The organism is Acidovorax sp. Root267 (assembly GCF_001429215.1).
Taxonomy (GTDB): domain Bacteria; phylum Pseudomonadota; class Gammaproteobacteria; order Burkholderiales; family Burkholderiaceae_C; genus Acidovorax; species Acidovorax radicis.
On record NZ_LMJC01000031.1, the window covers coordinates 1 to 224,238 of the forward strand.

The following is a 224,238-nucleotide window of genomic DNA, read 5'->3' on the forward strand; positions in this document are numbered from 1 at the left end:
TTCCGCCGCGAGTTCGACCAGTACATCAACCTGCGCCCCGTGCGCCTGTTCGAGGGCGTGCCCTGCCCCCTGGCCGGCCGCAAGCCCGGTGACATCGACTACTACGTGGTGCGCGAGAACACCGAGGGCGAGTACACGTCCATGGGCGGCATCATGTACGAGGGCACCGACCGCGAGATCGTGATCCAGGAATCGGTCTACTCCCGCCACGGGGCCAACCGCCTCTTGAAGTTCGCCTTCGACCTGGCCCAGAGCCGCCCCAAGAAACACGTCACCCTGGCCACCAAGAGCAACGGCATCGCCATCAGCATGCCCTGGTGGGATCAGAGGGCGGACGATGTGGCCCAGGACTACCCCGAGGTCACGCTGGACAAGCAGCACATCGACATCCTTACCGCTCGCTTTGTGCTCCAGCCAGGCCGCTTCGACGTGGTGGCCGCCACCAACCTGTTTGGCGACATCCTCTCCGACCTGGGCCCGGCCACCACCGGCACCATTGGCCTGGCGCCATCGGCCAACCTGAACCCCGAGCGCCACTTCCCCAGCCTGTTCGAGCCCGTGCACGGCTCGGCGCCCGACATCTACGGCAAGAACATTGCCAACCCGATTGCCATGATCTGGTCGGGGGCGCTGATGCTGGACTTCTTGACCCAGGGCCAGGGGGCGGGCAGGCAGGCGCACGATGCCATCGTGGCGGCGATTGAAGACACCCTCAAGAGCGGGCCGCGCACGCCGGACTTGGGAGGCACGGCCAGTACCACCCAGGTGGGACAGGCCATTGCACAGCGGGTGGCCAACGGCTAGGCCAGTGGTGCGCCATTGCTCCTAAAGATATAGCTACTCGCGCATGATGGATAAGCGCTAGCAGCCATTTTTGTTCAAATTTTTACCTTCCCGCCATGTCCCTGACCCTCACCCGTTCCGACTTGATCCGCAGCGCCAACTTCATCGCTGGCGAATGGACCGTGGCCACCGGCGCCCGGCTTGAAGTGACCGACCCCGCCACCGGCGACACCATCGCTTCCGTGCCCGACTCCGGCGCTGCCGAGGCGCTGGCGGCCCTGGACGCCGCGCACGCCGCATTCCCCGCGTGGCGCAAGGTGCCTGCCAAGCAGCGTGCCGCCATCATCAAGCGCTGGAACGACCTGGTGCTGACCCACCAGGACGACCTGGGCAAGCTCATCTCGCGCGAGCAGGGCAAGCCCCTGGCCGAGGGCAAGGGCGAAGTGGCCTATGCGGCCAGCTACATCGAATGGTTTGGCGAAGAGGCCACGCGCATGAACGGCGAGGTCATTCCCGCCCCGGTGCCGGGCCGCCGCATGTTTGCGCTCAAGGAGCCCGTGGGCGTGGTGGCGGCCATCACGCCCTGGAACTTTCCGGCGGCGATGATCGCGCGCAAGATCGCCCCGGCCTTGGCGGCCGGCTGCACCGTGGTGTGCAAGCCCGCTGAAGACACCCCGCTGACTTCGCTGGCCCTGGTGCTGCTGGCGCACGAGGCCGGGGTGCCGCCGGGGGTGCTCAACATCGTCACTGCCTCACGCCAGAACACGCCCGCCGTGGTGGATGTGTGGCTCGACGACAGCCGCGTGCGCAAGATCACGTTCACCGGTTCCACCCCCGTGGGCAAGCACCTGGCGCGCCGCAGTGCGGACACGCTCAAGAAGCTGTCGCTCGAACTGGGTGGCAATGCGCCCTTCATTGTGTTTGACGACGCGGATGTGGATGCGGCCGTGGACGGTTTCATGGCCGCCAAGTTCAGGAACGGCGGCCAGACCTGCGTGTGCCCCAACCGGGTGTTTGTGCAGCGCAATGTGTTCGATGCGTTTGCCACCCGGCTCACGGCCCGCGTGGCGGCGCTGAAGGTGGGCCCGGCGAGCGACCCGGCCTCCCAGATCGGCCCCATGATCAACGACCGCGCGGTGGAGAAGATCGAGCGCCATGTGAATGACGCCGTGGCCAAGGGGGCGAAGGTTCTCACGGGTGGCAAGCGCCTGGCCGAACTCGGTGCTACCTACTACGCACCCACCGTGCTCACCGGCGCGGACGCCACCATGGCCTGTGCCTGCGAAGAGACTTTTGGCCCCGTGGCACCGCTGACCGTGTTTGACGACGAGGCCGAAGTCATCGCCGCCGCCAACGACACGCCGTTTGGCCTGGCGGCCTACTTCTACAGCCAGAACGTGCGCCGCATCTGGCGCGTGGCAGACGCGCTGGAGTCCGGCATCGTGGGCATCAACGAAGGGGCGCTGGCCGCAGAGGCCGCGCCGTTTGGCGGGGTGAAGGAGTCGGGCTATGGGCGCGAAGGCTCAACGCATGGGCTGGACGACTACCTGCACACCAAATATGTCTGCCAGGGACAGCTCGATTGACGTTCATCGGGCGTTGCAGAACCGGTTTTCAAGCGGGCTGTGCAATGGGTTTTGCAACGGGCTTGGCGGCCGCTTCAGCCGCCAAGCCGCGGCACAGGGCGAGCATGTCCAGGTCGGGGTTGTAGGCGCCCGTTTTTACATCCATGAGGCCCAGCACCGAGTGAAAGTAGTGGTCATGCGTGACGCGCCGTTCGGCCAGGTCCCGCTGCAGGCAGGCCGTGGGTGCGCCTGTGCGCGCCTGCATGGCAGACGACAGCCAGGTGATCCAGGGCACGTGTTTTTGCACGTCGGGCGCAATGCTGTAGGGCAGGCCGTGCAGGTAGAGGTTGTTCTCGCCCAGTGATTCGCCGTGGTCTGCTACATAAATCATAGCTGTCTGCGCTTTATCTTCCTGCGCTGAGAGCCATTTGAGCACCGAGTCGAGGAAAAAGTCCGTCTCGAGGATGCTGTTGTCATAGGCGTTCACCACCTGCTGGCGCTCGCATTCCTGCAATGCGGTCGAGGTGCACTCGGGCAGGAATTTCTTGAGGTCCTGCGCAGAGCGTTTGGAATACGCCGGTCCGTGGCTGCCGATCTGGTGCAGCACCACCACGGTGCCGCGCTGGCGTTGTTCGGCGGGCAGTGCGGCTATGCGCGCATCCAGGTCTTTCAGCATCACGCGGTCCAGGCATTCGCCGCTGGTGGGGCACAGGGCGGGGTCTTTCAGCGTGGATGTGTTGACGTCGCCAAGGCGGTCGCACACGCCCTTGCAGCCGGACTGGTTGTCCACCCACAGCACGGCCAGGCCCGCGTGGTGCAGCACGTCGATCAGGCTCTCGAAGTTGGCGGCGCGCGCCTCGTAGCCCGTGCGGCCCAGGTGCGAGAACATGCAGGGCACGGATGCTGCGGTGCTGGTGCCGCACGACCAGGCGTTGCGGGCGCTGATGAGGTCGGCGCGGGCCGCGAGCAGCGGTGTGGTGTTGCGTTCGTAGCCGTTGATGCCGAAGTTGCCGCTGCGACCGGTTTCGCCCAGCACCAGCACCAGCAGCGGGGGCTTGGCCTGGCCTGCATAGCTGGCGCCCAGCTGCGCATCGCGCCCCAGGGGCAGCAGCTTGCTGGTGTCCATGCGCAGGGGCTTGGTGGCGATGTTGCCCAGCGCGTACACGCTGTTGAGCGGGTTGATGAGGTAGCGCAGCTTGGTGTGGTTGCGCATGGTGGAGGCGAAGTCCTGGAACACCAGCAGCAGGCACACCACGATGATGGCGATGGAGCCCGCCAGCAGCAGCCCGTTGTGCGCCGCGTGGCGCAACGGGCTCAGCCGCTGCACGCGGCGGCGCAGCAGCCACAAGAGCGGAGGCACCGCCAGCGCCAGCACGGTGGCCAGCATGCGTGCGTTGAGCAGGTCGCCTACCTCGTGCACATCGGTTTGCAGCACGTTGGTGAGCATGCTGGCGTCGATGGCCACCCCGTAGGCCAGCATGAAATACGCGCCGAACGCAGCCATCACCACCAGCACGGCGGCGGCAGGCTTGAGCGTCCAGCGCCAGGCCAGCAGGGTGAGCAGTGCGGCATTGCCCGCGGCCACGATGAGCGCAAACGCGATCGCAAAGCCCCAGCCGCGCAGGCTGCCCTGGCCGGGCAACTGCGCCACTTCGCGCCACAGCGGCACATTGCAGGCCGTGGCCAGCCAGGTGCTGATGAGCACCACCACCCAGGCGGGGTGCAGGGCGCGTGTTGCGGTGGAAGCAGGCTGGGGCGGGGCGCCCGTGGCCAGGTGGGGAAGCAGCAGGCGCTGCAGGATCAAAGGCATGGGGCGCACTGTGGCGCCCGAGGCTTAAGGCCGCATTAACATTTGCTCAGAAGTGGGGGAACTGAGGCCCCGCAGAGCCCTGCCGCCCTTGAAGGGGGCCCGATCTGCCGCTGTTGGTGGGCCAGCCTGCCTATGCCAAGGCAGCAGCGTGGTGCTGCAGGTGGTCGGCCACGAAGCTCTGCACAAAGTAGTAGCCGTGGTCGTAGCCCGCGTGGCGGCGCAGGCTGAGTGGCTGGCCGATGGCCTGGCAGGCGGCTTCGAACAGGTGCGGATGCAGTTGCTCGGCCAGAAACTTGTCGGAGAGGCCCTGGTCGATGAGGATGCCCGCAGGGTAGGGCGCGACCGGCTGGTGCTGCATGAGCACCGTGGCGTCGTGCTCGATCCATCCCGTGCGGTCTGCGCCCAGGTAGCTTGTGAAGGCTTTCTCGCCCCACGGACACTGGGTGGGCGCGCAGATGGGGGCAAAGGCCGACAGGCTCTGGAATCGGCCCGGGTGGCGCAGCGCCAGCGTGAGCGCGCCATGCCCGCCCATCGAGTGGCCGGTGATACCCAGGCGGGTGCCGTCGATGGGCAACTGGGCCGAGACCAGCGGCAGCAGCTCTTTCAGAAGGTAGCTCTCCATGCGCCAGTGGGTGCGCCACGGCGTTTGCGTGGCGTCCAGATAGAAGCCCGCGCCCACGCCGAAGTCCCAGCTGTCGGCCTCGCCCGGCGCGTTGGCCCCGCGCGGGCTGGTGTCGGGTGCGACGAGTGTGAGGCCCAGCTCGGCGGCCAGGCGCTGGGCGCCGGCCTTGACCATGAAGGTTTCTTCGGTGCAGGTCAGCCCCGCCAGGAAGAGCAGGGCGGGCACGGGACCTTGCTGCGCCTGGGGGGGCAGGAACACCGAGAACCTCATCGGCAGCCCGATCTCGGTGGAGGCGTGCTGGTAGAAGCGCTGCTCGCCGCCGAAGCAGGCGTGGCTGCTGAGGAGTTCCAGGGAGGTGGTCATGGTGGGTGCTCTGAAATGAATAGCTGTTGGCGCTTTTTGTACAAGCGCTGGAGGCTGTTTTTGCCTCAAACGTCCGTCCGCTGTGCAGGTTCAGGCAGCGTACTTGACCACGGAGCGGATGGACTTGCCTTCGTGCATCAAATCAAACGCTTCGTTGATGTCCTTGAGGCCCATGGTGTGGGTCACGAAGGGCTCCAACTGGATCTTGCCCGCCATCGCGTCTTCGACCATTCCGGGCAGCTCGCTGCGGCCCTTGACGCCGCCAAACGCCGTGCCCAGCCACTTGCGGCCGGTGACGAGCTGGAAGGGGCGGGTGCTGATCTCTTGCCCCGCCCCGGCCACGCCGATGATGACCGACTGGCCCCAGCCGCGGTGCGCGCATTCCAGCGCCGCGCGCATCACGTTGACGTTGCCGATGCACTCAAAGCTGTGGTCCACGCCCCAGGTGGTCATCTCGACGATGACCTGCTGGATCGGCTTGTCGAAGTCCTTCGGGTTCACGCAGTCGGTGGCGCCAAAGGTGCGGGCCAGGTCGAACTTGGAGGGGTTGGTGTCCACGGCGATGATGCGGCCCGCCTTGGCCAGCTTGGCACCCTGGATCACGGCCAGACCAATGCCGCCGAGGCCAAACACGGCCACCGTGTCGCCCTCTTGCACCTTGGCGGTGTTCTTCACCGCGCCCAGGCCCGTGGTCACGCCGCAGCCCAGCAGGCAGACCTGCTCGGGGTTGGCCTGGGGGTTGATCTTGGCGAGCGACACCTCGGCCACCACGGTGTATTCGCTGAACGTGCTGCAGCCCATGTAGTGGTAGATCGGCTGGCCGTTGTAGCTGAAGCGGGTGGTGCCGTCGGGCATCACGCCCTTGCCCTGCGTGGCGCGCACGGCCACGCACAGGTTGGTCTTGCCGCTCGTGCAGAACAGGCACTCGCCGCATTCGGCGGTGTACAGCGGGATCACGTGGTCGCCCGGCTTCACGCTGGTCACGCCTTCGCCCACTTCCACCACGATGCCTGCGCCTTCATGGCCCAGCACCACGGGGAACAGGCCTTCGGGGTCGTCACCGCTGAGCGTGAAGGCGTCGGTGTGGCACACACCGGTGTCGGTGATCTTGATGAGCACTTCGCCTTTCTTGGGGGGGGCCACGTCGATTTCGACGATCTGCAGGGGTTCTCCGGCTTTGAAGGCGACGGCGGCGCGGGATTTCATGGGGTGGTCCTTTCAGTCAATCGGTAGGGGGGTGGGCTGTCTATTTGAGGTACGAGCGCAGTAGCGACAGTGTTTCGTCCACGGCCTGCTGCGATGGCGCAGGCTTTTCCGCCAGGATCTCGCGCACGTGGCTGTCCAGCAGGTCGGCCATCAGCCCGTGCACGGCGCCGCGCATGGCAGCGAGCTGCTGCAGGATGGGGGCGCATTCGCTGCCGGCTTCCACGGCACGCTCCAGTGCCTCGGCCTGGCCTTTGATGCGGCGCAGGCGGGTGACGGCGCGTTGCTTGTCTTCAGCGGTGTGGGGCATGGGGAACAGGGGCGTCAGGCTGGCGCGCGGCGCTTGCTGTCTGCGGGTGTTGAATGTACTGGGGTGTAGTATAGGTCTATGGCGCTTATAGATAAAGCGCTAGTGGCCATAAATTCCTATTTACTAGGGGGTAGTATGGGTTGGTCTGTTCCTTGAGACTGACTCCCAGGGGCATGCAAAATTGCCCACTGCGAGCCGATTCGCCATGAAAAAAGCCCGCAGGCACTGCCTGCGGGCTTTGTGGGTGCGGCGGACGGCGCGGGGCGCCGTGCCGATCAGCGCTTGGCCAGTGGCGGCACGTCGCGGCGCTCGGAGCCGGTGAACAGCTGGCGTGGGCGGCCGATCTTGTACTCGGGGTCGCCGATCATTTCGTTGAGCTGGGCGATCCAGCCCACGGTGCGGGCCAGGCTGAAGATGCCGGTGAACAGGTTCACAGGGATGCCGATAGCGCGCTGCACGATGCCGGAGTAGAAGTCCACGTTCGGGTAGAGCTTGCGCTGCACGAAGTAGTCGTCTTCCAGGGCGATCTTTTCCAGTTCCTTGGCCAGCTTGAACAGGGGGTCGTTTTCCAGGCCCAGTTCGGCCAGCACTTCATTGCAAGTCTCTTGCATGAGCTTGGCGCGCGGGTCGTAGTTCTTGTACACGCGGTGGCCAAAGCCCATGAGCTTGACGCCGGAGTTCTTGTCCTTGACCTGCTTGATGAAGTCGCCGATCTTTTCCACGCCGCCTTGGGCCTGGATGTCGTACAGCATGTTCAGGGCAGCTTCGTTGGCGCCACCGTGGGCGGGGCCCCACAGGCAGGCCACGCCAGCTGCGATGGCGGCAAACGGGTTGGTGCCCGACGAGCCGCACAGGCGCACGGTGGAAGTCGAGGCGTTCTGCTCGTGGTCTGCGTGCAGGATGAAGATGCGGTCCAGCGCGCGTTCCAGCACGGGGTTGACCTTGTACTCTTCGCAGGGCGTGCCGAACATCATGCGCAGGAAGTTGCCGGCGTAGGACAGGTTGTTCTGCGGGTACATGTAGGGCTGGCCCACACCGTACTTGTACGCCATGGCCACCAGGGTGGGCATCTTGGCGATCAGGCGGATGGCTGCGATCTCGCGGTGCTGCGGATTGTTGATGTCCGTGCTGTCGTGGTAGAAGGCCGACAGGGCGCCGACCAGGCCGGTCAGCACCGCCATCGGGTGCGCGTCACGGCGGAAGCCACGCAAGAAGAACTGCATCTGCTCGTTGACCATGGTGTGGTTGGTCACGCGGCTGGTGAAGTCGGTCTTCTGCGCTTCGTTGGGCAGGTCACCGTACAGCAGCAGGTGGCAGGTTTCCAGGAAGTCGCAGTTCTGGGCCAACTGCTCAATGGGGTAGCCGCGGTACAGCAGTTCGCCCTTGTCGCCATCGATGTAGGTGATGGCCGATTGGGTCGCTGCCGTCGACAGGAAGCCCGGGTCGTAGGTGAACATGCCCGTCTGCGCATACAGCTTGCGGATGTCGATGACGTCCGGGCCGATGGTGCCCTGGTAGACCGGCAGGTCCACGCTGGGGCCGCCGTTACTGAACGACAGGGTGGCTTTGTTGTCAGCTAGCTTCATTGTTACTTTCCTTGGGTGGGTTGCCGATGATGATCCGGTCTTGGGGCATGCAGACGGGGGGGGTATCAGGCGTGAACCGCCAGAGCACCGCCACTTTGTCGGAGCATGCCAAGCACTTCGCGCGCTTCTTCCGTGTCTTGCTCGCCTGCGGGCTCACACCGCCGCAGCAGCAGGTCCAGCAGGTCGTTGTCCGCCAGGTCCATGAGCTCGCGCATGCCCTGCGCATGGCGCTGGGTCAGCATGGGCTCGTAGCGGGCGAAGAACTGTTCGATGAACAGATCGTTCTCCAGCAGGCCGCGCCGGCAGCGCCAGTGCAGCTTGCTCAATTCACGCTCGTCCAGCAGCGGCGAGGCTGCTGCTGGGGCAAGGGATATGGTGGAAAGGTTTTCCATGGCTGGCCTGGCGTTGCGGTGCAGATCGGGGTCAGACGGCGCGGCGCACCATCAGTTCCTTGATCTTGCCGATGGCCTTGGTGGGGTTCAGGCCCTTGGGGCACACGTCCACACAGTTCATGATGGTGTGGCAGCGGAACAGGCGGTACGGGTCTTCCAGATTGTCCAGGCGCTGGGCCGTGGCGTCATCGCGGCTGTCGGCGATGAAGCGGTAGGCCTGCAGCAGGCCGGCAGGGCCCACGAACTTGTCAGGGTTCCACCAGAAGCTGGGGCAGCTCGTGGAGCAGCTGGCGCACAGAATGCACTCGTACAGGCCGTTGAGCTCGTCGCGCTCTTCGGGGGACTGCAGGCGTTCGCGGTCCGGGGCCAGTTCTTCGTTGATCAGGTAGGGCTTGATCGAGTTGTACTGCTTGAAGAACTGCGTCATGTCCACGATCAGGTCGCGGATGACTGGCAGGCCGGGCAGGGGCTTCAGAACAATGGTGCCCTTCAGGGTGTTCATGTTCGTCAGGCAGGCCAGACCGTTCTTGCCGTTGATGTTCATGGCGTCCGAGCCGCAGACGCCTTCGCGGCACGAGCGGCGGAACGACAGCGTGGGGTCTTGTTCCTTGAGCTTGACCAGTGCGTCCAGCAGCATGCGCTCATGGCCGTCGAGTTCGATCTCGATGGTCTGCATGTAGGGCTTTGCGTCCTTGTCCGGGTCGTAGCGGTAGATTTGGAATGTGCGTTTTTGCATGGTTCTTCTCTCGTGGGGCTACTGTTTAGAACGTACGGACCTTGGGGGGCACGCTGTCCACCGTCAGGGGCTTGAGGTTGACCGGCTTGTAATCGAGGCGGCTGCCTTCGCTGTACCACAGGGTGTGCTTCATCCACTCCTTGTCATTGCGGCCCAGCGGGAACTCTGCATGGTCTGCAGGGTGCTCGTAGTCATACACGGTGTGGGCGCCACGGCATTCCTTGCGGGCAGCGGCCGAGACCATGGTGGCCTGCGCCACTTCGATCAGGTTGTCCACTTCCAGTGCTTCGATGCGGGCGGTGTTGAACACCTTGGACTTGTCCTTCAGGGTCACGCTGCCCACGCGGCTGCGGATCTCGGCGATCTTCTGCACGCCTTCGTCCATGCTGACCTGGGTGCGGAACACGCCAGCGTGCTGCTGCATGGTGGCGCGGATGTCGCCCGCCAGGTTCTGCGCGTAGATGCCTTCGTTCGACTTGTCGAGCTGGTTCAGGCGCTCCAGGGTGCGGTCGGCCGCATCCTTGGGCAGGGGCTTGTGTTCCTTGTTCTTGTTGTTGAACTCGACGATGTGGCGGCCAGCGGCCTTGCCAAACACCAGCAGGTCCAGCAGCGAGTTGGTGCCCAGGCGGTTGGCACCGTGCACCGACACGCAGGCGCATTCGCCCACCGCGTACAGGCCGTTCACCACGGAGTTGTTGATGCCATTGGCCTGCGTCACCACCTGGCCATTGATGTTGGTCGGCACGCCGCCCATCTGGTAGTGGATGGTGGGCACGACGGGGATCGGTTCCTTGGTGATGTCCACATTGGCGAAGTTGACGCCAATCTCGTACACCGACGGCAGGCGCTTGTGGATGGTGTCCGCGCCCAGGTGGTCGAGCTTGAGCAGCACGTAGTCCTTGTTGGGACCGCAGCCACGGCCTTCCTTGATTTCCTGGTCCATCGAGCGGGACACGAAGTCGCGCGGGGCCAGGTCCTTCAGGGTGGGCGCGTAGCGCTCCATGAAGCGCTCGCCATTGCTGTTGAGCAGGATGGCGCCTTCGCCACGGCAGCCTTCGGTCAACAGCACGCCAGCGCCGGCCACGCCGGTGGGGTGGAACTGCCAGAATTCCATGTCCTGCAGCGCGATGCCAGCACGTGCCGCCATGCCCAGGCCGTCACCGGTGTTGATGAAGGCGTTGGTCGATGCCGCAAAGATGCGGCCCGCACCGCCGGTGGCCAGCAGCACGGTCTTGGCTTCCAGGATGTACAGGTCGCCAGTTTCCATTTCCAGGGCGGTCACGCCCACCACGTCGCCGTCGGCGTCGCGGATCAGGTCCAGGGCCATCCATTCGACGAAGAAATTCGTCTTGGCCTTCACGTTCTGCTGGTACAGGGTGTGCAGCATGGCGTGGCCGGTGCGGTCAGCGGCGGCGCAAGCGCGTTGCACGGGCTTTTCGCCGTAATTGGCCGTGTGGCCGCCAAAGGGGCGCTGGTAGATGGTGCCGTCGGGGTTGCGGTCGAACGGCATGCCGAAGTGTTCCAGCTCATACACGACCTTGGGGGCTTCGCGGCACATGAACTCGATGGCGTCCTGGTCGCCCAGCCAGTCGGAGCCCTTGATGGTGTCGTAGAAGTGGTAGTGCCAGTTGTCCTCGGACATGTTGCCCAGGGATGCGCTCACGCCGCCCTGTGCCGCCACGGTGTGCGAACGGGTGGGGAACACCTTGGACAGCGAGGCCACGTTCAGGCCTGCGCGGGAGAGTTCAAGCGCGGCACGCATGCCGGAGCCGCCTGCGCCGACGATGACGACGTCGAACTTGCGCTTGGTGATGTTAGCGTTGGTGTAGCTCATTATTTTTTGCCTTCAGTCGTGGGATTCAGAGACGCCACAGAACCTGGATACCCCAGCCAGCACAGCCGACCAGCCAGACGATGCTGAACACCTGCAGCGCCAGGCGCAGGCCCACGGGCTTGATGTAGTCCATCAAGACTTCACGCAGGCCGATCCAGGCGTGCCAGGCCAGCGCAATGATCACGGAGAAGGTCAGCACCTTCATCCACTGGGCCGAGAAGATGCCGGCCCATTTGTCGTAGCCGATGGGGCCCTTGGAAAAAATGACCTGGGCCAGCAGGGCCAGGGTAAACAGGGCCATCAGGATGGCCGTGACGCGCTGGCTGAGCCAGTCGCGCAGGCCATAGTGGGCGCCGACGACGACGCGCTTGGAACCGTAATTGACGGACATGGGAATTTCCTCTCGTTCTTCGGTGGGCACTGCTTGGCAGCAGCCACCGTTTTTATGGGTTGATCAGTACAGGCCGAAGAGCTTGGCGCCGAGCACCAGGGCCAGCGTGATGCTGATCGCGAGCACCGCCAGGGCCGAGGTCTTGCCGAATTCCTTGTTCACTGCGCTGTGGCTCACATCCATCCACAAGTGGCGCAGGCCGGCGGTGAAGTGGTGCAGGTAGGACCAGATCAATGCCAGTGCCACCAGCTTGATGAACCAGCCGGGCACGAAGCCGATGCCGATATTGAAGGCCGCCGTGAACCTGGCGAACGAGATTTCGGACGACACCGACGTGTCGAACATCCAGATGATGAAAGGCAGCAGCAGGAACATGATCAGCCCGCTGCCGCGGTGCAGGATCGAAACCCACGCTGCAGGCGTCATGCGGTAGGTGGTCAGGTCCTTGAAGGCATTGATGTTGCGGAATTCAGGCCGTTTTTTGGCGAGTTCTGTCATGTTGTGTGCTTTCGTGGATGTAACTGCTTTGTAATTTGAAGATGCAAAGAACGCAAAATTCTATTGCAACGCAACAAGAAGAGTTTGCTCTAGCCCCAATGTTCTACGTTTCCGCTCGGTTGCCAGCGTGGTGTCAGCTCAATTCGTTACGGTAGTGGTGGGTGTCGGTCAGGTACAGGCCGCGCCGTAACTCCATCGGAACGTCGTTGTAGGTGTAGGCAATGCGCTCCACGCTCAGCAGCGGCGTGGCCTGTGGGATCTGCAGCATGGCCGCCTGTTCGGCGTCAGGCAGCACGGCGCGTATTTTCTCCTCGGCGCGTACCATGCGCACGCCGAAATCGAGCTCGAACATGGCGTACGTGGGGCCCTGGTAGTTCGCCAGTTGGTCTGCCGTCAGCCCTTTGAAAGCCTGGCCGGGCAGCCAGATGTCTTCCAGGATGGTGGGTACGCCCGCAAACGATAGAACCCGCCGTGCCTGGACCACCGGGTCGGCACTGCGCAGCGCCAGCGCACGCGCCACGTCGGCGCTGGCACGCATGCGCCGGCAGTCGATCACCTGGCGCTGTGCGGGGCCCTCCACGCGGACGTCGCCGGTGTCGGGCATGAGCTTGAGGAAGCGGTACTGCACATGCTGCTCGGCATGGGTGGCCACGAAGGTCCCCTTGCCCTGGCGCCGCATCACGAGGTTTTCGGCCGCCAGCTCGTCGATGGCCTTGCGCACCGTGCCCTGGCTCACCCGAAAGCGGGCGGCCAGCTCCATCTCGCTGGGGATCGATTCACCGGGTTTCCATTCACCCTGCTGCAGGCTCTGCAGGATGAGCCCCTTGATTTGCTGGTACAGCGGGCTGAACGCGGGCGTGGCAGAGCCTGCGCCCGCCGAAGGCTGCGCAGGGTTGTCGGCGTTGAGCGGAAGCGAGGACATGGCGATCGGGAGAAGGGCGGGCCGCGCACAAGGTGATGTGCGGGCTGTGTCAGGGTGTCAATCATATCTTATATAAGACATAAGACAAATTGACCGAGGTGCTCAATCAGCGGTACACTCCAAGGCTGTTTTGCGGGGCACGGGCTGCTGGTAACAGGCGCTGGTGCTTGCGTTGCACTCACACCTGTTTTCCTCACTTCCCTGGAGTTTTCACCATGAGCAAGAAGCCTGTTCGCGTCGCCGTCACCGGTGCCGCTGGTCAAATCGGTTACGCCCTGCTGTTCCGCATCGCCTCCGGCGAAATGCTCGGCAAGGACCAGCCCGTCATCCTGCAATTGCTCGAAGTGCCGGTTGAAGGCCCCCAGAAAGCGCTCAAGGGCGTGATGATGGAGCTGGACGACTGTGCATTCCCCCTGCTCGTTGGCATGGAAGCCCACAGCGACCCCATGACCGCGTTCAAGGATGCCGACTATGCCCTGCTGGTGGGTTCGCGCCCCCGTGGCCCCGGCATGGAACGCGCCGAGCTGCTGGCCGTCAACGGCGCCATCTTCACGGCACAAGGCAAGGCACTGAACGCCGTTGCCTCGCGCAACGTGAAGGTGCTGGTGGTGGGCAACCCTGCCAACACCAATGCCTACATCGCCATGAAGTCGGCACCTGACCTGCCACGCAAGAACTTCACCGCCATGCTGCGCCTGGACCACAACCGCGCTGCCAGCCAAGTCGCTGCCAAGACCGGCAAGGCCGTGGCCGACATCGAAAAGTTGACCGTCTGGGGCAACCACTCGCCCACGATGTACGCCGACTACCGCTTCGCCACCATCAACGGCGAAAGCGTCGCCAAGATGATCAACGACCAGGAATGGAACGCCAACACCTTCCTGCCCACCGTGGGCAAGCGCGGTGCCGCCATCATCGAAGCCCGTGGCCTGTCTTCGGCTGCCTCGGCTGCTAACGCCGCCATCGACCACATGCGCGACTGGGCCCTGGGCACCAACGGCAAGTGGGTCACCATGGGCATACCATCGGACGGCCAGTACGGCATTCCGAAGGACACCATGTTCGGTTTCCCCGTCACCTGCGAAAACGGCGAATACAAGATCGTTGAAGGTCTGGAAATCGACGCTTTCTCGCAAGAGCGCATCAACATCACGCTGGCTGAGCTGCAAGGCGAGCAAGACGGCGTCAAGCACCTGCTGTAAGCCAGGTGAGCGCAATGCAGCCGACGCTACAGGCATCGGGCCTTCGGGCCGCCCGGGTCCCCGCGCAGGGGCAGGGCGCTGCGCCACCCCATCCCCGCGATGTGCTGCTGGGCGCCCAGGCGCAGACAGGCTTTCTGCCGGTCTGTGACCACTACAGCGGCGTGGAAGCGCGCATGCGCAAGAGCCTGCAACTGCAGGCCGAAATGATGCAGGAGTTCGGTACCTGCGTCTTTGATGTCACCCTCGATTGTGAAGACGGCGCTCCCGTCGGGCTGGAGTCCGACCACGCGCGGCTGGTTGCCAATCTGGCGCTGGGGGCTGCACCGGGCGCCCGAGTGGCCGCACGGGTCCACGCGGTGGACCACCCGGCTTTTGCCAATGATGTCGCCACGATAGCGGGCGAAGCGGGTCACAGGCTCAGCCACCTCATGGTGCCCAAGGTGGAGTCGGTGGACGATGTGCTGCAGGTGGAACGCGCGCTGGAGCAAGCATCAGCGGGCCAGGTGCCGATCCACGTCCTCATCGAATCTCCTGCGGCGGTGCACCGTGCTTTCGAGATTGCCGCCCACCCCCGTGTACAGAGCCTGAGTTTTGGCCTCATGGACTTTGTGTCGGCCCATGGTGGCGCCATCCCTGCGCAGGGCATGACTTCGGCGGGACAGTTTTCGCACCCGCTGGTGGTGCGTGCCAAGCTGGAGATTGCTGCCGCCTGCCATGCCCACGGCAAGGTGCCATCGCACTGTGTGGTGACGGAATTTGCCGATACGGCGGCCATGCAAGGCGCTGCCAGCCGGGCCGCGCGCGAGCTGGGCTACACCCGGATGTGGAGCATCCACCCCGCACAGATCCGACCCATCCTGCAGGCGTTTGCGCCCCAGCAGGATGACATTGAAATTGCTTCAAAAATAATAGCTTTTGCCGCTGATTCTGATTGGGCTCCCATCAGTTTTGAGGGCACTTTGCATGACCGTGCCAGTTATCGCTTTTACTGGCAGGTGCTGGAGCGCGCCCACCGTACCGGGCGCGCACTTCCTCTCGCCGTCCGCCATTGGTTTGGCGCGTCGGCCTCCGTTCCGTTGTGAACATTCCTGAACTCTTCCACGCTGGACCTTCCATGAAATCTTTTATCGCCTCTGCCCTGATGCTGCTGGCTCCGGCCCTTGCCATGGCGCAAACCCCCGCCAAGACCGAGCCCAAGGCAGAGACCAAGGCCGCTGCAAAACCTGCGGCGAAGTCCGCCCCAAAGGCTGAAGCGAAGTCTGCCAAGACGGCGGACAAGGCCTCTGCCACCAAAAAATCCACCGAGGCCAAAACGGAAGGCACCAGCAGCCGCACCCAGCTCAAGAGCGCAACCAACCAGGTGGCAGCCGGCATCATCGCCGCAGAGGCTGCTCTTTCGCCTGCTGAGCTGGCCATCGCCGAACGCGTGCATGTGGGCCGCATCCCCTGTGAGCTGGGGGCCTTCGTCACTGTCACGGCCGAGCCCGCAAGCCCCGGTCACTTCCATGTGGAAGGCAAGGGCTTCAAGTATTTCATGGCCCCGGTGACCACCACCACGGGCACGGTGCGCCTGGAGGACCAGAAGGGCGGCGCGGTCTGGCTGCAGATCGCCAACAAGTCCATGTTGATGAACCAAAAGCTGGGCCAGCGCCTGGCCGACGAATGCATGAGCCCGCAGCAACTGGTGGTGGCTGAGGCCATCAAGAAGAACCCGCCTGTGAGCGTGCTGGAACCCCTGAAGTAAGCCGTCGCCTGGCGCCGCACCACCGAAGAAAAAACCGCACAACCTTTGCGCACGCAGGCGACCCGGCCGTTGAAATCGCCACCGCACTGCGCGCCGCCCCACTTTAGAACGCAACCGGAGAAAAATGATGTTGAAAGCCTACCGTGACCATGTGGCCGAGCGCGCTGCCCTCGGCATTCCACCCCTGCCGTTGAGCGCCAAGCAGACCGCGGAACTGATCGAGCTGCTCAAGAACCCGCCTGCCGGTGAAGAAGCCACGCTGGTGGACCTGATCACGCACCGCGTTCCCGCCGGTGTGGACGATGCCGCCAAGGTCAAGGCCAGCTACCTGGCTTCCGTGGCCCACGGTACCGAGGTGTGCACGCTGATTGGCCGCGAGCGCGCCACGCAGCTGCTGGGCACCATGCTGGGTGGCTACAACCTCACCCCCCTGATCGACTTGCTGGACGATGCGGCCGTGGCCTCTGTCGCCGCCGAAGCGCTCAAGAAGACGCTCCTGATGTTCGATCAGTTCCATGATGTCAAGGAAAAGGCCGACAAGGGCAACACCTTCGCCAAGTCCGTGCTGCAAAGCTGGGCCGATGCCGAGTGGTTCACCAGCCGCCCCGAAGTGCCCCAGAGCATCAAGCTCACCGTGCTCAAGGTCACCGGCGAAACCAACACCGACGACCTGTCGCCCGCCCCCGACGCCTGGAGCCGCCCCGACATCCCGCTGCATGCCTTGGCCATGCTCAAGAACAAGCGCGACGGCATCACCCCCGAAGAAGATGGCAAGCGCGGTCCCGTGAAGTTCATCGAAGACCTGCGTGCCAAGGGCAATCTCGTGGCCTATGTGGGTGACGTGGTTGGTACGGGTTCGAGCCGCAAGTCCGCCACCAACAGTGTGCTGTGGTTCACGGGCGAAGACATCCCGTTCGTGCCTAACAAGCGCTTCGGCGGCGTGTGCCTGGGCAGCAAGATCGCCCCCATCTTTTACAACACCATGGAAGACGCCGGCGCACTGCCCATCGAGCTCGACGTGAGCCAGATGAACATGGGCGACGAGATCGAACTGCTGCCCTACGCTGGCAAGGCGCTCAAGGATGGCAACGTCATCGCCGAATTCGAAGTCAAGAGCGAAGTGCTGTTTGACGAAGTGCGCGCTGGCGGCCGCATTCCGCTGATCATTGGCCGTGGCTTGACCACCAAGGCCCGCGAGGCCCTGGGCCTGCCTCCTTCGACGCTGTTCCGCCTGCCGCAAGTGCCTGCCGCCACTGGCAAGGGCTTCACCCTGGCGCAGAAGATGGTCGGCCGCGCCTGCGGCCTGCCCGAAGGCCTGGGCGTGGTGCCCGGCACGTACTGCGAACCACGCATGACCTCGGTCGGCTCGCAGGACACCACCGGCCCCATGACCCGCGACGAACTGAAGGACCTGGCCTGCCTGGGCTTCAGCTCCGACCTAGTGATGCAGTCCTTCTGCCACACGGCCGCCTACCCCAAGCCCGTGGACGTGAAGATGCACCACGAGCTGCCCGACTTCATCAGCACGCGCGGCGGCATCTCGCTCAAGCCCGGCGACGGCATCATCCACAGCTGGCTCAACCGCATGCTGTTGCCCGACACCGTGGGCACCGGCGGCGACTCGCACACCCGCTTCCCCATTGGCATCAGCTTCCCCGCCGGCTCCGGCCTGGTGGCGTTCGCTGCCGCCACGGGCGTGATGCCCCTCGATATGCCTGAATCGGTGCTGGTGCGCTTCAAGGGCAAGATGCAGCCGGGCGTCACGCTGCGCGACCTGGTGCACGCGATCCCGCTGTACGCCATCAAGGCCGGCCACCTCACCGTGGCCAAGCAGGGCAAGAAGAACATCTTCTCGGGCCGCATCCTGGAAATCGAAGGCCTGCCGGACATGAAGGTCGAGCAGGCGTTCGAGCTGTCCGACGCATCGGCCGAGCGCTCTGCTGCCGGCTGCACCGTGCGCCTGAACAAGGAACCCGTGATCGAGTACATCAACTCGAACATCGTGCTGCTCAAGAACATGATCGCCCAGGGCTACGCCGATCCACGCACCATCGGCCGCCGCATCAAGGCCATGGAAGCCTGGCTGGCCAATCCCCAGCTGCTTGAACCCGATGACAACGCCGACTACGCTGCCATCATCGAGATCGACCTGGCCGAGATCACCGAACCCATCGTCTGCTGCCCCAACGACCCCGATGACGCCAAGACGCTGTCGGACGTGGCCGGTGCCGCGATCGACGAAGTGTTCATCGGTTCGTGCATGACCAACATCGGCCACTTCCGCGCAGCCTCCAAGCTGCTCGAAGGCAAGAAGGACATCCCCGTCAAGCTGTGGATGGCCCCGCCCACGAAGATGGACGCGCACCAGCTCACCGAAGAAGGCCACTACGGCGTGTTCGGCGCGGCCGGTGCCCGCATGGAAATGCCCGGCTGCTCGCTGTGCATGGGCAACCAGGCGCAGGTGAAGGAAGGCGCCACCGTGATGTCCACCAGCACGCGCAACTTCCCCAACCGCCTGGGCAAGAACACCAACGTCTATCTGGGCTCGGCTGAACTCTCGGCCATCTGCTCCAAGCTGGGCCGCATTCCTTCCAAGGAAGAGTACCTGGCCGACATCGGTGTCATCAACCAGAACGGCGACAAGATCTACCAATACCTGAACTTCGACAAGATCGCCGAGTTCAAGGATGTGGCGGATGGCGTGACCGCCTGATCTTTTCCGTGCGGGATTGATCAATCCAGAAAAGCGGCTCCTCGGGGCCGCTTTTTTCATGGTGTTGCACACGCGCCTCGCCGTCTGTCTTGTCACGTCTTTGCTGCGGAAATGACATTTATTTGTCATGCAAATGACATGATTGGCTCCCATGCTTTGCCCATAACAACAAAAGAAATGGAGGGACATCCATGGCAAGAGAGAACAACCCCGAAAAGGCAGACACGTTGGGCAACCGCTTGGGGATGCTGTTGTTCAGCGCGCTCTTCGCGCTGGCCTTTGGCCTGGGGGGATACTTCGCGGGGCTTCAGCCCCTGGTGCAAACACTCCGTGCGGCGCTGGAGGTGCACAGCTGGCAACCGGTGGTGGCACAGGTGCTGGGCTCCGAGCTCAAGCGCCATACGTCCAGCGATGGCACCACCTACCAGGTGCACGCCCGTTACCGCTACGAATTCGGGGGGCGGCAGTACGAAGGCACCCGGGTGGGGCTCGACCCCGAAGTCGGTGCCGACAACATCGGCGACTGGCACCAGCGCTGGCACGGGCTGCTGCAAAGCGCCCAGTCCCGTGGGCAGCCCATCACCATCATGGTCAACCCGCAGGTGCCCTCGCAGGCCCTCATCGACCCGTCCATCCGCTGGGCGCTGCAGATGTTCCGCGTGCCCTTTGCCCTGGTCTTCACCGGCGTGGGGCTGGCGGCGGCCTGGATGTTCCTGCACACCCTGCTGCGCCTGGTAAAGGGGGCGGAAGACGTGGAGGAGGGCACCTCGCCCACGCCCCAGCCAAAGGCCTCTGCCGGCACCTCGGCGGGCGCCGCCTGGTTTTTCACGCTCTTCTGGTGTGGCATCGCCTTCCCCATGGCTGGCATGCTCTGGACCAGTGGCAACGCCCCCTGGTACGCCAAGGCCTTCATTTCGATCTTCGTCATGGTTGGCCTGGGGCTGGTGGCCTTGTCGGTGCGCCAGACCCACCTGGCCTGGCGCTATGCCGGTGCGGCCCTCAGCGTGCAGCCCGCGCGGCCGCGCGCGGGGCACCCGGTCGAGGTCGCGCTGCTGCTGCCCCTGCGGGCCGCCACCCACCAACAGGAGCAAAGTCCGCAGCTGCGCCTGGCGCAGTACCGCGTGGACGAGTCAAGCTCGGGCTCGCCCGAGCGCTGCGTGGAATCCTTCACAGAGTCGGCGCGCTTGCAGCCCACGGCCGATGGGGGGCTGCGGCTGGTGGCACGTTTCGATGTTCCTGCCGATGCTCCCCCGCACGGCGCGCAACGCTCGGGCGAGCGCGTGGACTGGCGCCTGGAGCTGCTGCACAGCCCCGGCGGCACGGCGGAGCTGACCTATGACTTGCCTGTCCAGGCCGCACCACAGACTTTTGCCAGCGAACTGCCCGATCGCTTTGACCGGCGCGCTGCCTGGAAGCTGGTGACGCCGATTGCACCCCTCAGCGAGCACGGGGAGGAAAGCGAAGACTCGTTGCCTCTGCCTCCTTCTGTCACGCTGCAGGAAACGCCCCACGCCTGGCACTACGCATTCAGCCAGACCGGCTGGCGCTGGGCCGCTGGCCTGGTGCTCGCTGGGCTGGCGCTGGAGGCCGCCATCAACGGCCGCCTGGGTATCCATGGGCTGGTACTGCCGCGCTCCTTCATGGCGGCTACGGCGTGGTGGGTCTTGGTGGCCTTTGCCCTGCATGCCGCCACACGCCGCTGGGCGCTGTCCGTGCAGGACAACGGCATCACTGTGCACCGGCACTCCTGGCTGTGGACCCGCACCCAGACGTTGCCGGGCCAGGCCAGCCAAAGTTTGGTGCACAAGCTGCTGTACGCGACCGGCAGTGGTGCCAGCGAGCACCCTTATTCCGCGGTGTATGCACGCGGAGCCGACGGCACTCTTGTGCGGATCACGCCCGGCCTCAGTGGTGGCGGTGCCGCCACCGCCGTGGGCCAATCCATCGCCCAAGCCTGGGCGCACCGCCGGGTCCATTTCAGCCCCGGGGCACAACGGCGCGTGCGGACTGGGCGGTCGCGCCCGGCTTGGGGTGCACTGCTGCTGGCCGCTGTGCTCGCCGGGTGGATTGGGGGGCCACCGCTTGCAGGCCTGGCACGCCCAGCACCGGCCGGGAAAGTGGCTGCGCCCGCTGCCCCAACGCCACCCACCTCTTATTCCGCTTTAGACGGCCCGCTGCTCGACGCACAGAACGCGGATGATGCCCGGGCCCTGAGCGCAGCTCTGGCCGCAGGCGCCAACCCCAACCTGCTCGCACCCAGCGGCTCGTCCCTGCTCATGCTGGCGGCTCATCGGGGGCAACTGGAGCACATCGAACTGCTGCTGCGTGCAGGCGCCCTGCCTGACCTGCGCCAGACGCAGAAAGACAGCGAGCGTGGCGACACCGCACTGTTGCGAGCCTTCTACGGCGGCCACCTCGCTGCCGCCCAGCGCCTGGTGCAGGCCGGGGCCAGCCTGGCAGCCCGCAACCGGTGGGATTGGGGGCCGGTGCACATGGCGGCGCAGAGTGGTTGTGTGCCCTGTTTGCAGTGGTTGTCCGAGCAAGGGCAGTCTCTGGACGAGCCCGCGCCCGCAAGCCGGGGCGAGACGCCGGCGATGCTGGCCGCCGCCAAAGGGCGCATCCAGGCCCTGGAGTGGCTGGAGGTGCGGGGCGTAGACCTTTGGCGCCAGGACCCTTACGGCAAGAACGCGCTGGATTGGGCGCGGTTTGGCAAGCAGCAGGACGCGGAGCGCTGGCTGGTGCAGCGCCAGCGCTGACGTGAGCGCTGGCCTCAATCAAAAGGTGGTCGGGGGAGGGCCCCAGGCGGTTGAGTGCCGCTTCTGTGGTGCTTGCTATAAATTAAATAGCAAACAATGGGGTCCTTCAAGCGCTGGCGGCCAATTTTGCTTGAAATCCTAGGACTGGCCCGGTTTCGGCAGCCGCCTAGCGGACCTGTTTTTTCTCCAGCTTGCGGGTGAGGGTGCGGCGGTGCATGCCCAGGCGCCTTGCTGCTTCCGAGAGGTTGAAACCGGTTTCGGCCAGCACTTCGTTGATGCGCTCCCATTCCAGCGTCTTGATCGAGCTGGAGCGGTTGGTCAGCTCCACCTCGGTGTTGCCCGCCTTGAGGCCAAACGCGGTCTCGATGTCGTCGGTATTGGACGGCTTGGCGAGGTAGTGGCAGGCGCCCAGTTTCACGGCCTCCACGGCGGTGGCGATGCTGGCAAATCCGGTCAGCACCACGATGAGCATGCCCTCGCTGGCGGCATGCAGCTTCTGCACGCAGGCCAGGCCCGACGCTTCCCCCTTGAGCTTGAGGTCCACCACCGCAAAGCCGGGCGTGTGCTGTGCGAGCAGGGTTTCGACCTCGGGCAGGCTGGCGGCCTGCAGCACGCGGTAGCCACGCCGTTCGAACGAACGGGCGAGCGTGCGGGCAAAGGCCTCGTCGTCTTCCACGATCAGGAGCAGGCGTTGCGCGGGTTCTTCTTCGTCGGTAGGGCTCATGGCGTCAGGCTTTGGCTTCAGGCAGTGTGATCGCCGCCAGCGGCAGCTCGATGGTCACTTCGGCGCCCCCCTCAGGACGGTTGCGCGCCGCCACGCTGCCACCCAGCGTGCGTGCCACGTTGAGCACAAGGTACAGGCCCAGCCCACCCCCGGGGCGGTTTTTGGAAGACTGGTAGGGCGTGCCCAGCTTGGCCAGCATGTCGGGGGCAAAGCCGGGCCCTGCGTCGGTCACCGTGATGCGCAGTGCATCGGCGTTGCGGGTGATGGCCAAGCGCACCCAGCCGGGCGAGGCATCGCGTGCATTGTCCAGCACATTGAAAACCATCTGCTGCAGCGTGGTGTCCGACACCATGGGCGTATCCGCGCCGAAGTCGTTGTCGTAGATGAACTGTGGCATCGACCGGGTGCTGTGCCATTCTTCGGCCAGTGCATCGACGAAGGTGCGCACGGTGGTCTGCATGGAGGCTTCGCCACGTGTCTCCCCGGCCGAAAGCAGGATGCCGCTCACGATGCTCTTGCAGCGTTGCACCTGGGCCTGCATTTCGTCGATGTCTTCCTTTAGCGCGGGGTGGGCCGCAAGCTGCTTGTCGTGCTGCCAGTCTCCCAGGATCACGGCCAGCGTGGACAGCGGCGTGCCCAGCTCGTGGGCCGCGCCCGATGCCAGCAGGCCCATGCGCACGATGTGCTCTTCTTCCACGCGGCGCCTGCGTGCTGCGGCCAGGCGCGCATCGCGTTCGCGCAGGTTCAGGTTGATGCGGGTGATGAAGACCACCACCAGCGTGGCGTTGAGCACAAAGCAGACCAGCAACCCGATGACATACAGACTCGACAGCCCCTGGTGCAGGTCTTGCGGCAGCGCGAGGGGCATGTGGTGTGTGGCCAGCACCCCAAAACACAGCAGCGTGATGATCACGATGGACCAGATGTAGGCGCCGCGCAGCAGCACAGCTCCCAGCGTGATCTGCAGCAGGTACAGAAAGACGAACGGATTGCTGGTGCCACCGCTCAGGTACAGCTGCACCGTGAGCACCGCCACATCGATCAGCAAGGCCAGAAACAGCTCAACATTGCGCACCACCACACCGGTGCGCAGCCGCAGCAGGCTCACCACGTTGAACACCGCCAGGCAGCCCACCACCAGCAGCATCTCGCGCACGGGCAGCGTGAGGTTCAGGCTGTAGTGCGCCATCTCGATGGTGAACACCTGCCCGACGACGGCAATCCAGCGCAGTTCAATCAGCTGCTGCAGGTTCTTGATGCCTGCGGCGGCGTCGGCCGAGCGCGTGTTGCGCTGCGGTAGGGCTGCAGCGGTATCAGGGCGAAGGGTGGTCATCGGAGGTGGTGGTGTGGCCGGCAAGGCCGCGCAGGCGGCGCTCGTAGCGTGCCACATACCAGCCAGCGCCGGCAACCATGAGGGCGAGGCCATACCAGGTCAGCGCATACACGAGGTGGCTGTTGTGAAAACGGACCACGGTCATGCCGGCACGGGGCCACTTTGAGTCCGGTGCCGCGCTGTCCGTCGCCGTGCCTGTGGGGCCCGGAAGGCCCGCATCCACGAAGAAGGGCGCAGCCTGGGGCAGCTTCAGTGCCTGGCCAATGGCCGCTACATCGCGCGAATACCAGCGCTGTTGCAGGGGGTCGTTGCTCCGCAGAAATCCGCCTCCTGGCTCCGTCATGCGCAGCAAGCCCTGCACCGTGGTGGATCCGGGCACCGAAGTGGGCGGGGGCGCTGCAAGCCACTGTGCGCGCTGGTCCTGGGGCACGAAACCACGGTTCACCAGCACCTGGCTTCCGTCGTCCTGCTGCAGGGGGGTCATGACCCAGAAGCCCGCTCCCAGCTCGGTCACAGCCTGGGTGAGCACGGTCTTGTCGCCCAGCCATTGGCCGTGCAGGGTGACGGGCAGGTATTCATGATCGGCGGCATTCACCCCGGGCCAGTCTTGGGAGGTGGGTGAGGGAGTCGGGGCTGCATGCACGCGCTGCTCGACGCGCTCCATCAGGGTGAGCTTCCACGTGCGGCGCTGAACCTGCCAGGTGCCCAGCGCCAGGAATCCCAGAAACAAAGCGATGCCCACCAGCGCGAGCACCGCCTGGCGCAGCCGCCGGGCCGTGGCGCCCGGGGCAGGGAGCATGCCAGGTGTCAAGGCCTGGAGTGCCCCGGCGCTTCATGCGTTGGGGGCGTGGGTGTGGGATGCTCGGGCATCATGTTCGCGTTCATGTGGAACATGACCCACAGCGTGCCGCTGATGGCGATGGCCACAAACACCACGGTGAAGATGGTGGACAGCAGGGTCCAGCCGCCTTCGGCTTTGCCGTTCATGTGCAGGAAACACACCATGTGCACCAGGATCTGGATCACGGCGAAACCGCCCAGCACCAGCACGGCGGTGTTGCGGTCGGCGATCACCTTGGCCATGACCAGCCAGAACGGGATGGCCGTAAGGATGATCGAGAGCACGAAGCCAACCATGTAGCCCGAGAAGGTGCTGTGTGGGCCGTCATCACCGTGGTGATCGTCGTCATGCCCATGGGCATCGTGTGCGTGTGTTGTGTGTTGTGCGCTCATTTACAGCACCCCCGTCAGGTACACAAAAGTGAAGACACCGATCCAGACCACGTCCAGAAAATGCCAGAACATCGACAGGCACATCAGCCGGCGCGTGTTTGCAGGGATCAGGCCGTGTTTGCCGATCTGCACCATCAGCACCACCAGCCAGATCAGGCCGAAAGTGACGTGCAGCCCGTGGGTGCCCACCAGCGTGAAAAAGGCCGACAGGAAGGCGCTGCGCTGGGGCGTGGCGCCCTGGTGGATGAGGTGGGCGAACTCATAGAGTTCGAGGCCCAGGAAGCACAGGCCGAAGAAGCCTGTGACGGCCAGCCACAGCAGCGTGCCTTTCACATCCTTTTGCTGCTTGCGCAGCATGGCAAAGCCGAAGGTGATGGACGACAGCAGCAGGAAGGCCGTGTTGACGGCCACCAGCGTCAGATCGAACAGCTGCGCGCCGGTGGGGCCGGCCGCATAGCTGCGGCCCAGCACGCCGTAGGTGGCAAACAGGGCAGCAAAGATGAGGCAGTCGCTCATCAGGTAGAGCCAGAAGCCCAGGGCGGTGCCGTTTTCGGGATGGGGCTCGTGCGCGAGGTGGTAGTCGCGCGGGGCCAGGGCGCCTGCGGCGGCGCCAGCGTTGAGGCGGAGTTCAGACATGGCGGGCCAATTGAAGTGTGCGGGCTTTTTCTGTGGCAATCACGTCGGATGCCGGGATGTAGAAGTCACGCTTGTAGTTGAACGTGTGGATGATCGAGGCCAGCAGCAGCATCGCAAACGACACGCCCGCGAGCAGCCACATGTGCCAGATCAGTGCAAAGCCAAAGGCCAGCGACAGGGCCGAGATCACGGCGCCCGAGCCAGTGTTGGCGGGCATGTGGATGGGCGCAAAGCCGGTGAGTGGGCGCTCGTAGCCGTGCTTCTTCATGTCCCACCAGGCATCGATCTCGTGCACCACGGGGGTGAAGGCGAAGTTGTAGTCGGGCGGTGGCGACGAGGTGGCCCATTCCAGCGTGCGTGCATCCCACGGGTCGCCCGTGTGGTCGCGCAGCTGGTCGCGCTTGAGGTAGCTCACCACAATCTGGATCAGGAAGCAGGCAATGCCCGCAGCAATCATCGCGGCACCGATGGCGGCGATCACGAACCAGATCTGGAGGGACTGGTCTTCAAAGTGGTTGGCACGGCGCGTGACGCCCATCAGGCCCAGCACATACAACGGGCCGAACGCCACCCAGAAACCCACCACCCACAGCCAGAAGGAGCGCACGCCCCAGGTGCGGTCGAGCTTGTAGCCAAAAGCCTTGGGGTACCAGTAGTTGATGCCGGCAAACAGGCCGAACAAAACGCCGCCGATGATCACGTTGTGGAAGTGGGCGATCAGGAACAGGCTGTTGTGCAGCACGAAGTCGGCCGGGGGCACGGCCAGCAGCACGCCGGTCATGCCACCGATGGCAAAGGTCACCATGAAGGCCACGGTCCACATCATGGGCAGCTCGAAACGGATGCGGCCCTTGTACATGGTGAACAGCCAGTTGAAGATCTTCGCGCCCGTGGGGATCGAGATGATCATCGTCGTGATGCCGAAGAAGGTGTTCACGCTCGCGCCCGAGCCCATCGTGAAGAAGTGGTGCAGCCACACCAGGTACGACAGGATGGTGATCACCACCGTGGCGTAGACCATCGAGGTGTAGCCGAACAGGCGCTTCTTGCAGAACGTGGCCACCACTTCGGAGAAGATGCCGAAGCAGGGCAGGATCAGGATGTACACCTCGGGGTGGCCCCAGATCCAGATCAGGTTCACGTACAGCATGGCGTTGCCGCCCAGGTCGTTCGTGAAGAAGTTGGTGCCAACATAGCGGTCCAGCGACATCAGCACCAGCGCGGCCGTGAGCACGGGGAACGAGGCCACGATCAGCGCGTTGGTGCACAGGGCGGTCCAGGTGAAGACGGGCATCCTCATCAGGTTCATGCCGGGTGCGCGCATCTTGATGATGGTGACGATCAGGTTGATGCCCGAGAGCGTGGTGCCCACCCCCGCAATCTGCAGGGCCCAGATGTAGTAATCGAGCCCCACGCCGGGGTCTTGCGCCCCCAGGTTGGACAAGGCCAGCCAGCCGGAGGTGGAGAACTCGCCCAGGAAGAGCGACACCATCACCAGGATGGCACCGGCTGTGGTCATCCAGAAGCTGAAGTTGTTGAGGAACGGGAAGGACACGTCGCGCGCGCCGATCTGCAGCGGCACGAGGTAGTTCATGAGGCCCGTGACCAGCGGCATGGCCACGAAGAAGATCATGATCACGCCGTGGGCGGTGAAGATCTGGTCATAGTGGTGGGGCGGCAGATAGCCCATGTTGTCGCCAAAGGCCATGGCCTGCTGCAGGCGCATCATCACGGCGTCGGCAAAGCCGCGCAGCAGCATCACGAGGCCCAGGATCATGTACATGATCCCGATCTTCTTGTGGTCGATGCTGCAGATCCAGTCGCGCCACAGGGTGCCCCACAGGCGGAACTTGGTGATGGCGGCCATCACGGCCAGGCCACCCAGCACGGTGGCGATAAAGGTCCACAACACGATGGGCTCGTGTGCCATCGGTATGGAATCCCAGGTGATTCGGCCCAGGGCCCAATGGGGTGCGGTAACAGGTGCGGAGGACATAGGGAGTCTCTTTGATATGCCGGTGCCCGCGTGCGCGGCTGCCGGCATGGCAGGTCAAGGGCGGATCATTGGGCGGAGTTGGCGCGCGGCGCGTTGCGTGCTTCCAGGCTCGCCACCACCTGGGCGGCGTTCTGCGAGGTGCACACGTCCTGCGGCAGGTTCAGGCCCACAGCGCGCACATAGGCGTCGCCACCGTTCTCGTCGATGGCCATCATGTGGTGCATGCACATCTTGCCGTCCTCGACGCAGCGGTTCAGCACCTTGTCGTACAGGCCGTCTTCCACGCTGGCAAAGCGCTGCACGGGGTCCCGCTCGCTGGGCTTGGCCAGATCCATGTAGGTTTTGCGCGTGAGTGGCTTGCCTTCGGACTTGTTTCTGGCCACCCACTGCTCGAAGTCGCCCTGGCTCAGGCCGTGGAACTTGAAGGTCATGCCCGAGAAGCCCGCGCCGCTGTAGTGCGAGGACATTCCCTTGTACACGCCTGGTTGGTTGATCACGGCGTTCAGCTCGGTCTGCATGCCGGGCATCGCGTAGATCATGCCCGCCAGGTCCGGCACGTAGAACGCGTTCATCGTGGACGTGGCCGTGAGCTTGAACAGGATGGGGCGGTCGATCGGCGCGGCCAATTCATTCACCGTGGCAATGCCCAGTTCGGGGTAGAAGAACAGCCACTTCCAGTCCATGGCCACCACCTGCACCTCCAGAGGAGTGGATTGGGCGTCCAGCGGTTTGGTGGCCGAGATGCGGTCCAGGGGGCGGTAGGGGTCGAGCTTGTGGGTGCCGATCCAGGTCAGTGCGCCCAGGGCAATGATGATCAAGAGCGGCACGGTCCAGATCACCAGCTCCAGCGTGGTGGAATGGTGCCAGTCGGGGTCGTAGTCGGCCTCGGTGTTGGCGGTGTTGTTCTGGCGGTATTTCCAGGCAAACCACAGGGTGAGAGCGATCACCGGCACGATGATGATCAGCATCAGCAGCGTGGCCTGGATGACCATATGCCCTTGCTGGGCAGCGATGTCGCCGGCAGGATTGAGGACGACCGCCTTGCTGCAGCCGGCCAGGCTGCCCAGGGCAGCCATGGCGGCGAGCCAGGCAGGCACGCGGGGTAAAGGTAGTTTGGACATGGGGCAGGCGCAACCGAGGCGTTTAAGGGTAAACGCGGATAACGAAGTGCCGTCGAATGTAATAGCTCTAGCTTTTTTGTACATTGGACATTTTGTCCAAGGTCAACAATAGGTGCCCCATTTCGGTGCGCCTTCTCTTTTTGGTTCGGCGCCGTCCTGCAGGCGCCATAGTGAAACTGCACTTGTCCCGAATCAAACTTGCGTGTAGAACCAGAATGTCTTATCCAAACAACGACAAGGAGCCCTGTTCATGAGCAGCCCCGCCTCTGCCACTTACCCTGCGGCCGGCTTTGAAGAAAGCCCCGCCTCTCTCTCGCGGGCTGATACCCATGAAGACGTGACCCCCAGCGAAATTGCGGTGGGTGTGATCATCGGACGGTCGTCCGAGTACTTCGATTTCTTCGTATTCGGGATTGCCTGCGTTCTCGTCTTCCCGCCTTTCCTGTTTCCGTTCCTGTCGCGCCTGGATGGCACGCTGATGTCGTTTGCGCTGTTGGCCGTTGCTTTTGTGGTCCGGCCCGTCGGCACGGCCATTTCCATGGCCATCCAGCGGCGCTGGGGCCGGGGCACCAAGCTGACCATTGCACTGTTCCTGTTGGGCGTGTGCACGGTCGGGATGGCGTTTTTGCCGGGCTACAAGGATGCTGGCCTGACCGCCGTGGTGGCGCTGCTGATTCTGCGCATTGGCCAGGGTCTGGCACTCGGCGGCTCGTGGGACGGCCTGCCGTCGCTGCTGGCCATGTCGGCACCCAAGGAGCGCCGGGGCTGGTTTGCCATGATCGGGCAGCTGGGTGCGCCGGTCGGGTTTGTGCTGGCGGCGGGTCTGTTTGCCTATCTGTACAGCAGCCTCAGCGTGCAGGAATTTCTGGCCTGGGGCTGGCGCTATCCCTTCTTCGTGGCTTTTGCCGTGAACGTGGTGGCCCTGTTTGCCCGCCTGCGCCTGGTGGTGGGGCAGTCGTACGCCGAACTGCTGCAAGACCGTGAGCTGCAGCCTGTGCCCGTCAGCCGCGTGATGCGCGACGAAGGCAGCAATGTGCTTTTGGGTGCTTTTGCCGCGCTGGCCAGCTTTGCGCTGTTCCACCTGGTCACGGTGTTCCCCCTGTCGTGGATCACCCTGTACTCGGACCAGCCGGTGACCCAGATTCTGGGCGTGCAGATCGTGGGTGCCTTCCTGGCGGCCGGAGCCATCATGGTCTCGGGCTGGCTGTCAGACCACCTGGGCCGCCGCAAGCTGCTGGGCGGCATGGCGGTGCTGATCGGTGTGTTCAGTTTCATGGCCCCCGTGCTGCTCAACTCCGGCGAGGTGGGCAGCACCATGTTCCTGCTGCTGGGCTTTGTGCTGCTGGGGCTGTCGTACGGCCAGGCGTCTGGCACGGTCACGGCCAACTTTTCTCCCCAATACCGCTACACGGGCGCCGCCCTGTCGGCCGACCTGGCCTGGATCATTGGCGCTGCTTTTGCACCCCTTGTCGCCCTGTACCTGTCGGCCCAGTTTGGATTGCTGGCCGTGACGGTGTACCTGCTGTCGGGTGTGGCCTGCACTCTTGGAGCGCTGAATTTGAACCGGCGCATGGAGCGCCGCGACCGGTAGGGGTGGCAGATGTTTTGCTATTAAATGCATAGCTATCTGCGCTTGACTATCAAGCGCTAGAGGTCAAAAAAAGCCAAAAAAAGCGCCCGGTACTTCCGGGCGCTTTTTTCGGGGCTTTGAACAGGCTCTAGTCCTGTGGTCTGAAACCAATGGTCAGAGAAGACGGCACGCGTCCATCCACATCGCGCGGCAGGGTCTCGGTCTTGTCCAGCGCGCGCAGCACGGCCTCGTCCCAGGCCTTGTTGCCGCTCGACTGCACAAGCCGTTTGCCCACGATGGTGCCGTCGGGCGAGAGGCGCACTTCCACCTCGGCACGCGGGTTGCCCGAGATCGCGTCGGGGTACACGATGTTGGGCTTGACCTTGGCCGCCACCTTGCCGCCGTAGCCGCCTGACGGGCCTGCACTGCGCTGGGCTGTGCCCGTGGCGGTTTCTCCCCCCGTCGCCCCTGCCATGCCCTGGATGCGGCGCAGGTTGGCTTCGCGCTGTTCTGCCAGCTGTTTGGCGTCGGCTTCGGATTTGCGCTTGGCGGCGTCGTCCGCCTTGCGCTTGTCTTCGGCCAGCTTCTTTTGCTTGTCCTGCTCGGCTTTCTTCTGCTCGGCCAGCTGTTTTTCGCGCTGTTCCTTTTCCTTGTCTTTTTCCTTTTGCAGGCGCTCTTTCTTCTCCTGCTCCAGGCGGTCGCGGCGCTCGTCTTCCTTGCGTTCGCGTTCACGCTTGTCGCGCTCTTGCTGCTGTTCGCGCGCCTTCTTTTCCTGTTCCAGGCGCTTTTTCTCGCGTTCGATGGCGATGTCGGCCTCGCGGGTGTCGGGCGGCTCCACAGCGCGCGGGGGCGGTGGTGGGGGCGGAGCAGGCGGACGCACTTCCGGTGGGGCGGGCGGTGGCGGCGGGGGCTCAACGGCACGCGCCGCCGCCTGCTGGGGCACCGCTGCCCACAGTTCGGCTTCCACCGCAGGCTGGTCGGCGCTGTTCTTCCAGTTCACGCCCCAGGTGAGTGCGCCGATGAGCACGACATGCACGAGCACCGCCAGCGTGATGGCACGCAAGCGTGCCGGGGGCCGGGGCGGGGAAAACTGGTCGCGGTCGTTGTGGGCGTGCATGGGCTTGAGAGCGGCTGGCGAGAGTTCGGTTCAACCGCCCTGTTTGACGGAAAGCCCTACGCGTTGCACACCCGCCTTTTGCAAGGCATCCATGGCCTTCACCACGTTTTCGTACTGCACGCCCTTGTCGGCGCTGATGACCACCGCACTGGCGCTGTCGGCCCCCTGGGCCTTCTGCCAACGGCTGGCGGCATCGCCGATCTCGCGCTGGTTCAGGCTGCGTGTGGCTTCGGGCGTCTTGAACTGCAGCGATCCGTCCTTGTTGACGATGACCTGGGCCACCACCTTGGGCATGTTCTTGCCTTTGCCCACGCTGGGCACATCGACAACGCCCGGCGTCAGCATGGGCGCCGTCACCATGAAGATGATGAGCAGCACCAGCATGACGTCGATGAACGGGACCATGTTGATCTCGTTGATGGTGCGGCGGCCTCGACCGCGGGATGCCATGGCGGGCATGGTGTCAGTGCCCCGAGGCCGTGTGGCCGGTGGTGGGCGCTGGCTGGGCGCCCAGGTTGCGCTGAAGAATGTTGGAGAACTCTTCGATGAAGGTCTCCTGGTGCGTGGCCACCCTGTCAATGTCGCGGGCAAAGCGGTTGTAGGCGATCACGGCCGGGATGGCCGCGAACAGGCCAATGGCGGTGGCCACCAGGGCTTCCGCGATGCCGGGGGCCACCGTGGCCAGCGTGACCTGCTCCATGCCCGCAAAGCCGGTGAACGCATGCATGATGCCCCACACGGTGCCAAACAGGCCCACATATGGCGAGACCGAGCCCACCGAAGCCAGGAACGACAGGCTCGACTCCACCACATCCATCTCGCGCTGGAAGCTCGCGCGCATGGCGCGGCGTGCGCCGTCGAGCAGGGTGCCGGGGTCCACGATGCGGCGCTCACGCAGTTTTTGGTATTCACGCATGCCGCTGGCGAAGATGCGCTCCATGGGGCCTGCCTGCCTGGAGTTTTGTGCGGCACTGGCGTACAGGTCATTGAGGCTGGTGCCGGACCAGAACTCGCGCTCGAAGTCTTCGTTCAAGGTCTTGACGCGCTTGAGCGAAAACAGCTTGCGGAAGATGGCGGCCCAGCTGGCGACCGATACGCCGAGCAACAGCAGCATGACGAGTTGCACCACCCAGCTGGCGTGCAGCACCAGGGAGATGATGGACATGTTTTGGGAGTTCATGGTGTGAGTTGTTCCAGGAGGGGGCTCGGAATTCTTGCGGGGCGCATGGTGGCGGCATCGACCCATCCGATGCGGATGGTGCCTTCGGTCAGCAGCAACGGGGCTTGTTCGGTCATCTGCTCTGGTTTCAGGAGCGCACGCTGCACTATTGTCAACGATGCGCGGCCGGTGGCCTGCAGGGCGGCGGTAACAATCAGTTCATCGTCCAGCCGTGCGGGGCGGTGGTAGCGCAGCTGCGCATCGGTTACGACAAACATGCCGCCGGTTTGTTCCTTGAGCCGCTGTTGCCCCACGCCCAGCGAGCGCAGCCATTCACTGCGCGCACGCTCAAAGAACTTGAGGTAGTTGGCATAGAACACGATGCCACCGGCATCGGTGTCCTCCCAGTAGACGCGAATCGGGAACTCGAACGCCATCGCGCGTTACCCCAGCACGCTGCGCAGCCGCGCCACCGACTCCTGCAGCTGCGCCATGGAATTGGCGGTGGAAAAACGGACAAAGCGTTCCGGCTCGGCGGTGCCAAAGTCGCGCCCTGGCGTTACCGCGATGTGCGCGCGGCGCATCAGCTCAAACGCAAAGTCCCAGCTGCAGTTCTTGCCAGAGGCGACGCCCAGGCGCTCGGCGGCTTGCGTGCAGTCCGCCCAGGCGTAGAAGGCCCCGTCGGGCATCACTGGCACTGAAAGGCCCAGCGATTGCAGGGCCGGGATGAAGTAGTCGCGCCGCGCCTTGAATTCGGCGCGGCGGCGTTCGTATTCGGCAATGCTCTCGGCCTCGAAGCAGGCCAGCGCCGCGTGTTGCGACACGGTGCTGGCGCAAATGAACAGGTTTTGTGCCAGGCGTTCGACCACCGGCACCATGGCCTCTGGCACCACCATCCAGCCCAGGCGCCAGCCGGTCATGTTGAAGTACTTGCTGAAGCTGTTGATGCTGATGATGTTGTCGTCGATGGCCAGTGCGGTGTGGCCAAACTCTTCCTCGTACGACAGGCCCAGGTAGATCTCATCGATCATCGTGATGCCGTCGTGTGCGCGCACCACCTCATGGATGCGGCGCAGCTCATCGGGCGCAATCGAGGTGCCCGTGGGGTTTGATGGAGATGCCAGCAACACCCCCCGCGTCTTCTTGCCCCAGGCCGCGCGCACCTTGTCGGCGCTCAGCTGGTAGCGCTCGGCCGCCGTGGTGGGCAGCAGCACGGCCTTGCCTTCTGCGGCGCTCACGAAATGGCGGTTGCAGGGGTAGCTCGGGTCGGGCATCAGGATTTCGTCGCCCGACTCGATGAGCGCCAGGCACGCGAGCTGCAGCGCGGCCGATGCGCCCGCCGTCACCACGATGCGGCGTGCGGGCACGTTCACGCCAAAGCGGCTCTGGTACCAGCCGCTGATGCGCTCGCGCAAGGCGTCCAGGCCCAATGCATTGGTGTATTGCGTGGCGCCGCTGTGCACGGCGCGGGCTGCGGCCTCCTGCACCAGCGGCGGGGCGGTGAAGTCCGGCTCGCCGATGTTCAGAAAAATCATCGGTTCGCGCGTGCCTGCCACCTCGCGGGCCAGGGCCTGCGCGGCCTTGGCCACTTCCATCACGTAGAACGGTTCGATGCGCTCGGCGCGCGTGGAAAACTTCATGGGAAGGTGTCCTGCCCGAGCGGGTCGGGTGTTGCTCGGAAACTCAAGGGGGAGGGCACCGGGCGTGGCGGCAGATGGCACGCTCCGGAGCGGGCGGCGGTGCGCTCAGGCTTCGTCAACGGGCGCGGAGGGCGCGGTGCCCGAGGCCTTGTCGGCTGCGACTTCCAGCGTGCGCAGCTTGGGGGCCAGGCCGTTGAGCACGGCATTCACGTACTTGTGGCCATCGGTGCCGCCAAACTCTTTGGCAAGCTCAATGCATTCGTTGAGCACCACGCGCCAGGGCACGTCCAGGCAGTGCTGAAACTCGTACACGCCGATCCACATCACCGCATGTTCGATGGGCGAAATCTCGGCCATCTTGCGGTCCAGCAGCGGGGTGATCAGCGCATCCAGGTCAGCGGCGGTGTTGATGCAGCCGTGCAGCAGCGCGTCGTAATGCACCGAGTCGGCCTTGTGAAAGCCCGCCAGGTCGCGCGTGAATGCGTCGATGGCTTCGGGCGTGTTGCCGCCCACCAGGTGCTGGTACAGGGCCTGCAGCGCGAATTCGCGTGCGCGGCTGCGGTTGGACTTGGAGGCCGCCTTGCGCACGCCCGTGCTCTTGAGCCCGGTGCGCACTTGCTTCGGGGGCCGTGCCGACGACGGCGTGGGGGTGTTTTCGCTCATGACAGTTCGTCCAGCAGGTTGGCCATTTCCACCGCAACGCGGGCGGCATCGGTGCCTTTTTCGGTCTGGCGGGCGATGGCCTGCTCGAGGTTTTCGGTGGTGATGATGGCGTTGGCAATCGGGATCTGGTAGTCCAGCGACAGGCGGGTCACGCCCGCGCCGGATTCATTGGCCACCAGTTCGAAGTGGTAGGTCTCGCCACGGATGATGCAGCCCAGCGCAATCAGTGCGTCGTACTCATCGCTTTCGGCCATGGTCTGCAAGGCCACGGGCACTTCCAGTGCGCCAGGCACCAGCACGTGCTTGATGTGCTTTTCCTGCACGCCCAGGGCCAGCAGCTCGGCACGGCATGCCGCGGCCAACGTGTTGGTGATGCTCTCGTTGAAGCGGGCCTGCACGATGCCGATGTGCAGTTTCTTGCCGTCCAGGCGGTCTGCGGTGCCTTTTTCTGCGCCAAACATAGTGGTATTGCTCTTTATTCTTTGGGGATGAAACCGGTGATTTCGAGGCCGTAGCCGGTCATGCTGGGCATGCGGCGCGGCTGGCCCATGAGGGCCATCTTGTGCACGCCACATTCGCGCAGGATCTGTGCGCCCACGCCATAGGTGCGCAGGTCCATGCGGCCGCGTTCGGGCGCCTGGGCGGAGCGGGCCGTGCCTTCAAACTGCGCCAGCAGCTGGCCCGCGCTTTCGCCACAGTTGAGCAGCACGGCCACGCCCTTGCCTTGTGCGTTGAGGTATTGCAGGCTGGTGTCCAGGCCCCACGAGTGCATGGAGCGGTTGATTTCGAGTGCATCGAACACCGACAGGGGCTCGTGCACCCGCACGGGCACCACGTCGTCGGCGCTCCACTGGCCCTTGACCAGCGCCAGGTGCACGGCCTGGCTGGGCTTGTCGCGGAAGGCATGGGCGGTGAACTCGCCGTAGGCGGTTTGCAGCGTGCGCTGGCCCACTTTTTCGACCAGCGTTTCATTGCGGCTGCGGTGCTCGATCAGGTCGGCGATGGTGCCGATCTTGAGGCCGTGCTCGGCGGCAAACAGCTGCAGATCGGGCAGGCGGGCCATGGTGCCATCGTCCTTCATGATCTCGCAGATCACCGACGCAGGGCTGCAGCCGGCCATGGCAGCCAGGTCGCAACCGGCTTCGGTATGGCCTGCACGCATCAGCACGCCACCGTCCACCGCCTGCAGCGGGAAGATGTGGCCGGGCTGCACCAGGTCGGAGGGCTGGCTGCCACGGGCCACCGCCACCTGCACGGTGCGGGCACGGTCGGCGGCTGAGATGCCGGTGGTCACTCCCTCGGCGGCCTCGATGGAGACGGTGAAGGCCGTGCTGTATACGGTGCCGTTGCGTGCGGCCATGGGGGGGAGCTTCAGGAACTCGCAGCGCTCGCGGCTCAATGTCAGGCAGATCAGGCCCCGGCCGAAGCGGGCCATGAAGTTGATGGCCTCGGGCGTCACATGGTCGGCGGCCAGGACCAGGTCGCCTTCGTTTTCGCGGTCTTCTTCATCCACCAGGATGACGATGCGCCCGGCGCGCATCTCGGCCACGATGTCCTCGACGGGGGAGATCGGCACGGGGGTGAGGGGGGAGGTCATGGAAGGCTTGAGCTTTCAGAGGGGGCCGCTGGCGATTTGCCTGCTGGCGGTGTGCTGCAGCACAGGTTCCCGTGGCCGAAGGCGGTGGTGCCCCCAAGAAACCAACCCAAAGAACATGCGATGCGGCGCTGCCGCACGTCAAAGGGGCATCTTGCCCCCGAAGGCGTGGATTTTAGTGCACCGGGGCCCGGTTCGTATCCGAACGGGGTTGTGTGCCTGACGCAGATCAGATGGCACTGCCTTGCAGAACGACGTCCGACGCAGGATAGGCCACGCAGGGCAGCACGCAGCCTTCTTCCTTTTCTTCGGCCGTCAGGCCCGGCCATTCGATGGCATAGCGCACGCTGCCTTCCACCAGCTGGCCGATGCAGGTGCGGCAGGTGCCGTTGCGGCAGGAGCTGGGCCAGTCGATGCCGCCTTGCTCCAGCGACAGCAGCAGGGGCTGCTCGGGCCAGGCGTCGCATTGTTGGCCGTCGGGTTCGACCTTGGCGATGAAGAAGGGGGCGGCGGTCGGGGTGCTCATGGGGCAGTTCCGTCAGAAGAAAAGAAGTTGGTCAGGCCGCAGTGGCGGGTGGGGCGCTGGTCCACACCAGCAGCAGGTTGTTGGCCGGCATCGCATGCCGTGCGGCCAGCTGCAGGCCGGCCTGGGCGGCCACAGCGGCCACGTCGTCGATGTGGCGGATGCCCCAGCTGGCGTCCTGCGCGCGCAGGCTGGTGTCAAAGGCCAGGTTGCCCGGGGCCGTGGGCACGCCGTCTTCCAGGTAGGGGCCGTAGGTGACCAGGCAGCCACCCGGCGCCAGGTGCCGGGCGGCGCCTTGCATCAGCCCCGCGCAGCAGGCCCAGGGGGCGATGTGCAGCATGTTGGCGCAGTAGATCAGGTTAAACGAGGCGGCGCCAAACGCCGGGCCCTCGCTGGGCCACGGGCTTTGCAGCACATCCAGCCGCAGCGGCGCCCGCACGTTGGCGGCGCCGGCCTGGGTGGCCCAGCCGGTGATCGAGCCAAAGTGGGTGGCCTGCTGGTCGGTGGGCTGCCAGGTCCAGCCGGGCAGGGCGGCGGCAAAGTGTGCGGCATGCTGGCCGGTGCCGCTGGCAATCTCCAGCGCGGCGCCGGCGGGCGGCAGCAGGGCCAGCAGCTGCGCCAGGATGGGGCCCTGGTTGCGTTCGGCGGCAGGGCTGTGCTGGAGTGGAGGGATGGGCACGGGGAATTTCTGAGTGTTTTTTGCCGCTGGCGCTTGTCTATAAAGCGCTGGTAGCTATGAAATAAAGAGCATTCCGAAGAGCGCCGACGTGGACTGTACCGCAGGCGCCTTGCCCGTACGGTGTTGCCTATTTTTTAAGCGGTACAAGGAGTTTCCTTGTAAATCAATGACTTAAGACTGTCATACAAAGCTTGTGCAAGGTTATCCACACCATTGTCCAGTGTCGGCAGGGATAACCGGGGGTTTTGGGGAGGCTCTGCAAGGTGTCGGAGGGCGGATCAGAACAGATATCCGTATTGCCTGTTTTTTAAGCGTTACAAAGATAGTCCTTGTAAATCAATCACTTAAAGCTGTCATACAAGGCTTATCCAAGGTTATCCACACCATTGTCCAGTGCAGGCTGGGATAACCATCGCCATGATTTTGTGTGCTGCCTAAAAATGAGGCATCGCAGGGTGTGCCCTTACAAATCAAGCACTTGGCACTGTCATACAAGGCTTGTCAAAACTTATCCACATGATTGTCCAGTGCTGGCAGGGATAACCCGCGGGCCCTGGGCTGCGGGTGGCTCAGGCGGAAACCTTCACGCCCTTCCAGAACGCCACACGGCCTTTGATTTCTTCGGCTTCGGGCTTGGGGTCGGCATAGAACCAGGCGGCGTCGGCGTTCATTTCGCCGTTGACCAGCAGCGACAGGTAGCTGGCCTGGCCCTTCCAATGGCAGGTGGTCTTGTGGTTGCTGAAGGTGAAGTAGTCGCGGTGGAGCGCACTTTCGGGGAAGTAGTGGTTGCCTTCCACCACCACGGTGTCGTCGCTCTCGGCAACTACCACGTCGTTCCAGACTGCTTTCATGGGAAATCCTTGGTAAAAATGGTCGCTGGCGCTTGATGGATAAGCGCTGATAGCTATGAAATTGTGAGCAATCGGGTGCCGCAGCAGGTGCTGCGCCCGAGGAGGGTGTGCGAGGCCAATTATTCCCAATGCGCCGTGCCCGTGCACGCGGTACCTGACGACGCAGGGTTTTGGGCGCAGTGCGCGCCCTTGCATTCATTCAGTCGCGTGTGCAACCGGTGACCTGTGCCGCGTGGCTTACAGTGCAGCGCGCGGCGCCAGCACATTGGGGCAGGCTGCCGGATGCTTTTCTATTCCACCGATGGGTGGACCCACCAAGACAACAGGAGCACCTTCACCATGGGTATTGATTTCAAAGGCCGCGTGGCCATCGTGACGGGCGCCGGCGGCGGCCTGGGCCGCCAGCATGCGCTGGCGCTGGCGGCGCGAGGTGCCAAGGTGCTGGTCAACGACCTGGGCGGTGCGGTGGACGGCAGCGGTGCCACCGTGGGAGCCGCGCAGGCCGTGGTCGATGAGATCCGCGCGGCGGGCGGTGAGGCGCTGGCCAATGGCGCGTCCGTCACCGACTTCGCCGCGGTGGAGGCCATGGTGCAGCAGGCCATCGATGCCTGGGGCCGGGTGGACATCCTGATCAACAACGCGGGCATCCTGCGCGACAAGTCGTTCTCGAAGATGGGCATGGACGACTTCCGCCTGGTGGTGGACGTGCACCTGATGGGGGCCGCCCACTGCTGCAAGGCCGTGTGGCCGCACATGGTGGCGCAGCAGTACGGCCGCATCGTCATGACCACGTCGTCCACCGGCCTGTACGGCAACTTTGGCCAGAGCAACTATGGCGCCGCCAAGCTGGCCCAGGTGGGGCTGATGCAGACCCTGGCCATCGAAGGCGCCAAGTACAACATCCACGTGAACGCCCTGGCGCCCACGGCCGCCACGCGCATGACCGAAGGCCTGATGCCCCAGGAGGTGCTGGACGCCCTCAAGCCCGAGGCCGTGGTGCCCGCCATGCTGGTGCTGGCCCATGAAAGCGCCCCCACGCGCACCATCCTGTGTGCGGGCGCGGGCACCTTCGAGGCGGCCCACATCACCCTGACGCAGGGCATTCATCTGGGCATCGGTGCCGACGTGCCCGAGCAGCTGGCGGCCCGCCTGGCCGAGGTGACCGAGCGCGCGGGTGACCAGGTACCACAAAGTGGCGCCGCCCAGGGCACCAACGAGGTTGGACGCGCTTTGGCCGCAAGGGCTTGACGCCCCTCTGGGCGGGCCAGCGCCCAACGTGCTAAGTTCCGGGCCGACAGAAGTTGGATCGGTATAAACATATGAGCAAATTGCACGAGAGACTGGCCGCCTACCCGGCGGACGCCCTGGGGGGGATTCGCCGCGGCATTGAAAAGGAAGGGCTGCGGGTGTTGCCCACCGGCGGCCTGGCCCTCACGCCGCACCCGCTGGCGCTGGGCTCGGCCCTCACACACCCGCTGATCACCACCGATTACAGCGAGTCGCAGCTCGAACTCATCACCGGCGCTCGCAAGGGCGTGCACGAATGCCTCGATGAGCTGACCGAGGTGCACCAGTTTGTGCACCACACCCTCAAAGACAGCGGCGGCGAGCTGCTGTGGGCCTCCAGCATGCCCTGCGGCCTGCCCACCGACGAGACGATTCCGATTGGCCGCTATGGCAGCTCCAATGTGGGCCGCGCCAAGAGCGTGTACCGCATGGGCCTGGGCCACCGCTATGGCCGCCGCATGCAGACCATCTCGGGCATTCACTACAACTGGTCGCTGCCGGGTGTGGACAGCGAGCAGTATTTTTCGCTGATCCGCAACTTCCGCCGGCACGCGTTTGTGCTGCTGTACCTGTTTGGCGCTTCCCCCGCGCTGTGCCCCTGTTTTGTGGAAGGGCGCGAGCACCGCCTGCAGCGCATGGAGGGCGGCAGCGCGCTGTACCTGCCCCACGCCACCTCACTGCGCATGGGGCGCTTGGGCTACCAGAGCGACGCGCAGGCCACGCTGGCCGTGAGCTACAACGGCCTCGCGGGCTACGCCAACTCGCTGCACGAAGCACTGACCAAGCCGTACCCCGCCTACGAAACCGTGGGCGTGCGCAACCCGGGCGGCGACTACAACCAGCTGGGCACCAGCCTGCTGCAGATCGAGAACGAGTTCTACGGCACTATCCGCCCCAAGCGCACCGTGCGCACCGGCGAGCGCCCGCTGCATGCGCTGCGCGAACGCGGCGTCGAATACGTCGAAGTGCGCCTGATGGACCTGGACCCGTTTGTGCCCGTGGGCATCACGGCGCCCACCATGCGCCTGCTGGATGTGTTCTTGCTGCACTGCCTGCTGTCCGACAGCCCGCCCGACACACCGGCCGAAATTGCCGAGCTCAAGCAGAACCAGCACCTCACGGCCGAGCGGGGCCGCGAGCCCGGCTTGCAGCTTTCGCGCAACGGCCAGAGTGTGTTGCTGACCGAATGGGGCGCCGAAGTGCTGGCCGCGTGTGCGCCTTTGGCTGCCGCGCTGGACGCCACCCATGGCACGGATGACTACAGCGCCGCGCTGCGCGACGCCCGCGCGCTGATGTCTGCGCCCGAGCGCACACCGTCAGCCCGCGTGCTCGACAGCATCGTGGGCGAGCATCACCACAGCTTTGAGTCTTTTGCCCGCCAGCAATCCATCGCGGCGCGTGACGCACTGCTGGGCCTGCCGTGGACGGCCGAGCAGCAGGCACGTTACCTGGCGATGGCGGATGAATCGATTGCCGCGCAGAAGGCCATCGAGGCGGCGGACACACTGCCGTTTGAGGAATGGCGCGAGCAGTACATGTCGGTGAAGGAACTCGGGTGATGCGGCACGCAGGCTGCGTTCACTCCTGATTTGATAGCTTCTTGCGCTTATTCATAAAGCGCTAGAGGCCAATTAGGCTTGAAATTCAGCCCTCCAGCCGCAGCAGCGCCTCTTGTCGCCAGTATTCTGCGGCGTGCAGAAACCCCTCCCAGACGCAGCCATTGCAGCCACGTCCGCAGCAGGTGGTGGGCTCGGGCGGTGGGTTGCGCAGCGTGATGCCGGCCTGCGCGGCGCGTTGTTGCAACGACTGAAACATTTGCTGCGCGGAGGCCCCGTCAACAGCCTGGGCTAGGGCGGGTGTGCTGGCGCTGGGCAACATCACGGCTGGCGGCGCGCGGCCTTGGCGCGGCGCATGCCGTACTGCACCCCGAACGCAATGCCCAGCACGAGCGCAAACCAGCCCACCAGGGCCGCCTGGCCCATGAGATCGCGCACGCTGGCGGAGCGCGCCACATAGGGCGCCAGCAGGATGACCAGGCCAATCAGTGCGCAGGTCACGCCCTTGAACAGCACTTCCTTGTCGGCCTTGCTGGCGGTGGCTTTGCGCGGGGTGTCGAGAGGTGCTGGCATGGAGGTCAAATAACGCGGTGGCGTGGGCAAGTGAGGACCGCGATTATCCTTGCCACCCTCAGACAGTATCGAAAACACAAGAAAGTACCCCCGCATGGCCATCCAGTGGTTCCCCGGTCACATGCACCTGACCCGTAAAGCCATCACCGAACGCATCAAGGACATTGACGTGGTGATCGAGGTGCTGGACGCGCGCCTGCCCGGCTCCAGCGCCAACCCGCTGCTGGCCGAGATCACGGGCCACAAGCCCACGCTCAAGGTGCTCAACAAGCAGGACGTGGCCGACGCAGACCGCACGGCGCTGTGGGTGGACTGGTACAACGCCCAGAGCGACACGCGTGCCTTGCCGCTCGATGCGTCGGACCCGGCCCCCACGCGCAAGCTGATTGACGCCTGCCACCTGCTGTCGCCCAACCGGGGCGGCATGGCCAAGCCCATGCGCGTGCTGATCTGCGGGCATCACGCTGGCCGACGACTTCTACCTGTGGGACACGCCCGGCATGCTGTGGCCGCGCATCATCGTGCCCGAAAGTGGCTACAACCTGGCCGCCAGCGGCGCCGTGGGCCGCAATGCCTACGACGAGGAACTGGTGGCGCTGGAGCTGCTGCGCCGCCTGCAGCAGAACTACGCCCCGTTGTTGGAGGCGCGCTACAAGCTGGGCCTGCCGCAGGGGGCTGTGGCATCCATGCACGACGAAGAGCTGCTCGAAGCCATTGGCCGCAAACGCGGCGCCATGCTGGGCGGTGGCAGGGTCAACCTGCAAAAGACGGCAGAGATCGTGATGACGGACTTCCGCACCGCCATCCTGGGGCGCGTGACCTTGGAGACGCCAACCGAGTTTGAAGCGTGGAGAGCTGCGGGCCTGGCCGAAGACGCCAAGCGCCAGGCCAAGAAAGACGCGCGCACCCACTCCAAGGGCAAGGGCTCCGGCGTGCGTGAACCGTCGTCCGGCGATGCGCCATAAAGCCGGTTCATCGCCCGGCAGCACTGTGAGCGCGCTGAACTGATAGTACAACCCCCGGAGGGTGCGCATGGCATCCACAGTCGTTGCCATTGGCCCGCATGGGTCAGTCGGGACAGCTGTGGTCAGGTGTCGTCCAAGGCGCCCGGTCACAGTGAGGGCCAGGGGCTGTGCACATCGGTGTTTGCCATGGCAGCTGCCACGCGGGCCGCACCGCGTCCGCACCCACTCCCACACCAGTGGATATAGGGAAAACCTGCTGGCCGCCTGCTAGGAGATATGACATCGTATCTCTGCTCGCCCGCGTGACGCCCTGATACCTCCGTCGTGAAGCAGGGCGCCACGCACCGGCGCCGCAGTGCTGTGCACCGCCGACTCGCAGGCCCTGCGATCGCGGTGACGATAACAACGACCGGGATTTTGTTCATGCAAACTTTGAGTGCAGTAGCGTGCGTGGTAGCCGCTTTGTCCGTGTGTTTCTCCGCGCCTGCCATGGCGCAGGAGACCTGGCCCACCAAGCCTTTGCGCCTGATCATCCCCTTCCCGGCAGGTGGGAGCAGCGACCAGCTGGGTCGGTTGATGGCCAAGGAGTTGGGGCTCAAGCTGGGGCAGCCGGTGCAGGTGGAAAACACCGACAGCAAAGGCACCAAAGCCGCCGCTGGTGCCGCGCCGGATGGCTACACGCTGGTGCTGTCTGGCGTGGGGACCAATGCCATCAGCCATGCCCTCAATCCCCGGCTCGACTACGACTCCCTCAAGGACTTCGTGCACATCTCCCAGCTGTCCGAAGGCCCTAACGTTTTGGTCGTGGGCGCGGATTCGCCGCTCAAATCCCTGCAGGAGCTGATTACGGTGGGCAAGGCCCAGCCTGGCAAACTCACCTATGCGCAAGTGCATGCGTCGTCAGGGCACCTGGCGATGGAGTTGCTCAAGCAAACCATCAGCACCTGCGTGAACGGAGCATCCGGCACGCGCAACTGCACGACGCTGGGGCTGACCGGGGTGCCGTTCACCGGCGCCAAGCCCGCGTTGGATGCGGTGATGGACAACAAGGCAGGCATGATGTTCACCAATCTGGACGCCGTGGCCCCCCATGTGCGCAGCGGCAAACTCCGCGCGCTGGCGGTCACCAGCCTGTTCAGAAATCCGCAACTCCCTGACGTGCCCAGCATCTCGGAAGTGGGTTATCCGGGCTTCAAGGCCGTGTCGTGGGTGGGCATCTCTGCCCCCGCAGGCACACCCGCCGCCGTGGTGGGGCGGCTGGAAAAAGAGATGGATAGCGCTTTCAAGGCGTCCGAGACCCGCAAGCAGCTGGAGGCGCAGGGCCTGGTGGTTGTCGTATCACGGTCTGCGGAATACACCGATTTCATTCGCAGGGAAATGGAGCGTTGGCGCAGGGTGGTGAAGGTGGCCGGCATTCAGACGCCCTCATAGCACTTGTCGGCATTGCCTCGGTGGTGCGAATCGAGAACCACCGGTAGCTGTGGGTGGATTGGTACAACGCCCAGAGCGACACGCGCGCCTTGCCGCCCGATGCCTCGGACCCGGCCCCCACGCGCAAGCTGATTGACGCCTGCCACCTGCTGTCGCCCAACCGGGGCGGCATGGCCAAGCCCATGCGCGTGCTGATCTGCGGCGACGAAGCGGGCATCACCAAGCTGGAGGCGCGCCACAAGCTGGGCCTGCCCGAGGGGGCCGTGGCCGCCCACGACGAAGAGCTGCTCGAAGCCATTGGCCGCAAACGCGCGGCGCCATGCTGGGCGGTGGCAGGGTCAACCTGCAAAAGACGGCCGAGATCGTGGTGACCGACTTCCGCACCGCCATCCTCGGGCGCATCACGCTGGAAACCCCGGTGGAGTTTGAAGCCTGGCGTGACGCAGGGCTTGCCGAAGACGCCAAGCGCCAGGCCAAGAAGGACGCGCGCACCAAAGCCCAGGGCAAGGGCTCGGGCGTGCGCGAGCCTGCAGCGGGCGACAGCGAGTAAGCCGGAAAAAGCGCATTGCAGGGCGGGCATCGGCCTGTGCCTGCCCGGCGGTGGACATCGAAGACTCGATAGTCGCGATGTATCGGGTTACTATGCCAGCCTGGCTGTCACCGCCTTCACCATGCGCCCTGTTGACCCTTCCTGGCCTCCCGAGCGAGACGATGCCACCACTGAGCAGTTGGTGCGCGCCGGCTCATGGACGGTCATGCTCACGGGCACCCTCATTGCGGCCCTGCTGCTGCTGGACCGGCCCCTTTCCTGGACCCACGTGCTGCTCAATCTGGGCGCGGGCGCGATGGGCGGCATAGCGGTGCTGCTGGGCCGCTTGCACCGCTGGCACCAGGCTGCGCTGGTACTGATCTGGGGGGTGTGGGGCGTGGTCTCGGTGGTGGCCGCGACCAATGGGGGGTTGCGTGGCCCCAACCTGCTCAATTTCCCGGTGCTGATCGTGTTTGCCGGGTGGATCCTGGGGGCGCGGCCCACACTGATACTGACCGGTACCACGGGGGTGTTGTTCCTGTTGTTTGTCTGGGCGGACCTGCACGGCTGGCTGCCCCCGGCGCGTTATGGCAACCGGCTGGCGTATGTGGCCTACCTGAGCGGAATACTGGCGGTGACGGCCGCTGCGACCTTGCTGTCGCGGCGCAGCTACCTGCGCCGCGTGCAGGAGGCGCGGCACACGGCATCGAGCCTGGCCACCACCGATGCCGAGCTGCGCAAGCTGCAGCGGGCCGTGGAGCAGAGCCCCGAGAGCATCGTCATCACCGACCTGGAAGGGCGCATCGAATATGTCAATGCCGCCTTCCTCGTCCGCACGGGGTATGCCCGCGACGAGGCACTGGGCCAGCTGTCGGCCCAGATCTCCAGCAACGGCCTGACGCCAGCGCAGCTACAGGGGCTGCGCGATACGCTGGCGCGCGGCGAGAACTGGGCGGGTGAGCAGGTCAACCGCCGCAAGGACGGCGCCGAGATTGCCGAGGCCGTGGTGGTGGCCCCCATCCGCCAGCCCGATGGCCACGTCACCCACTATGTGGAGCTCAAGCAGGACGTCACCGAACGCAAGCGCGCTGCGCGCGAGATCCACCGCCTGGCGCATTTCGACAGCCTCACCAGCCTGCCCAACCGCTTCACGCTGATGGAGCGGCTGTCCGCGCTGCAGGGGCGCCGGGGCCGGGCGCCCACCACGCAGCACGCGCTGCTGCTCTTGGACCTGGACCGCTTCACCACCTTCAACGATGCGCGCGGCAGCGATGCGGGCGACCGCCTGCTGTGTGCCGTGGCGCTGCGCCTGTCCGAGATCCTTCCTGCCCAGGGCCTGCTCGTGCGCGTGGCGGGCGACGAATTTGCGGTGGTGCTCCACAGCCTGGGCGCAGATGCCTCGCTGGCCGGCCGGCATGCCCTGGCCTTTGCCGAAAAGTTGCAGTCCGCGCTGCTGAGGCCGTTGCGCCTGCAGGACAACGATGCCGAAGAGGCCCAGCTGGGCGCGAGCGTGGGCATCACGCTCTATCCGCAGAGTGCCAACGATGTCGCGCACGATGCCCTGCGCCGCGCGGGCACCGCACTGCACCGTGCCAAGCAGGCAGGTGGCGGGCGTGCGGCCTTCTTCGAGCAAGGCATGGGGGAGGCGGCCGAGCAGCGCTTTCGCGTGGAGCGCGAACTGCGCCAGGCCATCGGAGCGAACGAGTTGCGCCTGTACCTGCAGTCGCAGGTGGACGTGCAGGGCCAGCTCACCGGCGCCGAGGTGCTGGTGCGCTGGCAGCATCCGCGCGACGGCCTGGTGGCGCCCGGGGTGTTCATCCCCGTGGCCGAAGAGTCTGACCTCATCGTGAGCCTGGGCGGCTGGGTGCTCACCCATGCCTGCGCACTGCTGGCGCAGCCCGTGTTTCAGGAGCGCCGGTTGCGGCTGTCGGTCAACCTGAGTGCCCGGCAGTTCCGGCAGGCGGGGTTTGTGCCGCAGCTGCGCGCCATCCTGGCCGCCACCGGTGCCGACCCGCGCCTGCTGACGCTGGAGGTGACCGAAGGCCTGGTGATCGACGATTTTGACGACGCGGTGGCCAAGATGCACGAACTGGCGGCGCTGGGGGTGGACATGTCGCTGGACGACTTTGGCACGGGCTATTCGTCGCTGGCCTACCTCAAGCGCTTGCCGATCCAGGAGATCAAGATCGACCGCTCCTTCGTGCGCGACGCACCGACCAATGCCGACGATGGCGTGCTGGTGGAGGGCATCCTGTCGGTGGCCCGCCACTTTGGTCTGCGTGTGGTGGCCGAGGGCGTCGAGACCCGCGAGCAGGCAGACTTCCTGAGCCAGCGTGCGCCCGACATCGTGTACCAGGGCTACCTCTTCGGGCGACCCGAGCCCGATACCGACTGGATCGCCCGTGCGGTGCAGACGGACGCGACAAGCACCCAGAGCTGAAGCAGAAAATCCAAATGAAAATAGCTGCTAGCGCTTGATGGTAGAGCGCTAGCAGCTATTGATGTGATAGCAAGCAGGTTGTGGGCGCATGCGCGCCACTGCGTTACTTGTTCTTTTCTTTGCCACGCGGAATGACGGAGGTCACCGGTGGCATGGGGCGGTCAGAGCCACCGCTTTCCTTGGGCAGCGAATTGTCCTTCTTGGGTTTCTTCGCCATCTTGTTGCTGCGTTGTTCGCCTTTTGCCATAGGGCCTCCTGTAAAGGTCTCGGAATGGGACCGTGCCGGCATGGTACGTCACAAACGGGGCGCTTTCGCGGTCACCTTTGCGGTCTCACGCGGGCACTACCGCCGTGGCCTCGATTTCTATCAGCATGCCGTCGAGCGCCAGCCGGGGCACCGGGATCAGGGTGCAGGCCGGTGCCGCCCCATCGGGCCACAGGCTGCGCGCCGCCTGGCTGAACAGCGCCAGCCGCTGTTCGGTGTGGTCGACCACCAATACCGTGAGTTTGGCCACGTCGTGCACGCTGGCCCCTGCGCCTGCCAGCGCCATGCGCAGGTTGGTGAATGCCTGGCGCAACTGCTCGCCAAAGTCGGGGACCAGCTGGCCCGCCGCGTTTTCGCCGCCCTGGCCCGCTACAAAGACGGTGCGCGACTGGGCGGGCGCCACCACCACATGGGTATAGCCATTGGCGCGTGGGTCGTACAGGCCGGGAGGGTTGATGAAGCGGAGTTTGGAAGCGGCCGTGGCAGGGCGCAGGGTCGTTGCGGAATCAGGGCGCATGGTGCAGAAGTCCAGAAGTGGGAGATAACGGTGAAACCAAAAGCGGAATTGCCGAGAAAACCTGGGCGGCCGCCGCAGGAGCGGCGGCTTCACTGGTTTCGTGGGCTAGTATCAAACCTCAAGTTAAATTGAGGTCAACCACCATGAAGAAAACCTTTGCAGGAATGGTTGTGAAGCCAGGCAAGCCCAGCATCCCCGTTGCCCGTGAGGTAGCGGGCGCGCAGTCCGAACAATCTGAGCTGTCGGTGGGCGAGGTCGCCAGCCGCAGCGGGCTGGCCGTGTCGGCCCTGCATTTTTATGAATCGCGCGGGCTGATCGCCAGCGTGCGCAATGCGGGCAACCAGCGGCGCTACCCGCGTTCGGTGCTGCGCCGCGTGGCGGTGATCAAGGTCGCGCAGCGCATGGGCGTGCCCCTGGCCGCCATTGCCGATGCCTTGCAGGCGCTGCCCGCCGGGCGCACGCCCACGGTGGCCGACTGGCGCCGCCTCTCCGCCCGCTGGCGTGACGACCTGGACGAGCGCATCCGCACGCTGACGGCGCTGCGTGACCAGCTGGATGGATGCATTGGCTGCGGTTGTTTGTCGCTCAAGGTCTGCCCGCTGCGCAATGCGCACGACACGCTGGCCCAGGAAGGGCCTGGGCCTCATTTTTGAGGGATGGGGTGTGATTTGCGGCGTCTACCGACGCATGGTCAGCAATAGCACCGGTGAAGGCAGTGTCAAGAACCGACGAGCGGACTTGGTGCTGAAGTAGGCTGGTGGAACGGGTGGCTGCCATGCAGTGATTGCTGCAAGTGGATGGGGTGCGAACGGGGACTGGCCGCCAAAAGTCGCCCAACGCCCTGCGTCTGCAAGTTGACTTTCGTCCGAATGCGCGGTGGTATGGGGGCTTGTCTTGGTGGCACAGAGGTCCGGGAAACCGGGCCAACTCCTGCTCCTCGGTTTATCGGTCGGCTCTTTGTGTTTTATGCCCGAATATCAATGCCGATGGCCTGGCCCTGATGCCGCTGGATGATTTGCATGGCTGATTCCAGCATCTTCAGGGACGTTTCGTCGTTGCGCGAGAGTGCGCCCTGGATGCCGTCACGCACCTTCTGTGTGAAGTCGTAACGTGTACCGTCGCTCTCGGCTGGCAGCTCGCCGCCCTGGCCGCCGCCGACCGGGATTTTCATGGTCATTGCCATGAAGGGCCGGCTGTCATCGAGCGACATTTCCCCGCTGCGAATCTGGGTATTGACCCAATCACGCATGTCCTGGCGGGTCATGTTGGTGAAGTCTGCCTGCGTGGTGCCCTCTGTCTGGGTTGCGGCCAGCGCGGCCGAAAAGGACGTGGCCGAACGGTTGGCGGCCGAAGCCTGCAGGCGCTGGCCCGTGTGTATGTAGCTTGTTCCTGCATCAACTCTCATGGCATCCACCCTTTTCGATAGGGCAATCACAACACCATCACCTGCAAAATTTTTGCAAGGATGGCGTCTGCGATCACCGCAACGGACAAATAGTCTTAGTCTTCTCTGAATCGGCTTCCATCGAAGGCAGGAACAACAGGGGAATAGGTCTCGTATTTGGGGAGTTGCCCGGGCGATGGATGGGTGACGCTGGCGGGGGCATTCCGCGTTGGTTCTTGGCCGACTGGCTGTGGAGACAGGCGCGGAGGGCGTTGCAGGCCCACCTGTTTGCACTGCGCATGAAAGAAGGAAAGCCCCTCCAGATAGCGCTCAGCCATGGAGGCTGGTGTGCGAGCACTTCGCAAGAGAGAATCCGCCGCCGAGCACCGGCTTCTGATGAACTTCCGATACGGGCCCACAAGAGAGCATCATCTTTCAAGCGCTAAGCAGTCTGCCACACTGCCGTAGCGGTCGTGTAAAGCGGCCCCGACAGCGGAGACTTTCCTGGATCGGTTAAACCTCTCCATCCATCCATCCATCCATTCAGAGCAGAGCAGAGCAGAGCGCGAGCTCAGGTCCCTGGCGCAACAGCGATTTTCCGCACCGAAGATCCATGCCGGCCTGCATGTGGAGAGCCAGATTTGCCGAACACATCAACGTTAGACAACAGAAGGAAATTCCATGGAAGGCAGACCTACATTGATAGCCATCGACCACGATGACTACCATGCAGAGCACGTTGGTGTCACCAAAGACGGGCGTCAGTTCATTCTGACTACACCGTTTGATTCAGCTCGTGAAAACCATCCTGGATGTGAGTTTGTAGCACTGTATGTGTTCGACGAAACCGGACATCTCCTTGAAGCAAGGATCGATAGTTTTGGCCCACGTGCCAGCTTGGACCACAGTGCCCGTCGCAGCCTGGCCGATCAAAGACTGGCAAGTCTCGGGGACATATCCTTCGAGCGGGTGGAGGTCGTTCCGTTCAAGGTCGAGTATCTCGGAATTGACTTTGGCCTGGTCGTTCGAGAACCAGAAGATGAAGGCGATGTGTGGGCGGTAGAAATGCTGCCCGGAAACTACATGGCATTCTTTGAGCCATGGGACAGCGGCGAGTACGACACATGACGGCACGGTTGTCCAGTGCAGGTTGATCGTCTGGTCTGGCAAATGCGCAATGGCTGCTCCCGGCCGCTTGCCTTGCCGCATTCGCTACCAACACAACGGCGCCGCTTCATCACTCCAGAAAATCCACCGCCGCACCTCCGCATACGGCGACGTACCGATGGAATACGGGTCCATCCCCGTCTCCACGCGCTCCAGGCGCACCAGGTAGCCGCCGTAGCTGGCGGCCCACAGCGTGCAGCCGTCGGGCGACGTCTCCACGGCGCTGATCGTGCTGCCGATGTGGTGGCGCCACAGCGGGCGCCCGTCGTCGCTGAGGGCGTGCAGGTAGCCGTCGGCATCGCCCAGCACCACCATGCCCGGCAGGGTGGCCGAGGCGTAGACGCGGCAGCGTTCGTCGAGTGGCGGGGCGTCCTCGTCCGCAGCATCTTCCGGCGCCCCACCGATGGGGATCGAGCGGGTGCTGCCCCAATACAGGTGACAGGAGTTGGCGAACAGGCGCGCGCTGTCGTGCGAGAAGGTGGCGTGGTGCGGGTAGGACGACAGCGTTTCGTATTCGGCCACCACAGAGCCCTTCGCATCGAGCAGGATGTGCTGGCTGTCCTGGTCGCCCACGGCGATGTGGCGCTCGTCCGGTGACAGGGCCATGTGCAGCATGTCGAGCGCCAGCACCGTGACCTCGGTGCCATTCACCGATTCTTCCTGCTGGTTCTTGGGCCAGGTGTAGGGGCCGTCTTCGTCGAAGATCTGGGGGTGCAGGCGCTGCACGCTGGGGCTGCCCCCACTGCCCTGGCTGGCCAGGAGGTAGATGCCCGTGGGGTTGCGCAGCAGCACGCGCTGGCCGTCGTTGAAGGGGATCAGCTCGTCGCAGCGCTGCCCCAGCGGGCCTGGCGAACCCTCCACGTGGGGTGGCAGTCCTTCGTTGCCCTGGGGCAGTGCAAACCGGGCGATCACGGGGCCGTCAAAACCGTCGTGGGTGGTGATGTGCTGGCCGTCGTTTTGCGCAAAGCAGCGCCGGTTGGGCGAGCGGCCCAGGCCGTGCAGCGCGGGCAGGGGGGTGTGCCGCAGGCCCTGCAGTGCCACCCAGTGGGCGGCATCGTCGTAGGGGGCGCCGATGCGCGCCAGCACGCGGCCGTCCTCCAGCGCGAACACCGGGCCGATGAAGCAGCCCGCATCAGCGGCGCGCCGCACGAAAGCATCGGGGGCAAACGCAAAGCGCTCGCGAAAGCGGTCGGCCAGGTCTTCGTCGGCGTGGGTGTTGACCACGCGGGCCAGTTGCAGCACCGTGGTGGCGGCCGCCTTGCGCGGGTCGGAGGGCAGGTCGCTGTCTTCGTTTTCTTCTTCGATACCTGCTTCGCCACCTTCTTCGGTATGGCCTTCACTGTCGCCGTCTGCTGGGTTGGTGCCGCTGTTCTTTTGCGCCTCGGCCGCATCCCGGGATAGCTGGTGGGTGCGAATGGCGGCTACATAGCCTTGCCCGTTGGCCTGCCATTGGTCGGACAGGGTCATCAGTTCCACGGGGAAGACCGCTGCGTCGGGCAGGTCGGTCGCCAGCGGGGGCGTGGCCAGCAGGTGCACGGCGGCTTCAATGCGCCGCGCCTCGGCCTGCCGGGCCTGCTCCTGTTCGTGCTGGACGCGCACGCGCGATTCGACCGCACCGTAAAAACGCAGCAGCCGCGCAATGTGGTCAGCGGCGCTGCGCGGCAGGGTGCTGCGCGCATCGCTCTGGCGCTGGGCGTAGGTGAACTCCACCACTGCAGGCCCTTCCAGCGCGGCTTCCACGTTGATCTGGTAGGCGCTGTGAGCGTTGTCGTCTTCGTCGCCGGGGGCTTCGTCGCCGTTTTCCCAGCTGAGCTTGAGGGCGCGGCCCCAAGGCTCGCCCTCGTGCATGCAGGGCTGGCGCGCGCCCACCCACACATCGCCCTCCCACCAGCCGTTGCGGTCGCTGTCCCACCAGTCGTTGTAGCGCTCGGTGAACACGGGCAGGCTGGTGAAGTCTTCGATGCGTTCTGCGGTCAACTCGGCCAGCAGGCGCTGGTACAGCGGGTAGCGGGCGCGGTGCTGGCCCACGGCCTTGCGCAGGTAGTCCAACACGCCGCGCCAGGCCTTTGTGCAGGCCCGCCACGCCTCAGGGGCGGTGTCGGGCGCCAGGGGCAGCCACTCGCCGGGCTCGCCGTCGCTGTAGGCGCGGTGCACCAGCGTGAGCTGTGCGGTGGTCGGCACTTTGCGGCCCAGCACGGCGGCGGCCAGGCGTGCCAGCAGCCCCTGGCGTTCGGGCACCTGCGCTACCGACAGGTAGAAGTCCCAGGTCTTCCAGACGGTGATGAACACGTTGTCATCGCGCTGGTCGCCATCAGCGTCCACATGCCGCTGGCACAGCGAAAAATCGGTCTGCTGAAACCACCCGGTGGCCGTGTGCTCCTTGGGTCCGATCACGGGTGTACGCACTGCGGCGAGGATGTTGTGCACGCTGATCGCCTCATTGGCAAACAGGCCTGCCTCCAGTGGCAGGGTGGCGTGGATCTCGGCGCTGCTGCGCGTGGCGTTCTCGCCCGCACGCACGGCGGCCACCACGCGGGGGCGGCTGAGCATGCCGCTGATGCCGCTCTCTCCGTCGCCGCTGGGGTCATGGAACTCGGGCGCGAACACGATGCCCGCGATCTCGCTTGCGAACTCCGCAAGGTGCGGCACGCTGCGCACCTCGTCCATGAGGAACTCCACCTGCTCGGGCCCGGTGATGTCCACGTGGTATTCATCAGAGAACAACGCCACCCGCGCGGTGAGCCCACCACGGACGGTGAGCCCGCCATGGTTGTAGTGGCCCCACAGGAGGTCGGCCACCTGCAGCGCTCCCTGCACATAAAACAGCTGGCCGCCCACCACGGCGTTGTGCATGCGCGCATCGCCCAGCACGACCAGGTGCGTGGCGCCATCGGTGTCGTCGCAGGTGAGCGCGCCGTCGATCTGCAGATGCCCTTCGATCAGGATCAGAAAGGGCTGGCCCGTGGGAGCTTGGTTGGTGTTGTTGCCGCCCTGCAGCAGTGCCCGCAGCGGGCTGCCACTGGCCAGGGGCGCATCCAGGTGCAGCTCGGGCACCTGCACATCGCCCGTGATGCAGAGCACGGTTTCCGTGGCCAGCGCGTCCGGGTCCTCTGCAAGGCGCTGGGCGATCCAGCTGTCGGCAGGCAGTCGGGCGGCCACGTCGGCCAGCGGGCAAAGTCGGGCAGTGGGCATGGTGTGTCGGGGCGAGGGGACAACGGGCGGGGCATCGTACACCGCGCGCCATGTGGTTTTTGCTTTGCGCAGAGAATGATGTGTTGTCTTATTAGTTGCCATCCATGACGCAAAACTCTCCCGTCTTTGAAGTCCTTCCCCGTGACCTGTCTGCCTACCGCCAGGGCAATGTGGGTATCGACTACGTGCACCGTTTTGAATCGGGCCAGCCGGGTCCCCACGTGCTCATCAATGCACTCACGCATGGCAACGAAATCTGCGGCATGGTGGCGGCCACGCACCTGCTGGACACGGGCGTGCGCCCGCGCATCGGCACGCTGACCATCAGCTTTGCCAACGTGGCGGCGTACGCATCGTTTGACCCGACCCGACCGTTTGAAAGCCGCCAGCTGGTGCACAACCTCAACCGCATCTGGTCCGCAGGCGAACTGGACGGCACGGCCGCAAGCCCGGAGCTGGACCGCGCACGGGTGCTGCGCCCGGTGGTGGCTGCGGCCGACCACATTCTGGACATCCACTCCACCAGCCAAGACGTGCAGCCTTTCTGGGTGTACCCCGCTTATCCGCGCAATGCCCAGGTGGCGCTGGCCATTGGCAGTCCGCCGGTGCACCTGGTGATGCCCAGCGGGCTTGGCTCGGGCACGCCGCTCATCCAGCATGGCCGCCATGGGCTGGCGGAGAGCGAGGGGGTGGCTTTGGTGGTGGAGTGCGGCCAGCATTTCCGCCAGTCGGCGGCCGACGTGGCCACGGCCGTGGCGCTGGATTTTCTGGCGCACTTCGGGCTGGTCGAAGCCGCTCCCTACCGCCCCGCCCCGGGCCCGCAGCGCCGCTATGAACTGCTGGAGACCTGCATGGTGCGCACGCCGGACTTTCGCTTCACGCGGCCTGTGCAGGGCTTCGAGGTGTTTGCCCAGGGCGAACTCATCGCCACCGATGGCCCGCACGAAATCCGCGCGCTGTGCGACGACTGCACGGTGCTGATGCCCACCCGCGAACCCATCGTGGGCCGCGAAGCGGTGTATCTGACCCGGCCGATCTGACCGGCAATCACCGGCAAGCTCAGAAGGACGAGCCGGGCTGCGCGAGGAAGGCCAGCTCCTGTGCGGTGGACATGCGCCCCAGCACCACGTTGCGGTGCGGGTAGCGCCCGAAGCGCGCAATGATGTCGCGGTGCAGCACCTCGAACTTCAGGTTGTTTTCCAGCCCTGGCTGGTCAAACAGCACCATCGCCTGGGCGTGCACCACCAGCGACTCGCTGTGCATGTAGGGCATGTAGGCAAAGGCGCGTTCGGCGGGGGCCAGTGCCGTGTCATGCTGCCCGGCCACCAGCTCCTGCGCCAGGACGAGCGCCTGGGCGTCTTGCGCAAACGCAAGCGGCGAGCCCCGGTGGATGTTGCGCGAGAACTGGTCCAGCACCAGGATCTCCGCCAGGCGGCCCTGGGGTGTGCCGCGCCAGCTCCACAACTCGCACTGCCGGGCCGCCTGCCAAGTGGCACCGAAGCGGACACGGATCATCGCGTCGATGGCGTCCTCTTGTGCGAAGTGCTGGGCGGGGGTGAGTTCTTCGAACCAGAAATGAAGGATGTCTTCGGCTTGCATCGTGAATATCGCATGAAATAAGGCTCTGGCGCTTTATCATAAAGCGCTGGAAGCTATCAATTTCATAGTATCTGATGCGGACCGCTCAGTTCTGGATGCGGATTTTTCCCTCGCGCACGTACTGGTTGAACTGGTCCCTCGGGATCGCGGCGGAGCCCACGGCATCGTTGTCTGCGGTCCAGCTCAAGGTGGTGCTGTCTTTGGAAGGCTCCAGCTCTACGGGGCCTTTCGGAATGGTCAACGGCGCTCCGTCACCCGGGGTGTAGGTAACGTGGCCTGCAATGGTGGCGTGCTGGGTCATGGTGAATTCCTTTTTGGTGGTGCCGATGTGATGGACCTCCTATTGCACTGCGCGCACGCGTACCGGGGTGTAAGACCATGCCGTGCCACCGCGCGGGCCGTGGCCGCCACCCGTAGCCCTTGAAACTGGCGCGGCCCAGGCGAGGGACGCCAAGCAAGGGCCGCCCCGCAGCGAGGGCGTCGTCCCCCTGGGGGAAGGCGCGCAGCGACTCAGGGGGGACTCCTGCTCATGGAGGCACCACCGCCTGCGTCCGCTCCTGCCGCACCAGATACAGCCCGCTGCCGATGATGATCGCGCCACCCAGCAACGTGGAAACCCCCGGCACGGCCTGCCACAGCACCCAGTCGAGCCCCATGCCCCAGGCCAGGGCTGTGTATTCAAATGGCGCCACCACCGATGCCTGCCCGTGCCGGAACGCCTCGGTGATCGCCAGCTGCCCCAGAAACCCCGTGACCGCCAGGCCCGCCACCAGCGGCCAGTGCGCCTGCGCCACACCCACCCAATTGGGCCAGGCCAGCGTGCCTGCACCCAGCGCCAGGAAGGCCGTGGTCCAGAAAACCAGGCTGGCGCTGGAGTCCGTGCGGCTGAGCACGCGCCCCGTGATGGCCGACACGGCATACCCACACGCCGCGCCCAGCACCGCCAGGGCGCCCAGCGTGAAAAAGGCCTCCTGGCTGGGCCGCAGGGCCACCACCACGCCCACCATACCCAGCGCAATCGCCACCCAGTGCGCGGCGCGCACCTTCTCGCGCAGCACCACGGTCGACAGCGCCGTGATCAGCAGTGGCGCGATGAAGAACAGCGTGTAGGCCTCGGCCAGGCCCAGCTCTTTGAGCGCGTAGGTGAACAGGCCCAGCATGGTCACGTTGAGCACGCCGCGCAGCAGGTGCAGCGGCCAGCGCACCCGGAGCAGGCCGGCCACCTCGCCACGCCACAGCACATACACCGCCACCAGCGGCAGCGCAGCCCAGCCGCGCAGCGCCGCCACCTGCATGGCCGGGTAGCTGGCCGACAGGGTCTTGAGCAGGGCGTCCATCAACGAAAAACACCCCACCGCCGCGACCATGGCCACGATGCCGCGCAGGTTGGCCGAGGCTGCCGCCTGCGCTGTGGTGGCTGTCGCAGTCGCAGTTGTGGTCGCGGTCGCGGCTGCAGATACCGCAGGCTGAGCCTCGGAGTCGCTCGTCCGCGTCATGGTTGTAGCGCCGCAGGAAGGCCGCAGGCTGTGGCGGGTGGCAGGATGGCAAACGGCGCAGGGGCTGCGCCGCCAAGGCAGCGGTGCTGCGCTGGAAGACTGTGCATGGGGTAACGGGAGGTGGCTGCCTGCGGCGCGTGGGCCTGCGCCGCAGCCAGGGGGTCGGTGGTCCAAAAAGTGTAGCGCAGCCCGCGCCAGCGGGCTGCCTCGGCTCGGCTCGGCCTGGATCAGTCCGACTTGTGGTTGGCCGCGTTGCGGCTCACCTTGTCGTGCAGCATCGGTATGGCCCACAGCACCGCCAGCGCCAGCACGGTGCTCAGCAGGGCCGTGGCTTCGCGGCCCAGCCCGGCGGCCACCCCGATGGCGGCCGTGAGCCAGATGCCAGCGGCCGTGGTCAGGCCCTTGACCTGGCTTTCGGCATCGCCCTTGAGGATGGTGCCCGCGCCCAGAAACCCCACGCCCGCGATGATGCCCTGCAGCACGCGGCTGTTGTCCGCCGCTTCAATGCCGGCCTGCTGCGCCACCAGCACGAACAGGGCCGCGCCCATGGCCACCAGCATGTGGGTGCGTACGCCGGCGGCCTTGCCGGCGTGTTCGCGCTCCCAACCCAGCAGCCCGCCCAGCAGCGCTGCCATGGCCAGGCGCACCACGATGCGCGTGGCCTGCTCCGCATCGGGCACGTCCGAGAATTCCGAGGCCACGGTGCTGGTGATCTGGTGCCAGAGGTCAGCCATGGCTGTGGTCCTTGCGCCCGGTGAATGGGGTGTGCGGTGTGGAGGGTTGTGTGGTCAGAGGGTGGGGCGCGCGTGGTGGCATGGCGGGGAGTCCAGCGGGTGGAAGGGGCGCAGCAACAGTGCTGCCCTGCGACTGTGCTGCTCCGGCGCGGCAGCGTCTACCGGTGGCGGGCGAGCGCGGGGGTAGGACAGTGCCGACGCTGCCCACGATGTGCCTGGTGGCATGTGGGCGCCAGGTTTTGATAAAAAATGGCACCTGGCGCTTGATGGGAAAGCGCTGATAGCTATCAAAAGTGAAGCATCTGAGGATTGCAGTCCGTGGCCCCGTCCCTCCAGCGCTTCCCCCGCCCGTTTCTGCGGGTGGGGCACCTGCTGGGCGCTTGCGCCCCGGGGTGGCGCGTGTCACGATTTGCACTGGTGCCCCGCAGCGGCCGCCGCTACCGGCGGGCGTGGTTCCGTGAGGAGTGTTTGCCATGACGCCCAAGTGCATTGTTCTGATCCAGGGCCACCCGGACGCGAGTGCGCCCCACCTGTGCCACGCGCTGGCGCAGGCCTATGCGCAAGGGGCCATCGCGGCGGGCCATGAGGTGCGCGAGATCGAGGTGGCCGCCATCGACTTTGCGCTGCTGCGCAGCCAACACGAGTGGGAGCTGGGCCTGCTGCCCGCCGTGCTCAAGCCTGCGCAGGCGGACATCGGCTGGGCGCAGCACATCGTGCTGTTTTTTCCGCTGTGGCTGGGTGACATGCCGGCCTTGCTCAAGGGCTTTCTGGAGCAGGTGGCGCGGCCCGGGTTTGCCTTCAACACCGAAGGCAGCAACCCCTTTGGCCGCAAGGGGCTCACCGGCCGCAGTGCCCGGGTGGTGGTCACCATGGGTATGCCAGCGCTGGTCTACCGCTGGTACTTCCGCGCGCACAGCGTGAAGTCGCTGGAGCGCAATATCCTGGGCTTTGTGGGCATTGCGCCAGTGCACGAGACGCTGGTGGGCAGCGTGGAGCAACTGGGCGACGATGGGGTTGCCAAGTGGAAGGCGCGCATGCGCGCGCTGGGGGCCAAGGCGGCTTAGGCCGCAGGCTCAGTCCGTTGCGCGCCGCGGTGGCCTTCAGCCAAACGACCGCGCTGCGGCCAAGGCGCCCATGCGCTGGCTGATCGCAAAGAACTCTGCCACCGTCTCTTCAATGATCTGCTGGGCCGTCTTGACGGAGTCGATGAGACCGGCGGTCTGCCCCGCCAGCGCAGGCGCGGCCTCCATGTCGCCCTCAAAGTACACGCGCTGGATGCCCGCAAAGCTATCGGCGGGCATGAGGCCTGCCTCGTGGATGGCCTGGGTGCGCTGCGACTTGAGCGCGCGGATACAGGGGCTGGCCTTGGTGTTGAGCATCCAGGTGCCGGTCACGCCCGCATCGACGATGGCGTTCTTGTAGTTGGCGTGCACGGGGCTTTCGGCGCAGCTCACAAACCTTGTGCCCATCTGTACCGCCTCGGCCCCCAGCGCAAAAGCCGCCGCCATGCCGCGCCCGTCGCAGATGCCACCGGCCGCAACCAGCGGCACATCCACCCGCGCGCGGATGGCCTGCAGCAGCACCAGGGTGGAGACCTCTTCGGGGTTCTTGAAGCCGCCGCCTTCACCACCTTCGACCACCAGGCCGTCGATGCCTGCGTCCACACACTTGAGCGCGGTATCCACCGTGGGCACCGCGTGGTACACGGTGATGCCCGCATCCTTGAGCGGCGCGATGAACTTGGCCGGGCTGCCCGCCGAGGTGGTCACAAACTTCACGCCCGATGCGCAGACAAAACGCAGCATGGCGTCGTCTTTCAGAAAACGGATGGGCAGGTTCACGCCAAACGGCAGGCCGAGCGCGCTCATCTTCGTGATCTCGGCCTGGCAGTTGGCCGTCTCGCCGGAGGACGTCTCGATGATGCCCAGCCCGCCCGCGCGGGACACCGCCGAGGCCAGCTGCGTGCGCGCGATCCAGCCCATGGGCGCCTGGATGATGGGGTAGCGCGCGCCGGTGTGGGCGAGGACGCGGTTGGTGGCGGGTGGGGTCATGAACGGGGTCTCCTGATTTTTGGAGAGCCCATTATTTCGACGGGCGTGGGGTCGCCGTGTCGCCCGGGTTACGGTGCTCCGGGCGTCCCCGGTGTCTCTTCCCATGGCAACCGTTCAAACAGGCGTTGCCAGTCGGCGCTGGGGCTGGCGTTTGTATCCTCTGCAGTGGTTTTCCCGGCACCCCATCCAGCAAGCCCTGGCCATGGCAGCCCGCTGTCGAAGGTCGTGGCCACCCCCGACACCGGGTGCGGCACCGTCAGCTGCCACGCATGCAGCCACAGCCTTTGCTGCCCCAGCCGCTCGGCCCACCAGCGGTTGAGGGGGCCTTTGCCGTGTGTCGCGTCGCCCAGGATGGGATGCGCCAGGTGCTTGAGGTGGCGCCGGATCTGGTGGCGCCGCCCGGTGGTGGGGATCGCCTCGACCAGCGAGGCGCGGGTAGTGGCAAAACGCACATCGCTGGCCTCGTCGAGCGTGAGCTGCGCCAGGCGCCGAAAGCGCGTGTGGGCCTCCTGCACGGCCGCATCGGCCGGGGCATCGTCGGGCTTCAAGGCGTGGTCCACCTCGATGGCCCTGGGTGCCCAGCCGCGCACCATGGCCAGGTAGCGCTTGTGCGTGGCGCCGTGCTCAAAGGCCTGCGACAGCGCGCGCGCCGCGTCGCTGTGCAGCGCCATCACCAGCACGCCGCAGGTGCCCTTGTCGAGCCGGTGCACGGGGTACACATGCTGGCCCAGCTGGTCGCGCAGGGTCTGCATCACAAACCGCGTCTCGCCCGCGTCCAGCCCCGTGCGGTGCACCAGCCAGCCCGCAGGCTTGTAGACGGCCACCAGGTGCTCATCGCGCCAGAGAATGTGCAGAGGAGGCATGGAAGAAGAGAGAAAAAATGACGCGAGAAACTACGGACGGAGGCCCAACCGCACGACGGCATGGCCGATGCCGGTGGGCTGGGGCTTATCGGGGGGCATCGTTTTTACTACACGGCGGAGGGCAGGGCGCCCGCATGGCTTGGCCTGCACACTGCTGACAGATTCTGGCAGCAGGGGCGATAAGCTCCCGGTCCACCAGAGGGGGCTTCATGATCCATCGCTTTCAATGCCAGTGTGCCAAGGTCGTCGGCGAAGTGGCCGACACGCGCTCCGCCATCCACGCCATCTGTTATTGCCGGGACTGCCAGGCCTATGCCCACCATCTGGGGCAGCCCGACGCGGTGCTGGACGCTCTGGCCGGCACCGAGGTGGTGGGCACGCATGCCCGCAACGTGTCTTTCACCAGTGGCACCGACCAGCTGGCCTGCGTGTCGCTGTCTGAGGCAGGATTGCTGCGCTGGTATGCGCGCTGCTGCAACACCCCCTTGGCCAATACGGGGCGCGACTGGCGCATGCCCTATGTGGGCCTGGTTCATCTGTGCCTGCGCGCGGGCGGCGCACCGCTTGCGCCTGCGTTTGTGCCAGTGCAGATGCACCTGGAGACCGCCAGCGCCAAGGGCACGCCGCCCCGCACGGGCTGGAGCCAGCTGAAGGCGCTGCTGGGCTTCATGCCCCGCATTGCCGCAGCGCGTTTCAATGGCAGCTACCGCCGCACACCTTTCTTCACAGCCGCTGGCGTGCCCGTGGTGGCGGTGCGTGTGCTGTCCGCCGCCGAACGCGAAAGGGCCATGGCAGCGGTGTAGCAGCTGGGCCGGGTGCAGTAGTTCTCTGCGCCACCAGCCATGCGCCAGGGCGTGCCAGAATGCCGACGGTTTACCGTGGAGCCCCCTGGCCTGGGTGCATGTGCATCGACCCGCGCTGCACTCTTCGCCAAACCGAAAAACAAAACAAGGAGACCCCATGTCGGCAGGAGACTGGAAAGACATGTATGCCGCCGCCGTGGCGGGCGACCTGGCGCTGGTGCGCCACCACATCAGCGCTGGCGTCAACCCCAACTACCAGCATCCCGAGATTTTGTGCACGCCGCTGGTGGCCAGCCTCATCCACGGCCACAACGAGATCGCGCACTACCTGCTGGCGCATGGGGCGGACCCAGAGCTCAAGTCCGACTTTGATGACATGACGCCCCTGCAGGCGGCCCGACGTTACCAGCGCAGCGAGTGCATTGCGCTGCTGCAGGCCAGGGGCGCCCGAGAAGAGCGTAAGCCGTTCTGGTGGCGCTGGCTGCCGGTGTAGCGGTGTCTGTGAATGGCCGAAAGCTTCCAGAGGCTCTTCGATCTGCGTGCAGCGGCTGATGTACGAGAAGCCTGGACAAACCCGACCCGACAGCTAGAAGCTTCCAAGATATCGTCCCAAAGCTGCGTTGAATTGCTGCGGGTCTTCCAGCGTCGGCAAATGCGCTGTGGCTCGAAGCACCATGCTTTGCGCCGCAGGTATGCGGTGCGCGAGCAGCTTGCATCTCTCCTGCAAGTGCGGCAGGTCAAGGTCTCCCCACATCACGAGGGCGGGGGGCTTGATCGCTTCCAGTTGCTCCCATGCCGAAGGTTCTTCGGATGCCATACCAGGATGTGCCGCCCGCAAGGCGGATCCGTTCATCGACAGAAAGAGTTGCCGAATCGCCCCTTCTACTCGCCCCGGTGGGCTCAAGGGGCCGTCCAGCCAAAGACGCGCCTGAAGCTCGTTTTTGGTGTCCAGATCACCCTGATGCGCAGCAGCGCTTATTGCGTTCATTAGGGCGTTCACTGAATCGCAGTGTTGGGGGGCTGGCGCACCACTGACTCCGGGCGCGACAACCACCAGGCCCCTGACTCTGTCGGGTTGAGCCAGTGCGGCGTCAATGGCGACACGCCCACCCATGGAACAGCCGACCAGCACGGCACGGTCATATCCCAAAGAGTCCATCACTTTCCAAAGGTCTGCCACATGAGAGTGTGGCGTGGGGCTCAAGGTGTGTGACTCTCCAAAGCCCCGGCGGTCGTAGCTGATGACAGGATGGGAGGTTGCCAACCAGTCCCATTGCCCTTGCCACATGCGTCGATCCGCGACGTTGGCGTGCAAGAAAAGAACCGGAGTGGCCGTACCACCATGATTTGCCTCGTACTCCACTGCCAGCAACGCGCCTTCGACTTCAACCAGCTTCATTGTTTTCATGGCGATGAAGATACTGATCGCGGCCTTTGGATGTCAAGACTGTCTACCCGCCGCTTGTGGCTCTTCGCAGTCTTCAAAGGCGTGCTGCTTCCTTCGCTCTCATCTTGGCCGCGATGTATTCACCATGCGTCACATGCAGCAGGCCCGCCACTTTGCTGATGGTGTGGTTCTCGTTGGCGTCGATGTGGGCGTCGGCGTAGGCCACCTGCCACATGGCCTCGACCAATTGCACTTTCTGTGGCTGCGTGAAGTGCTCGTTCAGGCTGCTGGTAAAGCGCTGGTAGTCGTAGGCAGTTTTGGATGTGGTCACGGCCAGCTCCAGCAGGCGCTCCAGTTCATCGTCGCTCAGCGCAAATTTGCTGCGCAGGGCAGTCACCATGGCGGTGCGCTCGGCGTCGTCCATGGCGGCATCAAACCGCACCACCTCCACCAGTAGCACTGCAGCGGCCAGTTGCACTGCGTGGGCGCGCTCCTCGCTGGAGGGGGCTGCGTTGGGCTGCATCAGGCTGTCGAGCAGGTCTTTGAGGGTCTGGAACATGGTGGTGGCCTGGTGGCAAAAGCGAGGTGATGGAGGGTGGAGGCGAAGCGGGCGGGCTTGGTTCCCAGGCGGGCAGGCGGCTGCCTTGGTCATATAGCGCTCGCAGTGCGCCACCACCCCGGCGACAATTGCAGGCCATGACGAAGAAAACCATTCTCCCCCTGCAACTGCTGGTTGCCCCCGACAAGAACGATCCCGCGCCGCTGATCCTGTACCACGGCCGCAACTGCCCGGATGGCTTTGGCGCCGCGCTGGCCGCCTGGCTCTACTACGGCGACAGTGCCGAATACGTGGGGCTGGACCACGGCGATATCAAGTCCGTGGACGACCTTCCGCCCGTGCAAGGCCGCGCGGTCTACATCCTGGACTTCTCTTTTGCCACCGAGGTGATGACCTCCATCGACGAGCGCGCCGCCAAGCTCGTGATGCTGGACCACCACAAGAGCGCCGCCGAAAAGCTTACCGGCTTTGCCTGCCGCTGCGGTGTGGTGCACTTCGACATGAGCAAGTCGGGCGCGCGCCTGGCGTGGGAGTTCTTTCACCCGCACGAGCCCATGCCCGCGCTGTTCAAGTACGTGGAAGACCGCGACATCTGGAAGTGGGAATTTGCCGAGAGCGCGGCGTTCCTTTCCGCCCTCGACATGGAAGAGCAGGGCTTTGCCCGCTGGCGCGAGATTGCAGCCTTCACGCCCGAGCAGCTCACCCTGTTCATGGCGCGTGGTGCGGCGATGGATGAGAAGTACCGCAAGCTCTGCGCCGATATTGCCGAAGGCGCGCAGCCGCTGGTGTTCAACGGTATCACCGGGCTGATGGTGAACGCGCCCGGCATGTTCCACAGCCTGGTGGGCGACATCCTCTCGGCCAAGACCGGCACCTTTGCGCTGATGTGGAGCGCGGGCGACAAGGGCGTGAAGGTGGGGCTGCGCGCACAGCGCAACTTTGACTGCATCGCGCTGGCCGAAAGCATGGGTGGCGGTGGCCATGCGCAGGCCTGCGGTTTCAAGATGAAGGTCGAGCGCCTGCCTGAACTGCTGACCGGCACCTTCAATGCCTGAAGCTGGGGCGAAAATTTGAGTAGAAATGGCTGTTGGCGCTTGATGAATAAGCGCTGATAGCTATTAAAAATATAGCTATCGAAGGTAGGGCGCTGGGGTGTGGCTACACAAGCCGAAGATCCGCGCCCTTCGTTCCCGGAAACACCCGTGCCACGGCGGCGGCGTTCAGCCCATACATCCGCGCGAACAGCCCGCCCAGCACGCTGCGGTAGTCGTTGAGCACCGGGTAGTCGCGGTTCTGGAACAGCGTGCTGGCGGTGAGCGCCTGCTGTTCGCCCGCAATGCGCCCGCCGCCCACGCCGCCGCCCAGCACCCAGAACACGGTGCCGTGGCCGTGGTCGGTGCCCCGGTTGCCGTTCTCGCGGAAGGTGCGGCCGAACTCGCTGACCACCACGACCACGGTGGATTTCCACGCCGGGCCCATCTCGTCGGCAAAGCCGGCCAGGCCCCGGCCCAGTTCCTCAAAACGGTTGGCCAGCGGCCCCGTGGCCGCACCCTGCGCCACATGGGTGTCCCAGCCGCCCACGTCCACAAACCCTAGCTGGTAGCGCGTCTGCATCAGCCGCGCCATGCGCCGGGCCGTGCCCTCGAAGCCTTTGGTGGAGAGCGCGTTGCGGCTGGCCGCCTCCATCTCGCCCTGCATGGTGCGGGCCACCTCATCGCGGGTGGCAAAACCTTCGTTCACAGGCGTGGCCAGCGCCGTGCCTCGGTACATGGATTCGATGAGTTCGGCCTGCCGCGCATCCACGCCGGTTCGCCCTGCGCCTGCACTGAGCGTCGTGTTGGGCACATCCACCGCGCCGCGCAGCACCAGCGGCAGGGTGCTGGTAAAGGCCATGGGCTGTACGGCCTGCAGCAGGCGCGCCAAGCGTTCGTCGCCTGCTGCTGCGGTGGCGGTGGCATCTGAGCCTGCGCGCGGGTTCAGCTCGGCCACCAGCCGGTTCAGAAAGCCCGATCGGAAGTCGCGCCGACCGCCCAGCGGCTGGCCCAGCTCCATGCTGTCCTGAGTATCGAAGTGGCTGCGCGAGAGGTCGTCCGTGCCCGCAAACGGCACAAAGGCCAGCTGGCGCTTTTGGTACAGCGGCAGCAACGATGGAGCCAGCGCAGGGTGCAGGCCCCAGTCGGCCGTGAGCTGCAGCGCACCGCCGTCCTGCCCGGGTCGGGCGATGGCGATGTTCGGGCGCGTCTCGTAGTAGTAGCTGCTGGCCGTGGGCACAAGCAGGCTGGCGCAGTCATAGCCACCGCGCAGGAACACCAGCAGAAAGCGCGCGTCCTGGGCGAGGGGGGCGGCCATCGCGTTGGCGCTGTACACGCCGAGGGCGCTGGCGCCCAGGGCTTGAAGAAGGTGTCTGCGTTGCATCGTGATCTCCTCAGCCGTGCATGAATTCCGGAGATGCGAGGAACAGCAAGTTCCACTCGCGCGGCGACGCCGCCTGTGCCAGCGCATTGCGCGTGGCGGCCGACCAGGTGGACTGCAGGGCGCGCACATAGGCACTCTGCGCCAGCGGCGGGGGCGTGCGCTGCGATGCGGACTGCTCGGCCATCCTCATCTCCTTCTCGCGCGGGGTGGGCATGGGGGTGGTGGCCACACCGGCACCGATGGCGCGTGCGATCTCGAACCGGGTGGACATCTGTCCCGAGCCCTTCCATGCCGCTGCGTCCAGTGGGTAGCCGTCGGGCGTGGCGCGGCCGTACAGGGGCTCGGCCAGGCGCTGCAGCCAGCCCAATGCAGGCTCGGTGCTGGGCAGTACGGCGTCGCCGTGCGCCAGGCGCAGGCCTGCCAGCACGTAGTGCACCGGGTCGCGAAAACGCTGGCCCAGCGATGAGCGAAAGTCAGGCGTGTTGAAGAGCGTCTCCAGCACGGCAGCAATGTCGCCATCGGTGCGTTCGAAGCTGCGGGCCAGTGCCTGCAGCAGCGCAGGGGGCGGGTTATCACCCACCAAAAAGAGCGCGATCTTGCGGGTGATGAAGCGCGCGGTGGCCGGTGCGCGGGCCAGGCGGTCCAGCGCCTCGTCCACCTCGGCCAGGCCTTCAGCGCGCAGGGGCTGGCCCAGCAGTGTCTTGGTGTCCCAGTCATGCCGCTGGGGGTTGAACTCGAACAGGCCATCGCGCACGTAGTGGCGGCGCAGCGCGGGCTTCATGCGCGGGGGCTCGTCGCTGTCTGGCTGGCGTGCAATGCCCACACCGGTCAGCACGCGTGCCAGCTCCTGCACGTCCTGCTGGCTGTAGCCACCGTCCACGCCCAGCGTGTGCAGCTCCATCAGCTCGCGGGCATAGTTTTCGTTGATGCGGCCGGCGGCGTTCTGCGCGTTGTCCAGGTAGCGCAGCATGGCCGGGTGGCGCACGGTGGCACCCAGCAGGTCGCGAAATCGGCCCAGCGCATGGGGGCGCACGGCGCGCTCTTCGTAGTCGCCCACCAGTGCGCGCAGGCTGCCCTTGCCCGCGAACACGTTGAAGTGGTTCATCCAGAACCAGGTCATCTTCTCGCGCAACTGGCTGGGCGAATACAGCGCGCGCAGCACAAAACGCGCAGCGGCTTCCTGCTGCAGGGCGCGCATGTCCTGTTGCCAGTCCTTCAGCGCGGCCTTGCGTTCGTCCTCGGTGGGCCTGGCCTTGGCCGCACGGTTGCGGGCGTCCATATCGGCCGCCAGCGTTTCAATGGGGGTGCGCGAGATGGCCATGGCGTCGATCTGCGCCTGGGCCTCGCGGGGCAGTGCGGCGTTGGCACCCGGGCGCAGTTGCGCCGCCAGGTAGGCGCCAATGCCCATAGCGCCCAGGGCCTGCGTACCCGACGCGGTGCAGCCCCAGGTCACGCGGTCCAGCAGGTGGGCCAGGGTGGGTTCGTCGGCCGCGCTCCAGGCGCCCGGGCTTGTTGTGTTGGGCACTGCGGCTGCGAGGGGCGCGGCTTGTGTGGCAAGTGGGGCGCCAAAGACGGCGCAACCCGCCAGGCCGAGCAGCAGGGTGCGGCGGTGGAGGTGCAATGGGTAAGTGGGGGTCATGGAGCCTCGCGGGCAGCCAGCAAATGGCTGTCCGCATGGTGCCGCCGCCACCACCCGCATGCAAGCCCGCACGGCGGGTTTTACCTGCGCGACACAAACGCCAGGGAGGATGTATCGAGGGGTATCTCCAAACCCCCAGACACGATCGTCTTAGAACAGGTTCTCAGTGCTATGGCGCTGCGCCCGTGGCCTGTGCGGCCTCTTCAAAACGGTCCACCTTGCGCAGGGTCTGGAACGCCAGCATCCAGCCGCCCACCACCCCCAGCGTGCACAGGCCGCCCACGACGGCAGCGGGCACTACGCCAAACCATGACGCGCTGGTACCGGCGCGGAACTCGCCCAGTTCGTTGGACGAGCCGATGAACAGCATGTTCACCGCATTCACCCGCCCGCGCATGGTGTCGGGCGTGGAGAACTGCACCAGCGCCCCTCGGATGTACACGCTCACCATGTCGGCCGCGCCCGCCACCAGCAGCGCCGCAAACGACAGCCAAAACAGTGTGGACAGCGCAAACACCAGATTGGCCACGCCGAACACGGCCACTGCGATGAACATGGTGCGCCCCACATGGCGGTTGAAGGGGCGCATGCTCAGGTACAGCCCCGCACCCACCTCACCCAAAGCCATGGCACTGCGCAGTGCGCCCAGGCCGGCGGGGCCCACGTGCAGCACTTCTTGCGCATAGATGGGCAGCAAGGCCACCACGCCACCCAGCAGCACGGCAAACAGATCCAGCGAGATGGTGCCCAGGATGATGGGCCGGGTGCGGATGAAGGTGATGCCCGCGCCAAAACGCTGCCACATCGTGCCTTGCGCGGGGCTGGGCGCCGTGGTGTGCGCCACGACCACGCGCAGCAGCAACACCACGCCCAGCACAAAACACGCGCAGCACACGGCATAGGTCAGCTCGCCGCCGCCCAGCGCATACAGCAGCCCGCCCAGTAACGGCCCACCAATGCTGGCCACGCGCATCAGCATGCTGTTGGCGGCAATGGCCTGCGCGAGCTGGCCGCGCGGCACGATCTGCGGCAGCAGGCTCTGCATGGCCGGGCCCGAAAAAGCGCGTGCGCAGCCGTACAGCACCAGCACCGCATAGATGCCCGCCACGCCGCTGGCCCCATGGCCCGCCAGCCACCACAGCAACGCACTGCACACCGCGCCCACCGACCATGCGAGCGCCAGGATGCGCCTGCGGTCAAAGCGGTCGATCAGGTCGCCCGCTGGCAGCAGCAGGCACAGCATGGGAAGGAACTGCGCCAGGCCCACATAGGCCAGTGCCAGCGGTTCGCGCGTGAGGTCATACACCTGCCAGGCCACCACCACGGCCTGCACCTGGGTGGCCACCACGGCCACCACGCGGGCGATCAGAAAGGAAATGAAGCCGGAGTGGCCGTAGACGCTGGAGGTCTCGGCATCGGGTGCTGCAGGGGGGGAATGGGGGACTGTCATGAAAACGGAGCGGGCTCGGCCCGGGGCAGCGCGTGCGGTGGGGCCAGATGGGAAAGACCCTTGGATGCTAGCGGTTGTGCCGCCTGCACGCTGAGCGCTTGGGGAAAGACCCGCAGAAACGGGCCTTCAGGTTTTGCCCTGGCCCGCCGATAAGGCAGAGAGGAAGAAGCGGGTTTCCGGCCTGGGCGCTGCTGCTGCGTGGGGCTGGGCGTGCCGCTTCGCCCGGTTTTTTACCGTTTGTCTCTTTATTCATCTACTTTGACCAGGAGTCCCCGGGGCGTGCCATGGCGTTGACGATCAACACCAATGTGATGTCGCTGAATGCGCAGCGCCGGCTTGGCGGTGCGCAGAGCGACATGGCCACGACCGTGCAGCGCCTGTCCTCGGGCTTGCGCATCAACAGTGCCAAGGACGACGCGGCGGGCCTGGCGATCTCCGAGCGGTTCACTTCGCAGATCCGGGGGCTCAACCAGGCGGTGCGCAATGCCAACGACGGCGTGTCGCTCATGCAGACGGCCGAGGGAGCGTTGCAGAGCGTCACGGCCAGCCTGCAGCGCATCCGTGAGCTGGCCGTGCAGGCAGCCAACGACACCAACAGCGCGGCCGACCGGCAGGCCATCCAGGCCGAGGTCACGCGGCTGGCGCAGGAGATCGACCGCACCGGGCGCACTACGCAGTTCAATGGCATGGACGTGTTCGACCGCTCCGAGGCCAGCGTTGTGGGCGACGAGAACCTGCTGGCCGTGTTCGATGGCCTGACCAGTGCCGGCAGCTGGCTGGAGAGCAGCGAGAACCTCATCCGCAGCTACTACGGCATCGAGGCGGATGGCGCGGCACTGGACATCCGCTACACCGGCTTCACCGACAACGCGGGCGGCGTGGCCGCCTATGTGCAGGTCACCGGCTTTGACGGGCAGGGGCGCGGCAACAACCTGGTGCTGCAGGTGGACATGGCCGACTTCGTGCCGCCCAACATGCCCAATGGTGGCAGCGCGCCGTACTACAACGACCGCATCATCGGCCATGAAATGGTGCACGCCGTGATGGCCCGGTCCACCCACTGGCAGGACATCACCAGCAACCACCTGTGGTTTGCCGAAGGCTCGGCCGAGTTCATCCAGGGGGCCGACGAGCGCGTGCGCGGCGACGTGGCCAACCTCGGCGTGGCGGCCGTGGTGGCGGCCATTGGCGGGCCCACCAACACCAGCGAGTTCTACTCGGCCAGCTATTCGGCGGTGCGCTACATGCACGACCGCATCAAGACCGCGGGCGGGACGGGCATCAAGGACGTGCTCAGCTACATGGGCAACAACCCCGGCGCCACGCTGGATGCCGCCATTGCCGCCGCATCGGCCGGGGCCTTCACCAACGGGGCGGACGTGCTGGCGCAGTTCGCGCTCAACGGTGCGGCCTTCATCGGCACGTTTGATTTGAACAATGCTGACACCGGCGCCATTGGCGGTGCCGACGTGGACGGTGGCATGGTGCGCGATGCCAAGGCGGCCATCCCCAACCAGGGCAGCCGTTCGGGCAAAGACGCGCTGCAGGGCTTTACCGAGACGTACGAAAACATTGCGACCTCTGGCAGCGCGATCAGCACCAAGGTGTTCCAGGTGGGCGCCAATGCCAACCAGACGCTCGAGACCCGCGTGGGTGCTGTGGGCCTGGGGGCCATGGGGCTGCGCAACACGCTGGATGTCACCACGTCGGCCGCGCAGACCATCGTGTCGGTGGACCGCGCGCTGGATTACGTGAACAGCCAGCGCGCTGTCATCGGCGCCCAGTCCTCGCGCCTGGAATCGGCCATTGCCAACCTGCAGATCGGCAGCGAAAACCTGTCCGCCAGCCGCTCGCGCATTGTCGACACGGATTTCGCGGTAGAGACCGCCAGCCTGGCCCGCCAGCAGATCCTGCAGCAGGCGGGCAACGCCATGGTGGTGCAGGCCAACCAGATGCCCCAGGGCGTGCTGGCACTGCTGCGCACCTGATCCACTCTCCAGGAGCCGCCTGTCGTCAACGCTGGCTGTGCCGGTGCCGATAGTCCCACGGGGCCAGTGGGCGCCGCTGCGACCACAGGCCCGTGCCGCCGCTGCGCGCCTGCCGCTGCAGCGGTGCCAGGTGCGGATGCGCGGCTGCATAGGGCGTGTACACCCAGGCCAGGCCCGCGCGCACCTGGGCCGTGGCCACATCGGCGCCACCGCAGCGCACATTGGCCACTGTGCGGCCATAGCTGTCTTCGTCCACCGGTTGCAGCGCGGCGCGCTGCCTGAAGCACAGGCGTGCCAGGTTCTGCCGCGACTTCTGACCGAACGCCTGGCGCGACTCGGGCGCGTCGATGGCGGCGATGCGCACCTTGACCTGGTGGTAGGCGCCGGGCGCGCCGCAGCGCGCCGTCAGAGTGTCGCCGTCGCTGATGGCGACGACCAGGCAAAACAATGAGGCAAGGGGCACGGCAGAAGAAGAGGAAAAAACGGGGGGAAGGACGGTGAAACGCTTGCAGAGCGGTCAGGGGGCTGGATTTTGTATCAAATTGCCCCTTGTCGCTTTATTTGCAAGCGCTTATAGCTATCAATAGTGTAGCATTCAGCGCCAGCCATCCGCCCGGTGCTGCAAATTGATACCTTGAAGCACGGGGCGATAAAAAGCGGGGCGCACGGGGTACCTCAGGGGGCGATGGGCCGGGGCCGCCGGGCTTTCAGCCCTTTGGCCGGCAAGGGCGTTGGGCCGGGCCGGGCTCCAGCCTTTCTAGAATCTGTGGGAACCGGGCACGGCGCAGGCCGTCAGAGCCCCATGGCGCCCGGAAAGCCCCGCAGTGGCGATTTTCTGGATGATTTTGATGACCCCGAAGGAGTGCTCGCCCTTGCGTTTCCGTCTTTTCTCGACCCGTTTCACCTTCCGCTCCGGTGCTGCCGTGGGGGGGGTGGCCGTGGCCGCTGTGCTCGCGGGCTGTGTGGGAACCACGCCCAAGACATTCGGGGTGCAGGAGAGTTTTGGTTCGGTGGCTACCTACTCGCGACTGTTCGACGCTACACCCCAGCAGACCTGCGAGGCATCGCGCCGCGCACTGCTGAGCCAGGGCTACATCATCTCCACCCACCAGGCGGAGCTGGTGGAGGGCAAAAAGAGCTTCCAGCCCGAAGCCGAATCGCACCTGCAGATGGTGGTGCGCGTGGTGTGTGTGCCCGAGGCCACGGACGGCAAGGTCAGCCTGGGCTTTGTGACGGCGCTGCAGGACACCTACGCCCTGCGCAAGACCAACAACTCGGCCAGCGTGGGCGTGGGCGCCATCGGCTCGGTGTCGCTGCCTTTTTCGGCCAGCAGCGAATCGCTGGTCAAGGTGGGCAGCGAGACCATCTCCAAGGACACGTTCTACGAGAGCTTTTTTGACCTGGTCAAGCGCTACCTCGTGATGGACCAGGCGCAAACGATCGGCGGTTGAAGCTGAGGCTCTGGGCGGGGGTCTCAGGCGTCACTCACTGCGCCAGCGCGCCACCTGCGCCCACCCCTGCGGCCAGTCGCCCAGGCCGCTGTCGGCATTGAGGTGGCCCCGCGCGCCCAGCACCACGTGCTCGGCGTTCCAGGCGCTCGCGCACTGCGCCGAAAAGCCAGGGGTGGAATACGGGTCGCTGGTGCTGCTCATCAGCACCCGTTTTGGCAGGGTAGGCAGGGCGGGTAGCTTGGCAGGCAGTGGCGAAAAACCTTGGGCGTCGGCCGGGAAATTCGGCCCGTCAGGGTCCGGCACGGCCACCAGCAGCAGCGCATGCACGGGCCGTGGGTGGCGTGCGGCCCAGTGCACCGCCACCAGGCAGCCCAGGCTGTGGGCGACCAGGATGGGGGGCTGCGGCGATGTGGCAATGGCGTCGTCGAGTGTGCGCACCCAAGTGTCGCAGTCGGGGTGGTCCCAGTCTGCCTGCTCCACCCGCCCCACGCCCGCGTGCCGGGTTTGCCACAATGACTGCCAATGCTGGGGGCCCGAGTTGTAGATGCCCGGGATGAGCAAAACAGGTCGTGTCGTCATCAAACTTCCTTGTTGTCAAAGCAGATCCATCACTGCCCGCCAACGATAGGAAACCGCCGCTGATTCGGCCAGAGGATCTCATCGGAAATCGGTCCTCCAAACCTTGAACTCATCGCAAGAAAACAAAGGAAGCACCGCCGTGGAGCTGGACAAAAAAGACCGACAGATCCTCATGGCCCTGCAGCACGATGCGCGGCAAAGCCTGTCGGCGCTGGGTAAGCAGATCGGCCTGTCGCAGCCCGCGATGAGCGAACGCGTGAAGAAGCTCGAAGACGCGGGCGTGATTGCCGGCTATGCGGCCCGCATCAACCTGGCCGCCGTGGGCCTGGGCCTGCAGGCTGTGGTGCGGGTGCGCACCACGCACGAACACATCCCGCGCTATGTGCAGCTTTTCCAGTCCCTGCCTGAAGTGCTGGACGCCGTGCGCGTGACGGGTGAAGACTGCTTTGTGGTGCGCTGTGCCTTCGGCCAGCCCGCCGACCTGGAGCGCGTGGTGGATGCGCTGGCGGCGTTTGGCAGCGTCTCGACCTCCTTGGTGCTGTCGCACCCCGTGAACAAGGCGGTGCCGCTGGATTGAGCTGATTTTTGTATAAAAATAGCCGCTGACGCTTTATGGATAAGCGTAAGTAGCTATAAAAATAATAGCTTTAAGACTCCGGCTATGGGTTGCGTTGTGGGGCTGGCGGCACCTCGTACCTCAGTTCCGCAAAGAGGCCGCCCAGCGTTGTGACCGACTGCATGCGCAGCGCCGGTTGTGCGATCCGGCGCGGCAACAACGGCTTGCCCGCACCCAGCGTGACGGGTGCGATCTGCACGATCAGCTCGTCCAGCAGGCCCGCGTCGTAAAACTGCCCCACCAGGTCACCCCCACCCACGACCCACACATTGCGCCCCGCTGCAGCCTGCACCATGGCCTGGTGCACGGGCCGCACATCGCCACGCACAAAGCGCACATCCGCGCCTGCAATGCCGCGCAGCGTGCGTGCACTGAACACCCAGGTCGGCGGCGTGTAAGGCCAGGGCTGGCCCGCATCGATGGCATGTTTCAGCATCCATTCGTAGGTGTGCGATCCCATTGCCAGCGCACCCACGTCGCGGATGAAAGCGGGGTAGCTGGAGCCCTCGATCTCGCCAAATTGCAGCAGCCAGCCGAGGTCATGGTCGGGCGTGGCGAGGAAGCCATCGAGGCTGGCTGCGCCATAGAACTGGGTCTTGCCGGGGCGGGGGTGGTTGCCTTGTGGGGGCATGGTGGGGCTCCTCTCTGAGGGTGGGTAGGTGCGCGGTCCCGGTGCAGGTGCAGGTGCAGCGGGCACGGTGGGGCACGGTCACTGTAGAGAGGGGCTGCTGACAACGGCCTGGCAGCAGATGTCAGGCCGGGGTCAGCCCGGGCTACGGGCACCGGCCTGCAGGGCCAACACGGCCGCGACCAGCACGCCGGTGGCTTCTTCGGCGCTGAGCAGTCCGGCGCTCACGAATGCGCCGTTCACCACCACCGCGAGCTGGGCGGCGAGCTGCTCGGGGCGGGGTGCCTTCAACCGCACCGCGATGTCGTGCAGGCGGCCCCGCAGCGCCTGCATGTGCCGCTGGGCCACGTGCCGTGCGGGGTGGTCCTGCTCGGCAAATTCAGCGGCCACGTTGATCTGGGGGCAGCCCCGGTAGTTGGAGCGGGCCAGGCGCTCGCCAATCCAGCGCATGTGGGCCTCCAGCTCCCCGGCGGGGTCGTCGGCGAACTGGGCCGCCACGCTGTCCCACTGGTCCCAGAACTCGACGTCTTCCCGCTCCAGGAAGGCCACGATGAGGTCGTCCTTGGTGGGGAAGTAGCGGTACAGGCTGGTCTTGGCCACGGCGGCTTCCAGCACGACCAGATCCACGCCCACGGCGCGCACGCCGCGTTCATAGAACAGCCGGGACGCGGTGTCGAGGATGCGGCTGCGGACATCGGCGGCGGGCTCGGCCAAAGCGGCCGGGCCGCCGGTGGGGGAGAGGTCCCTGGTGGAACGTGAATTTGTGGTGCGCATGCTTGACATGATACAGACCTGTCTGTAATCTTCAAAAAACAGACAGGTCTGTATCGTTAATTTCAACCACCCGCCCAACGCAAAGGATGACCATGAACCCGCAACAACACCGCCCCATCGCCGTTTACGGCGCCACCGGCCACACCGGCCAATTTGTCGTGCAGGAAGCACAGCGCCGCGGGCTGCCCGTGGTGGCCGTGGGGCGCAGCGCCGCCCGGCTGGACGAGGTGTTTACCCCTGGCGTGACCCGGCGCATCGCCGATCTGGCCGACCCCACCAGCCTGGAACAGGCGTTTGCCGGCTGCGCCGTGGTCATAAACTGCGCGGGCCCCTTTCTCGACACGGCTGCCCCGGTGGCGCAGGCCGCGCTGCGGGCAGGCTGCCACTACATCGATGTGACGGCCGAGCAGGCGAGTGCGCAGGCCAGCCTGGCCGATTTCGATGCTCCGGCCCGCGCTGCGGGCAAGGTGGTGATTCCGGCCGCCGCCTTCTATGGCGGTCTGGCCGACCTGCTGGCCAGCGCGCTGGCCAGGGCCGGCACCATCGACGAGATCACTGTGGCGATAGGGCTGGACCGCTGGTGGCCCACCGCCGGCACGCGCAAGACAGGCGAGCGCAACACCATGCCGCGCCAGGTGGTGGCCCAAGGGCGCCTGGTGCCGCTGGTGCCTTCCGAGCACGTGCCGGACTGGGCGTTTGCCGCACCCCTGGGCAGCCAGGCCATGGTGGAGATTCCGTTCAGCGAGGTCATCACCATTGCCCACCACCTGCCGGTGGGCCACATCCGCTCGCTGCTCAACCGCTCGGCGCTGCAGGACATCCGCGACACCGGCACCCCGCCCCCCACCGCCACGGACGACAGCGGACGCTCTGCGCAGCGCTTCGAACTGATGGTGCAGCTGGTGCAGGGTGGCCAGACCCGCACCGCTGGCGTCCGCGGGCAGGACATCTACGCCGTGACAGCGCCCATCGTGGTCGAGGTGGCCGAGCGCCTGCTTGCCCCTGCGTACGCACACAGCGGCGCGCTGGCCGTGGCGCAGGCGGTAGACCCGGTGGATCTGTTGCGCTCATTGCACGGCACGGCGCTGGAGGTGTTTGGAGAGGCCTTGCCTGCTTGATCCAGGCCCTCAGAACCTGTTCAAGATCTCTTCGGGGTCGCGCAAGCGCCGCAACGCCGCAGACCGCCCGGCAAGGCACTTGCCCGAAGGGTTGGAGTGAAATCGGGCCGATGAACTCGGAGCTTTGGCGCCCCAGCTGCTTGCATGGGCATGAGCCCATGCGGCGCATCCAAGGCATCCACTCATCCCGATTGCACTCCAACGCGACCCCCGAAAAGAATTTGAACGGGTTCTCAGGGCAGCGCCACCGTGTCCGCCAGATGCCCATACACCGCCGCAATGCGCCGCAGGTGGCGCGACTCCGGGTGCGTGAGCAGCCACAGCTCGTTGTCGCACTCGGGCAGCGAGCCGGTGAGCGGACGCAGGTCGCTGCGGCCCTGGGCCAGGAAGGTGGGCAGCACGCCCACGCCCGCGCCCCGGGCCACCAGGTCCAGCACGGTGAGCAGGCTGTTCACCCGGTAGGTGGGCTGCACTTTGGGGTACTGCTTTTTGCGCCAGCGCACCGAGGGGTGGTCGGGCATGGAATCGTCGGGCGCGACCCAGGCTGCACGGCCGGCTTCCACCTCCGACATCGCCACCGCATTCGCCGTCGCCGTGTACAGGGCCGAGCGGATCATGCCCAGTTGCCGTCCCACCAGGTGCTGCGGCGGGCGTTTGGTGGCGCGCACGGCGATGTCGGTGTCGCGCCGCGTCAGGCTCACCAGTTCATTGCCCGCATGCAGTTCGTACACCAGGGCCGGGTGCCGGGGCTGCAGCACCTGCAGGGCGGGGGCGATGAGGCCCTGCAGGATGGTGTCGGTGGTGGAGATGCGCACCGTGCCCGAGACCTTCTCGGGCTGCGTCTGCGCGGCGGTGCGGGCGGCCTCCAGGGCAGCTTCCACACGCTCGGCCTGCTCGGCCAGGGCCTGGGCCAGCTCCGAGGCGCGGTAGCCCGCGCGCGAGCGCTCGAACAGCGGCTGCCCCAGCCCACGTTCGATGCGCTGGATGGCTCGGAACACCGTGGACGCATCCACGCCCAGCCGCTCCCCGGCCGCCGCCAACGTGCCGGTGCGCGCCATGGCCAGCAGCACCTCCAGCTCGGCAGCGCCCAGTTGGTATTGCGAAGGTGCAATGGATGATTTCATCGATGCGTATTTTGTTTGCGTCTATGCAATCATAAATTCTGCCTGTCGCCGCATACAAATAGGTACCGATGGGTGCCAAGGGGCGACACCTCCCACCTTCTTTTTTGCACAGAAAGACCTGCCCCCATGAAGCTCTACTACGCCCCCGGTGCCTGCTCGTTGGCCATCCACATCGCCCTGCGCGAGGTGGGTGTTCCCTTCGACCTGGTCAAGGTCGATTTGGCCCACCACACCACCGAGACCGGTGCCAGCTACCTCGACATTTCGCCGCGTGGCTATGTGCCCCTGCTGGAGCTGGCCGACCAGTCGCGCCACACCGAAGGCGCGGCGCTGCTGCAGTACGTGGCCGACCTGGACCCGGCCCAGGCGCTGATCGGCAAGCACGGCTCGCGCGAGCGCCTGGCCGTGCTGGAATGGCTCACCTTCATCAGCACCGAGCTGCACAAGGGCTTCAGCCCCTGGCTGTGGCACAAGGAGACGGCCGACTCCACGCGCCAGGCCGCCAAGGCCAAGCTGGCCGCGCGTTTTGTGGAGATGGATGGCGTGCTTTCGCACAGCGACTTCCTGGCGGGCGCGTACAGCGTGGCCGATGCGTATGGCTTCACCATCGTCAACTGGTCCCACCTGCTGGGCATGCCGCTCACGGCCTACCCGCACCTGCAGGCCTGGATGGCGCGCGTGGCGGCCCGCCCGCAGGTGCAGGCCGCGCTGCGTGCCGAGGGGCTGGCATCGTGAGCGCAGAGGTGGCTGCTGTGCCAGCGCTCACACTCGTCTCGCATGCACTGTGCCCCTATGTGCAGCGCGTGGCCATCGTGCTGCATGAGAAGGGACTCCCGTTCGAGCGCCGCACCATTGACCTGGCGCGCAAACCCGACTGGTTCGTGGCCCTCTCGCCGCTGGGTAAGACGCCCGTGCTGCAGGTGCGCGGCCAGAGCCTGTTCGAGTCGGCGGTGATCTGCGAGTACCTGGACGAGGTCGCCATGCCCACACTGCACCCGCAGGACCCGCTGCAGCGCGCCCGCCACCGTGCGTGGATGGAATTTGGCTCCACGGTGCTCAACACCATCGGCGCTTTTTACGCTGCGCCGGATGAAGCCGCGCTGCGGGCCCGCGCGCAGGAGTTGCGTAGCCGCTTCGTGCAGCTTGAAGGTGCCTTGGGTGAATTCAGCGGGCCGGGGCCGTACTTTGCGGGGCCGGACTTCGGCATGGTGGACGTGGTGTTCGGCCCCGTGTTCCGGTACTTCGACGTCATCGACAGGTTGCCGGGCGTGGACGGCCTGGGGCTCTGGCAAGGCTTGCCGCGTGTGCTGCGCTGGCGCGCTGCGCTGGCCGCGCGCGCCTCGGTGCAGCAGGCCGTGGGCGCGGACTATGCCGAGGGGCTGTGTGCCTTCCTGCGTGCGCGTGGATCGGCACTGTCGCGCCGCATGGATGCGGTGGCTGCGTAGCTGCCTCGATTCAATCGGCCCAGGTTCCCGGCGCCAGCCCGTCGAGCGTGTAGGGCCCGATGGCGGCGCGGATGAGCCGCAGCGTGGGGTGGCCCACGGCGGCCGTCATGCGCCGCACCTGGCGGTTGCGGCCTTCGCGGATGATGAGTTCGATCCACGCGGTGGGGATGGCCTTGCGCTCGCGGATGGGCGGATTGCGCGGCCACACGGCAGGCGCGGGCTCCAGAAGGCGTGCGCGGGCGGGAAGGGTGGGGCCGTCGTTCAGCACCACGCCGCTGCGCAGCGCGGCCAGCGCGGTATCACTGGGGATGCCTTCCACCTGCACCCAGTAGGTTTTCTCCATCTTGAAGCGCGGGTCGGCAATGCGGGCCTGCAACGGGCCGTCGTTGGTGAGCAGCAGCAGCCCTTCGCTGTCGGCGTCCAGCCGCCCCGCTACATACACGCCGGGCAGGTCGATGTAGTCCTTCAGGCCCTGCCACTTGCCCTCGGCCGTGAACTGGCTCAGCACGCCATAGGGTTTGTTGAAGCGGATCAGGCGCGAGGTCATGCGGGGAGTTGTGTTTTGAATGAAATTGGCCGCTGGCGCTTGTCCATCAAGCGCAAGCAGCTATCAAAATGGTAGTTATGCGGGGATGAACAGCGCCGGGTCCACCATGGTGCGGTTCAGCATCACGCCCCAGTGCAGGTGCGGGCCGGTCACGCGGCCGGTGGCGCCCACCTTGCAGAACGCGTCGCCCGCTTTCACCACGTCGCCCACGCGCACGTCCTTGCTGCTGAGGTGGGCGTACACGGTGAGTAGGCCCCGGCCGTGGTCGAGCCACACCGTGCCGCCGCTGAAAAAGTAGTCGCCCACGTCGATCACCCGGCCCGCCAGCGGGGCCACGATGGGCGTGCCCGTGGGCGCGGCGATGTCCATGCCGCTGTGCGGGTTGCGCGGCTGGCCGTTGAACACGCGCCGCAGCCCGAACGAGCTGGAGCGCCGCCCTGGTACCGGCACGCGCATGCGCAGTGATGGCTGCGCCTGGCCCGCAGGCTGCTCGGTGAAGGTGGCCATCACCCCGGCCTGGTGCTCGCGCTCGCGCTCGTAGCGTGCCTGGTCCTCGGGCGAGAGGTCCACCGTGCGCGGCGACACCTGCAGGTGCTGCTCCTTGTACTGCTTGTGTGCCACGGTGTAGTGCACCAGGCGCGGGCTGCCGCCGCCTTCGGCCAGCACGGTGATGAACGCATCGCCGGGCGTAGCGGCCAGCGGGATGCCCACGATGGCCGTCCATTCGATGGCATCGCCCACCACCCGCAGCGGCACATCCACATCACCCTGGCGCACCTGCGCCACCGGCCGCGTGGCCGCGGGCCCGAGCGACAGCCGTGCCACGCCTCCCGGCACCTGCAGCGCCTGGGGCCACACCGTGGGCGCGGGTGGCAAGGGCTTGGCGTGCAGCAGTCCCAGCATGGCGGGCTGCGCCAGAAGGCCCGCCGCGCCCACCAGGACGCTGCGACGATTGATGGGGAGGGCGGGGTGGACGAAGGCAGGGCGGACAGATTCAGACACGGCAGGGCAGGGATAAAAAAGCGCAGTGGTGTGTGTTTGGGGAGACGGTGCGATGCGGCCGCTGTCGCGACCCGCACCAGCGATTGTGCCCCCGGTGTTGGCGGCGTCCGCCTACATTGCGCCGCCGGGCCGCCACCTACCATCGCGCCATGCCGAAAGCCGCCCACCGCCGCCGCCCTTCCACCCTGCTCACGGTTTTTCTCACGGCCCTGGCCACGGGCGCGCTGGTGTTGCTGGCGCTCAACTTCACGGCCGGCGAGAAGAAGGTGCAGCAACAACTGCCGCGCCTGTACAGCACCGCCCACCCGCAGTTCGAACGCGCGCTGGGCAGCCTGCTGGGCCCGGGCATCGTGGGCGGCAATGCGGTGACCGAGCTGCTCAACGGCGACCAGATCTTTCCGCCCATGCTGGCGGCCATCCAGGCGGCGCAAAAAAGCGTCACGTTCGAGACGTACATCTACTGGTCGGGCGACATCGGCAAGCAGTTTGCCGACGCCCTGAGCGAGCGCGCCCGCGCCGGCGTGCCGGTGCATGTGCTGCTCGACTGGGTGGGCAGCGCCAAGATGGAAGAGAGCTACCTGGCCGAGATGAAAGCGGCCGGGGTACAGATCGAAAAATTCCACAAACCGCACTGGTACAACCTGGCGCGCCTGAACAACCGCACGCACCGCAAGCTGCTGGTGGTGGATGGTCAGGTGGGCTTTACCGGCGGGGTCGGCATTGCGCCCGAGTGGACAGGCCACGCGCAAGACCCGGAGCACTGGCGCGACTCGCACTACCTGGTGCGCGGCCCCGCCGTGGCGCAGATGCAGGCCACGTTTCTGGACAACTGGCTCAAGGTCACCGGCAAGGTGCTGCATGGCGAGGCGTATTTTCCGGCCATCGCTGCGGCGGGCACACAAAAGGCGCAGATGTTCTCCAGCTCGCCGTCGAGCGGCAGCGAGAGCATGCAGCTCATGTACCACCTGGCGATCACGGCGGCCGAGCGCAGCCTGGATTTGTCGGTAGCGTATTTCGTGCCCGATGAACTGACCCACAAACTGCTCATGGACGCCCTGGCGCGCGGCGTGCGCGTACGCCTGGTGACCCCTGGCGGACACACCGACACCGAAACCGTAAAGGCCGCATCCCGTGCCACCTGGGGCGAGCTGCTGCAGGCCGGGGCCGAGATCTACGAATACGGGCCCACCATGTACCACTGCAAGGTCATGATCGTGGACCAGTTGCTGGTGTCGGTGGGCTCCACCAATTTTGACAACCGCTCGTTCCGCCTGAACGACGAGGCCAACCTGAACGTGTACGACGCTGCATTTGCACAGCGCCAGACTCAGGTGTTTGAAGACGACATCCGGCGGTCACGCCGCGTGACCTACGAGGCCTGGCAGGACCGCCCGCTGCGGGAGAAAGCGCACGAGAAACTGACGGGCTGGCTGCGCTCGCAGTTGTGATGAAAATTCGAAAAAATCGCTTCTTGGTGCTTATAGGTTGAACGCTATGTGCTATCAAAAATATAGTTATTGATGCGATCGCGCCAAGATATTGCACGAGACTTTCGACCTATTCCAGCGGCAGCAAACGCCGCAGCGCTCGCACCTTTTGCCACAGCACGGCCTTGGGCAACTGCATGGCCATTGCCTCCATGCAGCGCTCCAGCCATCCTGTGCGCTGCTGTATCCGGTCAATGGCCTTGCCCAGATCGCGCGCCACCGACGGGCCATAGGCTTCTTGCGCCTTGGCCAAGGCCGCACGCAGTGTGGGCAGGGGCAAACCCATCATGGCCAGGTCAATCACATCGCGGCTGAACACGCCGTCATCGGCCTGACGGTCTGAATTGGCCAACAGTTTGGATGCAGCCAAGTCCAGCCGGGTGAGGGTGCTTACGCCGCAAATCGCGTCTTGAGCACCGGGCGCATCGAGCGCAATGCGGGCCTCTCGCACGATCTCGAACTTGATGGCCATTCCATCCATCTGCACCTGCGTCCGGATGCCGTACTGGTCAGCACGAATCTCGCGCAGTGCCACCAGAGGTTGCGCCTGCGCCTGGGCGTGGGTGATGGTGGCGAGCCCGCTGGGATGGGTCAGCAGTTGCCGAAGCTCCCGGTAGCCCAACGCATCCGACACGAGGAAGTCGATATCCACCGATTCGCGGTACTCCCCGTACTGCAGCGCGATGCACGTGCCTCCGCCAAAAAGGCAGCTATGTTGGCGCAGCACGGTGCCGTCCAGCGCAGCCAGCACATGGGCAATGCGCTGGTGGTGCGGCCGCTCAAACATGGCCAGGGCTGCTTCCAGGCCGGTGCGCAAAAGCCAGGCGCAGTGCTTGCAGCAAGGCTTGTTCTTCGGCAGACATGGCGGACAGATCCAGGTGGCGCGCGTTGCGTTCGTAAATGTCCAGCGCTTCGGCGGGCGACAAGGCATCCGTGCCATGCACCTGCCAAGCCAGCGCACGCAATTGGGGGTAGTCGGTGAGCACCACCCGCGCTGGAATCCAGCCCGAGCGGTCCTGCGCCTGCGCGCCGCGCGCCAGGTCGTCGGATGCGGTGTGCGCCTGCACCGCCATGCCCAGTGCGGCCATCGCGTTGCACCACGCACCCATGGTCACCGAAGGCTCGCCTTTTTCAATGCGGTGCAGCGTGACGCGCGATATGCCCGCAGCCTCTGCCGTCACCGTGGCGCTCAGTCCCAACGACTTGCGACGGACACGAATCTGCTCGCCCAGCGCCACCATCTGGGCAGTACTTTGGGTGGTGGATAGAGGGGCTGTAGAGGGCATTTGATGCTCATTATTTGCAAAATTGCCTATTTGTCAAATATGAGAATCACTTTTAATGTCTTGCAAGATTAAGCGACGCGAACTTCAAGGCGTGGCGTCTGCACATGCCACGCGGGGTGGGGGCCACCGTCCAGTGAGACCTGGCCGTCAGGGCCTGGGCACGGCTCAGTGCGTCACAAACTCGTACGTCACCGCCTCGCTGTCCACCATGTCGAGGATGTCGTCCAGCACGTCCTCGTCTTCGGTGCTGGCCCACAGGTCTTCGGGGTCGGCGGCAAACAGCGGTTCGATGGCGATGTCCATGTACTTGCCATCGGGCAGCTTGATGACGGGCGTGCCTTCGGAGGTGTCGGCCAGCTCCCAGTCGTCGGGCACGGTCATTTCAAGTTGGATGGTGACGTTGAGTTTTTTCATGGGAATCCTTGTTGCTAACCGGGCAGGGTAACCTGATTCGTTCAGCTGTGCGGGCTCCGGCGCCGACCGGGCGCGGATATGTCCCTGCTCATCATGTGTCTTGGTTCCACCACACCCGCTCCCTTAGAATTTTTGGCATATCAAGAGGGGGAAGTCCGTTGGATCTGGCACAAACAGTCACAGACGCTGCGCAGCAATGCGCGCGCACGGCACAAGCCATTGTTCAGAACGTTGAAAAAGTTCTGGAAGGCAAGCATCAACAGGTCGAATTGGCGCTCGCAGCCGTCGTGGCTGGCGGGCACCTGCTGATTGAGGACGTGCCAGGTCTGGGCAAGACCATGCTGGCGCGCGCGCTGGCGGTGTCGGTGGGACTGTCGTTCAAACGCATTCAGTTCACCGCCGACCTGATGCCTTCAGATATTGTGGGCGGGCCGGTCTACAACCCCAAGGACGGCAGCTTCACGCTGCGCCCCGGCCCCGTCTTTGCCAACATCGTGCTGGCCGACGAGATCAATCGCGCAAACCCGCGCGCCCAGTCCGCCCTGCTCGAATGCATGGAGGAAGGGCAGATCACGCTGGACGGACAGACCCTGCCGCTGCCAACGCCGTTCGCCGTGCTGGCCACGCAAAACCCCATCGATATGGCGGGCACTTACCCGCTGCCAGAGGCACAGCTCGACCGCTTCCTCATCCGCCTTTCGCTGGGTTACCCCGACGCAGATACCGAAGCGGGCCTGATCCAGAGCCAGCAGTTCTCGCACCCCATCAGCCGGCTGCAGCCGGTGTGCCGGGCCGGCGAGTTCGAGCGGCTGGTGGCAGGGGCGCACCAGGTGTCCATCACCCCTGAGGTGGCGCAGTTCATCGCAGCCATCGTGCGGGCCACGCGCAAGCACCCCGACATCCGCTTCGGCGCCAGCCCGCGCGGCACGCTGGGCTTGGCGCGCATGGCGCGCGCGCTCAGCTGCATCCGCGGACGCTCTTATGTGGACCCGGCCGTGGTGCGCGAAGTGGCCACGCCGGTGCTGGCACATCGCATCATCGTGCAAGGGCAGGGAGCTCAGGCTAAGGACCCCCACGACATCATCCAGGCCATCCTGATGTCACAGCGCACGCCCCAGTAGTAGCGCCCATGGAGCGACTGCTGACTCGATCACGCGTACTGCTCGCGTTCTGTTGCACGCTGCTGCTGGCGGCGCTCAACCGCCGAGACCCCATGGTCTACGGCATGTTCCTGTTCCTCGCGACCGTGACCGTGATGGGCTTCGTGCTGCCCTGGCTTTCGCTGCGCGGCATGACCGTGCGGCTGCGGGCCGATGGTGTGAGTGGGGAAGTGATTGAAGGCGCTGGGTGCGACATTGGCATTGTGGTGGAGCGCAGCGTGCGCTGGCCCGCCTTCATGGTGGACGTGGAGACCGAATGGGAGTGGGCCGGGCGTCACCTGACACTGCGCCAGACGATTCCCGTCGTTCGCGCAGGCAAGGCCGTTGAACTGGGCCGGCAAGTGCGGTTTGAATGCCGGGGTCACTACCGGCTGGTGGCTGTGCGTCTGGCCAGCGGCTTCCCGCTGGGCCTGGTGCAGGCCCGGCATGCCATGCAGCACACCGGTATTGCAGTGCATGTGCTGCCCAAGCCACAGGCGATGTATTGGCCCCTGCCCTGGAATGTATCGCCTGACCCTTTGGGCACGCTCGCCACACGCCACTCAGGCCAATCGTTCGAGCTGGGCCTGCTGCGCGAGTACCAGCAGGGCGATTCAGTAGGCCGGGTGAGCTGGCGCGCTTCAGCCCGGGTGGGTGAGCTGGTGATCCAGCACTTCCAGCAATTGGGAACCGTGGTCCTGCGGGTGGTTGTGCATGCGCCTGTGGCGCCAGCTTTGGGCAACCCCGCCAGCGCGGGTGAGCAGGCCATCCGCCTGGCGGCGGGAGTGTTCGATGCAGCCCATGGACACGGTGCACAGGCATTTCTGTATTTGGCGGGTGATGGCGAGCCTGTGCAGGGCGCTGCCCTGGTGCGCACAGCCCTTGCTGCGGCGCTGCCAGCAAGTGCGGCCCAGTTGTGCGAGGCCTGCATGCGCGTGGCTGCGGTTGCAAGGGTGGGAGATCAGATCGCGCTGGTCGTGCCGGGCGACATGGTGCAGGCCGACCTGGCAGCAGCGCTGGCCGGGTTGAAGGGCCTTGCCTGCGCAGTGGTGGTATGCATCGCCCTGGGGCGTGTTGTTGGTCCGGCGCAATTGGCTGCTGCCCAGGGCTTGCAGGCCGTGGCTGAGCGGGCCGGTGCCGTCAGCTTGATGGAGACACCATGAGGTTTGGAGGCACACCCGGCAATGCGTCTACCCGGGCCTTCGCCAGCGCGCGGCCCACACCCACCAGGGGCAGCACCCGCGGGGCGGACAAAGAACCGTCGGCCCCGCTGCAGAGCCGGGGCGCCATCGTGTTCGCAGGGCTGAGCTATCTGTTCACGGCCTTTGCGTTCTCTTACCTGGACCGGAGCTATCGGGCCTTCGGTTTCGCTTGCGCGCTGTGGCTGGTGTGGGCGGTACTGGGCTTTGGGGCAGGGGTGCTCAACCAGCGCGGCCCCGAGGGCGCTGGCCGCAGGCAGTGGCAGGTGCTGGGTCTGTTGGGCTTTGTGCTGGCGGTGTTCCCAGGCATCCTTCTCTTCTCCTTCCCGCGCTGGGTGTGCATGGTGCTGCTGGTCGTGATGGGCGCGCGGGCCGCCCAGTTGCGCACGCGACGCGACCTGTACCTGACGATGACCGTGGTCTTCGCGGTGTGTTTTCTGACCACCACGCACTACGCTGCCGACTGGAGCCTGTGGTTTTACCTGGGGCCAGCCTGGCTGTGTGGTGCGCTGACGCTCGCATGGTTGCATGCCGAAGGCGTGGACCTGTCGCGCTGGACCAAGCTGTCGATGACGGCAGGTTTCGTGGCGGTGTCCTTTGCCATTGCTACCACCCTGTTCCTCTTTGCACCCCGGCCGCCGGTGCTCGGCTTTGGCTTTCTGCCGGGTGGCGATACGCCGGGTTTGTTCGACCCGCCTTTCGGCAAGCAGAGCGACCCTGATGCGGACCAACGCGCCCGGGGGCAGGGCGGTCAAGGTGGTGCGGGTGGCAAGGGCTCGGGCTGGGGGGGGTCTCCGCGCCAGGGGCAGTCGCGGCTACAGCCCGGTACGCCCCCATCGCAGTGGGATCGCATGCTGGACTCCATGCGGGACGCTGGCAGAGACCCGTTCGCTCCGCAGTGGCAGCGCGGTGCCATCAATGGGGCGCTGGACGCGGCCCAGGCGCTGCGCAAGTGGTGGAAAGGCAGCGGCGGGCCAGGTGGCACGGCGGGGACTGGCGGGCAGGACGATACGTCCATGCAGCCGCCTCCACCGGGCAGCGGCGGGGCCAGCAGTCTGCTCGGTCTATTGCTATGGCTGGTCTTCGTGCTTCTGGCATGGCTGCTGTGGCGTCGGCGCCATCGATGGGGCGTGCGCCTGGCGCTGGCTGCGGCGTGGGGCTTGTCGCGGTGGTTTCCTGCACGGTCCATGCAGCTGTCTGCCCGTGCCATGACCTGGTGCTTGCGCGCCTACCGGCACCCGCCGCTGCGCGGGCAGTCCGTGCGCGAGCACTGGTCTTCTGCGAAAGGGCTTGCGCCGCTGGCCCACACCTGGCTGAGTCGGGCGCTGGAGAACTACTGCGCGATGCGCTTTGGCGGCCTGCCTGCGACGCAGGAACGGGCCCTGCGCCTGCGCGAGGACGTGCTGGGTGCCACCGAGGTCATGAGCGGCACCGTGCCCGAACTCAGCCGCTGAGGTCAGATAGTCCCCTGGTGTCGCTGCGCAGCGGGGTTGGGCCGCTGATGCTTGACCGTTTCTTCATTTACCACTCTGACCGCAGCCGCGCGCGGTTCAAGGCTGATGGCACTGTGCAGCACCATGGATACGGGTGCGGCTCGCCTTGAACTGGTTGACCTCATCCGGCCGACTCGCTGGGCACGCTGCGTGGTGAGAGGCTGCTGTATCCTTTTGTTGCGCACCGCTCACGCAGATGTTTGCAGTTGCACAGCCCATCCCTCTTCCTTCGGAGTCTCGCCCAATGATCGCCAAAAAAGTATTTGCCCTGGCCGCCGTGGCCGCCACCCTCGCTTTGAGCCAGGCCGCGCAAGCCGGCCCCCGGCTCGACAAGATCATGGAGGCCAAGGTCATCCGCGTGGGCACGCCCGGCGACTACCGCCCGTTTGCCATCAAGACCGACGCGGGCTACAGCGGCCACGACATCGACGTGATCGAGACCATGGCCAAAGAACTGGGCGTGAAGATCGAATACGTGCCCACCACCTGGCCCAACCTGGTGAAGGACCTGCAGGGCGACAAGTTTGACGTGGCGGTGGGCGGCATCACCCGCAACGTCAACCGCATGCGCATCTTTGACATGCTGCCCGGCTACGCTCCCTTTGGCAAAGTGGCCCTGGTGCGCGTGGCCGACAAGGCCAAATACACCAGCGTGGACGCCATGAACCAGCCCACCGTGCGCGTCATCAAGAACCCCGGCGGCACCAACGAAACCTATGTGCTGGCCAACCTGAAAACCGCCCAGGTCAGCACGCACGACAAGAACGCCGAGATCCCCGCGCTGATCGCCGAAGGCAAGGGCGACGTGATGATCACCGAGACGTATGAAGCCCTGCACTACGCCAAGGCCGACCCGCGCCTGTACGCCGCGTTCGTCGATGCGCCGCTGACCCCGAAGAATTACCTGGGTTTCATGCTGCCCACCGACGACGCCGACTATGTGCGGGTGATGGGCTTTGTGTGGGGCCTGGTGGACAGCCGGGGCACCATCAAGCAAGCCGCTGACAAGTGGTTGAAGTAAGCGGTTGACGAGGGCGTGGCGGCGGGCGGGGCCCCGACGCGCCACTGAAACAGAAGGCGGGCGGCGCAATGCAATACCTGTGGTGGTGCCCGCCCGCCTTGCCGTTGGGCAGCGCTCGCTACCTGGCGTGAGACGGCTTATTCCCCAGGAATCTCTGGCTCCACCAGCAGTGCCAGCAACTGCAGTGACTCCTGCCAGCCCAGGTAGCACATCTCGGTGGGAATCACCGCTGGAATGCCCGCTTGCACGATGGACACCTCGGTGCCCACGATCACCTTTTTCAGCTGGATGGTGGTGCGCATCTCGCCCGGCAGGTTGGGGTCGTCAAACCGGTCGGTGTGCACGATGCGCTCGCCGGGCACCAGTTCCACATATTCGCCGCCAAACGCGTGCGTGCCGCCGCTGCTCAGGTTGGTGAACTGCATGCGGTAAGTGCCGCCGACGCGCGCATCCAGGCTCAGCACGCGGCCGGTAAAACCGTGCGGTGGCAACCATTTGCACATGGCGTCGGCGTCCAGAAAGGCGCGGTAGATGCGCTCGGCCGGGGCGCGCAGCACGCGATGCAGGGTCACTGTGCCGGTGGTGGTGTGGGTGGTCATGCGAGGTCTCCTTGGGGGGAAATCAGGGGGGGTGAAAGCGTGAACCGCCAAACGATATCGCTCATTCAACGTGTTCACACCCCTACGACGAACGGGCCCGCGCATTTTCGACAGCCTGCCGCTGGCACAGCGGATTTTTTTGTCTCAGGCTGAAACCGTGTGGACCCCGAAGCTCTCGCTGCCCCGTGCCCAGGCCAGCAGCCGGTCGATGTTGGGGTGCTTGCCTGGGAACGCCTGCGCATCGGCCACGTGCTCGGCATACCACTCCAGTCCCAGGGTGGCGGCCGCAGGCGTGATGCGGCCGCCATACAACGCCGCCAGCGCGGCGTACACCACCAGCGAGCCCGTCTGGCCGGGCTTGTTCTCGATGGTGGCCAGCACCTGATCGCCCGCGCCCAGCAGGTGCAGTGCGGCGAGGTGGCTGGCGGTGGGGAGTTGCTTGAGGCGGTCTGCGAAATTCATGGGCAAGGACAAAGGGTGGGTGCCACGGGCGGATTCCCCGGCCCGCAGCGGATGGATGGGTCGTGTGGGCCTGCATTGTCGTGCCGCCCCGGTGCGTCGCACAAACCATGGAGTGTTCCGCGCAGCGCGCCTGCATCTTTTTGTGGAGGGTTGACCAATTCATAGCCATTTGGTTATCATTCTTCATCCATAACCAATGAGTTATATCCTGTGAAATCCCCTGAAGACCTGACCTTCGCGGCGTTGTCGGACCCCACGCGCCGCTCCATCTTCCAGCAGCTGTCCCGGGAGGGGCAGCAGACCGTGAATGTGCTGACGGGGCATTCCCACATTTCGCAACCTGCGGTGTCCAAGCACCTGGCCGTGCTCAAACGCGCGGGGCTGGTGGAAGACCGTCGAGCGGGGCGCGAGACCTACTACCAGGTGCGGCGCGAAGGATTGGCGCCCCTGGTGGACTGGATGAGCGTCTATGCCGGCTTCTGGAACCAGCGCCTGGATGACCTTGAGAACCTGCTCGGACGCATGGACCAATGACTGCGCAACTCCACGCCACCGAAAACACCATGCAGAACCGCCACCACCCTTCCAGCCCTGCGCCTGCCGTCGCGTTCACCTTGCAGGCGGTGCGCCATGGCTGACGCAACCCTATCCCACGCCACCGCCCACGCTGCGCCAGGCACCCGGTCCCTGGTGTTCGAGCGGCAGATACCCCACCCGCGCGAGAAGGTCTGGCGCGCGCTCACGCAGTCCTGGCTGATGGAGGAATGGCTCATGCAGAACGACTTCGTGGCCGAGGTGGGGCACCGCTTCACGGTGCGCGCACAGCCGCTGCCCGGCTGGTCGGGCGTGACGCATTGCGAGGTGACCCTGGTGGAGGAGCCCAGCCAGCTTGCCTACCGCTGGGGCAACGGCACCGAGTCGGCCAACGGGCTTATCACCCACATCACCTGGACCTTGCAGGAGCACGGCGGCGGCACGCTGCTGCGCATGGAGCAGGCGGGCTTCCGGCCCAACGACGGCATCAGCTTCGAGCGCATGGGCGGCCTGTGGCCGCGCATTCTGGAGCGCCTGGAGCAGGTGGTGCACGGCCACTAAAGCCCACCCAACATCCCCATCCCCTCACCCACAGTTTCTCAACCTATGAGCTCAAGCATGAACATGACCACGCCCACTCCCCAAACCACCCGCACCCACGGTGTGCGCATCGCCATCGTCTTTCACAGCGGCTACGGCCACACGGCGCGGCAGGCCCAGGCCGTGAAAGAAGGCGTGGCTCAGGTCGAGGGCACCGAGCCCCTCCTGATGACGGTGGAGGAAGCGCCTTCACGATGGAATGACCTGGCATCTGCCGACGCCATCATCTTCGGCGCGCCCACCTATGTCGCCAGCGCCTCGGCGCAGTTCAAGGCCTTCCAGGAAGCGACGTCCAACGTGGTTATGGCCAAGGGCCTCGGCTGGAAGGACAAGATCGCCGCAGGCTTCACCAACTCTGGCTCGCGCTCGGGGGACAAGCTTTCCACCCTGATGCAGATGGCCCTGTTTGCCGCGCAGCACGGCATGCACTGGGTGAACCTGGCACTGCCCCCGGGCAACTGCTCGTCCGCTGGGTCGGAAGAAGACCTGAACCGCCTCGGCTTCTGGCTGGGCGCCGCGGCGCAGTCGAACACCGACCAGGGCGCCGATGTGGTGCCGCCGGAGGCAGACCTGGCCACGGCGCGGCACCTGGGGGAACGCGTGGCCCATACCACGCTGCAGTTTGTGCGGGGGCGTGTGCACTGAGGCTGGCGGTGTGTGGCCTTCTGTGCTGGCTGCGGAAGGGCACTGCCGGACGCCGCCCGCGAAGCCCAGGGCCGACGAATTTGAATGAAATTGGCCACCAGCGCTTGATAGATAAGCGCTGGCAGCTATCAAAAGTAGAGTGCACCCGATTCGAAGAAGAAGGAAGTTCGTCCACTGGAGCGCGAAAACATCGGGCTCAGGCCTGCCACACCCCAAACCCCGCCGACCGCAGGTCGATGCCAATCTCGATCTCCCGGTCCACCGCGTCCTCGTAGCTCATCGGGTTGAAGCCTTCATACAGGTCGGGCAGCAGGCGCAGGCCGTATTGCGTCACGAACCGGTTGGCCTGAATGCCCGCCTTGTGCTTGTCAAACCGCACGTCCGGGTCCAGGCCCGTCATGCCCACGTACACGCAGGGCTTGCCCTCGATGTAGCCCGGGTTGCACCGGCGAAAGCGCGGCTCCAGCAGCACGTCTTTGGAGAGTTCGACCACGTAGACGTGGTGATGGAGCTTGCGGCGGCGCATGGGCGAGTCAGGTAGACGCTGGTAGGCGGGGCGGCAGCGGATCGTTCTGCACGGTGCTATTGATCCATTTATTCGTCATCGTCCGCATGTCCGTCGTCGCGCAGGCGGCGGTCGAGTTTGCCGCGCAGCGACTCGGTTTCTTGCAGAAACTGCTCCACCGGCACAGCAGGGGCCACGCGCAGGCTGGGCGGGAACAGGCTGCTCATGTACAGCGCGTCCGACAGGCGCATGCGGTTGAGCCACTGCGCACCCAGCCAGGCCGGCACGCCCAACGCCACCACGGCCACCACCGTCCAGGCCAGGCCCACACGGCGGCGCGGCAGCACGGCCGCCAAGTGGGCATACAGCCCCCCGGCCAGCACCAGAACCATCAGCAGGTAGGCCAGGTGCGCCAGCGTCTCCCAAGAGAAGGTGAAAGCGGCAAAGTGGCTCACCAGCTGCACCGCATCGGCCACCAAGTACATCGTGCAGGCAATGCGCACATGGCGCCAGAACTGCAAGTGCCCGGCAAACACCTTGTTGGCCACCGCCCACATGCCCGACCAGACGCCCAGGAACAACAGCAGGCTTAGCAGCACGCCGGGCAGCGACTTGAGGTACTTGGACGCGTCGCGTGCCTCCAGCCATGACGACCCCAGCGCCACAGCCATCACCAGGGCCACCAGAGCGGCCGTGGCGGCCACCGTGCGCCATGGAAACTGCGGCAGGGCCTGTTCGTCGGCAATGGGCGTGTCGGCCAGGCGCAGCGCAATGTGGGTGCGGCCCAGGTCGATCGGTGTGCCGTCCGGCCAGTCGAAGCGTTCGCCTTTGCCATGGTGCTTGCGCTGCAGGCGCGCGCCGTTGCGGGTCTCCAGCACCTCCACCTGCACCGTGCGGGGGCCGTCTGCCGCGCGGTCGATGCGCAGGTGGGTGGGCGCCACAAACGGGTCGTCCAGCACCAGGTCGCAGTCGAGCCCCCGGCCCACCGTCACGGGCCAGCGCGTGATGGGTGCGCGTGCCAGCAGCGCGCCATGGCGGTCAAAGGCTTCTATCAGTCCGAGGGTCGGCATCATGGTGCGGCCTCCCAGCGAAACGCCTGCAGGTAGTGGTGGGCCAGCTTCATGCCGTTGTCGAAAGCGATGCCTTGCACGTCCAGGCGGCCCAGCACGCCTTGTGTGGGCTGGTTGACCGAAGCGGCCAGGATGGTCATGTTGTACAGGCCGGGTAGCTTGCGGTAGGCCGACAGGCAGACCACCGCCCGCAGTGGCAGGCTGCCGGGGTCTACATAGCGTTCACTGCACTCGGCCGCCGTCTGGTGGCGGTTGCCGCGTTTTGGCAACTGCTCGTTGGCAAAGCTTTGCGAAAACACCCGGGCAAACCGCACGGCGCCCAGCGTGGGGGCGTTGTAGGCCTCGTAGGCCAGGCGCACCGCGCCGGTGTTGAAATCACCGGCCACCACATCGCTGTCGGCCTGGCACTGCGTGCGCTCCAGGTTCAGGCCCGGAAAGCCCGGGTCGCGCCCCGAGCCCCAGCACCTTGCGAGCGTATCGTCGGGCACCGGCACGCGGTAGTTGCCGTGGCGCTGCTCCCGAAACGGCGCTTTCAAAAAGCGGTCCGTCAGCAGCTGCTGATGCCCCATCAACTGCTTGGTCATCTCGCCGTACGCGGGTTGGGTGATGGGCTCTGCATTGGCGGCGCGCTGCACCAGCGCCTGCGCGAACTCGGCAGGGATCAAAAAGCTCACCTGTTCACCATCCAGCCGCTTGGCCACGTTGACACCCAGCACCCGTCCTGCATCGTCCACCGCCGGGCCGCCACTCATGCCGGGGTTGAGCGTGCCGCCAAAAAAGATGCGTGGGTAAAAGCTGCGCTTCACCAGCCCGTTGTAGGTGCCTTCGGTCACGGCAAAACCAATGTCCAGCGGGTTGCCCAGCGAGTAGATGCGCTCGCCCTGTGCCAGGGCTTCGGGGGCAGGCCGAAAGCTCAGCACCGGCGCTGCGGCCGTGCGGCCCTTGGCGCGCAGCACGGCCAGGTCGCGCTGCACGTCAAACGCCAGCAGCTCGACCTCGCCCTCCAGCCCTTCCATCGTCACGTACACGCCCCGGTAACGCTCGGGCTCCAGCGCCAGCTGGCTCGCCACATGGAAGTTGGTGACGATCAGGCCATCGGCAGAGACAAAAAATCCCGAGCCAATCGACGCCTGGGTGTCTGCATTGCGCAGCAGCGTGCGGATCTGCACCAGCTTGTCGCGCGACAGCTCGTAAATGCGCCGGGCATCGCGCGAGAGCAGGGCCGCGTCGGCCGCTGTGGGCGCGGCGGCGGCTGCGGCGCCTCCCGGTGTGGGTGCTGTTCCATCCACAGGGGCACTGCCCGCTGGGCGGGTGACCGGGGTGTTGGCAGCAGCGGGTTGTGAGGCGGACTGCGCGTGGGCCAGTGCGCAGAGCAGTAAAAGCAGCGACGAGGTTGCCAGCCGCAAGGGCCGAATCAAAGGGAAGGGCATCGCGGTATTCTATGAACGCCCTGCGACAAGCCTTTTGACGTTGTCCGTACAGTCGGCTCCGTCTGCCATTGGTTCTACCATTCACCAGCCACTCCATCCCACGCACCCATGCAACCCACCCACACTTATCCCATCGGCACGCCCGGCCAACCCTGGGGCGCTGCAGAACGCGACCAGTGGCGCGCACGCCAAGTGCGCCAGCGCAGCTACGCCGACGACGTGCTCACGGCCATCGAGGCGCTGCGGGGCCGGTTTGATGTGGAGATGTATGGCGACGTGATTTATGCCGACGCCCAGCACCCGGCAGAGCGCTTTCCCCTGCGGGCTCTGCGCAGCCGCGATTGGCAGTCCGGCCTGCCCACCGTGCTGGTGACCGGGGGAGTGCACGGCTACGAGACCAGCGGCGTGCATGGCGCGCTGCGGTTTGTGGACACACAGGCCGAGCGCTTTGCAGGCCGGGCCAACCTGCTGGTAGTGCCCTGCGTCAGCCCCTGGGCGTACGAGCGGTTTCAGCGCTGGAACTTTGATGCCATCGACCCCAACCGGTCGTTCCGCGACAGCTCGCCCGCGCAGGAGTCCGCCGCCCTCATGCGCCTGCTGGCACCGCTGCACGGCCAATTTTCCGCCCACATCGACCTGCACGAAACCACCGACACCGACGAATCCGAATACCGCCCCGCCGTCGCCGCGCGCGACGGCAAGGTGTTCGAGCCCGGCAGCATTCCCGACGGCTTCTACCTGGTGGACGACACCGACAACCCCCAGCCCGCCTTCCAGCAGGCCATCATCGACACCGTCAGCCGCGTGACGCACATCGCGCCTGCGGATGAGAAGAACGAGATCATTGGCTCGCCCGTCGTGGCGCCGGGTGTCATCCGATACGCGATGAAGCAGATGGGCCTGTGCGCGGGCATCAGCGGCGCCCGCTACACCACCACGACCGAGGTCTACCCGGACAGCCCCCGCGCCACGCCCGAGCAGTGCATTGAGGCGCAGGTGGCGGCGGTGTGTGCGGCGGTGGAGTTTTTGCTGGCCGACGCGCAGCGCTGAGGGTTGTGGCCCCCAGCGGCACGGCTTCGTATTTTTGGTGCTTTCTTAGCGCACGTTACCCAGCGCTTCCCAAAGCACCCAGCAACCGGGCGCTGACCTCGGCCTCATCCAGCGCCGCGAACGCCATGTTGTGCTGTTCCGTCAGCGGCCCATGGCCCGGCTCCATGCGGCCTGCGGCGTCGTAGCCCATGGCCTTGAACTTCCACACCCCGCCGACCAGCTTGAGCGAGCCCACATGCGCGCCACCGGCAGTGTGGACTGACACCACGCCAGCGTTGACGGGCGCCAGCTGCAACGGCCCTGCCACCGGGCCGGGCGGCACATGGGCGAAGGTGGGGGTGAATGTGGGTGGCAGGGGTGGGGTAGGGAGCATGGCGGTGTTTGTATTGCAAATGGCTTAGCGCTTGCTGCGCGGTAGCTCGCCCCATGTACGGCGTGTAGCGTGTTGTGGATGCTTTGCCGGCCGATACCAAGCTCAGCGCTGCACCCCATGGGAGACCAAGGGGCGGTTAGCATGAATCATGCAACTGGCCTCTAGCGCCTATCTGTCTCTTGCGGCCAAGTGTAGGCGGTGGCTACTGGCTGATGCCGGGCCGCAGGCTGGGCCGCTCTCAATCCTTGAGGCTCACCCCAGGGTGCCCAGCCTTTTTGCATACGAGTCCCTGCGTTTTACGGCATTTGCAGCCGTTTCCGTAGCGGCTTGGGCTGCCTTGGTACCCTTGTTCGCAGCAGCTTTGATCAATCCGAGCTTGTGAGCGGCATCTGCCTGCGCCCGCTTCAAAATGGCGATGAGTTCAGCATGGGCAACGGATGAATTCACAGGGACTCCCATATCTATCAGCGTCACCACCCTTAGAGTGTGACGTTGGTGCGAAGCAAGGCTGTTCTCAATTCGCGAGTAGCAGGTTTTGCAATATCAACCTTTTGAACAGCCAGATCGAACGGTGAGCCCGGCCTGATGCTGGTTGGCAATATCTTTTTTGCTGGATTCTTGGCAGGGTACGTGCCCTGACCTGGACACATGCGAACGGAAAACCCGAATTCTTCGAGCGCACCTTTCGCATACAACTCTGCCAATTGTTGAAACGTCACGAAGGTTGAGCGTTTAACGTCTTTGAATCCTGGCTGGCTGACGTCACGAACGATCTCGAATTTACCAAGTGAGTCTCGCTGTGTATCGGTGAACGGATGTAGTAAGAAAGTCTGACGAACTCCGTTTTTTTTGGACACCAGGGTGTGCTCGACGGCGATATCGGTTAGCAGCATATTGTTTTCCTCGCATTTCAAGCTGCAGCTTACAAAGCAGCAGCATTCGCCATTCCACCCATAGTCGCATACCGTGTTTTCAAACCAAGCCACTGGGGGTCTGGTGCCCCTTGAGATGCGAAGTGCTGACACGGGCAAACCTCACCCGGAGGGCGGGGGCTTTCACTGGGCGACAGCAAATGACAGATCCATATTGCACTGTGACCGACCGCTTGAATCCGCTGTCGAAAGCTGTCATCAGTCCAAAAGAAAACGGCCAGCAAATATAGAAATCTGCTGGCCTTCTTTTCAATCAGGAGGTAATCACTTCCCCCACGAATCCTTCAACCCCACCGCCAAGTTAAACACTGGTTTCTCTGCCCGGTGATCCACCCGGTCCGCCACAAAGTACCCGTGCCGCTCAAACTGAAACTTATCGTCCCGCTTCGCATTGGCCAGTGACGGCTCCACGATGGCAGTCACCACCTTCAGGCTGTTCGGGTTCAGGCTTTCAATGAAGTCCTTGCCACCCGCATCGGGCTGGGCTTCCAGGAACAGGCGGTCGTACATGCGCACTTCGGCGTTCACGCCGTCGGCCACGCCGACCCAGGTGATGGCGGCTTTCACCTTCACGCTGTCGGCGCCGGGGGTGCCGCTCTTGGTGTCGGGCACCACGGTGGCCAGCACTGCGGTGATGGTGCCGTTGGCATCCTTGGTGCAGCCGGTGCATTCGATGACGTAGCCGCCCTTCAGGCGCACCTTGTTGCCGGGGAACAAACGCTTGTAGCCCTTGGGGGGCACTTCTTCAAAGTCTTCGCGCTCGATCCACACCTCTTTGCCAATGGTGAAGTGGCGGGTGGGCGATTCGACGCCTTCCGGTGGGTGGGGCAGGGCGGGCAGGGTGCAGGGCTCCAGGTGGCCGGCACCCATGACGTCGTCCCAGTTGGTGAGCACCAGCTTGACGGGGTTGAGCACGGCCATGCCACGGTAGGCCTTGAGCTCCAGATCTTCGCGCAGGCAGCCTTCCAGGGTGCTGTAGTCGATCCAGCTGTCGCTCTTGGTCACGCCGATGCGGTCGGCAAACACCTGCAGCGATTCGGGCGTGTAGCCGCGGCGGCGCAGGCCGACGATGGTTGGCATGCGGGGGTCGTCCCAGCCGCTCACTTTATGGTCATACACCAGCTGGGCCAGCTTGCGTTTGCTGGTGATGACGTAGGTGAGGTTCAGGCGTGCAAATTCGTACTGGCGGGGGGGCGGGCTGGCCAGCAGGCCACCTTCGGTCAAGCGCTCCAGCAGCCAGTCGTAGAAGGGGCGCTGGTCTTCAAATTCGAGCGTGCACAGGCTGTGGGTGATCTGCTCCAGCGCGTCTTCGATGGGGTGCGCGTAGGTGTACATCGGGTAGATGCACCAGGTATCGCCCGTGTTGTGGTGTGTTGCGCGGCGGATGCGGTAGATGGCCGGGTCGCGCATGTTGATGTTGGGGCTGGCCATGTCGATCTTGGCGCGCAGCACCATCGATCCGTCTTCGTGCTGGCCGTCGCGCATTTCACGAAAGCGGGCCAGGTTTTCGGCCGGAGTGCGGGTGCGGAAGGGGCTGTCCACGCCAGGCTTGCCAAAGTCGCCCCGGTTGGCGCGCATTTGTTCTACGGTTTGTTCGTCCACATAGGCGTGGCCGGCTTCGATCAGCGCTTCGGCGGCGCGGTACATGAAGCCGAAGTAGTCGCTGGCCTGGTAGGGGGCTGCATCGGGGCTGCCGTTCCAGTCATAACCCAGCCATTTCACCGCGTCGATGATGCTGTTGACGTATTCGGTGTCTTCTTTTTCGGGGTTGGTGTCGTCAAAGCGCAGGTGGCACACGCCGCCGTAGTCGCGCGCCAGGCCGAAGTTGATGCAGATGCTCTTGGCATGGCCGATGTGCAGGTAGCCATTGGGCTCGGGCGGGAAACGGGTGCGGATCTTGGCAGGGTCAGGCTCGCCCTGGGCATGGTGGGCGGCGTCGCCGGGGGCGCCGGCCCAGCGGCGGGTGGTGTAGGTGCCTTTTTCCAGGTCACTTTCGATGATCTGGCGCAGAAAATTGCTGGGCTTGGCAGCTTCTGGGGCTGCCGAAGGGGCAGCGCCGGGGGTGTTGGCGGCTGTGTTGGCGGGGTTTTGGGTGCTCATTGGGCCATTTTAGGCGCCGGTTTCGTGATGGTTTACGCATAGAAACGGGCGCGTATACGTCCAGACACAACGTAAAGACGATTTTGTGCCATCCTTTTGCCTACTTGGTGCGTTATGTACCGGTGAGGTGAGTCCATTTGGCTGGCTGCCCTCGCTCAAACAGGAGATTTCCATGACGAAAACCCGTTCTATCTATGCCTTGGCTGCTTCGGCTGGTGTGGCGCTGGCATTGCTGGCCGGCACGGGCGCAGCCCAAGCCCGCGACGTAAATTGGTCGGTGGGCATTGGCGTGCCTGGTGTGGTGGTGGGGGCCAGCAATGGCTACTACGCACCCGCCCCCACCTATTACGCGCCTCCACCACCCGTGTACTACGCACCACCCCGGCCTGTGTATTACGCGCCCGCCCCAGCGTACTACGCCCCCCCTCCGGTGGTTTATTACGGTGATCGCGGCTACCGCCACCATCGCCATCATGACCACGGCCATCGCGGCCATGGCCACAACCGCCATTGGGACCGCTGATCAGCGGCTGGCCCGCGGGCCAGTCTGTTGATCATTTGTAACCAACCTCTTGGGCGCCAGTCGCTCACAGGCAGCGTCTTTGCACAGGCTGCCTTTTACAGCGGCCCTTCGGGGCCGTTTTTCTTTGGGTGCGCGCTTTTCGGGTTGCGCACGGGGCGCCGCATAATCCCGCACTCTGGCCTGCCAGCGTGGCAGGCGCAACGCCCTCGGAGTGCTGCATGTCTGTGAAGAAGAAAACCGTTTTTGTCTTGAATGGCCCCAACCTGAACCTGCTGGGCACCCGCGAGCCCGCCGTGTATGGGGCAGCGACGTTGGCCGATGTTGAAAAGCTGTGCGCAGACGCCTGCGAGCGCCATGGTTTTGCGCTGCGCTTTCACCAAAGCAACCACGAAGGCGCACTGGTGGACTGGATTCACGAGGCCGGCCGCCTGCACGCGGCGGGGGAGCTGGCAGGCGTAGTGATCAATGCTGGGGCCTACACCCACACCAGCATTGCATTGCACGATGCCACCAAGGGCACGGGCATCACGCTGATTGAGTTGCATATCAGCAACGTGCATGCGCGCGAGGCGTTCCGCCACCATTCCTACATGGCGGCAGCCGCCAAGGCGGTGATGTGCGGCTTTGGCGTGCTGGGCTACGGCTTGGCGATTGACGGCTTGGCGCAATTGCTGGCCCAGCAGCCTGCGGCCTGACGCCGCGCAGGCAAGGGGACAAATAGATCAATAGATATATGGCCTCCCCATTGCCCCTGCAGGTGTCTGAGGACGAGGTAGAAATCACCGCCATGCGCGCCCAGGGTGCGGGCGGGCAGAACGTCAACAAGGTATCTAGCGCGGTGCACCTGCGTTTTGACGTGGCCGCATCGTCGCTGCCCGAGGACGTGAAGGAGCGCCTGCTGGCCCTGCGCGACACCCGCATCACGCAAGAGGGAGTGGTGGTCATCAAGGCCCAGCAGTACCGCAGCCAGGACCAGAACCGCACCGATGCGCTGGAGCGCCTGAATGCGCTGGTCAACACCGTCGCCGTGCCGCCCCGCGTGCGGCGTGCCACCAAGCCCACCTATGGCTCCAAGCAACGGCGGCTTGCGGGCAAGACCCAGCGCAGCGAGACCAAGGCGCTGCGGGGCCGGGTGCGCGACGGGTCTTGAACGGGGGAGGCGGTGCAGCGGGCATCTGCACGGCCCTCGTCAAGGGTGCATTGGCATCACCCGTAGAACAATCTGTCCGGCTCGCAGGGCTTGGTATCGGAGGGCATCGGTCCTACATTCATTGCATTCACGGATGGAATTGCCATGTCTGCCTCTGCCCAAGCCCCTACCTCTGCCCCTGCTGTTGTTCCCGCGCTGTTTGTTTCGCACGGCGCGCCGCTGTTCGCCATCGATGCCGGCACCACCGGCCCGGCGCTCACGCAGTGGGGTGAAGGCCTGCGCGCGCAATACCCCGGTCTACGCGGCGTGGTCATCATGTCGCCGCACTGGATGGCGCGCTCTCCACAGGTCATGACGGGGCCGCAGCCTGCCACCTGGCACGACTTTGGCGGCTTTCCCCCGGCGCTGTACCAGTTGCAATACCCAGCCCCTGGCTCGCCCACATTGGCGCAAGAGGTGCTGGGCCTGCTGCAGGCCGCGGGTGTGGCCGCACAAGGCGATGCCGCGCGCCCCTTTGACCATGGCGCCTGGGTGCCGCTGATGCATTTGTTCCCACAGGCCGATGTGCCCGTGGTGCAGGTGGCGCTGCCCGTGGGGGCAGGCCCGGCGGAGGTCTACGCGCTGGGCGCCGCCTTGCGCAGCCTGCGCAGCCAGGGCGTGCTGGTGGTGGGCTCGGGCAGCATGACGCACAACCTGGCCGAGTTTTTTGGCGGCGAGCGCGAGCCCGCACCCTATGTGCTGGAGTTCAGCCGCTGGATTGAGGATGCGCTGGCGCGTGGCGACATGGCCGCGTTGCTCAACTACCGCAGCCAGGCGCCGCATGCCAGCCGCGCGCACCCGACCGAAGACCATTTCTTGCCCATTTTCTTCGCGCTGGGCGCGGCGGGCGACGACCTGTACGCAAACTACTTGAGCCGCGAGGTGATGTACAGCATGCTGTCGATGGATGCTTTTGCCCTGGAGCCCGTCGCAGGACGGGTGGGTTAAGTAAAATTTCTAGCTAAAACTGCCGCTGGCGCTTGTCTATGCTCAATCTACCGCTCACATTTTTGCAGCGCCCCGCTGCTTCCACCACCCCCCGCCCCTGGCTGCTGGTGCTGATGCACGGCGTGGGCAGCAACGAGCAGGACCTGTTCAGCCTGGCGCCGCAGATCCCCGAGCGTTTTCATGTGCTGAGCCTGCGCGCGCCGTTTCGCATGGGGCCAGGCGCGCATGCGTGGTTTGACTTCTCCATCGAGCCGGGAGGCGAACGCACCATCAATGAAGAGCAGGAAGCGCAAAGCCGCGCCCTGGTGGCCCAGGCGGTCGAATCTGCCACCGAGCAGCTGGGCATTCCGCCCGAGCGCGTGGTGGTGGGCGGCTTCAGCCAGGGCGGCATCATGGCGTTGTCGCTCCTGCTGACCCGGCCCGCACTGATGCAGGCCGCGCTGGTGTGGCACAGCCGCCTGCTGCAGCAGGTGGTGCCGCTCACCGCGCCTGCGGACGCGCTGCGCGGCAAGCAGCTGTGGCTGAGCCACGGCACGCACGACAACGTGATCCCGCTGGCGCACGCGCAGGCCATTGCGCACCACATGGCGCCGCTGCCGGTCACGGTGGCATACCACGAGTTCCCCAGCGCGCACGAGATCCGGCCGTCTGAACTGGCGGCCACGGTGGCGTGGCTGGAGTCGCTGTCGACGACGCCCACGGCGTTTTAAGCGTGGGTTTCGGCGCGCGGTCTACATCGCGTTACCTGGGCGGTATCACGCAGGTTTCCAATCCAGCACATCCCCAAGCGGGATTGCATGGAACGCCTGGCACCGCAGCCGCTCGGACAAGGGTTGTTCTTGCTGAAAGGAGACCCGATGCCCGATCAAGAGACTGCCGAGTTCCGCCCCGTGCCAGAGCGCACGTCCTCCACCCCCTGGGTTTTTGCCGCCGTGCTGGCTTGCGCGGTGGCCGCCGGGGCTGCCTGGTGGTTCTGGCTGCGACCGGGGCAGCAACCCCCTGCGCCGCCTCCCGTCGTGGTGGCCCCTCAAGTGCCCTTGGCCCCGCCACCCATGCCCGAAGCCTCGGGGCCCCAGAACCCTGTCGATGCACTGGCCCCGGCAGATGCCGCGTTGCCCGCGCTGGCTGCATCCGACAAGCGGGTGACAGAGCTGCTGGCCGAGCTGCTGGGCCGCGACAAGCTCACTGCGTTTTTGTTGACCGATGGTTTTGTCCGCCGCGTGGTGGCCACCGTGGACAACCTGGGCCGCGCCCAGGCCCCGTCGCGCATGTGGCCGGTGCAGCCCATGCCGCAGCGGTTCGTGGTGAATGGCGAGGGCGATGCCCCCACCACGATGGCCGCCAGCAATTCAGCCCGTTACAGCGCTTTTTTGACCTTTGCCGAGGCTGTGCCATTGGAGCCCGCCGTGGCTTTGTATGCGCGGCTGTACCCACTGTTCCAGCAGGCGTATGAAGAGCTGGGCTACCCCAAGCGCTACTTCAACGACCGACTGGTGGCCGTGCTGGACCACCTGCTGCTGGCGCCAGAACCCCAGGGCCCGCTGCGCGTGAAGCTCACGCCCGTCAACACCGACGTGCCCAATCTTCGCCCCTGGGTGCGGTATGAGTTTGTGGACCCCGCGCTCGAATCGCTCTCCAGCGGGCAGAAGATCCTGGTGCGCATGGGGCCTGCCAACGAAGCGCGGGCCAAGGCGTTGATCCGTGATCTGCGCAAGCGCGTGGCAACCAGCCAGATTTCACGCAAACCTGGGCAGTGAGGGCGTTGGTCCCGCTGCCTGGGTTTTGGTGGGCCGATCACGCGGATGCTGGGCGTGGCCCGTGCCGCAGGGTCAGCAAGGTGCCCAGCGTCAGCGCCGCCAGGGCAAACGCCGGCCCGCCCAGGGCGCCCACGTGGTCCACCATCAGCCCGCCGAAGATGGCGCCGCTGGCAATGGCGATCTGAAACGCTGCTACCAGCAGCCCGCCTGCGCCCTCGGCCTGGTCGGGCGCGGCACGCACGATCCAGGTCTGGAAGCCCACGGGGAAGGCGCCAAACGCAAAGCCCCACAGCGTGACGGCCACGGCGGTGATGGCGGCCGACTGCCCGGCCACCAACAGGGTGGCGGCCAGCACGGCGATGACGGCACCACCGGCCACGATGGCCTGGCGCTCGCTGCGCCCGGCGATCCAGCCGCCCACGAAGTTGCCGAAGAACCCGCCCACGCCATAGCCCAGCAGCACCGCCGTGATGGTGGCCACCGACAGATGCGTGACCTGCTCCATCAGCGGGCGGATGTAGGTAAAGCCGGCGAAGTGGCCCGAGATCACCAGCAGCACCGCCAACAGCGCCACGCGCACGGGCGGGCGGCGCAGCAGCTCGCCCAGCACCTTGAGGTTGGGGTTGTCGCGCGGGGGCAGGGCGGGCAGGGCCACCAGTTGCACGGCCAGCGTGATCAGGCTGATGCCGCCGGCCGCGATGAAGGCGCTGCGCCAGCCCCACAGGTTGCCCATCCAGGCCCCGATGGGCGCTGCGCAGACGGTGGCCACAGACACCCCGGTGAGAATGAAGGACATGGCCCGCGCAAACAGCGAGGCTGGCACCAGCCGCATGGCCAGCGCCGCCGACATGGACCAGAACCCGCCCAGCGCCACGCCCAGCAGCACCCGCGCGGCCAGCAGCGTGACCATGCTGCCGGCCAGGGCCGACATCAGGTTGGACAGCACCAGCAGCAGCGTGAAGGCGATCATCACCAGCCGCCGGTCGATGCGGCGCGTGAGCAGCGGCAGCGAAGGGGCGGCTACGGCGGCCACCAGCGCCGTCACGGTGACGGCCTGGCCGGCGGCGCCATCGCTCACGCGCAGGTCGCTGGCCATGGCGGTGAGCAGGCTGGCGGGCAGGAACTCGGCCGTGACCAGGCCGAACACCCCCAGGGCCATGGAAGCCACGGCGGCCCAGCGTGCCTCGGTGGGCTCGGGGGTGGAGTGCGGGGCGGGCGTGGCCTCGGCAACGACGGCACCGGTGGGTGCATCAAGGCAGGCGGAGCAGGAGGGAGAGGAGGGCACGGGAAAGGCCTTGGGATGGATGGAAAGCCATCGTAGGGATAAGATGGCGGCGTTTCCATGCCCTAAAAGCCGAAATGCTTGACTTTTTATCCAGACCCTTCGACCAAGTGGCTCAAGAGCCATTTGCCGAGCCGCCGGACCTGCTGACGCAGATCCTGCTCGGCCTGCGCCTGGATGGCGTGGAGTATGGCCGCTGCGTGCTGCACCCGCCCTGGGCCATTGCCTTCCCGGCGCAGCGCTCGGCGCGCTTTCACTTCGTGGGCCATGGCGGCGCCTGGCTGCGCACGCCGGGTACCGACTGGCAGCGCCTGAACCCGGGCGACGCGGTGCTGCTGCCGCACGGCAGCTTCCACGTGCTGGCCAGCTCGCCCGACGTGCCGCCGGTGGACATCGACTCGCTGGCGCGCAAGGCCGTGTCCGAGAACATCTACCTGGTGGACGGGCGCGATGCCAACAATGCATACCTGGGCGCCGCCGTGGCGCCGCCCCCGCCGCAGGCGCCCGACGTGATGTTCTGCGGCGCGCTGCGCTTCAACCTGGATCCGCTGCACCCGCTGATGGCCATGATGCCCGAGGTGATGATGGCCGGCGACCTGGCGCGGCGCGACACCACCGTACCGGTGCTGCTCGACGCCATGGAGCGCGAGGTGGAGCAGGACCGCATGGGCGCCTGCGCCATCCTGGCGCGCCTGGCCGATGCGCTGGCGGCCAGCATCATCCGCGCCTGGGTGGAATGCAGCTGCAACAGCCCCACCGGCTGGATCGCCGCCGTGCGCTGCCCGCGCATCGGCAAGGTGATCGCCGCCATCCACGCCGAGCCCGAGCGCGACTGGAACGTGCCGCTGCTGGCCGACCTGATGGGCGCCTCGCGCTCGAGCTTTTCCGAATCGTTCACGCGCACCATGGGCGAGAGCCCGGCGCGCTACGTGGCCAAGGTCAAGATGTCACAGGCCCGCCGCTGGATTGGACGCGACGGCATGCGCGTGGCCGTGGCGGCCAACCGGCTGGGGTACGAGTCCGAAGCCTCGTTCAGCCGCGCCTACAAAAGGATCATCGGCCAGCCTCCCAGCACCGCACGTGTGGGGTGACGGTTGAAGAGGGCGCTGGAGCCTGAACGCTATGCCCGGGGCAGCGGCAGCGCTGTCTTGTAGCGCACCTGCTTGAGGGCAAAACTCGACCGGATCTTCTCCACGCCAGGAATGGGCGCAAGCTGCTCCAGGATGAAACGCTCCAGCGCACCGATGTCGGCCAGCGCCACGCGGATCAAATAGTCGCTGTCGCCGCTCATCAGGTAGCACTCCATCACCTCGTCGTGCTCGGCAATGCGACGCTCGAAGTCGGCCAGGGCTTCCTTGCTTTGCGTCTTGAGGCTGATGCTGATGAACACATTGAGCCCCAGGCCCAGCGCCGCAGCGTTGGCCAGCGCCACATAGCGGCTGATGACGCCCGCAGCCTCCAGCGCCTTCACGCGCGCTAGGCACGGCGAGGGCGAGAGGTGCACGCGCCGCGCCAGCTCCACGTTGGACAAAGATCCGTCAGCCTGCAGCTCGGCCAGAATGCGCACATCGAGGGTGTCCAGTTTCATGTGCTGCAGTTTATGGGTTTTGCGGCACAAAATGCCATGGTGGCGATGGACGGAAGCCAGAACGGCAACTCATTTGGGCGAAGCCTCGCTACAGTGGTCATCATGAACGCCCTCACCCCCCACGCCCTGCTGCAGCAAGCCCCCGGCGCCACCCCGGACGCCGACCCCGAAGAAACCGCCGAGTGGCGCGATGCCTTCCTGGCGCTGGTCGCCACCGAAGGCCCCGAGCGGGCGCGGCACATGCTGCAAGAACTGGTGCGCCTGGCGCGCGCACAGCGCATCGGCTGGCAGCCGGACCTGAACACGCCGTATGTGAACACCGTGGCCGCGCAGGACCAGCCCGTGTTTCCGGGCGACCTGGCCATCGAAGAGCGCGTGGCCTCCATCGTGCGCTGGAACGCGCTGGCCATGGTGGTGCGCGCCAACCAGGCCTATGGCGAACTGGGTGGCCACATCGCCAGCTACGCCAGCGCGGCCGACCTGTTCGAGAGCGGCTTCAACCACTTCTTCCGCGCCCGCGAAGGCGTGGGCGAGGGGCAGCACCGGGGCGACCTGGTGTTCTTCCAGCCGCACAGCGCGCCGGGCGTGTATGCGCGGGCGTTCCTCGAAGGCCGTCTGTCCGAGCAGGACCTGATGCACTACCGCCAGGAGCTCACCGCGCCGGGCGCGGGTGCGCAGGGCCTGTCGAGCTACCCGCACCCCTGGCTGATGCCGGATTTCTGGCAGTTCCCCACGGGGTCGATGGGGATCGGTCCCATCAGCAGCATCTACCACGCGCGCTTCATGCGCTACCTCACGCACCGCAACCTGCTCGACTGCTCGGCGCGCAAGGTCTGGGGTGTGTTCGGCGACGGCGAGATGGACGAGCCCGAGAGCATGAGCGCGCTGACCCTGGCCGCGCGCGAGGGCCTGGATAACCTGGTGTGGGTGGTCAACTGCAACCTGCAGCGCCTGGACGGCCCGGTGCGCGGCAACGGCCGCATCATCGACGAGCTGGAGCGCCTGTTCGCCGGCGCGGGCTGGAACGTGGTCAAGCTGGTCTGGGGCAGCGACTGGGACGGCCTGTTCGCCCGCGACCTGACCGGCGCGCTGGTGCGCACGCTCGAAGGCACGGTGGACGGCCAGATGCAGACCTTTGCCGCCAAGGACGGCCGCTTCAACCGCGACAACTTCTTCGGCCAGAACCCCGAGCTCGCAGCCTTGGCCCAGGGCATGACGGACGAGCAGATCGACCGCCTGAAGCGCGGCGGGCACGACCTGGTGAAGATCCACGCCGCGTACGCCGCGGCCGCACGCCACCAGGGGCAGCCCACCGTGATCCTGGCGCACACCAAGAAGGGCTACGGCATGGGCACGGCCGGCCAGGGCAAGATGACCACGCACAGCCAGAAGAAGCTCGATGAGACCGACCTCATCGAGTTCCGCAACCGATTCAACCTGCCGCTCAGCGACGAGCAGGCCACCAGCCTGGCCTTCTTCAAGCCCGCCGAGGACAGCCCCGAGATGCGCTACCTGCGCAGCCACCGCCAGAACCTGGGCGGCTACCTGCCACGGCGCGAGACGGCGTGCGAGGCACTGCCCGTGCCGGCCATCGAGGGCTACGCGCAGTTCGCGCTGCAGGCTGACGGCAAGGAGATGAGCACCACCATGGCCTTCGTGCGCATGCTGGGCAGTTTGCTCAAGGACGCCACGCTGGGCCCGCGCATCGTGCCCATCGTGGCCGACGAGGCGCGCACCTTCGGCATGGCCAACCTGTTCAAGCAGGTCGGCATCTACAGCAGCGTGGGCCAGCGCTATGCGCCCGAGGACATCGGCTCGGTGCTGAGCTACCGCGAGGCGCTCGATGGCCAGATCCTGGAAGAAGGCATCAGCGAGGCCGGCGCCATCGCCAGCTGGACGGCCGCGGCCACCAGCTACAGCGTGCACGGCCTGGCCATGCTGCCGTTCTACATTTACTACTCGATGTTCGGCTTTCAGCGCGTGGGCGACGCCATCTGGGCTGCGGCGGACCAGCGTGCGCGCGGCTTTCTGCTGGGCGCCACGTCGGGCCGCACCACGCTGGGCGGCGAGGGCCTGCAGCACCAGGACGGCAGCAGCCACCTGGTGGCAGCGACCATCCCCAACTGCAAGGCCTACGACCCGGCCTACGCGGGCGAGATGGCCGTCATCATCGACGCCGGCATGCGCGAGATGGTGACCGAGCAGCGCGACGTTTTCTACTACGTCACGCTGATGAACGAGAACTACGCACAGCCCGACCTGCCCGCCGGTGCGGCAGAAGGTGTGCTGTGCGGATGCTATGTTTTTAAGAGCTACTCACGCTTGTCAGATAAGCGCGAGAGCACGATTTCATCACAATCCGTCACTCTGATGGGCTCAGGCGCCATCCTGACCGAGGTGGTGAAGGCCGCCGAACTTCTGGCCGCCGAGGGCGTGGAGGTGACGGTGCTCAGCGTGACCAGCTGGAGCGAACTGGCACGCGATGGCGTGGCGTGCGAGCAGCGCGCCATCGCAGGAGAAGATAAGCCGGGTACCCCCTGGCTTGCAGCGCAACTGGCCGCCACAAGCGGACCGGTGATCGCTGCGACCGACTACGTGCGCGCCGTGCCCGAGACGGTGCGCGCCTTCGTGCCCGAGGGGCGCAAGTACCTGACGCTGGGGACGGATGGGTTCGGGCGCAGCGATACGCGGGCTGCGTTGCGGGCGTTCTTTGGGGTGGATGCAGATGCGGTGGTGCGGGCTGCGAAGTTTGCGATGGGGGCTGCGGCCGCCCGGTGAGCATGCAGGGCGCAAGCCTTTCGTCGGGATGATCGATGGCCGCATACGGGGCGGCAAGCGTGGTGCGCTACGCTTGCCGCCCTGTGTTTAGTTTGCCTTTGTTCCCTATGACCCAGCCCTTTGCCACTGTGGCCTTGACCGCCGAGAACATCGTCTGCTGTGCGGACTTGTACCTGGGCGTTTTCAACGCGCCGCCCTGGAACGATGGATGGGAGCGTGCAGCCGTGGTGGAGCGGCTCGCGGCATTCATGGCCTTTCCGGCTGCGCGTGGAATGGCCTTGCTGGTCGAGGAGGCTCCGGTCGCGATGGTGTTGGGATGGAAAGAGCGGTGGGTGAACGGATGGACGTTTCACGTCAAGGAGATGTGCGTTGCCGGGCATATGCAGCGGCAAGGCGCTGGGTCGGCGCTGATGCGCGCGTTGGAGGATGTGTTGCGGCGCGACGAAGTCGTGAGCATGAACTTGCAGACCTTGGAGGAGGCGCCGGCGTTTGGGTTCTATGAGGGCTTGGGCTATCGCAAGGGGCGGGTGGTGATGCTGGGGAAGAGGCTGTAGCTTTTCCCGCGCTTGTGTGCGTGTCATGGGCGCACGGTTTTGTGGCGCAGTCGGGGAACCCCCAGTGCCCGCGGGACATGAGCGTTCCTACACTGGTGTTGCAGCAACCGTTGGAGGGCACCATGGCAAACGTCACGTGGGTCCACGATCCACCTACCACCTGGATAGCGACAGTGAGCGGGCAAGCCGTCTGCTTCGTCAAGCGCAAAGATATTGGCGGTTGGACAGCGGGCTGGACGGATGAGCGTTTGTGGCCGGCACCCTCCCATCTGCCGAAGGCCCTGCCCCAGGCCACGCGGTTTTTCAGCAGCCTGGAAGAAGCCAAGCTGGCGGTGGAGCACGCGCTGTCGCCCTGAGCGTCGCCGTCCGGGCCAAGTTCTTTGGGGCTTCTGTCTCGTGGCGGTACTACCGCGCTGCGGCCCCGCCAGCACCTGCGGCAGTTTTGTGCGGCACCATCATGCCCACCGCATGGAGGATGTCGGTCACGCCGCCCGCAAAAAACTGCCCGGATTCTCTGGGTGTGGACACCGTGATGCACTGCGCACCCACCGTCGCCTGGCGCGCGTCACGGCGGTGCATTTGGCGGTTTTGGCGTGCGCGCGAAACCGCACGCCCAGTGCATTCATGGGTTGCTGAATGCGGGCGATGTTGCGCGGCATGCGCGGCAGCGCAATGAGGGCCGCAGGCGTGTCGGTGTCGGAGAGCGGGCTGTTTGTGTGCAGGGGCAGGTCCTGGCGGCAAGGCGGGCTCGGGTTACGCCGACACCAGCGCACTGAACCGAGCCAGGTCCACATTGCCGCCGCTGATGAGCACGCCCACCCGCTGGCCCTTGAGTTCATCGCGCATGGCCCGCGCGGCTGCAAAACCCAGGCAGCCAGTGGGTTCCACGATGAGCTTCATGCGTTCGGCAAAGAACCGCATGCCGTCCACCAGCTGTTCGTCCGTCACGGTCAGGATGTCGTCCACATCGCGCCGGATGATGGGGAAGGTGATGTTGCCCAGGTGCTGGGTCTGCGCGCCGTCGGCAATCGTCTGCGGGGTGTCGATGTGCACGATGGCGCCGCTGCGAAACGACTGCTGGCCGTCGTTGCCTGCCGCAGGCTCCACACCATACAGCTTGGTGTGGGGCGACAGCGCCCGCGTGGCCAGGGCCGAGCCCGACAGCAGGCCTCCGCCACCCAGGCAGACGAAGAAGGCATCCAGCGGGCCCACCTCCTCGAACAGCTCCTTGGCCGCCGTGCCCTGGCCGGTCAGCACGTCGGCATGGTCGTAGGGCGGGATCAGGGTCAGCCCATTGCGTTCGGCCAGGTCGCGCGTGATCTGCTCGCGGTCTTGCGTGTATCGGTCGTAGAAAACCACGTTGGCGCCGTAGCCTTGGGTGGCGGCCACCTTGGCGGCAGGCGCGTCTTGTGGCATCACGATGGTGGCAGGGATGCCCAGCTCGCGCGCGGCCAGCGCAATGCCCTGTGCGTGGTTGCCGGACGAGAAAGCGACCACGCCCGCCTTGCGCTGCGCCGCGTCAAATTGGGCCAGTGCGTTGAACGCACCCCGGAACTTGAAGGCACCCATGCGCTGCAGGTTCTCGCACTTGAAGAACACCTGTGCACCCCACTCGGCGTTGATGGTGCGCGAGGTGAGCACGGGCGTGCGGTGGGCATGGCCTGCTATGCGGCCGGCAGCGGCCACCACATCGTCGTAGGTCGGGAGAGCAGGAGGGGCAGTGGTCATGGGAAGGGGCCGGTGGGATGAAAAAGAGGGTGGAGGTCGCCCAGTTCGGTGCAGGGCTGGTTGGGCTCCCATTGCGCTTCGCCAATAGACCGGGACTGTGCGGCGTCATCCACGAACAGCCGGGTGCGGGGCAGCAGGCCGCTGATCTGGTGGGTGTCCAGCAGCAGAAGCTTGGCCTGCGTGCCAGGATGGGCAGGGCGACTACTTGGCATCGCCGTACACCGTGGCTCGCGAGACGCCCAAATGCTGCGCCACCACTTCCATCGCGCGGCGCACTTCCATGCATCCCGAGTCCTTCAACTCGCGCAGCAGGGCGCGCCGCTCTGCGGCCTTGAGCGCACGCGGTGCGGTGGACAGGCGCGCAGCAAACTGGTCGATGCGCTGGCGAATGGCATCGGCGCCCGCAGGGTCCAGCGACTCGCTGAGCCCGGTGTCTCCATCGATGGACGTGAACTGGCCCACCACGCTTTGCAGGCTGCGAAACAGGGTGAGGTCCACGTTGAGGCACAGCGCTGCGATGTAGTTGCCCGCTGTGTCCTTGATGCCCACAGACGTGCTCTTGGCCTGGCGGCCGTCGGCAAACTGGTTGGCATAGTTGGCAATGACCTGCGGGTAGTCGGGGTCGGCAATGCGCGCCAGGCCCAGCTCGGTGGTGGGGTCGCCCACGCCACGGCCCGACAGGTTGTTGTGGATGGCGAGGATGGAATGCTTGGGGTCCAGCAAGTCATGCACCACCACCTCGCAAAACGGGGCAAAGGTGGCGGCCAGGCCTTGGGCGACCTGTTCGATCTGGCTCAGCAGTGCGGCCTGGTCGGGAGTGCGCTTCGGAGCGCGGGTGGTGGGTGCACGCTGGGCTGCGCCTGCGGGCGGGGGCAGTCGATTGGACTTCTTGTCTGGCATTTCGACAATTTATCTAAAAATGGATAAATTGTCAAAATCTGGAAAAATTGTCTAAATGATGTCTGATCTGGCTGCCGAGGTGGGCCCGTGCCGGGGGTTGCCGCACCTTTGCCCGTGACCGCCAGCCCCACTGCGCGCTGGTGTCGCGTGGGCAGCTTCACCGCAGTGCTCGCGATGGATTGCCCACGCGGCCCTTGGCGCCTCTGGGCGTCAAGGGCCCAGCCCATTCGTCAGGGCAGTTTGACGGCCGCCACGGCGTTGGACGTGGAGATGAAGAGCGTGGTGTCGCGCACGGCAAGGCCCCAGGGTTCGTCAATGAGGCCGGGCAGGTCTCCCGCCGCAAATCCCTGGCCCCAGGGTTGGCCCACCAGCGTGCTGACCTGGCCATCTGCCCCAATCTTGCGCACGACGCGATGGATGGGGTCACTCACATAGACGTTGCCCTTGGCATCGGCCGCCAGGTGCGCCCGGGAGTCGGAGAGTGCAGCAAGCTTTTCCACCGTCAGTTGTGCCTGCGATACCGGGCCGTCCACAAGTCCGGGCGGCACGTTAGCGCGGCCCGCCAGGGTGCTCACCATGCCAGCAGGCGTGATCTTGCGGATGGTGGGGCCCACGCCCGTGATGAAGTGGTAGAGCCCATCCACCACATACAGATTGCCTGCCGGGTCCAGGGCCATGCTGCCCAGCCCCGAGAACAGCGCCGAACCGGCAGGGCCGTCTGCATGCCCCCGTGCGTTGGGGTTGCCTGCAAACAGGCTGACGGCACCGGTCGGGTTGATCTTGAAGATCACGCCTTGCAGCGACGATGCGTACAAGGTGCCCGCATCGTCGGCGACCAGGCCCGTGATGCCAAGATCCAGAAATGCTGGGATGGCATTTAACTGAGCGGACAGGTCCGAAAAAACTTCGACGTTGCCTGCGGGCGTGGCCTTCAGGATGCGCTTGAGAGAGTAGGAGTAGATGTTTCCGGCACCATCCACGGTGAGTGCTTCAGGGCCGCAGAAGGCGACTTCGTTGATTGGCCCCGTGATTTGCGAGCACGGGTTTTTAACCCTGCCCAGGGTGCCTACCATGCCATCCGGCTGAATGGTTCGAATAGCTGCGTTGTTACGGTCACGCACATACAGGGTGCCTGATTTGCCCATGGCCAGCGCCCCCGGGCCGTCAAACCGGGCTGTGCTCCCGCTGCCATCGGCCCAGCCAGGGCTGGGTGCCGTTCCCACTTTCAAGTCGGCAGCGCCATCGCGGGGGTAGCGGTGGATCAGTGCGTAGCTTTGGAAACTGCTGGACGCGCTGCTTTCGGTGACGAGGAAGCGCCCTTGGGCATCCACCGCGAGGCGTTTGGCAGCGCAAAAGGCAGGCGGCAGGCCATCGGCGCCGAAGGCGCAGTCCGCTGCGCGCCGCACGGTGGTGACGGAACCATCGGCAGCGATCTCGCGCAGCGGCGTGCCAAGGTGCCTGTCCAGCACAAATATCCGGTTGGAGCGGTCTATGGCAATGGCTTGCAGTTCGCCAAACTTGGCCGCTGATGCCGAACCGTCCACATGGCCAGCGTTGCCCTGGGCCACGGTGCCTGAGAGCAGCGTGGCCTGTCCACCGGGCGCAAATTTGCGCACCACATGGTCGTTGGGATCGGCGGCGTACAAGGCCCCGGCGGAGTCGGTCGCCAATTGCACCGGGTAGAAGCGCGCAGGGTTGTTGCGCCCTTGTCCTGGCGTCGGAATCTGGCTGACCTTGAACACCACGGTGCTGACCACGCCGGCTGGTGTGATTTTGCGGATGGGGTTGCCCGTGGGCTCGGCAGGCAGGGTCTGCGTCAAAGGTGCCCATTCAGAGACATAGACATTGCCATCTTTGTCCACGGCAATGCTGGTGGGGCTACACAGCGTGGCCGCCGTGCCGATGCCGTCGGCATTGCCACATACGCCCACCTGGCCGGCCAGCGTGGTGACGTTGCCGGATGCATCGATCTTGCGCACCAGGTGGTTGCCGGTGTCGGCCACATAGGTGTTGCCCGCCGCGTCCACGGCCACGGCCTGCGGCGCGTTGAAGCGTGCGGCGGTGCCTGCGGCGTCCAGATACCGTGGCCCCGGGCTGCTGGCATCGCTGCGGGTGGGGCCGCCGCCCGCGAAGGTGGTGAGTTGCCCGGTGGGCGAAAGCCTGCGAATGGTGTGGTTGCCTGGATCAGCGATCAGCACATCGCCGTTGGATGCCAGTGCCATCCCGCCGCTTTCCGTGCTGATCTTGGCTGCGGTACCCTGGCCATCCTGCATACCCGGCCCATCGGTCGTGCCGGCAAGCACTGCCAAGGGAGTGGACGGGGGAGGAGGCGGCGGCGGGGGCGACGTGTCGCCCGAGCCTCCGCCGCAGGACACGAGCGCCGCAACGGCCAGGGATGCCAACAGCGCCATGGGCGGCCGAGGGACACTAAACAGGGAACCTTGCATGGTGGTGTTCCTTTGGGATGAATGAAGGGGTCTGGAACGTGCGGCGGGGGCCGCACGCCGGTGTGACGATGTGACGATGTGACGATGTGCCATCGCGCATCGGGCGGCGCTGCGCGCGTGGCAGGCTCACTGCGCCGGCAGCTTCACCTGCGCCACGGCGTTGGGCATGGAGAAATAAAGCATGTTGTCGCGCACCGCGATCCCCGCCGGCCGGTGGATGAGGCCTGGAAGATCGCCCGCCGCAAAGCCGGATGCGCCGAACTGCCCCACCAGCGGGCTGACCCGGCCGTCCGGGGTGATGCGGCGGACCACGTGGTGGGCGCCGTCGGTGATGTAGACATTGCCCTGCGCGTCCACGGCAAGCGCGGCCGTCTGCTGCGGGTACCTGAAGCCCAGGTCCACCGTGAACACTGCGGCGGCGCCAGTGCCGTCCGCGTAGCCCGGCGCAGCCGCGGGGTTGCCTGCCAGGGTGCTGACTATGCCCGACGGTGTGATCTTGCGGATGGTGGGCCCGATCTTGTTGACTTCGTGGAACAGGCCGTCAACCACATACACGTTGCCGGCCGCATCTGTGGCCATGTTGCCCAGCGCGGAAAACTGCGCCGCCGCACCCTGCCCGTCCGCATGCCCGACGGTGCCCAGGCTGCCGGCGAGCAGGGTCACCTCGCCCTTGGCATCGATCTTGTGAATGGTGCCTTTGAACGTGGACACGTAGACATTGCCCGTCCGGTCGGCGGCGATGCCCGAGGCTACGCTGGTGAAGAAGGTCGGTACCTTGTCCAGCAGAGGCTTGAGGTCCGCCCACAGCGCCGCCTGGCAAGCGCTGGTCTTGAAAACGCGCGCTTCCTGGAGGGTGTAGAGAGCGCCTGCGCCATCGGTGGCCAGGGGCGCGGTAAAACTGGAGAGCACCTCGCTGCCCAGCCCGCCCACCGTGGTGCAGTGCCCGCCCGGTGTACCCAAGGTGCGCACCACGCCGTCAGGCATCACGGTGCGCAGCGACCGGTTGCCGTCATCGCGCACGTACAGCGTGCCCGAAGGGCTCCACGCCAAGGCACCGGGGGCGTCAAACCGGGCGCTGCCGCCCTGACCGTCGTCCGCGCCCGGCGCGGAGGCAAGGCCGGCCACCAGGGCCGATGTGCCCTGGGGTGAGTAGCTGCGCAGCTGCGAGTACTGGAACGTGTCGCCTTGCATCCCGTATTCGGAGACAAGGAAGCTGCCATCGGGCCTGACCGTCATCTGGTTGGCGAGGCACAGGCTGCCCGGCGCACGGGACTCGGTGCATCCCTGTGCGCGCAGCAGAGTGGTTACGCTTCCGTCGCTGCCAATGCGACGGATGGCCGGCAGGCCCGTGTTGTCCAGCACGAACAGGCGGTCTGCCGCGTCGAACGCCATCGCCTTGAAGGCGCCGAACTTCGCCTGCGAGGCCGTGCCGTCGGTGGTGCCCTGGTTGTTGGGGCCGACGGTGCCCGACACCACAGTGGCCTGGCCGTCGGTCGCATACCGGCGCACCACGTGGTCGTTGGGGTCGGCGGCATACAGGACGCCCGTGGAGTCGGTGGCCAGATGTACTGGGTAGTAGATCTGGATCGGGGGGCCGGAGAAAAAGATGGACGTCGGGTACTCACTGGCCTTGCTGGTCAGTGTGCTCACCTGGCCGGTGGTGGAGATCTTGCGGATGGGATTGGCGGCGGACAAGGTGGTCGACGACGGCCTGGTTTCCGCCACGTACACGGTACCGGCCTTGTCCACGGCAATGCTGGAAGGCCGGCAGAACGTCGCGGTGTCGGACGTGCCATCCTGGTTGCCGCACACGCCCAGCTTGCCAGCCAGAGTGGTCACCGCTCCTGTGGGGCTGATCCTGCGCACCAGGTGGTTTTCCGTGTCGGCCACATACATGTTGCCGGCGGTGTCCACCGCGACCGCCTTGGGCTGGTAGAAGCGGGCAGCGGGGCCGTCGCCGTCGGCATGGTTGGACACGGCGCCGGTGTGCACCCAGCCGCCACCTCCTGCCACGGTGGTGATGTGCGCGGAGCCGGCGTTGAGCTTGCGCACCCGGTGGTTGCCCGTGTCCAGGAAGACCACGTCACCTTGGGGCGTGACGGCCATGCCCCCCACATCGACCCCCACGCGGGCGACGCCCGGGGCGGGCCCGTCCTGGGTGCCCGCGCCATCGGCATTGCCCGCCAGCAGCGACAGGGCCGTGGCCGGGGCCGGAGGAGGGGGTGGAGGGGCCGAAGGCCCCGAAGAATCCCCGGAACCCCCGCCGCAAGCATTGAGCAACGTGACCACCAATGCGGCCAGCGCGCCAACACGCCTGAGCCGATCCCTGGATGCAATGCCAGACATGAAAACTCCCAGATATCGTTCGTTAGTGACACCATGCAGCTATGGCGGCAGAGGCACAACAGTAGCGCCTCATTAGAAAATGAGGCGCAAAAAGGAAGGTCTAGGGCTCAAATCGTTTCAAACAGAAACACAATTCTTCGCCAAGCCCGTCAAGCGCATGCGTGGGTCGCCCAAAAGGCTGCTGGGTCGCCCAAGGCAATTGCTTTGGTGTAGCAAGTTCGGCAGGGGAGTTGCAGAGGTTTGTTGCGCCACGCTCTGGGCTTTTGTTAGGAGCGGGCGGAATCTTCAGTAACAAAGAACGCGTCCAGCACCGGCATCAGCCCTGGAAACTCCTGCGCAAACCGATCCCGGTTCACAAAATATGCCTCGCAGGCCACCGCAAAGAACTCGGACTGCGATGTGGCCCCATACGCGTCCAGCCAGGGTCGTTCGGCGCCAAAGCGCTCGGCCAGGATCACACGCTCGCGGAACTGTTCATAGGCCGGCTCCCAGGCATTCCACCAAGCCTCGTAGGCAGCGCGGCCGGTGCGTGCGCCCAGGAAACCAGCGGGCAACGGTGGGCAGCCATTGGCCTCGCCGCTGCGCATGTCGAGCTTGTGAACGAACTCGTGCACCACCACGTTGTGGCCGCGCTCAGTGTTCTCACGCCCGTTGGAGGCGTGCTCCCAGCTGAGCATGATGGGGCCGCGTTCCATGGCCTCGCCCAGCAGCACCTGCGTGTGTTCATGCACCACGCCGGCTTCGTCCACCGTCTTGCGGCGTGCCACCGCCTCGCCGAGGTGCAACACGATGGTCACGAAATCGTCGTACCAGTCCAGCGCCTTCGCCGGGTCGCCCCAGTGCAGCAGGGGCAGGCAGGCCTGCGCCGCAATGTCGATGGCCATGGCGTCGGTCACCACCAGGCCGTGGGCACCGTGGAATTCCTTGTGGTGCAGGAAGAGGGCGCTGAGCGCGCGCAGTTTGGCCTGGTCATGCAGCGACAGCGCCGCCAAAAAGGGGTAGCGCCGGAGGGTCTGCAGCCACAGGGCGGCGGAGATGTCGGGCACAGGGGCCACCGTGGCGCGGACACGGCTCCAGAGCCGGTTGAAAAGAGGTGGCATGGCGATCGAGCAGCGGGAAGTGAAACCCCGCACAGTTCAGGATCGCTCGTACATGGGGGCCATGGGAAGCCGTTCCAAGCCCGCGCGGGACAAACGCAGTATTTCCGCGCGGGGCGGGAATGCTGCAGCGTCCCAGTCGCTCAGCACCACGCGCTGCAGGTTCGAAGCCAGCTGATGGTCGGCCGGGCGGTGGGTGTGCCCGTGGAGCAAGGTGTTTGCCTGGGCCGCCTGCAGCCAGGCGATGGCTGCGGGGCCGTCTACGTCGGCGTAGGTGACGCCGGACTGCTTGCGCGCCTCGCTCTCCTGGCGGATGCCGCGTGCCTGCGCACGGCGGGTGGCCAGGGGCTGTGCCAAAAACTGCTGTTGCCATTCGGCGCTGCGGGCCTGCAAACGAAAGCGCTGGTACTCGACATCGTCCAGGCACAGCAGGTCGCCATGGCTGAGCACGAAGCGCTGGCCAGAGAAGGTCAACACGGTCGGGTCTGCCAGGCCCGTGATGCCACACTGCGCAAGGAACGCTGGGCCCGCCAGAAAGTCGCGGTTGCCGTGCATGAAATACAAGGGCAGGCGCTGGGCTGCCGCCCTGAGGGCCGCGCAGCCCTCGGCCTCGAAGCTGCCGGTCTCGGCAATGGCGTCGTCGCCCACCCAGACCTCGAACAGATCACCCAGGATGAAGAGGGCATCCGCTTCGGTGGTTGCCAGGTAGTGCTGCCATGCGGCCACAGTGGCGGGCTCGCTGGCCTGCAGGTGCAGGTCCGAAATGAATTCGACCATGCGCCAGTGCGAGGGAGCGGCAAGCTCCTCGAACCGGGGCACGGTCGTCACGGCGGGGCCTGAATGGTTCATTCCTTGCGCTGCAGCGTGCAACTGGCGGCCGACACTGGCGCGGCCTCGGCGGCAGACGCCGAGCAAGGGCCGCCCCGCAGCGAGGGCGTCGTCCCCCTTACCGCAGCGCGCAGCGTTGCGAGAGAAGGGGGAAAGCGCGCAGCGCCACAGGGGGATGCCATGCTCAGAGGGCGACGGCCTTTTCGATGATCACGTCTTCCTTCGGCACGTCGTCATGGAAGCCCTTGCGGCCGGTCTTCACGGCCTTGATCTTGTCCACCACGTCGGCGCCGCCAACCACCTTGCCGAACACGGCATAGCCCCAGCCCTGGGCCGAGGGGGCGGTGTGGTTCAGGAAGCCGTTGTCCGCCACGTTGATGAAGAACTGGGCGGTGGCCGAGTGCGGGTCGCTGGTGCGGGCCATGGCCACGGTGTAGTTGGCGTTCTTGAGGCCGTTGTTGGCTTCGTTCTCGATGGGCGCGTCAGAGTTTTTCTGGTTCATGCCGGGCTCAAAACCGCCGCCTTGCACCATGAACCCGGGGATCACGCGGTGGAAGATGGTGTTGTTGTAGTGGCCCTTGTTCACATACGACAGGAAGTTGGCCACCGACTTGGGGGCCTTGGCTTCGTCGAGTTCGAGGGTGATGACGCCGTAGCCGGCAATGTGCAGTTCGACTTGGGGGTTGCTCATGGCAAGGTTCTTTCGATCAATGAATCAACAAAAAGGGATTACTTCACCAGCGTGGCGGAGTTGATGGTGACGGGGGTGGTGGGCACGTTCTGGTGCGGGCCCTTGTTGCCCGTGGCCACGGCCTTGATCTTGTCGACCACGTCGTTGCCGCTCACCACTTTGCCGAACACGGCATAGCCATGGCCGTCCGGGCTGGGGGCGTTGAGCATGGCGTTGTCCTTCACATTGATGAAGAACTGCGACGTGGCGGAGTTGGGGTTGCCCGTGCGCGCCATGGCGATGGTGTAGTTGTCGTTCTTGAGGCCGTTGCTGGCTTCAAGGGGAATCGGGGCCTTGGTGGGCTTGGGGATCAGGTCGGCGGTGAAGCCGCCGCCCTGGATCATGAAGCCGTCGATCACGCGGTGGAACACTGTGCCGTCATAGTGCTTGTCCTTGACGTAGCCCAGGAAGTTCTCGACCGTCTTGGGCGCCTTGGCAGGATCGAGCTGGACCACGATGTCGCCCATCGAGGTGGACAGCTTGACCTTGGGGGCATCCTCCGCATGCACGGATGCTACTGAAAACATAGCTGCTAGCGCAACACTGGCAAGCGCCAGGGTCGAATTTCTTCTGGAAATCATCCAATCACTCCTTCGAAAAATATCTGCCATTGTTGGCCCCGCCGCGCCCAGTACTGGCGCTTGACGGGGCCCGTGCGGGCGCCTTCGGCGACTTCGCCGAACGTTACCACCATGGTGTCGGCGGAATCTGTCCAGCGCAGGTAAGACTTGTCCTTGAGGTGTAGTTCCCTGCCCCGCAGTGCGCGGGTCTCGGTCTTGAGCACCTGGGACCATTCTTCCAGCGGCTTCTTGCGGTAGCTCTGGAAATCCGGTGCGTAAAAGCCCAGCAGGCGCTTCATGTCGCCTTCGGTCTTGGCGCTGCGCCAGGCGTTGAGCACCGCGTCGAAAGACTTGCGGTCTGCCTGAACGGCGTGCGGTGCCACCCACTGCAGCTGGCGGGCGATGACCACGGGCGTTGAGCGGGGCTCCACGGTGCGCAGAATGCGTTCCAGGTCGGGGTTGGCCAGCACCAGGCAACCGTCGGTCGCCAGGGGCGCGCGGGCAAACTGATCGGGCGGCGTGCCATGCAGCCAGATGCCGCTGCCAGTCTTGCCCCGGCTCTGGTCCAGGGGGTTGGGGTAGTTGATGGGCAGGGCGCCTGCGCCGTAGAAGTCCTTGAGCGTGGCGGGGTCCAGCCGGCTGGTGATGAAGTAGACCCCGAGCGGCGTGCGCTGGTCGCCTTCCAGGTTTTTCTCGATGCCCAGCTTGCCCACCGAGGCGTAGTAGTCCGCAATCAGCTGCAGGCCTTTTGGGGTGTTCTCGAAAAGATACAGGCGTGAGCGCGAAGCGTCCACGGCAATCGCATGGCGCGAGCGGGGCGAGAGCTCCAGGAACTGGGCTGGAATGCTGTGTGCTGGCGGGCGGCTGCGTTGGGCGTCCACGCGCTGGCGCGACTCGTTGCGCAGTTCTTCCAGGGTGGTGGCCACCTGCAGGCTGCGCGCCGTGTCGGGTTCTGGCACATCGCCCATGCGGCGGATGGGCCGCGTGCGTGACATCAGCAGGTCGCCCACGGCCAGCTGCGCGAGCTGGAAGTTGGGATAGTCGCGCGCCAGGGTTTCGGCCTGGGCCAGCGCCTCGCGGCTGCGGCCTTCCGCGATGAGCTTGTAAATCGCCAGCAGGCGTGCTTCCGCCTGCCCGTCGCGCAGATCGGGCGACTTGGCGGCGGCCGGTTCTGCCGCAGAGGAGGGGGCTGTGCGGCCGACCTTGCCGCTCTGGGCGTGCGCGGGCGCCGCCTGCAGCAGTGCGGCGAGGAAAAAAGTGCCAGCCGCGGCACGGCGGCCTGGTGCGGACAGCTCCACAAACATGCGCGGTTTCAGGTTCAGGCCTTCAGGGGCGGGCCGCAGAAAACGCCCGCGCTGCAGGCGCAGGCCCGGCGTCGGGGCTCAAAGTCAACCGCCGGTGGATTCGCGGACGATCGTCCAGCGGCCGTTGTGGTTCACCAGATCCAGCGTCTTGCGGCTGGTTACGTTGAGAGCATCGGCGGTGTAGGCCTGGCGAAAGCGGGCAGTGGCCTTGCTGCCATTGACCGCAACGCTGATATCGGACAGCTGGACGCTGATCTTGGATTTGCCCACGATGCGCGCCTCGCGCTCTTTTTCCCAGACGGCGCGCGTCTGGCGGCCGGGTGGATCGAAGGATTTGTCGTAGGCACCCAGGTAGCCTGGCATGTCTTTGGAGGACCAGGCGGTGGCCCATGCCTGCACGGCGGATGTGACGGCCTGGACGGTGGCAGCGTCGCTCGCCGCCGCTGCTGGGGCGGTGGCGGGTGCTGCGGCAGCGGCCTGGGTTTGGGTTGTCGCAGGAGCGGGTGTAGCGGCGGGAGCTGGCGCTGGTGCCGGTGTGGGGGCTGCCGCCGGGGCCGGGGCCGGTGCAGGCGCTGGGGCGGCTGCGGTTGGCGCGGGCCGCTGCGTGGCCACTATGGCGGGGGCCGGCGCGGTAGCGGGTGCGGTGGCAGCAGGACGGCCTGGCTTGCCGGTGGCATCGGGTGCGAATAATTCGCGGATCAGCGCCAGCTTGGGTTTGACGGAGTTAGCGTTGGTGGCATCGAGCTGCAGCGCCTTGTTGTATGCCTGGCTGGCGAGCTTGGCGTAGATGTCGCCGAGGTTCTCGTGGGCGGTGGCGTAGCTGGGGTTGGTGCGGATCGCCATCTCCAGTGCCGTGCGGGCCTTGTCCAGCTGGTTCTGGTTGGCGTAAAGCACTGCCAGGTTGTTGTAGGGCTCGGGCAGCTCGGGATACTCTTCCGTCAGCTTGGTGAAGGTGGTGATGGCATCGGCGGGCTTGCCCGAATCTGCCTGTGCCACGCCGCGCAGGAAGCGCAACTGCGGGTCGCGTGGGTTGGCTGCCAGGCGTTGGTCGGCCTTGGCGAGCGCGTCAGCGGGCTTGCCGGCCTTGATCAGCTGGGTGATTTCCGTGTAGTCGTCGGCCTGGGCCGCGCCAGTGCCCACAAGCGCGGTCAGTGCCAGCAGGCGCAGGAGGCGTGGAAGTGTGCGGCGGACTTGCTTCATGGGGGCTTCAAAGGTGTTGGGCAGCGTCTGTCCCGGGCGGGGGCTTATACTGCGGCGGATTGTAGCTGAGGGGGTTGTCATGACGGTACGCTGTTGCCGCGGGTGATTTCGCTGGACGCCCCTCGCTGGGCCAACCCCCACCAAGGGGCCGCCGCCCCCTGCTGCCGGGGCTCATTTCGCCCACCCCATCAAGTCTCCGTTACTGAAATCCCATGAGTTTGCGCATCTACAACACGCTGTCGCGTGCATTGGAAGACTTTTTCCCGCTCGAACCTGGCCATGTGCGCATGTATGTGTGCGGCATGACCATCTATGACCTGTGCCACATCGGGCACGCCCGCATGATGATGGCGTTCGATGTCGTGCAGCGCTGGCTGAAAAGCACTGGCTACCGCGTCACCTATGTGCGCAACATCACGGACATTGACGACAAGATCATCAAGCGCGCGCTGGAGCGGGGCATCACCATCCGTGCCCTCACCGACGAGATGATCGCCGCCATGCACCAGGACATCGGTCTGTTGGGCATCGAGCCGCCCTCGGTCGAACCCCGCGCCACCGAATACGTGCCCCAGATGCTCTCGCTCATCGGCCAACTGGAAGGCAAGGGCCTGGCCTACCGCGCCAGCAACGGTGACGTGAACTATTCCGTGCGCAAGTTCGACGGCTACGGCAAGCTTTCGGGCAAGTCGCTCGATGAACTCCGGGCGGGTGAACGCGTGGCGGTGCTCGACGGCAAGGAAGACCCGCTCGACTTCGTGCTGTGGAAGTCCTCCAAGCCCGAGGAGCCGCCCGAGGCCAAGTGGGACAGCGAATTCGGCTCCGGCCGCCCTGGCTGGCACATCGAGTGCTCGGCCATGTGCGGCGCCACGCTGGGCGAGACGTTTGACATCCACGGCGGCGGGGCCGATTTGCAGTTCCCGCACCACGAGAACGAAATCGCCCAGAGCGAGGGCGCCACCGGCAAGCCACTGGCCAATTTCTGGGTGCACAACGGCTTCGTGCGTGTGGACAACGAGAAGATGTCCAAGAGCCTGGGCAACTTCTTCACCATCCGCGACGTGCTCAAGACCTACGACGCGGAGACGGTGCGCTTTTTCATCGTGCGCGCCCACTACCGCAGTGCGCTGAACTACAGCGATGCCCATCTGGACGACGCGCGCCAGGCCTTGAAGCGCCTGTACACCGCGCTGAGCCTGGTGGCACCCGCCGATGTGGCAAGCATTGATTGGGCCGACCCTCACGCCGCGCGCTTCAAGGCGGCAATGAACGAAGACTTCGGCACGCCCGAGGCGGTGGCCGTGCTGTTTGACCTGGCAGGTGAAGTCAACAAGACACGTTCAGCCGGGTTGGCGGGACTGCTCAAGGCGCTCGGAGGTTGCCTGGGCATCTTGCAAGGTGACCCCAAAGCCTTCCTGCAGGCGGGGGCGGGCGGGGTGGACGAGGCGGACATCCAGGCGCAGATTGCGGCCCGCGCTGCGGCCAAGGCGGCCAAGAACTTCGCGGAGGCCGACCGCATTCGCAATGCGCTGCTGGCCCAGGGCATCGTGCTGAAGGACTCCGCCGCAGGCACCACCTGGGAAGCTGCGCAGTGATCTTCAAATATCTAGTGAAAAACGCCCCTGCGGCAGACAGGGTTTGCGGTGGCTGCTACTAAAAAAATAGCGCCAGATGCCCTGGTTGCAGAACCCGCGCTGGCCACGCCCGACTACTGGGCCGAGGCGTGCAAACACCTGGTGAAGAAGGACCGGGTGATGAAGCGCCTGATCCCGCAGTTTGGCGATGCCGCATTGCAGAAACGCGGCGACGCGTTCACCACGCTGGCGCGGTCGATCGTGGGTCAGCAGGTCTCGGTGAAGGCCGCGCAGACCGTGTGGGAGCGTTTTGTTGCGCTCCCCCGCAGCATGAAGCCCGCCTCCGTGCTCAAGCTGAAAATCGACGACATGCGTGCTGCCGGCCTGTCGGCCCGCAAAGTGGACTACCTGGTGGACCTCGCCATCCACTTTGAAGAAGGCAAGCTGCACGTGAAGGACTGGGCGGCGATGGACGACGAAGCCATCATTGCCGAGCTGGTCGCCATCCGCGGCATTGGCCGCTGGACGGCGGAGATGTTCCTGATCTTCTATCTGATGCGGCCCAACGTATTGCCCCTGGACGACCCAGGGTTGATTGCTGGCATCAGCCACAACTATTTCTCGGGCGACCCCGTCAGCCGCAGCGACGCCCGCGAGGTGGCCGAGGCCTGGAAGCCCTGGAGCAGTGTGGCGACTTGGTATATTTGGCGCTCGCTCGACCCATTGCCCGTTGCTAACTGACGCGCTTTAGAAAACTCGTTAACCGTCGGTTACAGTGCGTGCCATTCATGGCTGCCGCAACCGTCGCGATCCCCTAGGAGAAAAACGTTGGCGAAAAAAACCTTTCTGGATTTCGAACAGCCGATTGCTGAACTCGAATCCAAAATCGAAGAACTGCGCTACGTGCAGACCGAGAGTGCCGTCGATATCTCGGAAGAGATCGACCAGCTGAGCAAGAAGAGCCAGCAACTCACCAAAGACATCTACAGCGAGCTGTCGCCCTGGCAGATCACGAAGATTGCCCGCCACCCCGAGCGTCCCTACACGCTCGACTACGTGCGTGACATCTTCACCGACTTTGTCGAACTGCATGGCGACCGCCACTATTCAGACGACCTGTCTATCGTGGGTGGGTTGGCGCGTTTCAACGGCCACGCCTGCATGGTGCTGGGCCACCAGAAGGGGCGCGACACGAAGGAGCGCGCGATGCGCAACTTCGGCATGAGCAAGCCAGAGGGCTACCGCAAGGCCCTGCGCCTGATGAAGACGGCCGAGAAGTTCAAGCTGCCCGTGTTCACTTTTGTGGACACGCCCGGAGCCTATCCCGGCATTGACGCCGAAGAGCGCGGCCAGTCCGAGGCCATCGGCCGCAACATCTTCGAGATGGCGCAGCTGGAAGTGCCCATCATCACCACCATCATTGGCGAAGGCGGCTCCGGCGGCGCACTGGCCATCAGCGTGGGCGACCAGGTCGTGATGCTGCAGTACGCCATCTACTCCGTCATCAGCCCCGAAGGCTGTGCCTCCATCCTCTGGAAAACCAGCGACAAGGCCCAGGAGGCTGCCGATGCCCTGGGCATTACCGCCCACCGCCTGAAGGCCCTGGGTCTGGTGGACAAGATCGTGAGCGAGCCCGTGGGCGGTGCCCACCGCGACCACAAGCAGATGGCCGCCTTTCTGAAGCGCGCGCTGGGCGACGCGTTCCGTCAGGTGGCCGACCTCAAGACCAAAGACCTGCTGGACCGGCGCTACGAGCGCTTGCAGAGCTACGGCCGCTTCAGCGACACCAAGGCCGACAGCCGCTGAGCGATTGGCAGTCTCTCGCGCATTGCGCCCACGGCCCTTCGGGGCCGTTGTTGTTTTTGCAGCAAGAACCTGGTGCTCTGCGCACTCACCCCGACTGGCGCACAGCCTGATACCGGATGTAACATGGCCTACGGCCGCCCGTGCGGTTGGATGAAGGGGTGCTCCATGTCGCTTCTGAAGACTCTCAAGGGCCAGATTCTGGTGCTGTCTGCCATGTGCATGGTGGCGGCCCTGCTGGTGTTGACCCTGGTCAACTATTTTTCGGCGCGCGGGCAGGCGCAAGTGTCGCTGGCGGAGGAGGGCCTGGCCACGGCCAAAAGCCACGCCGAAACCATCGAAGAGTGGGCCCGGGCCAAGGCGGCGATCATTGCGGCGTCCGTCACCGCCTTTGAAGAGCCCGAGCCCGCCAAGTCACTGGCCATGCTGCGTGACGCAGGCAAGTTCAGCACGGCTTACTTTGGCTATGCCGACAAGAAGTATGTGTTTTCCGAAGCGCGCAATTTGCCCGCCGACTACGACCCCACTGCGCGGCCCTGGTACAAACAGGCGGCGCAGGCCGGCACATCGGTGGTCACGCCGCCCTACATTTCAGCGTCTGACCAGAAGCTTGTTGTGACGTTCGCCATCCCGGTCGGCGCAGGCACAGCCCTCAAGGGCGTAGCGGCGGGCGACGTCTACATGGAGTCGGTGGTGGCCAACGTAGCCTCCATCCGGCCCACGCCCCAGAGCTTTGGTTTCCTGGTGGCAGCCGATGGCAAGATCATTGCCCACCGCGATCAGGCGCTCACCCTCAAGCCCATTGCGGAGCTTTCCAAAGACCTCGCCATCGACAAACTGGTGGCAGCCGCCAAAGACAGCAGCACCCTGCTGCCAGCAGACATTGGGGGGCGCAGCCGCCTGCTGAGCGTGGTCCCCATCGCGGGCACCTCTTGGATGCTGGTGGTGGCGCTGGATGAGAGCGAGGCAATGGCTCCCATCCGCTCGATGCTGGCCACATCCCTGGTCTCCAGCGTGCTGGTTCTGGTGGTGGCCGTGGGGCTGCTCGGCGTGATCCTGACCCGGCGCCTGCGCCAGCTGACCTTGGTGCGCGACGCCATGCACGAGATCGGTGCGGGCGACGGCGATCTCTCGCGCCGCATCGACGCGCAGGGCGAGGACGAACTGGCACAAATTGCCGCCAGCTTCAACAGCTTTGCGGGCAAGCTCTCGGGGGTGCTGGCGCAGATCCGCGATGCGAGCAGCTCGGTGCGTGTGGCCGCCGAAGAGATTGCCACCGGCAACCAGGACCTGAGCGGGCGCACGGAACTCACGGCGTCTAGCCTGCAGGAGACCTCGGCCTCCATGCAGCAACTGACCGAAACCGTGCGCCACAACGCAGACTCTGCCCGGCAGGCCAACCAGCTGGTGGCCCAGGCGTCCAGCGTGGCGCAGCACGGCGGACAGGTGGTGGGCAACGTGGTGACCACCATGGAGCAGATCAACGCCGCGTCGCGCAAGATCAACGACATCATTGGCGTGATCGACGGCATTGCCTTTCAGACCAACATCCTCGCGCTGAATGCGGCGGTGGAGGCAGCACGCGCCGGCGAGCAAGGTCGTGGCTTTGCAGTGGTCGCGAGTGAAGTGCGCAGCCTGGCCGGGCGCAGTGCGGAGGCTGCCAAGGAAATCAAGCAGCTCATCAGCGCGTCGGTGGAACAGGTGGAAAACGGCTCGCGGCTGGTGCACGACGCGGGTACCACCATGAACGACATCGTGACCTCGGTGCAGCGCGTGACGGACATCATGGCCGAGATCACGGCATCCACCAACGAACAGAGCACGAGCATCAACGAGGTGGGGCAGGCGGTATCGCACCTTGACCAGATGACCCAGCAGAACGCCGCGCTGGTGGAGCAAAGCGCCGCAGCCGCGCAGAGCCTCAAGGACCAGTCGGTGCGGCTGTCGGAGGTGGTGGGCACGTTCCGTCTGTCCTCCGATGCCTCGCATGTCGCACCGCGTTTGTCTGCACCGGTTGCTTGATGGGGCAAAGAGTGTGAGAAGAAGGGAGGGCGCCCGCGATAATCGGCGCCCATGTACTCCCGCCCTGTCCATTGCTTTTGTGCACCTGATGCGGCACCACCGTTTCGTGGCGCAGGCCGGGTGCCGGAATGACCCAATCGTTCGATGCTGCCATGCAGGCGTTTGCGCCCGCACTGCCGCTGGCCGTGGGGCTGAGCGGCGGGGCCGACTCCACGGCACTGCTGCTGGCCTGTGCGCGCCGTTGGCCCGGGCAGGTGCGGGCCATCCATGTGCACCACGGCCTGCAGGCGGCGGCCGATGGGTTCGAGCAACATTGCGCTGCCTTGTGCCAAGACCTTGGTGTGCCGCTGTGGGTGGAGCGGCCGGACGCCCGCCACGCCCCTGGCCAGAGCCCCGAAGATGCTGCCAGGCAGGCAAGATACAAAGCTTTTGAGGCTGTAGCGCTTGCCAGTAAAGCGCAATTAGCTATTAAATCAATAGCAATCGCACAACACGCGGACGATCAGGCCGAGACGCTGCTGCTGGCGCTGTCGCGTGGCGCGGGCGTTGCCGGGCTGGCCGCCATGCCCGCCCGCTGGGAACGCGCCGGCGTGGTGTGGCACCGCCCGTTGCTGCCGGTGGCCGCCATAGACATCCGCAGCTGGCTGCGGGCGCAGGGGCAGGGTTGGGTGGAAGACCCCACCAACACCGACCAGCGCTACACCCGCAACCGTATTCGTGCACAACTGTTGCCCGCACTGGAGGCCGCCTTTCCCGCGTTTCGCGATACGTTCGCCCGCTCGGCATCCAACGCCGCGCAGGCGGCGGAACTGCAGGGCGAACTGGCGCAGCAGGATCTGGCACAGGTTGGCGTACCGCCGCAGATCACCGCGCTGCAGGGCTTGAGCCGGACGCGCCAGGCGAATGTGCTGCGCCACTGGTTGCGCCAGTTCCACCACACCACGCCCGCGGCGGCGCAGCTGGGCGAGTTGCTGGATCAGGTGGCCGTCTGCACAACACGCGGCCACCGCATCCACATCAAGGTGGGGCGCGGATTTGTGGTACGGGCCGGGCCAAATATCGATTGGCACAGTCCCCAGGTTTTGCTCCCCTGATCGCACGAAAATTGGCGGCGCGCCACAACCGTGTTTTGCCTGGCGCCGTGTCTTCGGAGGCGCCACCCCAACAATTCCAATGGCATGGATCGTTCACGAAGAAGCCGGGTCCGGCACACTGATCACTTGTGAGGAAGACGAAAAAAATGGAACAAGCCGTTGTATCCGGCATCGCTTGCAACCGCGATGAAGCCAAGATCTCCGTGCTGGGCGTGCCCGGCAAGCCCGGCATCGCTTACCTGATCCTGGGCGCCGTGGCCGAGGCCAACATCGAAGTGGACGTGTTCATCCAGAACGTGGGCAAGGACGGCAAGACCGACTTCAGCTTCACGGTCCATCGCGGCGACTGTGCGCGCACGGTGGACTTGCTCAAGGAAAAAGTGGCGCCTGCACTGGGCGCGCAAGAGGTCGTTGGCGACACCAAGATCTGCAAGGTCAGCATCGTCGGCATCGGCATGCGCAGCCATGTGGGCGTGGCCAGCAAGATGTTCCGCGTACTGAGCGAAGAGGGCATCAACGTCCAGATGATCTCCACCTCCGAAATCAAGACGTCGGTCGTGATCGACGAAAAGGACGTCGAACTGGCCGTGCGCAGCCTGCACAAGGCGTTCGAGCTGGACCAGGAAGTCGCCTAAACCGCCAGAAGCGCCTCAGAAATGGGGCATAATAGTGGGATTGGAAACGTGACCGAGTGGCCGAAGGTGCTCCCCTGCTAAGGGAGTATGGGGTGTAGAGCCTCATCGAGGGTTCGAATCCCTCCGTTTCCGCCAAGATAAAGCCCAAGTGATTCATTCACTTGGGCTTTTTTCTTTGGGCCATCTGTCTTTTCAGCCTGTCTTGCAGAGCCTTTCAAACCCGCAAGCCCACGCTGCGCTCATTCGTCGATGGAGGCACTCCAGCGGCTGCCCCACTCGCCCCCTTTGTTGCTCACTTTGTCGATCTCGCGCCGATCGCGTTTGGTGGGGCGGCCTTCGTGCAATGTGGCGGCGGGTTCGGGGGCCAGGCGGCGCAGTTCTGCGGCCTTCTCGCGGGCGGCGATGCTGTCGGGCGTCTCCTCATACAGCTGCTGCGCCACCGGCGCGGGCCCGCGCGCCCCGCTCAGGCCCCGGACCTGCACGGTGCGGGCCACTGGCCCTTGGCGCAGGGCCACGGTGTCGCCGCAGCGCAGATCCCGCGCAGGTTTGGCCAGCTGGCCATTGACCGTGACGCGGCCCTTGCCGATCTCTTCGGTGGCCAGACTACGGGTTTTGTAGAAGCGGGCGCACCACAGCCACTTGTCGAGCCGCATTGTCTCCAGGGTGTTCATACGGGGGATTGTGCCGCGTGGAGAGAGCCGCCCATGTCAGCCGATGGCGCGGCCAGCGGCAGGCGCACCACGGCGTCCAGCCCTGCCATCCTGCTGCCCACCATGCGGTTGGTCAAAGCGATGCTGCCACCGAGGGCTTGCACGATCTCATGGCAAATGGCCAGGCCCAGGCCACTGCCCGTGCGCACATCGCCTGCTGAAAAGGGCTGGAAGAGGCGCGTCGCCAATTCATCGTCGATGCCGGGGCCGTGGTCGCTGATGGTCAGCGCCACGTGGTGGCTGTCGGTGCGCAGGTCCACGGTGAGTTCGCTGCCCTGCGGGGCATGGCGCACCGCGTTGTGCAGCAGGTTGCGGCTTAGCTCACGCAGCATCCATTCATGGGATTGGACCAATGCCGGCTCGGTGTGTATGCCGAAGTCCAGGTCGCGCTGGGCGATCAAGGGCGAGATCTCCAGCGCCACGGTGCGCAGCAGTTCGTCCAGCCGCGTGGCCGGGGGGGTGCTTTGCTGGCGCAGTTGCTCTACCTTGGCCAGCGCCAGCATTTGGTTGGCCAGCTGCGTGGCGCGGTCCACCGTATCGCTGATCTCCTGCAGTGCTTGCTGGGGCTCCACATCGCCGCGCAAGGCAGACTGCACCTGGGTCTTGAGCACCGCCAGCGGCGTGCGCAGCTGGTGCGAGGCATCGCGCACGAAGCGCTTTTGGTGCCGCAGCAAGTGGCGAAGGCGTTGCATGACCTCGTTGGTGGCATCGATCAGCGGCTGCAGCTCGCGCGGGGTGGACGGGGCGGCGATGGGGCTCAGGTCGCCCTCCTTGCGCCCTTGCAACTGCAGACTCAGCTGCCGCACGGGGTGGATGGCCCGCTGCACCACCAGCACCACGGTCAACGCGATCACGGCGATCAACAGTGCCTGGCGCAGCAAGGTATTGCGCAGAATCTGCAGGGCCAGCGTTTCGCGCACTTCCAGGGTTTCGGCCACCTGAATCACGGCCATGGCGCGGCCTTCGGAACTGGCCACGGGCTGCAGCAGCACGGCCACGCGCACATCGCGGTCGCGGAAACGGTCGTCATAAAAATCCACCAGCGCGGCATAGGGTGGCCGGTCCGGGATGGTCCCGCGCCAAACAGGCAGCTCGTCAAAGCCCGACACGATCTCGCCGCGCAGCGTGGATACGCGGTAGAACATCTGGCTCTGGTTGTCGGCCTCGAAGGCCTCCAGCGCTGAATAGGGCACGATGGCGCGCAATTGCGCGGCGTCGTCGTAGCCCCGCACATCCAATTGTTCGCTGATGCTTTTGGCCGACGCCAGCAGGGTGCGGTCGTAGGCCGTATTGAGCGAGGCCAGGGTTTGCTGATAGAGGCTATAGGTGTTGAAACCAATGAACAGCGCCACTGGCAGCAGGATGCCCAGCAGCAGGCGGCGGCGCAGCGAAGGGTGGCGGGGCGAGCCCTTTGATCCTGTCATGTGTCGGCCCGCAGCAGATAGCCCAGCCCGCGCAACGTCATCAGGGTCAGTCCGGTGCCTGCCAGCTTCTTGCGCAGGCGGTACACCACGACCTCAATGGCCTCGTACTGCACATCCAGCTGGCCGGGGAACACCAGTTCGTACAGCCGCTCCTTGGTCACGGCATGGCCTGGCTGGGCGAGCAAGGCGTGCATCAGCGCCAGTTCGCGTGGTGTCAGCTCCATCACTTCGCCATTCAGGTAGAGCGCGCCGCTGTCCTTGTCGTAGCGGATGGCGCCGATCTGCACGGTGCTGGGCGCCATGGGAGTGCCGGGGGCAGGGTCGGCGCTGCGGCGCACCAGGGCGCGCAGGCGTGCTTCCAGTTCATCCAGATCAAAGGGTTTGGGCAGGTAGTCGTCGGCCCCCGCGTTCAGGCCCATCACACGGTCGCCCACGGTGCCGCGTGCGGTGAGGATGAGCACGGGGGTGCGCAGTCCGCGCGAGCGGGCCTGTTGCAGCACCTGCAGGCCATCCAACCCTGGCAGGGTCAGGTCCAGGATCACCGCATCGGGCTGCCGGGCGGCCCATTGACTGAGTGCTGCACGGCCGTCTCCCACGGCGGTGACTTCCATGCCACGGCGTGTCAGTGCGCGGTGCAGCGTGGCCTGCATGGTGGGGTCGTCTTCAACAAGAAGCAGTTGCATGCGCGGCACCATATCACCGTCTCATTGTGCGGGGCGCATGAGTGTTTTCCCTGAGTCCACGGACAGCCGTTTGACAGGCAGGGCGCGCATCATCGAGCGGTTCGCAAACCTTACAAGGAGACTCCATGCGTCGCGATATCTTCCTCAAATCGCTGGCAGCCATGGCCGCTGCAGGCGTGCTGCCCGTTTCGGCCCAGAGCGCACCGACCCTCAAGATGATGATCCCCGCCAACCCTGGCGGTGGCTGGGATTCCACGGGCCGTGCCTTGGGCAAAGCCATGCAGGATGCAGGCGCCGCATCGTCGGTGTCCTATGACAACAAGGGTGGCGCTGCGGGTGCGATCGGCCTGGCCCAGTTCGTCAACGCCAGCAAGGGCGACCCGAACGCCATGATGGTGATGGGCGCCGTGATGCTGGGTGGCATCATCACCGGCAAGCCGCCGGTGGGCCTGGACAAGGTCACGCCACTGGCACGTTTGACCAGCGAATACAACGTGTTCGTGCTGCCCGCCAATTCGCCTTTCAAGTCCATGAAGGATGTGGTGGACCAGCTCAAGAAAGATCCTGGCAGCGTGAAGTGGGGCGGTGGTTCGCGTGGTTCCACCGAGCACATCGCAGCCGCGATGATCGCGCGCGAAGTGGGCGTGGACCCTTCCAAGATCAACTACGTGGCTTTCCGTGGGGGTGGTGAGGCCACCGCCGCCATCCTGGGTGGCAACGTCACCGTGGGCGGCAGCGGCTACAGCGAGTTTGCCGAGTACATCTCTGCGGGCAAGATGCGCGCCGTGGGCGTCACCTCGGGTTCGCGCCTGAAGGGCGTGAACGTGGCCACGCTCAAGGAGCAGGGCATCAACGTCGAAATCGGCAACTGGCGCGGTGTGTATGGCGCACCCGGCATCACGGCCGAGCAGCGCAAGGCGCTGATCGACGCGCTGGCGAAGACCTTCAAGCACAAGGCCTGGCAAGATGCCATGGAGAAGAACGGCTGGACACCCGCCTGGATGGCGGGTGACGAGTTTGCCAACTTCGTGGATGCCGAGTTCGCCAGCATGCGCGCCACGATGGCCAAGTCCGGAATGATCTGAAGCAAGGCGCGCCAGTCGCCTTCAACCCTGTGGGGGGGTGGTGGCGCTGCCGCAGCAGTGGTTGGTGCGAAGGAAAAAAACATGACACAACAACATTCGTCGCGCTCCAAGCCCTTGCAGACCCTGATAGGGGCGGGGCTGGTGGTGCTTGCGCTGTGCCTGGCTTGGGGCGCCAGCTCGGTCAGCTCTGAAGCTGGCTATGGCGGTGTAGGCCCCAATTTCTTCCCCTGGATGGTCAGCATTGCCTTGCTGATCTGCGGTGTGCTCTGCGTGGTGCATGCCCTGACCGGGGGGTTCCGCGAGCTGGAAGAAGGATCGGGCGACGAGCGCGCCCACTGGAAGGGCTTCATCTGGGTGTCGGCCGGGCTGCTGCTCAATGCCCTGCTCATCACGACGCTGGGCTTTATCCTGAGCTGCGCGCTGTGCTTTGTGCTGTCGGTGCGGGGCTTCCGGAGTTCCGAAGGCGAGCTGGACCTGCGCCTGCAGGCCTGGATCAAGGATTCTTTCATCGGTGTGGCCGTGGCCGCCCCGGTGTACTGGATGTTTACGCAATTGCTGGCCATCAACCTGCCCGGCCTGACCAACACGGGGTGGCTGTAAAGCCTGCACGCTATGGAAACGTTGAATCTCTTGATGCAGGGTTTTGCGACCGCTGCGACCCCCATCAACCTGATGTGGGCCTTCGTGGGCTGCATGATCGGCACTGCGGTCGGCGTGCTGCCCGGCATCGGGCCCGCAGTGGCCGTGGCCATGCTGCTGCCCATCACCGTCAAGGTCGAGGCCACGGCCTCCATGATCTTCTTTGCCGGCATCTACTACGGAGCCATGTACGGCGGCTCCACCACCTCCATCCTGCTCAACACACCCGGTGAGGCCGGGTCCATGGTGACTGCCATGGAGGGCAACAAGATGGCCAAGAACGGCCGCGCCGGCGCAGCGCTGGCCACGGCCGCGATTGGCTCGTTTGTTGCGGGCACCATTGCCACGGTGCTGGTCACGTTTTTTGCCCCATTGGTGGCTGAATACGCCGTGCGCCTGGGCCCGCCCGAGTACTTCATGCTCATGGTGCTGGCCTTCACCACCGTGAGCGCGGTGCTGGGCAAGAGCACGCTGCGTGGCATGGTCGCCCTGTTCGTGGGGCTGGCAATGGGCCTTATCGGTATCGACCAGATCTCGGGCCAGGCGCGCTACACCGGCGGCGTGCCCGAGCTGATGGATGGCATCGAGGTGGTGTTGATCGCCGTGGGCCTGTTTGCGGTGGGTGAAGCCTTGTACAACGTCATGTACGAAGGCAAGTCCGACGAGACGCAGAACCGCCTGACGAGCACACACATGACCAAGGAAGAGTGGAAGCGCTCGTGGCCGGCCTGGCTGCGTGCCACGTTCATCGGCTTTCCGTTCGGCACCATCCCTGCAGGCGGCAGCGAGATCCCCACCTTCCTGAGCTACGCGGCTGAAAAGAAGCTCAGCAAGAACAAGGAAGAGTTCGGCACCACCGGCGCCATCGAAGGCGTGGCTGGCCCCGAGGCCGCCAACAACGCGGCCATCACGGCCACGCTGATCCCGCTGCTCACGCTGGGCATCCCCACGTCGAACACCACGGCCATCCTGCTGGGCGCGTTCCAGAACTACGGCATCCAGCCCGGGCCGCAGCTGTTTGACACCAACGGTGCGCTGGTGTGGGCGCTGATTGCGTCGATGTACATCGGCAACGTGATGCTGCTCATCCTGAACCTGCCCCTGGTGGGCCTGTGGGTGAAGCTGCTGAACATTCCCAAGTCGTACCTGTACGCGGGCATTCTGGTGTTCTCCACGCTGGGCGTGTATGGCATGCGCCAGAGCGCGTTCGACCTGGTGCTGCTGTATGCGATTGGCCTCTTGGGTGTGGTGATGCGCCGCTTTGACTTCCCGGCCGCACCAGTGGTGGTGGGCATGATCCTGGGCCCCTTGGCCGAGGCGCAGATGCGCAATGCCGTGTCGATTGGTGAAGGCAAGTGGACCATTTTCCTGGAACGTCCAGGCTCGCTGACACTGATCATCATCGTGCTGGCCGTGCTCATCCTGCCGCGCCTGCTGCGGCGTTGGGCGGCGCGCAAGCTGGCGTTGGCACAGACCTGACCTGCGCGCGCAGTGCGCGTCCTTCACCCACAAAAAAACCGCGCTGAAATGGCGCGGTTTTTTGTTTTTTGGGTAGCCGTCGGGAGGGGCGATTTCTTAGAACAGGTTCTTAGCGTTTGCGCAAGCCAGACACCGGAGGCTTCATGCCTCCGGTGTCCTCCCCACCAAGGTGACTTGCGTGCTCACAAGCCGCGAATCGTACCATAAAATGCGAATAATTCTTATTTGCAAAGGTGGCGCATGCAATCACTTCCGCAGGAGTTTCTGGCGCTGTGCCGCCAATTGGGCGATGCGCAAAAGCGCTGCAGCGCCACGGTGTCTGCCCAGGCGGCGCAGATTGTGGCCCTTCAAACCCAGGTGGTGCGACTGCGTGCCGAGGTGATCGTGCGGGACACGCGCCTTGCCCTGGCGCAGGACGAACTGGCGCAGATCAAGGTCGCGCACCCCAGCCTGCCACGCCGCCGGGCGATGGCCCGCCACATCAGCGTGCTCGTCGACCGCATTGCGAGCCTGTCGCGCGAATGCCTGCGCTGGCGGCTGGCAGCCCAGGCGAAGGTGGCGCCGGCCCAGGCTGCGGAGCCCCCCCGGGGCCACCCCGCGAGGGCCGGTGGTGTTGCCAACCACCCGCCTCAGCGCTGGGCGGTGGACCGCACCGCCTCCACTGGGCTGCGGGACGGCTCGCTCGATGCCAACCTGGCCGCTGCCGATTTGGTCATCTGCCAGACCGGCTGCATCAGCCACGACGAGTACTGGCGCGTGCAAGACCACTGCCGCCGCACAGGCAAGCCCTGCATCCTGGTGGACCAACCCCTGGCCGTGCGCGAGGCCGAGGCGCTGGCCGCCATCCAGCCCATGGTGATTCTGCGCATGACGCGCGCGCAGTGTCCCGTGGGCAGTGCGCCGGTGGTCGATGGCGTCATGATTTTGGATAAAAAAAGCCGCTAGCGCTTTATGGATTTGCGCTAGTAGCTATAAAAATAGTAGCAATCGAGCTGCATGTTGTCTGCGGTGTGACTGCACTTGGCCAGACCCCGCCGCGCTACCATCCGCAGATGCCCTTGCTCACCGATGACGCCCCCGCACTGCCGCTGGATGCCCAGGGCATTCTTGAACTGGCGGCGCGCTCCATGTTCCAGCTGTTCTCCAGCGTCAGCCAGGGCATGTTCCTGGTGGACCGAAGCGGCCGCATCGTGTGGGTGAACGAGGGCTATCAGCGCTTTCTGCCCGACCTGGGTTTCTCGTCGGTCGATCAGTTTGTCGGGCGCACGGTGGAGGAGGTCATCCCCAACACCCAGATGCGCCGTGTGCTCGAAACCGGCCAGCCCGTGCTGATCGACCTGCTCACCAACAAGGCCGGCACCTTTGTGGTCAGCCGCATCCCGCTGCGCGACGATGCCGACCGCGTGATAGGCGCCATTGGCATCGTGCTGTTTGACCACCCCGAGACCACACTGCAGCCGCTGATCAGCAAGTTCGCGCTGCTGCAGCGCGACCTGGACGACGCGCGGCGCGAGCTGGCCAGCCAGCGCAGCCGCTCGCTGGCCGTGGCGGGCGACGGCGAGCGGCGCGCCAAATACACCTTTGCCAGCTTTATCGGATCGAGCCCCGCAGCGGCCGAGGTCAAGCGCCAGGCGCGGCGCGCGGCGCAGTCCAGCAGCCCAGTACTGCTGCTCGGCGAGACCGGCACAGGCAAGGAGCTGCTGGCCCACGCCATCCACGCGGCATCCAGCCGCGCGAGCGGCCCGTTTGTGAGTGTCAACATTGCCGCCGTGCCCGACACGCTGCTCGAAGCCGAGTTCTTCGGCGTAGCCCCCGGCGCCTACACCGGCGCCGACCGCAAGGGCCGCGACGGCAAGTTCAAGCTGGCCGACGGTGGCACGCTCTTCCTCGACGAAATCGGTGACATGCCGCAAAGCTTGCAAGCCAAGCTATTGCGGGCCTTGCAGGAGGGGGAGATCGAGCCGCTGGGCTCCAACAAGCTGGTGCCCTTCAACGTGCGCATCCTGGCGGCCACCTCGCGCGACTTGGCGACGCTGGTGCGCGAAGGCAAGTTCCGCGAGGATTTGTTCTACCGCCTGCACGTGCTGCCTGTGCGTGTGCCACCGCTGCGGGCGCGCCGCACCGACATCCCGGCGCTGGTCGAGGCGCTGGGTGAAGACCTGGCCCTGCGCAACGGCACGGCCCCGCCCGAGCTGCTGCCCGACGCCATGGCGTTGCTGGCGGGCCAGCCCTGGCGCGGCAACATCCGCGAGCTGCGCAATGTGCTGGAGCAGGCCGTGATGCGCAGTGACTCCCCGTCCATCGACGCGGCGCAGCTGGAGCGCGTGCTGCGTGAAGCCGGCGTGGAGCCTGCCGCACCCGCTCCTGTGCAGGACGCCGCCCCGATGGGCGATGCCGAGGATGAAAGCCGCTACCTGCGGCCGCTGTCCGAACAGGTGGCCGAGCTGGAGCGGCGTGCCATCGCCGCGACCCTCAAAGCCCATGGCGGCAACAAGCTCGCCACGGCACGTCAGCTGGGCATCTCGCGGGCCACGCTTTATGGACGTCTGGAAAACCCTGAATAAATATTGGGCATATGTCTGATTTATAGACAATTTATTTGTCTATAAATCAGACTGTGTCGCACAGGTGTCAGCAGAAGTTTCATAAAAATCAACAGCTTGCGTGTTGGCATGAACTGTGCAATGTTCAGGCATCACAACAAGGAGACATCGCCATGCACCGTCGCACCCTGGTCGCCCTCGCCACTGCAGCCGTTACCGCCGCCACGCTTTCCGCCCCCGCATTCGCCCAGACCGGCGAAATCCGCATCGCCCACGTTTACAGCAAGACCGGCCCGCTGGAGGCCTACGGCAAGCAGACCCAGACCGGCCTGCTGATGGGCCTGAACTACGCCACCGGCGGCAGCATGACCGTCAATGGCAAGAAGCTCGTGGTGATCGAGAAGGACGACCAGGGCAAGCCAGACCTGGGCAAGAGCCTGCTGGCATCGGCCTACTCCGATGACAAGGCCGACATCGCCGTGGGCCCCACCTCCAGCGGCGTGGCGCTGGCCCTGCTGCCCGTGGCTGAGGAATACAAGAAGATCCTGCTGGTCGAGCCCGCCGTGGCCGACGCCATCACCGGCGACAAGTGGAACAAGTACATCTTCCGCACCGGCCGCAACAGCAGCCAGGACGCCATCTCCAACGCCGTGGCCATCGACAAGGCCGGTGTGACGGTGGCCACGCTGGCGCAGGACTATGCCTTCGGTCGCGACGGCGTGAAGGCCTTCAAGGACGCGCTGAAGAACGCCAAGCTGGTGCACGAGGAATACCTGCCCACCACCACCACCGACTTCACCGCCGGTGCCCAGCGCCTGATCGACAAGCTCAAGGACGTGCCCGGCCGCAAGGTGATCTTCATCATCTGGGCCGGCGCCGGCAACCCCTTCAAGATCGCTGACCTGGACCTCAAGCGCTACGGCATCGAGATCGCCACGGGCGGCAACATCCTGCCCGCAATGGCTGCGTACAAGAACTTCCCTGGCATGGAAGGCGCCACGTACTACTACTTCGGCATCCCCAAGAACCCCGTGAACGAAGCCCTGGTGGCCGCGCACTACAAGGAGTTCAAGACCCCGCCGGACTTCTTCACCGCCGGTGGTTTCAGCTCCGCCATGGCGCTGGTCACTGCCCTCAAGGCCACCGGTGGCGACACCAATACCAACAAGCTCATCAAGACCATGGAAGGCATGAGTTTTGATACCCCCAAGGGCAAGATGACCTTCCGCAAGGAAGACCACCAGGCCATGCAGAGCATGTACCACTTCAAGATCAAGGTGGACCCGGCCTTCGCCTGGGGCGTGCCCGAGCTGGTGCGCGAGATCAAGCCTGAAGAGATGCAAGTGCCGATTCGCAACAAGCGATAAGCGGATTTGCGTGGCCCCGGGGCGCTGCCCCTGGGGGGTCATCCCGCGGGGGCGGCCGCCCCTTTTTTTCCAGTGAATTGATGCATGAACTCCCGGATTACACGGGGGCTGGGTCGGTTTTTCTCAAAATTATTTGGAGACAAGACAACATGGCTTTCAATTTCATCCGGGCGGCCGCAGCAGGAGCTGCCATCGCGCTGTGCGCTACGGGCGGTGCATATGCCGCCGTCAACCTTCCCGCGCTCAAGATCGACAAGACCCAGACCACCGTGTCGGGCCTGTCCGCAGGCGGCTTCATGGCCGTGCAGCTGCACGTGGCGTATTCGGCCACGTTTGCCAAAGGGGTGGGCGTGGTTGCGGGCGGGCCGTTCTATTGCGCCGAGGGCTCGGTCGTCAATGCCACGGGGCGCTGCATGGCCAGCCCGGCGGGCATTCCCACCAGCACGCTGGTCAGCACCACCAACACCTGGGCCAGCCAGGGCGCCATCGACCCCGTGGCCAACCTGCAGAACTCGAAGGTCTACCTGTTCTCGGGCACGCTCGACAGTGCGGTCAAGACCGGCGTGATGGATGCCCTGCGCACCTACTACAACAGCTTTGTACCGGCCGCCAACGTGGTCTACAAGAAGGACATCGCTGCCGAGCACGCCATGGTCACCGACGACTACGGCAACGGTTGCACCACCAAGGCAGCGCCCTACATCAGCAACTGCAACTTCGACCTGGCGGGTGCCATGCTGCAGCACCTGTACGGCCCGCTCAATGCACGCAACAACGCGGCGCTGCCCACCGGCAACTTCATCGAGTTCAACCAGAGCGAATTCATCTCCAACCACGGCATGGCCACCACGGGCTGGGCCTATGTGCCGCAGGCCTGCCAGGCGGGCGGCAGTGCCACCTGCAAGCTGCACGTGGTGCTGCATGGCTGCAAGCAGAACATCAGCGATGTGCAGCAGCAGTACGTGCGCAACACCGGCTACAACCGCTGGGCCGACACCAACAACATCGTGATGCTGTACCCGCAGACCAGCACCGCGGCCACCAACAGCTGCTTTGACTGGTGGGGCTACGACAATGCCAACTACGCCAAGAAGTCCGGTCCGCAGATGGTCGCCATCAAGGCCATGGTGGACCGGGTTTCCAGCGGCGGCACCACCAACCCACCGGTGGACCTGCCTGCCCCCACGGGCGTGAGCACCTCGGGCGCCACGGCCAGCAGCATGGCGATTGCCTGGAATGCCGTCTCGGGCGCTGCCAGCTACAACGTGTACCGCAATGCCAACAAGGTCAACGCGCTGCCCGTGACCGCAACTAACTACAGCGACACCGGCCTGGCCGCTTCCACCACCTACAGCTGGACCGTGCGTGCCGCCGATGCCAGCGGAGCAGAGGGCGCTGCATCCGCCGCTGCATCGGGCACCACGTTGGCAGCCCAGGGCGGCGGAGGCACCTGCACCACCGCCAGCAACTACGCCCACACCATGGCCGGCCGTGCCTATGTGTATGGCGGCTACACCTTTGCGCTGGGCTCCAACCAGAGCATGGGGCTGTGGAACATCTTCGTGAACAACACGCTGAAACAGACGAGCCCGAACTACTACGTCATCGGCACGTGCCCTTGACAATGCGCTGAACGCCGCGCGCTCTGTCCATTTCAGGACAGGGCGCCCGACACCAACGAATGAAGACGACCGTGAAAGTGAAACACCACCCATGAGCACCTTGGCCACCAAGGACTTGACCATCCGCTTCGGCGGCCACGTGGCGGTCAACGCCGTGACCTGCTCTTTCGAGCCCGGCACGCTGACCGCCATCGTGGGCCCCAATGGCGCGGGCAAGACCACGTACTTCAACCTCATCTCCGGGCAGCTGCGCGCCAGCGCGGGCAGTGTCACCCTGGGCGGGCAGGACCTCACGGGCCAGTCGGTCTCGGCGCGCACGCATGCGGGCCTGGGCCGTGCCTTCCAGCTCACCAACCTGTTTCCCAACCTCAGCGTGCTGGAGAACGTGCGCCTGGCCGTGCAGGCCACGCAGGAGGGCAAGCACCGCCGGGGGCTGAACCTGTGGAGCATCTGGAGCGACCACCGCGACCTGACCGACCGCGCCCGCGCCATCCTGCAGGCCGTGGCCATGCTCGACCGCCAGGACACGCCCGTGGCCAGCCTGCCGCATGGCGACCAGCGCAAGCTCGAAGTGGCGCTGCTGATGGCGCTGGAGCCGCAGGTCTACATGTTCGACGAGCCCACGGCCGGCATGAGCCACGACGAGGCGCCCGTGATCCTGAACCTGATCCGCGAACTCAAGAAGGACAAGACCAAGATCATCCTGCTGGTGGAGCACAAGATGGACGTGGTGCGCGAACTGGCCGACCGCATCATCGTGCTGACCAACGGCACGCTGGTGGCCGACGGCCCGCCGGCAGAAGTGATTGCATCGCCCGTGGTGCAGGAAGCCTATCTTGGCGTGACGAAGGAGGCGGCTGCATGACCACCACCACGAACAACACGGGCAACCTGCTCGAACTCAAGGGCGTGCACACCCACATCGGCGCGTACCACATCCTGCACGGTGTGGATTTGGCGGTGCCCAAGGGCCAGCTCACCATGCTGCTGGGCCGCAACGGCGCGGGCAAGACCACCACGCTGCGCACCATCATGGGCCTGTGGCATGCGTCGCAGGGCTCGGTCCACTTTGCGGGCAAGGACATCACGGCGCTGAACACACCGCAGATCGCGGGCATGAACATCGCCTACGTGCCCGAGAACATGGGCATCTTCGCGGACCTGACCGTGAAGGAAAACATGCTGCTGGCCGCGCGCGGCGCCAAGAACGCCGCGCAGATGGACTCGGCCCGGCTCGAATGGATCTTCAAGCTCTTCCCGGCCGTGGAGAAATTCTGGAACCACCCGGCCGGCAAGCTCAGCGGCGGTCAAAAGCAGATGGTGGCCGTGAGCCGCGCCATCGTCGAGCCGCGCGACCTGCTCATCGTGGACGAGCCCAGCAAGGGCCTGGCCCCCGCCATCATCAACAACATGATCGACGCCTTCGACCAGCTCAAGAAGAGCGGCGTGACCATCCTGCTCGTCGAGCAGAACATCAATTTCGCCAAGCGGCTCGGCGACACCGTGGCCGTGATGGACAACGGCAAGGTGGTGCATGCGGGCAGCATGGCCGCGCTGGCGCAAGACGAGGCACTGCAGCGGTCGCTGCTGGGGTTGGCACTATGAATTTCACACCAAATTTCAAGCTTTTTTGGCCGCTGGCGCTTGATGGTAAAGCGCTGATTGCTATCAAAAATATAGCATCTGAGCGCGCGCTGCTTGCCGCGCAAGGAGACCGGGCATGAGCATCACCCGCGACTTCGACTGGAAGCCCCTGGCCCTGGTGCCCGCGCTCGCGCTGCTGGTGCTGCCCTTCATCGGCTCACCCAGCACCTGGCTCACGCTCACCGTGGCGGGCCTGGCGATGGGCATGATCATCTTCATCATCGCCTCGGGCCTCACGCTGGTGTTCGGCCTGATGGACGTGCTCAACTTCGGCCACGGCGTGTTCATCGCCTTGGGCGCCTTCGTGGCCACCAGCGTGCTGGGCGCCATGGGCGACTACACCCAAAGCGCTGACCTGTGGCGCAACCTGATGGCCGTGCTGCCCGCCATGCTCGTGGCCATGGCCGTCGCCGGGGCGGTGGGCCTGGCGTTCGAGCGCTTCATCGTGCGGCCCGTGTACGGCCAGCACCTGAAGCAGATCCTCATCACCATGGGCGGCATGATCATCGGCGAAGAGCTGATCAAGGTCATCTGGGGCCCCGCGCAGATCCCGCTGCCGCTGCCCGAAGCCATGCGCGGTTCGCTGCTGGTGGGAGATGCCGCCATCGAAAAATACCGCCTGATCGCCGTGGCGGTGGGTCTGGTGGTCTTCGGCGTACTGGCCTGGACGCTGTCGCGCACCAAGGTCGGCCTCTTGATCCGCGCTGGCGTGCAAGACCGCGAGATGGTGGAGAGCCTGGGCTACCGCATCCGCCGCCTGTTCGTGGGCGTGTTCGTGGTGGGCTCGGCCCTGGCGGGCCTGGGCGGCGTGATGTGGGGGCTTTACCAGCAGAACGTGATCCCGCAGATGGGCGCACAGGTCAATGTGCTGATCTTCATCGTGATCATCATCGGCGGCCTCGGGTCCACGGGCGGTGCGCTCATCGGCGCGCTGCTGGTGGGGCTCATGGCCAACTACACCGGCTTCCTGGTGCCCAAGGTGGCGCTGTTTTCCAACATCGCGCTGATGGTGGCCATCCTGCTGTGGCGCCCGCAGGGTGTCTATCCCGTGGCCAACCGCTGAAGAGGAGCCGACTGACATGCTGAACCGACTTCTCTCCGGCGACTACCCGCGCAGCAAGGTGCTGGCGGTGATCCTTGTGGCCATCTTCCTGGGGCTGGCGTTCGCGCCGTTCCTGTTCCCGGGCGTCAAGGCGCTGTCCGTGGCCGCCAAGGTGCTGATCTTTGTGGTGCTGGTGGCCAGCTTCGATCTGCTGCTGGGCTACACCGGCATCGTGAGCTTTGCGCACACCATGTTCTTTGGCATCGGGGCCTATGGCATCGCGGTGGCCACCACGCGCATGGGGCCGACCTGGACGGCGCTGGGCGTGGGCATTGGCGGCGCGCTGCTGCTGTCGCTGCTGCTGTCGCTGGCGGTGGGCTTGTTCTCGCTGCGCGTGCGCGCCATCTTCTTCGCCATGATCACGCTGGCGGTGGCCGCCGCGTTCCAGACGCTGGCCTCGCAGCTGTCGGACATCACTGGCGGCGAAGACGGCCTGACCTTCAAGGTGCCCGAGATCCTGTCGCCCAGTTTCGAGCCCTTCGATGATCCGTTCCTGGGCGTCGCTATCGATGGCCGCCTGATCTGCTACTACCTGCTGTTCGTCACTGCCGTGGCGCTGGTGCTGGCGCTGCTGCGCATCGTCAATTCACCGTTCGGCCGCGTGTTGCAGGCCATCCGCGAGAACGAGTTCCGCGCCGAGGCCATTGGCTACCGCGTGGTGGTGTACCGCACCACCTCCAGCGTGTTGTCGGCGCTGTTTGCCACCATGGCAGGCGCGATGCTCGCGCTCTGGCTGCGCTACAACGGGCCCGACACCTCGCTCAGCTTCGAAATCATGATGGACTGCCTGCTGATCGTGGTGATCGGCGGCATGGGCACCATCTATGGCTCGGCCATCGGGGCCGTGCTCTTCCTGGTGGCGCAGAGCTATCTGCAAGATCTGCTGCGCCTGGGCCACGAGGCCACATCGGGGCTGCCCTGGGTGTCTGCCTTGCTTTCGCCCGACCGTTGGCTGCTGTGGCTGGGCGTGCTGTTTGTCCTGTCGGTCTATTACTTCCCCACCGGTGTGGTGGGGCGCCTGCGCGCGGCAGCTGCGCGCAAGGCGGCGTGAGAAAGCCAACGCCGCCTGGGCGGTCGTTGGTGGGATGGAGCTGCGCGAAAAGCAAACAAAAAATACCAGGAGACAAGCACATGAAGATGAGCATGATGAAGGCGCGGGTGCGTCCGTTCGTTCCCGCTGCCGTGGCCGCCGCTGTTTTGGTCGCCTGTGGGGGCAGCAGCGACGGCGACAGCGCCGCGCTCAACACCAAACCCGCCTACCTGGGCACGGTCAGCGAGGCTACCTACGACGGCAGCACCAATGACCTGCTCACCGCGGGCCTGGGCGCCACGGGCCTGGCCGCTGCAGTGCCGCCCGCCTCTGCCGACCCGCTCAAGCCCACCGCCGCCGAGCTGCGCCGCCTGGCCATCCACACCAACTACCGGGCCATGCTCGACATGACGGCCGCGGGCGGATATGGCCTGCTGTACGGCCCCAATGTGGATGCGCAGGGCAAGGCCACGGCGGGTGAGGGCAAGGTGGCGGGCACGGAATACATCGCGTTTGCCGACGACGGCACGGGCCGCAAGAACGTTACGCTCATGGTGCAGGTGCCCACCAGCTTCAACCCGGCCAAGCCCTGCATGATCACGGCCACGACCTCGGGTTCGCGCGGGGTGTACGGCGGTATCTCTACGGGCGAGTGGGGCCTCAAGCGGGGCTGCGCCGTGGCTTACTCGGACAAGGGCACAGGCGGCGCGCCACACGACCTGCAAAACGACACCGTGCCACTCATCGACGGCACCCGCGCCACGGCCGCTACTGCGGGCAAGAGTGCGGCGTTCAACGCAGGCCTCACGTCCACGGAACTGGCGGCCTTCAACACCGCCACGCCCAACCGCTTTGCCTTCAAGCACGCCCACTCGGGCCAGAACTCCGAGAAGGACTGGGGCACCACCACGCTGCAGGCCGTGGAGTTCGGCTACTACGTGCTCAATCAGCGCTACGGCAACACCAACGCAGCGGGCCAGCGCCTGAAGACACTCACGCCCGGTAACACCATCGTCATTGCGTCCAGCATCTCGAACGGCGGGGGCGCCGCCATTGCTGCCGCAGAGCAAGACACGCAGGGCCTGATCAGCGGCGTGGCCGTGTCCGAGCCCGCGCTGGAACTGCCCGCCAACCCCGGCGTCACCGTGCGCCGTGGCAGCACCGAGGTGGCCGTCACGGGCAAGACGCTGGTGGACTTCACCACCTACGCCAACCTGTACCAGGCCTGTGCATCGCTCGCGCCGTCAGTCAGCACCAGTCCCTTTGCCGCAGCGTTCGCGGCAGGGTTTGCCAGCGCCGCGCTGCCCATCGCCCCCAACCGCTGCGCGGCGCTCAAGACGGCGGGGCTGCTCTCGGCATCCACCACCGCAGCGCAGGCCGAAGAGGCGCTGCAAAAGCTGCGCGCCTATGGCTGGGAGCCCGAGTCGAACGACCTGCATGCCTCGCTGGCTGCGTTCGAAGTGGCCCCGGCCGTGGCGGTGACTTTTGCCAACAGCCTGTCGCGCAGCAGCGTGAAGGACCACCTGTGCGGCTTCAGCTACGCGGCCACGGCGACCACGGGCGCGGTGGCGCCCCTGGCGGCCGCAGCGTTGCCGGGCATGTTTGCCACCGGCAACGGTGTGCCGCCTTCCGGTGGCATCAACCTCGTGAACAACCTGGGCAAGCTGGGCCCGGCGCGTGACTTCCTGTCGTTCTCGGACACGGGCGTGGCCGACTGGAATACGGCGGGCGCGCTGTGCCTGCGCAACCTGGTGACCGGCACCGATGCGGCCGCCAAGAAGCTGCAGGCCGGCGTGGACGAAACGCGCCGCAACGGCAACCTGCGGGGCAAGCCCACTGTCATCGTGCACGGCCGTGCCGATGCGCTGCTGCCCGTGAGCCACACTTCGCGCCCCTATGCCGCGCTGAACAGGAAGGTCGAGGGGGCTGCCAGCAGGCTCAGCTATGTGGAAGTGGCCAACGCCCAGCACTTTGACGGTTTCATCGGTCTGCCCGCCGTGCTGCCGGGCTACGACACGCGGTATGTGCCGCTGCACGTGTACCTGAACCATGCGCTGGATGCCGTGTACGAGCACCTGGCCAACGGCAAGGCCCTGCCCGCCAGCCAGGTGGTGCGCACCGTGCCCCGTGGCGGCACGCCCGGCAGTGCGCCAGCCATCACTGCGGCCAACGTGCCGCCGCTGGCCACCGTGCCTGCCGCAGCCAATGCGATTGCCATCACGGCGGGCGCCATCTCCATCCCCGACTGACGCAGGCCGCAGGGCTGCAAGAGTAGGGATCACGCGCGTGCTGCGCGCCCGTTGCAAGCGCGCGCGGCGCCGGGGCCGTGCGTTTCTGACACCAAGGATGGACGTATGAATGCTGTGATGAAGACCTGGGCTCGCCGTATGGCGGCGGCGCTGGCAGTGCCCGTTGGGCTGTTGCTGGTGCTCGGAGCCAGTGGCGGTGCGCCGGCACGCGCGGCAGAGATTGTGGTGGGGCAAGTGGCCCCGCTATCGGGTGTGCTGGCCAGCACCGGCGCGCAGATGGTGCTGGGCGGCAAGATCTACTTCGACTGGGTCAACGCCCAGGGCGGCGTGCACGGCGCCTCCATCCGCCAGGCGGTGGTGGACGACGCCTACAAGGTGGCCGACACCGTGAAGCTGACCCGTGAAATGCTGGCCAAACCCGAGGTGGTGGCGCTGTATGGCTTTGCGGGCACGGCCAACATCACCCAGCTGCTGGCCGACGGCGTGTTGGAGCAGGGCGGCGCCGCGCTGGTGGCGCCCTACACCGGGGGCGAATCGCTGCGCAACCCGTTCAACCCCTGGATCTTTCATGTGCGCGCAGGTTATGTGGACGAAACCGAGCACATGGTGCAGCAGCTCACCACCCTGGGCATGAACCGCGTGGCCGTGATGTACCAAGACGACGGTTTTGGCAAGGCGGGCCTGGCGGGGGTGGAGGCAGCGCTGGCCAAGCGCAATCTCAAACTGGTGGTGGCTGCGGGGTACGAGCGCAACACCGACAAGGTGGATGATGCCGTCAAGGCCATCAAGGCGGCCGATGTGCACGCCGTCATCATGATCGCCGTGAACAAGCCCGCCGCCGCATTCATCCAGCGCTACCGCGAGCAGGGTGGGGGCGCGCAGCTCTACAACATCTCGGTGGTGGACCCGACCGAGTTGGTCAAGCTCGCGGGCCTCAAGAATGCACACGGCCTCGGTATCAGCCAGGTGGTGCCTTACCCCTACCGGCCGCAGCTGCCCGTGGTGCGTGAATACCAGTCGCTGCTCAAGAAATACGCGCCCGAGGCAGAGGTCAATTACACCAGCTTCGAGCAGTTCCTGGGCGCCAAGGTGCTGGTCGAGGCCCTGCGCCGTGCCGGGCCCTTGCCCACGCGCACCAAGATCGTCAAGGCGCTGGAGTCGATGCAAAGCTATGACCTGGGCGGCATCACGCTCGGCTATTCGCCCACCAATCGCATCGGCTCACGCTACGTTGAAGTGACGGTCATCGGCAGCAACGGCCGCCTCATGAAATGAATGCTTCGCTCCCAGTCCGCAGGTTGTTTGATCAGCAACCGGCATCCCTCTACTGACTCACAAGGTTGTCCACCATGACTCCGTTATCGCGCTACGCCACCTGCGCCGGCTATGAAATCCACTACATGGAGTGGGGGGCGCGCGATGCCCCCGTGGTGGTGGCCTGGCACGGCCTGGCGCGCACCGGGCGCGACATGGATGAGCTGGCCGCCCACCTGGCGCCTCGCTACCGCGTGATCTGCCCCGACACCATTGGCCGGGGCCTGAGCCAGTGGGCGCGTGCGCCGCAGGACGAATACCAGCTGTCGTTCTACGCGCGCATTGCGGCCGGCCTGTTTGACCAGCTGGGTATCGAGCAGGCGCACTGGGTGGGCACATCCATGGGCGGCGCCATCGGCACCGTGTGCGCCTCGGGCCTGTTCGAGCCACAGCTCAAGGGCCGCATCAACAGCCTGCTGCTCAACGACAACGCGCCCCGCCTGGCGGATGCCGCGCTCGAGCGCATCAAGGCCTACGCGGGCCACCCGCCATCGTTTGACACGGTGCAAGAGCTGGAGGCGTTCTTCCGGCAGGTGTACCAGCCCTACGGCTGGCTCAGCGATGCGCAGTGGCGCCGCCTGACCGAGACATCCACCCGCCGCCTGCCCGATGGCCGGGTGACGCCGCACTACGACCCGGCCATGGTGCAGCAGTTCACGCACCACGCCAACGACTACCTGATCTGGGACCACTACGATGCGCTCGACATCCCTGTGCTCTGCCTGCGCGGTGCCGACTCGGACCTGGTGCTGCGCGAAACCACTGCCGAGATGTTGACCCGTGGCCCCGGTGCGCGGGGCCGGGCGCAGGTGGTGGAGGTGCCCGGCTGCGGCCATGCCCCCGCGCTCAATGTGCAGGAGCACTACGCGCTGGTAGACGGGTTTCTGGCCAACGCGGGTTGACGCGGGGCGGGGCGGGGGCGGGGCATTGTGGGGGTATCCCCGGGAGTTGAGGGTAGCCGGGCTGGGGGTACATTGGCGCAACGCCTTTGAGTCCGCTGTCATGAAACCCCTGAAGCCCCTTCTGCTCACCGCCTCGCACCTGCTCACCTTGGGTCTTGGGTTTGTGCTGGGCGTGTATGCGCTGCCGATCCTGATCGCGCCGGATGCTCCCACGCAGCAGGAAATCCAATCCCGCCTGCCCGCCGCCCGATGGACTGCCACCTTCCGCCGTGACCTCAAGGACAGCGATGCCTTGCACTGGGGCGAGGGCGCTGTGTCTGTCGGCCCGCAAGCCATCAGTCTGCTGGGCAAGCTGGCCCCGGGGCCGGACTACAAGCTCTACCTGTCGCCTGAATTCGTGGAAACCGAGGCCGACTTCAAGCGCCTCAAGCCGCAGATGTTGCGCGTGGGGGATGTGAAAACGTTCAACAACTTCATCGTCCCGGTGCCGCAGGGCGTAGACCCGGCCAGGTTCAACACCGTGATCGTGTGGTGTGAGACTTTCAGCGAGTTCATCACCGCCGCGAAGTACCGGTAGTTCTGGCCGTTAAGTCGGGGTCTGCGGAGCGATTTGCGCCAACGCTGCCTGCAACCCGGCCAGGCCCCCTACGCGCTGGTCATTGATGAAGATCTGCGGCATCTGCCGCACTGAGGGCCCGCACTTGGCATAAAAGGCCAGGCGCTCGGCCTCGTCATCGATCTTGATTTCCTCATACGGCAGCGAGCGCGACTTGAGGAGCATCTTGGCCGACTCGCATTGCGGGCAGGCGGACTTGGAATACACAGTGATTTGAAGAGTCATGGCGCAAGTTTACGGGGCGCGGTGTGGGCCAGAGGTGCCAGAGGCCATCCGACATCGCATGGAAATCCCATTGAGTTACCATTTGGTTTGTTTCGTGACTGATTGGTAATTTATGTCCCGATTGTTCCCATGGGCCCACCGGTCCGTGCTGCTGGTGATGGTGATGGTTGCCATGGTATTGGCCCTCACTGGCTGCTCATCCGCCAGCCCACCCCCCGGCATCGCCCCCTTCACCCCGTTCGACCTGGCCCGCTACGAAGGCCGTTGGTACGAAGTCGCCCGGCTCGACCATCCGTTTGAACGCGGCATGACGGATGTGAGCGCCACCTACCAGCGCCGGGGGGACGGCAGCGTGCGTGTGCTCAACCGGGGCTTTGACACCGGCAAGAATGACTGGCGCCAGTCGGAAGGCAAGGCGAAGTTCACCGGCGATGCAAGCACCGCGTCGCTCAAGGTGTCGTTCTTTGGCCCGTTCTACGGCGGCTACCACGTGGCCGCGCTGGATGCGGACTACCAATGGGCGCTGGTGGTGGGGCCCGACCGCAGCTACTGCTGGATCTTGTCGCGCACCAAACAACTGGCCCCCGCCGTGCGCGAGCAGCTCATCGCCCGTGCCAACGTCCTGGGCATCGACACCCAGGCGCTGATCTGGGTGACCCACGAACGCACCGACCCAAAATCATGAACCTTCCTGCGCCACAAACCATTGCAGTCATTGGCGCAGGCCTGGCAGGTCTGTCGTGTGCGCAGGCGCTGCTGCAGGCAGGCCACATCGTGCATGTGTTTGACAAAAGCCGTGGCCCTTCCGGCCGCATGAGCACCCGCCGCGCTGAAGACGAGCACGGTGCCTGGCAGTGCGACCACGGCGCGCAGTATTTCACCGCCCGCGATCCCGCCTTTCGTGCGGAGGTGGCCCGCTGGCAGCGGGCTGGCGTGGCTGCAGTGTGGAATGCCCGGCTGGCCAGTTTTGACGGCAGCATATGGACCACGCCGCACACTCCACTGGAGCGGTTTGTGGGCACACCGCGCATGACGTCGCCCGCCGCGTGGCTGGTGCAGAGCCTGGGTGACCGTGCGCTGACACGGTGGCAAACCACCGTGCAGGGGCTGGACCGCACCGAGGGCGGCTGGACCATCACCTCCGCAGAGCATGGCCCACTCCACCAGCGTTACGACGCTGTGATGCTGGCGGTGCCCGCCCCGCAGGCCGTACCGCTGCTCGCCCCCGTAGCGACCGCTGGCGCTGCCGTGGCCGCCAGCGCGCGCATGCGTGGCAGCTGGGCCGTGATGCTGCGCTACGCCGCCCCCGTGGCCATGCCGTGGGAGGGCGCCTTCATCAACACCGGCCCGCTGCGCTGGGTGGCGCGCGACAGCAGCAAGCCCGGCCGCACCGGCGCAGAAACCTGGCTGCTCCACGCCACCGCCGAATGGAGCGACGCCCATATCGAGGACAACGCCGAGTCCGTCATCGCCACCTTGCTCGGCACTTTTGCCGCCCTGGGTGGCCCCACACCCTTGGCCGCTACAGCCCACCGCTGGCGCTATGCCGACACTGGACCCGCGCTCACGCTGGGCAGTTGGTGGAACGCATCGCTGCGCCTGGGGATGTGTGGTGATTGGTTGAATGGCGGCAAGGTCGAAGGCGCCTGGCTCAGCGGGCGGACACTGGCTGCGCAAATGTTGTCCGACTGAAACCGTTTTCCCTTTCACTTCACGTTTGCCACCGCCATGCGCATGCGCAAGAAGCACGACCTGCCGCAGAAAACCTGCCAACACTGCGGCCTGCCCTTCACCTGGCGCAAGAAGTGGGAGAAGGTGTGGGACGAAGTGAAGTTCTGCTCCGAGCGCTGCCGCAGCGAGCGCAGGCGCGCGGGCCACGCAACCGGCGGCTCGAAAGGGGAGGGCACTGCATGAGGACCGTCGTTTTCTGGTTCCGCAACGACCTGCGCCTGCACGACCAGCCCGCGTTGCAAGCCGCGTTGACCGGTGGTGCCACCCACCTGCTGCCCGTGGTGTGCCAGCCCCCGGCGGATGAGGTTACGCCCTGGGGCTTTGCCCGCGTTGGCCCACACCGTCAAGCCTTTGTGGCCGCCGCGCTGCGTGACCTGGGTGCGCGCATGGCCGCGCTGGGCAACCCATTGCAGGTGTGCCACGCAGCGCCCGCCACGGCATTGCCTGCGCTGGCGCGTGCCGTGGGCGCCGCCACAGTGGTGTGCGAAGACATTGCCGCCCCCTACGAGCAGGCCGAGGTCGCAGCCCTGCGTGCTGCCGGGCTGCAGGTGCACACCGTGTGGCACAGCAGCCTGCTGCAGCCTGCCGACATGCCCTGGCCTGTGGCCGAACTGCCTGCCGTGTTCACCCCCTTTCGCCAGGCTGTGGAGCGTGCCGACATCGCGCCCCCCGCACCGTTGCCACCACCCGTATCCCTGTTGCCGCCCCCGCTGGTGTCATCCGATGTGTGGGAGGCCTTGGGCGCAATGCCCGCATGGGCAGAGCAGGGTGCCGCCGCAACCGACAACCTCGCAGGGCGCGACCCGCGCTCCTCTTTCCCCTACGGCACGCCCGCGTGTGATGGCAGCGAAACCCTCGCACTCGCCCACCTGGTGCAGTACCTGGCCCGCAAGTTGGCCCACAGTTACAAGGCCACCCGCAACGGCCTCACGGGGCTGGACTACTCCAGCAAGTTCTCACCCTGGCTGGCCACGGGCGCGCTCTCGCCCCGAAAAATTCATGCCGACCTGAAAACCTTTGAACGCGACCACGGTGCCAACGACGGCATCTACTGGCTTTGGTTTGAGCTGCTTTGGCGCGATTACTTTCGGTTGCTGCACCTGCAATACGGCATGGCGCTGTACCGCGCGCGGGGCCTCTCTGCACTGCCGGTGGCCCCTCACAACGTGCAGGGGTTCGAGCGCTGGTGCCAGGGCCGTACGGGCGAGCCGCTGGTGGACGCCGCCATGCGCGAGCTGGCTTCTACCGGGTATCTGAGCAATCGCCTGCGCCAGGTGGCTGCCAGCTATCTCATCCACGACCTGCACGGCGACTGGCGTGCAGGCGCTGCGTGGTTTGAATCACAACTGGTGGACTACGACGTGTACAGCAACCAGGGCAACTGGCTCTACATCGCCGGGCGTGGCACCGACCCGCGCGGAGGCCGCCGCTTCAACCCCATCAAGCAGGCGCAAGACCACGATGCCGACGGCAGCTACCGCCGCATGTGGGGCACGGCATGAGCACCCCGCAACCGCGCACCCCCACGTTGCGCCTGCTGCTGGGTGACCAGCTCAACCCCGGGCATTCGTGGTTTGCCACGCACGACGAAGGCGTGGTCTATGCGCTGATGGAAGTGCGGCAAGAAACCGACTACGTGCTGCACCACGCGCAAAAGATCCTCGCCATCTTTGCCGCCATGCGCGACCTGGCCCGCCACCTGCGCGAAGCCGGGCACCGCGTGCGCTACGTGGCGATGGATGACGCCAGCAACCGCCAGTCCATCCCCGCCAACCTGGCCGCGCTCATGGCCCACTACGGCGCGCACACGCTGCAATACCAGCACCCCGACGAATGGCGGCTGGACGAGCAACTTCGCACCTGGGGTGCAGAGCAAGCCTTTGCCGTGCAGGTTGTCAGCAGCGAGCACTTCTACACCACCCGCGCCGAAATGGCCGAGGTGTTCAAGGGCCGCAAGCAGTGGCTCATGGAGCACTTCTACCGCCGCATGCGCCAGCGCCACAGCGTGCTGATTGACGAGGCTGGCGAGCCTGAAGGCGGCCAATGGAACTACGACCACGACAACCGCAAGCCCTGGCCTGGCACCCCTGCGCTGCCGACCGACGCCCGCCCCACGCACGACCACAGCGCCCTGTGGGCCACCATCCAGGCCGCAGGCGTGCAAAGCTTTGGCAACCCGCAGGCCCATGCGCTGCGCTGACCGCTGAACCGGGCCGAGGCACTGGTGTGGCTCGACCACTTCATCACCACCACGCTGCCGCACTTTGGCGCGTACGAAGACGCCATGAGCACGCAGAGTGCGCGGCTGTTTCACTCCCTGCTGTCCTTCGCGCTCAACACCAAAATGCTGCGCCCGCACGAGGTGGTGCAACGCGCCCAAGCCGCTTACCACGCAGGCACTGCGCCCCTGCCTGCGGTGGAGGGCTTTGTCCGCCAGATCCTGGGCTGGCGCGAGTATGTGCGGGGCATCTACTGGGCCCACATGCCCGGCTACGACGAGCGCAACGCCCTGGGCCACAACACGCCGCTACCGGAGTGGTTCTGGACGGGCAAGACCCGCATGCGCTGCATGCAGCACGCGGTGGGCCAGTCGCTGGAGCATGCGTACGCCCACCACATCCAGCGCCTCATGGTCATCGGCAACTTTGCATTGCTGGCGGGGCTCGACCCGGCCGCCGTGCACCGCTGGTATCTGGGCGTGTACATCGACGCCTTTGAATGGGTGGAAGTGCCCAACACCGTGGGCATGAGCCAGTTTGCCGACGGCGGCCTGCTGGCCACCAAACCCTATGTGAGCAGCGCTGCCTACATCGACCGCATGAGCGACTACTGCGGCGGCTGCCACTACGACAAGAAGCTCAAGGTGGGCGAGAGTGCGTGCCCGTACAACGCGCTGTACTGGGACTTTTTTGCGCGCAACGAAGGCACGCTGGGCAGCAACTTCCGCCTGGGCATGGTGTACCGCCAGTTGCAAAAGATGCAGGGCCCGCAGCTCGATGCGCTGCGCGAGCATGCGGCCAGCCTGCGCACGCGGCTGGACGCGCTGTAGCCCTCCCTACCCATCACCCAACGCCACTCCCACTGCAGGACCGCGCCATGTCTCACGCACAGCCATCCGCAATGCCGTTCACCTCCCTGCAGTCCCTGCCACACGGCTACCGCGCCCTCGTTATTGGCTCCACCGGCGCCATTGGCAGCGCCTTTCTCGCCCACCTGCAGTCAGACCCACGCTGCGCCCTGGCCGTGGGCCTGGGCCGCCACACCCACCCGGCGGTCGATTTGGACGACGAATCCACCATCGCCGCAGCCGCCCGGCAGCTCAAGGCCCAGGGGCCGTGGCACTGCATCATCCACGCTGCGGGTGTGCTGCACGGCCCCCACGGCCAGCCTGAAAAGCGCCTCGGCCAGATGAACTACGCGCAGATGGAGGCTACCTTCCGCACCAACACCTTTGGCCCTGCGCTGGTGCTGGCCCACTTTGCGCCGCTGCTGCCCAAACAGGGCCGCGGCCTGCTCGCCGTGCTCTCGGCCAAGGTGGGCAGCATTGGCGACAACCGCCTGGGTGGCTGGTACAGCTACCGCGCATCGAAGGCCGCCCTCAACATGCTGCTCAAAACGGCGTCGATTGAAGTGGCCCGCACCCACCCACTGGCCGTGCTGGCAGCGCTGCACCCCGGCACGGTCAATTCAGCGCTATCGGCGCCGTTCCATGGTGCAGAGATTGGGCGGCCTGCCGAAGAGGCCGCAGCGGATTTGCTGCGCGTGCTCGATGGCCTCAGCGCCGAGGCCACCGGTGGGTTTTATGCCTACAGCGGCGAGCAACTGCCCTGGTGATTGCAGGGCTTTTGCTATTGTTTTGATACCGCTCATCTTTATAGGAAAAGCGCTAGCGGCCCATTGGGCATAAAACGGTGCCATTGGCCGCATCTCAGATCGGCGGGTAGGCCCCTGTGCCGCCCGGCCAGGCTGTCAGCACCTCATAGCCATCGGGCGTCACCGCTACCATGTGCTCCCACTGGGCAGACAGCGACCGGTCCTTGGTCACCACCGTCCACCCGTCGGCCAGCTCTTTGGTCTCGCGCTTACCAGCGTTCAGCATGGGCTCGATGGTGAAAATCATCCCCGCCTCCAGCGTCAACCCTTCGCCGCGCCGCCCGTAGTGCAGCACCTGCGGTTCATCGTGATAGACCTGCCCAATGCCGTGTCCGCAGTATTCACGCACCACGGTGAAATGCTCGCGCTGCGCCACCGCTGCAATGGCGTGCCCCACATCACCCAGCTTTGCCCCGGGTTTCACTTGCTGAATGCCCGCGCGCAGCGCTTCATACGTCGTCTCCACCAGGCGCCGCGCCAGCACGCTGGGCGCGCCCACGCAGAACATGCGGCTGGTGTCGCCAAACCAGCCATCCTTGTTCACGGCCACGTCGATGTTGACGATGTCGCCCTTTTTCAGAACCTGGTGGGGTGAGGGGATGCCGTGGCACACCACATGGTTCACCGAGGTCAGCACCGTCTTGGGGTAGCCCAGATACCCCACGTTGGCAGGCGTGGCGCCTTGCACATTTACGATGAAATCGTGGCAGATGCTGTCCAGCGTTTCGGTGCTCACGCCCGGCACCACATGGGGCTCGATCATGTCCAGCACCTCTGCTGCCAACTGCGCCGCCCGCCGCGCCATGACCAGTTCTTCGGTCGACCGGATGGGGACTCCACCACTGCGCGCCATCAGTGCTTCCCTGCCGGGCGTGCGCCCGCTTTGTCCAGCTGCGCCGTTGCGGCCAGCGCCACATCCAGCCCGCCTGCCAGCTCTGCCCGCACGAGAAGTTGGCAGATTTCGCGGTGGTCCAGGTCGGGATACATCTCGGTCAGCATGCCCACCCGCATCCAGTGCTCTGCCTGGGAGTTGATGGACCGGCTGAGTGCGCCGCTGGCCACGCGCAGGTTTTCGTGCATCTGGTCTGAAATTTTGACAATTCCCATGGGCTATCTCTATATGAAACGTATGCGTATTGTATATGTTTTGTATAGTCGGCGTTGGGGTGGGGAATGTAGTTGGTGGCATCTCCACCGCCAAGGCCTCCAATGCAGTCGGAATGCACAGTGCTATGGTTTTTTGGACGAGTGGTCGGCTCTCAACAAGCGCTAGCAGCCAATTCCACCAATTTCTGCATAGTGTGTGGTTGAACTGTTGGCCGTAAAGATCCATAGCTGGTGTCGGCCAGGAACGGAGGTTGGCAAGAGGGTGCTAACGTCATATCCATGCTTGAGGACTATTTCTCCCTTCAATTGAAATTTGCCAAGTGCTACGCGGTGAAAGCAGCAGTGCCGTTCGACGTCGCCATTGACCGTTGTACCAACTTGCGACGCAGGCTGAATCTGTGGGGGGACACTGGCGCGAGTAGGTGGGATCTCTTTCTGGACAGGGTAAAAAGCGCGGTCGATGACCATGCCGAGCAAGTCGCTTTATGTGCCGAGTTCCAACGATCTCTTTCCTACGTCGAAGTCAAACGGTCGTTCGGCTGTTTCTCTTACGATCCGCCCGATGCATACGGTATCTTGCGCATCCACTTTGTTGCGCCGGATGGAATCAATTCCAGTCCGCTGGCTATTGAGAATTCCAGTGCGAGGAGGGCCGACCTGCAAGATCTGATTTCGCATGTTCAGCGCACTGAGCCCAGCGTTACAACCGTGCGCGGCGTTTCCTGGCTCTACAACCTGCAGGCATACAGGCGACTCTTTCCAACGGCCTATAGCGCTTCAGTTCAGTCCGCACGATTTCCTTTGCACTTGAACGGGAGTTCAACCTGGGGCCAGGTACTGAACTGGCGGCAGGAGGTGAAACCAACTGTACGAGATCAATTGTTAGTTCGCATCCATGAAATGGAGGTCACAACTCCTTGGCGGGTCTTTCCGCTCCAAGCTTTGGTCGCTACAAGCCAGATCGAGGTGTTTTATGACTGGTTCACATGAAGGTTTTCGAGTGCTGGGCATGGGCCCGAACCAGTCTTCCAAGTGACCTGCTTGGGTGACCGCAACTGTTGCAAGCCGCTCGCATTGTTCCCTTCTCAAATCCCAAACTTCTTCACCCGATAAGCCATCGTCGCCCGGCTGATCCCCAGCAGCCTTGCCGCCGACGCCACATTGCCTCCCGCGCTGTGCAGCGCCTGCCGCAGCAATTGTTCTTCGGCCTGATGCAGTGGCGCGACTGTTGGCGTGGCGGTGGGGGGCGGGTTCCAGCTGGATGTTGGCTGTGGGGGTGCTGGGTTCTGCGGGGCAACGGCCCCCGCGGCAACTCCGCGTTGCGGCTGCCCCGCCGCATGCAGCGTGCCCGTGCTGTTCGGATTCAGGTGCAGCGACATCACGTCCGAACTGGGCTGTTCGCCCCCGGCAAACAAATGGTGCGGCTCGATCGGCTCGCCATCGGTGGCCAAAATCACGCTGCGCTCGATCAGGTTCTGCAGTTCGCGGATGTTGCCGGGAAACGGGTAGTGAAACATCGCCTTCACCGCCGCCTGGCTGAAGCCCGGCACCTGGCGCTGGTGCTTGCGCTGGTAGTGCGCCAGAAAGTGGCTCATCAGCAACGGGATGTCGTCGCGCCGGTCGCGCAGCGGGGGCAGGTGGATGGGGAAGACGTTCAGGCGGTAGAACAAGTCTTCGCGGAACGTGCCTTCGCGCACGGCCTGGCGCAGGTCGACGTTGGTGGCAGCGACCAGGCGCACGTCCACGCGCACGGTGCGGGTGCCGCCCACGCGCTCCACTTCGCCCTCTTGCAGGGCGCGCAGCAGTTTGCCCTGGGCCACCAGGCTGAGGGTGCCGATTTCGTCGAGGAAGAGGGTGCCGCCGTGCGCGCGCTCAAAGCGCCCGGGGCGAGATGTGCCCGCTCCGGTGTAGGCGCCGCGCTCCACGCCAAACAGTTCGCTTTCCACCAGCGTGTCGGGGATGGCCGCGCAGTTGATGGCCACAAAGGGCTGGTCTTTGCGCGGGCTGATGCGGTGCAGCATGCTGGCAAACATCTCTTTGCCCACGCCCGATTCGCCGGTGAACAGCACCGTGGCGGCGGTGGGCGCCACGCGCTGCAGCATGTGGCAGGCGGCGTTGAAGGCCGATGACGCACCAACCATGGTGGCCTGTGCCGTGGGCTCGGCGGCGGTGCCTGCGAGGGCCGCTGAGGTTTTGCCCGGTGGCACGCCCAGGTAGGTGGTGCGCGCCTTGGCCTGCGCCCCTTCTGGCATCGAGGGGGGCAGCGACGCAGGCGGGGTGCCTACAAAGTCCTGCGCGTTCAGATAAAAGAGGTCCTGCTCGGGGTCTTCCCACAGGTGGGCCGACTTGCCGATCACGCGGCAGTGGGCCGCGCCGGACGAGCGGCAGTCCACCTCGCGGAAGACGATCATGTGGCCGAACAAGGTGCTCACATACCCTGTGGCGTATCCCACCTGCATCCAGCACGCGGGCGATCCGCCCACGCCATAGGCGGCAATGTGCTCGTCGTCCTCGCTGGAGTTGTGCCACAGGAACTCGCCTTCGTACGCGCCCCTGTCCGCGTCGTAGCGCGCGTGCACCACTTCCACCTGCACCACGCCCTCCAGCGCATGCAGGCGGGTGCCCGCAATGGCCGCGGCCGTGGGCTCGGCGTTCGGCCACTGCTGGCGCACCAGGCGGGCGTCGCGCGCGCCGCTCACGTAGCCCGCGCGGGTGAGCAGGCCGCGAGCCTTGTCCAGGCCGATGCTGTCGATCAACTCGCGCCGCAGCGAGCCCAGGGCCTCGGAGTGCAGCAGGATCATGCGCTGGTCCTGCAGCCAGATGCGCCCATCGCCGGGCGAGAAGAACAGGCACTCGCTGATGTCGGCCACCGTGGGGTGGGTCTGCTGGCTCACGCCGACGGTGTCGAACCCGCCCAGGGCAGAGGGCTCGGTCGGGGCAAGCAACCCCCCGGCCTGACCGGTGGCGGTGCGGCGGTTCAGATCGGCCAGGGAGACACGGCGTCGGGACATGGGCTTCTCCGGCAGTCATCAAGAATTGATCAGAAAGTGATCATTTGAGCAATTGGCAAGCTGCCATTTGTTTATGAATGGTAACTATTTGTCGGCAAAAAGTCGCCCATGCCAGCCGTCTTTCAGCCTAGGGAAAGTCCGTAGCGTCCCCTCTCAAAAAAGCCCCGTTGAGCGTGTTCAACGGCGTTGGGGCGCGTGGAGCTGGTACGCCCGTTGCAATTTGAGGTCACACCGCCGCGGCAATGCGGTGGGTTTTGATTTCAACCAAGGAGCAATGCAATGGGTGTTTCAGAAAAACCAGGCCTGCTGGACAACCGCCTGTGGGCGGGCAAGGCCTTTGACGGTGCGTGGGAAACTTCGCTGAGCACAGCGCGTGACGCGGTCGAGCCGGCTACGGGCCAGGTGCTCAGCCGCGTGGGCATTGCCAGTGCATCCGACATGCAGGCCGCCATTGGCCGGGCACAGCAAGCACAGGCCGCGTGGGCAGCGACGGCGCCGCGAGAGCGCGCCGCCGTGTTCCACCGTGCGGCCAGTATTTTTGAGCAGCACTTTGACGAACTGGCCATGGCGGTGGCCCGTGAAACCGGCGGCATCGTGCCCAAGGGCCAGCACGAGGTGCGCGAGTCCATCACGCTGTGCCACTTGGCCGCAGCCCTGCCCATGCAGGCCCAAGGCCAGGTGCTGCCCAGTACGCCCGGCCGCCTGTCCATCGCCCGGCGCGTGCCGCATGGCGTGGTGGGCGTGATCTCGCCGTTCAACTTCCCGCTCATCCTGGGCTTGCGCTCGGTGGCCCCGGCGCTGGCGCTGGGCAACGCGGTGGTGCTCAAGCCCGACACGCGCACGCCAGTCAGCGGCGGCTTCATCATGGCCCGCGTGTTTGAAGAGGCCGGCCTGCCCAAAGGCCTGCTGCAGGTGGTGCCCGGCGACGCCGAGGCGGGCGAGGCGCTGGTGGTGGACGAGCGCGTGCCCATGATCGCCTTCACAGGCTCGCCCGCCGTGGGCCGCCGCATCGGGGCGCTGGCGGGGCAGCACCTCAAAAAGGTGTCGCTGGAGCTGGGCGGAGCCAACAATCTCATCATTCTGGAAGACGCCGACCCCGATGCCGCAGCCAGTGCCGCGGCCTTTGGCGCGTGGTTTCACCAGGGGCAGATCTGCATGGCATCGAACCGCATCCTGGTGCACGAGTCGATCGCAGACGCCATCTTGCAGCGCATGGTGGGCAAGGCCACGCACCTGCCCGTGGGCGACGGCGCCAGCGGCCAGGTGGCACTGGGCCCAATGATCGACGCCAAACAGCTTCAGCGCTTTGACAAGCTCATCAAGGACAGCGTGGCCCAGGGCGCCAAGCTCGAAGCGGGTGGCACCTACGAGGGCCTTTGCTACAAGCCCACGGTGCTCTCGGGTGTCAAGCCCGGCGTCCGTTCGTTCGACGAAGAGCCCTTTGGCCCGGTGGCCAACCTCGTCACCTTCCGCACCGACGACGAGGCCGTCCAACTGGCCAACACCAGCCAGGGCGGCCTGGCTGCCGCCGTCATCAGCCCCAGCGTGGGCCGCGCCATGGCCATCGGCCAGCGGCTGCGCGCAGGCATGGTCCACATCAATGACCAGACGGTGAACGACGAGTGCACCAACCCCTTTGGCGGCCCCGGTGTGGGTGGCAACGGGGGCAGCGTGGGTGGGCCTGCGGACATTGATGAATACACGCAGTGGCAGTGGATCACGGTCAAAGACGCGCTGCCCGCATTCCCGTTCTGAAGTCGCAAGCCCTCGGCGCGGCTTGGCCGCGCCGAGGGCTTGTGCCCCCACCACAAAAATCAGGAGACAAATTTCATGACCCTTCACAACAAAACCATCGTCGTCACCGGCTGCTGCTCGGGCATCGGCGCAGACTTTGCCAAGCTCGCCCGCCAGCAGGGCGCCCGCGTGATCGGTGTGGACCGCAATGCGCCCACACTCACGCTTGACGGCTTTGTGCAGGTGGACCTGGGCGACCCGGCCGCCATCGACGCTGCCGTGGCGCAACTGCCCGCCAAGATTGATGCGCTGGCCAACATTGCTGGCGTGCCGGGCACATCGCCCGCCGAGCTGGTGGGCCGCGTCAACTACCTGGGCCTGCGGCACTTCACACACCGTGTGCTGGAACGTATGGGCGAGGGCGGCTCCATCGTCAATATCTCTTCCATCCTGGGGGCCGAGTGGCCTCAGCGCCTGGAGCCACACCGCGCTCTGGGCGCCACCACCAGCTTTGAAGAGGGCGCGAAGTGGCTGGCCGCCCACCCCGTGGCGCAAGACACCTGCTACCAGTATTTCAAAGAAGCGCTGATCGTGTGGACCTACACCCAGTCGCAAAAAATCTTCATGGAGCGCGGCGTGCGCATGAACTGCGTGGCCCCAGGCCCCGTGTTCACGCCCATCCTGGGCGACTTTGTGCAGATGCTGGGCCAGGAGCGGGTGGAGAAAGACGCCCACCGCATGAAGCGCCCGGCCTTCAGCGATGAAGTGGCGCCTGTGATTGCGTTCCTGTGCAGCGACGCGGCACGCTGGGTGAGCGGCATCAACCTGCCCGTGGATGGCGGGCTGGCTTCCACCTACATCTGAGCGAAGGGGCCACACATGTCCGCACAACAGCTCCAGGCCATCTTGCAGATGGCCGCGCAAAACCCACCGCCAGCCCAGCCCACCCCCGCGCAGCTGCGTGCGTGGTTTGATGCCGGCAACTCGCAGATGCCCCTCGCCCAGGGGCTTCCCATCCAGACGCTGCGCATCCCCAACGGGGCGGGCGGCACCATGGCTGCGGAGTTGCTGAGCACGCCGCAGGCTGACCCGCGCAGGCTCATCATTTACTACCACGCTGGCGGATTTGTGTTTGGCTCGCTGGCCTCGCACCGGGCGCTGTGCTCGTACCTGGCGCAGTTCAGTGGCGCGCAGGTGCTCAACGTGGACTACCGCCTGGCGCCGGAACACCCCGCGCCCGCAGCACACGACGATGCGCTGGCCGCCTACCAGTGGGCGCTGGCCAACGGCTACGCTGCGTCGGCCATTGCGCTGATGGGCGACTCGGCGGGCGGCAACCTGGCCTTGTCCACCGCCGTGCGTGCCCGCAACCAGGGGCTGCCCCTGCCTGCGGCCATCGTGGCCTTGTCGCCCGCGCTGGACCTGGCGTCCGAAGGCGAGTCCCACCACACGGTGGATGACCCGTTCATCACGCGCGAGCTGATGGGCTTTTTCAACGCCATGTATGTGCCGGGTGGCGATGTGCGTTCGCCCACGGTCACGCCGTTCTACAGCGCTGACCTGCAGGGGCTGCCGCCCGTGCAATTGCAGGTGGGCGGCTGGGAGCGCCTGCGCGACGACGCCGTGACCATGGCCGCACGCCTGAAGGCGGCGGGTGTGGAGGCGGAATGCACCGTGTGGGAGGGCATGGTGCATTGCTGGCAGCTGTTTGCGCCCGTGCTCGATGAGGCGCTGGCTTCGCTGGAGCAGGCGGGGCAGTTCATCGCCGCGCGCCAGCGCATTGCCGCAGCGCCCTCACGGTAGCGAAGGACGAACCCATGATGAAACGACCCACCGGCGCAGGCCGGGGCGCGAGCCTGCGCGGCGCAAGGAGCGCGCTGCTGTGGTGGCGCCCCAGTGCCCTGCTGTTGCCGCTGTGCCTGTGTCTGTGGCTGCTGCTTTGGCCCGCCGCCCACGCGCAGCAAGGCGCACAGCGGCCCATCAAGGTGGGTGCGGTCAGTGCCCTGAGCGGCCCCCATGCATTCCCGGAGTCCTCGCAGGCTGCCAAGGCCTACATCGACGCCGTGAATGCCGCCGGCGGCATTGGGGGCCGCCGCATCGAATACATCTCGCTCGACGAAGGGGGCTCGCCCACCACTGCCATGGCAGCGGCCACGAGGCTCATCAACGACGCGGAGGTGGTGGCGCTGGCGGGCAGTTCCGGCCTGCTGGACTGCGCGGTCAATGCGCCTCGCTACGAAGCGGCGCGGTTGATGTCGCTCCAGGGGGCCTCGGTATCGCCCGCATGCTTCCGGTCGTCGCATGTGGTGCCGCTCAACAACGGCCCCTACGTGGGGCTGGCCAGCGCCGTGCTGTTTGCCCATCGCACGCTGCGCAGCCGAAAACTGTGTGCCCTGGCGCTCGATCTGCCAGGCATGGCCGAGGGCTACCAGCAGGCGCTGGAGCGCCTGGGCACAGCGAAAGCCATGGAGGTGCCGCAGCTGCAGCTGGCGGGGCCAGAGCAGGACCCTGCGCCGCTGCTTCGGGATGTGAAGGGGCAGGGCTGCGACACCGTGATCTTCACGGGGCATGAGGCCGCGGTGCTCCGCTGGAGCGAGGCCGCCCACGCGCTGGGGGTTGGCAGCGTGACCTGGATCTACCTCACCCCGGCCTACACCGACCGCGTGGCCCGCGCGCTCGCCTCCAGAGACGGGGCCGTGTATGTGATGGCCGAGTTCGAGCCCTGGAAGAGCCGGTCCTTGCCCGCGCAGGACTGGCGCCGCCTGATGCAGGACGCTCGCCTGCCCCTGAGTTCGCTGTCGCAAGGCGGCTACGTGGCGGCCCAAATGCTGGTGCGCGCCCTGCGCCAGGTCGAGGGCCCCATCACCCGCGAGACCGTGACCCGCGCCCTGCAGCAGATGCCGCCCACCAGCCATCCCTTGCTGGGGATGCCATTCGAGATCGGCCACCGCCGCGCCCATAACCCCAACCGTGCGGCCCTGCCGCTCAAGCTGCAGCAAGGCAATTGGTACATCGCCACCCCCGCCTGGATCGAGGTGCCCGAGTTGCTGGCGCCCTGAGGCCGTGCCGCAGCGATTTGTGAACAGACCGATTTCCCGTGAGACCCGAAGCGTGCATTTCAAAAAACCAACCTGAATGAGGAGACAACATGACAACGCACTACAAAAAACCTTTCCGCCTGGCCGTGCTGGCCCTGGCCGGCACGCTGTGCGCAGCGGCCTTCGCTACCGAGGGCGGAGGCTCCACCTATCCGCTGGGCACCGAGAACTTCATGGCGGGCGCCGCGCCGCCGCCCGGCCTGTATGTGCTGGAGTACCTCAACTACTACACCACCAGCCGCGTGAACGACGGCCAGGGCAACGCCGTGCCCATCCCCGGCTTCAAGGTGCGCGCCGCCGCCGCTGCCACGCGCCTGATCTGGATCACCCCCCAGGAGGCGCTGGGCGGCCTGGTAGCCGCGCACGCCATCCTGCCTGTGGTGGACCTGTCGGTGCGTGCCGGCGGTGCAAACGATTCGCGCACCGGACTGGGCGATGTGACGGTTGGGGGCTCGGTGGCATGGCACCACTCGCCGCAGCTGCACAGCGTGGTCGGGCTCGATGCCGTGCTGCCCACGGGCGGGTATGACCGCACGCGCCAGGCCAATATTGGCCGCAACTATCTGTCGCTGCAGCCCCTGGGGGTGTTGACCTGGATGGACCCGAGCGGCTTCAACGGCGACGTGAAGGCCACGCTGAATTTCAACCGCACCAACAGCGACACCAACTACCGCTCTGGCCGCGAATTCATCGTGGACTACGCCGCAGGCTGGGGCCTGGGCAATGGCTGGGTGGTGGGTGTGGGCGGCTATGTGTACCGGCAGTGGAGCGACGACAAGGTGGGCGGTGTGTCGCTGGCGGGCTCGCGTGGCCGCAGCCAGTCCATTGGCCCGTCGGTGCGCTACGCCAACGGCAAGGGCTGGCTCATCACCGCCAAGGTCGAGAAGGAGTTCGGCGTGCGCAACCGTGCGCAGGGCTCGCAGTTCTGGCTCAAGACCACCATCCCTTTCTGAAACTTCAACGAATCGCTGGAGAAATATTCCATGACAACCAACACCCCTGAATCCACTGAGGCCGCCGCAGACATTGCGCAGGCCGCATCCCGCACCATCTCGCGCCGTGGGCTGATCGCTGCTGCAGGCGCTGGTGGCCTCGCGCTGGGTGCAAGCCCGCTGTGGGCCCAGGCTGCAGGCGCCGCGCCCGTGCTCAAGGTGGGCTTCATCAGCCCGCGCACCGGCCCGCTGGGCGCGCTGGGCGAGACCGACACCTTCATCCTGGCCCAGGTGCGCAAAACGCTGGCGGCGGGCCTGACCATTGGCGGCGTGAAGTACGCGGTGGAAATCCTGGATCGCGACACGCAGTCCGACCCGGCCCGCGCCAGCCAGCTGGCCAAGGCCTTGATCAACAACGACAAGATCGACCTCATGCTCACCACCACCACGCCCGAAACGGTGAACCCGGTGTCGGATGCGTGCGAGGCCGCAGGCGTACCCTGCCTGTCCACCGTGATGCCGTGGGAGGCCTGGTACTTTGGCCGGGGCGCCAAGCCCGGTGCGCCATCGCCCTTCAAGTGGACGTACCACTTTTCGTTTGGCGGTGGCAGCTTCACCACGTCGTACACCTCGCAGTTTTCTGCGCTGCCCACCAACAAGAAGATTGGCGTGCTGTACCCCAACGATGCCGACGGCAACGCGATTCGCGCCACACTGGCGCCCGAGCTGGCCAAGGCGGGCTTCACCGTGGTGGACGCCGGGCCGTATGAGAACGGCACCACCGACTACTCTGCACAGATCGCCAAGTTCAAGGCCGAGCGCTGCGAGATCTTCAACACCTTCCCCATTCCGCCAGACTTCGCCACCTTCTGGCGGCAGGCGGCCCAGCAGGGCTACACGCGCATGGTGAAGATTGCGCAGATCGCCAAGACGGGCTTGGTGCCGTCACAGGTGGAGGCCTTGGGCCCGCTGGCGCTGAACCTGGGCGCCGGGTGCTTCTGGCACAAGACCTTTCCGTATGCGTCGGCGCTGACCGGCCTGACGGGCGTGCAGCTGGCCGATGCCTACGAGGCCAGCACCGGCAAGCAATGGACACAGATGCTGGGCTCCACCATGTCGCTGTTTGATGCAGGCACCGAGGCGCTGAAAGCCAGCACCAACCCGCGCGATAAGGCAGCGCTGGCCAAGGCCATCAGCACCCTCAAGGCCACCACCATGCAAGGCCCGGTGGACTTTGCCAAGGGGCCCGTGCCCAACGTGTCGGTGACGCCCGTGGTGGGGGCCCAGTGGGTCAAGCCTGCGGCGGGCAGCAAGTTCAAGCTCGACATCGTGGTCACCGAGAACGCCACGGATCGCAACATCCCCGTGGCGGCGGCGCTCAAGTCCTACAGCTGATTGTCCATGCCACATTCACCTCCATATCCGCAATCCCCGCGAGCGGGCGGGCCGCAGCATCTGCTGCAGGCCCAGGGCATCGACATGCGCTTTGGTGCCTTGAAGGTGCTGGACCAGCTCGATTTTTTGGTAGGCACCGACGAGGCCGTGGGCATCGTCGGGCCCAACGGTGCGGGCAAGACCACGCTGCTGAACGTGTTGGCCGGAGCGTTTGCGCCGAGCCAGGGCACCGTCTGGTTCCAGGGGGTGGATGTGAGCGCCCGCAGTGCGGCAGACCGCTGCCGCGCGGGCATTGCGCGCACCCATCAGGTGCCTCGCCCGTTTCTGGGCATGACGGTGTTTGAAAACGTGCTCACCGGCGCCACGCATGGCGCGGGCCTGCATGCCCGCGACGCGGGTGACCGGGCCATGGAGTGTCTGCGCCTGTGTGGCATGGAGGCGCTGGCCAATCGCCGTGCAGAGACGCTGGGCCTGCTCGGCCGCAAGCGGCTGGAGCTGGTGCGCGCGCTGGCCACCGGCCCCAAGGTGCTGCTGCTCGACGAGATCGGCGGGGGCCTGACCGATGCCGAGGCCAGCGAGCTGGTGGACCTGGTGCGCACCCTTCGCAGCGAGCGCATCGCCATCGTCTGGATCGAGCACCTGGTGCACGTGCTGCTGCAGGTCGCCACGCGCCTGGTGTGCATGGACGGCGGGCGGATCATTGCCAACGGTGATCCGCAAACCGTGCTGAACGATGCCACCGTGGTCGAGGCCTATCTGGGCGGGGTGGCGGCATGAGCGTGTTGTTGAGTATTGACAACCTGAACGCCCACCACGGGCAGCTGCCTGCCGTGCGCAATGTGTCGCTGCAGGTGCGCCATGGCGACATCCTGGCCCTGGTGGGGGCCAATGGTGCGGGAAAGACCACGTTGCTGCGCACGCTGGCCGGTGCACACCGCGCCAGCAGCGGCACCGTGCGGTGGGACGGGGTGGACATCACCCGTATGCCTGCCCAGGAGCGTGTGGCCGAAGGCCTGGCCCTGGTGCCCGAGGGGCGACGCCTGTTTGCAGGCATGACGGTGCGCGAGAACCTGCTGGTGTCGCGTGCAGCGGGCAGACGGGGGCAGTGGAGTTTTGACACCGTGCTGGACGCTTTCCCGCAGCTTGCGCCCAAGCTGAACGCCCGCGCCGGCGAGCTCTCGGGCGGGCAGCAGCAGGCCGTGGCCATTGGCCGCGCGCTCATGACCAACCCGCGCGTGCTGCTGCTCGACGAGGTCTCGCTGGGCTTGTCGCCCGTGGCTGTGCAGGGCGTGTACGAAGCGCTGCGCGGCGTGATGGGGCAGGGCACCACGCTGGTATTGGTAGAGCAGGACCTGCAGCGCGTGCAAGCCGTGGCCAGCCGCATTGTCTGCATGCTCGAAGGCAGCGTGGTGGCCGACGCGCCTGCCGACCAGCTCACCCGTGCGCAGATCACAGCGTTTTACTTTGGCGCGCAGCGGCCCGAAGCTGCGCCCATCAGTCACACCACGGACAGTGTCGACGGCGAAGCTGCCAACCACGCGAGCCACGTCCACCCCGCCCACAAGGAGGCCGCATGAACCTTCTCAATCAGATCGTCCAGGGCCTATTGCTCGGCGGCTACTACGCGTTGCTGGCCTGTGGGCTGTCGTTCATGTTCGGGGTGATGCGCATCATCAACCTGGCCCACGGCAGCCTGACCGTGGTGGCGGCCTACCTGCTGTGGGTGCTGGCCGAACCGATGGGCTGGCACCCGCTGCTGGCCCTGCTGGCGGTGGTGCCTGCCATGGCGCTGCTGGGCTGGCTGCTGCACAAGCTGGTGCTGGAGCGCAGTGCGCGCCTGGGCGCGCTGGTGCCGCTGCTGGCCACGTTTGGCCTGGCCAGCGTGATCGACAACGTGTTGTTCCAGCACTTCGGTGCCGACACGCGTTCGCTGGCCACCTCCATCGGCACGCTGGCGTACGACAGCTGGGAGCTGCCTGGCGGCCTGTATGTGGGGCAGCTGCCCACCCTGGTGCTGGTGCTGGCCGTGCTGTTGCTGGGCGGTCTGCATGCCATGCTGGCGCACACGGCGCTGGGGCGGCAGATCCGCGCAGCGTCGGAAGACGCCGACACCGCGCGCCTGGTGGGCGTGCGCACCGGCACGGTGTTCGCGGCGGCTTCGGCCATCACCATGGTCACCGTCACGCTGGCCGGGGCATCGCTGGCCCTGCGGGCCACGTTCGATCCGTTCTCGGGCCCGCAGCAGCTGATCTTTGCGTTTGAGGCCGTGATCATCGGCGGCGCGGGATCGCTGTGGGGCACCTTGCTGGGCGGCGTGGTGCTGGGCGTGGCGCAGAACCTGGGGGCGCAGGTGCATCCCCAGGGTTTTCTGATCGCAGGGCACGCCACCTTTCTTGTCATCCTGCTGGCCCGGCTCTACGCGAGCGGTGCGCTGCGCAGGTTCTTCTCCACCCGCCGCAGGGCCTCGTCATGAATGCTCCTCCCATGATTTCTGCACCTCCCGCACCCACGGGTCCATCCCCATGGGTCATCCAGCGCTGGACGCGCGCGTCCATCGCCTTCGCCAGCGCCACCGTGCTGCTGCTGGCCGTGCTCTGCCTGGGGCCGCTGTGGCTGCAGGCAGGCACGGTAGACCGGCTCACCACGCTGTTCATCTACGTGATCCTGGCCGTGATGTGGAACGCTTTGGCGGGCTACGCCGGGCTGGTGTCGATTGGCCACCAGGCGTTCTTTGGCCTCGGGGCCTACGCCATGGTGCGGCTGGCCGATGCGGGCCTGGGCCCGTACCCGGCGCTGCTGGTGGGCGCTGTGCTGGTGGCCTTGGTGGCGGTGCCGCTGGCGGCTTTCATGCTGCGCCTGCAGGGCGGCGAATTTGCGATCGGCATGTGGGTGGTAGCGGCGCTTGCGCACCTGTGTGTGAACCTGGACAGCCTGGTGCAGGGCGAGACGGGCACCTCGATGATCGCGCTGCAGCAATACGCGGCCGACGACCGGCGCGCGTATACCTACTGGGCCGCGCTGGCTGCCATGGCGGGGCTGTGCTGGGTGGTCTTCCTGCTTCTGCGCAGCAAGGTGGGCACGGCCGCCCAGGCCATTCGCGACAACGAGACGGCGGCCATTTCGCTCGGTGTGCGCGTGGTCGCCATCAAGCGGCTGGTGTTTGTGCTGTCGGCGTTTGGCTGCGCGCTGGCCGGTGGGCTGTGGCTGGCCACGTCGATCAGCTTTCAGCCCAAGACCTATTTCAGCGTGCAGTGGACGGCCTACATGATCTTCATGGTGTTGGTGGGGGGGATAGGCACCATGGAAGGCCCCATACTCGGCGCGCTGCTTTTCTTTGCGGTCGAGACCTTATGGGGCGGGCAGGGTGTGCTGTATCTCATTGGGCTGGGCGCCATTGCCATGCTGTTCGCGCTGTTCCTGCCCAAGGGCATCTGGGGCGCGGTGCAGCAGCGCTGGGACGTGCACCTACTGTCGGCGGGCTACCGGGTGCGGGCACTCAAGCCGCGCAACCCTGAGGGAGGAATCAATTTGCTATGAATTGGATAGCGATAAGTGAATGCGGGTAAGCGCTGGGTGCCAAATTGATCCAAAAAATACCCGCGTACGCAGCCCAACCTGGTGGGGGCAGCGTGCGCGGGCAGGGGTGGGGAATCACTGGCCCCAGAACGCGTCTTCCTGCGCCGGATCGCTGGAGAACAGGCGGACTTCAACGATCTTTCCATCGGCGATACGCAGCAGGTCCACACCCGCCTGCTGGAGCGTGAGGCCGTCGCGCTCGCCCGCAAACTCGATGCTCACGGCCACCCAGTCGCCGTTGGCCATGTAATGGTCGGCCCGGGTGATCGCAAACGTCCCTTTCGACACGGCCATCATCTGGCCGAGCATCTGGCCCACGGCGGCCATGCCACGGTGCGTGCCCGAGAACTGGTTGTGGCCCGGCTGGTGCCAAACCACGTCGGGCGAGATGACGCGGCCGAGGGTGGTCTGGTCGCCGGTTTGTGCGGCTTGGATGTAGGTCTTGGCGATTTCAATGGCGTGCATGGGGATTCCTTGGTGAATTTAGGGCAACGCCCAGTGGGCGCTGTGAGGTCATTGTTGGACAATAAAAGCCCCTGAAGGCGGTGTAAACCGGGCGATTTACTGTCACTTCAGGACAAACCTCTGCACCCCGCCGTTGCTGACCCATGACCCCACGCCACCACAAACCCGCCGCAGCCCGCCACCCCGACATCCAGCACCTGAGCTACCAGCCCGAGGGGCTGTACCCGCTCGACCTTGAGATATTCCGGGTATCGGACCTGCGGCAACGGGTGGGCGGCGAGGCGCTGGCGTCCACCTACCGCTACGCCTTTCCGACCCTGATCTTTGTGACGCAGGGAACCTGCCTCCACCTGGTGGACTTCGAGCATGTGCGCTGCGGCCCGGGCTCGGTGCTGGTCCTGCGGCCCGGCAAGGCCCACAGCTTTGGAGACACCCAGGACTGGGACGGGTGGATGGTGCTGTTCCGCCCCGAATTTCTGTGGGCAGCGGCCCCCGCCGCGCAGGCGCAGGCCCCGGTCGACGGGCTGGACGGCCTGCCGACCGCGTGGGCGCTGGGCAGCGACAGCGCGCCGGTGATTGCCCACGCCATTGCGCAGATGCACCAGGACACGCAGACCCACGCCGCATCGCTGCATGCCCATGCCCTGTTGCGCTACCAGCTCTATGCCTTGCTGACGCGGCTGCGCATGGCGCACGAGCAGCAGTCCGCGCAGAGTGTTCCTCCGGGGCGCGCGCTGCAGAGATTCAAGGCGTTTGAGTTGCTGGTGGAGAAGCACTTTGCCACCTGGCACCAGCTGCCCCGGTATGCGCAGCAGTTGGGCTGCTCCGAGAAAAGCCTGGTGCGCGCGTCGCTGGAAGCAGCCGGAGTCACGCCCAAGGCCTTCATTTCTGCCCGCATCGTTCTGGAGGCCAAGCGCCTGCTGGCCCACACCACCTGGCCGGTGGCGCGCATTGCCGAGGGCCTGGGCTATAGCGATCTGGCGAACTTCGCCAAGTTCTTCAAGCGGGAGGCGGGGTGCACCCCGACCGAATTTCGCTGCAGGCAGACGGCCAATCAACAGGGGATGGCGGGGCGCCTGCAGGCAACGGCTTCGCACCCGATTCCCCCACGGCCCACAGCCTGAACGGCCCGGCCGCCGCGCCGGGGCATGCCCTGCACGAGACACACGGTGCCCGCAGCTGCGCAGCCAGCTACCCAAGCAGTTGGACCGTGCGCGGGTCTTTTGCCCCGCCGAAATACTTTTGCAGCACCGCCTCGAACACGCTGCCCGGCGCAGAAGCTTCGCCAAACAGCGTCATGCTGGAGCGCAGCTTGAGGTCGTCTGGCGAGCCCAACACATCCAGCGCAGAAGACGTCTCCAACCCCAGCAGGATCTGGCAGCACTCGCGCAGGCGGCCTGCCAGCACCGGGTGCGCCAGATACGCCCGCGCCTCTGCCAGCGATTGAATAGCGTAGCGCTGCGCCATGTCGCTGTGCCCCAGCCCTTTGATCTGCGGAAACACAAACCACATCCAGTGCGTGCGCTTTTTGCCCGCCCGCAGCTCGGAAATCACGCGGGGCCAAACGGGCTCCTGGGCTTGCAGAAAGCGGTCGAGGTCAAGGAAGAGGGGCATTCCGGGAGCTTGGTGATGGACTGGCTGATGATGTCCAGTGCAGTGTCAGGCCGAGCGGGTGGCAGCGGTCAAATGTGGATGCATTTGAGTCAAGGATGAACCACACCAGGGGCAATGTCGAATGACAGTCTTGCTCGGTTCGACCCACCAACACGGCAGACTCTCTGGGCCGGCCAAGCCAAAACGGATTGCAAGGCCTGCATCGGCACCCTGAACGGCGTGAAACATCTCAGTGCAACAGTACGCTTGAGACATCCTTATCCATTCGTACCGTTCTGGCTCCAGCTCCGATTTTCTCCACTCAAGGCAGGCACTGCATTGCGAAATATGCTCAATCGCTGCATTCAGCTTCGTGTCCCCAAACAGGCTCGAATCGACGTCAAGGCAATCGTCCAATGCGAGACTTAGGGCCGTTCGATCGCCTTGATTTGCGTTCCAAAAAGTCTTGATTGCAGATCGAGAAGCAGCACAAGCATGCGCTGCTTGGATTGCACCCGAAGGCTCAGTGCCCATCAGCTGTTTGTCCTTGCTGGAAGTCATAGGGGTGGCCTGAAGTTTGAATTCACCGGCATGTACGGCTTTGGCCCCGCTGGGGCGCCGGCGAAATTGTGTCGCAGAGGGGTTTCGACAAAATTGGTGGGGGCGGGACCGGCAACGCAACTGGAACCGCGACGAAATCGCCGCAGACCCTCTCATCTTGCGCGCCCTCCACTATGCCTGCGCCCCGGGCATGGGCTTCGGCCGGCGTCTGTGGTGTCTGGGGACGTGGTTTAACCAGCCGTCGCTCCGCGTTCTTGGGCTGGCGTGTTCACGGCCTGGGCCCCTGCATTTGACGCAGCTGCAAAAGCCGCCACAAGCGCCGTGAGAGTGGGAATGCGCATGGGGCTGGTTGGAGTTGATGGTGACTGGGAAGCCTCTGCACGGCAAAAATTGAATGGTGATGGAAGGTGATGGGTCCGGGAAATGTGACCGTGACACACCGCCACGCCCCGTGCAGAATGAACCGATGAGCACTACCACCACCTCCTCCTTCCAGTCCAACGCAGACGGCACCCAGGTCACCACCTACACCTGGGCCCAAACCCCGGGCCAACCTGTGGGCGTCGTGCAAATCTCCCACGGCCTTGCCGAGCACGGCGAGCGCTACGACCGCTTTGCGCGGGCCCTGAACGCCGCAGGCTTCATCGTCCACGCCGTGGACCATCGCGGCCACGGGCGCACGGCAGGTGGCAAGCTGGGTGACTTTGGCAGCGCTGGCTTCAACGGCCTCATTGCCGACGTGGCCCAGTTCGGCGCGCTGCTGCGTGCGCAGCATGGGCAGCATGGGCAGCAGCTTCCGCTTTTCCTGTTCGGCCACTCCATGGGCTCGTTCGCAGCGCAGGCGACCATCCTGGATCATTCATCCACCTGGTCTGGCGTCATCCTGTCAGGCTCCACCGCCCTCGATCTGTTCGCCGCCGCCATGGCCAATGCCCCCGCCGACGCACCCGCAGGGCTCGCGGCATTCAACGCGGGCTTTGAGCACCGCACCGGCTACGAATGGCTGTCGCGCGACGCTGCCGAGGTCGATGCCTACGTGGCAGACCCGTGGTGCGGCTGGGACGTGCCGCCCGACGTGATCCCCTCACTCTTCGCGCCTGCGCCCCGGCTGGCCGACCCCGCGCTGCTCGCGCGCATCCGCAGCGACTTGCCCATCCTGATTGCATCCGGCGATGCGGACCCGCTGGCCGCAGGCGGGGTCTTATTGGAGCAACTGGGGCAGCGGTATCGGGATGCCGGTGTGGCCGATGTGACGGTCAAGCTGTACCCGGCGGCGCGGCATGAAATCCTGAATGAGTCCAATCGGGATGAGGTGACGGGGGATATCGTGGCGTGGCTGCGGGCGCGTTCCCGCATTGCGTAGTCACGGCTCCCGTAGCAGCAGTCTGTTGAAACGGCTCCAACGCCAGTTCATGCGAACAGCTCTGCCACCCTCTCCAGGAATGCCTGCATGTTCAGCTCGGCATCCAGCGTTTCGCGGGTGATAACGTCGGCGTTCCCGTGGCGTACCCCGTACTCGATGCGAAGCTGCATTTGGCCGTCGTCGTCCAGTCCGTTTTCGTAGCCCATGCGGAACATGCGTGATATGTCGCCGCGGCGAGCCAGTGCCAAGAAGCGATGCTCGTCGAGGCCCGTGATGGGTGGAAAGCAAAGGCACACCACTTCGACCGCGCCCTCACCAGCCCTGCCGGGCAGGGTGGCCACATGGCATCCGAGTCCATCCGGGGGGATGCGCGCGGAGCCTGGCAAGGTGGAGGCCTTGTCTTGCCACACGCGCGTGACCTCGGAAGCACCATCCGGACCGGCGAACCTGGCCCAAAAGCCGCCTGGGTCTTTGCGCAGGTCCTGGTGCAAGGCTTCGGTCACTTCATAGTGGTGACAGCGCCGCCCACGCGGGTCGGGGGTGTGTGACTGCAGCGATGCAGGAATAGGGCGTAGTGCGGCCTTCCAGGCAGCTATGTCGTTCCAGCGGGCCAGTGGCGGCGTGTGGGCCAGCGTGGCGCGCACGGCCGCCAGGGCCTCGCGTTCCTGAGGCGCGCGCCAGTAGCTGCTGTGCTGCCAATGGTCCTCCAGCTCGCGGGCGATGGCGGGTGCCATGGGGTTGCCGTTGAGGTAGGCAATGATGAGGCGCTGCGCATGCGGGAATACCTCTTCACGCAGGCTGCGCGAGCCGTCGGAGCCGTCAGGGCGGCCCGACCAGGTGTAGGCGTTGCGGTAGGGAGTACGCACCGTGTCGGCGCTGGCGTCGTTGAGCAGTTGGTCCAGCCCATGCAGGTCAGTGCACAGACCCGCCAGGGGCAGAACCCGACCACATACCAGCGCAAGGACCGCTGGCAATTGCGACAGACGTTCGAGTGTCCAGCGGTGCAGGGATCCCGGCCCGGGCTCGAAGAACGCCATGCCCAACTCGAAGGCGGTGTCCCGGTGAGGCTCGGGGCCCAGGGCTTGTGCCAGCACAGCGGTACAAGCGTCATGCCACACGCGCAGGGTCAGGTTCAGCGCTTCATAGCGCATCAGATTCACTGCCAGCACCTGACGCACCGCACCGAGCCGTCGGGCGAGAACGATGGGCGCGCCGGGCTCGTCGGGTGGTGCAGCTTCCAGCTCAAAACCGCTGCCTGCCATAGCGCGCGCCAGGGCAGGGGCCAAAACTTCTCGCACCTCGCTCTCGCCGCGCAGCGCATCTGGCGGGCGAGCCCCCCAGGGCAGCTTTTCGGCGGGCGCCACAGGCGTGGCGGCTTGCGCGAACTCGGTCGGCACTACCCGGCCGTCGGGCAGAAAACCTACGCCCAGCGTCGCGTCATACGCCACCAATCCCAGTGCACCGGCAATCTCCACAGCCGCCCGGTATGCAGGCATCTCGTCCACGCTCGGCAGGTCAAACTGCCATGCCGCGCGACGGCAGGCGTTGGCCTGCTGCAAGGGCGTGGTGCGGCCCGCGTCCTTGAAGCGATCCTCGAACCGCAGCGCGAACTCGACAAAGCGCAGGTTCTTGCCATCGGCACGCGCGTGCAGTAACTCGCGCATGGCCTCCAGCGCCGCAAAGCTCTCAGGCAGCGGCAGGGCATGGCGATCGGGGTCGAAGAGGTGAAGGCTAGAGGGCATGGCTGAGCGAAGACAAAGGGTTGGCTCACGCAGCTTAGCCGCTATCAGGGCCTGGCAGCTTCGCCGTACGAGAGGGACTTCACGCTCACGTCGCGTAGCAGCATGCTGGCCTCCCGCTCTTGCTGTTCGGGCACTCCATGGGCTAGTTCGCAGCGCAGGCGGCGATTTTGGACCAAGCATCCACCTGGTCCGGCGCGGTCCTGTCAGGCTCCACTGCTCTCGACCTTTTCGCCGCCGGCATGGCCAACGCTCCCACCGGGCTCGCCGCATTCATCGCTGGCTTTGAGCACCGCACCGGCTACGAATGGCTGTTGCGCGACGCTGCAGAGGTCGATGCCTACGTGGCCGACCCGTGGTGCGGATGGGACGTGCCGGAAGACGTGATCCCCTCACTCTTCGCACCCGCGCCCCGGCTGGCCGACCCCGCGCTGCTCGCGCGCATTCGCAGCGACCTGCCCATCCTCATCGCATCCGGCGACGCAGACCCGCTAGCCGCAGGCGGGGTATTGATTCAGCAACTGGGGCAGCGGTATCGGGATGCCGGTGCGGCCGATGTGACGGTCAAGCTGTACCCGGCGGCGCGGCATGAAATCTTGACTGAGACGAATCGGGATGAGGTGACGGGGGATGTGGTGGGGTGGTTAAGGACCCGTAGTTAGGATGCATAGCCAATGCCTAGAGTCTGCCTGAGATCGCCAAGTCGCGCGTGGTATCAAGTACACCAACGGACCGATCTACACGCCAGATCTACCGCTTTGTTCTCGATGAAGAAGGTACCGAGCAATAAGTCCTCTGACGTCTGAAATCGGAAGAAGCTTAGAAACTCGTTCGCAAAAATCCACCATATGCATCGTATGCAGGCTCATGCGGCGCGTGAGCAGTGCGACAAGAAACTCCAGAAGGGCTTCAGACTTTTCAGGAACATCTCCGTCGGGCAGCGCGTGCATTAACACGTCGAGCATCTGCTCACTTATGGAAAGGTCACATGCTCCATAAGCGAGTTCCTGAGGTCGTGCCGAGCGGAGCAAGCTGGCTTGAAGAATTCCGTCATTGAATCTGTCAAAGTTGTGCGGAGAAAGCACTACGCGCTCGTATGCGTTGTGTGCCAAGCGCCGATTGACATCTTCGTTGTGACGGAGGGCTGTAAGCATCAATCCCATGACGGCGAAGAGATCGGCTTGTGTCGCAGGAGGGTCTCTTCGTGCATCTCGAATAAGTGTGAAATCAGAGCGCAGCGCAAGTGCACGGCCATCTGGCGCGGGCCAAAAAAGATTCTCGACAATTCCTTCGGCAGGTGCTTTTTGCAAGAACTGGATACGTCGCTCTAAACTTTCCGGCACGTCAATTTCGCAATCATCAGCCCAATCTATTACCCGCTTGAGTTCTTGACCTTCAGCTTCCCAGCTTGGCACTTCCTCGTAGCAGTTAAGTGGCAGGCAAAAGAGTGTGTGCAGGCTGAATGTGCCGGGGCCGTGTTGTCCAAAAGTCAGATTCGAACGCAGTCGATCCCGCTCGCTTTTCGAGCCCATAAGATCCGCGACAGCGACATACGAAGTTGAACCATCTTCCTGAACATCTCTCAACGTACGCGAAACAGAGAGAAGCTCTTTAGCCTCGTCAATACAGGCAGCAATGACGATCGTCGAGGTATTCGCTAGCGGGGAAGAGTTGCGAAGCTGCTCTGGTGTGACAACTGCAGGTGCATTGTTGTCTCGCAGTGAACTGCGGATTGCCTCTGCAACATCATCTGCAATCCTCCTTGAACCAGGGTATGAACCAGCTACGACATGTCGCGTTGATACCGATGACGACCGGCGCAAAAGTTCATGCCATCGTTCACGTTTTGAAGTAAGAGCAGCGCGATTTTTCTCGGACAACTCGCCGTGCAATATGGGATCAACCCTGAGGCCCAAAGTGGCGATGCGTCCATTAGAACCACGGCGGTAGGCCACAAACGCACCTAGCCCAAGAATGCCCCCCGCTTCCGCTTTGATCTGTTCCGTAAGATCCGCCGCTTTTATCTCCAGCGTCGTGACGTTAGGCGGAGAAACTGAAAATTGGTCACCTTGTATGCGAATGAGGTGAAAGTGCTTTTCGCAGAGGGGGCATTCGGTTGCCTTGTGGTTGACTATTCGTTGAATCCCTTTTCCATTCTGGCCCGTCAAGTCGCAAAGTACGTGCCCGTCTTGTGCTCCAGGCGTTGCAAGGGAGAACAAGGTGACGATTCGCTCAGGTAGAGCTCCTTGGCCGACAAGTCTTTGGACCAAGCCGCCCGACGTTGATGCAGACACCAAGCACAAGGCTGCAGACGCTTGTTGAGATGCAATGTCGGCAATTCCTTGGTGAGAGCGATGTGACCATACAAGGGGTGTTCCTTCAAGTCCGCCCCGGATAGATGCCTCATGTATCGCTGTCAGCGCAATTGAATAGATGCCTGACGTATCAACCATCACGGAACCGATCTGAATCTTCCATAGATGTGGCATCAGCCAGAAAGCAATCAAGCGTACATTTGCGCCCTCCTCTAGTACGTTGGAGACGCGCAAGAAGCGATCGGAATGGCTGTCCGACGTTTTCGCGAAGTGAGTCCCCACGGGGGCTCGTTGTTCACCGCCGGCGTTACGGAAAGCAGAGAGCAGAGAAAGTTGGCGATCCCTTGGGAGTATGTCGTCGTCGGCAATTTCACTTGAGTCGAGCCTCCTCGCAACATGAGTGCCGGTAGCGGCTTCGAAAGAAATCAGACACAACGCACCGTCGTCAACGCCAACGACCGTCCGGAGCCGATCCGCTGTCACATTGTCTTCTTGGGTAAGCCAGGATCGAACTTTCTCAATATCCTCTTCATAGCCCGTGATGTACACGGCATCAGGGGCTGGCTCTTTGCCAAGCGCGGCCGCAATGAAGGCGTCGAACTCATTCACTCTCAAGTTGTGACAAGCGATGAAGATGCTCAACACCTGACGGAGTTGGCCGACGGCACTTTTGATTTCGTATGAGTGGAACAGCAGCGATTTCATTCTTGCCCCATCGGTATGAGGAAGGAAATGACCGTGCCTTGTACGTGCGGATACTCGCTTGGTTCTGTGGAAAGGCCGCGCTTCCAGTCGTAAAGTTGTTCTTTTGGCACTCGCTGTCCTCCCGGTAGCTCCTCCTGGCCAGTCGCAGCTGTGTAGCCGAATTGCCGGAACGCGTGAATGCTATTAGTGCGGACGCTGATAAAGCCGCGTAGTCCAATTAAGCTACTCAGAACCTTCCATAGACCGAACCCCCGACCTGGCGATGCAGTGGTAGTGCGGCCCTTACCGAAGCACTGCAGCACTGCTTCGAGTTGGAGTCGTGGGTCAAGGTCCTGCACCGGTCTACGCAGCCACCTTGCTGCCATGCCGGGGCCTGAATCGAGGACGCTGATCTCAAGGAAGCCACTGACGGTCGGCATTTCAGGTTCACGTACACCAGGTTTTACTGTTCGCGGTGCAAAACTGCGAACATAGCGTTCTGCTTGGGTGACATCACCTCCTGGCATTGAAGCGATATCTTTCAGCACTGCTTGCATGGGGTAATAGCGAGCGTAAATTGCACGTACTGACGTTTCTAGATCACTTCCATCGATGTTCTCGCGGGCGTGGTCATGCGTGTTTTTGAACGTCTCCGCAAAGATGGTTGCGAGAGCCTCTCGCAGAGACGATCTCGCGTCGATCCATGTTGGTGCAACTGCAGGGCTCACTATTTTCACGAGCTTGTCGAGCAGTTCATGCACTTCTGCCCAGGGTAAAAGCTCGTCTGGCTGGTGCTGCCTGTACAACTGATGTGGCAAACCGTACTCTGGAGGCTTGTGATCTGCACACAAGAGGAACGCGGAGTCACGTACCGCTGCCAAGTCAGGCCAGTTGTCCTGGTTCGTCAGCAACTGTTCTTGGAACTTGCGTCTCGCGCGCTTTGCGGAATGCTCCGTGACTGATGTCGCTGGCGGCATGAGCACTGCAACAGCCGATGCAAGGCTGTGTCCCCAGCCAGAAAGATGTACGCCGGTCGGTTCACTATCGTCCGCAAGTGTCAGTCCGAGACATGAAGCAGTGACGATGCGCTGAGCTGTCAATGGTTCGCCCAGAACCCGCAGGCCAGCTTTTGCAATCTGATCCCGGTAGACGACAAGTGGCGGCGCAGAAGTGAATTCGTACGCCAGTGGGTTAAGCCATCCAGGCAGATTAACCGCTGCATAGTTCGTCATAGTTCTTGTCTCACTACAAACTGAGCTAGTTTTTGATCCAACTTGAGTTCGCCAATTGTTAATCCTGGCACCCACACCTGCCACGCGACACCTCGCTAACTCTGCTAGGCAGCCGGGATGCTGAAAATGCAATGTTGTAGGCCACTGACCTACCTACCGCCCCCCACGCCCTCTCCGCGCACCCCCCGCCACCTGACAAGCCCTCCGATACGCCCGCAGCGTCACCTCCGCCCGCTGCATCACCGTGTCCTCCACCGTGGCCGCTCCCCCGGCCAGTTCATCGGCCTGCGCCTGCAGCAACTCCGCCGGGCTCATGCCCGATGCCTCGCCCGTCAGCAGCGCAATCCCCTCGCTCACATGCCCCATGGTGTAGACATGGAACAGCCCGCGCTCCACCGCGTCCAGCACGCTGCGGTCCAGCATCAGGTGGCGCTGATTGCGGGCGGGGATCAGTACGCCGTGCGTGCCATCCAGGCCCGCCGTGGCGCAGGCGCGGAACCAGCCTTCGATCTTCTCGTTGATGCCGCCCACGGGCAGCACCTCGCCGTGCTGGTTGAGTGCGCCCGTCACGGCAATGCCCTGGCGCAGTGGCAGGCCTGACAGGCTGGACAGCAGCGCGTACAGCTCGGCGCATGAGGCCGAGTCGCCTTCCACGCCGCTGTATTCCTGCTCGAACACGATGGACGCATTCAGCGCCAGCGGCGCCACGTGGCTGAACAGGGCGGTGAGGTAGCTGTGCAGGATCAGCACGCCCTTGTCGTGGATGGGGCCGGACATATCGACCTCGCGCTCGATGTTGAGCAGGCCCTCTTGCCCGGCAAAGGTGCGCGCGGTGATGCGCACGGGGAAGCCGAAGCGGTAGTCGCCCAGGTCGATCTGCGTCATGGCGTTGATCTGGCCGGTGATGGAGCCCGCCAGCGAGATCAGGCGCTCGCCCTCGGTGATGGAGTCGTGCAACTCTTCTTCGGGCTGGTTGTGGCGCTGGGTGCGGGCGGCCAGGGCGGCCTGCACATCGGCGGCCTGCACCAGGGCGGCGCCGCGCGCCTTGCACAGGGCGGCGCTTTCGATGGCCAGCGCTTCGGTGTGCGCAAAGCGTGCGCTCTGGCGGCGCTGGTCGTCGGCCTCGCGGTGGGTTTGCTCCAGCAGCAGGGCCACGGCGTCGGGGCCGAAGGGGGGTAGGCCGCGCTTCTTGCAGACCTGTGCCACCAGGATGGCGGTGGCGTGGTGGGTAGCGGGGGTGGCGGCAAAGTGGTCTGAAAAATCGACCTTCACGCGGAAGCGGCGTGCGGCGTCGGGGTCGGCGTCCTGCAGGGCGTAGTACTCGTCCACCGATCCGATCAGCACGATCTTCACATCCACGTCCACCGGCTCGGGCTGCAGCGCCACGGCGCCGCCGGGGCCGTGGCCCGGGCCGCCGCCGCCTTCCTCGATCTGTAGGCGCCCGCAGCGCAAGAAGCGGCGCAGGCGCTGCCACAGGCCTTCTTCGGCGGCCAGGTCGTGCAGGTGCAGCAGGATGAAGCCGCCGTGCGCCTTGAGCAGGCTGCCCGCGTGGATGCCGGTGTGGTCGGCCTGCACGGTGTCGGCGTCCGATCCATGCTCGATGCTGCCAAACAGCGTGCGCTGGGTGGGGTTGTCTTCCACCACCACGGGCGCGGCGGTGCGGCCGTGGTTGTCTACCACCAGGTTCACCTGGCAGCGGGCCAGCAGGTCGTCGAGTGCGTCCTTGCGGTCGTCTTCGGCATCGGTGCCCTGGTCGCTACCTCGTTCGGCGTCCAGGGGCTCGAACAGGTCGATGTCGCCCAGCACCGCGTGCTCCACCTGGTCGAGCCAGTGCGTGAGCTTGACGGTGTCCTTGATCTGCTTGCGCAGGCCCTGCCGGATGTCGTGCAGGGCGTGTTCCACCAGGGGCTTGATGGTCTGGCGGCGCAGGGCGGCCAGGGCGTCGTCGCGGGCGCGCTCCAGCGGGCGGGCGGCTTCGAGAAAGCGGGCGATCTCGGTGCGCACTTCCTGCTCGGCGGCATCGATCTCGGCGCGGCGCTCGCGCGGCAGGGCGCGGGCTTCGGCTTCGGTCAGCGGCTGGCCCTTGGGGCCGGTGAGGGTGAACACCATCTGCCCGCCCTCGCGCGTCAGGCGGAACTGGAGGGCTTCGGCAAACGCGTCCAGCACCGTAAAGGCCTCGGCCTCTTGCGCCTGCCAGGTTTTCTCGATGCGTTCGGCCTCGGCCTTGAAGTCGGCGGCGGCCAGGCGTTTGGGGATGTCGGCCTGCAGGTTCTTGGCCATGTCGGCCAGGCCTTGGCGCAGCTGGCGGCCCTGGCCCGCCGGCAGGCGCAGGGCGCGGGGGCGGTCGGGCATGTCGAAGTTGTGCAGGTAGCACAGGTCGGGCGGCACGGCGCGCTGGCTGGCCGCCGCTTGCATGGCCTGGCGCAGCAGCGACGCGCGGCCGCTGCCCACTTCGCCCAGCACAAACAGGTGGTAGTCAGGCTGGTGCAGGCCCAGGCCAAACTGGGCTGCGGCTTGCGCGCGCTCCTGGCCGATCCAGGGCAGGGGCAGGTCTTGCAGTTCGGCGGTGCTGGCAAAGCCCAGCGTGGCGGGGTCGATGGTCAGGCGCAGTTGGTGGGGGGCGAGGGCGGAAGCGGGCATCGGTGCGGGTGTTGGGGGAGGGCAGGGCGTCAGACGGGGTCTGCCATCTCAAAATATGAATAGAATTGGCCTCTAGCGCTTGATGGATAAGCGCTAGTAGCTATAAAAATTATAGTAAACAGTCAATGGGCCACGGGGCACGCACCGGCAGGCGCGCCACCCGCCTGCGCATGGCTGCGCGCATCGGCCAGCGCCGCGGCGGTGGGCGCCTCGGTGGGCCAGCCCGCCAGGTGCTGTTGGGCCACGCGGCTCAGGGCGGTGATCCAGTGGTTGTTGTCGTTCAGGCACGGGATGTAGTGAAACTCCTGGCCGCCCGCGTGCAAGAAGGCCTCGCGCACTTCCATGTTGATTTCTTCCAGCGTCTCCAGGCAGTCGCTGGTAAAGCCGGGGCACACCACGTCCACCCGCCGCGTGCCGGCCTTGCCCAGTGCCTCGATGGTGGGCTGGGTGTAGGGCTCCAGCCACTTGGCCTTGCCAAAGCGCGACTGGAAGGTGATGCGGTAGCGCTCTGCGCGCAGGCCCAGGCGCTCGGCCAGCAGGCGGCCCGTCTTGCGCGCCTCGCAGTGGTAGGGGTCGCCCAGGTGCAACGTGCGCTCGGGCACGCCGTGGAAGCTCATCACCAGCTGGTCGGGCTGGCCGTGGTGTTTCCAGTGGGTTTCGATGGTGCGGGCCAATGCGTCGATGTAGCCTGGGGTATCGTGATAACGGTTCACAAACCGCAGCTCGGGCACGTTGCGCGTGCGTGCGGCCCAGGCATACACCGCATCGAACAGGCTGGCCGTGGTGGTGGCTGAATACTGCGGGTACAGCGGCAGGATCAGGATGCGCGTGGCGCCCTCGGCTTTGAGCGCATCGAGCTGGCTGGCGATGGAGGGGTTGCCGTAGCGCATGGCATGGCGCACCAGCACGGCGTGCCCGGCCTCGCCCAGCCAACCGCGCAGCAGCGTGGCCTGTTTGGCCGTCCACACCGCCAGGGGCGAGCCCTCGGGGGTCCACACGCTGGCGTATTTGGCGGCGGATTTGGCGGGGCGGGTGCGCAGGATGATGCCGTGCAGGATGGGCCACCACACCAGCTTGGGAATCTCCACCACGCGGTGGTCGCCCAGGAACTGCGCCAGATACCGGCGCACGGCCGGGGCCGTGGCGGCGTCGGGCGTGCCCAGGTTGCACAGCAGCACGGCGGTGCGGTCGGCCTGGCCGTGGGTGTAGGGGGGTTCGGGGGCAAAGGGTGAGCGCATGGCCCCATTGTGGCAAATGGCCCTGGCCCTTTGCGCTGACGGGTGCATGGACCCGCGCATGGACCTGCGGGGTGAATGGGTGGGGCGTGTCGGGTATTCTCGCCAGACCATGCCTGCACCCATCCCTGACCTGCCCCCGGCGCAATCGCTGGACAAGGGCCGCATCCGCGCCATCACCATTGACCTGGACGACACGCTCTGGCCCATCTGGCCCACCATTGAACGTGCAGAGGCATTGCTGCTCCAGTGGCTCACAGACCACGCGCCCGCCACGGCCGCCCTGTTCCAGAGCACTGAGGCGCTGCGCGCCATCCGCAACCAGATGGTGACCCTGCGGCCCGACTTGAACCACGACTTGAGCGCGCTGCGCCGGGAGTCCATTCGCCTGGCGCTGACCCAGGCGGGTGACGAGCCCGCGCTGGCCGAACCCGCGTTTGAGCTGTTCTTTGCCGAGCGCCAGCGTGTGCAGTTGTTCGACGATGCCCACGATACGCTGGCTTTCCTCGCGTCGCGCTACCCGGTGGTGGCGGTGTCCAACGGCAATGCGGACGTTCACAAGGTGGGCATTGGCCACTATTTCCAGCACAGCCTGAGCGCTGCAGTGCTGGGCGTGGCCAAGCCCGATGCGCGCATCTTCCACGCCGCCGCCGGCATGCTGCAGGTGCCGCCGCACGAGGTCCTGCACGTGGGCGACGACGCTGCCCTGGACGCCCGGGGCGCCATGGATGCGGGCATGCAGGCCGTGTGGTTCAACCCCGCCGAGCATGCGTGGCCGTATGACACACCGCCCCACGCCACGGTGGGCAGCCTGACAGCGCTGCGCGAATTGCTGGATTGACTTGAAACCCCCCTGTGCCGCCTTCCCCTGGAGATGATGGCGATGCGCATGCTGTGGCGTGGCCCTTGTCCGGCGTTTCTGGCCGGGGCCGCGCCCGTTTCGCGGGCGTGTGCAGCGGCCAACCATTGAGCTGCGCCATGGCGGGCCCCCGCCTTGTTTCTTGTCGCAGGTCAAGACTTGGGCGTGCCATCGCTGCCGGAGCGCTTGATCCCACCGGCGGTTGACGCCACACTCACCCGTCGCCTCGCCGACCATTCCACCATGCCCCGCAATCCCCCCGCCTTGCCCCGTGTTCGCAGCATCGGCCTCATGCAGCCCATGACCTGGCTCGTTCTGGCCTGGCGCGACATGGCGCGTGCGGGCTGGATCAGCTTTGCCCATGGCCTGGCGCTCACGCTGCTGGGGGCGGCCATCTTTGCGGTGGCGCACAACCGCTTCTGGCTGCTGGCCGGGGCGCTGTCGGGTTTTCTGGTGGTGGCGCCGGTGCTGGCCACCAGCCTCTATGCGCTGAGCCGTGCGCTGGAGCGCGGCGAGCCCGCGAACCTGGGTGTGGTGCTCAAGACCTGGCTCAACTGGCAGGGCAGCCACGTCAACAAATGGGGCAACGACTACTGGTGCATGGTGCAGTTCGGCGCCTTGCTGGCGCTGGCGGCCACGGGGTGGGTGATGACGTCGGCGGCGCTCATCACGCTGCTGGCGCCGGTGCCCATCCACACGCCACTCGATTTTCTGCGCCATGTGGTGCTGGCACGGAATGGCTGGCTGTTCGAGATCTGGCTGGCTCTGGGCAGCTTGATGGCTGCGCCGATCTTTGCGTCCAGCGTGGTGGCCATGCCCCTGCTGCTGGACCGCCGCGCCACGCTGCTGCAGGCCGTGCTGACCAGCTGGCAGGCCGTGATCGGCAACCCGCTGCCCATGGCGTTCTGGGCGGCACTGATCCTGGGGTTCACGCTGCTGGGGCTGGGCTCGCTGCTGCTGGGGCTGATCGCCGTCATGCCCATGCTGGGCCATGCCAGCTGGCATGCCTACCGCGACCTGGTCGATGCCTCCAGCCTGCCTGAACGCGATGCCACCAAACCCGCGCAGACAAGTGGGGTGGCACCGTGATCTTTGGTTTTACCGAGGCGCAGATCTCGGGCTTCTTCCTCACCTATGGGGTGGGCGCGTTCATCCTGTACATGCTGTTCATCATCGGGCAGCTGGCGTGGGAGTCCAAGGCCGGGCGCTTTGGCACTTTTGTGCTGTTCCTGGGGCTGGGCGTGGGGTTTTTGGGGTTTCTGGCCAAGGTGGTGATCCAGTGGTGGCTGGAGAAGTGAGATCGCCTGCCCGTGGCCGGGCGGGGTAGAGGTCGGCGTTGCCCCGATGTTTTCTTTGGCCCCAGATCACTACTGCGTAGGGCCCGCCCCGTGACTCACCACAGCTCTTCCTGGACCGAGCACCACACCCGGCTTGTCGCCCTGGTTCGTGCATCGCCTGCGTTGATGGGGGCGCTGCGTGCCGTCCGGATGCTGGGGCTGGGCTCGTGGTGCATAGGTGCCGGTGCGGTGCGGTCTCTGGTGTGGGACGACTTGCATGGGTTTGCAGAACCCACGCCGCTGGACGATGTGGATGTTGTCTACTTCGACCCCGCTCGGGAGGGCACAGAACACGATGCGGCGCTGGAACACTGCCTGCGCCAGGAGATGCCGTCCGTGGTGTGGGAGGTGACCAACCAGGCCACCGTGCACCACTGGTTTGCCCGCCACCTTGGGCAGCCAGTGGCGCCATTGGAGTCGCTGGAAGACGGAGTGGGCACCTGGCCGGAGATTGCCACTTGCGTGGGTGTTTTCCTGCGTGCGGACGATTCCATCGGCGTTGTGGCACCCCACGGTCTGGACGACTTGTTCAACTTGATCGTTCGCCACAACCCGGTGCGCGCCGATGCGCGAACCTACCGCGAGCGTGTGGCCTCCAAACGATTTGCCGCGCGCTGGCCGCTGCTGTCCATCCGCCCCGCTTGAGGCGGATTCGTGCCCTGAGCCGGTAACCGCCTCAGCGCGGCCAGGACCGCAGGCCCAGCTCCTGCGCCAGCTGGCGGTACTCGCTCAGGCTGCGTTGCACAAAGTCCTCCAGCGCCGCGCCGGTGCGTGCAAACGGGTACAGGCCGTGCTGGCTGCACAGCGCGGCATAGCCAGGGGCGGCCAGCGCGTCGGCAAAAGCGGCCACCCAGGCGCGCACGGCCGCATCCGGGGCGCTGGCCGCCATATACAGGCCGCGCACCGTGGGCCAGACCAGGTCGATGCCTTGCTCCCGCGCTGTGGGCAGGCCAGCCAGGGCGCCCGGCAGGCGGGCCTGCGACAGCACTGCCAGGAAGCGCAGGGGCGCACCCTTTTCAACCGCCTGCTGGGCCTCGGCCGCGTCGCCGGTGAAGATGCCGATGTGGCCGCCGCGCAGCGCCTTCAGGGCCTCGCCGCCGCCTTCGAACGAGACAAAGCGCATGCGTTTGGGGTCTTGCCCTGCTGCGCGCGCCAGCAGCGCGGCCTTCATCCAGTCCTGGCTGCCCAGCGTGCCGCCCGCCCCGAAAACGATGCGGGTCAAGTCCTTGCGCAGCGCCGCCACCACATCCTGCAGGTGCTGGTGCGGTGAGTCGCGGTGCACGGCCACCACGCCGTAGTCGGTGCCCAGGGTGGCGATCCAGCGCACGGCGCTCACCGGGTGGGGGCCGAAGCGGCCCTGCGCGATGTTCAGCAGCGAGCCACTGGAGAACGCCACCAGGGTGCCCGGCCCGCCCAGCCGCCCGGTGGCTACCTGGTCAAACGCCACGGCACCAATGCCGCCCGGAAGGTAGCGCGTGCGCAGCGGCGGCCGGGCGGGGCGCACGGCCTGCACGGCCTGTGTGGCCAGTCCGCAGGTCAGGTCGAACCCACCACCGGGCCGCGAAGGGGCCACACATTCGGCAGCCTCGGTGGAGGCATCGGCGGCCCATGCAGCGGGCCACCAGGCCGAGGCAGACGCTGCGGCCAGGGCCAGCAAGGCCTGCCGGCGTGGGCTGCTGTCTGGGCCGGGGAGGGGAATAGGAAGGTTGCGCATGATGTGCTGCGAGCGGGGTCGGGAGGGCTGAACAACGTGCCGTATGAGATCAGAACATCAGGGACGTGGCCACCACAGGATGGCCAGCAGGCCGGGGCCTCCCGCGCGGTCTTCCAGCCGCAGGGTGCCCCGGTGCCGTTCGGCGATGGACCGCGCAATCGCCAGGCCCAGGCCCGACCCGCCCGCAGCCGCTTGCGAGCCGCGCCGGTAGCGCTGGCCCAGCGCATTGCGTTCGCTGGCGGGCAGGCCGGGGCCGTTGTCTTCCACGCTGACGCTCCAGCCCAGGCCGTCGCCCGCAGCGGATACGGTGACCGTGCCGTGCGCGGGTGTGTAGGCAATCGCGTTGGCTGCCAGGTTGGTCAACGCCTCGCGCAGCAGGCCGCTGTCGGCCACCGCCATGAACTCCGGCGTGGGGGTGTGGATGCCAAAGTCGATCTGCCGCGCGCGGGCACGGGGCAATAGCTCCAGCGCCACGGTGCGCAGCAGGGCCGCGAGGTCGAAAGGGGCCAGTTCGACCGCCGCCGTGTCGCTGCGGCCCAAGGCCAGCAGCTGCTGCGTGCTGCGGGTGGCGCGCGCGATCTCGCCACCGATGGCATCCAGCGTGTGTTGCACCTGGGTCGCATCGGCCTCGCGCCGGGCGTAGTCGATCTGCATCTGCAGGGTGGTGAGGTGGGTGCGCAGCTGGTGCGAGGCGTCGTCCAGAAACTGCCGCTGCTGCGCCACCAGGTCCTGCGTGCGCGCCATCTGTTGGTTGGCAGCTGCCACCAGGGGACGGATGTCGGCGGGCAGGTTGGTGTCGGCCATGGGGGTCATGTCGTCGGGGTTGCGCGCCTGTACCTCGCGGGCCAGGCGCGCCAGGGGGCGCAGCGCCACTGCCAGCGTGGCGGCGGTACCCAGCACCATGAGCGCCAGCACCAGAGCGTCGCGCAGGGCAGCCCGGCGCACAAACCGGCGGGTGAACTCCTGCCGCGAGTGGGTGCTTTCGGCCACCTGCACCAGCACGCTGCCGGCGTCGGGCCCAGGGGCTGCGGCTTCTACCGCGCGGCGATAAGCGGCCAGCCGCACGGATTCGCCAAAGTAGGTGGCGTCGTAGAAGCGGGGCACTCCGGGTTCCAGCGGGCCGGGCGGCAGGGGGAGGTCGGCATTGCCAAGCTCGACCAGGCCATCGGACGAGGCCACCCGGAAGTACACCGGCCCGCTGGCCGTGAGTTCAAAAAATTCGAGCATGGTGTAAGGCAGCTCGGCCGACAGGCCGCCCGATGCCGTGGAGATGTTGGCGTCGATGGATTTGAGTGCCCCGAGCAGCGAGCGGTCGTAGGCCGCATTGGCCGCCTCCAGCGCATCGTGCCGCGTCATCCACAGCTCCACGCCCGTGACCACGGCCAGCAGCGGCAGCAGCAGCACAGCCAAAAGCCGCCACAGGCTGGCCCGGCGCAGACGTTGGAACAGACGCATGCCCTTCACGCCGGTCTCCGGCAGATGGGCGCAATCGTGCGCACTGGCGCGGCCCAGGCCAATGCCACCGTGGAACTGGTTTTGCCAGCCCACCGGTGGCGTCCCCCCCGAGGGGGGAAGACGCGCTGCGTCTCAGGGGGGCGCCACATCACTGGATTCGAGCGCGTACCCTAGGCCGCGCAGGGTGGTGATGCGCACACCACTGCCATCGAGCCGCTTGCGCAGGCGGTGCACAAACACCTCCACCGCCTCGGGGTGCACGTCTTCGTCGTCGGAGAACACGCGGTCCAGAATCTGCTGCTTGGAGAACGGCTCGCCGCTGCGCTGCACCAGCACGCGCAGCACCGCATGCTCGCGCGGCGACAAGGCCAGCGGCTCGCCGTGCAGCGTGAACTGTTTGCGCGCGTTGTCGTACACCAGTGCGCCACAGGCCAGGCGCGGGTGTTCGTTGCCGCGTGCGCGGCGCACCAGGGCGTGCAGGCGGGCTTCCAGCTCGGCCAGCTCAAACGGTTTGGCCAGAAAGTCGTCGGCTCCGGCGTTGAGCGAGCGCACGCGCTCGTCCAGCGAGTCGCGTGCGGTCAGGATCAGCGCGGGCAGGCGCTGGTCGCGGTCGCGCAGGCGCTGCAGCACGGCCTGGCCGTCCAGCCCGGGCAGGCCCAGGTCGAGCACCAGGGCGTCGTAGTTGTCGTGCTGCTGCAGGGCCCGGTCGGCCAGGCGCCCATCGTTCACCCATTCCACCTGGATGCCCGCATGCTCCAGTGCACGGCTGAGCCAGGTGCCCAGGCTGTGTTCGTCTTCGGCCAGGAGGATGCGCATGGGGGGATGCTAATGCCGCTAGAGTGTGCTTGGTGCGCCTGCGTAGGACCGGAGACTTTTGAAATGGGCGGGCTCCAAGGCGACGGCCACGGCTGGCGTTCCCCTTGGCCTCTTAGTCGGGTTTGACCTTGGCCCGCAGCAGCACTTTTTTCCAGCGCTCCTGCTCGGCCGCAATGAACTGTGCAAACTGGGCTGGCGTGCCGCCAATCGCTTCGGCGGCGTCACCGTTCAGGCGCTCCAGCGAGGCGGGGGCCTTGACGGCCTTGGCGGTTTCGGCCGCCAGCTTGTCAAGGTGTGCCGGCGCCAGGTTGGCGGGGGCCAGCATGCCGTACCACTGGGTCATCTCAAAACCTGGAAAGCCCTGTTCGGCCACGGTCGCCACGTCGGGCAGTTGTGGCAGGCGCTTGGCCGAGCCCGTGGCGATGCAGCGCACCTTGCCCGATTTGATGAACGGCAGCATGGCCGCAGCGCCCACGGATGCGGCGTCAAGGCGGCCCGAGAGCAGGTCGGTCATCATGGGGCCGGTACCCCGGTAGGGCACGTGCAGCATGAAGATGTCGGCGGTCATCTTGAGGTATTCAAACGCCAGGTGCCCCGCGCTGCCGTTGCCGGCCGAGCCGTAGCTGAACTTGCCCGGGTTCTTCTTCACGTAGGCGATGAACTCCTTGAGATTCTTGGCGGGTACATCGGGGTGCACCACGTACAGACTGGGCACCTTGGCCAGCAGGCTCACGGGCTTGAAGTCCTTGTTGGCGTCGTAGGGCAGCTTGTCGAAGATGAAAGGGTTCACGGCCAGCGTGCCGATGTGGCCCAGGATCAGCGTGTGCTGGTCTTCCGCACGGGCCACTTCGCCCATGGCGATGTTGCCAGCGGCGCCGGGCTTGTTGTCCACGTACACGCTTTGCCCCAGGGTCTTGCTGAGTTCGGCCGCCGTGGAGCGCGCCACGATCTCGGAGCTTCCGCCCGGTGCAAAAGGCACCACGAAGCGGATCGATTTGGCGGGCCAGGCGGCCTGGGCCGATGCCAGCGTGGGCAGGAGGCCGCCCATTGCCAATGCGCCGCCCGCGCCCAACAGATGGCGGCGGGTGGGGTGGAGGGTATGGGAAAGGTGGTTGTCGAACAGCATGGTTGTCTCCGTGAAAGCCATCAAGGCGTTACCAGATGCCATGGTGCGCGCTGCGTGCTTTCGGAATGCTGTCAGTCGGCCTGGGGTTTTCCCGATGTCCTCGGTGCAAAGGGGCTTTGGCCCAGACGGTCAGGGCAGTGTTGCGACCGCCGTACCACTGAGTACAGCACCTTCCAGCGTGGCGGGGTAGGGGCCATCCACGTAGTCGCCGCAGGCCGTCAGCCCCGGCAGCACCTGCATGCCGGGCCGCTGCAGGCCGGGCGTGCAGGCAAAGGTGGCGCGTTTTTCGACCACGGTCTGCACGGGCTGCAGGGTCGATATGCCCAGTTGGGTGGCTGCCTGCTGCAGCACCTGTTGTTCAATCTGCAAGCGGTCTCCGTCACTGGCACTGACCACAAAGGCCAGCAAGCCGTGGGTGCCATCCAGCTGGCCCCGGTCGAACACGAACTGCGCGGGGTGTTCGGCGGTATTGCGCAGCGCCAGCATGGGCAATGGCAGGCGCACCCCGGGGGCGCTGGCATAGACGGTGGTGATGGCTTCAAAGCGCAGGGCACCGGCCTGGGTACTCCATGGGCTGGCACTGGCCAGCCCTGCAATGCTGGCCACGCCTGCCACAAGCCGGCTCGCCTCCCACGAAGGGCAGGCCAGGGTGATGTGGTCGAACACGTCGGGGCTACTGTTTGCGGCGCTGGTATTGCTGCTCGCGCACACCACTTGCCAGCGCCCGCCCGGCTGCGGTTGCAGCCGCTGCACCCGTTGCCCGGTGACTATCGTGCCGCCGTGGTGGCCCAGCCAACGTGCGGCGGGCTCGGGGAACAGGGCACCCAGGTCCGCGCGGGGCAGCAGCAGGTTGGAGCCACCGCGCCCGCTGAACAGGCTGTCCTGCAGCACCCGTAGAAACACTTGGCCGCTGGCTTCGCGGGCCGGGGTGTTCAGCGCCGACACGCACAGCGGGTCGATGAACTCGGCCATCAGGCGCGGCGTGAGCGGCGCGCACAACTCGGCCACCGAGGTGGTGGGCTCGCAGCGAAAACCGCGCAGCTGCCACGCCGTGGCGGTGCGCAGCAGCGCCAGCTTGTCGCGCCAGCTCCAGCCTTTTGCATGGACGATGCCGAGCAGTGCATCCAGCGGCGGGGGCAGATCGGGCAACTGCAGGCCCTGGCCATCGGGAAACTGCAGCGTGAGCGGCAGGCGCAGCAGCGCAGTGTCAGGGTTCACACCCACCAGCCGCATCAGCCGCAGGCTTTCGGTGTAGGCGCCGATGAGGATGTGCTGGCCGTTGTCGAGCGTGATGGGGGTGTCGTCGGGCTGGACGGCAGGCACAGCGCGCGCGCGGCCGCCCACAGTGCGCGCGGCTTCAAACACGGTGACCTGGCGGCCTGCCTGTGCGTGTGCAATGGCCGCAGCCATGCCGGCCCAGCCGGCACCGACGATGGCGACTTTCATAGGCGCTGCGGCACTGCCACTACATCCGGCCGAGGGCCTGGACCTTCCACGCGAGCCAGAACTTGCGCAGCGGCGTGAGTTTGATGCGCTGGTGCAGCACCTGGAAGTTTTCGTGCTCGATCTCGCGCAGCAAGGTCCGGTAGATGCTGGCCATCATGAGACCGGGTTTCTGTGCCCGGCGGTCGGCATCGGGCAGCAGGGCAAAGGCTTCGTCGTACAGGCGGTGCGCACGCCCGGCCTGAAAACGCATCAGCGCGGTGAAGCGGTCGGAGTAGGTGCGCTTGAGGATCTCATGCGCCTTCACGTCGAACTGCTGCAGCTCGCTCACCGGCAAATAGATGCGGCCCAGCATGGCGTCTTCGCCCACGTCGCGGATGATGTTGGTGAGCTGGAACGCCAGGCCCAGCGTGTGGGCGTAGTGGGTGGTGCGCTCGTCGGTCTGGCCGAAGATGCGCGCCGTGACTTCGCCCACGATGCCGGCCACGAGGTGGCAGTAGCCCTTGAGGCCTGCAAAGTCGAGGTAGCGTGTTTGCTCCAGGTCCATCTGGCAGCCGTCAATCACGGCCTGCAGGTGGCGCTGCTCGATGCCGTATTCACCTGTGTGTGGCATTAGTGCCTGCATCACAGGGTGCGTGGGCTGGCCCGCATAGGCCTTGGCCACTTCAGCCTGCCACCAGGCCAGCTTGGTGCGTGCCACGCCGGGGTCGGTCACTTCATCGACCACATCGTCCACTTCGCGGCAAAACGCGTAGAACGCCGTGATGGCCGCGCGGCGTGGCGCGGGGAGGAACAGGAAGGCGTAGTAGAAGCTGCTGCCCGAGGCGACGGCCTTTTGCTGTACGTACTGCTGTGGTGTCATGGGGCGGGATTGTCCCATGGCCTCCGGCCCTACGAGAGAGGCCGCACTTGGCCTATCTCCGTCAAAAAGCGATCTGCTCTACCCCTACGTCGCTCGGGCGCTTGAGTGCCTCGCGCATGAAGGCGCTCATGGGCAGCACCCCCTGGTCAGAGTTGAACCATTTCTTGTACAGCGCTGACATTTCACCGCTTTGGATAGTCCGCCGCGTTACGCGATCCACCAGGTCCTTGAACCTCGGGTCATCGCGGCGCAAGCCGATGCTGTAGGGCTCCATCGACAGCCGTTTTTCCAGAAAGTGGTATTCGCCCATCGACTTTCCCAATTGCGTCATTGGCACCCAGAGGCTGGCGTCGTCGGCAAACGCTGCGTCGGCCTCACCCCGTGTGAGGGCGGCCAGGCTCTGTTGTGCACTGTCTACCAACACGTAGACGAACTTGCGATGGAAAGTGCGTTCGTTGGCCACCAGCAGGCTATCGTTCGTCGTTTTGCGTTCCACCGCAATGCGCTTGCCCTGCAGATCATCCAGGGTCTTGATGCCCGAGTCCTTGCGGACTACGAACGCAGTGGTGGCAATAAAAATGTGATGGCTGAAGGCTATTTCCTTCTGGCGCTCGGCGGTATTGGTGGTGGTGCCGCACTCAAGGTCCACCGTGCGGTTCTTCAGGTCGCTCAGGCGGTTTTTCCCGTCGACCAGCACATAGGTCAACCTGAGGTCGGGGCGCTTGAGTTCTTTTTTTACCTCGTCATAGATCTTCGTGCAGATGTCCACGGAGTAGCCCATCACCTGGCCCGTTGCGGGGTCCCGATACGAAAACGGGCGCGAATTGTCCCGATGGCCCAAGCGCAATTCGCCGGTTTTGGCCACCATGGAGAGGGTGTCCTGAGCCCAGGCGCCAAGCGGGTTGTGAAGGCAAAAAACAAAGACGAAAAAGGTTCGCAGCAAGATACGCAAGTACATGGCAAGGGGAGTGAATGACCTCGCGCATCAGATCCTCCAGCAGATTTTGTGGCGGTGTCGCGAAGGTGACAGATTGTGCTCCAGACTTTGCGGTGATGCAGAATTTGTCAGCAAGTGGTCAGCATTCCACAACGTTCACCGCAAGCCCTCCACGCGAAGTCTCCTTGTACTTCACCTTCATGTCCGCACCGGTCTGCATCATGGTCTTGATGACCTTGTCGAGCGAAACCACGTGCTGGCCGTCGCCGCGCAGGGCCATGCGGGCGGCGTTGATGGCCTTGATGGCGCCCATGGCGTTGCGTTCGATGCAGGGGATCTGCACCAGGCCGCCTACCGGGTCGCAGGTCATGCCCAGGTTGTGCTCCATGCCGATCTCGGCGGCGTTTTCGATCTGCTCTGGGCTGCCACCCATCACGGCAGCCAGCGCACCGGCGGCCATGGAGCAGGCTACGCCCACCTCACCCTGGCAGCCGACCTCGGCGCCGGAAAGGGATGCGTTTTCTTTGTAGATGATGCCGATGGCGCCTGCGGTCAGCAAAAAGGTGGCGATCCCGTCGTCGTTGGCAGGGATCGGGCCTTGCAGGAAGTTGACGTAGTAATGCAGCACGGCCGGTATCACGCCGGCCGCGCCGTTGGTGGGCGCCGTCACCACGCGGCCCCCAGCGGCGTTTTCTTCGTTGACGGCCATGGCGTAGAGGTTCACCCAGTCGAGCATGGAGAGCGGGTCGCGCAGCGCGGCTTCGGGCTGGGTGCTGAGGCTTTTGTGCAGCTCGGCCGCGCGGCGGCGCACGTGCATGGGGCCGGGCAGGGTGCCGGTGCTGGCGCAGCCGCGTTGCACGGCCCCCGCCATCGTTCTCCAGATGGCCAGCAGCTGGCGCCGTACCTCAGCGGCGCTGCGCCAATGCTCCTCGTTGGCGGCCATGAGTTGCGCCGGGGAGAGGCCGGTGGCCTGGCACTGGGCCAGCAGCTCGGCGCCCGTGCGAAATGGGTAGGGAAGGCCACGGCCATGGCCTTCGGCGCCGGTCGCAGGAGTGGCGGCCAGATTGAGCACCCGCTCGCCTGCCGCGTCGACCACAAAGCCGCCGCCCACCGAGTAGTACTCGCATGCCGCTATCTCGGTGCCTTGCGCGCCAAACGCATGAAACGCCATGCCGTTGGGGTGCAGTGGCAGGCTTTTGCGGCGGAACAGCAGGTGCTCTTTGTCGACAAACGGCACCGGGTGTTCGCCCAGCAGGGCCAGCGTTTGGCGGGTGCGGATGTCGGTAACGACCGGGGTGATCTGATCGGGGTCCATCTGGTCGGGTTCATGCCCCGCCAGGCCCAGCAATACGGCCTTGTCGGTGCCATGGCCCACACCGGTGGCGGACAGCGAGCCGAACAGCTCGACAGTGACATGGTGCACGGCGGCCAGGCCCAGGGTGTCGCGCAGATGGCAGGCAAATTGCCGCGCTGCAATCATGGGGCCCACGGTGTGGGAGCTGGATGGGCCGATGCCGATCTTGAAGAGGTCGAAAACGCTGACGGACATGGTTTGGGGCTACCGGGTAGGTTCCTGGGATGCGTGGATGCCCTGGAGGCATGGAAAGCAGCGATGGCGCGGGTGGCGCCATCGCTGGTCTCAAGACAACAACATCCTTCGCACTGCCTGCACTCTTGGTGCTGGAGTGGGCGCGAGGCTAACCGCGCAGGGCCCGGCCGGCACACGCGTAATCCCTGGGGTGTCGCGGTCTGGGGCGGTCTGCCCATGCACCGGATAGAGTGAGGTATTTCAATATTGATAGCAAACAAATGAATATAGTTAAGCGGTAGGGGCAGTTTTCATTCAAATTTTCTGCTGTTAAACCACGCTGGCGTGGCTGCGCTTGTTGCCCATGAATGTTTCTTACAGTGCAGCGGGCCGGGTCGCCACCAGCGCCAGGTACATCACAGCCTGGGGTGCCGTGGGCGGAGGCTGCCGCGTGATGCGGGGGCGCACGGACCATGGATGCAGCAGGGCCCCAAGCGCAGCGCTGGTGAAGGGCCCGCGCGCAAAAACTTCGCACGACAGGATGTGTTCTCGGCCAGCGCCGGCCTCCTGTAGCAGGCGCTCGGCGGCGTTGCACATCAGAGTGAATTGGCCACCGGTGTCTGGTAGTGGGCTGGCCAGTGGCGTGCCTGCAGGGTAGGTGATGCAGACGGAGAGCGTGGTGGATGCATGCCGCACGCACACGTGCAGTGGTGAGGGTGCAGGGGTTTCGGCGGCGTGGCTCGGTGGGGGCCGATAGGAGCAGTGGCCGCCGATGGCCCGCGTGCCCTGCGCGCCCGTCATGCGGGGCTGCCGTGGCGGGGCTTCCATGGCAGCCTTTTGCACCAGCCCAAAATCCTCGCGGCTTGGGTGCTTGCCCATCGCCTGAGCGGAGTGCGCGGCTGGCGTGCCGGGGCCTGTGGGGGTGGGGGCATTGGTGGGGTCAGGGGTGCGGTGCACACCCGGCACATAATGAGTAAATCTATCCAGTCGGTTGGCTTTTTTCCAGGCATGCCGCAGATCGTACGAAGCAAAGTGGCAGCTGACTATCGACAATATTTCCTTAAATCATGAATTCAACTCATGCCAAAGGTGGCAGCAGCGTTGTCGCGTCCGGTCCAGGTGGTGCCAGCGGCCCGCGCCGTTTGCCGCCTCTGAACATGCTGCGTGCCTTTGAGGCGGCGGGGCGGTTGCTGAGCGTGACCCACGCTGCGCGTGAGCTGAGCGTCACGCAAAGCGCGGTGAGCCACCAGATCAAGGCCCTGGAGGAATGGCTGGGCGTGGCGCTGGTGGCGCGCGACGGACGGCGGCTGGCACTGACCACCGCAGGGGCGGCGTTGCTGCCCGGGCTGACGGGTGCGCTGGACCTGATGGCGCAGTCCACGGCAGGCATCGAGCGGCTCACGCGGCGCAACACGCTCGTGGTGAATGCCACGTCCACGTTGTCCTCGCAATGGCTGATCCCTCGGCTCGCAGGCTTTTGCGCGCAGATGCCGGGGCTGGATGTGCAGCTGGTCACCACGGTAGGGCACCTGGATTTTGAGCCTGCGCAGTACGACGTGTCGATCCGCTGCTTTGCCGACAGTGAATTGGCAGCGTTGCCCGAGCGCGCGGGCTGGCGAGGCGTCAGCCTGGAGGCGTTCATCCCCGAGCAGTTCACGCCCGTGTGCAGTCCTGCCATGCTGGCGGGCGCCAAGGCCATGCTGTCGCCCCAAGGGCTTGCGCAGCACACGCTGCTGCACAGCCGATCCACACCCTTGGTCTGGCAGCAGTGGCTGGAAAGGGCGGGGGCTCCTGGCCTGCAGCCCTTGGGCGATTTGGTGTTTGACCACGCACACCTGAGCGTGCAGGCCGCCATCCAGGGCCTGGGGGTGGCGCTGGGCAATCCGCGCTTTCTAGGCGATGCGCTCGCCAGTGGCTTGCTGGTCATGCCGTTCCCAGAGCTGCTGTCGGGCGAGAAGAACTATTGCTGGCTACGGCCCGCGCGTGCAGCGCAGGACCCGGCCTCGGTGGCCTTCTGCGCGTGGCTGGCATCGGCTTAGGGCTGCGGGGCGCGTGTTGCCAGATGGGTTTGGAGGAAATAGGCGGCCACCGTGAGCAGGGCCCACGCCAGCAGCACATCCCAGAACGCCATGACCAGCCACACCGGCGCCAACAGGGGGCCTGCGAGCGGGATAACGTAGAGCGCGAGGCGGTGTGTCCAGAACCCCGGGGCCGACATGCAGGGTGACGAGAAGGGATCGAAACTGCCTGGCGAGCAGCCCAGGGCGCCCAGCACCTCCAGCGCCATCCGGTTGCCCAGTATGGGCGTGCCGAAGGCCACGCAAAAGCCGATGAGCCCGAGCAGCAGTGTCCAGAAGGCAGCGCGTGATGCCCAGCGCGCGATGTCAGCGCCGTTGACCCTGGCGCGGCGCGCTTGGCTGCGTCCCGGCATCGCAGCCGCGCTGGCGGCATGGCGTGCAGCCCGGTGCGTGGCCACCAGCGCGAGCACCCACAGCGCGATCAGCGCCCAGAAGTTGTGCAGCAGTACAAAGGGGTAGTCCGAAATACCCCCGGCCGAAAGAAACGGCGTGAGTCTCAGGCCCAGCGCATTGGGCAGCCAGGAGCAGCTGCGCAGCGCGGGATTGGCGTGCGGCTGGCATTGCAGCAGCTCCAGCAGGCGCTCGGCCACCGTGCCGCCCACCATTGCAAAACAGAGGCAAAAGAGGATCAGTCCCCACTGGAGGACCTTGAAGAGGTGTCTGTATGACACGGGATGCTTCCTCCCCGGTTGGGTGATCGTGTGGCCGTTGGCTGGTGCCCGAGTGTGCGCCGCGCTGTTTGTATGGCCTGCTCGGCCTGGTCGCTTGCGCTATCGCTACATCACCAGCGCCCGGCCCAGCATCACGCACCAGTCCCAGCCTCGAAGGCGCGGGCGCGTGTGCAGGCTGCCGCCGCGCAGCGCATCCACCTTGTCGAGGATGCGCAGGCCGCCCTGCACCACCAGCCGCAGTTCCCATCCGGCTCGGCCAGGCAGGCGATGCACCAGTGGGGCTCCGCTCTGCATGCTGGCACGGGCCCATTGGGCGCAGTCGGTGACGAGGCGGATGTTTTCGGGCGTGTTTTGCAACGCCAGCAACTCGGCCTGGCAGGCACCGTGGGCAGCGCAGTCGGCGCGGGGCAGGTAGTGGCGGCCCCGGGGGATGTCCACGGAGAGGTCCTGCCAGAAGTTGATCAGTTGCAGCGCGGTGCAGATGGCGTCGCTTTCTTCCAGCGCCTGGGTGTCCGTCACGCCGTACAGATGCAGCAGCAGGCGGCCCACGGGGTTGGCCGAGCGGCGGCAGTAGTCCAGCAACTCGGTGCGGTCGGCGTAGCCTTCGGCGTCGCGGGTTTTTTCGACGTCCTGGGCAAAGGCGCTGAGCAGGTCTGCCAGCAGCGGCACGGGCAATTGGTGGCCGCGCAGCACCGATTCCAGCGGCAGGAACACGCTCGCCCAGCGCGGCGAAGGCGGCTGGCCTTGCGCGATGGCCATCAGGTCGGCATGGTAGGCGGCCAGGTCGGCCAGGCGGGTGGCGGCCGGGGCGTCGCCTTCGTCCGCAATGTCATCGGCGGTGCGTGCAAAGCCGTAGATGGCGGCAATGGGCTGGCGCAGGTGGGGCGGGCACAGCAGGGACGCGACCGGGAAATTTTCGTAGTGTGTGACAGGGGCGGCCAACGCGGCAGTTTTATCGTGTCGGGAAGGCAGGGGCGGCGGTGGAGCGGAGGTCGCAGCGCCACGGGCCGAAGGTGAGGGGGGGCTGGGTTGGTCGTTCACACCCCGGATTGTCGCTTGACAAGGCGGGGTGCTTCTCATAGATTACTAACCGGTCAGTCAGTAATCAAAAAAACCAATTCATTCAGGGACAAGGAGGCTGGCCCGTACCCGTTGCAGCGCAGGCATTCGTGCCTGCGTTTTGCGTGCAGCCCCCTTGTAGCCCTTCTTTATTCACCGGATTTCCCATGCGCACACCCTCCGCCTCGCGGCCTCTTCAACGGCACTCCCGGACCCTGCTCGTGCTGGCCACAGCGGCTTTGCTGGCCGCCTGCTCGCGCCCTGCGCCGCCCGAAGAGCCTGTGCGCTCCGTCAAATTGTTGACCGTGGGAGTGGGCGCGCTGCAGTCCAGCCTGGAGTATTCGGGCGAGGTGCGGGCGCGTGTGGAGTCACGTCTGGGCTTTCGCGTGGCGGGCAAGATCGTCAAGCGCCAGGCCGAACTGGGCCAGCGGGTACGCGCCGGAGAGGTGCTGGCCCAGCTGGACCCCAAGGACTACCAGCTGGCCACCGACGCCGCGCGTGCGCAACTGGCCTCGGCCACCACGCAGCGTGACCTGGCTGCTGCCGACTACAAGCGCTACCAGACCCTGAAGGACCAGAATTTCATCAGCGGCGCCGAGCTGGAGCGCCGTGACGCGACGCTGAAAGCCGCGCAAGCCACGCTGGACCAGGCCCGCGCGCAGCTGTCATCGCAAGGCAACCAGGCGGCCTACACCACGTTGGTGGCCGACGTGTCCGGCGTGGTGACGGGGATCGATGCCGAGCCGGGGCAGGTGGTGTCGGCCGGAACCCCCGTGGTGCGCATTGCGCAGGACGGCCCCCGCGACGTGGTGTTTGCGGTGCCCGAAGACAAGGTGGCGCAGATCACACAAGGCTCCGAAGTGGCGGTGCGTGGCTGGTCCGGCGGCGCCAATCTGACAGGCCGCGTGCGTGAGGTGGCGGCCAGTGCCGACGCTGCCACGCGCACCTACCAAGTCAAGGTGGCCATTGATGGTGCAGACGCGCCTGCGCTGGGCGCCACGGTGTATGTCATGCCCAAGGCCCTCAGCCACGCGGGCATTCCGGCCATCAAGCTGCCCACCAGCGCGCTGCGCCAGGAGGGCCAGTCCACGGCCGTGTGGGTGTACGACCCAGCCAGCAGCACGGTGAAGTCGCAAGTGGTGCAGATCGCGACGGCCGATGGCAACGAGGCCGTGGTGGCTGCGGGCCTGGCGCCTGGCATGCAGGTGGTGGCCACGGGCGTGCATGTGCTCTCGCCCGGCCAGAAGGTGCTGGTTTATCAGCCAAAAGTGGCCTCAGCGCCCGCCAATAAAGCGCAGACAGCTACCAATCCGGTAGCAATGCCTGCGGTGCCCGTCGCATCCGCTGCTGCGGCCGCCACGGCTGCGGCACCCGCAGCTTCCACTGCCAACTGAGGCCGGCCATGACGCAAGTACAACCCAAAGAGGGGTTCAACCTCTCCAAGTGGGCGCTCGACCATCCCGCCCTGACGCGTTACCTGATGGTGGTGCTGATGCTGCTGGGCTTTGCCGCCTATTTTCAACTGGGGCAGGACGAAGACCCGCCCTTCACCTTCCGCGCCATGGTGGTGCGCACCTACTGGCCCGGCGCCACGGCGCAGCAGGTGGCCGAGCAGGTCACCGACAAGATCGAGCGCACGCTGCAGGAAGTGCCGTATGCGGACAAGATCCGCAGCTACTCCAAGCCCGGCGAGTCGCAGATCATTTTCCAGATCAAGGACTCATCCAAGGGCAGCGAGGTTGCCAACGTCTGGTACAGCGTGCGCAAGAAGGTGGGCGACATGCGCTACACCTTGCCGCAGGGCATTCAGGGCCCGTTCTTCAACGACGACTTTGGCGATGTCTACGGCGTGATTTACGCGCTGGAGTCCGAGGGCTTCAGCTACGCCGAACTCAAACAGTTTGCCGATGACGCGCGCCAACAGCTGCTGCGCGTGCCCGATGTGGCCAAGGTCGAGCTGTTTGGCGTGCAGGACGAAAAGCTGTTCATTGAAATTTCGCAAAAGCGCCTGTCGCAATTGGGCCTGGACATGAACCAGGTGCTGGCCCAGCTGGGCCAGCAAAACGCCGTGGAAAGCGCGGGCGCGATTCAAACGCCGCAGGACCAGGTACAGGTGCGCGTGGAAGGCCAGTTCAACGCCATCGAAGACCTGCGCGCCATGCCTATCCGTGGCCCGTCGGGCGCGCAATTGCGCCTGGGGGATATCGCCGAAGTCAAGCGCGGCTATGTGGACCCGGCCACCGTGAAGGTGCGCCACCAGGGGCAGGAGGTGATTGCACTGGGTGTCTCCATGGCTAAGGGCGGGGACATCATTGCGCTGGGCAAGGCGCTGCACGCGGCCACCGACCGCATCGGCAGCACCTTGCCGGCAGGGGTGAAGCTCGTCAACGTGCAAGACCAGCCCAAGGCCGTGGCAACCTCGGTGAACGAGTTCGTCAAGGTGCTGATCGAGGCCGTGGTCATTGTGCTGGCGGTGAGTTTCATCGCACTGGGTTTCCACAAGCGCCCCGGCAAGAATCCGCTGTGGAAGCGCTGGTACATCGATCCACGCCCGGGGCTGGTGGTGGGCATCACCATCCCGCTGGTGCTGGCCGTGACCTTCCTGGCCATGTGGTACTGGGGCATTGGCCTGCACAAGATTTCGCTGGGCTCGCTCATCATTGCGCTGGGCCTGCTGGTGGACGACGCGATCATTGCGGTGGAAATGATGGTGCTCAAGCTCGAAGAGGGCTATGACAAGGTGCGTGCCGCCACCTTCGCCTACGAGATCACGGCCATGCCCATGCTGACGGGCACGTTGATCACGGCGGCGGGCTTTTTGCCCATCGGCCTGGCCAAGTCCACGACGGGCGAATACACGTTCGCGATCTTTGCCGTGACGGTGATCGCGCTGGTGCTCAGCTGGATCGTGTCGGTGTACTTCGTTCCGTATCTGGGGACGCTGCTGCTCAAGGTTCCGCCCCATGTCGTGGCCGCCCAGGCGAACAAAGGCATCACGGATGACCCCCACGAGGTGTTTGACAGCCCGTTCTACCGCGTCTTCCGCCGCTTGGTGAACTGGTGCGTACTGCACCGCTGGCTCACCATCGGCGCCACGGTGCTGACCTTTGCGCTGGGCATTGTGGGCATGGGCCAGGTACAACAGCAGTTCTTCCCGGATTCGAGCCGACCCGAAATCATGGTGGACATCTGGTTCCCTGAGGGCACATCCTTTGCGGGCAATGAAGAGGTCACCAAACGGGTGGAGCAGCGCCTGTTGTCGGAGCCGGGTGTGAACACGGTCAGCACTTGGGTCGGTTCGGGCGTGCCCCGTTTCTACCTGCCGCTGGACCAGGTGTTTCCGCAGAGCAATGTGTCGCAGTTCATCGTGGTGCCCAAGGATTTGAAAGTGCGTGAATCGCTGCGCGTGAAGCTGCCAGCGCTGCTGGCCGAGGAGTTCCCGGAAGTGCGTGGCCGCGTGAAGCTGCTGCCCAATGGGCCGCCCGTGCCGTATCCCGTGCAGTTCCGCGTAGTGGGGCCCGATCCGCTGGTGCTGCGCGAACGTGCCGACGAGGTGAAGGCGCAGCTGCGCCAGAACCCCAACATGCGCGGCGTGAACGACAACTGGAATGAGTCCGTGAAGGTGCTGCGTCTGGAAGTGGACCAGGCCAAGGCGCGCGCACTGGGCGTGACGAGCCAGTCCATCGCCCAGGCGTCCAAAACCATCCTGTCGGGTACGCAGGTGGGCCAGTTCCGCGAGGGGGACAAACTCATCGACATCCTGCTGCGCCAGCCGCTGGACGAGCGCAATGCCATCACCGACATTGCCAACGCTTACCTGCCCACCGCCTCGGGCAAGTCGATCCCGCTCACGCAGATCGCCAAGCCGGTGTTCACCTGGGAGCCCGGTGTGATGTGGCGCGAGAACCGCGACTACGCCATCACCGTGCAGGGCGATGTGACCGAAGGCCTGCAGGGTGCCACGGTAACGGCCGCGCTGCTGCCTGCCCTCAAGGACATCGAGGCGAAATGGCGAGCCGCCGGTCAGACGGGTTATCGCATTGACGTCGCGGGGGCCGTGGAAGAAAGCTCCAAGGGCTCCGCTTCGATTGCCGCAGGCATTCCGATCATGCTGTTCATCACCTTCACGCTGCTGATGCTGCAGCTGCACAGCTTCAGCCGCGCGATGCTGGTGTTCCTGACCGGGCCATTGGGCCTGGCGGGGGTGGCGGCGGCGTTGATTCTGCTCAACCGGCCGTTCGGCTTTGTCGCGCTGCTGGGGGTGATTGCGCTCATGGGCATGATCCAGCGCAACTCGGTGATCCTGATCGACCAGATCGAGCAAGACCGCGCTCGGGGCGTGCCGGCGTGGGATGCGATTGTCGAATCCGCCGTGCGCCGACTGCGCCCCATTGTGCTGACAGCCGCCGCCGCGGTGCTGGCCATGATCCCGTTGTCACGCAGCGTGTTCTGGGGCCCGATGGCCGTGGCCATCATGGGTGGGTTGGTCGTGGCCACCGTGCTGACCCTGCTCGCGCTGCCGGCAATGTATGCGGCCTGGTTCCGCGTCAAACGGCCTGCGCCTGAGGTCCTTGGAGGGGTTTGATTCCCACCCTGCCCGCATCAGGGTAAAATAGAAGGTTGACCGATTTCACACAGGCGGCAGTTCGTGCCGCCTGTTTGTTTGTTGTAGAACCGCGCGGGTGGCGAAATTGGTAGACGCACCAGGTTTAGGTCCTGACGCCAGCAATGGTGTGGGGGTTCGAGTCCCCCCCCGCGCACCACCCATGTGAGACTTTGCGGAGCACGGCGCTGCTGCGCTGCAGCCAGCACGATCCACATTCATAAGAGGAATAGCCATGGCCGTTACTGTTGAAACCCTTGAGAAGCTCGAGCGCAAGATTACGCTGAGCGTGCCCGTCACCCTGATCCAGTCCGAAGTCGACACGCGCCTGAAGCGCCTGGCCCGCACGGTCAAGATGGACGGTTTCCGTCCTGGCAAGGTGCCCATGAACGTGGTGGCCCAGCGCTATGGCTATTCGGTGCAGTACGAAGTGCTCAACGACAAGGTCGGCGAAGCCTTTGCCGTGGCAGCCAACGAAGCCAACCTGCGTGTTGCCGGCCAGCCCCGCATCACCGAAAAGGAAGGCGCGCCCGAAGGCCAGGTCACATTCGACGCCATTTTCGAAGTGTTCCCTGAAGTCAAGATCGCTGATCTGGCCGATGCGGAAGTCGAAAAGCTGTCGGCCGAAGTGACCGACGCTGCCATCGACAAGACCATTGACATCCTGCGCAAGCAGCGCCGCAGCTTCGCCCAGCGCGCCATCGACGCCGCGGCACAAGACGGTGACCGCGTCACGGTGGATTTCGAAGGCAAGATCGACGGCGAGCCGTTTGATGGCGGCAAGGCCGAAGACTTCCAGTTCCTGGTGGGTGAAGGCCAGATGCTCAAGGAATTTGAAGACGCCGTGCGTGGCATGAAGTCCGGCGAAAGCAAGACCTTCCCTCTGGCATTTCCTGCCGAGTACCATGGCAAGGATGTCGCCGGTAAGACCGCTGACTTCCTCGTCACGATCAAGAAGATCGAAGCCGCCCACCTGCCCGAAGTGAACGACGCCCTGGCCAAGTCGCTGGGTATCGCCGACGGTTCCGTGGATGGCCTGCGCGCCGATATCAAGAAAAACCTCGAGCGCGAAGTCAAGTTCCGCCTGCTGGCCCGCAACAAGCAAGCCGTGATGGACGCCCTGGTGTCCAAGGCCGAACTGGACCTGCCCAATTCCAGCGTGCAGGCTGAAATCGCCCGCCTGCTCGAAGGCGCCCGCGCTGAACTCAAGCAACGTGGCATCAAGGACGCCGACAAGGCCGAAATCCCTGAAGACGTGTTCCGCCCCCAAGCCGAGCGCCGCGTGCGCCTGGGCCTGGTGCTGGCTGAGCTGGTGCGTGCGAACGAACTGCAAGCCAAGCCTGAGCAACTCAAGGCCCACATTGACGAACTGGCTGCCAGCTATGAGAAGCCAGAAGACGTGGTGCGCTGGTACTTCGGCGATCGCCAGCGCCTGGCCGAAGTGGAAGCCGTTGTGATTGAAAACAACGTGACCGAATTCGTGCTGGGCAAGGCCAAAGTGGTTGAAAAGGCCGTGTCTTTCGACGAACTGATGGCCCAACAGGGCTGATAGGCCCAGGCCGGGCGGCTTGTTACCGAATTGCCCGGTTGTTGCCGATACACGCCAGGGGCTTGTGCTTTCGTGCACAAGCCCCAATTCATTTCTGGGTACAGTACCTGCTTGTCTGGAGAAAAACATGAGCGCATTGGAAATACAAGGCCTGGGCATGGTCCCCATGGTCATCGAGCAGTCGGGCCGTGGCGAGCGGTCCTATGACATCTACTCGCGCCTGCTCAAGGAGCGTGTGATTTTTCTGGTGGGGCCGGTCAACGACCAGACCGCCAATCTGGTGGTAGCGCAGCTGCTGTTCCTGGAGAGCGAAAATCCTGACAAGGACATTTCGTTCTACATCAACTCCCCTGGCGGTTCGGTGAGTGCTGGCATGGCGATCTTTGACACCATGAACTTCATCAAACCCGATGTATCGACCCTGTGCACCGGCATGGCGGCCAGCATGGGTGCCTTCCTGCTGGCGGCCGGCGCCAAGGGCAAGCGTTTTGCGCTGCCCAACTCCAAGGTCATGATTCACCAGCCTCTGGGTGGCATGCAGGGCCAGGCGACTGAAATCGAAATCCATGCCCGCGAAATTCTCAAGACCCGCGAGCAACTGAACAAGATTTTGGCCGAGCGCACGGGCCAGCCACTCGAGAAGATCCAGCGTGACACCGAGCGTGACTATTTCCTGTCGGCCGATGAGTCCAAGGAATATGGTCTCGTCGATCAGGTGATCAGCAAGCGCGCCTGATCCCGGCAGGGTCGCGCGGCGGCGTTTTCCCCTGGGGAAGACGCCGTTTTTTATTTGGTTATCATCCCGACAACTTTCCGTAACAAGCAAGGCATTGCCCCCATGGCCGAGAAAAAAGGCTCTTCCAGCGAAAAAACCCTTTACTGCTCTTTCTGCGGCAAAAGCCAGCACGAAGTGAAGAAGCTGATCGCCGGTCCGTCGGTCTTTATCTGCGACGAGTGCATTGACCTGTGCAACGAGATCATTCGCGATGAGCTTCCGGCCGGTGACCTGGCGCGAGAAGGCCGCAGTGACCTGCCCACCCCGGTAGAGATCAAGACCAACCTCGACAACTATGTGATTGGCCAGGATGTGGCCAAACGCACGCTCGCGGTGGCGGTGTACAACCACTACAAGCGCCTGCGCCACAAGGACAAAGCCCACAAGGACGACGTCGAGCTCTCCAAGAGCAACATCTTGCTGATCGGGCCCACGGGTTCGGGCAAGACGCTGCTGGCGCAGACCTTGGCGCGCATGCTGGACGTGCCGTTTGTGATGGCCGACGCCACCACGCTGACCGAGGCAGGCTACGTGGGGGAGGACGTGGAAAACATCGTCCAGAAGCTGCTGCAAAGCTGCAATTACGAGGTGGAGCGCGCCCAGCGCGGCATCGTCTACATCGATGAGATCGACAAGATCTCGCGCAAGTCGGACAACCCCAGCATCACCCGCGACGTGTCGGGCGAGGGCGTGCAGCAGGCGCTGCTCAAGCTCATCGAAGGCACGATGGCCAGTGTGCCGCCGCAGGGTGGGCGCAAGCACCCCAATCAGGACTTTCTGCAGATCGACACGACCAACATCCTGTTCATCTGTGGCGGTGCGTTTGCAGGGCTGGAAAAGGTCATCGAGAACCGCACCGAAGCCTCGGGCATCGGGTTCGGTGCATCGGTCAAGAGCAAGAAACAGCGGTCGCTGACCGAGGTGTTCACCGAGATCGAGCCCGAGGACCTGATCAAGTTTGGCCTGATCCCCGAACTGGTGGGGCGTATGCCCGTGGTGACGGCTCTGGCAGAGCTGAGCGAAGACGCGCTGGTGCAGATCTTGACCGAACCCAAGAATGCGCTGGTCAAGCAATACAGCAAGCTCCTGGCCATGGAAGGCGTGGACCTCGAGATCCGTCCTGCGGCGCTCAAGGCCATCGCCCGCAAGGCACTGGCCCGCAAGACCGGTGCCCGGGGCCTGCGCTCGATCCTGGAGCAATCGCTGATTGGCACGATGTTCGACCTGCCCAATACCAGCAACGTCGAGAAGGTGGTGGTGGACGAGTCCACCATCGAAGAAAACAAGCCGCCGCTGCTCGTCTACCGCGAAGCGGCCAAGAAGGCCTGAGATGACCGGAGCGGGCGCTTTGTTGACGCCCATTGAACCATCAACCCTTGCGGCAGTGCGGCTGCGTGCAAGGGTTGAAAATCCCCACATGTGGACCAACTTCCACAGAGCACTTTGAGGATTTCCATGTCCGGACATACACCCCTGCCAGCCACCCCTATAGACCTGCCACTGTTGCCTCTGCGCGATGTGGTGGTGTTTCCCCACATGGTCATCCCGCTTTTTGTGGGCCGCCCCAAGAGCATCAAGGCACTTGAATTGGCCATGGAGGCCGACCGGCGGATCATGCTGGTCGCCCAGAAAGCTGCGGCCAAGGATGAACCCTCTGTGTCGGACATGTTCGATGTCGGCTGCGTTTCCACCATCCTGCAGATGCTCAAACTGCCTGACGGCACCGTCAAGGTGCTGGTAGAAGGCCAGCAGCGTGCCCTGGTGACGTCCATTGAGGACGCAGAAACCCATTTCACTGCCACTGTGACACCGGTCGAGGCTACGCCCGAGGCCAACAAGCCCAGCGAGATCGAAGCGCTGCGTCGCGCGGTGATGCAGCAGTTTGACCAGTACGTCAAGCTCAACAAGAAGATTCCGCCGGAAATCCTGACTTCGATCTCCAGCATCGACGATCCAGGCCGCCTGGCCGACACCATTGCCGCACACCTGCCGCTCAAGCTCGAAAACAAGCAGGTGGTGCTGGACCTCTCCGATGTGAAGGCGCGTCTCGAAAACCTGTTCGAGCAGCTCGACCGGGAGGTAGACATCCTCAACGTCGACAAGAAGATCCGTGGGCGTGTGAAGCGCCAGATGGAGAAGAACCAGCGCGACTTTTACCTGAATGAACAGGTCAAGGCTATCCAGAAGGAGCTGGGCGAGGGCGACGAAGGCGCCGACATTGAGGAGATCGAGAAAAAGATCAAGCTCGCCAAGATGTCTGCCGAGGCGCGCAAGAAAGCTGATGCGGAGCTCAAGAAGCTCAAGCTGATGTCGCCCATGTCGGCCGAGGCCACCGTGGTGCGCAACTACATCGACGTGCTCACTGCGCTGCCCTGGAGCAAGAAGACCAAGATCAAGCACGACCTGGTGAATGCCGAGGGCGTGCTCAACGAAGACCACTTTGGCCTCGACAAGGTCAAGGACCGCATCCTTGAGTACCTTGCGGTGCAGCAGCGCGTGGACAAGGTCAAGGCGCCCATCCTGTGCCTGGTCGGCCCTCCAGGCGTGGGCAAGACCTCGCTGGGGCAGTCGATTGCCAAGGCCACCGGCCGCAAGTACGTCCGCATGGCCCTGGGTGGCATGCGCGATGAGGCCGAGATCCGCGGCCACCGCCGCACCTACATCGGCGCACTGCCGGGCAAGGTGCTGCAGAGTCTGTCCAAGGTAGGCACGCGCAACCCGCTGTTCCTGCTCGATGAAATCGACAAACTCGGCACCGATTTCCGGGGTGACCCGTCAAGTGCGCTGCTGGAGGTGCTGGACCCCGAGCAGAACCACACTTTCGGCGACCACTACGTAGAGGTTGACTTCGACCTGAGCGACGTGATGTTCGTCGCCACATCGAACTCGATGAACATCCCGCCGGCGCTGCTCGACCGGATGGAGGTGATCCGTCTGTCCGGTTATACCGAGGACGAGAAGACCAGCATCGCCATGAAATACCTGCTGCCCAAGCAGCTCAAGAACAATGGCGTGAAGGACGAGGAGCTGGAGATCACCGAGCCCGCCGTGCGCGACATGGTGCGCTACTACACGCGGGAAGCTGGCGTGCGCTCGCTGGAGCGCGAGTTGTCCAAGATCTGCCGCAAGGTGGTCAAGGGCTTGCAGCTCAAGAAGCTCGAGCCCAAGGTCATTGTCACTGCCGACAATCTGCCTGACTTCCTGGGCGTGCGCAAGTACACCTATGGCCGTGCCGAGTTGCAAAACCAGGTGGGGCAGGTGGTGGGCTTGGCTTGGACGGAAGTTGGCGGTGATCTGCTGACCATTGAAGCGGCCATCATGCCCGGCAAGGGGGTGATCACGCGCACTGGTTCGTTGGGTGATGTGATGAAGGAATCCGTGGAGGCTGCTCGCACCGTGGTGCGCAGCCGCTCGCGGATGCTGGGAATCAAGGATGAAACGTTTGAGAAGCGTGACATCCACATCCACGTGCCAGACGGTGCTACGCCCAAGGACGGTCCGAGCGCGGGGGCTGCGATGACCACGGCGTTTGTTTCGGCCCTCACGGGTATTCCCGTTCGTGGTGATGTGGCCATGACGGGGGAAATCACCTTGCGCGGCGAAGTTACAGCCATTGGTGGTCTGAAAGAAAAGCTGCTGGCGGCCCTGCGGGGTGGCATCAAGACGGTGCTTATCCCGGAGGAAAATGTGAAGGACTTGGCCGAGATTCCGGACAACGTGAAGAGTGGCTTGGAGATCGTGCCGGTGCGCTGGATCGACAAGGTGCTGGAAGTTGCCCTTGAAACCAAACCAGTGCCCCTGACGGACGAGGAAGTGGCGGTGGTGACGACGCCTTCTGCCGACAAGGCCGTTGCGGCATCGGGTGCCACAGATGGCTTGAAACATTGATGCAAATTTTTTTGGGGAGCCCCAAAAAATGCGCTACAATTCATCCCATCGCAGCAAACGTTGTACAATGTGAGGCTTCGGTAAAATGCGGGAATAGCTCAGTTGGTAGAGCGCAACCTTGCCAAGGTTGAGGTCGAGAGTTCGAGACTCTTTTCCCGCTCCAATTTCCACAAAAAGGGAAGCATTAGCTTCCCTTTTTTGTCAGAGGAATGTGAATTCCTGGCGCGGTAGCAAAGCGGTTATGCCCCGGATTGCAAATCCGGTTAGTCCGGTTCGACTCCGGACCGCGCCTCCAGATACGGTCCATGCCGTCGATGTTTGAAGATCGTCCAGGATTGGCGCATCGAGGGAGATCGTAAAACGATGGATGGTGATTGGTTGATTTTTTGGTTTGCAATCGAACAGAGCCAAAAAATAGCGATATAATTTGAGGCTTGCTGGTTGGTGTTAATGGAAACATTGGCGGCAGTCAGAAAATGCGGGAATAGCTCAGTTGGTAGAGCGCAACCTTGCCAAGGTTGAGGTCGAGAGTTCGAGACTCTTTTCCCGCTCCATATTTGTAAGGGAAGCTTCGGCTTCCCTTTTTTCTTGGTGGCGCCGGGCAGGCGGTTTGACGAACAGCCGCCCTGTGACCAGAGATACGACAGGGCATTGCGCGCATGCGCTGCCCGGGTTACGCTGCGATGCAGGTGTGCGTTGGGCAGCCGGCGCCCCGATGGTGAAATTGGTAGACACTGCGGACTTAAAATCCGCCGCTTTCCTGAAAAGGGGCGTGCCGGTTCGACCCCGGCTCGGGGCACCACTACGATTCAATCATGTCAAGTTACAACGCTCCCTTCGAAATCCACGTCCACGGACAAGTCCAGTTGCGCGCCGATGCGAGCTTTGACCAACTCCAGGAGGCGCTCAAACCCCTGTGGAAGTACGCCGGAGCCCGCTCGCTGGCCGATGGTGCGACCAGCGCTTATGAAGAAGAGCCAGGCATCAAGTTCGATGCCCAGGAGCACTTGTTGCAGATGTGCTGGACGGTGCGGGGCGATGAAGACTTTCGCCAGTCGCTCGACGAGATGTGCATGAACCTCAACGAGCTGGCCGAACAGGGGGCCGCCATAGAAGTCACGTTCTACGACGCGGACTTCGACGAGGAAGAGGAAGACCAGGGCGCGGAGTCGCGCGACGACTTCGTCATGCTGTTTGTCGGCCCCACGCCCGCGGCCATCATGCAGGTGCAGCGTGATCTGCTGGTGCAGGACGTTGTGAACATGATGGAGCGCCACTTTGATGGTGCCGAACTGGGCGGCGTGGTGGCTGAGATCGACAAGCTGTTCAGCCAGCGCTTTGACGCTCTGGTGAACTCGCTGGAGATCGGCAAACCTCCGCGTGGCCCGGGTGGGGGGGGCTCTGGCAGCGGTCACGGTGGCGGAGGTGGCCGCCGTCCGCGCCACCTGCACTGAGCCTGGCCAGGCACACGATGTTGCGGGAGTGCTTGTTTTCTGTCCGCGCTCGTGTTGAAAAGCAGGCGGCAGGCTGTGGCAATCAGCCCGGGTTGCATGCATGGGCTCCACGGCACTGCCGCGCAGTTCTGTAGCTCTTCTGTGATTCCCTGCGCGCCGTCCCTTCTCCCGTGACCTCCGATCTACCGTATCTGCGTTCCTACCCCGCGTCCTTGCAAGACCAGGCGCGTGATCTGTTGGCGCAAGGGCGGCTGGGAGCCATGTTGCAGCGCAAGTACCCCCAGGCCCATGCGGTGCGCAGCGACAGGGCCCTGTACGACTACGCACAGGAACTCAAGGCGCGCTACCTGCGCAATGCCGGCACGGTCAACAAGGTTCTTTTCGACAACAAGATCCACGTAGTGCGCCACGCCCTGGGGTTGCACACGGCGGTCTCGCGTGTGCAGGGCAACCGGCTGGCGGCCAAGCATGAGATCCGCATTGCGTCGATGTTCAAACAGGCGCCGGACGAGTTCCTGCGCATGATCGTGGTCCACGAGCTGGCCCACCTTCGTGAGAAGGACCACGACAAGGCTTTTTACCAGCTGTGTACCCACATGGAGCCGCAATACCACCAGTATGAGTTCGATCTGCGCCTGTACCTCACCCACATGGAGCATGTGGGGGCGCGGTTGTGGGGTGGGGCTTCAGAAACCGGTTCAGCGTAGAAAGTGAATGCTATTTATTTAATAGCAATGAACGCTTTTTGGTAAAGCGCCAGGCCCCAAAAATATGTTGAATCAGGGTACAGACACTGTTTCACAGCAGTCTGCAGGCAGACCCAGCCAGCGCTCGGCTGCTGCCTGAAGCATGGCCACCGGCCCGGTGGTAAGCAGGCGGGTGCGAGAGACATCCGTGGCAGGGGCACCATCAGGCGTTGCCAGCAGCCCCGCTGTCTCCAGCAATCGTCGCGTCTGCCGGGCCACGGGTTCACCGGTCTCGATGAATTGCACATGGGGGCCTACCAGTGCCCGAAGTTCGTGGGCCACAAAAATATAGTGGGTGCACCCGAGCACCAGCGTATCGATCTGCCCTGGTGCTGTGCCGAAGTCGCCCATGGCCTGAAGGTACCGTTCGCACAGGGCACCCGTTTCCGTTGCACCCACCGGGGCGCCGAGCACGGGCGCTGGCCGGGCCACACTGCGCTCGATGGCGTGCGCCAGACCGTCACAGGGCTGCACCACGAACTGGGCCTGTCCGGCCAGTGAGCCCAGCAGCTTGCCGAACTTGGCGCTGGTGAGTGTGCCCCGTGTTCCGATCACGCCCACGCGGCCGGTTCGGGTCATCGCCAGCGCAGGCTTGATGGCGGGCTCCAGGCCCACAAGAGGTAGATCAAGGTGGCTGGCGCGCACCTCGTGGATGGCCGCCGCCGTGGCGGTGTTGCAAGCCACCACCAGGGCCTTGATGTGGTGCTGTTCGAGCAGGTACCGCGTGATGGCGTGGGTGCGGGCACCCACATAGGCATCGCCCCGTTCGCCGTACGGCGCATGGGCACTGTCGGCCAGGTACACAAAACGCTCATGGGGCAGTGCCGCCCGCAGAGCGCGCAGTACGCTCAGGCCCCCCACGCCGCTGTCAAACACGCCGATGGGGAGTTGCTGTGCTTCGGTCATGGATCCTTGTGAACCGGAGAAGGAACAGAGTCGGGGAGAAAGCCCGGCGGGGGCAGGCGCTATGGCCTGCCCAACACTGCTCAGGCGGGTTTTGTGTTCATCAGGCTGCGGCAGCGACGCCGATGCCCTTGAACTCGCCCGTGGCGATCTTCTTTTGCCATTCGGCCGGGCCGGTGATGTGGGCGCTGGTGCCGCCGGCGTCCACCGCCACGGTCACGGGCATGTCCACCACGTCGAATTCGTAGATGGCTTCCATGCCCATGTCGGCAAAACCCACCACCTTGGCGGTCTTGATGGCCTTGCTGACCAGGTAGGCGGCGCCGCCCACGGCCATCAGGTACGCGCTTTGGTGCTTCTTGATGGCTTCGATGGCGACCGGGCCGCGCTCGGCCTTGCCGATCATGGCGATCAGGCCGGTTTCGGCCAGCATCATTTCGGTGAAGCCGTCCATGCGGGTGGCGGTGGTGGGGCCGGCGGGGCCTACGGCCTCGTCACGCACCGGGTCCACGGGGCCAACGTAGTAGATGACGCGGTTGGTGAAGTCCACGGGCAGCGGCTCGCCCTTGGCCAGCATGCCCTGGATGCGCTTGTGCGCGGCGTCGCGGCCCGTCAGCATCTTGCCGTTCAGCAGCAGGGTGTCGCCGGGTTTCCAGCTGGCGACTTCGGCCTTGGTCAAGGTGTTCAGGTCCACCTTTTTGCTGGTTTTGTAGTCGGGCGTCCAGTTCACGTTGGGCCACAGGTCCAGCGACGGCGGGTCCAGGTAGACCGGGCCGCTGCCGTCCATCACAAAGTGGGCGTGGCGGGTAGCGGCGCAGTTGGGGATCATGGCCACGGGCTTGCTGGCGGCGTGGGTGGGGTACATCTTGATCTTCACGTCCAGCACGGTGGTCAGGCCGCCCAGGCCTTGCGCGCCAATGCCCAGGGCGTTGACCTTTTCCATCAGCTCAATGCGCAGGGCCTCAACCTTGGTCAGCTCGGCACCGGAAGCCTTTTTGGCCTGCAGCTCGTACATGTCCAGGTCGTCCATCAGGCTTTCCTTGGCCATCAGCACGGCTTTTTCAGCGGTGCCGCCGATGCCGATGCCCAGCATGCCGGGTGGGCACCAGCCAGCGCCCATGGTGGGCACGGTCTTCAGCACCCAGTCGACGATGCTGTCGCCGGGGTTGAGCATGACCATCTTGCTCTTGTTTTCGCTACCGCCGCCTTTGGCTGCGACGGTCACTTCCACGGTGTTGCCGGGCACGATCTCGGTGAAGATCACGGCCGGGGTGTTGTCCTTGGTGTTCTTGCGGTCGAAGTGCGGGTCGGCCACCACGCTGGCGCGCAGGGTGTTGTCGGGGTGGTTGTAGCCACGGCGCACGCCTTCGTTGATGGCGTCGTCCAGGCTGCCCGTGAAGCCCTCCCAGCGCACGTCCATGCCCACTTTCAGGAACACGTTGACGATGCCGGTGTCCTGGCAGATGGGGCGCTGGCCGGTGGCGCTCATCTTGCTGTTGGTCAGGATCTGGGCGATCGCGTCCTTGGCCGCCGGGCTTTGCTCGCGCTCATAGGCGCGGGCCAGGTGGGCGATGTAGTCGGTGGGGTGGTAGTAGCTGATGTACTGCAGCGCGGCGGCTACGGATTCGATGAGATCGTCCTGGCGGATGGAGGTGGTCATGGCGTGTCGTGGGGAGTCTTATGGAGAACGCAAGCACGTTCCTGTTCTGCCCGCCGCACGCACTCCTGGCTGGCCATTGCCGGTCTTCCAGAAGCACTGCCGATGGCAGGCGGACCGTATTTTGACAGACCCCCGCCAGCGGAGCTCCGCGCGCGCAATGGCACACCCCGCCGTTGCGCCAATTGCCGCTTGACGCGGGAACCCCGCCCGATGGTTCCGGGGTGCTATTCGCTCTCTTCGTCTTCGTCCGTTGCTTCGCTTTCCGGCAGGTCGTCTGCGGTCAGCGGAGCGGCATGGCCATGCGTGCCATGCTGCATGTCGGGGGCTTCCGGCAGGCCGTTGTCTTCCATGTCCATGCCGGGTTCTTCACTTTCCTCCGACATGTCTTCCACGTGGTCGGGCAGGATGTCCCGCGCCAGGGGCTGGGGGGCGGGCTCCACGCTGCTGCGCTCGCCCGTGCCAAAGCGGTCGGTGTCGCTGTCGGTCTCGGAACTGTAGGCGCCCGCACTGTCGCTGCCGGAGTCGGAGGCGTCGCTGGGCCCCAGGCTGTCAATGCCGGTCGCACTGTGGGCCGGGGGAAGGTGGTCGGCGTCAATGCCGAGAAGGCTGCTGGTGGCCATGAGGGTCTCCAGGTGTGTTGGGGGGACGTGCGCCAGTCCTGGGGGCCGGCGCGGCAGTGGCAGCGTTGCCGCTGAAGTGCCATGGTGCGCCGACCGTGGGCTGCACGGCGTCAGGCGACGCTGACACGGGTGTCGTCCTTTTCCGACGACGTGCCATGGCCGGGGCTTTCAGGCGCGCAGCAGGCGGCCTTACAGCTCTGGCAACGACCCGATGACGGACGGCGTGAAGTCTGCACTGCCGACCGGTTTTTCACCTTGTGACCATGCCAGCAGCGTGTCTGCCGGCATGGGATGGGCATAGAAGAAGCCCTGCAATTCATCACAGCCCATGCCCAGCAGAATATCGCGTTGGCCGCTGGTCTCCACCCCCTCGGCCACCACCCGCAGCCCCAGGGCATGCGCCAGGCTCACCACCGCGGCCACCACGGCGCGGGCGTCTTCGCTGCTTTCCAGATCGTTCACAAAACTGCGGTCGATCTTGAGCTGCTGCGCCGGCAGCTGGCGCAGGTAGTTCAGGCTGGAATACCCGGTGCCGAAGTCGTCGATGGACAGGAACACGCCGATGCGTGCCAGCCCCTCGAAGGTGCGCTGCGTGGCCTTGATGTCCTCCATGGCCACCGATTCGGTGATCTCGCACAGCAGTTGCGAGGCATCGAGCCCGTGGCGCAGCAGCGCCTGCTCGATGCGCTCGGCCAGCCCGGCCTCGCGCAGCTGGTGCACTGACAGGTTGATGGCCACGCGCATGCGCATGCCGCTGCGGGCCCACTCGGCGGTCTGGCGGCAGGCTTCATTGATGACCCAGTTGCCCAGCCGTCCGATGAGGCCGAAGCGCTCGGCCAGCGCGATGAAGACCATGGGGCTCACCATGCCATGTTGGGGGTGCTTCCAGCGCAGCAGCGCTTCCACCCCGCTGATCTGGCCGCGCGTTCCGTCGATCTTGGGCTGGTAGTGCAGGGCCAGCTGGCCCCGGTCAATGGCTTGGCGCAGGTCGTTCTGCAACTCCAGCTGCTCTGAGGCGTCCGAGCCCATGTGGGGTTCAAACAGCGCATAGCAGCCGCCGCCCGCGCGCTTGGCGGCATACATGGCGGCATCGGCGTTGGCCACCAGCTTGCCGCGCTCCCCGTGGTCGGGGTGCACGACGATTCCGATGGAGCAGGCGATCTGCACCTGTTTGCCCGCCACTTCGAAAGGCTCCGAGAGCGATGCCAGCACCCGGTTGGCCACCATCACGCTCGCGGCCACGTCGGTCACGTCTTCCAGCAGGATCAGAAACTCGTCTCCGCCGACGCGGGCCACGGTGTCCCCCTCGCGCGCCTCGCGGCGCAGGCGGTCGGCTGCGCCGCGCAGGATCACGTCGCCCGCGGCATGGCCAAAGGAGTCGTTGATGGGCTTGAAGCCATCCAGGTCCACAAACAGCACGGCCAGGCGGTCTTCCACGCGGTGGTGGTTGGTCCGGTCCAGGCGCAGCAGCGCGTGGATGAGCCGGTCTTCGAACAGCAGCCGGTTGGGCAGGCCGGTCAGCGCGTCGGCGAACGCGCGTTTTTGCAGCTCGTCGTTGGCGGCCTGCAGGCGGGTGTTGCTGTCCTGCAGCGACTTCGTCAGGCGCTCGGCCGTGGCCTGCAGCCGCGCATCCAGAATGGACGTGAACAGTGTGCTCACCAGCAGCATGCCCGTGGCCATGAGCACCATGGCTGTGAGGCCCGGGCCGCCGAGCTCGCCCGCGCTCAGGCACACGGAGCCCATGGCAAAGCTGGCCGCCGCCATGCCGGTGTAGTGCATGCCGCAGATGGCCACCGCCATCACGAACGATGCGGCCAGCTGGTAGGGCAGGCGCTGGCTGGGCCGCACCCGGCGCAGCAGCTTGAAGATCAGCAGGGCCGTGGCCGATGCCAGCACCGCGATCAGCACCGACAGCGCCACCAGCGGCGGGTTCCAGACGATGCCGGGCGCCATCTCCATGGCGGCCATGCCGATGTAGTGCATGCCGCTGATGCCGGCACCCATTACCAGCGCACCCATGGCCAGTTGGGCCCGGCCAAAGGTTTCCTGGCTGGCCAGCTGCAGGGCCATGGCAGATGCGGTCACCGCTGCCAGCCACGACAGCAGCGTGGGGCCGCCGGCAAAGCCGATCTCGATGGGCAGCCTGAAGGCCTGCATGCCCAAAAAGTGCATGGCCCAGATGCCCGTGCCCATGACGATGGAGCCTGCTGCCCACCAGGCCAGCCCGACGCGGCGCTGCGCCGTGCGCACGCGGCGCGCCAGGTCCAGTGTCACGTATGACGCCAGCATGGCGATGGCAAAGGAGGCCACCACCACGAACAGGTTGTAGCTGGAGGGCATGAACGTGTTCATGGTGCAAAGAATGCTGGGGTTGGATGGGCAGGGTGCATCGGGCGCGCGGCGCCGTCAAGAGGCCCAGGGCGGATAGGCCGCGGCAGCGCAATGGATGAATGAAGCAGGCACGGGGCGGAAAGGGCATGGCCGCGCGCGTCGGAGTGTATCCACCGGTGCGAAGGCGTGCCGGCGCGGGGGTTTGGCCTGCAGCGGGCGGATTGGTATCCATCGCCATGCCCCCGCAGATGCCCCCACCGGCAGTGTTGGCGGCGAGGCTTGTTGCTCTTTGCTGCGGGGCTTGCCGCACACTGGCCGGGCGCAACCCGCTCAGGCTGTGCAACTCCATAAATGAGAATGGTTCGTTTTTGCATTATGCTGCCGGGCGCGCCGATGTTCCCGGCTGCACCTGTTTTGGGGCCAGACGCAGGCAGCCCCTGCAGCCCCGCGGCGGCTCCGGGCCGGGCCGTGCGTTTGCCCGCCCTTTCTCACTTTTCCTGCTTTTTCAACTTGGAGAACCGCTGCCCATGACCTCCCGTACCGAACGCGACACCTTTGGCCCCATCGAGGTGCCGGCCGACAAGCTCTGGGGCGCGCAGACGCAGCGCTCGCTGCAGAACTTCGACATCTCGGGCGAGCAGCAGCCGCGCGAGATCATCAAGGCGCTGGCCCAGGTCAAGCGCGCGTCGGCCGTGGTCAACCAGGCGCTGGGCCTGCAGGATGCCAAGAAGACCGATGCCATCGTGGCTGCGGCCGATGAAGTCATCGCTGGCAAGCATGCCGGCGAGTTCCCGCTGGTGGTGTGGCAGACGGGCTCGGGCACGCAGACCAACATGAACGTCAACGAAGTGCTGGCCAACCGCGCCAGCGAGATCCTGGGCGGCGAGCGCGGCGAAGGCCGCCTGGTGCACCCCAACGACGACGTGAACCGCAGCCAGTCGAGCAACGACGTGTTCCCGACCGCCATGCACGTGGCGGCGGTGGAGGCGTTGACCCACAAGCTGCTGCCTGCCATCGCCAAGCTGCGCGCCACGCTGGCGAAGAAGGCGCAGGACTTCGACGGCATCGTCAAGATCGGCCGCACCCATTTGCAGGATGCCACCCCGCTCACGCTGGGCCAGGAGTTCTCGGGCTATGTGGCGCAACTGGACCATGGCGAGCGCCATGTGCGCGCCGCGCTGCCCCATTTGTACGAGCTGGCCTTGGGTGGCACGGCGGTGGGCACGGGCCTGAACGCGCCCAAGGGCTATGCCGAGCAGGCCGCCGCCGAGCTGGCGCGCCTCACGGGCCTGCCCTTCGTCACCGCGCCGAACAAGTTCGAGGCGCTGGCCTCGGTGGATGGCCTGGTGCACGCCCACGGCGCCCTGAAGACCCTGGCCGCCAGCATGATGAAGATCGCCAACGACGTGCGCTGGCTGGCCAGCGGCCCGCGCAGCGGCATCGGCGAGCTGAGCATCCCCGAGAACGAACCCGGCTCTTCCATCATGCCCGGCAAGGTCAACCCCACGCAGAGCGAAGCGGTGACCATGCTGGCCGCGCAGGTGTTCGGCAACGACGTGGCCATCAACTTCGGCGGCGCCTCGGGCAACTTCGAGCTCAATGTCTTCCGCCCCATGGTGGCCCACAACTTCCTGCAGAGCGTGCGCCTGTTGGCCGACGGCATGGTCAGCTTCAACGACCAGTGCGCCGTGGGCATCGAGCCCAACCGCGAGCGCATCACCGAGCTGGTGGACCGCTCGCTCATGCTGGTCACCGCGCTCAACACCCACATCGGCTACGACAAGGCCGCTTTCATTGCCAAAAAGGCGCACAAGGAAGGCACCAGCCTGCGCGAGGCGGCCGTGGCCTCGGGCCACGTCACGGGCGAGCAGTTCGACCAGTGGGTGGTGCCGGGCAACATGGTGGGGCGCTGAGCGCCTGGCAAGGCGCCATTCGCCAAAAAATTCAAGCCAAAATGGCCTCCAGCGCTTTATCCATAAGCGCTAAATGCTACTATTTTTGTAGCAAACGCTGACTCAAGGGATTGCAACGCTCCCGCGCCGCCGGTCTACCCCTGCTGCGCCAGCGCCTCCAGCTGTTCCTGCTGGTGCACCACGATGCCGCGCTGGTGGATGCCGATAATGCCCTCGCGCTCCATCCACTTGAGTTCCACATTGATGCGCTGGCGTGAGCCGCCCAGCAGTTGCGCCAGCTCGTCCTGCACCAGCGCCAGCCCGATGGCGCCACGCTGGCCGGGCACGGCGGCGCGCTCGCCGAAGCGGCGCAGCACGTGCAGCAGCTGCTTGGCCAGTCGTGCGCGCAAGGGCAGGGTGGCCATGTCTTCCATCATCCAGTACAGGTAGCGCATGCGGCGCGCCTGCAGCGTGAGCAGTGCCTCGCCGAACTCGGGGTGTTCGCGCAGCAGCTGGCGGAACACGCCCTCGGCCACGCTCAGCACCGTGGTGGGGCCGTGGGCGTGCGCGTCGTAGGTGTTGGGGCCGCGGTGCAGCACCTCGGCCTCGCCCACCCAGATGCCGGGCTCCACGTAGGCCAGCGTCACCTGCTTGCCCGACGGTGTGGTGCGCCGAAACCGGATGGCACCGCTGGCACAGGCAAACCAGTCCTGCGCCAGATCCCCCTGCTCGACGATCATCTGGCCATGCATATAGCGCGTGATGCGGCCCAGCCGGAAGATGTCATGCCGCAGCGACGGCGTGAGCGCGGCGAACCAGCGGCCCCGGTTGATGGCCTCGCGCTCGGGCAGGCTGAGGAAGGGGCGTTGCAGGTGGTGGTCGGCCAGGGAATGGGTGGACTCTGGCAAGGCAATGGTGGCGGTGGGCATGGCGGCAGGCTGGAGTTGGGCGGGGCCGGCCTGTGCGCAGGGCCGGGCGGAAAGACGGTGAAAAGGCGCAGCATGCCAGTTTAGCGATACAGCCCGCACCGCGATGGTCCTGCACGGCACTTGCGCGACACCCCATCGCCGGGTGCCGCAGCCCTGCCTACGCTTTGGCGCTGGGGTGCGCCTTGTGCTGCCTTTGCGGCTTGCGCAGAAACGCCAGCAGCCGGCGCTCCGCCGCACTCAGGCCCCGTGGCGATGTGGTGCCGCCGATGTGATTCCACACCGCCTGCATGCCCGGCCCCGCGTCGGATGCCAGCCGCGAGCCCAGATCCAGCACGGCCGGGTGCACATACGACTTCCTGCACACGGCCGGCGTGTTGCCCAGCTGGCGCGCCACCTCGGCCAGGATGGCCTTGGCGCTGTAGCGCACGTTTTTGTCGGCCGCGCCGGAGGCGTCGGTCTGGGTGCAGGCCAGGCGTGTCAGCTCCAGCGCCTGCGTGGTGCCGTGCCAGGTGCGGAAGTCCTTGGCGGTGAAGTGATCGCCTTCGGTGCTGCTCACGCCCTGTGTGATCTCGCGCAGGTAGTCATTCACGTCGCCCGAGCCCACGGTGCGAGGGGTGCCGTCCTCATCTTCATACTGGAAGAGCTCCTGCCCCGGCAGCTGCTGGCAGTGCCGCACCACGCGGGCCACGCGGGGGTCGCTCAGCTCGGCCTCCTGCTGCACACCGCTCTTGCCGCGAAAGCGCAGCGTCAGCTGGCTGCCCTTGACCTGCACATGCCGCGTGCGCAGCGTGGTCAGGCCGTACGACTTGTTGGTAGCGGCGTACTCCTCGTTGCCCACGCGCAGGAAGGTGGTGTCCAGCAACCGGACCAGGGTGGCCAGCACCAGGGTGCGTGTCAGGGGCTGGCCGCTGCGGTGTGCCGCCAGGTCGCGCGCCACGCGGGTGCGGATGCGTGGCAGCGCGCGGCCAAAGGCCTGCATGTGCTCGAACTTGCCCTCGTCGCGCTGCTCGCGCCACTGCGGGTGGTAGCGGTACTGGCGCCGCCCGCGTGCGTCCAGTCCAGTGGCCTGCAGGTGGCCGTTGGGCAGCGGGCAGATCCAGACGTCGGTGTAGGCGGGCGGGATGGCCAGGCGCTGGATGCGGGTGATCTCGTCTGGGTCTTGGAGCCACTGGCCATCGGGCTGGCGGTAGCGAAACGCCTTAGCGCCGTTGCGCACGCGGGTGAGGCCGGGCATGGCGGGTGTGACGTACACCAGCCCACCGGGCAGCTTCTGTGGGCGCGTTGGGGGCCGGGCTGGCGCAGGCGCGCGGGGCGTTGGGGAGGGAGTGTGCATCGGGGCGAACAGGTGGTAAGGGCCAGTGCGTGGCCCCGATCACACCTGTGCCCGGGCGGTGACGGTGTAGGTGCGCTCCGTGCGCAGGGGTGAGACAGGGACCGAATCGGTAGCCTGTTGTGCCACCATTGTGGGTAAAAAATGGCTCCTGCGCTTATTGGATAAGCACCAATTGCTGCAAAAAATGTAGCAACCTGCTTGATCGGACCACGCTCAATCGGCCGCAGTCGGGTCCAGGGCAAAACCCACGCCGTACACCGAACGAATCCAGTCGCTGCCGTCCGCGCTGGCGGCCTTGAGCTTCTTGCGCAGGTTCTTGATGTGGCTGTCGATGGCGCGCTCGTTCACGTCCAGCGTGTCGTCGTACGCTTGGTCCAGCAGCTGCGCGCGCGAGAAGATGCGCCCGCGCTGGCGGGCCAGCACCTGCAGCAGCCGGAACTCGCGCCGCGTGAGGCCCAGTGGCGTGCCGTGCAACGTGGCCTGCCAGTGCGATTCGTCCAGCATCAGCGCCGCCACCGTGGTGGTGGCTGCCGGGGGCTCTTGCGCGGCGGCGGTGCGGCGCAGCACGGCCTTGGCGCGCGCCACCACTTCGCGCGGCGAAAAAGGCTTGCAGATGTAGTCGTCCGCGCCCAGCTCCAGGCCGATGAGCCGGTCCACTTCTTCGACGCGTGCGGTCAGCATGATGATGGGGTGCTGTGTGTGGCGGCGTGCCTGGCGCAGCACCTCCAGGCCATCCATGCCGGGCAGCATGATGTCCAGCAGCGTGAGGTCGGGCGGCGCGGCCAGCATGCTGGCGAGCGCCGCGCGGCCATCGGCCTGGTGTTCCACGGTATAGCCCGCGTGGCGCAGGTAGTCGACCACGATGGCGGCGATGTCGGGTTCGTCTTCGACGACGAGGATGCGGTGGCTCATGAGGGGTTGTCCAGCAGTGGCAGTTGCAGCGTGATGCGCAGACCGCCCAGGGGGGAGGTGTCGGCCACCAGCGTGCCGCCGTGCGCGAGCACGATGGCGCGGCAGATCGCCAGGCCCAGGCCGGAACCGCCATGGTCGCGGTTGCGCGAGGTTTCGGCGCGGTACAGGCGGTCAAAGATGCGTGGCAGCTCGTGGGGGGGCACGCCGGGCGCGCTGTCGTCCAGTTGCACCTGCAGTTGGGCGGCTCCATCGGCCGGTGGCAGCAGGCGCGCTGCGATGCGCAGCAGGCCGCCCGCGTCGGTGTAGCGCAGGCTGTTTTCCAGCAGGTTCAAGAACACCTGGTGCAGTTGCTGCGCGTCGCCGCGCACCAATGGAGCGGGTATTGGGGCGGGCGTTGACACGGACGACTGCGCGGCCAGGGCGTCCAGGCCCGTGGTATCTACATCGATGGCGGCCTGCGCCAGGCGCGGGCGCATCGACGCCAGTGCTTCGGTCAGCAGCGACAGCGGGTGCACGGGCACCTGGGCCGATGGCGCGCTGGTGCCAGCGGCGTCCAGGCTGGCACGCAGGTCGCCCACCAGTTGGATCAGGCGCATCACCTGCCGGTGCAGGCGCAGCGCGGTCTTGTCGTCAAAGGGGCGCACGCCGTCCTGCACGGCTTCGATCTCGGCGCGCATGGCGGCCAGGGGGGTGCGCAGCTCGTGGGCCACGTCGCCCAGCCACTGGCGGCGCGAGGACTCGATGCTGCTCAGTTGTTCGGCCATGGTATTG

At 65.4% G+C, this 224,238-nt stretch carries 209 protein-coding genes, 6 tRNA genes and 5 pseudogenes (1 of these 220 only partly in view); 108 read left to right on the plus strand and 112 right to left on the minus strand.

What is annotated here, in order from left to right; genetic code table 11:
* On the plus strand, positions 1-804 hold an 804-nt coding region (locus tag ASE39_RS20360; protein WP_057272339.1), incomplete at its 5' end, for an isocitrate/isopropylmalate family dehydrogenase.
* Positions 805-899: 95 nt separating this feature from the next.
* A complete protein-coding gene (locus ASE39_RS20365; RefSeq protein ID WP_057272340.1) occupies positions 900-2,369 on the plus strand; it encodes an NAD-dependent succinate-semialdehyde dehydrogenase in 1,470 nt (489 codons plus the stop codon).
* A gap of 28 nt (positions 2,370-2,397) precedes the next feature.
* On the opposite strand, the gene ASE39_RS20370 is transcribed toward ASE39_RS20365, so the two are convergent.
* From ASE39_RS20370 to ASE39_RS20420, 11 genes are all read right to left on the minus strand, one after another.
* A complete protein-coding gene (locus ASE39_RS20370; RefSeq protein ID WP_057272522.1) occupies positions 2,398-4,158 on the minus strand; it encodes a phosphoethanolamine--lipid A transferase in 1,761 nt (586 codons plus the stop codon).
* A 130-nt stretch (positions 4,159-4,288) separates the two neighbouring features.
* Positions 4,289-5,143 carry an S-formylglutathione hydrolase gene (gene fghA / locus ASE39_RS20375; protein ID WP_057272341.1) on the minus strand — a complete coding sequence of 285 codons (855 nt, stop codon included), beginning with the start codon at positions 5,141-5,143 and terminating at the stop codon, positions 4,289-4,291.
* Between the two features lie 90 nt (positions 5,144-5,233).
* Positions 5,234-6,349 (minus strand): S-(hydroxymethyl)glutathione dehydrogenase/class III alcohol dehydrogenase, encoded by a 1,116-nt coding sequence (locus ASE39_RS20380; RefSeq protein ID WP_057223006.1) that lies wholly within the window; start codon positions 6,347-6,349, stop codon positions 5,234-5,236.
* 40 nt (positions 6,350-6,389) lie between these two features.
* A complete protein-coding gene (locus ASE39_RS20385) occupies positions 6,390-6,656 on the minus strand; it encodes a metal/formaldehyde-sensitive transcriptional repressor (protein WP_010460183.1) in 267 nt (88 codons plus the stop codon).
* 275 nt (positions 6,657-6,931) lie between these two features.
* Complete coding sequence (locus ASE39_RS20390; protein WP_010460185.1) at positions 6,932-8,242, minus strand: citrate synthase; 1,311 nt, start codon at positions 8,240-8,242, stop codon at positions 6,932-6,934.
* A 65-nt stretch (positions 8,243-8,307) separates the two neighbouring features.
* Positions 8,308-8,634, minus strand: coding sequence for a succinate dehydrogenase assembly factor 2 (locus ASE39_RS20395; protein WP_057272342.1), 327 nt, complete (start codon positions 8,632-8,634; stop codon positions 8,308-8,310).
* Between the two features lie 31 nt (positions 8,635-8,665).
* Positions 8,666-9,370 (minus strand): succinate dehydrogenase iron-sulfur subunit, encoded by a 705-nt coding sequence (locus ASE39_RS20400; protein ID WP_010460189.1) that lies wholly within the window; start codon positions 9,368-9,370, stop codon positions 8,666-8,668.
* A 25-nt stretch (positions 9,371-9,395) separates the two neighbouring features.
* Entirely contained in the window at positions 9,396-11,204 is a 1,809-nt protein-coding gene (sdhA, locus tag ASE39_RS20405) for a succinate dehydrogenase flavoprotein subunit (RefSeq protein WP_010460190.1), read from the minus strand.
* Positions 11,205-11,229: 25 nt separating this feature from the next.
* A complete protein-coding gene (sdhD, locus tag ASE39_RS20410) occupies positions 11,230-11,595 on the minus strand; it encodes a succinate dehydrogenase, hydrophobic membrane anchor protein (RefSeq protein WP_010460192.1) in 366 nt (121 codons plus the stop codon).
* A 63-nt stretch (positions 11,596-11,658) separates the two neighbouring features.
* Complete coding sequence (gene sdhC / locus ASE39_RS20415; protein ID WP_010460194.1) at positions 11,659-12,093, minus strand: succinate dehydrogenase, cytochrome b556 subunit; 435 nt, start codon at positions 12,091-12,093, stop codon at positions 11,659-11,661.
* A gap of 133 nt (positions 12,094-12,226) precedes the next feature.
* Positions 12,227-13,015, minus strand: a complete 789-nt coding sequence (locus ASE39_RS20420; protein WP_010460196.1) for a GntR family transcriptional regulator — start codon at positions 13,013-13,015, stop codon at positions 12,227-12,229.
* 215 nt (positions 13,016-13,230) lie between these two features.
* Here ASE39_RS20420 and ASE39_RS20425 point away from each other — a divergent pair, with 215 nt between their 5' ends.
* From ASE39_RS20425 to ASE39_RS20445, 5 genes are all read left to right on the plus strand, one after another.
* On the plus strand, positions 13,231-14,217 hold the full coding sequence (locus ASE39_RS20425; RefSeq protein WP_010460198.1) for a malate dehydrogenase: 987 nt from the start codon (positions 13,231-13,233) through the stop codon (positions 14,215-14,217).
* A gap of 14 nt (positions 14,218-14,231) precedes the next feature.
* Entirely contained in the window at positions 14,232-15,299 is a 1,068-nt protein-coding gene (locus tag ASE39_RS20430; protein WP_242421513.1) for an aldolase/citrate lyase family protein, read from the plus strand.
* A 32-nt stretch (positions 15,300-15,331) separates the two neighbouring features.
* Positions 15,332-15,961 carry a hypothetical protein gene (locus ASE39_RS20435; RefSeq protein WP_010460202.1) on the plus strand — a complete coding sequence of 210 codons (630 nt, stop codon included), beginning with the start codon at positions 15,332-15,334 and terminating at the stop codon, positions 15,959-15,961.
* A 127-nt stretch (positions 15,962-16,088) separates the two neighbouring features.
* Positions 16,089-18,674, plus strand: a complete 2,586-nt coding sequence (gene acnB / locus ASE39_RS20440; protein ID WP_010460204.1) for a bifunctional aconitate hydratase 2/2-methylisocitrate dehydratase — start codon at positions 16,089-16,091, stop codon at positions 18,672-18,674.
* A 191-nt stretch (positions 18,675-18,865) separates the two neighbouring features.
* Complete coding sequence (locus ASE39_RS20445) at positions 18,866-21,430, plus strand: ankyrin repeat domain-containing protein (RefSeq protein WP_057272344.1); 2,565 nt, start codon at positions 18,866-18,868, stop codon at positions 21,428-21,430.
* Positions 21,431-21,596: 166 nt separating this feature from the next.
* On the opposite strand, the gene ASE39_RS20450 is transcribed toward ASE39_RS20445, so the two are convergent.
* From ASE39_RS20450 to cyoA, 7 genes are all read right to left on the minus strand, one after another.
* Complete coding sequence (locus tag ASE39_RS20450) at positions 21,597-22,154, minus strand: response regulator transcription factor (RefSeq protein WP_057272345.1); 558 nt, start codon at positions 22,152-22,154, stop codon at positions 21,597-21,599.
* Positions 22,155-22,158: 4 nt separating this feature from the next.
* A complete protein-coding gene (locus ASE39_RS20455) occupies positions 22,159-23,487 on the minus strand; it encodes an ATP-binding protein (protein ID WP_057272346.1) in 1,329 nt (442 codons plus the stop codon).
* Positions 23,468-24,286: an SURF1 family protein gene (locus ASE39_RS20460; RefSeq protein ID WP_010460210.1), complete on the minus strand. Its 819-nt coding sequence runs from the start codon at positions 24,284-24,286 to the stop codon at positions 23,468-23,470. Before ASE39_RS20460 ends, ASE39_RS20455 begins: the two co-directional genes overlap by 20 nt.
* An 8-nt stretch (positions 24,287-24,294) precedes the next feature.
* Positions 24,295-24,720, minus strand: coding sequence for a cytochrome o ubiquinol oxidase subunit IV (gene cyoD, locus ASE39_RS20465; RefSeq protein ID WP_057272347.1), 426 nt, complete (start codon positions 24,718-24,720; stop codon positions 24,295-24,297).
* Entirely contained in the window at positions 24,721-25,356 is a 636-nt protein-coding gene (gene cyoC / locus ASE39_RS20470) for a cytochrome o ubiquinol oxidase subunit III (RefSeq protein ID WP_057272348.1), read from the minus strand. It abuts the gene before it with no gap.
* On the minus strand, positions 25,349-27,352 hold the full coding sequence (cyoB, locus tag ASE39_RS20475; RefSeq protein WP_057223027.1) for a cytochrome o ubiquinol oxidase subunit I: 2,004 nt from the start codon (positions 27,350-27,352) through the stop codon (positions 25,349-25,351). Before cyoB ends, cyoC begins: the two co-directional genes overlap by 8 nt.
* Before the next feature lie 65 nt (positions 27,353-27,417).
* Positions 27,418-28,473 carry a ubiquinol oxidase subunit II gene (gene cyoA, locus ASE39_RS20480; RefSeq protein WP_057272349.1) on the minus strand — a complete coding sequence of 352 codons (1,056 nt, stop codon included), beginning with the start codon at positions 28,471-28,473 and terminating at the stop codon, positions 27,418-27,420.
* A gap of 250 nt (positions 28,474-28,723) precedes the next feature.
* On the opposite strand from cyoA, the gene ASE39_RS20485 reads away from it, so the two are divergent.
* Positions 28,724-30,064, plus strand: a complete 1,341-nt coding sequence (locus ASE39_RS20485; RefSeq protein ID WP_010460220.1) for an MFS transporter — start codon at positions 28,724-28,726, stop codon at positions 30,062-30,064.
* A 127-nt stretch (positions 30,065-30,191) separates the two neighbouring features.
* On the opposite strand, the gene tolA is transcribed toward ASE39_RS20485, so the two are convergent.
* The 11 genes from tolA to ASE39_RS20540 form a co-directional block, all read right to left on the minus strand.
* Positions 30,192-31,160: a cell envelope integrity protein TolA gene (tolA, locus tag ASE39_RS20490; protein WP_010460221.1), complete on the minus strand. Its 969-nt coding sequence runs from the start codon at positions 31,158-31,160 to the stop codon at positions 30,192-30,194.
* A 30-nt stretch (positions 31,161-31,190) separates the two neighbouring features.
* A complete protein-coding gene (locus tag ASE39_RS20495) occupies positions 31,191-31,619 on the minus strand; it encodes an ExbD/TolR family protein (RefSeq protein WP_010460224.1) in 429 nt (142 codons plus the stop codon).
* Positions 31,620-31,623: 4 nt separating this feature from the next.
* On the minus strand, positions 31,624-32,340 hold the full coding sequence (tolQ, locus tag ASE39_RS20500) for a protein TolQ (RefSeq protein WP_010460227.1): 717 nt from the start codon (positions 32,338-32,340) through the stop codon (positions 31,624-31,626).
* Positions 32,337-32,756 carry a tol-pal system-associated acyl-CoA thioesterase gene (gene ybgC / locus ASE39_RS20505; RefSeq protein WP_057223033.1) on the minus strand — a complete coding sequence of 140 codons (420 nt, stop codon included), beginning with the start codon at positions 32,754-32,756 and terminating at the stop codon, positions 32,337-32,339. The genes tolQ and ybgC overlap by 4 nt, the downstream gene beginning before the upstream one ends.
* A 6-nt stretch (positions 32,757-32,762) precedes the next feature.
* Positions 32,763-33,959 carry a pyridoxal phosphate-dependent aminotransferase gene (locus ASE39_RS20510; RefSeq protein ID WP_057272350.1) on the minus strand — a complete coding sequence of 399 codons (1,197 nt, stop codon included), beginning with the start codon at positions 33,957-33,959 and terminating at the stop codon, positions 32,763-32,765.
* A gap of 105 nt (positions 33,960-34,064) precedes the next feature.
* Positions 34,065-34,622, minus strand: coding sequence for a transcription antitermination factor NusB (gene nusB / locus ASE39_RS20515; RefSeq protein WP_057272351.1), 558 nt, complete (start codon positions 34,620-34,622; stop codon positions 34,065-34,067).
* Entirely contained in the window at positions 34,619-35,083 is a 465-nt protein-coding gene (ribH, locus tag ASE39_RS20520; RefSeq protein ID WP_057272352.1) for a 6,7-dimethyl-8-ribityllumazine synthase, read from the minus strand. The genes nusB and ribH overlap by 4 nt, the downstream gene beginning before the upstream one ends.
* Before the next feature lie 14 nt (positions 35,084-35,097).
* Positions 35,098-36,219 carry a bifunctional 3,4-dihydroxy-2-butanone-4-phosphate synthase/GTP cyclohydrolase II gene (gene ribBA / locus ASE39_RS20525; protein WP_010460237.1) on the minus strand — a complete coding sequence of 374 codons (1,122 nt, stop codon included), beginning with the start codon at positions 36,217-36,219 and terminating at the stop codon, positions 35,098-35,100.
* Between the two features lie 226 nt (positions 36,220-36,445).
* On the minus strand, positions 36,446-36,742 hold the full coding sequence (locus ASE39_RS20530; protein WP_057223041.1) for a 2Fe-2S iron-sulfur cluster-binding protein: 297 nt from the start codon (positions 36,740-36,742) through the stop codon (positions 36,446-36,448).
* Between the two features lie 31 nt (positions 36,743-36,773).
* Entirely contained in the window at positions 36,774-37,418 is a 645-nt protein-coding gene (locus tag ASE39_RS20535; protein WP_082615530.1) for a DUF938 domain-containing protein, read from the minus strand.
* A 569-nt stretch (positions 37,419-37,987) separates the two neighbouring features.
* Positions 37,988-38,269 (minus strand): DUF427 domain-containing protein, encoded by a 282-nt coding sequence (locus tag ASE39_RS20540; RefSeq protein WP_057272353.1) that lies wholly within the window; start codon positions 38,267-38,269, stop codon positions 37,988-37,990.
* A 339-nt stretch (positions 38,270-38,608) separates the two neighbouring features.
* Here ASE39_RS20540 and ASE39_RS20545 point away from each other — a divergent pair, with 339 nt between their 5' ends.
* Positions 38,609-39,517 (plus strand): SDR family NAD(P)-dependent oxidoreductase, encoded by a 909-nt coding sequence (locus ASE39_RS20545; protein ID WP_057272524.1) that lies wholly within the window; start codon positions 38,609-38,611, stop codon positions 39,515-39,517.
* A gap of 71 nt (positions 39,518-39,588) precedes the next feature.
* Complete coding sequence (gshA, locus tag ASE39_RS20550; RefSeq protein ID WP_057272354.1) at positions 39,589-41,115, plus strand: glutamate--cysteine ligase; 1,527 nt, start codon at positions 39,589-39,591, stop codon at positions 41,113-41,115.
* Positions 41,116-41,200: 85 nt separating this feature from the next.
* Here the strand turns inward: gshA and ASE39_RS20555 are convergent, their stop codons facing one another.
* Together ASE39_RS20555 and ASE39_RS20560 are read right to left on the minus strand one after the other, a co-directional pair.
* Positions 41,201-41,434: an oxidoreductase-like domain-containing protein gene (locus ASE39_RS20555; RefSeq protein WP_057272355.1), complete on the minus strand. Its 234-nt coding sequence runs from the start codon at positions 41,432-41,434 to the stop codon at positions 41,201-41,203.
* Positions 41,434-41,685 (minus strand): hypothetical protein, encoded by a 252-nt coding sequence (locus ASE39_RS20560; protein WP_029413519.1) that lies wholly within the window; start codon positions 41,683-41,685, stop codon positions 41,434-41,436. Before ASE39_RS20560 ends, ASE39_RS20555 begins: the two co-directional genes overlap by 1 nt.
* A 94-nt stretch (positions 41,686-41,779) precedes the next feature.
* On the opposite strand from ASE39_RS20560, the pseudogene ASE39_RS20565 reads away from it, so the two are divergent.
* The 4 genes and pseudogenes from ASE39_RS20565 to ASE39_RS20585 all read left to right on the plus strand — a co-directional run bounded on the left by ASE39_RS20565 (position 41,780) and on the right by ASE39_RS20585 (position 47,050).
* A pseudogene (locus ASE39_RS20565) lies at positions 41,780-42,650 on the plus strand (YlqF/YawG family GTPase).
* A 423-nt stretch (positions 42,651-43,073) separates the two neighbouring features.
* Complete coding sequence (locus ASE39_RS20570; RefSeq protein ID WP_082615531.1) at positions 43,074-44,081, plus strand: tripartite tricarboxylate transporter substrate binding protein; 1,008 nt, start codon at positions 43,074-43,076, stop codon at positions 44,079-44,081.
* 47 nt (positions 44,082-44,128) lie between these two features.
* Positions 44,129-44,631, plus strand: a pseudogene (locus ASE39_RS26100) (ribosome biogenesis GTPase YlqF); the annotation flags it as partial.
* 121 nt (positions 44,632-44,752) lie between these two features.
* The gene (locus ASE39_RS20585) at positions 44,753-47,050 is read left to right on the plus strand and encodes a GGDEF domain-containing phosphodiesterase (protein WP_029413526.1); all 2,298 of its coding nucleotides are present in this window, start codon (positions 44,753-44,755) and stop codon (positions 47,048-47,050) included.
* 103 nt (positions 47,051-47,153) lie between these two features.
* On the opposite strand, the gene ASE39_RS26930 is transcribed toward ASE39_RS20585, so the two are convergent.
* On the minus strand, positions 47,154-47,297 hold the full coding sequence (locus tag ASE39_RS26930; protein WP_010460267.1) for a hypothetical protein: 144 nt from the start codon (positions 47,295-47,297) through the stop codon (positions 47,154-47,156).
* 85 nt (positions 47,298-47,382) lie between these two features.
* Positions 47,383-47,832 carry a RidA family protein gene (locus ASE39_RS20590; RefSeq protein WP_010460269.1) on the minus strand — a complete coding sequence of 150 codons (450 nt, stop codon included), beginning with the start codon at positions 47,830-47,832 and terminating at the stop codon, positions 47,383-47,385.
* Positions 47,833-47,975: 143 nt separating this feature from the next.
* Here ASE39_RS20590 and soxR point away from each other — a divergent pair, with 143 nt between their 5' ends.
* Positions 47,976-48,485: a redox-sensitive transcriptional activator SoxR gene (gene soxR, locus ASE39_RS20595; protein ID WP_242421515.1), complete on the plus strand. Its 510-nt coding sequence runs from the start codon at positions 47,976-47,978 to the stop codon at positions 48,483-48,485.
* 311 nt (positions 48,486-48,796) lie between these two features.
* On the opposite strand, the gene ASE39_RS20600 is transcribed toward soxR, so the two are convergent.
* On the minus strand, positions 48,797-49,267 hold the full coding sequence (locus ASE39_RS20600) for a hypothetical protein (protein WP_242421517.1): 471 nt from the start codon (positions 49,265-49,267) through the stop codon (positions 48,797-48,799).
* Between the two features lie 630 nt (positions 49,268-49,897).
* Between ASE39_RS20600 and ASE39_RS26105 the strand changes: the two genes are divergently transcribed.
* Positions 49,898-50,344 carry a hypothetical protein gene (locus ASE39_RS26105; RefSeq protein WP_010460276.1) on the plus strand — a complete coding sequence of 149 codons (447 nt, stop codon included), beginning with the start codon at positions 49,898-49,900 and terminating at the stop codon, positions 50,342-50,344.
* 84 nt (positions 50,345-50,428) lie between these two features.
* Here ASE39_RS26105 and ASE39_RS20610 read toward each other — a convergent pair whose 3' ends face one another.
* Positions 50,429-53,575, minus strand: coding sequence for a hypothetical protein (locus ASE39_RS20610; RefSeq protein WP_057272361.1), 3,147 nt, complete (start codon positions 53,573-53,575; stop codon positions 50,429-50,431).
* 104 nt (positions 53,576-53,679) lie between these two features.
* Between ASE39_RS20610 and ASE39_RS20615 the strand changes: the two genes are divergently transcribed.
* Positions 53,680-54,615: a succinylglutamate desuccinylase/aspartoacylase family protein gene (locus ASE39_RS20615; RefSeq protein ID WP_057272362.1), complete on the plus strand. Its 936-nt coding sequence runs from the start codon at positions 53,680-53,682 to the stop codon at positions 54,613-54,615.
* A gap of 19 nt (positions 54,616-54,634) precedes the next feature.
* Here ASE39_RS20615 and ASE39_RS20620 read toward each other — a convergent pair whose 3' ends face one another.
* From ASE39_RS20620 to ASE39_RS20635, 4 genes are all read right to left on the minus strand, one after another.
* Complete coding sequence (locus ASE39_RS20620; protein ID WP_057272363.1) at positions 54,635-55,174, minus strand: DUF924 family protein; 540 nt, start codon at positions 55,172-55,174, stop codon at positions 54,635-54,637.
* An 85-nt stretch (positions 55,175-55,259) separates the two neighbouring features.
* Complete coding sequence (locus ASE39_RS20625; RefSeq protein WP_057272364.1) at positions 55,260-55,475, minus strand: hypothetical protein; 216 nt, start codon at positions 55,473-55,475, stop codon at positions 55,260-55,262.
* A 226-nt stretch (positions 55,476-55,701) separates the two neighbouring features.
* Positions 55,702-56,670, minus strand: coding sequence for a DMT family transporter (locus tag ASE39_RS20630; RefSeq protein ID WP_082615532.1), 969 nt, complete (start codon positions 56,668-56,670; stop codon positions 55,702-55,704).
* A 227-nt stretch (positions 56,671-56,897) separates the two neighbouring features.
* Entirely contained in the window at positions 56,898-57,404 is a 507-nt protein-coding gene (locus ASE39_RS20635) for an MgtC/SapB family protein (RefSeq protein WP_057272365.1), read from the minus strand.
* 473 nt (positions 57,405-57,877) lie between these two features.
* Between ASE39_RS20635 and ASE39_RS20640 the strand changes: the two genes are divergently transcribed.
* Positions 57,878-58,468, plus strand: a complete 591-nt coding sequence (locus ASE39_RS20640) for an NAD(P)H-dependent oxidoreductase (RefSeq protein ID WP_010460291.1) — start codon at positions 57,878-57,880, stop codon at positions 58,466-58,468.
* 36 nt (positions 58,469-58,504) lie between these two features.
* Here ASE39_RS20640 and ASE39_RS20645 read toward each other — a convergent pair whose 3' ends face one another.
* Together ASE39_RS20645 and ASE39_RS20650 are read right to left on the minus strand one after the other, a co-directional pair.
* A complete protein-coding gene (locus ASE39_RS20645; protein WP_057272366.1) occupies positions 58,505-59,455 on the minus strand; it encodes a nitronate monooxygenase in 951 nt (316 codons plus the stop codon).
* Positions 59,456-59,523: 68 nt separating this feature from the next.
* Positions 59,524-60,318: a pseudouridine synthase gene (locus ASE39_RS20650; protein ID WP_057272367.1), complete on the minus strand. Its 795-nt coding sequence runs from the start codon at positions 60,316-60,318 to the stop codon at positions 59,524-59,526.
* Positions 60,319-60,527: 209 nt separating this feature from the next.
* On the opposite strand from ASE39_RS20650, the gene ASE39_RS20655 reads away from it, so the two are divergent.
* Entirely contained in the window at positions 60,528-61,121 is a 594-nt protein-coding gene (locus ASE39_RS20655) for a DUF6151 family protein (RefSeq protein WP_010460297.1), read from the plus strand.
* A gap of 157 nt (positions 61,122-61,278) precedes the next feature.
* A complete protein-coding gene (locus ASE39_RS20660; protein WP_057272368.1) occupies positions 61,279-61,614 on the plus strand; it encodes an ankyrin repeat domain-containing protein in 336 nt (111 codons plus the stop codon).
* Between the two features lie 93 nt (positions 61,615-61,707).
* On the opposite strand, the gene ASE39_RS20665 is transcribed toward ASE39_RS20660, so the two are convergent.
* Together ASE39_RS20665 and ASE39_RS20670 are read right to left on the minus strand one after the other, a co-directional pair.
* Complete coding sequence (locus tag ASE39_RS20665) at positions 61,708-62,529, minus strand: alpha/beta hydrolase (protein ID WP_242421518.1); 822 nt, start codon at positions 62,527-62,529, stop codon at positions 61,708-61,710.
* A gap of 73 nt (positions 62,530-62,602) precedes the next feature.
* Positions 62,603-63,067, minus strand: coding sequence for a TerB family tellurite resistance protein (locus ASE39_RS20670; RefSeq protein WP_010460303.1), 465 nt, complete (start codon positions 63,065-63,067; stop codon positions 62,603-62,605).
* 137 nt (positions 63,068-63,204) lie between these two features.
* On the opposite strand from ASE39_RS20670, the gene ASE39_RS20675 reads away from it, so the two are divergent.
* The gene (locus ASE39_RS20675; protein ID WP_057272370.1) at positions 63,205-64,122 is read left to right on the plus strand and encodes a DHHA1 domain-containing protein; all 918 of its coding nucleotides are present in this window, start codon (positions 63,205-63,207) and stop codon (positions 64,120-64,122) included.
* Between the two features lie 103 nt (positions 64,123-64,225).
* On the opposite strand, the gene ASE39_RS20680 is transcribed toward ASE39_RS20675, so the two are convergent.
* The 3 genes from ASE39_RS20680 to ASE39_RS20690 all read right to left on the minus strand — a co-directional run bounded on the left by ASE39_RS20680 (position 64,226) and on the right by ASE39_RS20690 (position 68,571).
* A complete protein-coding gene (locus ASE39_RS20680) occupies positions 64,226-65,482 on the minus strand; it encodes a DUF1501 domain-containing protein (RefSeq protein WP_057272371.1) in 1,257 nt (418 codons plus the stop codon).
* A 10-nt stretch (positions 65,483-65,492) separates the two neighbouring features.
* Positions 65,493-67,121 carry a DUF1800 domain-containing protein gene (locus ASE39_RS20685; protein WP_057272372.1) on the minus strand — a complete coding sequence of 543 codons (1,629 nt, stop codon included), beginning with the start codon at positions 67,119-67,121 and terminating at the stop codon, positions 65,493-65,495.
* 169 nt (positions 67,122-67,290) lie between these two features.
* Complete coding sequence (locus tag ASE39_RS20690) at positions 67,291-68,571, minus strand: MFS transporter (protein WP_057272373.1); 1,281 nt, start codon at positions 68,569-68,571, stop codon at positions 67,291-67,293.
* Positions 68,572-68,855: 284 nt separating this feature from the next.
* Between ASE39_RS20690 and ASE39_RS20695 the strand changes: the two genes are divergently transcribed.
* Positions 68,856-70,559, plus strand: coding sequence for a flagellinolysin (locus ASE39_RS20695; protein WP_057272374.1), 1,704 nt, complete (start codon positions 68,856-68,858; stop codon positions 70,557-70,559).
* Between the two features lie 25 nt (positions 70,560-70,584).
* Here ASE39_RS20695 and ASE39_RS20700 read toward each other — a convergent pair whose 3' ends face one another.
* Complete coding sequence (locus tag ASE39_RS20700) at positions 70,585-71,022, minus strand: thermonuclease family protein (protein WP_057272375.1); 438 nt, start codon at positions 71,020-71,022, stop codon at positions 70,585-70,587.
* Between the two features lie 409 nt (positions 71,023-71,431).
* Between ASE39_RS20700 and ASE39_RS20705 the strand changes: the two genes are divergently transcribed.
* The gene (locus ASE39_RS20705; protein ID WP_057272527.1) at positions 71,432-72,010 is read left to right on the plus strand and encodes a DUF2242 domain-containing protein; all 579 of its coding nucleotides are present in this window, start codon (positions 71,432-71,434) and stop codon (positions 72,008-72,010) included.
* Positions 72,011-72,040: 30 nt separating this feature from the next.
* Here the strand turns inward: ASE39_RS20705 and ASE39_RS20710 are convergent, their stop codons facing one another.
* The gene (locus ASE39_RS20710) at positions 72,041-72,589 is read right to left on the minus strand and encodes an alpha/beta hydrolase (protein WP_057223081.1); all 549 of its coding nucleotides are present in this window, start codon (positions 72,587-72,589) and stop codon (positions 72,041-72,043) included.
* A 139-nt stretch (positions 72,590-72,728) separates the two neighbouring features.
* Here ASE39_RS20710 and ASE39_RS20715 point away from each other — a divergent pair, with 139 nt between their 5' ends.
* Entirely contained in the window at positions 72,729-73,166 is a 438-nt protein-coding gene (locus tag ASE39_RS20715; RefSeq protein ID WP_010460322.1) for an Lrp/AsnC family transcriptional regulator, read from the plus strand.
* Positions 73,167-73,248: 82 nt separating this feature from the next.
* Here the strand turns inward: ASE39_RS20715 and ASE39_RS20720 are convergent, their stop codons facing one another.
* Complete coding sequence (locus ASE39_RS20720) at positions 73,249-73,836, minus strand: dihydrofolate reductase family protein (RefSeq protein WP_057272376.1); 588 nt, start codon at positions 73,834-73,836, stop codon at positions 73,249-73,251.
* A gap of 132 nt (positions 73,837-73,968) precedes the next feature.
* Positions 73,969-74,607: a TetR/AcrR family transcriptional regulator gene (locus ASE39_RS20725; protein WP_082615533.1), complete on the minus strand. Its 639-nt coding sequence runs from the start codon at positions 74,605-74,607 to the stop codon at positions 73,969-73,971.
* Positions 74,608-74,699: 92 nt separating this feature from the next.
* Here ASE39_RS20725 and ASE39_RS20730 point away from each other — a divergent pair, with 92 nt between their 5' ends.
* Positions 74,700-75,725: a saccharopine dehydrogenase NADP-binding domain-containing protein gene (locus tag ASE39_RS20730; RefSeq protein ID WP_199864312.1), complete on the plus strand. Its 1,026-nt coding sequence runs from the start codon at positions 74,700-74,702 to the stop codon at positions 75,723-75,725.
* Positions 75,726-75,958: 233 nt separating this feature from the next.
* Here the strand turns inward: ASE39_RS20730 and ASE39_RS20735 are convergent, their stop codons facing one another.
* Positions 75,959-76,849: a LysR family transcriptional regulator gene (locus ASE39_RS20735; RefSeq protein WP_057272378.1), complete on the minus strand. Its 891-nt coding sequence runs from the start codon at positions 76,847-76,849 to the stop codon at positions 75,959-75,961.
* Positions 76,850-76,975: 126 nt separating this feature from the next.
* On the opposite strand from ASE39_RS20735, the gene gstA reads away from it, so the two are divergent.
* Together gstA and ASE39_RS20745 are read left to right on the plus strand one after the other, a co-directional pair.
* Entirely contained in the window at positions 76,976-77,584 is a 609-nt protein-coding gene (gstA, locus tag ASE39_RS20740) for a glutathione transferase GstA (RefSeq protein WP_057272379.1), read from the plus strand.
* 17 nt (positions 77,585-77,601) lie between these two features.
* Entirely contained in the window at positions 77,602-78,294 is a 693-nt protein-coding gene (locus ASE39_RS20745) for a glutathione S-transferase family protein (protein ID WP_242421520.1), read from the plus strand.
* 10 nt (positions 78,295-78,304) lie between these two features.
* Here the strand turns inward: ASE39_RS20745 and ASE39_RS20750 are convergent, their stop codons facing one another.
* The gene (locus ASE39_RS20750) at positions 78,305-78,841 is read right to left on the minus strand and encodes a pseudouridine synthase (RefSeq protein ID WP_082615534.1); all 537 of its coding nucleotides are present in this window, start codon (positions 78,839-78,841) and stop codon (positions 78,305-78,307) included.
* Positions 78,842-78,916: 75 nt separating this feature from the next.
* Positions 78,917-79,843, minus strand: coding sequence for a M23 family metallopeptidase (locus ASE39_RS20755; protein ID WP_057272382.1), 927 nt, complete (start codon positions 79,841-79,843; stop codon positions 78,917-78,919).
* A 149-nt stretch (positions 79,844-79,992) separates the two neighbouring features.
* Between ASE39_RS20755 and ASE39_RS20760 the strand changes: the two genes are divergently transcribed.
* Positions 79,993-81,291: a phospholipase D-like domain-containing protein gene (locus ASE39_RS20760; protein ID WP_199864313.1), complete on the plus strand. Its 1,299-nt coding sequence runs from the start codon at positions 79,993-79,995 to the stop codon at positions 81,289-81,291.
* A gap of 109 nt (positions 81,292-81,400) precedes the next feature.
* Here ASE39_RS20760 and ASE39_RS20765 read toward each other — a convergent pair whose 3' ends face one another.
* The 3 genes from ASE39_RS20765 to ASE39_RS20775 all read right to left on the minus strand — a co-directional run bounded on the left by ASE39_RS20765 (position 81,401) and on the right by ASE39_RS20775 (position 83,030).
* On the minus strand, positions 81,401-82,117 hold the full coding sequence (locus ASE39_RS20765; RefSeq protein ID WP_057272530.1) for a nucleotidyl transferase AbiEii/AbiGii toxin family protein: 717 nt from the start codon (positions 82,115-82,117) through the stop codon (positions 81,401-81,403).
* On the minus strand, positions 82,110-82,616 hold the full coding sequence (locus tag ASE39_RS20770; RefSeq protein ID WP_057223090.1) for a helix-turn-helix transcriptional regulator: 507 nt from the start codon (positions 82,614-82,616) through the stop codon (positions 82,110-82,112). Before ASE39_RS20770 ends, ASE39_RS20765 begins: the two co-directional genes overlap by 8 nt.
* 165 nt (positions 82,617-82,781) lie before the next feature.
* A complete protein-coding gene (locus ASE39_RS20775) occupies positions 82,782-83,030 on the minus strand; it encodes a hypothetical protein (protein ID WP_010460340.1) in 249 nt (82 codons plus the stop codon).
* A gap of 158 nt (positions 83,031-83,188) precedes the next feature.
* Here ASE39_RS20775 and ASE39_RS20780 point away from each other — a divergent pair, with 158 nt between their 5' ends.
* From ASE39_RS20780 to ASE39_RS20795, 4 genes are all read left to right on the plus strand, one after another.
* Positions 83,189-84,151 carry a MoxR family ATPase gene (locus ASE39_RS20780; RefSeq protein WP_199864314.1) on the plus strand — a complete coding sequence of 321 codons (963 nt, stop codon included), beginning with the start codon at positions 83,189-83,191 and terminating at the stop codon, positions 84,149-84,151.
* Between the two features lie 8 nt (positions 84,152-84,159).
* A complete protein-coding gene (locus tag ASE39_RS20785; protein ID WP_057272383.1) occupies positions 84,160-85,332 on the plus strand; it encodes a DUF58 domain-containing protein in 1,173 nt (390 codons plus the stop codon).
* Positions 85,329-86,822, plus strand: a complete 1,494-nt coding sequence (locus ASE39_RS20790) for a transglutaminaseTgpA domain-containing protein (protein WP_057272384.1) — start codon at positions 85,329-85,331, stop codon at positions 86,820-86,822. Before ASE39_RS20785 ends, ASE39_RS20790 begins: the two co-directional genes overlap by 4 nt.
* Before the next feature lie 283 nt (positions 86,823-87,105).
* The gene (locus ASE39_RS20795) at positions 87,106-87,882 is read left to right on the plus strand and encodes a transporter substrate-binding domain-containing protein (protein ID WP_057272385.1); all 777 of its coding nucleotides are present in this window, start codon (positions 87,106-87,108) and stop codon (positions 87,880-87,882) included.
* A gap of 137 nt (positions 87,883-88,019) precedes the next feature.
* Here ASE39_RS20795 and ASE39_RS20800 read toward each other — a convergent pair whose 3' ends face one another.
* The gene (locus tag ASE39_RS20800) at positions 88,020-88,481 is read right to left on the minus strand and encodes an SRPBCC family protein (protein WP_010460346.1); all 462 of its coding nucleotides are present in this window, start codon (positions 88,479-88,481) and stop codon (positions 88,020-88,022) included.
* 144 nt (positions 88,482-88,625) lie between these two features.
* Positions 88,626-88,943, minus strand: a complete 318-nt coding sequence (locus ASE39_RS20805) for a DUF2322 family protein (protein WP_057272386.1) — start codon at positions 88,941-88,943, stop codon at positions 88,626-88,628.
* Between the two features lie 210 nt (positions 88,944-89,153).
* Here ASE39_RS20805 and ASE39_RS20810 point away from each other — a divergent pair, with 210 nt between their 5' ends.
* The 3 genes from ASE39_RS20810 to ASE39_RS20820 all read left to right on the plus strand — a co-directional run bounded on the left by ASE39_RS20810 (position 89,154) and on the right by ASE39_RS20820 (position 90,722).
* Positions 89,154-89,477 carry a metalloregulator ArsR/SmtB family transcription factor gene (locus ASE39_RS20810; RefSeq protein ID WP_057272387.1) on the plus strand — a complete coding sequence of 108 codons (324 nt, stop codon included), beginning with the start codon at positions 89,154-89,156 and terminating at the stop codon, positions 89,475-89,477.
* A 96-nt stretch (positions 89,478-89,573) separates the two neighbouring features.
* Positions 89,574-90,038 (plus strand): SRPBCC domain-containing protein, encoded by a 465-nt coding sequence (locus ASE39_RS20815; RefSeq protein ID WP_057272388.1) that lies wholly within the window; start codon positions 89,574-89,576, stop codon positions 90,036-90,038.
* Positions 90,039-90,095: 57 nt separating this feature from the next.
* The gene (locus ASE39_RS20820) at positions 90,096-90,722 is read left to right on the plus strand and encodes a flavodoxin family protein (protein WP_057223106.1); all 627 of its coding nucleotides are present in this window, start codon (positions 90,096-90,098) and stop codon (positions 90,720-90,722) included.
* A 196-nt stretch (positions 90,723-90,918) separates the two neighbouring features.
* Here the strand turns inward: ASE39_RS20820 and ASE39_RS20825 are convergent, their stop codons facing one another.
* From ASE39_RS20825 to ASE39_RS20835, 3 genes are all read right to left on the minus strand, one after another.
* Positions 90,919-91,248, minus strand: a complete 330-nt coding sequence (locus ASE39_RS20825) for a hypothetical protein (protein ID WP_010460358.1) — start codon at positions 91,246-91,248, stop codon at positions 90,919-90,921.
* 68 nt (positions 91,249-91,316) lie between these two features.
* Complete coding sequence (locus ASE39_RS20830; protein WP_057272389.1) at positions 91,317-92,300, minus strand: FHA domain-containing protein; 984 nt, start codon at positions 92,298-92,300, stop codon at positions 91,317-91,319.
* Positions 92,297-93,727 (minus strand): serine protease, encoded by a 1,431-nt coding sequence (locus tag ASE39_RS20835; protein ID WP_057272390.1) that lies wholly within the window; start codon positions 93,725-93,727, stop codon positions 92,297-92,299. The genes ASE39_RS20830 and ASE39_RS20835 overlap by 4 nt, the downstream gene beginning before the upstream one ends.
* A gap of 108 nt (positions 93,728-93,835) precedes the next feature.
* On the opposite strand from ASE39_RS20835, the gene ASE39_RS20840 reads away from it, so the two are divergent.
* Entirely contained in the window at positions 93,836-94,777 is a 942-nt protein-coding gene (locus tag ASE39_RS20840; RefSeq protein ID WP_057272391.1) for a M14 family metallocarboxypeptidase, read from the plus strand.
* Between the two features lie 55 nt (positions 94,778-94,832).
* Here the strand turns inward: ASE39_RS20840 and ASE39_RS20845 are convergent, their stop codons facing one another.
* The 4 genes from ASE39_RS20845 to ASE39_RS20850 form a co-directional block, all read right to left on the minus strand.
* Positions 94,833-95,150 (minus strand): hypothetical protein, encoded by a 318-nt coding sequence (locus ASE39_RS20845; protein ID WP_082606721.1) that lies wholly within the window; start codon positions 95,148-95,150, stop codon positions 94,833-94,835.
* A 252-nt stretch (positions 95,151-95,402) separates the two neighbouring features.
* On the minus strand, positions 95,403-95,597 hold the full coding sequence (locus tag ASE39_RS26110) for a hypothetical protein (RefSeq protein ID WP_082615542.1): 195 nt from the start codon (positions 95,595-95,597) through the stop codon (positions 95,403-95,405).
* 32 nt (positions 95,598-95,629) lie between these two features.
* Positions 95,630-96,043, minus strand: coding sequence for a hypothetical protein (locus ASE39_RS26115; protein WP_081474575.1), 414 nt, complete (start codon positions 96,041-96,043; stop codon positions 95,630-95,632).
* 303 nt (positions 96,044-96,346) lie between these two features.
* Positions 96,347-98,182, minus strand: a complete 1,836-nt coding sequence (locus tag ASE39_RS20850; RefSeq protein WP_010460368.1) for a glutamine--tRNA ligase/YqeY domain fusion protein — start codon at positions 98,180-98,182, stop codon at positions 96,347-96,349.
* A gap of 172 nt (positions 98,183-98,354) precedes the next feature.
* Between ASE39_RS20850 and ASE39_RS20855 the strand changes: the two genes are divergently transcribed.
* The 6 genes from ASE39_RS20855 (at position 98,355) to ASE39_RS20880 (ending at position 102,599) form a co-directional block, all read left to right on the plus strand.
* Positions 98,355-98,705, plus strand: a complete 351-nt coding sequence (locus tag ASE39_RS20855) for a hypothetical protein (protein WP_057272532.1) — start codon at positions 98,355-98,357, stop codon at positions 98,703-98,705.
* A 218-nt stretch (positions 98,706-98,923) separates the two neighbouring features.
* The gene (gene aroQ / locus ASE39_RS20860; protein WP_010460374.1) at positions 98,924-99,400 is read left to right on the plus strand and encodes a type II 3-dehydroquinate dehydratase; all 477 of its coding nucleotides are present in this window, start codon (positions 98,924-98,926) and stop codon (positions 99,398-99,400) included.
* A 38-nt stretch (positions 99,401-99,438) separates the two neighbouring features.
* Complete coding sequence (gene arfB / locus ASE39_RS20865; RefSeq protein WP_057272392.1) at positions 99,439-99,855, plus strand: alternative ribosome rescue aminoacyl-tRNA hydrolase ArfB; 417 nt, start codon at positions 99,439-99,441, stop codon at positions 99,853-99,855.
* Between the two features lie 144 nt (positions 99,856-99,999).
* Positions 100,000-100,842, plus strand: a complete 843-nt coding sequence (locus ASE39_RS20870) for a class III extradiol ring-cleavage dioxygenase (RefSeq protein ID WP_057272393.1) — start codon at positions 100,000-100,002, stop codon at positions 100,840-100,842.
* 38 nt (positions 100,843-100,880) lie between these two features.
* Positions 100,881-101,552, plus strand: a complete 672-nt coding sequence (locus ASE39_RS20875) for a dienelactone hydrolase family protein (protein ID WP_010460380.1) — start codon at positions 100,881-100,883, stop codon at positions 101,550-101,552.
* A gap of 147 nt (positions 101,553-101,699) precedes the next feature.
* A complete protein-coding gene (locus tag ASE39_RS20880) occupies positions 101,700-102,599 on the plus strand; it encodes a DUF3014 domain-containing protein (protein WP_057272394.1) in 900 nt (299 codons plus the stop codon).
* Positions 102,600-102,636: 37 nt separating this feature from the next.
* On the opposite strand, the gene ASE39_RS20885 is transcribed toward ASE39_RS20880, so the two are convergent.
* Positions 102,637-103,884: an MFS transporter gene (locus ASE39_RS20885; RefSeq protein WP_057272395.1), complete on the minus strand. Its 1,248-nt coding sequence runs from the start codon at positions 103,882-103,884 to the stop codon at positions 102,637-102,639.
* A 74-nt stretch (positions 103,885-103,958) separates the two neighbouring features.
* Between ASE39_RS20885 and ASE39_RS20890 the strand changes: the two genes are divergently transcribed.
* Positions 103,959-104,972, plus strand: a complete 1,014-nt coding sequence (locus ASE39_RS20890) for an AraC family transcriptional regulator (RefSeq protein WP_057272396.1) — start codon at positions 103,959-103,961, stop codon at positions 104,970-104,972.
* A gap of 29 nt (positions 104,973-105,001) precedes the next feature.
* Here ASE39_RS20890 and ASE39_RS20895 read toward each other — a convergent pair whose 3' ends face one another.
* Positions 105,002-105,469, minus strand: a complete 468-nt coding sequence (locus ASE39_RS20895) for an Lrp/AsnC family transcriptional regulator (RefSeq protein WP_057272397.1) — start codon at positions 105,467-105,469, stop codon at positions 105,002-105,004.
* A gap of 102 nt (positions 105,470-105,571) precedes the next feature.
* On the opposite strand from ASE39_RS20895, the gene mdeB reads away from it, so the two are divergent.
* The 3 genes from mdeB (at position 105,572) to ASE39_RS20910 (ending at position 109,157) form a co-directional block, all read left to right on the plus strand.
* Positions 105,572-108,247 (plus strand): alpha-ketoglutarate dehydrogenase, encoded by a 2,676-nt coding sequence (gene mdeB, locus ASE39_RS20900; protein WP_057272533.1) that lies wholly within the window; start codon positions 105,572-105,574, stop codon positions 108,245-108,247.
* 107 nt (positions 108,248-108,354) lie between these two features.
* Positions 108,355-108,801, plus strand: a complete 447-nt coding sequence (locus ASE39_RS20905) for a GNAT family N-acetyltransferase (RefSeq protein ID WP_057272398.1) — start codon at positions 108,355-108,357, stop codon at positions 108,799-108,801.
* 122 nt (positions 108,802-108,923) lie between these two features.
* Positions 108,924-109,157: a hypothetical protein gene (locus ASE39_RS20910; protein ID WP_057272534.1), complete on the plus strand. Its 234-nt coding sequence runs from the start codon at positions 108,924-108,926 to the stop codon at positions 109,155-109,157.
* A 97-nt stretch (positions 109,158-109,254) separates the two neighbouring features.
* On the opposite strand, the pseudogene ASE39_RS27205 reads toward ASE39_RS20910, so the two are convergent.
* From ASE39_RS27205 to ASE39_RS20965, 12 genes and pseudogenes are all read right to left on the minus strand, one after another.
* Positions 109,255-109,460: pseudogene (locus tag ASE39_RS27205) on the minus strand (DSD1 family PLP-dependent enzyme); the annotation flags it as partial.
* 94 nt (positions 109,461-109,554) lie between these two features.
* A complete protein-coding gene (locus ASE39_RS20915; RefSeq protein ID WP_057272399.1) occupies positions 109,555-110,529 on the minus strand; it encodes a threo-3-hydroxy-L-aspartate ammonia-lyase in 975 nt (324 codons plus the stop codon).
* The gene (locus tag ASE39_RS27355; RefSeq protein ID WP_057272400.1) at positions 110,526-110,741 is read right to left on the minus strand and encodes a hypothetical protein; all 216 of its coding nucleotides are present in this window, start codon (positions 110,739-110,741) and stop codon (positions 110,526-110,528) included. The genes ASE39_RS20915 and ASE39_RS27355 overlap by 4 nt, the downstream gene beginning before the upstream one ends.
* Positions 110,731-111,429, minus strand: coding sequence for a PAS domain-containing protein (locus ASE39_RS20925; protein WP_010460400.1), 699 nt, complete (start codon positions 111,427-111,429; stop codon positions 110,731-110,733). Before ASE39_RS20925 ends, ASE39_RS27355 begins: the two co-directional genes overlap by 11 nt.
* Before the next feature lie 230 nt (positions 111,430-111,659).
* On the minus strand, positions 111,660-113,876 hold the full coding sequence (locus ASE39_RS20930; RefSeq protein WP_140426849.1) for a hypothetical protein: 2,217 nt from the start codon (positions 113,874-113,876) through the stop codon (positions 111,660-111,662).
* Between the two features lie 126 nt (positions 113,877-114,002).
* Positions 114,003-116,222 (minus strand): hypothetical protein, encoded by a 2,220-nt coding sequence (locus ASE39_RS20935; RefSeq protein WP_057272402.1) that lies wholly within the window; start codon positions 116,220-116,222, stop codon positions 114,003-114,005.
* Positions 116,223-116,488: 266 nt separating this feature from the next.
* Positions 116,489-117,322: a M90 family metallopeptidase gene (locus tag ASE39_RS20940; RefSeq protein ID WP_057272403.1), complete on the minus strand. Its 834-nt coding sequence runs from the start codon at positions 117,320-117,322 to the stop codon at positions 116,489-116,491.
* Positions 117,323-117,358: 36 nt separating this feature from the next.
* Complete coding sequence (locus ASE39_RS20945; protein WP_057272404.1) at positions 117,359-118,168, minus strand: UDP-2,3-diacylglucosamine diphosphatase; 810 nt, start codon at positions 118,166-118,168, stop codon at positions 117,359-117,361.
* A 163-nt stretch (positions 118,169-118,331) separates the two neighbouring features.
* Complete coding sequence (locus ASE39_RS20950; protein ID WP_010460411.1) at positions 118,332-118,838, minus strand: peptidylprolyl isomerase; 507 nt, start codon at positions 118,836-118,838, stop codon at positions 118,332-118,334.
* Positions 118,839-118,876: 38 nt separating this feature from the next.
* Positions 118,877-119,458 (minus strand): peptidylprolyl isomerase, encoded by a 582-nt coding sequence (locus ASE39_RS20955; protein ID WP_029413587.1) that lies wholly within the window; start codon positions 119,456-119,458, stop codon positions 118,877-118,879.
* Positions 119,455-120,741 (minus strand): L,D-transpeptidase family protein, encoded by a 1,287-nt coding sequence (locus ASE39_RS20960; protein WP_057272405.1) that lies wholly within the window; start codon positions 120,739-120,741, stop codon positions 119,455-119,457. The genes ASE39_RS20955 and ASE39_RS20960 overlap by 4 nt, the downstream gene beginning before the upstream one ends.
* An 84-nt stretch (positions 120,742-120,825) precedes the next feature.
* Positions 120,826-121,941, minus strand: a complete 1,116-nt coding sequence (locus tag ASE39_RS20965) for a nuclear transport factor 2 family protein (RefSeq protein ID WP_057272406.1) — start codon at positions 121,939-121,941, stop codon at positions 120,826-120,828.
* A 212-nt stretch (positions 121,942-122,153) separates the two neighbouring features.
* Here ASE39_RS20965 and cysS point away from each other — a divergent pair, with 212 nt between their 5' ends.
* From cysS to ASE39_RS21000, 7 genes and pseudogenes are all read left to right on the plus strand, one after another.
* Positions 122,154-123,536 (plus strand): cysteine--tRNA ligase, encoded by a 1,383-nt coding sequence (gene cysS / locus ASE39_RS20970; RefSeq protein WP_057272407.1) that lies wholly within the window; start codon positions 122,154-122,156, stop codon positions 123,534-123,536.
* A gap of 48 nt (positions 123,537-123,584) precedes the next feature.
* Positions 123,585-124,256, plus strand: coding sequence for a DNA-3-methyladenine glycosylase (locus tag ASE39_RS20975; RefSeq protein ID WP_057223150.1), 672 nt, complete (start codon positions 123,585-123,587; stop codon positions 124,254-124,256).
* An 87-nt stretch (positions 124,257-124,343) separates the two neighbouring features.
* Positions 124,344-125,321, plus strand: coding sequence for an acetyl-CoA carboxylase carboxyltransferase subunit alpha (locus ASE39_RS20980; RefSeq protein ID WP_010460423.1), 978 nt, complete (start codon positions 124,344-124,346; stop codon positions 125,319-125,321).
* Positions 125,322-125,486: 165 nt separating this feature from the next.
* On the plus strand, positions 125,487-127,340 hold the full coding sequence (locus ASE39_RS20985) for a methyl-accepting chemotaxis protein (protein WP_057272408.1): 1,854 nt from the start codon (positions 125,487-125,489) through the stop codon (positions 127,338-127,340).
* Between the two features lie 128 nt (positions 127,341-127,468).
* Positions 127,469-128,434: a tRNA lysidine(34) synthetase TilS gene (gene tilS, locus ASE39_RS20990; RefSeq protein WP_057272409.1), complete on the plus strand. Its 966-nt coding sequence runs from the start codon at positions 127,469-127,471 to the stop codon at positions 128,432-128,434.
* A gap of 91 nt (positions 128,435-128,525) precedes the next feature.
* Positions 128,526-129,069, plus strand: a pseudogene (locus ASE39_RS20995) (ACT domain-containing protein); the annotation flags it as partial.
* A 42-nt stretch (positions 129,070-129,111) separates the two neighbouring features.
* Positions 129,112-129,204, plus strand: a tRNA-Ser gene (locus ASE39_RS21000).
* Positions 129,205-129,308: 104 nt separating this feature from the next.
* On the opposite strand, the gene ASE39_RS21005 is transcribed toward ASE39_RS21000, so the two are convergent.
* The 3 genes from ASE39_RS21005 to ASE39_RS21015 are packed head-to-tail and all read right to left on the minus strand — an operon-like array spanning position 129,309 to position 131,898.
* A complete protein-coding gene (locus ASE39_RS21005) occupies positions 129,309-129,740 on the minus strand; it encodes an RNA-binding S4 domain-containing protein (protein WP_029413597.1) in 432 nt (143 codons plus the stop codon).
* Entirely contained in the window at positions 129,737-131,203 is a 1,467-nt protein-coding gene (locus tag ASE39_RS21010) for a sensor histidine kinase (RefSeq protein ID WP_057272410.1), read from the minus strand. Before ASE39_RS21010 ends, ASE39_RS21005 begins: the two co-directional genes overlap by 4 nt.
* On the minus strand, positions 131,200-131,898 hold the full coding sequence (locus ASE39_RS21015; RefSeq protein WP_057272411.1) for a response regulator transcription factor: 699 nt from the start codon (positions 131,896-131,898) through the stop codon (positions 131,200-131,202). Before ASE39_RS21015 ends, ASE39_RS21010 begins: the two co-directional genes overlap by 4 nt.
* Positions 131,899-132,011: 113 nt before the next feature.
* Here ASE39_RS21015 and ASE39_RS21020 point away from each other — a divergent pair, with 113 nt between their 5' ends.
* The 16 genes from ASE39_RS21020 (at position 132,012) to ASE39_RS21090 (ending at position 149,439) form a co-directional block, all read left to right on the plus strand.
* Positions 132,012-132,971, plus strand: coding sequence for a tripartite tricarboxylate transporter substrate-binding protein (locus ASE39_RS21020; protein WP_010460433.1), 960 nt, complete (start codon positions 132,012-132,014; stop codon positions 132,969-132,971).
* Positions 132,972-133,052: 81 nt separating this feature from the next.
* Positions 133,053-133,571 (plus strand): tripartite tricarboxylate transporter TctB family protein, encoded by a 519-nt coding sequence (locus ASE39_RS21025; RefSeq protein ID WP_057225060.1) that lies wholly within the window; start codon positions 133,053-133,055, stop codon positions 133,569-133,571.
* A gap of 12 nt (positions 133,572-133,583) precedes the next feature.
* Positions 133,584-135,089, plus strand: a complete 1,506-nt coding sequence (locus ASE39_RS21030; RefSeq protein WP_029413600.1) for a tripartite tricarboxylate transporter permease — start codon at positions 133,584-133,586, stop codon at positions 135,087-135,089.
* A gap of 240 nt (positions 135,090-135,329) precedes the next feature.
* The gene (locus tag ASE39_RS21035) at positions 135,330-136,034 is read left to right on the plus strand and encodes a DUF2325 domain-containing protein (protein ID WP_057272412.1); all 705 of its coding nucleotides are present in this window, start codon (positions 135,330-135,332) and stop codon (positions 136,032-136,034) included.
* Between the two features lie 107 nt (positions 136,035-136,141).
* On the plus strand, positions 136,142-137,653 hold the full coding sequence (locus ASE39_RS21040) for a sigma-54-dependent Fis family transcriptional regulator (protein WP_010460441.1): 1,512 nt from the start codon (positions 136,142-136,144) through the stop codon (positions 137,651-137,653).
* Between the two features lie 152 nt (positions 137,654-137,805).
* A complete protein-coding gene (locus ASE39_RS21045; protein WP_057272413.1) occupies positions 137,806-138,999 on the plus strand; it encodes a substrate-binding domain-containing protein in 1,194 nt (397 codons plus the stop codon).
* A 149-nt stretch (positions 139,000-139,148) separates the two neighbouring features.
* Positions 139,149-140,621 (plus strand): PHB depolymerase family esterase, encoded by a 1,473-nt coding sequence (locus ASE39_RS21050; RefSeq protein ID WP_057272414.1) that lies wholly within the window; start codon positions 139,149-139,151, stop codon positions 140,619-140,621.
* Positions 140,622-140,712: 91 nt separating this feature from the next.
* Positions 140,713-141,486 (plus strand): ABC transporter ATP-binding protein, encoded by a 774-nt coding sequence (locus ASE39_RS21055; RefSeq protein ID WP_057223166.1) that lies wholly within the window; start codon positions 140,713-140,715, stop codon positions 141,484-141,486.
* Entirely contained in the window at positions 141,483-142,226 is a 744-nt protein-coding gene (locus tag ASE39_RS21060; RefSeq protein WP_057272415.1) for an ABC transporter ATP-binding protein, read from the plus strand. The genes ASE39_RS21055 and ASE39_RS21060 overlap by 4 nt, the downstream gene beginning before the upstream one ends.
* On the plus strand, positions 142,223-142,345 hold the full coding sequence (locus ASE39_RS27315) for a hypothetical protein (RefSeq protein ID WP_282434134.1): 123 nt from the start codon (positions 142,223-142,225) through the stop codon (positions 142,343-142,345). Before ASE39_RS21060 ends, ASE39_RS27315 begins: the two co-directional genes overlap by 4 nt.
* On the plus strand, positions 142,342-143,328 hold the full coding sequence (locus ASE39_RS21065) for a branched-chain amino acid ABC transporter permease (protein WP_057272416.1): 987 nt from the start codon (positions 142,342-142,344) through the stop codon (positions 143,326-143,328). The genes ASE39_RS27315 and ASE39_RS21065 overlap by 4 nt, the downstream gene beginning before the upstream one ends.
* A gap of 16 nt (positions 143,329-143,344) precedes the next feature.
* Positions 143,345-144,418 carry a branched-chain amino acid ABC transporter permease gene (locus ASE39_RS21070; RefSeq protein WP_057272417.1) on the plus strand — a complete coding sequence of 358 codons (1,074 nt, stop codon included), beginning with the start codon at positions 143,345-143,347 and terminating at the stop codon, positions 144,416-144,418.
* A gap of 80 nt (positions 144,419-144,498) precedes the next feature.
* Positions 144,499-146,646 (plus strand): D-(-)-3-hydroxybutyrate oligomer hydrolase, encoded by a 2,148-nt coding sequence (locus tag ASE39_RS21075; protein WP_140426850.1) that lies wholly within the window; start codon positions 144,499-144,501, stop codon positions 146,644-146,646.
* A gap of 105 nt (positions 146,647-146,751) precedes the next feature.
* Positions 146,752-147,921 carry an ABC transporter substrate-binding protein gene (locus ASE39_RS21080; protein ID WP_010460459.1) on the plus strand — a complete coding sequence of 390 codons (1,170 nt, stop codon included), beginning with the start codon at positions 146,752-146,754 and terminating at the stop codon, positions 147,919-147,921.
* A 74-nt stretch (positions 147,922-147,995) separates the two neighbouring features.
* On the plus strand, positions 147,996-148,862 hold the full coding sequence (locus ASE39_RS21085; RefSeq protein WP_057272418.1) for an alpha/beta hydrolase: 867 nt from the start codon (positions 147,996-147,998) through the stop codon (positions 148,860-148,862).
* A gap of 100 nt (positions 148,863-148,962) precedes the next feature.
* On the plus strand, positions 148,963-149,439 hold the full coding sequence (locus tag ASE39_RS21090) for a DM13 domain-containing protein (RefSeq protein ID WP_057272419.1): 477 nt from the start codon (positions 148,963-148,965) through the stop codon (positions 149,437-149,439).
* 9 nt (positions 149,440-149,448) lie between these two features.
* Here the strand turns inward: ASE39_RS21090 and ASE39_RS21095 are convergent, their stop codons facing one another.
* Positions 149,449-149,703 (minus strand): glutaredoxin, encoded by a 255-nt coding sequence (locus ASE39_RS21095; RefSeq protein WP_057223177.1) that lies wholly within the window; start codon positions 149,701-149,703, stop codon positions 149,449-149,451.
* 112 nt (positions 149,704-149,815) lie between these two features.
* Between ASE39_RS21095 and ASE39_RS21100 the strand changes: the two genes are divergently transcribed.
* From ASE39_RS21100 to ASE39_RS21125, 6 genes and pseudogenes are all read left to right on the plus strand, one after another.
* On the plus strand, positions 149,816-150,388 hold the full coding sequence (locus ASE39_RS21100) for a lipocalin family protein (RefSeq protein WP_057272420.1): 573 nt from the start codon (positions 149,816-149,818) through the stop codon (positions 150,386-150,388).
* Complete coding sequence (locus ASE39_RS21105; RefSeq protein WP_057272421.1) at positions 150,385-151,395, plus strand: NAD(P)-binding protein; 1,011 nt, start codon at positions 150,385-150,387, stop codon at positions 151,393-151,395. The genes ASE39_RS21100 and ASE39_RS21105 overlap by 4 nt, the downstream gene beginning before the upstream one ends.
* 36 nt (positions 151,396-151,431) lie before the next feature.
* On the plus strand, positions 151,432-151,617 hold the full coding sequence (locus ASE39_RS21110; protein WP_057223183.1) for a DUF2256 domain-containing protein: 186 nt from the start codon (positions 151,432-151,434) through the stop codon (positions 151,615-151,617).
* On the plus strand, positions 151,614-152,936 hold the full coding sequence (locus ASE39_RS21115) for a DASH family cryptochrome (RefSeq protein ID WP_057272422.1): 1,323 nt from the start codon (positions 151,614-151,616) through the stop codon (positions 152,934-152,936). The genes ASE39_RS21110 and ASE39_RS21115 overlap by 4 nt, the downstream gene beginning before the upstream one ends.
* A pseudogene (locus ASE39_RS21120) lies at positions 152,933-154,483 on the plus strand (cryptochrome/photolyase family protein). The gene ASE39_RS21115 and the pseudogene ASE39_RS21120 overlap by 4 nt, the downstream one beginning before the upstream one ends.
* 47 nt (positions 154,484-154,530) lie before the next feature.
* Entirely contained in the window at positions 154,531-155,268 is a 738-nt protein-coding gene (locus tag ASE39_RS21125; RefSeq protein WP_199864316.1) for an SDR family NAD(P)-dependent oxidoreductase, read from the plus strand.
* Between the two features lie 94 nt (positions 155,269-155,362).
* Here ASE39_RS21125 and map read toward each other — a convergent pair whose 3' ends face one another.
* On the minus strand, positions 155,363-156,160 hold the full coding sequence (gene map, locus ASE39_RS21130; protein WP_057272424.1) for a type I methionyl aminopeptidase: 798 nt from the start codon (positions 156,158-156,160) through the stop codon (positions 155,363-155,365).
* Positions 156,160-156,414, minus strand: a complete 255-nt coding sequence (locus ASE39_RS21135) for a ParD-like family protein (RefSeq protein ID WP_010460477.1) — start codon at positions 156,412-156,414, stop codon at positions 156,160-156,162. Before ASE39_RS21135 ends, map begins: the two co-directional genes overlap by 1 nt.
* 279 nt (positions 156,415-156,693) lie before the next feature.
* On the opposite strand from ASE39_RS21135, the gene ASE39_RS21140 reads away from it, so the two are divergent.
* On the plus strand, positions 156,694-157,404 hold the full coding sequence (locus tag ASE39_RS21140) for a hypothetical protein (protein WP_242421521.1): 711 nt from the start codon (positions 156,694-156,696) through the stop codon (positions 157,402-157,404).
* 95 nt (positions 157,405-157,499) lie between these two features.
* Here the strand turns inward: ASE39_RS21140 and ASE39_RS21145 are convergent, their stop codons facing one another.
* Complete coding sequence (locus ASE39_RS21145) at positions 157,500-159,425, minus strand: sigma-54-dependent Fis family transcriptional regulator (RefSeq protein WP_057272425.1); 1,926 nt, start codon at positions 159,423-159,425, stop codon at positions 157,500-157,502.
* 279 nt (positions 159,426-159,704) lie between these two features.
* Between ASE39_RS21145 and ASE39_RS21150 the strand changes: the two genes are divergently transcribed.
* The 10 genes from ASE39_RS21150 to ASE39_RS21195 all read left to right on the plus strand — a co-directional run bounded on the left by ASE39_RS21150 (position 159,705) and on the right by ASE39_RS21195 (position 170,121).
* Positions 159,705-161,180: a benzaldehyde dehydrogenase gene (locus ASE39_RS21150; RefSeq protein ID WP_057272426.1), complete on the plus strand. Its 1,476-nt coding sequence runs from the start codon at positions 159,705-159,707 to the stop codon at positions 161,178-161,180.
* A gap of 75 nt (positions 161,181-161,255) precedes the next feature.
* On the plus strand, positions 161,256-162,023 hold the full coding sequence (locus ASE39_RS21155) for a coniferyl-alcohol dehydrogenase (protein ID WP_010460485.1): 768 nt from the start codon (positions 161,256-161,258) through the stop codon (positions 162,021-162,023).
* 15 nt (positions 162,024-162,038) lie between these two features.
* On the plus strand, positions 162,039-162,962 hold the full coding sequence (locus ASE39_RS21160) for an alpha/beta hydrolase (protein WP_057272427.1): 924 nt from the start codon (positions 162,039-162,041) through the stop codon (positions 162,960-162,962).
* 14 nt (positions 162,963-162,976) lie between these two features.
* Complete coding sequence (locus ASE39_RS21165; RefSeq protein WP_057272428.1) at positions 162,977-164,218, plus strand: ABC transporter substrate-binding protein; 1,242 nt, start codon at positions 162,977-162,979, stop codon at positions 164,216-164,218.
* Positions 164,219-164,307: 89 nt separating this feature from the next.
* Positions 164,308-165,210: a transporter gene (locus ASE39_RS21170; RefSeq protein WP_057272429.1), complete on the plus strand. Its 903-nt coding sequence runs from the start codon at positions 164,308-164,310 to the stop codon at positions 165,208-165,210.
* Between the two features lie 30 nt (positions 165,211-165,240).
* Positions 165,241-166,584, plus strand: a complete 1,344-nt coding sequence (locus tag ASE39_RS21175) for an ABC transporter substrate-binding protein (protein ID WP_057272430.1) — start codon at positions 165,241-165,243, stop codon at positions 166,582-166,584.
* A gap of 6 nt (positions 166,585-166,590) precedes the next feature.
* On the plus strand, positions 166,591-167,361 hold the full coding sequence (locus tag ASE39_RS21180) for an ABC transporter ATP-binding protein (RefSeq protein WP_057272431.1): 771 nt from the start codon (positions 166,591-166,593) through the stop codon (positions 167,359-167,361).
* Between the two features lie 2 nt (positions 167,362-167,363).
* A complete protein-coding gene (locus tag ASE39_RS21185) occupies positions 167,364-168,161 on the plus strand; it encodes an ABC transporter ATP-binding protein (protein ID WP_242421531.1) in 798 nt (265 codons plus the stop codon).
* The gene (locus ASE39_RS21190; protein ID WP_057272433.1) at positions 168,158-169,057 is read left to right on the plus strand and encodes a branched-chain amino acid ABC transporter permease; all 900 of its coding nucleotides are present in this window, start codon (positions 168,158-168,160) and stop codon (positions 169,055-169,057) included. Before ASE39_RS21185 ends, ASE39_RS21190 begins: the two co-directional genes overlap by 4 nt.
* An 11-nt stretch (positions 169,058-169,068) precedes the next feature.
* Complete coding sequence (locus ASE39_RS21195) at positions 169,069-170,121, plus strand: branched-chain amino acid ABC transporter permease (RefSeq protein WP_057272537.1); 1,053 nt, start codon at positions 169,069-169,071, stop codon at positions 170,119-170,121.
* A gap of 114 nt (positions 170,122-170,235) precedes the next feature.
* Here ASE39_RS21195 and ASE39_RS21200 read toward each other — a convergent pair whose 3' ends face one another.
* Entirely contained in the window at positions 170,236-170,625 is a 390-nt protein-coding gene (locus tag ASE39_RS21200; RefSeq protein ID WP_057272434.1) for a nuclear transport factor 2 family protein, read from the minus strand.
* A 143-nt stretch (positions 170,626-170,768) separates the two neighbouring features.
* Between ASE39_RS21200 and ASE39_RS21205 the strand changes: the two genes are divergently transcribed.
* Positions 170,769-171,749 (plus strand): AraC family transcriptional regulator, encoded by a 981-nt coding sequence (locus ASE39_RS21205; protein WP_082615536.1) that lies wholly within the window; start codon positions 170,769-170,771, stop codon positions 171,747-171,749.
* Positions 171,750-171,816: 67 nt separating this feature from the next.
* Here ASE39_RS21205 and ASE39_RS21210 read toward each other — a convergent pair whose 3' ends face one another.
* On the minus strand, positions 171,817-172,239 hold the full coding sequence (locus ASE39_RS21210) for a DUF1810 domain-containing protein (RefSeq protein WP_057272435.1): 423 nt from the start codon (positions 172,237-172,239) through the stop codon (positions 171,817-171,819).
* Between the two features lie 1,006 nt (positions 172,240-173,245).
* On the opposite strand from ASE39_RS21210, the gene ASE39_RS21215 reads away from it, so the two are divergent.
* A complete protein-coding gene (locus ASE39_RS21215) occupies positions 173,246-174,142 on the plus strand; it encodes an alpha/beta fold hydrolase (RefSeq protein WP_057272436.1) in 897 nt (298 codons plus the stop codon).
* Positions 174,143-174,189: 47 nt separating this feature from the next.
* Here the strand turns inward: ASE39_RS21215 and ASE39_RS21220 are convergent, their stop codons facing one another.
* Complete coding sequence (locus ASE39_RS21220) at positions 174,190-175,884, minus strand: hypothetical protein (protein ID WP_057272437.1); 1,695 nt, start codon at positions 175,882-175,884, stop codon at positions 174,190-174,192.
* A gap of 164 nt (positions 175,885-176,048) precedes the next feature.
* On the opposite strand from ASE39_RS21220, the gene ASE39_RS21225 reads away from it, so the two are divergent.
* Positions 176,049-176,543, plus strand: coding sequence for an alpha/beta hydrolase (locus ASE39_RS21225; RefSeq protein ID WP_348981580.1), 495 nt, complete (start codon positions 176,049-176,051; stop codon positions 176,541-176,543).
* Between the two features lie 75 nt (positions 176,544-176,618).
* Here ASE39_RS21225 and ASE39_RS26645 read toward each other — a convergent pair whose 3' ends face one another.
* From ASE39_RS26645 to hemH, 4 genes are all read right to left on the minus strand, one after another.
* Positions 176,619-178,901, minus strand: coding sequence for a hypothetical protein (locus ASE39_RS26645; protein ID WP_140426851.1), 2,283 nt, complete (start codon positions 178,899-178,901; stop codon positions 176,619-176,621).
* Positions 178,898-180,112, minus strand: coding sequence for a hypothetical protein (locus ASE39_RS26650; protein WP_140426852.1), 1,215 nt, complete (start codon positions 180,110-180,112; stop codon positions 178,898-178,900). The genes ASE39_RS26645 and ASE39_RS26650 overlap by 4 nt, the downstream gene beginning before the upstream one ends.
* Before the next feature lie 153 nt (positions 180,113-180,265).
* Positions 180,266-182,752 carry an ATP-binding protein gene (locus ASE39_RS21235; protein WP_057272439.1) on the minus strand — a complete coding sequence of 829 codons (2,487 nt, stop codon included), beginning with the start codon at positions 182,750-182,752 and terminating at the stop codon, positions 180,266-180,268.
* Between the two features lie 122 nt (positions 182,753-182,874).
* Positions 182,875-183,990 carry a ferrochelatase gene (gene hemH, locus ASE39_RS21240; RefSeq protein ID WP_057272440.1) on the minus strand — a complete coding sequence of 372 codons (1,116 nt, stop codon included), beginning with the start codon at positions 183,988-183,990 and terminating at the stop codon, positions 182,875-182,877.
* Positions 183,991-184,099: 109 nt separating this feature from the next.
* On the opposite strand from hemH, the gene ASE39_RS21245 reads away from it, so the two are divergent.
* From ASE39_RS21245 to ASE39_RS21260, 4 genes are all read left to right on the plus strand, one after another.
* On the plus strand, positions 184,100-184,828 hold the full coding sequence (locus ASE39_RS21245) for an HAD-IA family hydrolase (RefSeq protein ID WP_035197326.1): 729 nt from the start codon (positions 184,100-184,102) through the stop codon (positions 184,826-184,828).
* Between the two features lie 261 nt (positions 184,829-185,089).
* Positions 185,090-185,935, plus strand: a complete 846-nt coding sequence (locus tag ASE39_RS21250; protein WP_057272538.1) for a DUF2189 domain-containing protein — start codon at positions 185,090-185,092, stop codon at positions 185,933-185,935.
* Entirely contained in the window at positions 185,932-186,144 is a 213-nt protein-coding gene (locus ASE39_RS21255) for a DUF2788 domain-containing protein (protein ID WP_010460530.1), read from the plus strand. Before ASE39_RS21250 ends, ASE39_RS21255 begins: the two co-directional genes overlap by 4 nt.
* A gap of 90 nt (positions 186,145-186,234) precedes the next feature.
* Entirely contained in the window at positions 186,235-186,828 is a 594-nt protein-coding gene (locus ASE39_RS21260; protein ID WP_242421523.1) for a nucleotidyltransferase family protein, read from the plus strand.
* A 31-nt stretch (positions 186,829-186,859) separates the two neighbouring features.
* Here ASE39_RS21260 and ASE39_RS21265 read toward each other — a convergent pair whose 3' ends face one another.
* The 9 genes from ASE39_RS21265 to ASE39_RS21305 all read right to left on the minus strand — a co-directional run bounded on the left by ASE39_RS21265 (position 186,860) and on the right by ASE39_RS21305 (position 197,021).
* Complete coding sequence (locus ASE39_RS21265; RefSeq protein ID WP_057272441.1) at positions 186,860-187,897, minus strand: tripartite tricarboxylate transporter substrate-binding protein; 1,038 nt, start codon at positions 187,895-187,897, stop codon at positions 186,860-186,862.
* 57 nt (positions 187,898-187,954) lie between these two features.
* Positions 187,955-189,352 carry a sensor histidine kinase gene (locus ASE39_RS21270; protein ID WP_057272540.1) on the minus strand — a complete coding sequence of 466 codons (1,398 nt, stop codon included), beginning with the start codon at positions 189,350-189,352 and terminating at the stop codon, positions 187,955-187,957.
* A gap of 132 nt (positions 189,353-189,484) precedes the next feature.
* Positions 189,485-190,168, minus strand: coding sequence for a response regulator (locus ASE39_RS21275; RefSeq protein ID WP_010460538.1), 684 nt, complete (start codon positions 190,166-190,168; stop codon positions 189,485-189,487).
* A gap of 112 nt (positions 190,169-190,280) precedes the next feature.
* Entirely contained in the window at positions 190,281-191,294 is a 1,014-nt protein-coding gene (locus tag ASE39_RS21280) for a tripartite tricarboxylate transporter substrate binding protein (RefSeq protein ID WP_010460540.1), read from the minus strand.
* A gap of 129 nt (positions 191,295-191,423) precedes the next feature.
* Positions 191,424-192,740, minus strand: a complete 1,317-nt coding sequence (hpnE, locus tag ASE39_RS21285) for a hydroxysqualene dehydroxylase HpnE (protein ID WP_057272442.1) — start codon at positions 192,738-192,740, stop codon at positions 191,424-191,426.
* A gap of 19 nt (positions 192,741-192,759) precedes the next feature.
* Positions 192,760-193,599: a presqualene diphosphate synthase HpnD gene (gene hpnD, locus ASE39_RS21290; RefSeq protein WP_057272443.1), complete on the minus strand. Its 840-nt coding sequence runs from the start codon at positions 193,597-193,599 to the stop codon at positions 192,760-192,762.
* A gap of 61 nt (positions 193,600-193,660) precedes the next feature.
* A complete protein-coding gene (locus ASE39_RS21295; protein WP_242421524.1) occupies positions 193,661-194,557 on the minus strand; it encodes an amino acid ABC transporter substrate-binding protein in 897 nt (298 codons plus the stop codon).
* Between the two features lie 118 nt (positions 194,558-194,675).
* Entirely contained in the window at positions 194,676-196,085 is a 1,410-nt protein-coding gene (locus ASE39_RS21300; RefSeq protein ID WP_057272444.1) for an L-serine ammonia-lyase, read from the minus strand.
* Positions 196,086-196,439: 354 nt separating this feature from the next.
* Positions 196,440-197,021, minus strand: a complete 582-nt coding sequence (locus tag ASE39_RS21305) for a hypothetical protein (protein WP_057272445.1) — start codon at positions 197,019-197,021, stop codon at positions 196,440-196,442.
* Positions 197,022-197,221: 200 nt separating this feature from the next.
* Here ASE39_RS21305 and ASE39_RS21310 point away from each other — a divergent pair, with 200 nt between their 5' ends.
* Positions 197,222-198,103, plus strand: a complete 882-nt coding sequence (locus tag ASE39_RS21310; RefSeq protein WP_057272446.1) for a LysR substrate-binding domain-containing protein — start codon at positions 197,222-197,224, stop codon at positions 198,101-198,103.
* On the opposite strand, the gene ASE39_RS21315 is transcribed toward ASE39_RS21310, so the two are convergent.
* Complete coding sequence (locus tag ASE39_RS21315) at positions 198,100-198,813, minus strand: hypothetical protein (RefSeq protein WP_242421525.1); 714 nt, start codon at positions 198,811-198,813, stop codon at positions 198,100-198,102. The two genes, ASE39_RS21310 and ASE39_RS21315, sit on opposite strands and share 4 nt — an antisense overlap.
* 105 nt (positions 198,814-198,918) lie before the next feature.
* Positions 198,919-199,755, minus strand: coding sequence for a squalene synthase HpnC (gene hpnC / locus ASE39_RS21320; protein ID WP_199864318.1), 837 nt, complete (start codon positions 199,753-199,755; stop codon positions 198,919-198,921).
* Between the two features lie 284 nt (positions 199,756-200,039).
* On the opposite strand from hpnC, the gene ASE39_RS21325 reads away from it, so the two are divergent.
* From ASE39_RS21325 to ASE39_RS21385, 13 genes are all read left to right on the plus strand, one after another.
* Positions 200,040-201,266 carry an efflux RND transporter periplasmic adaptor subunit gene (locus ASE39_RS21325; RefSeq protein WP_057272448.1) on the plus strand — a complete coding sequence of 409 codons (1,227 nt, stop codon included), beginning with the start codon at positions 200,040-200,042 and terminating at the stop codon, positions 201,264-201,266.
* A gap of 8 nt (positions 201,267-201,274) precedes the next feature.
* Positions 201,275-204,457 (plus strand): efflux RND transporter permease subunit, encoded by a 3,183-nt coding sequence (locus tag ASE39_RS21330; RefSeq protein WP_010460558.1) that lies wholly within the window; start codon positions 201,275-201,277, stop codon positions 204,455-204,457.
* 91 nt (positions 204,458-204,548) lie between these two features.
* Positions 204,549-204,635: transfer RNA gene (locus ASE39_RS21335), tRNA-Leu, on the plus strand.
* A 75-nt stretch (positions 204,636-204,710) separates the two neighbouring features.
* On the plus strand, positions 204,711-206,024 hold the full coding sequence (tig, locus tag ASE39_RS21340) for a trigger factor (RefSeq protein WP_010460561.1): 1,314 nt from the start codon (positions 204,711-204,713) through the stop codon (positions 206,022-206,024).
* A gap of 127 nt (positions 206,025-206,151) precedes the next feature.
* The gene (gene clpP, locus ASE39_RS21345; RefSeq protein WP_010460564.1) at positions 206,152-206,760 is read left to right on the plus strand and encodes an ATP-dependent Clp endopeptidase proteolytic subunit ClpP; all 609 of its coding nucleotides are present in this window, start codon (positions 206,152-206,154) and stop codon (positions 206,758-206,760) included.
* A 102-nt stretch (positions 206,761-206,862) separates the two neighbouring features.
* Complete coding sequence (clpX, locus tag ASE39_RS21350; protein WP_010460566.1) at positions 206,863-208,128, plus strand: ATP-dependent Clp protease ATP-binding subunit ClpX; 1,266 nt, start codon at positions 206,863-206,865, stop codon at positions 208,126-208,128.
* Between the two features lie 126 nt (positions 208,129-208,254).
* Positions 208,255-210,687, plus strand: coding sequence for an endopeptidase La (gene lon, locus ASE39_RS21355; protein WP_010460568.1), 2,433 nt, complete (start codon positions 208,255-208,257; stop codon positions 210,685-210,687).
* An 87-nt stretch (positions 210,688-210,774) separates the two neighbouring features.
* A tRNA-Gly gene (locus ASE39_RS21360) sits at positions 210,775-210,850 on the plus strand.
* Between the two features lie 58 nt (positions 210,851-210,908).
* Positions 210,909-210,982, plus strand: a tRNA-Cys gene (locus ASE39_RS21365).
* Between the two features lie 183 nt (positions 210,983-211,165).
* A tRNA-Gly gene (locus ASE39_RS21370) sits at positions 211,166-211,241 on the plus strand.
* 155 nt (positions 211,242-211,396) lie between these two features.
* Positions 211,397-211,489, plus strand: a tRNA-Leu gene (locus ASE39_RS21375).
* Positions 211,490-211,502: 13 nt separating this feature from the next.
* Positions 211,503-212,141 (plus strand): DUF6806 family protein, encoded by a 639-nt coding sequence (locus ASE39_RS21380; RefSeq protein WP_029413648.1) that lies wholly within the window; start codon positions 211,503-211,505, stop codon positions 212,139-212,141.
* A 170-nt stretch (positions 212,142-212,311) separates the two neighbouring features.
* Positions 212,312-212,848 (plus strand): M48 family metallopeptidase, encoded by a 537-nt coding sequence (locus ASE39_RS21385; RefSeq protein WP_057272449.1) that lies wholly within the window; start codon positions 212,312-212,314, stop codon positions 212,846-212,848.
* Between the two features lie 72 nt (positions 212,849-212,920).
* Here the strand turns inward: ASE39_RS21385 and murI are convergent, their stop codons facing one another.
* The 4 genes from murI to ASE39_RS21405 all read right to left on the minus strand — a co-directional run bounded on the left by murI (position 212,921) and on the right by ASE39_RS21405 (position 218,422).
* Positions 212,921-213,793, minus strand: a complete 873-nt coding sequence (gene murI / locus ASE39_RS21390; RefSeq protein WP_057272450.1) for a glutamate racemase — start codon at positions 213,791-213,793, stop codon at positions 212,921-212,923.
* Between the two features lie 100 nt (positions 213,794-213,893).
* Positions 213,894-215,450, minus strand: a complete 1,557-nt coding sequence (locus tag ASE39_RS21395) for a fumarate hydratase (protein ID WP_010460576.1) — start codon at positions 215,448-215,450, stop codon at positions 213,894-213,896.
* 224 nt (positions 215,451-215,674) lie between these two features.
* Positions 215,675-216,070, minus strand: a complete 396-nt coding sequence (locus ASE39_RS21400; RefSeq protein WP_010460578.1) for a hypothetical protein — start codon at positions 216,068-216,070, stop codon at positions 215,675-215,677.
* A gap of 189 nt (positions 216,071-216,259) precedes the next feature.
* On the minus strand, positions 216,260-218,422 hold the full coding sequence (locus ASE39_RS21405) for an EAL domain-containing protein (protein WP_057272451.1): 2,163 nt from the start codon (positions 218,420-218,422) through the stop codon (positions 216,260-216,262).
* A gap of 506 nt (positions 218,423-218,928) precedes the next feature.
* Here ASE39_RS21405 and fumC point away from each other — a divergent pair.
* A complete protein-coding gene (gene fumC / locus ASE39_RS21410) occupies positions 218,929-220,314 on the plus strand; it encodes a class II fumarate hydratase (protein ID WP_057272452.1) in 1,386 nt (461 codons plus the stop codon).
* Positions 220,315-220,448: 134 nt separating this feature from the next.
* Here the strand turns inward: fumC and ASE39_RS21415 are convergent, their stop codons facing one another.
* The 4 genes from ASE39_RS21415 to ASE39_RS21430 all read right to left on the minus strand — a co-directional run.
* Entirely contained in the window at positions 220,449-221,222 is a 774-nt protein-coding gene (locus ASE39_RS21415; RefSeq protein ID WP_057223275.1) for a Crp/Fnr family transcriptional regulator, read from the minus strand.
* 157 nt (positions 221,223-221,379) lie between these two features.
* Positions 221,380-222,555 carry a DNA topoisomerase IB gene (locus tag ASE39_RS21420; protein WP_242421526.1) on the minus strand — a complete coding sequence of 392 codons (1,176 nt, stop codon included), beginning with the start codon at positions 222,553-222,555 and terminating at the stop codon, positions 221,380-221,382.
* Between the two features lie 213 nt (positions 222,556-222,768).
* The gene (locus tag ASE39_RS21425; protein WP_010460588.1) at positions 222,769-223,467 is read right to left on the minus strand and encodes a response regulator; all 699 of its coding nucleotides are present in this window, start codon (positions 223,465-223,467) and stop codon (positions 222,769-222,771) included.
* Positions 223,464-224,238, minus strand: the 3' end of a protein-coding gene (locus tag ASE39_RS21430) for an ATP-binding protein (RefSeq protein ID WP_057272453.1). Its footprint extends 824 nt past the window's final position; the window shows 775 of its 1,599 coding nt (coding positions 825-1,599); its start codon lies beyond the right edge, outside the window; its stop codon occupies positions 223,464-223,466. Before ASE39_RS21430 ends, ASE39_RS21425 begins: the two co-directional genes overlap by 4 nt.

What these genes read in the sequence shown, in the direction of transcription:
- ASE39_RS26930 (WP_010460267.1), bottom strand. Translation starts at nt 47,297, where the DNA reads ATGGCAAAAGGCGAACAACGCAGCAACAAGATGGCGAAGAAACCCAAG.
- ASE39_RS20660 (WP_057272368.1), top strand. Translation starts at nt 61,279, where the DNA reads ATGTCGGCAGGAGACTGGAAAGACATGTATGCCGCCGCCGTGGCGGGC.
- ASE39_RS20640 (WP_010460291.1), top strand. Translation starts at nt 57,878, where the DNA reads ATGACGCCCAAGTGCATTGTTCTGATCCAGGGCCACCCGGACGCGAGT.
- cysS (WP_057272407.1), top strand. Translation starts at nt 122,154, where the DNA reads ATGAGTTTGCGCATCTACAACACGCTGTCGCGTGCATTGGAAGACTTT.
- ASE39_RS20890 (WP_057272396.1), top strand. Translation starts at nt 103,959, where the DNA reads ATGCTTGACTTTTTATCCAGACCCTTCGACCAAGTGGCTCAAGAGCCA.
- ASE39_RS21175 (WP_057272430.1), top strand. Translation starts at nt 165,241, where the DNA reads ATGACAACCAACACCCCTGAATCCACTGAGGCCGCCGCAGACATTGCG.
- aroQ (WP_010460374.1), top strand. Translation starts at nt 98,924, where the DNA reads ATGTCTGTGAAGAAGAAAACCGTTTTTGTCTTGAATGGCCCCAACCTG.
- ASE39_RS20840 (WP_057272391.1), top strand. Translation starts at nt 93,836, where the DNA reads ATGCAACCCACCCACACTTATCCCATCGGCACGCCCGGCCAACCCTGG.
- cyoA (WP_057272349.1), bottom strand. Translation starts at nt 28,473, where the DNA reads ATGTCCAAACTACCTTTACCCCGCGTGCCTGCCTGGCTCGCCGCCATG.
- ASE39_RS21295 (WP_242421524.1), bottom strand. Translation starts at nt 194,557, where the DNA reads ATGTACTTGCGTATCTTGCTGCGAACCTTTTTCGTCTTTGTTTTTTGC.
- ASE39_RS20395 (WP_057272342.1), bottom strand. Translation starts at nt 8,634, where the DNA reads ATGGAAAACCTTTCCACCATATCCCTTGCCCCAGCAGCAGCCTCGCCG.
- ASE39_RS20850 (WP_010460368.1), bottom strand. Translation starts at nt 98,182, where the DNA reads ATGAGCACCCAAAACCCCGCCAACACAGCCGCCAACACCCCCGGCGCT.
- ASE39_RS20615 (WP_057272362.1), top strand. Translation starts at nt 53,680, where the DNA reads ATGACGCAAAACTCTCCCGTCTTTGAAGTCCTTCCCCGTGACCTGTCT.
- ASE39_RS20570 (WP_082615531.1), top strand. Translation starts at nt 43,074, where the DNA reads ATGCAAACTTTGAGTGCAGTAGCGTGCGTGGTAGCCGCTTTGTCCGTG.
- ribH (WP_057272352.1), bottom strand. Translation starts at nt 35,083, where the DNA reads ATGTTTGGCGCAGAAAAAGGCACCGCAGACCGCCTGGACGGCAAGAAA.
- ASE39_RS21005 (WP_029413597.1), bottom strand. Translation starts at nt 129,740, where the DNA reads ATGAACACCCTGGAGACAATGCGGCTCGACAAGTGGCTGTGGTGCGCC.
- ASE39_RS20420 (WP_010460196.1), bottom strand. Translation starts at nt 13,015, where the DNA reads ATGTCCTCGCTTCCGCTCAACGCCGACAACCCTGCGCAGCCTTCGGCG.
- ASE39_RS20425 (WP_010460198.1), top strand. Translation starts at nt 13,231, where the DNA reads ATGAGCAAGAAGCCTGTTCGCGTCGCCGTCACCGGTGCCGCTGGTCAA.
- ASE39_RS21155 (WP_010460485.1), top strand. Translation starts at nt 161,256, where the DNA reads ATGACCCTTCACAACAAAACCATCGTCGTCACCGGCTGCTGCTCGGGC.
- ASE39_RS20910 (WP_057272534.1), top strand. Translation starts at nt 108,924, where the DNA reads ATGGCAAACGTCACGTGGGTCCACGATCCACCTACCACCTGGATAGCG.
- ASE39_RS21150 (WP_057272426.1), top strand. Translation starts at nt 159,705, where the DNA reads ATGGGTGTTTCAGAAAAACCAGGCCTGCTGGACAACCGCCTGTGGGCG.
- ASE39_RS20725 (WP_082615533.1), bottom strand. Translation starts at nt 74,607, where the DNA reads ATGCGCACCACAAATTCACGTTCCACCAGGGACCTCTCCCCCACCGGC.
- ASE39_RS27315 (WP_282434134.1), top strand. Translation starts at nt 142,223, where the DNA reads ATGAATTTCACACCAAATTTCAAGCTTTTTTGGCCGCTGGCGCTTGAT.
- tilS (WP_057272409.1), top strand. Translation starts at nt 127,469, where the DNA reads ATGACCCAATCGTTCGATGCTGCCATGCAGGCGTTTGCGCCCGCACTG.
- murI (WP_057272450.1), bottom strand. Translation starts at nt 213,793, where the DNA reads ATGACCGAAGCACAGCAACTCCCCATCGGCGTGTTTGACAGCGGCGTG.
- ASE39_RS26115 (WP_081474575.1), bottom strand. Translation starts at nt 96,043, where the DNA reads ATGCTGCTAACCGATATCGCCGTCGAGCACACCCTGGTGTCCAAAAAA.
- ASE39_RS20380 (WP_057223006.1), bottom strand. Translation starts at nt 6,349, where the DNA reads ATGAAATCCCGCGCCGCCGTCGCCTTCAAAGCCGGAGAACCCCTGCAG.
- sdhA (WP_010460190.1), bottom strand. Translation starts at nt 11,204, where the DNA reads ATGAGCTACACCAACGCTAACATCACCAAGCGCAAGTTCGACGTCGTC.
- ASE39_RS20880 (WP_057272394.1), top strand. Translation starts at nt 101,700, where the DNA reads ATGCCCGATCAAGAGACTGCCGAGTTCCGCCCCGTGCCAGAGCGCACG.
- arfB (WP_057272392.1), top strand. Translation starts at nt 99,439, where the DNA reads ATGGCCTCCCCATTGCCCCTGCAGGTGTCTGAGGACGAGGTAGAAATC.
- ASE39_RS27355 (WP_057272400.1), bottom strand. Translation starts at nt 110,741, where the DNA reads ATGCCAAGTAGTCGCCCTGCCCATCCTGGCACGCAGGCCAAGCTTCTG.
- cyoD (WP_057272347.1), bottom strand. Translation starts at nt 24,720, where the DNA reads ATGAGCGCACAACACACAACACACGCACACGATGCCCATGGGCATGAC.
- ASE39_RS20485 (WP_010460220.1), top strand. Translation starts at nt 28,724, where the DNA reads ATGAGCAGCCCCGCCTCTGCCACTTACCCTGCGGCCGGCTTTGAAGAA.
- ASE39_RS20510 (WP_057272350.1), bottom strand. Translation starts at nt 33,959, where the DNA reads ATGAAGTTTTCCACGCGCGCCGAGCGCATCGAACCGTTCTACGTGATG.
- ASE39_RS20645 (WP_057272366.1), bottom strand. Translation starts at nt 59,455, where the DNA reads ATGACCCCACCCGCCACCAACCGCGTCCTCGCCCACACCGGCGCGCGC.
- fumC (WP_057272452.1), top strand. Translation starts at nt 218,929, where the DNA reads ATGACCTCCCGTACCGAACGCGACACCTTTGGCCCCATCGAGGTGCCG.
- tolA (WP_010460221.1), bottom strand. Translation starts at nt 31,160, where the DNA reads ATGCACGCCCACAACGACCGCGACCAGTTTTCCCCGCCCCGGCCCCCG.
- ASE39_RS20785 (WP_057272383.1), top strand. Translation starts at nt 84,160, where the DNA reads ATGGAGCGACTGCTGACTCGATCACGCGTACTGCTCGCGTTCTGTTGC.
- ASE39_RS21125 (WP_199864316.1), top strand. Translation starts at nt 154,531, where the DNA reads ATGTCTCACGCACAGCCATCCGCAATGCCGTTCACCTCCCTGCAGTCC.
- ASE39_RS26650 (WP_140426852.1), bottom strand. Translation starts at nt 180,112, where the DNA reads ATGACGAACTATGCAGCGGTTAATCTGCCTGGATGGCTTAACCCACTG.
- ASE39_RS20590 (WP_010460269.1), bottom strand. Translation starts at nt 47,832, where the DNA reads ATGCGCCCTGATTCCGCAACGACCCTGCGCCCTGCCACGGCCGCTTCC.
- tolQ (WP_010460227.1), bottom strand. Translation starts at nt 32,340, where the DNA reads ATGAACTCCCAAAACATGTCCATCATCTCCCTGGTGCTGCACGCCAGC.
- ASE39_RS21075 (WP_140426850.1), top strand. Translation starts at nt 144,499, where the DNA reads ATGAAGATGAGCATGATGAAGGCGCGGGTGCGTCCGTTCGTTCCCGCT.
- ASE39_RS21015 (WP_057272411.1), bottom strand. Translation starts at nt 131,898, where the DNA reads ATGGTGCCGCGCATGCAACTGCTTCTTGTTGAAGACGACCCCACCATG.
- ASE39_RS20385 (WP_010460183.1), bottom strand. Translation starts at nt 6,656, where the DNA reads ATGCCCCACACCGCTGAAGACAAGCAACGCGCCGTCACCCGCCTGCGC.
- ASE39_RS20830 (WP_057272389.1), bottom strand. Translation starts at nt 92,300, where the DNA reads ATGATGCCGACCCTCGGACTGATAGAAGCCTTTGACCGCCATGGCGCG.
- clpX (WP_010460566.1), top strand. Translation starts at nt 206,863, where the DNA reads ATGGCCGAGAAAAAAGGCTCTTCCAGCGAAAAAACCCTTTACTGCTCT.
- ASE39_RS21235 (WP_057272439.1), bottom strand. Translation starts at nt 182,752, where the DNA reads ATGCCCGCTTCCGCCCTCGCCCCCCACCAACTGCGCCTGACCATCGAC.
- ASE39_RS21085 (WP_057272418.1), top strand. Translation starts at nt 147,996, where the DNA reads ATGACTCCGTTATCGCGCTACGCCACCTGCGCCGGCTATGAAATCCAC.
- ASE39_RS21275 (WP_010460538.1), bottom strand. Translation starts at nt 190,168, where the DNA reads ATGCGCATCCTCCTGGCCGAAGACGAACACAGCCTGGGCACCTGGCTC.
- ASE39_RS20540 (WP_057272353.1), bottom strand. Translation starts at nt 38,269, where the DNA reads ATGAAAGCAGTCTGGAACGACGTGGTAGTTGCCGAGAGCGACGACACC.
- ASE39_RS21090 (WP_057272419.1), top strand. Translation starts at nt 148,963, where the DNA reads ATGAAACCCCTGAAGCCCCTTCTGCTCACCGCCTCGCACCTGCTCACC.
- ASE39_RS20390 (WP_010460185.1), bottom strand. Translation starts at nt 8,242, where the DNA reads ATGAAGCTAGCTGACAACAAAGCCACCCTGTCGTTCAGTAACGGCGGC.
- sdhD (WP_010460192.1), bottom strand. Translation starts at nt 11,595, where the DNA reads ATGTCCGTCAATTACGGTTCCAAGCGCGTCGTCGTCGGCGCCCACTAT.
- gstA (WP_057272379.1), top strand. Translation starts at nt 76,976, where the DNA reads ATGAAGCTCTACTACGCCCCCGGTGCCTGCTCGTTGGCCATCCACATC.
- ASE39_RS21205 (WP_082615536.1), top strand. Translation starts at nt 170,769, where the DNA reads ATGACCCCACGCCACCACAAACCCGCCGCAGCCCGCCACCCCGACATC.
- ASE39_RS21055 (WP_057223166.1), top strand. Translation starts at nt 140,713, where the DNA reads ATGAGCACCTTGGCCACCAAGGACTTGACCATCCGCTTCGGCGGCCAC.
- ASE39_RS20835 (WP_057272390.1), bottom strand. Translation starts at nt 93,727, where the DNA reads ATGCCCTTCCCTTTGATTCGGCCCTTGCGGCTGGCAACCTCGTCGCTG.
- ASE39_RS21245 (WP_035197326.1), top strand. Translation starts at nt 184,100, where the DNA reads ATGCCTGCACCCATCCCTGACCTGCCCCCGGCGCAATCGCTGGACAAG.
- ASE39_RS21220 (WP_057272437.1), bottom strand. Translation starts at nt 175,884, where the DNA reads ATGCCCTCTAGCCTTCACCTCTTCGACCCCGATCGCCATGCCCTGCCG.
- lon (WP_010460568.1), top strand. Translation starts at nt 208,255, where the DNA reads ATGTCCGGACATACACCCCTGCCAGCCACCCCTATAGACCTGCCACTG.
- ASE39_RS21270 (WP_057272540.1), bottom strand. Translation starts at nt 189,352, where the DNA reads ATGCGTCTGTTCCAACGTCTGCGCCGGGCCAGCCTGTGGCGGCTTTTG.
- ASE39_RS21145 (WP_057272425.1), bottom strand. Translation starts at nt 159,425, where the DNA reads ATGTCCCGACGCCGTGTCTCCCTGGCCGATCTGAACCGCCGCACCGCC.
- ASE39_RS20760 (WP_199864313.1), top strand. Translation starts at nt 79,993, where the DNA reads ATGCCGAAAGCCGCCCACCGCCGCCGCCCTTCCACCCTGCTCACGGTT.
- ASE39_RS20875 (WP_010460380.1), top strand. Translation starts at nt 100,881, where the DNA reads ATGCTCAATCTACCGCTCACATTTTTGCAGCGCCCCGCTGCTTCCACC.
- ASE39_RS21070 (WP_057272417.1), top strand. Translation starts at nt 143,345, where the DNA reads ATGCTGAACCGACTTCTCTCCGGCGACTACCCGCGCAGCAAGGTGCTG.
- ASE39_RS20895 (WP_057272397.1), bottom strand. Translation starts at nt 105,469, where the DNA reads ATGAAACTGGACACCCTCGATGTGCGCATTCTGGCCGAGCTGCAGGCT.
- ASE39_RS20845 (WP_082606721.1), bottom strand. Translation starts at nt 95,150, where the DNA reads ATGCTCCCTACCCCACCCCTGCCACCCACATTCACCCCCACCTTCGCC.
- ASE39_RS20665 (WP_242421518.1), bottom strand. Translation starts at nt 62,529, where the DNA reads ATGAAAACAATGAAGCTGGTTGAAGTCGAAGGCGCGTTGCTGGCAGTG.
- ASE39_RS21060 (WP_057272415.1), top strand. Translation starts at nt 141,483, where the DNA reads ATGACCACCACCACGAACAACACGGGCAACCTGCTCGAACTCAAGGGC.
- ASE39_RS20800 (WP_010460346.1), bottom strand. Translation starts at nt 88,481, where the DNA reads ATGACCACCCACACCACCACCGGCACAGTGACCCTGCATCGCGTGCTG.
- ASE39_RS21420 (WP_242421526.1), bottom strand. Translation starts at nt 222,555, where the DNA reads ATGCACACTCCCTCCCCAACGCCCCGCGCGCCTGCGCCAGCCCGGCCC.
- ASE39_RS21140 (WP_242421521.1), top strand. Translation starts at nt 156,694, where the DNA reads ATGCTTGAGGACTATTTCTCCCTTCAATTGAAATTTGCCAAGTGCTAC.
- ASE39_RS20455 (WP_057272346.1), bottom strand. Translation starts at nt 23,487, where the DNA reads ATGACCACCCTTCGCCCTGATACCGCTGCAGCCCTACCGCAGCGCAAC.
- ASE39_RS20560 (WP_029413519.1), bottom strand. Translation starts at nt 41,685, where the DNA reads ATGCCAGCACCTCTCGACACCCCGCGCAAAGCCACCGCCAGCAAGGCC.
- ASE39_RS21180 (WP_057272431.1), top strand. Translation starts at nt 166,591, where the DNA reads ATGCCACATTCACCTCCATATCCGCAATCCCCGCGAGCGGGCGGGCCG.
- cyoB (WP_057223027.1), bottom strand. Translation starts at nt 27,352, where the DNA reads ATGTCCTCCGCACCTGTTACCGCACCCCATTGGGCCCTGGGCCGAATC.
- ASE39_RS21035 (WP_057272412.1), top strand. Translation starts at nt 135,330, where the DNA reads ATGCAATCACTTCCGCAGGAGTTTCTGGCGCTGTGCCGCCAATTGGGC.
- ASE39_RS20940 (WP_057272403.1), bottom strand. Translation starts at nt 117,322, where the DNA reads ATGCCACCTCTTTTCAACCGGCTCTGGAGCCGTGTCCGCGCCACGGTG.
- ASE39_RS20945 (WP_057272404.1), bottom strand. Translation starts at nt 118,168, where the DNA reads ATGAACCATTCAGGCCCCGCCGTGACGACCGTGCCCCGGTTCGAGGAG.
- ASE39_RS20915 (WP_057272399.1), bottom strand. Translation starts at nt 110,529, where the DNA reads ATGACCACTGCCCCTCCTGCTCTCCCGACCTACGACGATGTGGTGGCC.
- ASE39_RS20365 (WP_057272340.1), top strand. Translation starts at nt 900, where the DNA reads ATGTCCCTGACCCTCACCCGTTCCGACTTGATCCGCAGCGCCAACTTC.
- ASE39_RS20370 (WP_057272522.1), bottom strand. Translation starts at nt 4,158, where the DNA reads ATGCCTTTGATCCTGCAGCGCCTGCTGCTTCCCCACCTGGCCACGGGC.
- ribBA (WP_010460237.1), bottom strand. Translation starts at nt 36,219, where the DNA reads ATGACCTCCCCCCTCACCCCCGTGCCGATCTCCCCCGTCGAGGACATC.
- ASE39_RS21110 (WP_057223183.1), top strand. Translation starts at nt 151,432, where the DNA reads ATGCGCATGCGCAAGAAGCACGACCTGCCGCAGAAAACCTGCCAACAC.
- ASE39_RS21425 (WP_010460588.1), bottom strand. Translation starts at nt 223,467, where the DNA reads ATGAGCCACCGCATCCTCGTCGTCGAAGACGAACCCGACATCGCCGCC.
- ASE39_RS21095 (WP_057223177.1), bottom strand. Translation starts at nt 149,703, where the DNA reads ATGACTCTTCAAATCACTGTGTATTCCAAGTCCGCCTGCCCGCAATGC.
- ASE39_RS20765 (WP_057272530.1), bottom strand. Translation starts at nt 82,117, where the DNA reads ATGTTTGAGCGGCCGCACCACCAGCGCATTGCCCATGTGCTGGCTGCG.
- fghA (WP_057272341.1), bottom strand. Translation starts at nt 5,143, where the DNA reads ATGACCACCTCCCTGGAACTCCTCAGCAGCCACGCCTGCTTCGGCGGC.
- ASE39_RS21065 (WP_057272416.1), top strand. Translation starts at nt 142,342, where the DNA reads ATGAGCATCACCCGCGACTTCGACTGGAAGCCCCTGGCCCTGGTGCCC.
- ASE39_RS20855 (WP_057272532.1), top strand. Translation starts at nt 98,355, where the DNA reads ATGACGAAAACCCGTTCTATCTATGCCTTGGCTGCTTCGGCTGGTGTG.
- ASE39_RS20905 (WP_057272398.1), top strand. Translation starts at nt 108,355, where the DNA reads ATGACCCAGCCCTTTGCCACTGTGGCCTTGACCGCCGAGAACATCGTC.
- ASE39_RS21210 (WP_057272435.1), bottom strand. Translation starts at nt 172,239, where the DNA reads ATGCCCCTCTTCCTTGACCTCGACCGCTTTCTGCAAGCCCAGGAGCCC.
- ASE39_RS20735 (WP_057272378.1), bottom strand. Translation starts at nt 76,849, where the DNA reads ATGAAATCATCCATTGCACCTTCGCAATACCAACTGGGCGCTGCCGAG.
- mdeB (WP_057272533.1), top strand. Translation starts at nt 105,572, where the DNA reads ATGAACGCCCTCACCCCCCACGCCCTGCTGCAGCAAGCCCCCGGCGCC.
- ASE39_RS20935 (WP_057272402.1), bottom strand. Translation starts at nt 116,222, where the DNA reads ATGTCTGGCATTGCATCCAGGGATCGGCTCAGGCGTGTTGGCGCGCTG.
- ASE39_RS20690 (WP_057272373.1), bottom strand. Translation starts at nt 68,571, where the DNA reads ATGACAGTCCCCCATTCCCCCCCTGCAGCACCCGATGCCGAGACCTCC.
- ASE39_RS20770 (WP_057223090.1), bottom strand. Translation starts at nt 82,616, where the DNA reads ATGCCCTCTACAGCCCCTCTATCCACCACCCAAAGTACTGCCCAGATG.
- ASE39_RS21010 (WP_057272410.1), bottom strand. Translation starts at nt 131,203, where the DNA reads ATGACAGGATCAAAGGGCTCGCCCCGCCACCCTTCGCTGCGCCGCCGC.
- ASE39_RS21395 (WP_010460576.1), bottom strand. Translation starts at nt 215,450, where the DNA reads ATGACCACCTCCATCCGCCAGGACGATCTCATCGAATCCGTAGCCGCC.
- ASE39_RS20955 (WP_029413587.1), bottom strand. Translation starts at nt 119,458, where the DNA reads ATGATTTCCAGAAGAAATTCGACCCTGGCGCTTGCCAGTGTTGCGCTA.
- ASE39_RS20630 (WP_082615532.1), bottom strand. Translation starts at nt 56,670, where the DNA reads ATGACGCGGACGAGCGACTCCGAGGCTCAGCCTGCGGTATCTGCAGCC.
- ASE39_RS21400 (WP_010460578.1), bottom strand. Translation starts at nt 216,070, where the DNA reads ATGGCCACCAGCAGCCTTCTCGGCATTGACGCCGACCACCTTCCCCCG.
- ASE39_RS21415 (WP_057223275.1), bottom strand. Translation starts at nt 221,222, where the DNA reads ATGCCCACCGCCACCATTGCCTTGCCAGAGTCCACCCATTCCCTGGCC.
- clpP (WP_010460564.1), top strand. Translation starts at nt 206,152, where the DNA reads ATGAGCGCATTGGAAATACAAGGCCTGGGCATGGTCCCCATGGTCATC.
- ASE39_RS21020 (WP_010460433.1), top strand. Translation starts at nt 132,012, where the DNA reads ATGCGTCGCGATATCTTCCTCAAATCGCTGGCAGCCATGGCCGCTGCA.
- ASE39_RS21195 (WP_057272537.1), top strand. Translation starts at nt 169,069, where the DNA reads ATGATTTCTGCACCTCCCGCACCCACGGGTCCATCCCCATGGGTCATC.
- ASE39_RS21200 (WP_057272434.1), bottom strand. Translation starts at nt 170,625, where the DNA reads ATGCACGCCATTGAAATCGCCAAGACCTACATCCAAGCCGCACAAACC.
- ASE39_RS20555 (WP_057272355.1), bottom strand. Translation starts at nt 41,434, where the DNA reads ATGTTGCCCAGCGCCAGCACACCCGCCCTAGCCCAGGCTGTTGACGGG.
- ASE39_RS21030 (WP_029413600.1), top strand. Translation starts at nt 133,584, where the DNA reads ATGGAAACGTTGAATCTCTTGATGCAGGGTTTTGCGACCGCTGCGACC.
- ASE39_RS20450 (WP_057272345.1), bottom strand. Translation starts at nt 22,154, where the DNA reads ATGAGCCCTACCGACGAAGAAGAACCCGCGCAACGCCTGCTCCTGATC.
- ASE39_RS21215 (WP_057272436.1), top strand. Translation starts at nt 173,246, where the DNA reads ATGAGCACTACCACCACCTCCTCCTTCCAGTCCAACGCAGACGGCACC.
- ASE39_RS20805 (WP_057272386.1), bottom strand. Translation starts at nt 88,943, where the DNA reads ATGAATTTCGCAGACCGCCTCAAGCAACTCCCCACCGCCAGCCACCTC.
- ASE39_RS20545 (WP_057272524.1), top strand. Translation starts at nt 38,609, where the DNA reads ATGGGTATTGATTTCAAAGGCCGCGTGGCCATCGTGACGGGCGCCGGC.
- ASE39_RS21265 (WP_057272441.1), bottom strand. Translation starts at nt 187,897, where the DNA reads ATGCGCAACCTTCCTATTCCCCTCCCCGGCCCAGACAGCAGCCCACGC.
- ASE39_RS20870 (WP_057272393.1), top strand. Translation starts at nt 100,000, where the DNA reads ATGTCTGCCTCTGCCCAAGCCCCTACCTCTGCCCCTGCTGTTGTTCCC.
- ASE39_RS21115 (WP_057272422.1), top strand. Translation starts at nt 151,614, where the DNA reads ATGAGGACCGTCGTTTTCTGGTTCCGCAACGACCTGCGCCTGCACGAC.
- ASE39_RS21045 (WP_057272413.1), top strand. Translation starts at nt 137,806, where the DNA reads ATGCACCGTCGCACCCTGGTCGCCCTCGCCACTGCAGCCGTTACCGCC.
- ASE39_RS21310 (WP_057272446.1), top strand. Translation starts at nt 197,222, where the DNA reads ATGCTGCGTGCCTTTGAGGCGGCGGGGCGGTTGCTGAGCGTGACCCAC.
- ASE39_RS20790 (WP_057272384.1), top strand. Translation starts at nt 85,329, where the DNA reads ATGAGGTTTGGAGGCACACCCGGCAATGCGTCTACCCGGGCCTTCGCC.
- ASE39_RS20430 (WP_242421513.1), top strand. Translation starts at nt 14,232, where the DNA reads ATGCAGCCGACGCTACAGGCATCGGGCCTTCGGGCCGCCCGGGTCCCC.
- ASE39_RS21040 (WP_010460441.1), top strand. Translation starts at nt 136,142, where the DNA reads ATGCCCTTGCTCACCGATGACGCCCCCGCACTGCCGCTGGATGCCCAG.
- ASE39_RS20530 (WP_057223041.1), bottom strand. Translation starts at nt 36,742, where the DNA reads ATGAGCACCCCGACCGCCGCCCCCTTCTTCATCGCCAAGGTCGAACCC.
- ASE39_RS20620 (WP_057272363.1), bottom strand. Translation starts at nt 55,174, where the DNA reads ATGCAAGCCGAAGACATCCTTCATTTCTGGTTCGAAGAACTCACCCCC.
- ASE39_RS20775 (WP_010460340.1), bottom strand. Translation starts at nt 83,030, where the DNA reads ATGAAAAAACTCAACGTCACCATCCAACTTGAAATGACCGTGCCCGAC.
- ASE39_RS20930 (WP_140426849.1), bottom strand. Translation starts at nt 113,876, where the DNA reads ATGCAAGGTTCCCTGTTTAGTGTCCCTCGGCCGCCCATGGCGCTGTTG.
- ASE39_RS21080 (WP_010460459.1), top strand. Translation starts at nt 146,752, where the DNA reads ATGAATGCTGTGATGAAGACCTGGGCTCGCCGTATGGCGGCGGCGCTG.
- ASE39_RS20985 (WP_057272408.1), top strand. Translation starts at nt 125,487, where the DNA reads ATGTCGCTTCTGAAGACTCTCAAGGGCCAGATTCTGGTGCTGTCTGCC.
- ASE39_RS20795 (WP_057272385.1), top strand. Translation starts at nt 87,106, where the DNA reads ATGATCGCCAAAAAAGTATTTGCCCTGGCCGCCGTGGCCGCCACCCTC.
- ASE39_RS21105 (WP_057272421.1), top strand. Translation starts at nt 150,385, where the DNA reads ATGAACCTTCCTGCGCCACAAACCATTGCAGTCATTGGCGCAGGCCTG.
- ASE39_RS21190 (WP_057272433.1), top strand. Translation starts at nt 168,158, where the DNA reads ATGAACCTTCTCAATCAGATCGTCCAGGGCCTATTGCTCGGCGGCTAC.
- ASE39_RS20585 (WP_029413526.1), top strand. Translation starts at nt 44,753, where the DNA reads ATGCGCCCTGTTGACCCTTCCTGGCCTCCCGAGCGAGACGATGCCACC.
- ASE39_RS21170 (WP_057272429.1), top strand. Translation starts at nt 164,308, where the DNA reads ATGACAACGCACTACAAAAAACCTTTCCGCCTGGCCGTGCTGGCCCTG.
- ASE39_RS21025 (WP_057225060.1), top strand. Translation starts at nt 133,053, where the DNA reads ATGACACAACAACATTCGTCGCGCTCCAAGCCCTTGCAGACCCTGATA.
- nusB (WP_057272351.1), bottom strand. Translation starts at nt 34,622, where the DNA reads ATGAGCGAAAACACCCCCACGCCGTCGTCGGCACGGCCCCCGAAGCAA.
- ASE39_RS20825 (WP_010460358.1), bottom strand. Translation starts at nt 91,248, where the DNA reads ATGCGCCGCCGCAAGCTCCATCACCACGTCTACGTGGTCGAACTCTCC.
- ASE39_RS20695 (WP_057272374.1), top strand. Translation starts at nt 68,856, where the DNA reads ATGGCGTTGACGATCAACACCAATGTGATGTCGCTGAATGCGCAGCGC.
- ASE39_RS20610 (WP_057272361.1), bottom strand. Translation starts at nt 53,575, where the DNA reads ATGCCCACTGCCCGACTTTGCCCGCTGGCCGACGTGGCCGCCCGACTG.
- cyoC (WP_057272348.1), bottom strand. Translation starts at nt 25,356, where the DNA reads ATGTCTGAACTCCGCCTCAACGCTGGCGCCGCCGCAGGCGCCCTGGCC.
- ASE39_RS20730 (WP_199864312.1), top strand. Translation starts at nt 74,700, where the DNA reads ATGAACCCGCAACAACACCGCCCCATCGCCGTTTACGGCGCCACCGGC.
- ASE39_RS20655 (WP_010460297.1), top strand. Translation starts at nt 60,528, where the DNA reads ATGATCCATCGCTTTCAATGCCAGTGTGCCAAGGTCGTCGGCGAAGTG.
- ASE39_RS26105 (WP_010460276.1), top strand. Translation starts at nt 49,898, where the DNA reads ATGGAAGGCAGACCTACATTGATAGCCATCGACCACGATGACTACCAT.
- ASE39_RS21325 (WP_057272448.1), top strand. Translation starts at nt 200,040, where the DNA reads ATGCGCACACCCTCCGCCTCGCGGCCTCTTCAACGGCACTCCCGGACC.
- ASE39_RS20960 (WP_057272405.1), bottom strand. Translation starts at nt 120,741, where the DNA reads ATGTTTGTGGAGCTGTCCGCACCAGGCCGCCGTGCCGCGGCTGGCACT.
- ASE39_RS20750 (WP_082615534.1), bottom strand. Translation starts at nt 78,841, where the DNA reads ATGACCTCGCGCCTGATCCGCTTCAACAAACCCTATGGCGTGCTGAGC.
- hpnD (WP_057272443.1), bottom strand. Translation starts at nt 193,599, where the DNA reads ATGACACCACAGCAGTACGTACAGCAAAAGGCCGTCGCCTCGGGCAGC.
- ASE39_RS21135 (WP_010460477.1), bottom strand. Translation starts at nt 156,414, where the DNA reads ATGGGAATTGTCAAAATTTCAGACCAGATGCACGAAAACCTGCGCGTG.
- ASE39_RS20925 (WP_010460400.1), bottom strand. Translation starts at nt 111,429, where the DNA reads ATGCCAGACAAGAAGTCCAATCGACTGCCCCCGCCCGCAGGCGCAGCC.
- ASE39_RS20650 (WP_057272367.1), bottom strand. Translation starts at nt 60,318, where the DNA reads ATGCCTCCTCTGCACATTCTCTGGCGCGATGAGCACCTGGTGGCCGTC.
- tig (WP_010460561.1), top strand. Translation starts at nt 204,711, where the DNA reads ATGGCCGTTACTGTTGAAACCCTTGAGAAGCTCGAGCGCAAGATTACG.
- ASE39_RS20815 (WP_057272388.1), top strand. Translation starts at nt 89,574, where the DNA reads ATGGCTGACGCAACCCTATCCCACGCCACCGCCCACGCTGCGCCAGGC.
- ASE39_RS21165 (WP_057272428.1), top strand. Translation starts at nt 162,977, where the DNA reads ATGATGAAACGACCCACCGGCGCAGGCCGGGGCGCGAGCCTGCGCGGC.
- ASE39_RS20675 (WP_057272370.1), top strand. Translation starts at nt 63,205, where the DNA reads ATGACGAAGAAAACCATTCTCCCCCTGCAACTGCTGGTTGCCCCCGAC.
- ASE39_RS20670 (WP_010460303.1), bottom strand. Translation starts at nt 63,067, where the DNA reads ATGTTCCAGACCCTCAAAGACCTGCTCGACAGCCTGATGCAGCCCAAC.
- ASE39_RS20950 (WP_010460411.1), bottom strand. Translation starts at nt 118,838, where the DNA reads ATGAGCAACCCCCAAGTCGAACTGCACATTGCCGGCTACGGCGTCATC.
- ASE39_RS21160 (WP_057272427.1), top strand. Translation starts at nt 162,039, where the DNA reads ATGTCCGCACAACAGCTCCAGGCCATCTTGCAGATGGCCGCGCAAAAC.
- soxR (WP_242421515.1), top strand. Translation starts at nt 47,976, where the DNA reads ATGAAGAAAACCTTTGCAGGAATGGTTGTGAAGCCAGGCAAGCCCAGC.
- ASE39_RS20495 (WP_010460224.1), bottom strand. Translation starts at nt 31,619, where the DNA reads ATGCCCGCCATGGCATCCCGCGGTCGAGGCCGCCGCACCATCAACGAG.
- ASE39_RS20435 (WP_010460202.1), top strand. Translation starts at nt 15,332, where the DNA reads ATGAAATCTTTTATCGCCTCTGCCCTGATGCTGCTGGCTCCGGCCCTT.
- ybgC (WP_057223033.1), bottom strand. Translation starts at nt 32,756, where the DNA reads ATGGCGTTCGAGTTCCCGATTCGCGTCTACTGGGAGGACACCGATGCC.
- ASE39_RS21330 (WP_010460558.1), top strand. Translation starts at nt 201,275, where the DNA reads ATGACGCAAGTACAACCCAAAGAGGGGTTCAACCTCTCCAAGTGGGCG.
- ASE39_RS20710 (WP_057223081.1), bottom strand. Translation starts at nt 72,589, where the DNA reads ATGACGACACGACCTGTTTTGCTCATCCCGGGCATCTACAACTCGGGC.
- ASE39_RS21250 (WP_057272538.1), top strand. Translation starts at nt 185,090, where the DNA reads ATGCCCCGCAATCCCCCCGCCTTGCCCCGTGTTCGCAGCATCGGCCTC.
- ASE39_RS20720 (WP_057272376.1), bottom strand. Translation starts at nt 73,836, where the DNA reads ATGCCCCCACAAGGCAACCACCCCCGCCCCGGCAAGACCCAGTTCTAT.
- ASE39_RS21405 (WP_057272451.1), bottom strand. Translation starts at nt 218,422, where the DNA reads ATGAACACGTTCATGCCCTCCAGCTACAACCTGTTCGTGGTGGTGGCC.
- ASE39_RS20635 (WP_057272365.1), bottom strand. Translation starts at nt 57,404, where the DNA reads ATGGCTGACCTCTGGCACCAGATCACCAGCACCGTGGCCTCGGAATTC.
- hpnE (WP_057272442.1), bottom strand. Translation starts at nt 192,740, where the DNA reads ATGAAAGTCGCCATCGTCGGTGCCGGCTGGGCCGGCATGGCTGCGGCC.
- ASE39_RS20680 (WP_057272371.1), bottom strand. Translation starts at nt 65,482, where the DNA reads ATGCAACGCAGACACCTTCTTCAAGCCCTGGGCGCCAGCGCCCTCGGC.
- ASE39_RS26645 (WP_140426851.1), bottom strand. Translation starts at nt 178,901, where the DNA reads ATGAAATCGCTGCTGTTCCACTCATACGAAATCAAAAGTGCCGTCGGC.
- ASE39_RS20625 (WP_057272364.1), bottom strand. Translation starts at nt 55,475, where the DNA reads ATGACCCAGCACGCCACCATTGCAGGCCACGTTACCTACACCCCGGGT.
- gshA (WP_057272354.1), top strand. Translation starts at nt 39,589, where the DNA reads ATGAGCAAATTGCACGAGAGACTGGCCGCCTACCCGGCGGACGCCCTG.
- ASE39_RS21100 (WP_057272420.1), top strand. Translation starts at nt 149,816, where the DNA reads ATGTCCCGATTGTTCCCATGGGCCCACCGGTCCGTGCTGCTGGTGATG.
- ASE39_RS20460 (WP_010460210.1), bottom strand. Translation starts at nt 24,286, where the DNA reads ATGCTCCCTGCCCCGGGCGCCACGGCCCGGCGGCTGCGCCAGGCGGTG.
- ASE39_RS20445 (WP_057272344.1), top strand. Translation starts at nt 18,866, where the DNA reads ATGGCAAGAGAGAACAACCCCGAAAAGGCAGACACGTTGGGCAACCGC.
- map (WP_057272424.1), bottom strand. Translation starts at nt 156,160, where the DNA reads ATGGCGCGCAGTGGTGGAGTCCCCATCCGGTCGACCGAAGAACTGGTC.
- ASE39_RS20820 (WP_057223106.1), top strand. Translation starts at nt 90,096, where the DNA reads ATGAACATGACCACGCCCACTCCCCAAACCACCCGCACCCACGGTGTG.
- ASE39_RS20685 (WP_057272372.1), bottom strand. Translation starts at nt 67,121, where the DNA reads ATGACCCCCACTTACCCATTGCACCTCCACCGCCGCACCCTGCTGCTC.
- ASE39_RS21300 (WP_057272444.1), bottom strand. Translation starts at nt 196,085, where the DNA reads ATGTCCGTCAGCGTTTTCGACCTCTTCAAGATCGGCATCGGCCCATCC.
- hemH (WP_057272440.1), bottom strand. Translation starts at nt 183,990, where the DNA reads ATGCGCTCACCCTTTGCCCCCGAACCCCCCTACACCCACGGCCAGGCC.
- ASE39_RS21050 (WP_057272414.1), top strand. Translation starts at nt 139,149, where the DNA reads ATGGCTTTCAATTTCATCCGGGCGGCCGCAGCAGGAGCTGCCATCGCG.
- acnB (WP_010460204.1), top strand. Translation starts at nt 16,089, where the DNA reads ATGTTGAAAGCCTACCGTGACCATGTGGCCGAGCGCGCTGCCCTCGGC.
- sdhC (WP_010460194.1), bottom strand. Translation starts at nt 12,093, where the DNA reads ATGACAGAACTCGCCAAAAAACGGCCTGAATTCCGCAACATCAATGCC.
- ASE39_RS21380 (WP_029413648.1), top strand. Translation starts at nt 211,503, where the DNA reads ATGTCAAGTTACAACGCTCCCTTCGAAATCCACGTCCACGGACAAGTC.
- ASE39_RS20965 (WP_057272406.1), bottom strand. Translation starts at nt 121,941, where the DNA reads ATGAAGCAAGTCCGCCGCACACTTCCACGCCTCCTGCGCCTGCTGGCA.
- ASE39_RS20400 (WP_010460189.1), bottom strand. Translation starts at nt 9,370, where the DNA reads ATGCAAAAACGCACATTCCAAATCTACCGCTACGACCCGGACAAGGAC.
- ASE39_RS21280 (WP_010460540.1), bottom strand. Translation starts at nt 191,294, where the DNA reads ATGCTGTTCGACAACCACCTTTCCCATACCCTCCACCCCACCCGCCGC.